This window comes from Pseudarthrobacter cellobiosi (genome assembly GCF_023913755.1).
Taxonomy (GTDB): domain Bacteria; phylum Actinomycetota; class Actinomycetes; order Actinomycetales; family Micrococcaceae; genus Arthrobacter; species Arthrobacter cellobiosi.
Map to the genome: position 1 here is coordinate 1 of NZ_JAMXBJ010000048.1, position 230,686 is coordinate 230,686.

The 230,686-nt window shown below is 64.8% G+C and carries 214 protein-coding genes, 7 tRNA genes, 2 pseudogenes and 1 riboswitch (1 of these 224 cut by a window edge); of the genes and pseudogenes, 106 read left to right on the forward strand and 117 right to left on the reverse strand.

From position 1 onward, the window contains the following. The first annotated feature begins 608 nt into the window (after positions 1-608). On the forward strand, positions 609-890 hold the full coding sequence (locus tag NG696_RS14535) for a type II toxin-antitoxin system Phd/YefM family antitoxin (RefSeq protein ID WP_252575971.1): 282 nt from the start codon (positions 609-611) through the stop codon (positions 888-890). A 385-nt stretch (positions 891-1,275) separates the two neighbouring features. Here the strand turns inward: NG696_RS14535 and NG696_RS14540 are convergent, their stop codons facing one another. The 7 genes from NG696_RS14540 to NG696_RS14570 all read right to left on the reverse strand — a co-directional run bounded on the left by NG696_RS14540 (position 1,276) and on the right by NG696_RS14570 (position 11,260). Next, positions 1,276-2,400, reverse strand: a complete 1,125-nt coding sequence (locus tag NG696_RS14540) for an aminotransferase-like domain-containing protein (protein ID WP_252575973.1) — start codon at positions 2,398-2,400, stop codon at positions 1,276-1,278. 694 nt (positions 2,401-3,094) lie between these two features. Next, positions 3,095-4,426, reverse strand: a complete 1,332-nt coding sequence (locus NG696_RS14545) for an MFS transporter (RefSeq protein WP_252575975.1) — start codon at positions 4,424-4,426, stop codon at positions 3,095-3,097. A 42-nt stretch (positions 4,427-4,468) separates the two neighbouring features. Then, positions 4,469-5,698 carry a M20 metallopeptidase family protein gene (locus tag NG696_RS14550; RefSeq protein ID WP_252575977.1) on the reverse strand — a complete coding sequence of 410 codons (1,230 nt, stop codon included), beginning with the start codon at positions 5,696-5,698 and terminating at the stop codon, positions 4,469-4,471. 393 nt (positions 5,699-6,091) lie between these two features. Further along, the gene (locus NG696_RS14555; protein WP_252575979.1) at positions 6,092-6,919 is read right to left on the reverse strand and encodes an ABC transporter ATP-binding protein; all 828 of its coding nucleotides are present in this window, start codon (positions 6,917-6,919) and stop codon (positions 6,092-6,094) included. Then, a complete protein-coding gene (locus NG696_RS14560) occupies positions 6,916-8,607 on the reverse strand; it encodes a dipeptide/oligopeptide/nickel ABC transporter permease/ATP-binding protein (RefSeq protein WP_252575981.1) in 1,692 nt (563 codons plus the stop codon). Before NG696_RS14560 ends, NG696_RS14555 begins: the two co-directional genes overlap by 4 nt. Next, positions 8,600-9,631, reverse strand: coding sequence for an ABC transporter permease (locus tag NG696_RS14565; RefSeq protein WP_252575983.1), 1,032 nt, complete (start codon positions 9,629-9,631; stop codon positions 8,600-8,602). Before NG696_RS14565 ends, NG696_RS14560 begins: the two co-directional genes overlap by 8 nt. 12 nt (positions 9,632-9,643) lie before the next feature. Continuing rightward, positions 9,644-11,260 carry an ABC transporter substrate-binding protein gene (locus NG696_RS14570; RefSeq protein ID WP_252575984.1) on the reverse strand — a complete coding sequence of 539 codons (1,617 nt, stop codon included), beginning with the start codon at positions 11,258-11,260 and terminating at the stop codon, positions 9,644-9,646. Between the two features lie 295 nt (positions 11,261-11,555). Between NG696_RS14570 and NG696_RS14575 the strand changes: the two genes are divergently transcribed. Further along, the gene (locus NG696_RS14575) at positions 11,556-13,139 is read left to right on the forward strand and encodes an amidohydrolase (protein WP_252575985.1); all 1,584 of its coding nucleotides are present in this window, start codon (positions 11,556-11,558) and stop codon (positions 13,137-13,139) included. A 114-nt stretch (positions 13,140-13,253) separates the two neighbouring features. Here NG696_RS14575 and NG696_RS14580 read toward each other — a convergent pair whose 3' ends face one another. Further along, entirely contained in the window at positions 13,254-14,258 is a 1,005-nt protein-coding gene (locus NG696_RS14580) for an MFS transporter (protein WP_252576118.1), read from the reverse strand. Further along, positions 14,258-14,443, reverse strand: coding sequence for a hypothetical protein (locus NG696_RS14585; RefSeq protein WP_252575987.1), 186 nt, complete (start codon positions 14,441-14,443; stop codon positions 14,258-14,260). The genes NG696_RS14580 and NG696_RS14585 overlap by 1 nt, the downstream gene beginning before the upstream one ends. A 247-nt stretch (positions 14,444-14,690) precedes the next feature. Between NG696_RS14585 and NG696_RS14590 the strand changes: the two genes are divergently transcribed. The 5 genes from NG696_RS14590 to NG696_RS14610 all read left to right on the forward strand — a co-directional run bounded on the left by NG696_RS14590 (position 14,691) and on the right by NG696_RS14610 (position 21,423). Then, positions 14,691-15,596, forward strand: coding sequence for a LysR family transcriptional regulator (locus NG696_RS14590; RefSeq protein WP_252575988.1), 906 nt, complete (start codon positions 14,691-14,693; stop codon positions 15,594-15,596). A 125-nt stretch (positions 15,597-15,721) separates the two neighbouring features. After that, entirely contained in the window at positions 15,722-17,386 is a 1,665-nt protein-coding gene (locus tag NG696_RS14595) for an amidohydrolase (protein ID WP_252575990.1), read from the forward strand. Between the two features lie 209 nt (positions 17,387-17,595). Next, on the forward strand, positions 17,596-19,233 hold the full coding sequence (locus tag NG696_RS14600) for a thiamine pyrophosphate-dependent enzyme (RefSeq protein ID WP_252576119.1): 1,638 nt from the start codon (positions 17,596-17,598) through the stop codon (positions 19,231-19,233). A gap of 25 nt (positions 19,234-19,258) precedes the next feature. Further along, positions 19,259-20,632, forward strand: a complete 1,374-nt coding sequence (locus NG696_RS14605) for an NAD-dependent succinate-semialdehyde dehydrogenase (RefSeq protein ID WP_252575991.1) — start codon at positions 19,259-19,261, stop codon at positions 20,630-20,632. A 536-nt stretch (positions 20,633-21,168) separates the two neighbouring features. Next, the gene (locus NG696_RS14610; RefSeq protein ID WP_252575993.1) at positions 21,169-21,423 is read left to right on the forward strand and encodes a hypothetical protein; all 255 of its coding nucleotides are present in this window, start codon (positions 21,169-21,171) and stop codon (positions 21,421-21,423) included. Between the two features lie 1,372 nt (positions 21,424-22,795). On the opposite strand, the gene NG696_RS14615 is transcribed toward NG696_RS14610, so the two are convergent. Both NG696_RS14615 and NG696_RS14620 read right to left on the reverse strand, forming a co-directional pair. After that, complete coding sequence (locus NG696_RS14615; protein WP_252568775.1) at positions 22,796-23,983, reverse strand: 4-hydroxybenzoate 3-monooxygenase; 1,188 nt, start codon at positions 23,981-23,983, stop codon at positions 22,796-22,798. Between the two features lie 114 nt (positions 23,984-24,097). Then, positions 24,098-24,838, reverse strand: a complete 741-nt coding sequence (locus NG696_RS14620) for an IclR family transcriptional regulator (RefSeq protein WP_252568776.1) — start codon at positions 24,836-24,838, stop codon at positions 24,098-24,100. 535 nt (positions 24,839-25,373) lie between these two features. Here NG696_RS14620 and NG696_RS14625 point away from each other — a divergent pair. Further along, positions 25,374-25,664, forward strand: coding sequence for a S24/S26 family peptidase (locus NG696_RS14625; protein ID WP_252568777.1), 291 nt, complete (start codon positions 25,374-25,376; stop codon positions 25,662-25,664). Between the two features lie 28 nt (positions 25,665-25,692). Here the strand turns inward: NG696_RS14625 and NG696_RS14630 are convergent, their stop codons facing one another. The 3 genes from NG696_RS14630 to NG696_RS14640 all read right to left on the reverse strand — a co-directional run bounded on the left by NG696_RS14630 (position 25,693) and on the right by NG696_RS14640 (position 28,295). Continuing rightward, the gene (locus tag NG696_RS14630) at positions 25,693-26,571 is read right to left on the reverse strand and encodes an amidohydrolase family protein (RefSeq protein WP_252568778.1); all 879 of its coding nucleotides are present in this window, start codon (positions 26,569-26,571) and stop codon (positions 25,693-25,695) included. A 121-nt stretch (positions 26,572-26,692) separates the two neighbouring features. Continuing rightward, positions 26,693-27,502: an IclR family transcriptional regulator gene (locus NG696_RS14635; RefSeq protein WP_252568779.1), complete on the reverse strand. Its 810-nt coding sequence runs from the start codon at positions 27,500-27,502 to the stop codon at positions 26,693-26,695. Then, the gene (locus NG696_RS14640) at positions 27,495-28,295 is read right to left on the reverse strand and encodes an IclR family transcriptional regulator (RefSeq protein ID WP_252575995.1); all 801 of its coding nucleotides are present in this window, start codon (positions 28,293-28,295) and stop codon (positions 27,495-27,497) included. The genes NG696_RS14635 and NG696_RS14640 overlap by 8 nt, the downstream gene beginning before the upstream one ends. Before the next feature lie 146 nt (positions 28,296-28,441). On the opposite strand from NG696_RS14640, the gene NG696_RS14645 reads away from it, so the two are divergent. From NG696_RS14645 to NG696_RS14655, 3 genes are all read left to right on the forward strand, one after another. After that, the gene (locus tag NG696_RS14645; RefSeq protein WP_252568781.1) at positions 28,442-29,062 is read left to right on the forward strand and encodes a branched-chain amino acid ABC transporter permease; all 621 of its coding nucleotides are present in this window, start codon (positions 28,442-28,444) and stop codon (positions 29,060-29,062) included. 2 nt (positions 29,063-29,064) lie between these two features. After that, positions 29,065-30,111, forward strand: coding sequence for a branched-chain amino acid ABC transporter permease (locus NG696_RS14650; protein WP_252575997.1), 1,047 nt, complete (start codon positions 29,065-29,067; stop codon positions 30,109-30,111). 182 nt (positions 30,112-30,293) lie between these two features. Beyond that, a complete protein-coding gene (locus tag NG696_RS14655) occupies positions 30,294-30,872 on the forward strand; it encodes an adenylate kinase (protein WP_252575998.1) in 579 nt (192 codons plus the stop codon). A gap of 637 nt (positions 30,873-31,509) precedes the next feature. Here the strand turns inward: NG696_RS14655 and NG696_RS14660 are convergent. The 4 genes from NG696_RS14660 to NG696_RS14675 form a co-directional block, all read right to left on the reverse strand. Then, entirely contained in the window at positions 31,510-31,815 is a 306-nt protein-coding gene (locus NG696_RS14660) for a helix-turn-helix domain-containing protein (RefSeq protein ID WP_252568784.1), read from the reverse strand. Further along, a complete protein-coding gene (locus NG696_RS14665) occupies positions 31,815-32,168 on the reverse strand; it encodes a type II toxin-antitoxin system RelE/ParE family toxin (protein ID WP_252568785.1) in 354 nt (117 codons plus the stop codon). The genes NG696_RS14660 and NG696_RS14665 overlap by 1 nt, the downstream gene beginning before the upstream one ends. 148 nt (positions 32,169-32,316) lie before the next feature. Then, positions 32,317-32,523, reverse strand: coding sequence for a hypothetical protein (locus NG696_RS14670; protein ID WP_252568786.1), 207 nt, complete (start codon positions 32,521-32,523; stop codon positions 32,317-32,319). Positions 32,524-32,664: 141 nt separating this feature from the next. Next, positions 32,665-35,085 carry a DEAD/DEAH box helicase gene (locus NG696_RS14675; RefSeq protein ID WP_252576000.1) on the reverse strand — a complete coding sequence of 807 codons (2,421 nt, stop codon included), beginning with the start codon at positions 35,083-35,085 and terminating at the stop codon, positions 32,665-32,667. A 334-nt stretch (positions 35,086-35,419) separates the two neighbouring features. Between NG696_RS14675 and NG696_RS14680 the strand changes: the two genes are divergently transcribed. Next, positions 35,420-35,917: a hypothetical protein gene (locus tag NG696_RS14680; protein WP_252568788.1), complete on the forward strand. Its 498-nt coding sequence runs from the start codon at positions 35,420-35,422 to the stop codon at positions 35,915-35,917. Then, the gene (locus tag NG696_RS14685) at positions 35,896-36,606 is read left to right on the forward strand and encodes a nucleotidyl transferase AbiEii/AbiGii toxin family protein (protein ID WP_252576001.1); all 711 of its coding nucleotides are present in this window, start codon (positions 35,896-35,898) and stop codon (positions 36,604-36,606) included. Before NG696_RS14680 ends, NG696_RS14685 begins: the two co-directional genes overlap by 22 nt. 618 nt (positions 36,607-37,224) lie before the next feature. On the opposite strand, the gene NG696_RS14690 is transcribed toward NG696_RS14685, so the two are convergent. Beyond that, positions 37,225-37,306, reverse strand: a tRNA-Leu gene (locus NG696_RS14690). A gap of 204 nt (positions 37,307-37,510) precedes the next feature. Here NG696_RS14690 and NG696_RS14695 point away from each other — a divergent pair. Then, complete coding sequence (locus NG696_RS14695; protein ID WP_056345656.1) at positions 37,511-38,116, forward strand: ANTAR domain-containing response regulator; 606 nt, start codon at positions 37,511-37,513, stop codon at positions 38,114-38,116. Between the two features lie 118 nt (positions 38,117-38,234). Here NG696_RS14695 and pyk read toward each other — a convergent pair whose 3' ends face one another. From pyk to hisI, 11 genes are all read right to left on the reverse strand, one after another. After that, positions 38,235-39,716, reverse strand: coding sequence for a pyruvate kinase (pyk, locus tag NG696_RS14700; RefSeq protein WP_252568959.1), 1,482 nt, complete (start codon positions 39,714-39,716; stop codon positions 38,235-38,237). 71 nt (positions 39,717-39,787) lie between these two features. Further along, on the reverse strand, positions 39,788-41,245 hold the full coding sequence (locus NG696_RS14705; protein ID WP_252568963.1) for a glutamate synthase subunit beta: 1,458 nt from the start codon (positions 41,243-41,245) through the stop codon (positions 39,788-39,790). After that, entirely contained in the window at positions 41,238-45,851 is a 4,614-nt protein-coding gene (gltB, locus tag NG696_RS14710) for a glutamate synthase large subunit (protein ID WP_252576003.1), read from the reverse strand. The genes NG696_RS14705 and gltB overlap by 8 nt, the downstream gene beginning before the upstream one ends. Positions 45,852-46,114: 263 nt before the next feature. Further along, positions 46,115-47,269, reverse strand: coding sequence for a prolipoprotein diacylglyceryl transferase (gene lgt / locus NG696_RS14715; RefSeq protein WP_252568969.1), 1,155 nt, complete (start codon positions 47,267-47,269; stop codon positions 46,115-46,117). Positions 47,270-47,274: 5 nt separating this feature from the next. Then, positions 47,275-48,081: a tryptophan synthase subunit alpha gene (gene trpA, locus NG696_RS14720; protein ID WP_252576005.1), complete on the reverse strand. Its 807-nt coding sequence runs from the start codon at positions 48,079-48,081 to the stop codon at positions 47,275-47,277. After that, positions 48,081-49,487 (reverse strand): tryptophan synthase subunit beta, encoded by a 1,407-nt coding sequence (gene trpB, locus NG696_RS14725; RefSeq protein ID WP_252576007.1) that lies wholly within the window; start codon positions 49,485-49,487, stop codon positions 48,081-48,083. Before trpB ends, trpA begins: the two co-directional genes overlap by 1 nt. A gap of 75 nt (positions 49,488-49,562) precedes the next feature. Further along, positions 49,563-50,384: an indole-3-glycerol phosphate synthase TrpC gene (trpC, locus tag NG696_RS14730; protein ID WP_252568977.1), complete on the reverse strand. Its 822-nt coding sequence runs from the start codon at positions 50,382-50,384 to the stop codon at positions 49,563-49,565. Continuing rightward, complete coding sequence (locus NG696_RS14735; protein ID WP_056345635.1) at positions 50,384-50,671, reverse strand: HGxxPAAW family protein; 288 nt, start codon at positions 50,669-50,671, stop codon at positions 50,384-50,386. Before NG696_RS14735 ends, trpC begins: the two co-directional genes overlap by 1 nt. A gap of 118 nt (positions 50,672-50,789) precedes the next feature. Beyond that, entirely contained in the window at positions 50,790-51,392 is a 603-nt protein-coding gene (locus NG696_RS14740) for a Trp biosynthesis-associated membrane protein (protein ID WP_252568979.1), read from the reverse strand. After that, positions 51,389-52,990 (reverse strand): anthranilate synthase component I, encoded by a 1,602-nt coding sequence (locus NG696_RS14745; protein ID WP_252576009.1) that lies wholly within the window; start codon positions 52,988-52,990, stop codon positions 51,389-51,391. Before NG696_RS14745 ends, NG696_RS14740 begins: the two co-directional genes overlap by 4 nt. A 124-nt stretch (positions 52,991-53,114) precedes the next feature. Then, on the reverse strand, positions 53,115-53,522 hold the full coding sequence (hisI, locus tag NG696_RS14750) for a phosphoribosyl-AMP cyclohydrolase (RefSeq protein WP_252576011.1): 408 nt from the start codon (positions 53,520-53,522) through the stop codon (positions 53,115-53,117). 136 nt (positions 53,523-53,658) lie between these two features. Between hisI and NG696_RS14755 the strand changes: the two genes are divergently transcribed. After that, a complete protein-coding gene (locus NG696_RS14755) occupies positions 53,659-54,303 on the forward strand; it encodes a TIGR03085 family metal-binding protein (RefSeq protein WP_056345972.1) in 645 nt (214 codons plus the stop codon). Here NG696_RS14755 and hisF read toward each other — a convergent pair. From hisF to NG696_RS14850, 19 genes are all read right to left on the reverse strand, one after another. Continuing rightward, the gene (gene hisF / locus NG696_RS14760) at positions 54,300-55,076 is read right to left on the reverse strand and encodes an imidazole glycerol phosphate synthase subunit HisF (protein WP_056345623.1); all 777 of its coding nucleotides are present in this window, start codon (positions 55,074-55,076) and stop codon (positions 54,300-54,302) included. The two genes, NG696_RS14755 and hisF, sit on opposite strands and share 4 nt — an antisense overlap. 58 nt (positions 55,077-55,134) lie before the next feature. Further along, on the reverse strand, positions 55,135-55,995 hold the full coding sequence (gene hisG / locus NG696_RS14765) for an ATP phosphoribosyltransferase (protein ID WP_058929289.1): 861 nt from the start codon (positions 55,993-55,995) through the stop codon (positions 55,135-55,137). 93 nt (positions 55,996-56,088) lie between these two features. Further along, positions 56,089-56,352 (reverse strand): phosphoribosyl-ATP diphosphatase, encoded by a 264-nt coding sequence (locus NG696_RS14770; protein WP_056345618.1) that lies wholly within the window; start codon positions 56,350-56,352, stop codon positions 56,089-56,091. Positions 56,353-56,451: 99 nt separating this feature from the next. Then, positions 56,452-56,937, reverse strand: a complete 486-nt coding sequence (gene ribH, locus NG696_RS14775; RefSeq protein ID WP_252568984.1) for a 6,7-dimethyl-8-ribityllumazine synthase — start codon at positions 56,935-56,937, stop codon at positions 56,452-56,454. Between the two features lie 17 nt (positions 56,938-56,954). Beyond that, entirely contained in the window at positions 56,955-57,686 is a 732-nt protein-coding gene (gene ribA / locus NG696_RS14780) for a GTP cyclohydrolase II (RefSeq protein ID WP_252568986.1), read from the reverse strand. A gap of 10 nt (positions 57,687-57,696) precedes the next feature. Beyond that, positions 57,697-58,413 carry a 3,4-dihydroxy-2-butanone-4-phosphate synthase gene (gene ribB, locus NG696_RS14785; RefSeq protein ID WP_252576012.1) on the reverse strand — a complete coding sequence of 239 codons (717 nt, stop codon included), beginning with the start codon at positions 58,411-58,413 and terminating at the stop codon, positions 57,697-57,699. Next, a complete protein-coding gene (locus tag NG696_RS14790) occupies positions 58,410-59,045 on the reverse strand; it encodes a riboflavin synthase (RefSeq protein ID WP_252568990.1) in 636 nt (211 codons plus the stop codon). Before NG696_RS14790 ends, ribB begins: the two co-directional genes overlap by 4 nt. Beyond that, on the reverse strand, positions 59,045-60,163 hold the full coding sequence (ribD, locus tag NG696_RS14795) for a bifunctional diaminohydroxyphosphoribosylaminopyrimidine deaminase/5-amino-6-(5-phosphoribosylamino)uracil reductase RibD (RefSeq protein ID WP_252576014.1): 1,119 nt from the start codon (positions 60,161-60,163) through the stop codon (positions 59,045-59,047). Before ribD ends, NG696_RS14790 begins: the two co-directional genes overlap by 1 nt. Before the next feature lie 174 nt (positions 60,164-60,337). After that, a riboswitch (FMN riboswitch) is annotated at positions 60,338-60,490 on the reverse strand. Positions 60,491-60,530: 40 nt separating this feature from the next. Further along, positions 60,531-61,211 (reverse strand): ribulose-phosphate 3-epimerase, encoded by a 681-nt coding sequence (rpe, locus tag NG696_RS14800; protein WP_252569466.1) that lies wholly within the window; start codon positions 61,209-61,211, stop codon positions 60,531-60,533. A gap of 18 nt (positions 61,212-61,229) precedes the next feature. Further along, entirely contained in the window at positions 61,230-62,819 is a 1,590-nt protein-coding gene (locus NG696_RS14805; RefSeq protein WP_252568996.1) for an RsmB/NOP family class I SAM-dependent RNA methyltransferase, read from the reverse strand. After that, the gene (gene fmt / locus NG696_RS14810) at positions 62,816-63,736 is read right to left on the reverse strand and encodes a methionyl-tRNA formyltransferase (RefSeq protein WP_252568999.1); all 921 of its coding nucleotides are present in this window, start codon (positions 63,734-63,736) and stop codon (positions 62,816-62,818) included. The genes NG696_RS14805 and fmt overlap by 4 nt, the downstream gene beginning before the upstream one ends. Continuing rightward, positions 63,733-64,341: a peptide deformylase gene (def, locus tag NG696_RS14815; protein ID WP_252569002.1), complete on the reverse strand. Its 609-nt coding sequence runs from the start codon at positions 64,339-64,341 to the stop codon at positions 63,733-63,735. Before def ends, fmt begins: the two co-directional genes overlap by 4 nt. Positions 64,342-64,447: 106 nt before the next feature. Then, positions 64,448-65,308 carry a cytochrome gene (locus NG696_RS14820; protein WP_252569005.1) on the reverse strand — a complete coding sequence of 287 codons (861 nt, stop codon included), beginning with the start codon at positions 65,306-65,308 and terminating at the stop codon, positions 64,448-64,450. 216 nt (positions 65,309-65,524) lie between these two features. Then, complete coding sequence (locus NG696_RS14825) at positions 65,525-66,757, reverse strand: tyrosine-type recombinase/integrase (RefSeq protein ID WP_252576016.1); 1,233 nt, start codon at positions 66,755-66,757, stop codon at positions 65,525-65,527. A 25-nt stretch (positions 66,758-66,782) separates the two neighbouring features. After that, on the reverse strand, positions 66,783-67,127 hold the full coding sequence (locus NG696_RS14830) for an ImmA/IrrE family metallo-endopeptidase (RefSeq protein ID WP_252576017.1): 345 nt from the start codon (positions 67,125-67,127) through the stop codon (positions 66,783-66,785). Positions 67,128-67,223: 96 nt separating this feature from the next. Beyond that, entirely contained in the window at positions 67,224-67,640 is a 417-nt protein-coding gene (locus NG696_RS14835; protein ID WP_252576018.1) for a hypothetical protein, read from the reverse strand. Continuing rightward, positions 67,641-68,033 carry a helix-turn-helix transcriptional regulator gene (locus NG696_RS14840; protein WP_252576019.1) on the reverse strand — a complete coding sequence of 131 codons (393 nt, stop codon included), beginning with the start codon at positions 68,031-68,033 and terminating at the stop codon, positions 67,641-67,643. A 650-nt stretch (positions 68,034-68,683) separates the two neighbouring features. Beyond that, on the reverse strand, positions 68,684-69,715 hold the full coding sequence (locus NG696_RS14845) for a hypothetical protein (protein WP_252576020.1): 1,032 nt from the start codon (positions 69,713-69,715) through the stop codon (positions 68,684-68,686). Continuing rightward, positions 69,716-70,351, reverse strand: a complete 636-nt coding sequence (locus NG696_RS14850; RefSeq protein WP_252576021.1) for a hypothetical protein — start codon at positions 70,349-70,351, stop codon at positions 69,716-69,718. A 258-nt stretch (positions 70,352-70,609) separates the two neighbouring features. Here NG696_RS14850 and NG696_RS14855 point away from each other — a divergent pair, with 258 nt between their 5' ends. The 3 genes from NG696_RS14855 to NG696_RS14865 are packed head-to-tail and all read left to right on the forward strand — an operon-like array spanning position 70,610 to position 71,330. Then, complete coding sequence (locus NG696_RS14855; RefSeq protein ID WP_252576022.1) at positions 70,610-70,942, forward strand: helix-turn-helix transcriptional regulator; 333 nt, start codon at positions 70,610-70,612, stop codon at positions 70,940-70,942. Next, the gene (locus NG696_RS14860; RefSeq protein WP_252576023.1) at positions 70,939-71,136 is read left to right on the forward strand and encodes a hypothetical protein; all 198 of its coding nucleotides are present in this window, start codon (positions 70,939-70,941) and stop codon (positions 71,134-71,136) included. Before NG696_RS14855 ends, NG696_RS14860 begins: the two co-directional genes overlap by 4 nt. Then, positions 71,133-71,330 carry a hypothetical protein gene (locus tag NG696_RS14865; protein ID WP_252576024.1) on the forward strand — a complete coding sequence of 66 codons (198 nt, stop codon included), beginning with the start codon at positions 71,133-71,135 and terminating at the stop codon, positions 71,328-71,330. The genes NG696_RS14860 and NG696_RS14865 overlap by 4 nt, the downstream gene beginning before the upstream one ends. A 38-nt stretch (positions 71,331-71,368) precedes the next feature. Here NG696_RS14865 and NG696_RS14870 read toward each other — a convergent pair whose 3' ends face one another. Then, a complete protein-coding gene (locus tag NG696_RS14870; protein ID WP_252576025.1) occupies positions 71,369-72,082 on the reverse strand; it encodes a hypothetical protein in 714 nt (237 codons plus the stop codon). A 146-nt stretch (positions 72,083-72,228) separates the two neighbouring features. Between NG696_RS14870 and NG696_RS14875 the strand changes: the two genes are divergently transcribed. From NG696_RS14875 to NG696_RS15070, 41 genes are all read left to right on the forward strand, one after another. Continuing rightward, the gene (locus tag NG696_RS14875) at positions 72,229-72,453 is read left to right on the forward strand and encodes a helix-turn-helix domain-containing protein (RefSeq protein WP_056345562.1); all 225 of its coding nucleotides are present in this window, start codon (positions 72,229-72,231) and stop codon (positions 72,451-72,453) included. A gap of 326 nt (positions 72,454-72,779) precedes the next feature. Continuing rightward, complete coding sequence (locus tag NG696_RS14880) at positions 72,780-73,337, forward strand: hypothetical protein (protein WP_252576026.1); 558 nt, start codon at positions 72,780-72,782, stop codon at positions 73,335-73,337. A gap of 23 nt (positions 73,338-73,360) precedes the next feature. Further along, positions 73,361-73,645: a hypothetical protein gene (locus NG696_RS14885; RefSeq protein WP_252576027.1), complete on the forward strand. Its 285-nt coding sequence runs from the start codon at positions 73,361-73,363 to the stop codon at positions 73,643-73,645. After that, the gene (locus tag NG696_RS14890) at positions 73,642-73,830 is read left to right on the forward strand and encodes a hypothetical protein (protein WP_252576028.1); all 189 of its coding nucleotides are present in this window, start codon (positions 73,642-73,644) and stop codon (positions 73,828-73,830) included. The genes NG696_RS14885 and NG696_RS14890 overlap by 4 nt, the downstream gene beginning before the upstream one ends. 108 nt (positions 73,831-73,938) lie before the next feature. Next, positions 73,939-74,298 carry a hypothetical protein gene (locus tag NG696_RS14895; RefSeq protein WP_252576029.1) on the forward strand — a complete coding sequence of 120 codons (360 nt, stop codon included), beginning with the start codon at positions 73,939-73,941 and terminating at the stop codon, positions 74,296-74,298. Further along, complete coding sequence (locus tag NG696_RS14900; RefSeq protein ID WP_252576030.1) at positions 74,295-74,891, forward strand: ParB/RepB/Spo0J family partition protein; 597 nt, start codon at positions 74,295-74,297, stop codon at positions 74,889-74,891. The genes NG696_RS14895 and NG696_RS14900 overlap by 4 nt, the downstream gene beginning before the upstream one ends. 13 nt (positions 74,892-74,904) lie before the next feature. Continuing rightward, a complete protein-coding gene (locus tag NG696_RS14905) occupies positions 74,905-75,699 on the forward strand; it encodes a hypothetical protein (RefSeq protein WP_252576031.1) in 795 nt (264 codons plus the stop codon). Then, positions 75,692-76,189: a hypothetical protein gene (locus tag NG696_RS14910; protein WP_252576032.1), complete on the forward strand. Its 498-nt coding sequence runs from the start codon at positions 75,692-75,694 to the stop codon at positions 76,187-76,189. The genes NG696_RS14905 and NG696_RS14910 overlap by 8 nt, the downstream gene beginning before the upstream one ends. Then, the gene (locus tag NG696_RS14915; RefSeq protein ID WP_156380284.1) at positions 76,186-76,659 is read left to right on the forward strand and encodes a helix-turn-helix domain-containing protein; all 474 of its coding nucleotides are present in this window, start codon (positions 76,186-76,188) and stop codon (positions 76,657-76,659) included. Before NG696_RS14910 ends, NG696_RS14915 begins: the two co-directional genes overlap by 4 nt. Further along, positions 76,571-77,848 (forward strand): DNA polymerase III subunit beta, encoded by a 1,278-nt coding sequence (locus tag NG696_RS14920; protein WP_252576033.1) that lies wholly within the window; start codon positions 76,571-76,573, stop codon positions 77,846-77,848. Before NG696_RS14915 ends, NG696_RS14920 begins: the two co-directional genes overlap by 89 nt. A 127-nt stretch (positions 77,849-77,975) precedes the next feature. Continuing rightward, on the forward strand, positions 77,976-78,749 hold the full coding sequence (locus NG696_RS14925) for a hypothetical protein (RefSeq protein WP_252576034.1): 774 nt from the start codon (positions 77,976-77,978) through the stop codon (positions 78,747-78,749). A 371-nt stretch (positions 78,750-79,120) separates the two neighbouring features. Then, on the forward strand, positions 79,121-80,314 hold the full coding sequence (locus NG696_RS14930; RefSeq protein WP_252576035.1) for a dermokine domain-containing protein: 1,194 nt from the start codon (positions 79,121-79,123) through the stop codon (positions 80,312-80,314). A 2-nt stretch (positions 80,315-80,316) separates the two neighbouring features. After that, on the forward strand, positions 80,317-80,649 hold the full coding sequence (locus NG696_RS14935; protein WP_252576036.1) for a VRR-NUC domain-containing protein: 333 nt from the start codon (positions 80,317-80,319) through the stop codon (positions 80,647-80,649). Continuing rightward, positions 80,646-81,422 carry a hypothetical protein gene (locus NG696_RS14940; protein ID WP_252576037.1) on the forward strand — a complete coding sequence of 259 codons (777 nt, stop codon included), beginning with the start codon at positions 80,646-80,648 and terminating at the stop codon, positions 81,420-81,422. Before NG696_RS14935 ends, NG696_RS14940 begins: the two co-directional genes overlap by 4 nt. A 113-nt stretch (positions 81,423-81,535) precedes the next feature. Beyond that, positions 81,536-81,832: an HNH endonuclease gene (locus NG696_RS21000; RefSeq protein WP_252576038.1), complete on the forward strand. Its 297-nt coding sequence runs from the start codon at positions 81,536-81,538 to the stop codon at positions 81,830-81,832. Between the two features lie 285 nt (positions 81,833-82,117). Further along, the gene (locus tag NG696_RS21125; RefSeq protein WP_374211238.1) at positions 82,118-82,447 is read left to right on the forward strand and encodes an HNH endonuclease; all 330 of its coding nucleotides are present in this window, start codon (positions 82,118-82,120) and stop codon (positions 82,445-82,447) included. After that, positions 82,440-82,838: a hypothetical protein gene (locus tag NG696_RS14950; RefSeq protein ID WP_252576039.1), complete on the forward strand. Its 399-nt coding sequence runs from the start codon at positions 82,440-82,442 to the stop codon at positions 82,836-82,838. The genes NG696_RS21125 and NG696_RS14950 overlap by 8 nt, the downstream gene beginning before the upstream one ends. After that, the gene (locus NG696_RS14955; RefSeq protein WP_252576040.1) at positions 82,835-83,503 is read left to right on the forward strand and encodes a terminase small subunit; all 669 of its coding nucleotides are present in this window, start codon (positions 82,835-82,837) and stop codon (positions 83,501-83,503) included. The genes NG696_RS14950 and NG696_RS14955 overlap by 4 nt, the downstream gene beginning before the upstream one ends. Beyond that, positions 83,445-85,247 (forward strand): terminase large subunit domain-containing protein, encoded by a 1,803-nt coding sequence (locus tag NG696_RS14960; RefSeq protein WP_252576041.1) that lies wholly within the window; start codon positions 83,445-83,447, stop codon positions 85,245-85,247. Before NG696_RS14955 ends, NG696_RS14960 begins: the two co-directional genes overlap by 59 nt. Positions 85,248-85,264: 17 nt before the next feature. Then, positions 85,265-86,575, forward strand: a complete 1,311-nt coding sequence (locus NG696_RS14965) for a phage portal protein family protein (RefSeq protein WP_252576042.1) — start codon at positions 85,265-85,267, stop codon at positions 86,573-86,575. Between the two features lies 1 nt (position 86,576). Then, a complete protein-coding gene (locus tag NG696_RS14970; RefSeq protein WP_252576043.1) occupies positions 86,577-87,839 on the forward strand; it encodes a head maturation protease, ClpP-related in 1,263 nt (420 codons plus the stop codon). Between the two features lie 2 nt (positions 87,840-87,841). Continuing rightward, on the forward strand, positions 87,842-88,231 hold the full coding sequence (locus tag NG696_RS14975) for a capsid cement protein (RefSeq protein WP_252576044.1): 390 nt from the start codon (positions 87,842-87,844) through the stop codon (positions 88,229-88,231). Between the two features lie 9 nt (positions 88,232-88,240). Continuing rightward, positions 88,241-89,170, forward strand: coding sequence for a phage major capsid protein (locus NG696_RS14980; protein WP_252576045.1), 930 nt, complete (start codon positions 88,241-88,243; stop codon positions 89,168-89,170). Positions 89,171-89,183: 13 nt separating this feature from the next. Beyond that, the gene (locus tag NG696_RS14985; protein WP_252576046.1) at positions 89,184-89,438 is read left to right on the forward strand and encodes a hypothetical protein; all 255 of its coding nucleotides are present in this window, start codon (positions 89,184-89,186) and stop codon (positions 89,436-89,438) included. 15 nt (positions 89,439-89,453) lie between these two features. Next, positions 89,454-89,876 carry a Gp19/Gp15/Gp42 family protein gene (locus NG696_RS14990; protein ID WP_252576047.1) on the forward strand — a complete coding sequence of 141 codons (423 nt, stop codon included), beginning with the start codon at positions 89,454-89,456 and terminating at the stop codon, positions 89,874-89,876. Between the two features lies 1 nt (position 89,877). Beyond that, positions 89,878-90,228, forward strand: a complete 351-nt coding sequence (locus NG696_RS14995) for a hypothetical protein (RefSeq protein WP_252576048.1) — start codon at positions 89,878-89,880, stop codon at positions 90,226-90,228. Further along, the gene (locus NG696_RS15000; protein ID WP_252576049.1) at positions 90,228-90,512 is read left to right on the forward strand and encodes a hypothetical protein; all 285 of its coding nucleotides are present in this window, start codon (positions 90,228-90,230) and stop codon (positions 90,510-90,512) included. Before NG696_RS14995 ends, NG696_RS15000 begins: the two co-directional genes overlap by 1 nt. Further along, positions 90,505-90,954 (forward strand): hypothetical protein, encoded by a 450-nt coding sequence (locus NG696_RS15005; protein WP_252576050.1) that lies wholly within the window; start codon positions 90,505-90,507, stop codon positions 90,952-90,954. The genes NG696_RS15000 and NG696_RS15005 overlap by 8 nt, the downstream gene beginning before the upstream one ends. Before the next feature lie 66 nt (positions 90,955-91,020). Then, entirely contained in the window at positions 91,021-91,854 is an 834-nt protein-coding gene (locus NG696_RS15010; RefSeq protein ID WP_252576051.1) for a phage tail tube protein, read from the forward strand. 92 nt (positions 91,855-91,946) lie between these two features. Then, on the forward strand, positions 91,947-92,372 hold the full coding sequence (locus NG696_RS15015; RefSeq protein ID WP_252576052.1) for a hypothetical protein: 426 nt from the start codon (positions 91,947-91,949) through the stop codon (positions 92,370-92,372). Between the two features lie 65 nt (positions 92,373-92,437). After that, positions 92,438-92,755 carry a hypothetical protein gene (locus NG696_RS15020; protein WP_252576053.1) on the forward strand — a complete coding sequence of 106 codons (318 nt, stop codon included), beginning with the start codon at positions 92,438-92,440 and terminating at the stop codon, positions 92,753-92,755. Then, positions 92,748-95,339, forward strand: coding sequence for a phage tail protein (locus tag NG696_RS15025; protein WP_252576054.1), 2,592 nt, complete (start codon positions 92,748-92,750; stop codon positions 95,337-95,339). The genes NG696_RS15020 and NG696_RS15025 overlap by 8 nt, the downstream gene beginning before the upstream one ends. Positions 95,340-95,341: 2 nt before the next feature. Next, the gene (locus NG696_RS15030; protein WP_252576055.1) at positions 95,342-96,310 is read left to right on the forward strand and encodes a hypothetical protein; all 969 of its coding nucleotides are present in this window, start codon (positions 95,342-95,344) and stop codon (positions 96,308-96,310) included. Further along, a complete protein-coding gene (locus tag NG696_RS15035; protein WP_252576056.1) occupies positions 96,307-97,434 on the forward strand; it encodes a Gp37-like protein in 1,128 nt (375 codons plus the stop codon). Before NG696_RS15030 ends, NG696_RS15035 begins: the two co-directional genes overlap by 4 nt. Before the next feature lie 3 nt (positions 97,435-97,437). After that, on the forward strand, positions 97,438-98,409 hold the full coding sequence (locus NG696_RS15040; RefSeq protein WP_252576057.1) for a hypothetical protein: 972 nt from the start codon (positions 97,438-97,440) through the stop codon (positions 98,407-98,409). A gap of 33 nt (positions 98,410-98,442) precedes the next feature. Continuing rightward, positions 98,443-98,751, forward strand: a complete 309-nt coding sequence (locus NG696_RS15045) for a hypothetical protein (protein WP_252569110.1) — start codon at positions 98,443-98,445, stop codon at positions 98,749-98,751. Next, on the forward strand, positions 98,748-99,611 hold the full coding sequence (locus tag NG696_RS15050; protein ID WP_252576058.1) for a hypothetical protein: 864 nt from the start codon (positions 98,748-98,750) through the stop codon (positions 99,609-99,611). Before NG696_RS15045 ends, NG696_RS15050 begins: the two co-directional genes overlap by 4 nt. A gap of 66 nt (positions 99,612-99,677) precedes the next feature. After that, a complete protein-coding gene (locus NG696_RS15055) occupies positions 99,678-101,516 on the forward strand; it encodes a GH25 family lysozyme (RefSeq protein WP_252576059.1) in 1,839 nt (612 codons plus the stop codon). A gap of 14 nt (positions 101,517-101,530) precedes the next feature. Beyond that, complete coding sequence (locus NG696_RS15060) at positions 101,531-101,824, forward strand: hypothetical protein (protein ID WP_252576060.1); 294 nt, start codon at positions 101,531-101,533, stop codon at positions 101,822-101,824. After that, entirely contained in the window at positions 101,821-102,411 is a 591-nt protein-coding gene (locus NG696_RS15065) for a hypothetical protein (RefSeq protein WP_252576061.1), read from the forward strand. Before NG696_RS15060 ends, NG696_RS15065 begins: the two co-directional genes overlap by 4 nt. A 13-nt stretch (positions 102,412-102,424) precedes the next feature. Next, on the forward strand, positions 102,425-103,813 hold the full coding sequence (locus NG696_RS15070; protein ID WP_252576062.1) for a polysaccharide deacetylase family protein: 1,389 nt from the start codon (positions 102,425-102,427) through the stop codon (positions 103,811-103,813). 1,579 nt (positions 103,814-105,392) lie between these two features. Here NG696_RS15070 and NG696_RS15080 read toward each other — a convergent pair. Both NG696_RS15080 and NG696_RS15085 read right to left on the reverse strand, forming a co-directional pair. After that, positions 105,393-106,193 carry a hypothetical protein gene (locus NG696_RS15080; protein WP_252576063.1) on the reverse strand — a complete coding sequence of 267 codons (801 nt, stop codon included), beginning with the start codon at positions 106,191-106,193 and terminating at the stop codon, positions 105,393-105,395. A 276-nt stretch (positions 106,194-106,469) separates the two neighbouring features. Further along, positions 106,470-106,541 (reverse strand) — tRNA-Val (locus tag NG696_RS15085). Between the two features lie 228 nt (positions 106,542-106,769). On the opposite strand from NG696_RS15085, the gene NG696_RS15090 reads away from it, so the two are divergent. From NG696_RS15090 to NG696_RS15115, 6 genes are all read left to right on the forward strand, one after another. Then, a tRNA-Gly gene (locus NG696_RS15090) sits at positions 106,770-106,842 on the forward strand. A 47-nt stretch (positions 106,843-106,889) separates the two neighbouring features. Further along, positions 106,890-106,960: transfer RNA gene (locus NG696_RS15095), tRNA-Cys, on the forward strand. Between the two features lie 39 nt (positions 106,961-106,999). Further along, positions 107,000-107,074, forward strand: a tRNA-Val gene (locus tag NG696_RS15100). Positions 107,075-107,132: 58 nt separating this feature from the next. Beyond that, a tRNA-Gly gene (locus NG696_RS15105) sits at positions 107,133-107,205 on the forward strand. 44 nt (positions 107,206-107,249) lie between these two features. Further along, positions 107,250-107,321: transfer RNA gene (locus NG696_RS15110), tRNA-Val, on the forward strand. 153 nt (positions 107,322-107,474) lie between these two features. Continuing rightward, on the forward strand, positions 107,475-107,732 hold the full coding sequence (locus NG696_RS15115) for an antitoxin (RefSeq protein WP_252569134.1): 258 nt from the start codon (positions 107,475-107,477) through the stop codon (positions 107,730-107,732). A 113-nt stretch (positions 107,733-107,845) separates the two neighbouring features. Here NG696_RS15115 and zapE read toward each other — a convergent pair whose 3' ends face one another. Further along, on the reverse strand, positions 107,846-108,883 hold the full coding sequence (gene zapE / locus NG696_RS15120) for a cell division protein ZapE (RefSeq protein ID WP_252569136.1): 1,038 nt from the start codon (positions 108,881-108,883) through the stop codon (positions 107,846-107,848). A gap of 213 nt (positions 108,884-109,096) precedes the next feature. Here zapE and NG696_RS15125 point away from each other — a divergent pair, with 213 nt between their 5' ends. From NG696_RS15125 to ybaK, 3 genes are read left to right on the forward strand one after another with little or no spacing between them, the layout of a single operon-like run. Next, complete coding sequence (locus NG696_RS15125) at positions 109,097-110,008, forward strand: sulfurtransferase (RefSeq protein WP_252576064.1); 912 nt, start codon at positions 109,097-109,099, stop codon at positions 110,006-110,008. Between the two features lie 10 nt (positions 110,009-110,018). Then, the gene (locus NG696_RS15130) at positions 110,019-110,480 is read left to right on the forward strand and encodes a SufE family protein (protein ID WP_252576065.1); all 462 of its coding nucleotides are present in this window, start codon (positions 110,019-110,021) and stop codon (positions 110,478-110,480) included. A gap of 31 nt (positions 110,481-110,511) precedes the next feature. Beyond that, positions 110,512-111,009 carry a Cys-tRNA(Pro) deacylase gene (ybaK, locus tag NG696_RS15135; RefSeq protein WP_252576066.1) on the forward strand — a complete coding sequence of 166 codons (498 nt, stop codon included), beginning with the start codon at positions 110,512-110,514 and terminating at the stop codon, positions 111,007-111,009. Here ybaK and NG696_RS15140 read toward each other — a convergent pair. After that, a complete protein-coding gene (locus tag NG696_RS15140) occupies positions 111,006-112,208 on the reverse strand; it encodes an alpha/beta hydrolase family protein (protein ID WP_252576120.1) in 1,203 nt (400 codons plus the stop codon). The two genes, ybaK and NG696_RS15140, sit on opposite strands and share 4 nt — an antisense overlap. Positions 112,209-112,425: 217 nt before the next feature. Here NG696_RS15140 and NG696_RS15145 point away from each other — a divergent pair, with 217 nt between their 5' ends. The 9 genes from NG696_RS15145 to NG696_RS15185 all read left to right on the forward strand — a co-directional run bounded on the left by NG696_RS15145 (position 112,426) and on the right by NG696_RS15185 (position 122,556). Continuing rightward, positions 112,426-112,917, forward strand: coding sequence for a hypothetical protein (locus NG696_RS15145; RefSeq protein WP_252569144.1), 492 nt, complete (start codon positions 112,426-112,428; stop codon positions 112,915-112,917). Positions 112,918-112,931: 14 nt separating this feature from the next. After that, positions 112,932-113,441, forward strand: coding sequence for a peptide-methionine (R)-S-oxide reductase MsrB (gene msrB / locus NG696_RS15150; RefSeq protein ID WP_252569145.1), 510 nt, complete (start codon positions 112,932-112,934; stop codon positions 113,439-113,441). Between the two features lie 154 nt (positions 113,442-113,595). After that, positions 113,596-114,963, forward strand: a complete 1,368-nt coding sequence (locus tag NG696_RS15155) for a DUF6421 family protein (protein WP_252569146.1) — start codon at positions 113,596-113,598, stop codon at positions 114,961-114,963. 47 nt (positions 114,964-115,010) lie between these two features. Next, positions 115,011-115,721 (forward strand): SDR family oxidoreductase, encoded by a 711-nt coding sequence (locus tag NG696_RS15160; protein ID WP_252569470.1) that lies wholly within the window; start codon positions 115,011-115,013, stop codon positions 115,719-115,721. Positions 115,722-115,797: 76 nt separating this feature from the next. Continuing rightward, positions 115,798-116,913 (forward strand): threonine aldolase family protein, encoded by a 1,116-nt coding sequence (locus tag NG696_RS15165; protein WP_252569472.1) that lies wholly within the window; start codon positions 115,798-115,800, stop codon positions 116,911-116,913. A 60-nt stretch (positions 116,914-116,973) separates the two neighbouring features. Then, positions 116,974-117,624, forward strand: a complete 651-nt coding sequence (locus NG696_RS15170; RefSeq protein ID WP_252576067.1) for a DUF3000 domain-containing protein — start codon at positions 116,974-116,976, stop codon at positions 117,622-117,624. Positions 117,625-117,655: 31 nt separating this feature from the next. Further along, positions 117,656-118,984: an HRDC domain-containing protein gene (locus NG696_RS15175; protein WP_252569149.1), complete on the forward strand. Its 1,329-nt coding sequence runs from the start codon at positions 117,656-117,658 to the stop codon at positions 118,982-118,984. 120 nt (positions 118,985-119,104) lie between these two features. Beyond that, the gene (locus NG696_RS15180) at positions 119,105-120,385 is read left to right on the forward strand and encodes a thiolase family protein (protein WP_252576068.1); all 1,281 of its coding nucleotides are present in this window, start codon (positions 119,105-119,107) and stop codon (positions 120,383-120,385) included. After that, positions 120,382-122,556, forward strand: coding sequence for a 3-hydroxyacyl-CoA dehydrogenase NAD-binding domain-containing protein (locus NG696_RS15185; RefSeq protein WP_252569151.1), 2,175 nt, complete (start codon positions 120,382-120,384; stop codon positions 122,554-122,556). The genes NG696_RS15180 and NG696_RS15185 overlap by 4 nt, the downstream gene beginning before the upstream one ends. A gap of 96 nt (positions 122,557-122,652) precedes the next feature. On the opposite strand, the gene NG696_RS21130 is transcribed toward NG696_RS15185, so the two are convergent. The 4 genes and pseudogenes from NG696_RS21130 to NG696_RS15200 form a co-directional block, all read right to left on the reverse strand. Beyond that, positions 122,653-123,333 (reverse strand): energy-coupling factor ABC transporter ATP-binding protein, encoded by a 681-nt coding sequence (locus tag NG696_RS21130; protein ID WP_374208710.1) that lies wholly within the window; start codon positions 123,331-123,333, stop codon positions 122,653-122,655. Positions 123,334-123,630: 297 nt separating this feature from the next. Then, positions 123,631-124,206 (reverse strand): annotated as a pseudogene (locus NG696_RS21135) (ABC transporter ATP-binding protein); the annotation flags it as partial. After that, positions 124,179-124,925 carry an energy-coupling factor transporter transmembrane component T gene (locus tag NG696_RS15195; RefSeq protein WP_252569153.1) on the reverse strand — a complete coding sequence of 249 codons (747 nt, stop codon included), beginning with the start codon at positions 124,923-124,925 and terminating at the stop codon, positions 124,179-124,181. The gene NG696_RS15195 and the pseudogene NG696_RS21135, both read right to left, overlap by 28 nt. 10 nt (positions 124,926-124,935) lie before the next feature. Next, positions 124,936-125,778 (reverse strand): ECF transporter S component, encoded by an 843-nt coding sequence (locus NG696_RS15200; protein ID WP_252569155.1) that lies wholly within the window; start codon positions 125,776-125,778, stop codon positions 124,936-124,938. A 275-nt stretch (positions 125,779-126,053) separates the two neighbouring features. Between NG696_RS15200 and NG696_RS15205 the strand changes: the two are divergent. Beyond that, a pseudogene (locus NG696_RS15205) lies at positions 126,054-127,480 on the forward strand (mycothione reductase). Positions 127,481-127,489: 9 nt separating this feature from the next. Here NG696_RS15205 and NG696_RS15210 read toward each other — a convergent pair. From NG696_RS15210 to NG696_RS15245, 8 genes are all read right to left on the reverse strand, one after another. Continuing rightward, positions 127,490-128,515: a nucleoside hydrolase gene (locus NG696_RS15210; RefSeq protein WP_252569157.1), complete on the reverse strand. Its 1,026-nt coding sequence runs from the start codon at positions 128,513-128,515 to the stop codon at positions 127,490-127,492. 12 nt (positions 128,516-128,527) lie between these two features. After that, positions 128,528-129,505 (reverse strand): aldo/keto reductase, encoded by a 978-nt coding sequence (locus tag NG696_RS15215; RefSeq protein ID WP_252576069.1) that lies wholly within the window; start codon positions 129,503-129,505, stop codon positions 128,528-128,530. 11 nt (positions 129,506-129,516) lie between these two features. Then, positions 129,517-130,077, reverse strand: a complete 561-nt coding sequence (locus NG696_RS15220; RefSeq protein WP_252569162.1) for a hypothetical protein — start codon at positions 130,075-130,077, stop codon at positions 129,517-129,519. Continuing rightward, positions 130,074-130,691, reverse strand: a complete 618-nt coding sequence (locus tag NG696_RS15225) for a DUF402 domain-containing protein (protein WP_252569165.1) — start codon at positions 130,689-130,691, stop codon at positions 130,074-130,076. Before NG696_RS15225 ends, NG696_RS15220 begins: the two co-directional genes overlap by 4 nt. Continuing rightward, a complete protein-coding gene (gene dxs / locus NG696_RS15230) occupies positions 130,688-132,661 on the reverse strand; it encodes a 1-deoxy-D-xylulose-5-phosphate synthase (protein ID WP_252576070.1) in 1,974 nt (657 codons plus the stop codon). Before dxs ends, NG696_RS15225 begins: the two co-directional genes overlap by 4 nt. Before the next feature lie 128 nt (positions 132,662-132,789). Beyond that, positions 132,790-135,600, reverse strand: coding sequence for an aconitate hydratase AcnA (acnA, locus tag NG696_RS15235; RefSeq protein WP_252569170.1), 2,811 nt, complete (start codon positions 135,598-135,600; stop codon positions 132,790-132,792). Between the two features lie 152 nt (positions 135,601-135,752). Beyond that, a complete protein-coding gene (locus NG696_RS15240) occupies positions 135,753-137,168 on the reverse strand; it encodes a class I SAM-dependent RNA methyltransferase (RefSeq protein ID WP_252569173.1) in 1,416 nt (471 codons plus the stop codon). Continuing rightward, positions 137,165-139,141, reverse strand: a complete 1,977-nt coding sequence (locus NG696_RS15245) for an APC family permease (protein WP_252576071.1) — start codon at positions 139,139-139,141, stop codon at positions 137,165-137,167. The genes NG696_RS15240 and NG696_RS15245 overlap by 4 nt, the downstream gene beginning before the upstream one ends. Positions 139,142-139,259: 118 nt before the next feature. Here NG696_RS15245 and NG696_RS15250 point away from each other — a divergent pair, with 118 nt between their 5' ends. Further along, positions 139,260-139,931: a potassium channel family protein gene (locus NG696_RS15250; RefSeq protein ID WP_252569179.1), complete on the forward strand. Its 672-nt coding sequence runs from the start codon at positions 139,260-139,262 to the stop codon at positions 139,929-139,931. Beyond that, positions 139,931-140,680 carry a potassium channel family protein gene (locus NG696_RS15255; RefSeq protein WP_252569183.1) on the forward strand — a complete coding sequence of 250 codons (750 nt, stop codon included), beginning with the start codon at positions 139,931-139,933 and terminating at the stop codon, positions 140,678-140,680. Before NG696_RS15250 ends, NG696_RS15255 begins: the two co-directional genes overlap by 1 nt. Here the strand turns inward: NG696_RS15255 and NG696_RS15260 are convergent. From NG696_RS15260 to dut, 4 genes are all read right to left on the reverse strand, one after another. Beyond that, a complete protein-coding gene (locus NG696_RS15260) occupies positions 140,647-141,399 on the reverse strand; it encodes a DUF3159 domain-containing protein (RefSeq protein ID WP_252569186.1) in 753 nt (250 codons plus the stop codon). The two genes, NG696_RS15255 and NG696_RS15260, sit on opposite strands and share 34 nt — an antisense overlap. After that, complete coding sequence (locus NG696_RS15265) at positions 141,396-141,758, reverse strand: single stranded DNA-binding domain-containing protein (protein ID WP_374208706.1); 363 nt, start codon at positions 141,756-141,758, stop codon at positions 141,396-141,398. The genes NG696_RS15260 and NG696_RS15265 overlap by 4 nt, the downstream gene beginning before the upstream one ends. Beyond that, positions 141,751-142,488, reverse strand: a complete 738-nt coding sequence (locus NG696_RS15270; protein WP_252569189.1) for a DUF3710 domain-containing protein — start codon at positions 142,486-142,488, stop codon at positions 141,751-141,753. The genes NG696_RS15265 and NG696_RS15270 overlap by 8 nt, the downstream gene beginning before the upstream one ends. 105 nt (positions 142,489-142,593) lie before the next feature. After that, positions 142,594-143,136, reverse strand: coding sequence for a dUTP diphosphatase (gene dut / locus NG696_RS15275; protein WP_252569192.1), 543 nt, complete (start codon positions 143,134-143,136; stop codon positions 142,594-142,596). Positions 143,137-143,251: 115 nt separating this feature from the next. On the opposite strand from dut, the gene NG696_RS15280 reads away from it, so the two are divergent. Beyond that, entirely contained in the window at positions 143,252-143,740 is a 489-nt protein-coding gene (locus NG696_RS15280; protein ID WP_252569194.1) for a DUF3093 domain-containing protein, read from the forward strand. A gap of 10 nt (positions 143,741-143,750) precedes the next feature. On the opposite strand, the gene NG696_RS15285 is transcribed toward NG696_RS15280, so the two are convergent. After that, positions 143,751-144,050: a DUF4193 domain-containing protein gene (locus NG696_RS15285; RefSeq protein WP_252569196.1), complete on the reverse strand. Its 300-nt coding sequence runs from the start codon at positions 144,048-144,050 to the stop codon at positions 143,751-143,753. Positions 144,051-144,271: 221 nt separating this feature from the next. Here NG696_RS15285 and sepH point away from each other — a divergent pair, with 221 nt between their 5' ends. Next, positions 144,272-145,654 (forward strand): septation protein SepH, encoded by a 1,383-nt coding sequence (sepH, locus tag NG696_RS15290; RefSeq protein ID WP_252576072.1) that lies wholly within the window; start codon positions 144,272-144,274, stop codon positions 145,652-145,654. A 4-nt stretch (positions 145,655-145,658) separates the two neighbouring features. Here the strand turns inward: sepH and NG696_RS15295 are convergent, their stop codons facing one another. The 3 genes from NG696_RS15295 to NG696_RS15305 all read right to left on the reverse strand — a co-directional run bounded on the left by NG696_RS15295 (position 145,659) and on the right by NG696_RS15305 (position 150,378). Continuing rightward, positions 145,659-146,825: an alkaline phosphatase family protein gene (locus NG696_RS15295; RefSeq protein WP_252576121.1), complete on the reverse strand. Its 1,167-nt coding sequence runs from the start codon at positions 146,823-146,825 to the stop codon at positions 145,659-145,661. Between the two features lie 79 nt (positions 146,826-146,904). Next, on the reverse strand, positions 146,905-147,651 hold the full coding sequence (locus NG696_RS15300; protein WP_252569200.1) for a DUF5998 family protein: 747 nt from the start codon (positions 147,649-147,651) through the stop codon (positions 146,905-146,907). 42 nt (positions 147,652-147,693) lie between these two features. After that, positions 147,694-150,378, reverse strand: a complete 2,685-nt coding sequence (locus NG696_RS15305; protein WP_252576073.1) for a bifunctional acetate--CoA ligase family protein/GNAT family N-acetyltransferase — start codon at positions 150,376-150,378, stop codon at positions 147,694-147,696. Positions 150,379-150,489: 111 nt separating this feature from the next. Between NG696_RS15305 and NG696_RS15310 the strand changes: the two genes are divergently transcribed. After that, entirely contained in the window at positions 150,490-153,000 is a 2,511-nt protein-coding gene (locus NG696_RS15310) for a DNA gyrase/topoisomerase IV subunit A (protein WP_252576074.1), read from the forward strand. 9 nt (positions 153,001-153,009) lie between these two features. After that, positions 153,010-153,528 carry a DinB family protein gene (locus NG696_RS15315; protein ID WP_252569206.1) on the forward strand — a complete coding sequence of 173 codons (519 nt, stop codon included), beginning with the start codon at positions 153,010-153,012 and terminating at the stop codon, positions 153,526-153,528. Positions 153,529-153,534: 6 nt separating this feature from the next. Here the strand turns inward: NG696_RS15315 and cydD are convergent, their stop codons facing one another. The 3 genes from cydD to NG696_RS15330 are packed head-to-tail and all read right to left on the reverse strand — an operon-like array spanning position 153,535 to position 159,748. After that, positions 153,535-157,077 (reverse strand): thiol reductant ABC exporter subunit CydD, encoded by a 3,543-nt coding sequence (gene cydD / locus NG696_RS15320; protein WP_252576075.1) that lies wholly within the window; start codon positions 157,075-157,077, stop codon positions 153,535-153,537. Between the two features lie 6 nt (positions 157,078-157,083). Then, the gene (gene cydB / locus NG696_RS15325) at positions 157,084-158,133 is read right to left on the reverse strand and encodes a cytochrome d ubiquinol oxidase subunit II (protein ID WP_252569211.1); all 1,050 of its coding nucleotides are present in this window, start codon (positions 158,131-158,133) and stop codon (positions 157,084-157,086) included. A 22-nt stretch (positions 158,134-158,155) separates the two neighbouring features. Beyond that, positions 158,156-159,748 carry a cytochrome ubiquinol oxidase subunit I gene (locus NG696_RS15330; RefSeq protein WP_252576076.1) on the reverse strand — a complete coding sequence of 531 codons (1,593 nt, stop codon included), beginning with the start codon at positions 159,746-159,748 and terminating at the stop codon, positions 158,156-158,158. Between the two features lie 262 nt (positions 159,749-160,010). Between NG696_RS15330 and NG696_RS15335 the strand changes: the two genes are divergently transcribed. Further along, positions 160,011-160,397: a BlaI/MecI/CopY family transcriptional regulator gene (locus NG696_RS15335; RefSeq protein WP_252569215.1), complete on the forward strand. Its 387-nt coding sequence runs from the start codon at positions 160,011-160,013 to the stop codon at positions 160,395-160,397. Positions 160,398-160,403: 6 nt separating this feature from the next. Continuing rightward, positions 160,404-161,429 (forward strand): M56 family metallopeptidase, encoded by a 1,026-nt coding sequence (locus NG696_RS15340; protein ID WP_252576077.1) that lies wholly within the window; start codon positions 160,404-160,406, stop codon positions 161,427-161,429. 78 nt (positions 161,430-161,507) lie between these two features. Here the strand turns inward: NG696_RS15340 and NG696_RS15345 are convergent, their stop codons facing one another. Further along, positions 161,508-163,616, reverse strand: coding sequence for a DNA gyrase/topoisomerase IV subunit B (locus NG696_RS15345; RefSeq protein ID WP_252576078.1), 2,109 nt, complete (start codon positions 163,614-163,616; stop codon positions 161,508-161,510). Positions 163,617-163,871: 255 nt separating this feature from the next. On the opposite strand from NG696_RS15345, the gene NG696_RS15350 reads away from it, so the two are divergent. After that, complete coding sequence (locus NG696_RS15350) at positions 163,872-164,093, forward strand: DUF7455 domain-containing protein (protein WP_160670061.1); 222 nt, start codon at positions 163,872-163,874, stop codon at positions 164,091-164,093. A 172-nt stretch (positions 164,094-164,265) separates the two neighbouring features. Here NG696_RS15350 and NG696_RS15355 read toward each other — a convergent pair whose 3' ends face one another. The 4 genes from NG696_RS15355 to NG696_RS15370 all read right to left on the reverse strand — a co-directional run bounded on the left by NG696_RS15355 (position 164,266) and on the right by NG696_RS15370 (position 169,537). Next, a complete protein-coding gene (locus NG696_RS15355) occupies positions 164,266-165,573 on the reverse strand; it encodes an RNA polymerase sigma factor (RefSeq protein WP_252569222.1) in 1,308 nt (435 codons plus the stop codon). A gap of 266 nt (positions 165,574-165,839) precedes the next feature. Continuing rightward, positions 165,840-167,087, reverse strand: coding sequence for a DUF4192 domain-containing protein (locus tag NG696_RS15360; protein ID WP_252576079.1), 1,248 nt, complete (start codon positions 167,085-167,087; stop codon positions 165,840-165,842). A gap of 93 nt (positions 167,088-167,180) precedes the next feature. Further along, positions 167,181-168,530, reverse strand: coding sequence for an MFS transporter (locus NG696_RS15365; RefSeq protein WP_252569227.1), 1,350 nt, complete (start codon positions 168,528-168,530; stop codon positions 167,181-167,183). A gap of 68 nt (positions 168,531-168,598) precedes the next feature. After that, positions 168,599-169,537, reverse strand: a complete 939-nt coding sequence (locus NG696_RS15370) for a proteasome assembly chaperone family protein (protein WP_252569229.1) — start codon at positions 169,535-169,537, stop codon at positions 168,599-168,601. A 25-nt stretch (positions 169,538-169,562) separates the two neighbouring features. Here NG696_RS15370 and NG696_RS15375 point away from each other — a divergent pair, with 25 nt between their 5' ends. The 6 genes from NG696_RS15375 (at position 169,563) to NG696_RS15400 (ending at position 176,031) form a co-directional block, all read left to right on the forward strand. Next, positions 169,563-169,787, forward strand: a complete 225-nt coding sequence (locus NG696_RS15375; protein WP_252569231.1) for a hypothetical protein — start codon at positions 169,563-169,565, stop codon at positions 169,785-169,787. A gap of 11 nt (positions 169,788-169,798) precedes the next feature. Then, on the forward strand, positions 169,799-171,325 hold the full coding sequence (locus tag NG696_RS15380; RefSeq protein ID WP_252569233.1) for a leucyl aminopeptidase: 1,527 nt from the start codon (positions 169,799-169,801) through the stop codon (positions 171,323-171,325). A gap of 281 nt (positions 171,326-171,606) precedes the next feature. After that, positions 171,607-172,989 carry a dihydrolipoyl dehydrogenase gene (gene lpdA / locus NG696_RS15385; RefSeq protein ID WP_252576080.1) on the forward strand — a complete coding sequence of 461 codons (1,383 nt, stop codon included), beginning with the start codon at positions 171,607-171,609 and terminating at the stop codon, positions 172,987-172,989. A gap of 124 nt (positions 172,990-173,113) precedes the next feature. Next, positions 173,114-174,853: a 2-oxoglutarate dehydrogenase, E2 component, dihydrolipoamide succinyltransferase gene (gene sucB / locus NG696_RS15390; RefSeq protein ID WP_252576081.1), complete on the forward strand. Its 1,740-nt coding sequence runs from the start codon at positions 173,114-173,116 to the stop codon at positions 174,851-174,853. A 166-nt stretch (positions 174,854-175,019) separates the two neighbouring features. After that, positions 175,020-175,370 (forward strand): hypothetical protein, encoded by a 351-nt coding sequence (locus NG696_RS15395; RefSeq protein WP_056345294.1) that lies wholly within the window; start codon positions 175,020-175,022, stop codon positions 175,368-175,370. Between the two features lie 232 nt (positions 175,371-175,602). Continuing rightward, a complete protein-coding gene (locus tag NG696_RS15400) occupies positions 175,603-176,031 on the forward strand; it encodes an OsmC family protein (RefSeq protein WP_111906955.1) in 429 nt (142 codons plus the stop codon). Positions 176,032-176,156: 125 nt separating this feature from the next. On the opposite strand, the gene NG696_RS15405 is transcribed toward NG696_RS15400, so the two are convergent. After that, positions 176,157-179,651 carry a S41 family peptidase gene (locus NG696_RS15405; protein ID WP_252576082.1) on the reverse strand — a complete coding sequence of 1,165 codons (3,495 nt, stop codon included), beginning with the start codon at positions 179,649-179,651 and terminating at the stop codon, positions 176,157-176,159. Positions 179,652-179,725: 74 nt separating this feature from the next. On the opposite strand from NG696_RS15405, the gene NG696_RS15410 reads away from it, so the two are divergent. Beyond that, complete coding sequence (locus NG696_RS15410; protein ID WP_252569242.1) at positions 179,726-180,619, forward strand: TIGR01777 family oxidoreductase; 894 nt, start codon at positions 179,726-179,728, stop codon at positions 180,617-180,619. A 54-nt stretch (positions 180,620-180,673) separates the two neighbouring features. Here the strand turns inward: NG696_RS15410 and NG696_RS15415 are convergent, their stop codons facing one another. After that, on the reverse strand, positions 180,674-182,683 hold the full coding sequence (locus tag NG696_RS15415; protein ID WP_252576083.1) for a serine/threonine-protein kinase: 2,010 nt from the start codon (positions 182,681-182,683) through the stop codon (positions 180,674-180,676). Between the two features lie 148 nt (positions 182,684-182,831). On the opposite strand from NG696_RS15415, the gene lipB reads away from it, so the two are divergent. The 4 genes from lipB (at position 182,832) to NG696_RS15435 (ending at position 185,801) form a co-directional block, all read left to right on the forward strand. Beyond that, positions 182,832-183,500: a lipoyl(octanoyl) transferase LipB gene (lipB, locus tag NG696_RS15420; protein WP_252569247.1), complete on the forward strand. Its 669-nt coding sequence runs from the start codon at positions 182,832-182,834 to the stop codon at positions 183,498-183,500. Further along, a complete protein-coding gene (lipA, locus tag NG696_RS15425; protein WP_252569249.1) occupies positions 183,497-184,504 on the forward strand; it encodes a lipoyl synthase in 1,008 nt (335 codons plus the stop codon). Before lipB ends, lipA begins: the two co-directional genes overlap by 4 nt. 86 nt (positions 184,505-184,590) lie before the next feature. Next, positions 184,591-185,343, forward strand: a complete 753-nt coding sequence (locus NG696_RS15430) for a DUF4191 domain-containing protein (protein WP_252569252.1) — start codon at positions 184,591-184,593, stop codon at positions 185,341-185,343. Between the two features lie 101 nt (positions 185,344-185,444). Further along, the gene (locus tag NG696_RS15435) at positions 185,445-185,801 is read left to right on the forward strand and encodes a DUF3817 domain-containing protein (protein ID WP_252576084.1); all 357 of its coding nucleotides are present in this window, start codon (positions 185,445-185,447) and stop codon (positions 185,799-185,801) included. 69 nt (positions 185,802-185,870) lie between these two features. Here the strand turns inward: NG696_RS15435 and NG696_RS15440 are convergent, their stop codons facing one another. Beyond that, positions 185,871-186,308 carry an RDD family protein gene (locus tag NG696_RS15440; RefSeq protein WP_252569256.1) on the reverse strand — a complete coding sequence of 146 codons (438 nt, stop codon included), beginning with the start codon at positions 186,306-186,308 and terminating at the stop codon, positions 185,871-185,873. A gap of 284 nt (positions 186,309-186,592) precedes the next feature. Here NG696_RS15440 and glnA (NG696_RS15445) point away from each other — a divergent pair, with 284 nt between their 5' ends. Beyond that, entirely contained in the window at positions 186,593-188,017 is a 1,425-nt protein-coding gene (glnA, locus tag NG696_RS15445; protein WP_252569258.1) for a type I glutamate--ammonia ligase, read from the forward strand. A 267-nt stretch (positions 188,018-188,284) separates the two neighbouring features. On the opposite strand, the gene NG696_RS15450 is transcribed toward glnA (NG696_RS15445), so the two are convergent. The 4 genes from NG696_RS15450 to glnA (NG696_RS15465) form a co-directional block, all read right to left on the reverse strand. Beyond that, positions 188,285-188,833: an N-acetyltransferase gene (locus NG696_RS15450; RefSeq protein ID WP_374208711.1), complete on the reverse strand. Its 549-nt coding sequence runs from the start codon at positions 188,831-188,833 to the stop codon at positions 188,285-188,287. Continuing rightward, on the reverse strand, positions 188,812-189,255 hold the full coding sequence (locus NG696_RS15455; RefSeq protein ID WP_252569260.1) for a VOC family protein: 444 nt from the start codon (positions 189,253-189,255) through the stop codon (positions 188,812-188,814). The genes NG696_RS15450 and NG696_RS15455 overlap by 22 nt, the downstream gene beginning before the upstream one ends. Positions 189,256-189,321: 66 nt before the next feature. Further along, a complete protein-coding gene (locus tag NG696_RS15460; RefSeq protein ID WP_252576085.1) occupies positions 189,322-192,333 on the reverse strand; it encodes a bifunctional [glutamine synthetase] adenylyltransferase/[glutamine synthetase]-adenylyl-L-tyrosine phosphorylase in 3,012 nt (1,003 codons plus the stop codon). Between the two features lie 6 nt (positions 192,334-192,339). Then, on the reverse strand, positions 192,340-193,680 hold the full coding sequence (gene glnA, locus NG696_RS15465) for a type I glutamate--ammonia ligase (RefSeq protein ID WP_252569265.1): 1,341 nt from the start codon (positions 193,678-193,680) through the stop codon (positions 192,340-192,342). Between the two features lie 264 nt (positions 193,681-193,944). Between glnA (NG696_RS15465) and panB the strand changes: the two genes are divergently transcribed. Continuing rightward, the gene (gene panB, locus NG696_RS15470) at positions 193,945-194,850 is read left to right on the forward strand and encodes a 3-methyl-2-oxobutanoate hydroxymethyltransferase (protein WP_252576086.1); all 906 of its coding nucleotides are present in this window, start codon (positions 193,945-193,947) and stop codon (positions 194,848-194,850) included. A 35-nt stretch (positions 194,851-194,885) separates the two neighbouring features. Here the strand turns inward: panB and NG696_RS15475 are convergent, their stop codons facing one another. Continuing rightward, positions 194,886-195,050 (reverse strand): SPOR domain-containing protein, encoded by a 165-nt coding sequence (locus NG696_RS15475; protein WP_252569270.1) that lies wholly within the window; start codon positions 195,048-195,050, stop codon positions 194,886-194,888. 120 nt (positions 195,051-195,170) lie between these two features. On the opposite strand from NG696_RS15475, the gene map reads away from it, so the two are divergent. Together map and ppgK are read left to right on the forward strand one after the other, a co-directional pair. Further along, positions 195,171-196,049, forward strand: a complete 879-nt coding sequence (gene map / locus NG696_RS15480; RefSeq protein ID WP_252576087.1) for a type I methionyl aminopeptidase — start codon at positions 195,171-195,173, stop codon at positions 196,047-196,049. A 55-nt stretch (positions 196,050-196,104) separates the two neighbouring features. After that, the gene (gene ppgK / locus NG696_RS15485) at positions 196,105-196,908 is read left to right on the forward strand and encodes a polyphosphate--glucose phosphotransferase (protein WP_252569277.1); all 804 of its coding nucleotides are present in this window, start codon (positions 196,105-196,107) and stop codon (positions 196,906-196,908) included. A gap of 77 nt (positions 196,909-196,985) precedes the next feature. Here the strand turns inward: ppgK and nrdR are convergent, their stop codons facing one another. The 3 genes from nrdR to NG696_RS15500 all read right to left on the reverse strand — a co-directional run bounded on the left by nrdR (position 196,986) and on the right by NG696_RS15500 (position 199,563). Continuing rightward, positions 196,986-197,492 carry a transcriptional regulator NrdR gene (gene nrdR / locus NG696_RS15490; protein WP_104063550.1) on the reverse strand — a complete coding sequence of 169 codons (507 nt, stop codon included), beginning with the start codon at positions 197,490-197,492 and terminating at the stop codon, positions 196,986-196,988. Positions 197,493-197,643: 151 nt separating this feature from the next. Beyond that, positions 197,644-199,020, reverse strand: coding sequence for a histidinol dehydrogenase (gene hisD / locus NG696_RS15495; RefSeq protein ID WP_252569279.1), 1,377 nt, complete (start codon positions 199,018-199,020; stop codon positions 197,644-197,646). A gap of 9 nt (positions 199,021-199,029) precedes the next feature. After that, complete coding sequence (locus NG696_RS15500; protein ID WP_252569282.1) at positions 199,030-199,563, reverse strand: hypothetical protein; 534 nt, start codon at positions 199,561-199,563, stop codon at positions 199,030-199,032. A 159-nt stretch (positions 199,564-199,722) separates the two neighbouring features. On the opposite strand from NG696_RS15500, the gene NG696_RS15505 reads away from it, so the two are divergent. Beyond that, positions 199,723-200,220: a flavin reductase family protein gene (locus tag NG696_RS15505; RefSeq protein ID WP_252569284.1), complete on the forward strand. Its 498-nt coding sequence runs from the start codon at positions 199,723-199,725 to the stop codon at positions 200,218-200,220. Between the two features lie 10 nt (positions 200,221-200,230). On the opposite strand, the gene dnaE is transcribed toward NG696_RS15505, so the two are convergent. The 23 genes from dnaE to dinB all read right to left on the reverse strand — a co-directional run bounded on the left by dnaE (position 200,231) and on the right by dinB (position 227,278). Continuing rightward, positions 200,231-203,788: a DNA polymerase III subunit alpha gene (gene dnaE / locus NG696_RS15510; RefSeq protein ID WP_252576088.1), complete on the reverse strand. Its 3,558-nt coding sequence runs from the start codon at positions 203,786-203,788 to the stop codon at positions 200,231-200,233. Between the two features lie 50 nt (positions 203,789-203,838). Continuing rightward, on the reverse strand, positions 203,839-204,765 hold the full coding sequence (locus NG696_RS15515) for an RluA family pseudouridine synthase (RefSeq protein WP_252569289.1): 927 nt from the start codon (positions 204,763-204,765) through the stop codon (positions 203,839-203,841). After that, on the reverse strand, positions 204,758-205,348 hold the full coding sequence (gene lspA / locus NG696_RS15520) for a signal peptidase II (protein WP_252569291.1): 591 nt from the start codon (positions 205,346-205,348) through the stop codon (positions 204,758-204,760). Before lspA ends, NG696_RS15515 begins: the two co-directional genes overlap by 8 nt. 93 nt (positions 205,349-205,441) lie before the next feature. Next, positions 205,442-206,137 carry a DivIVA domain-containing protein gene (locus NG696_RS15525; RefSeq protein WP_252569294.1) on the reverse strand — a complete coding sequence of 232 codons (696 nt, stop codon included), beginning with the start codon at positions 206,135-206,137 and terminating at the stop codon, positions 205,442-205,444. A gap of 177 nt (positions 206,138-206,314) precedes the next feature. After that, positions 206,315-206,602, reverse strand: coding sequence for a YggT family protein (locus tag NG696_RS15530; protein ID WP_056342216.1), 288 nt, complete (start codon positions 206,600-206,602; stop codon positions 206,315-206,317). Positions 206,603-206,722: 120 nt separating this feature from the next. Continuing rightward, positions 206,723-207,253, reverse strand: a complete 531-nt coding sequence (locus tag NG696_RS15535) for a cell division protein SepF (RefSeq protein WP_252569297.1) — start codon at positions 207,251-207,253, stop codon at positions 206,723-206,725. Positions 207,254-207,342: 89 nt separating this feature from the next. Continuing rightward, positions 207,343-208,083 carry a YggS family pyridoxal phosphate-dependent enzyme gene (locus tag NG696_RS15540; RefSeq protein WP_252576089.1) on the reverse strand — a complete coding sequence of 247 codons (741 nt, stop codon included), beginning with the start codon at positions 208,081-208,083 and terminating at the stop codon, positions 207,343-207,345. Beyond that, complete coding sequence (locus tag NG696_RS15545) at positions 208,076-208,765, reverse strand: purine nucleoside phosphorylase YfiH/LACC1 family protein (protein WP_252576090.1); 690 nt, start codon at positions 208,763-208,765, stop codon at positions 208,076-208,078. Before NG696_RS15545 ends, NG696_RS15540 begins: the two co-directional genes overlap by 8 nt. An 8-nt stretch (positions 208,766-208,773) precedes the next feature. Then, complete coding sequence (gene ftsZ / locus NG696_RS15550) at positions 208,774-210,006, reverse strand: cell division protein FtsZ (RefSeq protein WP_252569303.1); 1,233 nt, start codon at positions 210,004-210,006, stop codon at positions 208,774-208,776. A 187-nt stretch (positions 210,007-210,193) separates the two neighbouring features. Next, positions 210,194-211,162, reverse strand: a complete 969-nt coding sequence (locus NG696_RS15555) for a cell division protein FtsQ/DivIB (protein ID WP_252576091.1) — start codon at positions 211,160-211,162, stop codon at positions 210,194-210,196. Next, a complete protein-coding gene (murC, locus tag NG696_RS15560) occupies positions 211,155-212,531 on the reverse strand; it encodes a UDP-N-acetylmuramate--L-alanine ligase (RefSeq protein WP_252576092.1) in 1,377 nt (458 codons plus the stop codon). The genes NG696_RS15555 and murC overlap by 8 nt, the downstream gene beginning before the upstream one ends. Next, positions 212,528-213,628 carry an undecaprenyldiphospho-muramoylpentapeptide beta-N-acetylglucosaminyltransferase gene (gene murG / locus NG696_RS15565; RefSeq protein WP_252569308.1) on the reverse strand — a complete coding sequence of 367 codons (1,101 nt, stop codon included), beginning with the start codon at positions 213,626-213,628 and terminating at the stop codon, positions 212,528-212,530. Before murG ends, murC begins: the two co-directional genes overlap by 4 nt. A 6-nt stretch (positions 213,629-213,634) precedes the next feature. Next, positions 213,635-215,008: a putative lipid II flippase FtsW gene (gene ftsW / locus NG696_RS15570; RefSeq protein WP_252569310.1), complete on the reverse strand. Its 1,374-nt coding sequence runs from the start codon at positions 215,006-215,008 to the stop codon at positions 213,635-213,637. A 2-nt stretch (positions 215,009-215,010) separates the two neighbouring features. Further along, positions 215,011-216,588 carry a UDP-N-acetylmuramoyl-L-alanine--D-glutamate ligase gene (murD, locus tag NG696_RS15575; protein WP_252576093.1) on the reverse strand — a complete coding sequence of 526 codons (1,578 nt, stop codon included), beginning with the start codon at positions 216,586-216,588 and terminating at the stop codon, positions 215,011-215,013. Next, positions 216,570-217,679 (reverse strand): phospho-N-acetylmuramoyl-pentapeptide-transferase, encoded by a 1,110-nt coding sequence (mraY, locus tag NG696_RS15580; protein ID WP_056342244.1) that lies wholly within the window; start codon positions 217,677-217,679, stop codon positions 216,570-216,572. The genes murD and mraY overlap by 19 nt, the downstream gene beginning before the upstream one ends. Beyond that, on the reverse strand, positions 217,676-219,142 hold the full coding sequence (locus NG696_RS15585; protein ID WP_252576094.1) for a UDP-N-acetylmuramoyl-tripeptide--D-alanyl-D-alanine ligase: 1,467 nt from the start codon (positions 219,140-219,142) through the stop codon (positions 217,676-217,678). Before NG696_RS15585 ends, mraY begins: the two co-directional genes overlap by 4 nt. Positions 219,143-219,148: 6 nt before the next feature. After that, positions 219,149-220,789 (reverse strand): UDP-N-acetylmuramoyl-L-alanyl-D-glutamate--2,6-diaminopimelate ligase, encoded by a 1,641-nt coding sequence (locus tag NG696_RS15590; RefSeq protein ID WP_374208707.1) that lies wholly within the window; start codon positions 220,787-220,789, stop codon positions 219,149-219,151. An 89-nt stretch (positions 220,790-220,878) separates the two neighbouring features. Continuing rightward, positions 220,879-222,675 carry a peptidoglycan D,D-transpeptidase FtsI family protein gene (locus tag NG696_RS15595; protein WP_252576095.1) on the reverse strand — a complete coding sequence of 599 codons (1,797 nt, stop codon included), beginning with the start codon at positions 222,673-222,675 and terminating at the stop codon, positions 220,879-220,881. 61 nt (positions 222,676-222,736) lie between these two features. Then, complete coding sequence (ftsL, locus tag NG696_RS15600; protein ID WP_252576096.1) at positions 222,737-223,432, reverse strand: cell division protein FtsL; 696 nt, start codon at positions 223,430-223,432, stop codon at positions 222,737-222,739. After that, positions 223,429-224,421: a 16S rRNA (cytosine(1402)-N(4))-methyltransferase RsmH gene (gene rsmH, locus NG696_RS15605; protein ID WP_252569320.1), complete on the reverse strand. Its 993-nt coding sequence runs from the start codon at positions 224,419-224,421 to the stop codon at positions 223,429-223,431. The genes ftsL and rsmH overlap by 4 nt, the downstream gene beginning before the upstream one ends. Positions 224,422-224,588: 167 nt before the next feature. Then, positions 224,589-225,017 (reverse strand): division/cell wall cluster transcriptional repressor MraZ, encoded by a 429-nt coding sequence (gene mraZ, locus NG696_RS15610; protein ID WP_058929387.1) that lies wholly within the window; start codon positions 225,015-225,017, stop codon positions 224,589-224,591. Positions 225,018-225,481: 464 nt separating this feature from the next. After that, positions 225,482-225,856 carry an SCO2097 family morphological protein gene (locus NG696_RS15615; protein WP_056342262.1) on the reverse strand — a complete coding sequence of 125 codons (375 nt, stop codon included), beginning with the start codon at positions 225,854-225,856 and terminating at the stop codon, positions 225,482-225,484. A 264-nt stretch (positions 225,857-226,120) separates the two neighbouring features. Next, complete coding sequence (gene dinB / locus NG696_RS15620) at positions 226,121-227,278, reverse strand: DNA polymerase IV (protein WP_256472283.1); 1,158 nt, start codon at positions 227,276-227,278, stop codon at positions 226,121-226,123. 140 nt (positions 227,279-227,418) lie between these two features. Here dinB and NG696_RS15625 point away from each other — a divergent pair, with 140 nt between their 5' ends. Both NG696_RS15625 and NG696_RS15630 read left to right on the forward strand, forming a co-directional pair. Further along, entirely contained in the window at positions 227,419-227,946 is a 528-nt protein-coding gene (locus tag NG696_RS15625; protein WP_252569325.1) for a hypothetical protein, read from the forward strand. Beyond that, a complete protein-coding gene (locus tag NG696_RS15630) occupies positions 227,943-229,037 on the forward strand; it encodes a polyprenyl synthetase family protein (protein ID WP_252569328.1) in 1,095 nt (364 codons plus the stop codon). Before NG696_RS15625 ends, NG696_RS15630 begins: the two co-directional genes overlap by 4 nt. Before the next feature lie 62 nt (positions 229,038-229,099). Here NG696_RS15630 and NG696_RS15635 read toward each other — a convergent pair whose 3' ends face one another. After that, positions 229,100-229,453 (reverse strand): Rv2175c family DNA-binding protein, encoded by a 354-nt coding sequence (locus tag NG696_RS15635; RefSeq protein WP_252576097.1) that lies wholly within the window; start codon positions 229,451-229,453, stop codon positions 229,100-229,102. Positions 229,454-229,693: 240 nt separating this feature from the next. Between NG696_RS15635 and NG696_RS15640 the strand changes: the two genes are divergently transcribed. Then, a protein-coding gene (locus NG696_RS15640) for a lytic transglycosylase domain-containing protein (protein WP_252576098.1) crosses the window boundary here: on the forward strand, positions 229,694-230,686 show its 5' portion. Its footprint extends 411 nt past the window's final position; only the first 993 of its 1,404 coding nucleotides appear in the window; it begins with the start codon at positions 229,694-229,696; the stop codon falls past the right edge of the window.

Sequence of the window (230,686 nt, forward strand, 5' to 3'; positions counted from 1 at the left end):
ACCATGCCCACGATTCTCCCAGCCGCCCCTACCAGGACATGGTTATTCTGTCGGCGTTTTAAGAATTAGGGCCTGTCATTTCTGACCCACGCACCTAGTCATGTCCTTACGACAACGCCGGGACATGAATAGGTGAAGGCCAACCACGGCCACCAGACCAAGCCAGAAAGGACGCCCGAATGGCCCCAGATCCCAGCAGGCGGAGGGCGCACGAGCCAGCGACCTGAACCCCGCCACCCACATAACCTCATAGGCCACCGCAGCGCCAGGCACCGCCCGCGGCCAGAGTCAGAGGGACCCGAGGAGGGTCAATCTGCTCACATTAAAGCAAAACCCCTCTGACGAGGGGGAATGCGTGCCCGAGGTGGGACTCGAACTGCATTCCAGCCCTTCCAAACACTGGGCTCCCGCGGAAACATGCGGAATCCGGCCCGATCCGCCCCGAGTACGAAGCAGTCCGAGGCGCGAAGTGTGGACATTGTCCACACTTTCTTTTTGCCACATTCCCACTCTTAAAAACAGGTGTCACGTGGGCTTCTCCGTGGTGACGAAAGATCAATTATCGGCTAATAGTTAGGCTAGGTCGTGGCCAAGTCTCCGGCTAACGTTTGAGGCACGAAAACGTAACGCTCAGCGAACCCAAGGACAAGCTGTACGCCCTCGTGGAGGAAGCAGACATGCCCCACGAGATTACTCAGGTCACCCGGCACGGGCGCCCGTCAGCGGTGCCGATGTCCGCGGACGACCTCGAATCACTCCAGGAAACAATCCACTTGCTGTCCCGCCCGGCATCCGCGAAGAACCGGAGCAGGCGGCGCCGGGACATCGCCGAAGGCAACACGACCAGCGGCGCTGAGCTGCGCCGTGAATTCGCGCTGCAGCCACGTTGACCGGCACCGAATTACCCAACATCGATACGTGGAAGATTGAGGTCACGAGTCCGGCCTGAAAGGTTTCGGCCGGCTTCCCGAGAAGGCGGCAGCAGCGCTCGTTGAATTCGACACCGGCCCGCTGGCCGACAATCCCCATCGGCCGAGCAAACCCCTCACGAACAAGCTGCTCGGTCTGCTGACGGCAGGGCGGGTCGACTATCGCGTGCTGTTCATCCTCGACGTGGAGACCACATCCTGTACGTCCACCACATTGAACACCGATCCGACATATACAAGCCGCGCTAGCCGAACTCTCAAGGAAAGATGTGCCTTTGGCGCCTCTCCCCACCTCAGGCTGCGAAACGTCCGTGATCGGCCTTCAAAGCACGGGCGTATTCGGCATTTATCGGGTGACAGCCATCGCTGCTGCATCTCGGAACACTTCTCCTAGGATGGTGGCGCCCTTGTGGATATCGTCTATTGAGGGCAGGCAGAAGGACATCCGCAGTTCGCTGTGGCCGGTGCCGTCCGTGTAGAACGCGGTGCCGGGAACGTACACGACGCCGCGTTCGATGCATTCGTAGACAAGGGCTTCAGCGTCGATCCCCTTAGGGAGCTTCACCCACAGGTAGAAGCCGCCAGTGGGCCGGTTCCAGGTGGTGCCCTCCGGCATGACCTGTCCCAGCGTTTCCACCAGCGCATTGAACTTCTCGCGATAAATCCCCCGGTATTCTGCCAGTTTGTCCGGCCAGGTCGGATCATCCAGATAGGCGCTGATGAGCTGCTGGGAGAACACCGAGGGGTTGAGCTGGGAGGTCTCGCTGGCGTTGAGCATGTGGTTATACAGCGCAGCCGGTGGCAGAACCCAGCCCACACGCAAACCCGGAGCGATCATCTTGGAGAAGGAGCCGAAGTACAGGGTGATGTCTTCAAATTCAGGTTGGATTGCCCGCATGGTTTGCCCGTCGAAACCAAGCATCCCGTAGGGATTGTCCTCGAAGATCAAAAGCCCATTGTTGCGGCACAGTTCTCCCACCTGCTGGCGGCGTTCCGCCGCGAGATTCACCCCTCCCGGATTCTGAAAGTTAGGGATCGTGTACAGTCCTTTGGCCGTCTTGCCCGCGGCCCGGACTTCACCAATGAGCCGTTCCAGCTCTTGGGGAATCAGCCCGTCGGCGTCCATGGGCACGTGTACGATTTCGGCTTCGTAGCTGGTGAAGACGGCCATGCCGCCAGCGTACGAGGGTGCTTCGGCAAAGATTACGTCGCCGGGATTCAGTATCACGCGGGCGGAGATGTCTAACGCCTGCTGGCTTCCAGAGGTCACGATGATCTGGTCCGGCCGGGCCGTAATGCCTTCGAGTTTCATGAGCTCGACGATGTGTGCGCGCAGTTCGGGAATGCCGTCGCTGGAGCCGTACTGGAATGAACGCTCCCCGCTCTCAAGCAGAATCCGCTGGGCATCAGAGGCAATGCGTTCGAACGGCAGCGCGCCGAGGTAGGGCGCTCCGTTGGCGAAGGAGATCATTCCCGGGCGCTGGGCGGCCCTGAACACTTTGCGGACCTCTGACGGGCGCGTGGTGAGCGTGCGCTGCGCGAGGAGCTGTGGTGAGGCATGGACACCGGTTCCGGAGGTTGCCGCTGTGGGGGCAGCGCCTGCGGAAGATACCACTGATACGGACATGGGATTCCTTTCAGCCATGAGTATCCTCCCAGTGTCGCCGAGACGGCAGAATACTGTCCAAGACCAAATTTGGACAGCTTTCATGCCCGGACGGCATGGGGTGGAGGAGGCACGTTTTGTTGTGGGTCTCCCGGAGCATCATCGACTAGGGCGCCGTAGACGTTGGGTTTACGGCGCTCAGTGCCCGGAATCTTCCTGGCCGCGAGTTGGATTCCGATGTACCTGTCGGTCCCACAAGGGCGCTACTGACGCCGGCTGCATTGACCGATACGATCCTGCGGATACGGAGATACGTGAAGTCGGAGCTCGGAAGGTTATTTTTGACGGTGTTACTCCTTCTCGTCTTTCCCAAGCAGGACCTGTACCGGACGAGTTAGCCCCATCCCGATCGTCACGGCAGGACCGCCACGGCACCGGCTCAATGCGCTGCCGGGCCAGAGTCCAGAGTGGAACGCTGTTCCTGCCTCGCGGCCGGGGCCCGCAGGCCACGAGACAAACGTGACGTCCAGCGCTAGTTTGAGTACGTCTCGCAGCCACCCTATTCGTTGAGGTTTTTGGCCCGTGTTTCTGGAAGTTTCCATGCCACCAGCGTGGAGATTGCCAATAGAATCATGACGTAGATGGTGAATGCAACCGGACCGAACGATGCATTGGCCCAGTTTTGGAGGTACGGGGCTGTTCCGCCGAAGACGGCGACGGCGACCGCGTAAGGCACTGCCACGCCCACTGTGCGGATCCGCGTGGGGAACAGTTCGGCGAACACCGCCGGCGATATGGACAGTGTCGCACCCATGAAGACCAGGATGACGGTAGCTGGCAGAAAGAGGGACCAGAAGCTCTGGCCCACGGTGTTTACCAGGAGCGGGAAGAGGATGATGGGCATGCCGGTGCCGATCATTAGGTTGAGTCGGCGGCCGAAACGGTCGGAGAACTTGCCCCAGAACGGTAGGGAGATGATCAGCACGACGTTGCTCAGCACGCTGGCCATTAGTGCTGTTCCCTGGTCCATTTTGTGGATAATGACAGCCTGCTGCACGGCGCTGACCGACCAGACGTAGTAGCAGACGGTCCCGCCGACGCCGAGGCCGATCACGCGGAGGGCGGAGCGCCAGTTCCTGCGGATTTCCGGCCACATCGGCTGGCGGGCTGTCGCCTTCGCGGCGGTGAACGCCTCGGTTTCCTTCATCTTTGAACGGGCTATCAGGGTGTACAGGCCCAACAAGGCGCCGACGATGAATGGGATCCGCCAGCCCCACGCCTGCATATCGCCTTTGCTGAGCAGGGTGTTCAGCAGCAGGCCGAACAGCAGTCCGATTACGACACCTGAGGTGCCGGAGACGTAGATCAGTGAGGACCAGAGGCCGCGGCGGGACGCGGGCGCGGACTCTGCAACATAGGTCTGGGCGGACGGCATTTCACCGCCGTGGGCCAGTCCCTGTAGCAGTCGGGCTGTGAGCAGCACGACGGCGGCCCAGACACCGGCGGAGCTGTACGTTGGAACGAGCGCGATCATGAGGGAACCGAATGATGCCAGACCCACGGTGGAGATCATCGAGGCACGGCGGCCGAGTCGGTCTGCCATCCAGCCGAAGAGGAATCCGCCAACCGGGCGTGCGACGAATCCGACCGCAAACACAGCCATGGCTCCGAGCAAGGCAGCGAGCGGGTCCTTCGGATTGAAGACCTCGGTGGCGAAGTAGATGGCGAATGCCGAGTAGATCCCCCAGTCGTACCACTCCAAGGCGTTGCCCATGCCTGTGGCGAAAAGAGTTTGGCGTTGTGCCTTGCTTGCTTTGGGGGAGGTGGTTGCGGTGTCGGGGGTTCCTCCACTGCCCGCTCGGGGGGCTGTGGTGGGTGCTGTTTCGGTCATGTCGGACGTTCCTTGGTTTGGTAAAGCATGTGGAGGCATCGGTTAGACGCCGGCGAACTGGGCCAGCCGGGCCACTGCCAGTTGGGTGTAGAGGGCGGTTCCGTCGACCAGGACGCTGTCATCGAATGCGGCACGGGGCGAGTGGTTGAAGGCTGCCTCGGGGCCGCCGCCAATTGGGGTGGCGTCCAGACAGATGAAGCTGCCCGGCACCCGGGCGAGTACGTCGGCAAAGTCTTCGGACCCGCCCAGCGGTGCGGCAAGGCGGTGGTGTCGCCCGGCGCCGAAGAGTTCGGTGATTTGTTCAGTGGCGAAGGCTGTGTGTTCTTCGTCCGTCACGGTGACCCGCCCGCCGACGTGGTAGTTGATGTCGACCTCAAGACCATGTGCGGAGGCGATGCCTTTTAGCAGCCGCGGAATGGCTGACTGCATCTTGGTCCTGGCGCCGTCGGAGTACATTCGGAGGCTCGCCCCGAATTCGGCTGTATCGGGGATGACGTTGATGGCCTCGCCGGCTTTGACCATGCCGACTGATACGACCACCGGGTCGTGGGCGTTGAACTGGCGTGTGACCATGTGCTGGAGGCCGAGGATCATTTCTGCCATGACCGGGACCGGGTCCTGGGCTTGGTGTGGTGCTGAGCCGTGACCTCCGCGGCCGATGACCTTAACAAATAGGGCGTCCGCGGCGGACATCATGATGCCGGGTTTGGTTTCGAAGCGGCCGGTGTTGCCGCCGGCGCTGAAGACGTGCAGGCCGTAGGCGGCGTCGGCCTGTCGGCCGGACAGCTCCAGGATGCCTTCCTCAATCATCATCGGGGCGCCGGCGAGCTGTTCCTCGGCGGGTTGGAACATGAAAACGACGTCGCCGGCCAGCTGATGGCGCCGTTCCGAGAGCAGGCGCGCCGCGCCGGCGAGCATCGAGGTGTGCAGGTCATGGCCGCAGGCATGCATGCGGTTGGCAACTGTCGAGCTGTACTCGACGCCGGTTTCCTCCTGGAGCGGCAAGGCGTCCATATCCGCGCGCAGCAGGACAGTGGGCCGGGTACCGTTTATCGGATTTGTCGGTGCAGTGCCGCGGAGGACGGCGCCCACGGACGTGAGGCCTTTGCCGAGCGTGATCTCCAGCGGCAGGTCCGCCAGTGCCGTGAGGACTTTCTCCTGAGTGCGGGGCAGGTCCAGTCCGAGTTCGGGGTGGCGGTGGAGATCGTGGCGCAGTTGAACGATGTCGCCGTGCAGCTCATGGGCGTCTTCAAGAATTTTGGTGACGGACACGCGGTGTTCCCTTCGAATGAACCGGTGATCCACATTAAGTGGAAGGCTTCCTTCGAGTATGTGAGCTCCAAGACTTGCCGTCCATGACCTATATCGCAGCAGAACCATACCGTCCCGGCATGGAGAGCGGAATCTCCGGCGAATTCACGTACGGCCCCGGGCACGCGCGGGATGGTCGGTGCCCCCGAGCGCCACCGGGAACGGGTGGCGCCTAATGGCCCATTCAAACCAAGTGTGGACGATGACTGGTCTGCTCAGGGTAAGTAGAACCACCGTAGGCATTGACGGGCAAGACCGAGCGCTCACCGTTCTCGTCGGTGAGCGCTACCGTTGGGGGCCGTTCCAGCATGGCCCCCAACGGCGATATCGTCTCTGACCTTGGGTGGAGTCCTTCTAGTCGAGGGTGAAGGTGGGTGAGCCGGGGACGGAGGCTAGGAGTTTGCGGGTGTAGTCATGTTGGGGGTTGCGGTAGACAGAGTCGACGGGGCCTTCTTCGACGATGCGGCCCTGGTACATGACCACAACCTGGTCGCAGACCTGCTGGACGACGGCGAGGTTGTGCGAGATGAACAGCATGGCCGAGTCCACGGTCCCGCGCATGCTTTGGAGCAGTTTGATGATCTCCGCCTGGACAGAGACGTCCAGGGCTGAGGTGATTTCGTCTGCGATGACAAGTTTGGGTTCAAGCATCAAGGCCCGGGCGATAGCGATGCGCTGCCGTTGGCCGCCGGAGAACTCATGGGGGTATTTCTCGGCAGCGGACGGATCGAGTTTGACCCGTGCCAGCGCGGCTGCGATGACCTCCCGGTGTTCTGTGGGATTGGCGCCGACAGGGTCCAGGGCTTCGGCGAGGGTTTGTCCGGTGGTGCGGCGCGGGCTGAGTGAGGAGTAGGGGTCCTGCGGGATGTATTGGACTTCGCGGCGCATCTGCTGGCGGCGTTTGCCGTGCATTTTTGTGAAGTCTTCAGCCCCGATCCGCACTTCGCCGCTGGCGGGTGTATTAATTCCGACCAGGGTCTTGCCAAGGGTGGATTTGCCGGACCCGGACTCGCCGACGAGTCCGACCACGGTCCCGGCTGGGACACTCATGGTGACGTCCTTGAGTATGTGGGCGGCGCCGAAGCTGACGTTGAGGTTGATCACGGACGCGGCCGCGGGGACGTCCGTGCCGTTGCCGGGGGTGCCGGCGCTGTGGATGAGGGCCTGGGGGTGCGCGTTCATGGGGTGCCAACTCCTGCGGTGTAGGCTACGGGACCGAGATCCAGGGTGGGAATCGCGGCCAGCAGCGCCTTGGTATATGGGTGGTGGACGTCGCGGGCTGCCAGCTGCGCGGAAGTGAGCCGCTCGACGATTTCCCCGGATTTCATCACCAGAATGGTGTCGCAGACGGCCTGGACCACGGCGAGGTCATGGGAGATGAACAACATCGCGGTGCCCTGTTCGCGGTGGATCCGCCGGAACTGACGCAGAACCTCGGCCTGGACCGTGACGTCCAGTGCCGTGGTTGGCTCGTCGGCGACGATCAGTTTGGGCGAGGTCACGATGGAGGCGGCGATCATGGCCCGCTGGCGCATGCCGCCGGAAAGCTCGTGCGGATGCTGACGGAGGCGATTCGCCGGTTCGGTGATGTTCACGCTGGCCAAGGCCTCGGTAATCACCTTCCGGGCCTTGGCCCCGCCCATGCCCAGGTGGGTGCGCAGGACCTCGGTCAGTTGAGAGCCCATCCGCAGGGACGGGTTGAATGTGGTGCCCGGGTCCTGGTAGATGATGCTGATTTCCTTGGCCAGGCGTGAGGGGTTGGGCGCGGCGAGCATGTTCATGTTGTCCACCCGCAAGAGGTCCGCTTCCACGACGAGGTCCTCGGAGGGCAGGCCCGCGATGGCCATGGCCGTGAGGGATTTGCCCGATCCTGATTCGCCGACCAGGGCCACTACCTCGCCCGGGTTGATCGAGAACGATAGGCCTTTGACGAGCTGGTTCTGGCCGGGGATGCTGATGCGCAGGTTCTCAACCCGCACAAGGGCGGTGTCGGTGTCCGGGACGGTGACGGTGCGGTTGCGCGCCAGGACGCGGCGGAAGAAGGTGCGCTTGGCCCTCGGGTCGGCGTGGGCTGCCAGGGCGTCTCCGATCAGCATGACCGAGAGCCCGGTCAGGGCGATCATGACGGAGGGACCGACGGCCTCGACCGGTTGGGTATAGAGCGCGCCGAGGCTGTCGTTGAGGAGCCGGCCGAAGTCGTACTCCGGGGACTGGACGCCCAGGCCGATGAAGGACAGCGCGGAGATCTCCACCAGGGACAGGGCGAAGACGGTGGCTGAGAGGATCAGCAGCGGCTCTGCCATGTTAGGCAGCATGTGCCGGGCCGCGATCCGGACCGGGCTGACGCCGAGCAGGCGGGCGGTCACGACATAGTCGCTGTTGGACACCGAGGAGGCCAGGTTGGCGGTGATCCGGGCGAATCCGGGGATCCCGGCGATACCGATCGCGATGACAGCCGAGGACACTCCTGGTTCCAGCACGGCGGCGATCACGAGGGCGAAGATCAGGGACGGGTATGCGACGGCGGTTTCCAGGACGCGCAATGCGATTTCGCGGACGCGGCGGCCCGAGAGCCAGATGGCCAGGCCGATGACCACCCCGGAGATGACCGATATGGCGGCGGCGCCGGTGGTCATGAGCAGGGTCAGCCGAGTAGCGACCAGGGCGCGGGCCAGGAGGTCCCGGCCGAAGTCATCGGTACCCAGCCAATGCTCAGCGCTCGGCCCGAGGGCGGCGTTGGGGGTCAGCTGTTCGGCCGCCTGGCGCATGGTCAGCGGGGCGATGATGGCAATCAGGACCAGGGCCGTGAGCAGACCGGCGCCGGTGATCATGGCCGGAGTCCAGAACTCCTTACTCCTAAACCTAGACATCACTTGAGGTTCCTCCGAGGTTGCGCGGGTCGATGATGGCCAGGATCAAGTCCACCAGGATGATGATGAGGGTCGCGAGAAGACCGAGGACCAGGATGATGCCCCGGATCACCGGGTAGTCGCGCTGCAGGATGGCGTTCACGATCCCCTGCCCCAGTCCGGGCCAGGCGAACACGGTTTCAATGACCACGGCGCCGCCCAGTTGGGCGGCCAGGATCAGCCCCGAGAGTGTCAACGTGGTGGTGACCAGGTTCGGCAGGACATAGCGTGCGTTGGTCCGTAGCGCACCCAGCCGCCAGCCGCGGGCCGTGCGGATGTAGTCCTTGTCCAGGACCACCGCCGTTTCCCGCCGCACGATCCGCGAAATCACGCAGACCGGGCCCAGCATCAGCGCCGCCGTGGGCAGCACCAGCGAGTCCAGGGTCGCCGCGCCCGCGGCCGGAAGCCAGCGCAGCGTCACGGCAAAAACCACCACGAGCAACGTCGCGACGACATACTGCGGGACCGAGTAGATCAGGCTGGTCAAAAAGTTGAACGCGTTATCCAGCCACTTGTTCCGCCCGCCCCGGGTCAGGATCGCCACGCTCATCCCCAACGGCACCGACAAAAGCAGCACCAGGACGATGGCCAGCAGGGCGATCTCCGCGGTGAACGGGAACCGCGTGAAGATCAGGGTGGCAACGCTCTCACCGGACACGAACGAGGAACCCATATCCAGGCGCAGGACACCCGAAACATAGTTGAAGAACTGACTGAAGACCGGCAGGTCCAGGCCCAGCTCGGCCCTGACGTTGGCGACCTGTTCAGCGCTGGCGCCGTCACCGGCGGCAATCACGGCAGGATCCCCCGGGATCAGCGGCACGATCAGGAATGTCACGATCACAAGCACCACAAACGAGAGCACCAGCCCACCAAGCCGGCGCACCAGGAACCCGGCCCACGGGTGGAGGAGAAAGCGGCCCCCCGCACCCCCGGCACCAACGCCGGGAGTGCGGGAAGCTTCAACAGCGATTGAAGAAGTCATAACCTTTTTTCTTTACTTCGTGATCCGCATGGTGCTCTCGTCCGGCTGGCCATTCATCGTGTGCATGGCGAAGCCGGACCTGGTGGTGATCTGTGAGGGAAGGCTGGCCATCGGAATCACGTGGGCTTCGCCGATCATGATCTTCTGGGCTTCCTGGTAGGTGCCGCAGCGTTCGGTGGGGTCGGTCTGGGTCGTGGCCTTTGCTACCAGATCAAGGACGGGCTGATTCTCCAGGCCGCCCCAGTTGAGGCCGCCCTTTTCCACGGGCGTGCCGATGACCGGGGACAACGCGCCGAACATGGTGCCGCCGGCGTTGATACCGCCCATGACGGTGATGTCCCATGTGTCGAGCTTCTGGGTCAGGTCCGTGCTCCACGTGGCGAGGTCCACGTTGCGCAGTTCGATGTCGGCGCCGGCGGCCCGGAGGGCTTCGGCGACATAGGTGTTGGCGGCGCCGTTGGGGCCGAAGACTTGAGCGCCGACCATACGGATCTTGATGCCGGTGAGAGCCTTTTGGGCAGCTGCCGGGTCCGGTGTGATGAGTAGTGAGGTGTCCTTATTGGAGCAGGGTACGCCCGGGTGGGCGAAGGAGGAATAGATTTCGCCCAGACCGCCGGACGCGGCCTGGTTGAATGCGGTCACGTTCAAGGCCTGGGCCACCGCCTTGCGAAGGGCAGGGTCAGCGAAGGGGTGGCCGGGACGCTCGTTGAACATCATGTACAGGCTGCCCTGCGGGACGGTCTTGGTGCTGAAGTCTTTGTTGCCATCAAACCGGGTACTGTCCTTGCCCCGGATGTTGGCGATGTCCTTCGTACCGGTCAGGAGCTCATTTGAGACGGCGCTGGCGTTGGCGTTAACACTGGCCTCGATCGTCTTGGCGGGAGTGCCTTCGATCTTGGTTTCGTAGGCCGGCCATGTCTTGTAGTCATCCCGGAGCGTGAAGGTGTATCCGACGCCGTGCTGCTTCTTGGTCAGTGTGTACGGGCCGGAAAACGCGCCGGCAACGTCGCCGGCAGTCAAGGCCTTGGGGTCTTTGAGGCCAGCAGGGCAGACGATACCGGTGGCGTGCAGGCTCATACCCTGCAGCAGATCGGTCCACGGCTGGGCGAGCTTGACCGTGACGGTATTGGCGGCGTCGTCGGAGGTGACGGTAGCAGGGCCCTCACCCAAAACGAGGGGACGGAAGCTCGACTTGCTGCCCGGGGAGGCGAACAGCTTGAGCGATTCCGCCACCACGCCGGCCGTGATGGGGGTCCCGTCCGAGCATGCGGCGCCGCTGCGGATGGTGAACGTGCCCTCCGTGGGGGTCACATCCCACTTCGTGGCCAGATCGGAGACGATCTGGTTGTTCTCATCGCGGCGTACCAGCGTGGAGAACAGGAGGCGGTTTGCCATGTAGTCATCGGCGTTGCGGACCTCGACGGGCGCGAACGAGGTGGGGTCCGCGTTCAGGACGGTGCGGATGGTGTCCGTGGAGACCTTCCCGGCCGCGGTGGCTCCCCCGCTGGCTCCGCCAGTGGTGCAGCCTGTAGTGACGACGGCGATGACCGCAGCCGCGGCAGCCAAGGGGACGAGACCGCGGCCTCGGCGGGCGAAGTTGCCTGCCGTTGACTGGTGATTCTGTTTCACGAATGGTCCTTCGATTGGTCCGGTACGAATGCAGGGCGGCGAGGGAATAACGCGAACACCTGCTGATCGAGTATGTGATCCATATCCCAGAACGTCTAAGACTCATTTTGTTGATTCTCCATGCCTCTTTGGCATGCAAAAAGCGCGCTTTGGCTTTGAATACTCGGATTTACTGGCCACCACCCGGGCCTGGACACTCCGCAGTGGCGCAGTCCCGCGCCTACGGCGGACTCTGTGACCCGTTTGTTGCTGGACCGGGGCGGCATTTCCAACGCGCCGCCCGTACCCTGATTCGGTGACCCCCACCCTCTTCACCAACGCCGATATCCATACCCTCAATCCGCAGCAGCCCCGGGCCGGTGCACTTCTGGTGGACCAAGGCATCATTGTGGCCGCAGGGTCAGCCCCGGAGCTTCACGCCCATGCACCCTCCGGTACCGCCGTCGTCAACCTGGAAAACTCAGTGGTCATACCCGGGGTGACGGATGCCCACATCCACACGGCGAGCCTGGCCCGTTCCAGGCAGGAAGTGGACCTCCGACAGGCCGGAAGCCTGGAGGAAGCGCTGGCGGGCGTCCGCGCCGTACTGCCGCGCTACCAGGAAGGTGAGTGGATTTTCGGCGGGTGGTGGGACTTCAACAAATGGAAGCGTCCCGTGCAGCCGGACCGCACAGCCCTGGACGCTGCCTGCCCGCGCAATCCCGTGGCGCTGACCAGCGCCGACGGCCACACGGTATGGGCCAACAGCCAGGCGCTCCAGACGCTCGGAATCACCCGCACGACGCCGGCTCCCGCCGGCGGCGAGATCGTCCGGGACGCGCACGGAGAGGCCACGGGGATCCTGCGGGAAAGTGCGGTGTATCCGGTCCGGAAACTCGCGGCTTCGGGGGTCTCGGGAAATCTGACGGAACAACTGCGGGAAACCCAGCGATACCTGCTGTCTCTGGGCGTGACGGGAGTGCACGACATCGATGGAGCTGACGCTCTGTCGGCCTACACGCAGCTCCGCGACGAAGGCACGCTCGCCCTGCGCGTACACAAACTGCTGGCCCAGGACGACCTGGAGGACTGCATCGACGCTGGGCTCCGGACCGGGCAGGGCGACAGCTGGATCCGCCACGGTGCGGTGAAGATTTTCGCTGATGGGGCAGCCGGCTCCCACACCTGCCACATGAGCGAGCCGTTTCCGGGCGGTACCAGCCACGGCATGGAGGTAACGGCGTACCCTGAGCTGCTGGAGCTGGCAACCCGGGCTGCCACGGCAGGTATCGCCGTCGCCGTCCACGCCATCGGAGACCGCGCCAATCACTTGGTGCTCAATGCCCTGACCGAGATCCGGGGCATTACCGCACGGCACAGCCTGAGGCATCGGATTGAACACGCCCAGTTCATGCAGCCTGCGGATGTTCCGCGGATGGCGGCCCTTGGTGTCGTGGCGTCCATGCAGCCACAGCACTGCCCCAGCGACCTCCCCATTCTGGGAATGGTTGAGGGCCGCGGCCTGGCGTCCTACGCCTGGCGAAGCCTGCTGGATGCCGGGGCAACCGTCGCCTTCGGCTCGGACTCCCCCGTTGAACTCCCCAACCCGTTCCATGGGCTCCACGCCGCCTTGACCAGGACAAACGGCGAGGGAAAGCCCGACGGCGGCTGGGAACCCCGGGAACGAATCACCCTGGCCGAGGCCCTCCATAGCTATTGTGTCGCCCCTGCCTACGCCTCCGGGGAGGAGAACTCGAAGGGCGCGCTGGCTCCCGGGATGCTGGCCGACTTTGCCGTGCTGGACACCGACATCTTCGCCGCGACCCCCGCTGAAATCAGGGAAACGAAGGCCCGCATGACGGTCACCGGCGGGGTCATCCGCTATAGGCAAGAGCGGTAAAGAAGCACCGTCGCACCCCGCTGGTAAGCAGCCCATGGTCAGCCGCTGGACGAAAGCACCCCCGCAGCAGGGCTGCGGGGGTGCTTCGGAAAGGGTATAAATCTGCCGTGAGGGCTACGTGCGGCTGGCGGGCACTTTGGACGTCGCGATGGCACCGCCGAGCGAGATCAGGCCGATGACTACCAGGAGCGTGGCCGGTCCCCAGGAAGCGTTCCCGGAGAGTGACAGGAAGACTGTTGCCAGTGCAGGCATGAACCCGGCAATGACGGCGGACAGATTGGCCGAGAGCCCCATGCTCGTGTACTTGACCTCTGCCGGAAAGAGCCGATCGATGAGGGCGCCGATGATGGCGTAGGTGATGGCGCAGGGGCCGAAGGCCAGCACCATGGCAAGGATGATCAGTCCGGGCTCTTTGGTATCCACGAGCCAGAAGATGGGGAATGCTAGGGCCAGGAAAATGGAGTACCCGATGATTCCGACCCGCGCGGGCCCGAATCTATCGGCGAGGCGTCCGGCGGCGACGGTGACAACCATCTGGGCGACGGCTCCGATGGTCATGGCTGTGAGGATGACCGAGGATGGCAGGCCGAGCACGCGGGTCACGTAGCTGATCATGAACGTGGTCAGGATGAAGAAACCGGCATTGCCCACCAGGTAGGTGCAGACGCCTATGGCCAGCCGTCCTTTGAACTTGCGGAACAATTCGATAAATGGGGCCTTCTTGGTTCCCTCGCTTGCCTTGAGTTTTTGGAACTCCGGAGTTTCCTCCACGTTCCAGCGGAGCCAGAGTGCCACAGCTACCAGGAGGATTGATGCAATGAATGGCAGCCGCCATCCCCACGCCATGAAGTCTTCCTTAGGCAAGAGGGCAACCAGGGTGATTGCGCCCGTGGAGAGCAGCGTGCCGACCGGTGAGCCGAGCTGCACGAGTGCGGCGTACAAGCCGCGGCGTTTGGCGGGGGCGTACTCAATGGCCATCAGAGTAGCGCCGCCCCATTCGCCGCCCGTGGCAACGCCTTGGACCGCCCGGAGCAGTGTCAGCAAGATAGGAGCGACGACGCCGGCCGTTGCGTACGTGGGCAGCATTCCCATGAGCGTGGACGCCGCGCCCATCAGCATCACGGCGGCGACGAGTGCGCCTCGCCGGCGTACTTGTCACCGACGTGGCCGAAGATGATCGCGCCGATTGGCCGGGCAATAAAAGCTGCACTGAAGCTCAGGAATGCAGCAACCGTGGAGGCCACAGGATCGCTGCTGGGAAAGAACAACGGGGCGAAGACTATGGCGGCCGTGGTGCCGAACAAGAAGAAGTCATACCACTCCAGGGCCGTACCAATGAATGCGGCGGCAACGACCTTTCCGGGGGCTTGACGGGCTAGGTCCGGTGGCCGGGGCGCGGGCCGTGGAGGATGAAGAGGGAGCAGTCATGGGTGGATCTCTCAGTGGGATGGTTCGACTTCGATGATGTGACCATCACCATACGGCGCACAACTACATACCCGCCAATAGCGGTTCTTGTGTTCAAGTATGCCGAGAAGGCATGATTCAGGTATGAACCTTCGTCGCTTGCAATACTTCCTGGCTGTCGTTGATGCCGGCACCGTCACGGCTGCGGCCGAGCAAATCCACATTGCCCAGCCCGCCTTAAGCCGGCAGATTAAGACCCTGGAGCATGAATTGAAGCTGCGCTTATTCGAGGCGCAGGGCAACAAACTGGCACTGACGCCGGCAGGACGCGCCTTTGTCCCGGCCGCCCGTCGCCTCATGCTGGAAACCCAAAGCCTGGAGGATGCAGCGGACGCCCTACGGGCAGGGCGGGTTGCCACTCTCGTCGCTGCGGCCACCGCCGCTTCCGTGCGCGGGTTCCTGGCGCCCTTTATCGCCACCACGGGTCCGCAAGATCCGCTGATCATCACGCGGGAAACAAGCCACTTCGCCATCAGCGAGGCGCTCCTTCACGGCAGTGACTTCGCCGTATCTCCGGCAGCGCCGGAACCGGGACTCACCACGATGCCGCTGGGCAGCATCCCACTGACCGCATACGTCGCAGCCGACCACGAATGGGCACGCGCCGGGGTATCGGAGCTTCCATTGGCTGCCCTCTGTGACCACCATGCCATCCTGCCCTCGCACCAGAGCGTGAGCCGTTACATCCTCGATGACGCCCTTAACCAGAGCCATGTGGGGTTCCGTCGGGTTTCGGAGTGCGATGACGGGCGGACCATCATGGCCCTGGCGGCAGCGGGGCACGGAATAGGCGTCACGACTGACCTGCCCGCGTACGGCACACATCCCATCCGCATCCTGGCGGCCAGCAACGGACAGCCCGGGCGGGTCCTCCGGCTGCCTCTTCATACGGCCTGGATACCGGGGCACTTTGCCGAGGAGACCATCCGGGCCGTTGCCGTCCGGCTGCGGGACTTCCTCAACAACCAAGGTGCGCTGGTCGAAGAGTAGTCCCACTCTTGCTCTATGCTGAACAGGCATTGATAATAGACCTTTTTAACATTAGACAGCATGAAGCAGGGTTCTGATACTGGAGGCTACGCCACTGACGTCATCCATAGAATCTGGAGAAGTGCATGCTCTTCGACGCCCTCTACACAAACGGCTTGTTCCGCACCCAGGACGCCGGGCGTCCGCGGGCCCACAGTGTGGGAGTCAACGGCGGACGCATCGTCAGCCTCGATGATGAACTCCCGGCTGCCATGTTCCGGGAAGTTCACGATTTGGCAGGTGCCACCATCGTCCCAGGGTTCAACGACGCGCATTGCCATTTGAGTTACGTCGGCCAGGCCTTGATCCAGGCGGATCTCCGTCCGGCAGTCTGCGCCACCATGGGCGAACTTCTGGCCACGGTCGAGCGTGCGTGCGCAACAGCACCGGCGGGGACCTGGGTCCAAGGCGCCGGCTACGACCAGAACCACCTCGGCAACCGGCACCCCACGGCGGAGCAGCTGGACGCCGTCAGCCACGGACACCCCGTGTGGCTGATGCATAATTCACGGCACATGGGCGTGGCCAACACGGCCGCCTTTGAACGGGCCGGCTACCCCGGCCGTCTTAACGTCAAGGCCCCCGAGGGAGGGTCGGCGCCGGCGGATGCTCATGGCAGGGCCTCCGGGCTGCTGCAGGAGACGGCGAGGGCGCTGGTCATGGATGCTATTCCCGTGCCCTCTGTGCAGGACGTCGCCGCCATGGTTGGTGCGGGCAGCGCCGCATTGCTAAAGCTCGGTGTCACCAGCATTACCGAGCCCGGCCTGGGCGCCCCGCAGCACATCGGCCACACACTGTCCGACATTGCCGGCTACCAGGCCGCGCGCGAGGCTGGCCTGCTGGGCGTGCGCGCCACCGTCATGCCATACCTGACCACCCTCCATGGCCTCGGCGACAATTTCGGCGAGGGCGAAGGCGCGGTTCCCGGTTTGGGCCTTGACCTGGGGATGCGGACGGGGTTCGGTGACGAATGGCTGCGCCTTGGCCCGACGAAGATCCTGTCCGACGGCTCCCTGATCGGCCGGAGCGCCTTCATGTGCTGCAACTACCATGCCGACGCCATGGAGGGGAACGCAAACCGTGGGCTCCTCCAGTTCCCGGCCGAGGAACTGCGGCGGCAGATCGTTGGAGCGCACCGGGCTGGCTGGCAGGTGGCCGCACACGCGATAGGTGACGCCGCTCTGGACGTGGTGATGGACATCTTCGAGGAAGCCCAGCGGCTCCACCCGCGCTCCGACACCAGGCACCGGATCGAGCATGTCAACGTTGCGAGCGATGAGCAGATCCGGCGGCTGGCTTCATTGGGCCTCATTCCCGTCCCCCAAGGCCGTTTCATCAACGAACTCGGCGACGGCGCCGCCCGGGCGCTCGGGCCCGAACGGACACGGCTCTCCTACCGGGTCAAGGCCCTGCTCGACGCGGGGATTGAGATCCCGGCCAGCACCGATGCCCCCGTCGTCTCCGCAGACCCCCTACTGAACATCCACGACCTGGTGAACCGGCGGACGTCCTCCGGAGCGGAATTCGTTCCCGAAGAACGCATCAGTGTCGCCCAGGCCGTCCGGGCCTACACGGTAGGCAGCGCGTATGCCGCCCGCGAGGACCACTACAAAGGCACACTAACGCATGGCATGCTGGCAGACTTCGTGTCACTGTCCGCGGACCTTTACGACGTTCCCGCAGAAGCCATCGGAGATATCAGGGTGACCGCAACGGTGGTCGGTGGCGAGCTGGCGCACGGCAGCTTGTAAGGCGCCGGCACCTAGCCGACCCCCGGCAGCCTCTGAGCGATGACATGCCCAATTGATATGAACTTCTGACCTTATATGTATTAGACAGCATGAACGTGCCTGCCGATACTTGAGGAATCCGTCATTCGAACGATCCTTGCCGGCCGAGCCCGCCCTTAGTTTCCCTTGGCGGCGACCCAATATTTAGGAGCACCACCTTGGATAAGAAAATGCACGCCGGCCAGGCAATCGTGGAATCCTTGGCACTGCACGGCGTCAACCGCGTCTTCGCTGTCCCGGGCGAAAGCTACCTTGCCGTACTGGACGGGCTCCACGGAGCAGACATCGAGACCATCGTCTGCCGTCAGGAAGGCGGCGCCGCCTACATGGCCGAAGCCCACGGCAAGTTCACCGGTGAACCCGGCGTGGCCATGGTAACCCGCGGGCCCGGCGCAGCGAACGCTTACGTGGCCATCCACGCAGCCTGGCAGGACGCCACCCCCATGGTCCTGTTCGTCGGCCTGATCCCGGTCGCCGACCGCCAGCGCGAATCCTTCCAGGAGTTTGACCCCAACGCCTGGTTCGGCACGCAGGCCAAACGCGTCTTAGTGCTGGATGAAGCCTCCCGGGCCTCCGAAGTTGTGGCCGAAGCATTCTTCGCCGCCAAATCCGGCCGCCCCGGCCCGGTCATCATCGGCCTTCCGGAAGACGTCATCACGCACCCGTTCGCGGGCGAACTGCACCCGGTGATCACCGTTGCCGAAGGCGCAGTCTCCCCCAAGGAGCTGGAACTGGTCACCACGGCGCTTACCGCCGCCAAAAAACCTGCCATCTTCGTGGGCGGCCAGCGCTGGACCCCCGAAGCCGCGGCCGCCGTAACCACCTTTGCCGAAGCAAACGGTATCCCGGTGGTCCAGGACTGGCGCGCGTCAGACCGCATCCCCTTCAACTCCGAGGTCTTCGTCGGAGCCCTGGGCTACGGCCGCACGCAGGACACAGCACGGATCTTCGCCGAAGCCGACCTCCTGCTGGCCATCGGCGCCCTACCCACGGACGTTCCCACCGACGGATACACCCTGCGCCAGTCGCAGGATGCCACCAATATCCTCGTCAACATCGACACTTCCCTGCGCGGACGCTCCGGTGCTGTCACCGCGCACATCCTCGCCTCTCCGGTCGCCTTCGCAGATGCCGTCAAGGACATCCAGCTGGGCAGGGCCGCAGAGTGGGACGCCTGGCGTGCCGCCGGACGCGCGGCACAGGCCGCCTTCAGCGCACTGCCGGACTTGACTGCCCTTCCGGCCACCCGTGAAGGAACCGGCCACATGAGCACTGTCATCTCTGAACTGGTCCGGCGCCTGCCGCAGGACGCCGTCTACAGCTTCGGCGCCGGAAACCATTGCGCCTGGGCGCAGCGGTACCTGCCCACGAACGTCTTCCCGTCCCAGCTGAGCATGCGCAACGGATCCATGGGCTACAGTGTCCCGGCAGCGGTTGCGGCATCCCTGGAGAGCCCGGAACGCCTGGCAGTCGCCATCGCCGGAGACGGAGAATTCCTGATGAACGGCCAGGAGTTCGCCACCGCCGTCCAGCACGGGGCCGCCATGCTCATCATCGTCATGGACAACGGCCAGTACGGCACCATCCGCGACCACCAGGAACACCACTTCCCGGGCCGAGTCAGCGGCACCCAGCTGAAGAACCCCGACTTCGCAAGCTTCGCCCGCGCTTTCGGCGGCCACGGCGAAACCGTCACCAGCGACGACGACGCAGCGTTCGCCGTCGAACGCGCACTGAAGGCCGTGCAGGACCAGCGCATTCCAGCAATCATCCACGTCATCACCGACCCGCAGATCGCCCTCCCCTAAGCGATCCGGCCAGAAGGAGAACAACATGAGTTTGTATGCCGTCACGAACCCGGCCACCGGCGAATCCGTTAGGGACTACCCCACCGCCACCGACGCAGAAATCCAAACCTCAGTAGCCACCGCCGACGCCGCCTTCAAACGGTGGAACAAGTCGGCGCTGCCCGACCGCGTGAAGCTCCTGGGACGCGTCGCCGAGCTCTACACCGAGCGCCGCGATGAACTCGCCGCGATCGTCACCCGGGAAATGGGCAAGCCCGTCTTCCAGGCCCAGATAGAAGTGGACATCGTCGCGTCCATCTACCGTTACTACGCCGACAACGGCCCCGCCTTCCTTGAAGACGAGCAGATTGACGTTGTGGCCGGCGGCAAAGCAATTGTCCGCAAAGACGGTCTGGGTGTGCTCCTGGGCATCATGCCGTGGAACTTCCCGTATTACCAGGTGGCGCGCTTCGCCGCGCCCAACCTGATGAACGGCAACACCATCCTGCTCAAGCACGCACCCCAGTGCCCCGAGTCTGCCCTGGCCATGGAACAGATCTTCCTGGACGCGGGCGCTCCCGAAGGCGCCTACGTCAACATCTTCGCGACCAATGAACAGGTCGCCGACATCATCGCCGACCCCCGAGTGCAGGGTATTTCCCTGACTGGCTCGGAGCGGGCCGGATCCGCCGTCGCCGAAATCGCCGGCCGCAACCTCAAGAAGGTCGTACTGGAACTCGGCGGCTCAGACCCGTTCCTGGTGCTCGATTCGGCCAACGTTGACCAGGCAGCAACGCACGCCCTGTTCGGCCGCTTCGGCAACACCGGCCAGGCCTGCAACGCAGCCAAGCGCATCATCGTCGCTGACGCCGTCTATGACGAATTCGTCGAGAAGTTCGTCAGTGCCGTCTCCTCCGTGAAGGTGGGCGACCCCACAGAGGCCGACACGTTCATGGGGCCGCTCTCCTCCACCGCTGCCCGCGACAGCCTCGCAGCACAGGTGGACGACGCCGTCGCCAAGGGTGCCACCGTACTCGCCGGCGGCAGCCGGCTGGAACAGGCCGGCGCCTGGTTCCAGCCGACAATCCTTGCCGGCGTCACCGCGGACATGCGCGCCTTCTCCGAGGAGCTCTTCGGCCCCGTTGCTGTCCTGTACCGCGTTTCCTCCGAAGATGAGGCTGTGGAGCTCGCCAACAACTCCGTCTACGGTCTCGGGGCCGTCATCCAGTCCACTGACGCGGCCAAGGCCCAGGAAATCGCAGACCGCCTGGAGACGGGCATGGTCTACATCAACGAAGCCCCCGGCACCGCCGCTGAGCTGCCGTTCGGCGGCATCAAGCGCTCGGGCGTAGGGCGCGAACTGGGGAAGTACGGCATGGACGAATTCGTCAACCGGAAACTGATCCGCACTGGCACCTAACTACGGAATCCCGCCACAGAGGAGCCAGTAGGCCACGGACTACGTGGCCCACTGGGCACTCCCGCAATTGAACGACTACGTTTCCCCGCTGTTGAACAACTATCTGGATTAAGAAGATGAAAAAACGCTCCATTTACCTTGCCCAGAAGGACGGGCCGACCCGTTACTCACCTTTACAAGGGCCAGCACCAAGGCCCGATTTCCTGACGCAGGGAACAAGGGCAGCCGTGGACCGCGCAGAAGTGGAAGCAGCTAGGCCCACGACATGAGCCACGCATGGCCGGCCTCCATGGACCCGACACTGGCCCTACACTCACACAGGTTTCGGTCATACGACTTCAGTCACCTTTCCGTAGGCGATCTCGTCGAGGTACGACAAGGTCATAAAGTTCACCACCGGGGGCCGGTGGATGAAGCCATCCCTGCTTTGGGATTGTTCTGGATCAGAGACACAATCACGAGTAGTCGGCTGCCTGTAAATTTCGATTCATTTGAGATCTTCATCGGCCGTCGATCAGAAAAAGAGGGAACACACCATGACGCCTGCTACTAAAACCATCGACTCTGTCGTGGTTACAATCCGTGCCAGAACCGAAATGGAAAGCATGATTGAGTCAGCCGTATACAGGCTTCAGCCCAGGGCCCGGGAGCTTAAGAAGGGGATGCTGGTTAACCGCATCACCCGTGACGTCTTCATAGTCAGCCTGACGGATAATGCCGCCTACGGGACAATTTATGAGAGGACGAGCTGGTGTCCGGCGAGAAATTCCACAGGATCACTCGGTCTTTGAATCTTTCACGCTTACGGGAAGCCGACTCACCACTCTTAGCGTGGCGCGCTTCAAACGGCTCGTAGCCCTGCGGGCTCAAGCCTGGACACCCTCCTATCATGCTGTCTACGACCAAATGCTGGAGCATGCGACAGCAGAAGGCATATACCCGTCGATCCTGTCTGGGACCCTTTGGGCCGGACGCTTGAACAACCCTGGCCAGCTTCACTCGTCATTCCTCCCAGCGGGGGTCCCGCCTGTCGTTTAGAGCAGGCCATTGAAATCAGCTGCCAACAACACCGAGGAGAGAATTGTCTTCAAAGATGAATCGCGTAGGTTCCGGCTGGGACGATGTCCAGGTTGGAGACAAAGTGCAGCTGGGCAGCAGCGCGTGCACAGAGTATGTCGGCTTAGTGGACGCCCGGACAGCGGACGGTGACATCATTTGGGTCCACGACCCTGTTGGTGGCCGCCGACTGTTTCACATCCAGGATGGCTACGAACTACAGCTGGCCGCGTCATGACCGACCTGTGTTCTGAGGAATGCCACTACTGCTCAGGACCGGAAACCGACTAGCCAAGCCGGTCTACGTTTGCGTCATTCCGGAACAGAATTAATTGCGGCCCATCGCCTAAGCTTCAGGCCGGCCGTGTGCCGACGGAAAAGCCGGGCGGGTCGTGAACTGCGCGGAATGGAACTTACCCGTTTGGGGTCAGTGACTATCTAGCCGTTGGCTGCACAAACTTTGCCCTCACGAGCGCTCCCCATTGGAAAATGACTGCAGCCTTGAACCAACAGGGCTACATATGGTCCATTATCGGCGTTCAAAGTACGGGAGTAGCAGTGGATGCGAGAACTCCCGTTTCGCGAAGAACCTGACGTTTCCGCAGGTCAGAAGCGCTAACTAAATTATTTGCGATTTCGGCGCGTCACGTGGATCTGGCCCGCAGCGACTGAAATTAGAGCCTTCCTGCATTACTGCATGTTTCCACGCATTGGGGGTTGCATGAATGGTGGTGTTCCGGGATTCCTTCCACGATGCTCAGGGATCCGGGCGTCGGCCTGTTCTGGGCCGTCGAACGGACGTTCGCGGCCATCTGGATGGCTGGCGCGTGCAAATGCTTGCCCCGCCGGACTCACACTGCGGCGAGAGCGGCGTGTAGCCGCGGTTTGCTCTTGCGGGATTTATCTTGCGGCCATGGGCTCGGCCGATAAACACGCAGATTTTCAATGGCCTCTGTGATGCGTCGGGCCCGCGAGCTCGCCGAGCTCGCGGGCGTCACCTTCCCCTATGGCTTACCCAGCCGGATCCTCACCTGAGGACATCCAAGCCCATCTTGAAAGCACGCTCGGGAGTCATCGCTCTCCTGTTCCTCCACATCAGGCGCACGTCTATCCGACTGCAGGCCAGCCTGTGTATGACTCCGCCAGGTAGGCCTTGCCGTGCCGTGAGGAGACCACGGAGTGCAGCTCGCCGAGTTGGCGGGCGCGATCGAAGTCGTCGGCGCCGGGGACGGTGTGCAGCATGGACGTCATCCAGTAGGAAAAGTGCTGGGCCTTCCATACCCGGTCCAGAGCGCGGTCGCTGTAGGAGTCGAGCAGCGCGGTGGAACCGTTGGAGTAGAAGGAGTCGAGGCCTTCGAAGAGAATCTTGACGTCGTGAATGGCGAGGTTGAGGCCCTTGGCGCCGGTGGGCGGGACGGTGTGGGCGGCGTCGCCGGCCAGGAAGAGGTTGCCGTGGCGCATGGGCGTGTGGACGAAGCTGCGGAAGGGCAGGACCATCTTTTCCAGGACCGGGCCTTCCTTGAGCTCGAAGCCGTTGCCGTTGACGCGCTTGCGGAATTCGGACCAGATCCGCTCGTCATCCCAGTCAGCCACGTTTTCCTTGGGGTCGCACTGGAAGTACATCCGCTGGACGGTCTCGGTGCGCTGGCTGATCAGGGCGAAGCCGTGCTCGGAGTTGGCGTAAATCAACTCATCCGCGCTGCGCGGGGCCTCGGTGAGGATACCGAACCAGGCGAACGGGTACTCGTGGAAATACTGGGTCCGCGCGGCCTCCGGCACCTGGCGGCGGCAGTGGCTGCGGGAACCGTCGGCGCCCACGAGGAAGTCGGCCTGGATCTCGAACTCCATGCCGTCAGCGTCGGTGAACCAGACCTTCGGCTTGCCTTCGAGGTCGTGAACGGTGGTGTCCGTGACGCTGTAGCGGACGTCGCCACCGTCGGCCTCCCGCCGTGCGGCGAGGTCTGCGAACACGTCGGTCTGGGGGTAGAGCCAGACGGACTCGCCCACGAGGTCCTTGAAGTCGATGCGGTGGCTTTCGCCGTTGAAACGCAGCTCGATGCCGTCGTGGCGGTCGCCTTCGCGCAGCACACGGTCCGAAACGCCGGAGTCCACCAGCATGTTCACGGTCCCGTGCTCCAGGATGCCTGCCCGGACGGTTTCCTGGATTTCCTTGCGGGTGCGGATTTCCACCACGACCGATTCGATGCCCTGCTTGGCCAGCAGGTGGGAGAGCATGAGGCCGGCAGGGCCTGCGCCCATGATGGCCACCTGGGTGGTGATGGTTGTGCGTGCCATGGTATTCCTCGCTTCGTTACGGATCCCGGCGTTTCGGACCGGGATGAGTCTGGAATCAGTGTGGCGTGCGCTGCATGATTGGCGTTACCTATCTTCTGTTGAACGGAAGTAAGATTAATCGCCGAGTTGGCGGCCTATCCCCCGCGCCGCTGTCTGCAGCGCCGGAACCAGGGCCTGGAAACGCATTTCCGCCAGCGGAACTACGACGCCGAGCGCCGCCACCGTCCGCCGCTTGCCGTCCAAGACCGGAACGGCAATGCCCCAGGTATCCGGGTCGACGACGCCAGCGAGCTGCGCGTAGCCCTGCTGGGCGGCTTCGGCCAGCAAATGGCGGACGCCGTCGGTAGTCAACCTACCGGCCGGGTCCGCGAATTGCTCGAGGTACTCCGCCTGCACCTCACGGCTCTGGTGCGACATTAACGCCAGTCCGGCAGAGGAAATATGTACGGGCATTCGCCCTGCAATCCGTGCCCGGTTAGCGACGGATCCACGCCGCGAAAGCCGCTCCACAAAGAGCGCTTCCCAGCCATCCAGCACGGCCAGATTCACGTTCTGATTCAGGACCTGCTGGATATCCTCCATGAAGGGCATCGCCGCCTGGCGCAGTGCCAACGTGGGCGAATTCCTGTTGACAAGTTCCCATAGCCGCAGCCCGAGCCGCACATTCCCACCGACGCCAAGTTCCAACAGGCCGTGCTCGGAAAGTTGCCGGACCAGCCGGTGGGCCGAAGACAACGGAAGGCCTGACCTTGCAGCGAGGTCGGACAACGGTAGCGACGTCACGCCCTCAGGAAAGGCCGCAATCACCCGAACCACGCGGTCCACCACGGAATCACCTGATGCAGAATTTGCCACGGCTGAATCCTTCGCGTCGTCGGTTGAAGTTCCATTCAATGGTACGGCTTTGGATGGACCCGTGGCGCCGCTAAGGCGGCTACGCCGACCTGGAATTGACCCCGGAGGACACAACGCGGGTGACGGCGCCGCTGCGACGCCCACGGCGGCACCCATCACTGATTGCACGATTCTGGACCCCCGCGGATATGGAGGCACTTGGGACCCGGGAATCTGACTGATCCTGACGGCCTATCGGTGGCTCTAAGGCTTTTCCGAAGGTCTGACTCCTTTTCACGAGGCTTACTCCCGCCTCATGAATACCCGCCCCTGCCAGTTCAAAAACCCGGGAAACGCGGGAACGAAGCGCCTATGGGTTTATTGCGTCAAGCTGGCGAGGGCTCGTGCGCTGCGTAACCTCTTACCTTGCACCTTCGAGCGACTGGGCGCTTACTTGTGGGAGAGGCCATGCCACTGGACCTCCCGGGGACCAGCCAGCGCGGGCCCCTTTCGCAGGGTAGTGGCAAGAAGGGCTCTCTCACGCCACTATCGGAGGATGATTATGTTTGCTCGAGTCAGCACCTACCGGCCCGGTCCGGGCAGCTCCGGCGCACCTTCAGACGAGACGGTTAAGCGGGTGCTTGGACTTCCGGGATGCTTGGGAATCTATTACTTGCTTGGAAAGGACAACAAGTCACTTTCGATCACTCTGTGGGGTGATGAAGAAGCCCTGGCGGGGAGTAAGCAGCAGGCGGACAAAATCCGTGCGGAGACGAGCGCCGAGCAACATATGCAGATCCTTGGTGTGGAGGAATTCGAAGTGCTCACACAACAACTCGCTGATTAGGCTGGGTTGGGCCGATAGTCTTTTTTGGCTAGAGTCCGAGCAGGCGAACTGCGTTGGCTTTGAGTATTTTGTGCCTGACTTCGTCGTGCAGATCGAGCAGCGCAAAGTCTTTCATCCACCGGTCTGGTGTGATCAGAGGAAAATCTGAGCCGAACAGCACCTTGTCCTGCAGGAGTGAATTTGCCTGCCGTACCAGACTTGCCGGAAAGTACTTCGGCGACCAGCCCGAGAGATCTATCCAAACATTCTGTTTGTGAGTCGCTACAGCCAGAGCTTCTTCCTGCCAGGGGACGGAGGGGTGGGCCATGATGATTTGGAGGTCGGGGAAGTCGGCGGCCACGGAATCGAGCAGGATGGGGTTTGATAGCCCTAGTTTGATGCCGAACCCACCGGGGAGTCCGGATCCGATGCCTGTTTGGCCTGTGTGAAAAATGACCGGCAATTTGAGCGTTTGAAGGGCTTCGTATAGGGGGTAGAACTCGGTATTGCTAGGGTCAAAGTTCTGGACGCTTGGGTGGAACTTGAATCCACGCACGCCGTAGTCCTCCGCTAGCCGGACGGCGCGGTTGATGGCCTCGGGTCCGTGGTTCGGATCCACGGACCCGAATGGGATCAGGACGTCATTGTTTTCGGCTGCGCCGCGGGCTATTTCCTCGCTGCTGTTTGGTGGATGGCCGAGATGACTGGAAGCATCCACGGTGAAGACGACGGCCGCCATTTTGCGTTCCCGGTACATGTCGGCAATTTCGTTCAGAGCGGGCCGGGGACCACTGGTCTTGAAGTATTTGCTGGCTGCTTTCACCAGTGTTGACGGCAGTGCGTTATGGCCGTGGTCATCCACTTCGATGTGGACGTGCATGTCGATGGCCACGAGCGATTCGACGTCGAGCCGGTATTCATAAGGCATGGGTTTTCCTCCTTCAGTGCGGGGCAGTGACAGAGCGCCTGCTGCAGCTCTGTCCGGGAGCGGTTCGGAACGGTCAGGGGCTGTTCTTGCGCGTTCACAGGCCGGCGTCGGGCCGGTGCCGTCAGCGCTGCCCTCCCGGGACCGGGGCGCTTATGCTCGGATACGCGGTTCCGGCTGCGTCTTCAAGGCGTCGGGCCAATCCGTCCGCGGCGCGAAGCAGGGACGGTGCGTACTGGTCCAAGTCCGTCCTGAGGCCGTAGCTGACAATGCCGATGGCCGCTTGGACGGCGCCATCCACCATGACGGGGGCGGCAATGGAAGTGGATCCGAGCAGATATTCCTGGTGGCTCTGGGCATAGCCGCTCTGTCGGATTTGCGCCAGCTGTCGCGACAGAGACCTTCGGTCGGTGATGGTTTCCGGGGTGTACTGGGTTAAGGGCATGGCGAGGATTACGTCGGCGAAGGCCTCCGGGCTGAAGGCGAGCAAGACTTTGCCGACGCCTGTGGCGTGGAGCGGTATGCGGGCACCGATGCGGCTCTGAAGGGGAACGGATACCTCGGAGGTGAGTTTTTCGATGTAGATGGCATTCGTTCCGTCGCATACGGCCAGCTGCACGGTTTCGCGGCAGTCGTATTGGAGGTTGAGGAGGAAGGGCATGGCTGTCTCACGCAGCCGTCCGTGGATGGGTGTCAGCAGGCCCATCTCCCACAGCCGCACCCCGAGGCCGTAGCGGCCCGCATTGTCCCGGTCGAGGAAACGTCCGTCTTCGAGTTCGCCGGCAAGTCGGTACACGGTTGCCACAGGAAGCCCGGCTCTACGGGCGAGCTGGCTGAGCGTAAGCAGTGGATTTTCGACGTCGAAAGCGGCAAGTACGGCCAGCGCCCTCGCGGTGACGGACTTCGCCGAGCTTTTGTATGGCTCATTACTCATCGCCACTCTCCCTTCTGGTGGCTGCTAAAGGGTCCGCGTCAGTCCGATGCGCGGGTGCGAGGATGGCAGCAAGGCTGCGGGCGGCTCCCCTCATCTCGGGGATCATCGTCTCGATGGAAACCCCTGGCCGCCCAGCGACTGAGGCCGTCGGCGGTGTACTCAGGGACAAAGCCATAGGCGGCCGGCCTTCAGCCCAGATCGGGACGGCATATTCGACGTGCCCTGCGGCGTCAGATCGTCGCGCCCAACCACGTTCTGTGGCAGCGGTGATGCTCTCCTCCAACCGGGCGAACGTGGCGCGAGTCAGCGGCAAGGCGCTCCTGGCTGCGGGGGTCATCCCTCCCATGAGGACATATCCGGCGGCCGAGTCGACGAGTGGCAGGGTCATTCCAGGCCCGCTGCCCGGCGCGCTGGCACCATTGGCCAAAACCTCTTCCACGCAGAGCGCCTGCTCTCCGTTGCAAACGAACACGCGGACCATCATCCCCGATTTTGTCGCAAGACGAAGCAAAAGAGGGCGGGTTCCCATTCCGATGACGTCGTGTGTGGGTGCGAGGATTCCTAGTTCCCAGATTTTGGGGCCGATGGCGTAGCGCCCTGCAGGATCCCGTTGGACTGCCGCGATGGCTTCGAGATGATTAAGGAGCCGGAAGGTCGTTGCCACCGGCAGCCCGCTCCGTCGGGAAATCTGCGACAGGGTCATCTGACGATGCGCCATATCGAAGGACATGAGTACCGCGAAAGCCCGTTCCGTGACTGATTTTCCAGGCGAAGCGGCATCAGTACCTGCCATGGTCCTCCTCCATCCCTGTCGTTCGGCTATAGATCAAACTCTAACCCCTGTTTCATTTGGTGAAAAGCAAAGGTTGAATAACCCTTGGTCAGTAAGGATTTCGACTCTCATTTCAGATTTCTTTTCGCTCAGTGAAAAGAAGATTGGTGATTGGGGTCACACCTGATCACTCGCTGTCCACGCTCCTAGTCACCTTTGGCCTCTCGATCATCATCCAGAACGGCCTGCTGGAGGCGTTTTCCGCCGACACGCGCTCCATTGACATGGGTGCGTTGAACACCGGATCGTTCAGGCTGAACGACTCGATATCGGTGTCATACATCGGCCTGTTGGCCCTGCTGCTCGCAGTGGGCGTCATAGTCAGCATCCAACTGTTCCTGAAGAGGAGCAGAACCGGGCGCATGATGCGGGCTGTCTCAGATGATGCCGAAGCAGCGTCGCTCGTCGGCGCCAACTCCCGACACCTCTACGCCGTCGCAACGGCTCTGGCCTTCGGCACCGTAGCCCTGGCCGGCATCATGTCCGGTGCACGGTCCTCGTTCGAACCCTCCATTGGGCCCGCCCAACTGATCCTCGCCTTCGAAGCCGTAGTTATCGGAGGTCTCGGGTCGCTGTGGGGAACCCTTCTCGGCGGCACCGTGCTGGGACTGGCACAAGCGTTTGCCGCCCACATCGATCCCTCCAGCACGCTGCTGGCCGGCCACCTGGTGTTCCTGGCCGTCCTGGCTTTCAGGCCCCAGGGCCTGATTCCACAGAGAGCCGTATAACCATGAAACCCCTCTCCCCCTCATTCCCGGCCATCGTCGTCCGGTCCGGACGTGACCACAAAACTTGGGCGGTTCTCCTCGCAGCCGCCGTCGTTACCCTGGTTGCCATGCCATACGTGGCCCACACAGGCACGACCAGTTCGTTCGTGATGTTCTTCGTGTTGCTGATCATGGCCAGCATGTGGAATCTCCTCGCCGGCTTCGGAGGCATGGTCTCGATCGGCCAGCAGGCCTACGTTGGCATCGGCGCCTACTCGGTGCTGGCATTCGCGAATATGGGCGTCCAGCCCTTTCTGGCCCTGCCACTCGCTGCACTGACCTGCGCGGTGTTCGCAATTCCAACTTCTTGGCTCGCGTTCCGGCTACGCGGCGACTACTTCGCTGTCGGCACCTGGGTGATCGCCGAGGTTTACCGGCTGATCGTCATCCGTTTCGCTGACCTGGGAGGCGCCAGCGGCAAGTCCTTGCCGGGGCTCAGGGGACTCGATCCGGTATTTCGGGGCGCCCTGGTCTACTGGGTGGCACTGGCCCTTGCGGTGTTGACCATCCTGGGCTGCTACCTGCTGCTGCGCGGCCGTACCGGCCTGGCCCTGACAGCTGTCCGCGACGACGACGAAACAGCCGCCAAGGCCAACGGAGTGGATGTCACACGCTCCAAACGCCTCGTCTACTTGGTGTCCGCAGCAGGATGCGGCGCAGCCGGCGGACTGCTGATCATCGACGCTCTAAGCGTCCAACCCGAAGCGATCTTCAGCGTCCAATGGTCCGCTTACATGATCTTCATCGTCATTGTGGGCGGAATCGGCTATCTGGAAGGGCCGCTGATCGGGGCGATCGTTTTCTTCGTGCTGCAACAACTGCTCGCCGGCTACGGCTCCTGGTACCTGATCATTCTCGGCCTTATCGGCGCCGCGGCCGCCATCTGGTTGCCTCACGGCATCTGGGGGAAAATCACCGAGAAGACAGGCGTTCAGCTCTTCCCCGTCACCTACCGGCTCAAACTAAGTGAACCGACGGTTCGGCCACCAGCAGAGTCCGTGCGGAAATAAACGCAGCTGATACGGCCGAACGGCAGGAACCTAACCCAGCCGGGGGCATCCGGACGAAATCCGCCTTCGTGGCGACCATACTCTGCGGCATCTACTCCCGATGGCGCTCGTCCCCGACATCCCACAGCGGCCGTGAATCCGATACGCAGCCCCAGCAAACATCACTACGAAAGGCTATTGCGATGACCAGAATATTGATTATCGGACCACCGGGTTCCGGCAAGGGTACGCAGGCGGAACGCATTTCGGAGCGCCTGGGCGTCGTTGCGATCTCCACCGGCGACATCTTCCGCGCAAACGTCAAGGGTGAGACGCCACTCTGCGTCGAAACCAAGAAGTACATGGACGCGGGCGACTTCGTTCCGGACAGGGCGACCAACAAGATGGTCCGTGACCGCCTCAGCGAAAGCGATGTCGAGGACGGCTTCCTGCTCGACGGCTACCCGCGCACTACGGCCCAAGTCGACTACCTGGACGAAATCCTGGCCGACGGAAATCAGAGGCTCGATGTCGTCGTGCAGCTGACCGCCGACGACGAGGAACTCGTGGCGCGCCTCCTGGGCCGTGCCAAGGAAACCGGCCGCAGCGACGACAACGAAGCCGTCATCCGCCACCGCCTCGACCTCTACCACGAGCAGACGGAAGCCGTGGTGGCCACATACGCCGTGCGCGGCATCCTGACCCGAGTTGACGGCATCGGCATCGTTGATGAGGTCACCGAGCGTGTCATTCTGGCAGGCCAGAGTTTCTGTCTTCCTTGACTGGCAGGCGGCGATGGCTCTAGACCGAGCGGGGTCCGTGCCTCGACTACAGCAGGTCCGCCCCGGGCAGCGGCAGAAATCACCAGTGGCAACAGCCCTGAGCGAGTCATAAGGAGTCTTCCAGAACTCGCCACGCCACAATTTTCCGCGGGCTGAGTCATTCGGTCATGCAGTCACCTTGAAACTCCCCCATGAACAGTCGTGACATCAGAAATGGGTACATCCAAGGCAAAACCGCCCGCACGGAACCGACCGGTCATGCAGTTCCTGGCGCTTCCTGCCATGAACAAGTAACAAGCAACACCACTCGCAAGCAAGATAGCAGCACCCGGCCACAGCACCGGCCAAAAAAAAGGCCCCCCGACGGGGCCCACAAGTGAACAATTTGTGCACACTCAGAGGTCCACAAGCCTCTGAACAGGGAAAACACGTGCCCGAGGTGGGACTCGAACTGCCTTCGCGCCCCTGCAAACACTGGACTCCCGCGGAAACATGCGGAATCCGGCCCAGTCCGCAACCAGTACGGCCCGATCCGAAGCCCAGGGTGTGCACATTGTGCACACCCCTTTTTCCCATCTTTTAGACCGCGCTGTACGGGCAAGACGGCTGCCGTCGCGGATCGCTCCGAGTCGCTTCGTCAGGCGATCTGGATTCGTTCGTCGCCTAGCTCTACCTCGACACGAAGCCGGCCGCCGAGCGCCTCGACGTATTTCCGCAAAGTATCGACCTGGGCACGATCAATGTCACCGTGCTCGATGCGGGACACCCTGTTCTGGCTGACATGCAGGCGCCCAGCTAGCTCGACCTGCGTCAGGTCAGAGGCCTCGCGGAGCTCCCGAAGCCGGTAGGCCCGGACCTCATCGACCATGCGCTTCTTGTGGGCGTTCACAGCTGCCCGGTCAACCGGACGCTTGGCCAGTAGTTCCTCCATGGACTTCGCCACTATGCCCCTCCTTTCAGAATCCTCAGATGATCATCGAACAGGTCATCAGCAACCGGAATGTTCTTCTTGTACCACTTGCTCCAGTTGCCCGTCTTGTCCCCTGCGACAAGCAAGATCGCCCGCCGCTCCGGATCAAAGGCAAACAGGATTCGCAGTTCCGACCGCCCGCTCGATCCCGGCCGCAACTCCTTCATGTTCTTATGCCGTGAACGAACCACTGTGTCGACCAAGGGACGACCAAGTTGAGGTCCGCGCTCGGCGAGAAGCTCTAATGCACCAACAATCTGCTCATACGAGTCTTGGTCAAGACCCAACAGCCACGGCTCAACTAGGCCCACGTCAACATTCCACATCGAGTCCATCATACAACTCAGGTGTTCTACAACTCAAGTGCTATATTGCGGGCCGCCACTTGTTGGACGTGCAGGAGGGACGAGCCGTCACACCCATGAGGGTTGTGGCCAGGCAAGGCGATGATGTCGTCGTATTCGAGGAGAGTACTCAGGCATCCTCAAGGCGCTTCAGCAGATCGGCGTCGTGGCGCATAACGAAGTCCAGGCCCGCGCTGATTTCTTGCTTGTGCCGGTGACGCTGGACGTCCGAACCGGCAACTTGACCAAGACGCGCCGACTTGGAGGTGTGCGCCTTGGCAGTAGGCTCACCCGGACGGCGGTCACCGTCTTCTGAAACACGCAGGTTCATGTCCATGTTCGATGATACTAAGAAAGCGGTATCAGGTAGTTCATTGGCGTGAGACGTATCCGGCTGCCCGAAGGTGACCTCTCGAGAATACGGTTCCGAAGTGTTGTGGCAACGCAGACACCGCCGCCTACGGTCCTGGGGACGATGTCATCTGCTTTTGAGCTTGCGCGGATCAGGGAACCCGAGCGAGACATAGCCTGGAGCCCGCTTGTTCAGGGATGCGGCCAGTACGGGTGTTGATTCGTCGTAGTAGTCGTGAACTGTCGCCACAGTTTTCCCCGGGTACGGCCGGATTACCCGGCCGACGTACTGGACCAATCTGCCTTTGAAGGACACAGGCGCTGCAAGGAACAGGGTATCCAGTTTGGGGCAGTCAAAGCCTTCTCCAATGTATGAGCCGGTGCCCAAGACCAACAGAGGCTGCCCATCATCGGTGGTGGCAAGAAGGTCGACGGCGGCCTGTCGTTCCTTGGCTTTCATCGCTCCAGTGAAAGCCACTGGCTTCAGACCAGCCGCCTCGAACCGGGACCTCAGGGACTCAAGATGGGCTTTCCACGTAGTCAGTACTAGGATTCGGGAGTTCTGTTCGTAAGCTTCAATGACGTCGTCGTAAATTTGCTGTAGGCGTTCCTCATTGGCGATCAAGTCCTTGTAGATGGCAGAGATCCCGCCCGGTTCGCTGGGGTCTGCGGCGCCGTCGTACGCGTATGAGGTCCGGTGCAGTTCCAAAGTCAGCGTCGGTTCGGCAATCTCGTGTGCGTGCGTTGGCAGCTGCTGCGGAACAGCTGGGGAAATCGTGTGTGAGATTTGGCCGAGCTGGTGGTAGATCAGCGAGTCCAACTTGTCCCGCCGGTACGGTGTGGCCGTCAGTCCCAGCCAGTACCGGGCCTGGATCTGGTTCATGACGTGGGTGAACGCCGCCGCCGGGACGTGGTGACATTCGTCCACGATGACAAAACCATAGCCGGCGGTCAGCTCGGCAACATTTTCCCGCCGTGCCAGCGTGGGCAAAAGCGCGACATCGACCCGACCCGTCGTCTTGGCACGGCCACCTCCGATTTGGCCGCACTTCTCGTCCAAGAACTCACGGATACGGCTCCGCCATTGCTCCGCCAAGGCTTTGCGATCAACCAGAATGAGCGTTGAGACGCCACGAAGTGCCATCGCAGCACACGCCATAACGGTCTTTCCGGTACCGGGCGGGGCCACCAGGACTCCGTGCTCGGCGGCAGTGGCGGCGTCCACGGCATCTTGTTGTTCCGCGCGCAGGCGGGCCGAGCACTCGAAGCTGTGGGCAATGCCGTCCGACCGTTGATCATCGATGCGCAGCGAGCTGCCACTCGATTCGACCAGTTGCTTCAAGAAGGGCAACAACCCACGCGGCAGGATGAGGTCGCCGTCAAGCGTTTCGTCGTAGTTGCGCAGGTATCGGGGAATATTCCAGGTGGATCGCCTCTGGCGTTGGCGTTCATAGAACTCAGGGTTCGGCATGGAAGCGGCATGCTTGACGGCTGAGATCATGGCTGGTCCAAGGTCTGCTGCCTTGATAGTAAGGCGTGATGCGAATGCGACGCGGACGATCAGAGCGGGGCGTGGAACGATCTTGGACGATAGCGGCAGTTCGAGCCGGCGAACCTCTTGTCCCAACTTGACGGCAGGCAGCCTTCGGACATGGGCATGAACTTCCCGCTCCGAAAGCCGATCCAGGCTGGACAGGTACGCCCATTGGTCTTCATATGGTTCGAGGGTCGTAGTGTCGAGGAACAACGTAGTGCCGTGCTGGCGGCGCTTGCCGTTCAGCGGCGCAGCAATCAGGTTACCCATGCCTTTGCCCGAATGAACGTCCTGGGCAGGAAAAAGCCTGTCATAGCTGGCCAGACTCATGCTGCCACGCAATGCCATCGCCTCGTGGATGAGACCGGTGCCAAGCTGGCGTGCTGCGGACGCCGGTATGGCTGCGCTGAAGAAGATCCACACATGGGCGCCACGTCCTGATTGGGATACTTCCAACGCTGCAGGAATTCCCCGAAAGCGAGCAGCCTTAACGTACGCCAACGCATCCAGCATTGCGGCGCCTCCGTCAAAGTCCGCCGCCACCCACCAACAGGTGTCCTGTTCAGTCAAGGGATAGAGGCCAATGTGCTGCACTCCGCGCAAATGATCCGCAACAACGAACGGAGTGAGCGGCAGGAAATTGGCGCCCGCGATGTTCGCGCCCTTGCGCCAACCACCGGCGACCGCAGGAACCCAGCCGGAGCGACCGTCCCGCGAGTTTTCCCACCGGACTGCGTAGACGTCCCTACGCGCCCTGAACAAGTCCTGGAACAGACGGACTTTCGCTTCCGGAGACGATTCCATGGTCACCGGACCATGGTGCAACACCGCAGGAATTACAGCCTGGGCCAGGTGTGCTGCCTTTGATTCCACTTCCGTGAGTTCCAAGAGTTTCCGCAGCCTGGCATTATCGAGGCGCAATTCGTCGAGCTCACGTCTCAGAGCCCAATCTGCCGCGTCGGAAAGGCCCGGCAATGCAGTTTGACCACCAGCTTCAGGAGTGTCTTCAATCACGGTTCCATTGTGGTCGGCAGAGGCCACCACGCCGAAACCAGAAGAAAGTCATCCAACAGTTGGTAACGCCGAATGGATCGCCAACTGCGCACGTCCCCAACCCGCGGCAAGTCATGTAGCCGCGGCGCCAACCTGCCATCCGGCCGGATACGGCCGATGTACGACCCGATCCGAAGCCCAGGGGTGTCCACACTGTGCACAGCCGGCTTGGCGTCTCTTGGCAACTCCGAAAAAGCCGCCTCGTCCGGTGTTATGACACTGCCGTTTCGGGGTGTCATGACACCACGTAGACTTGGCTGTGAAGGTCAAACCCTCTGATAGTCAGGAGCGCGCCATGTCGGCAGGGACGCCACGGCACACCATCCGCGTCAGTGATGACCTGTGGAACGAAGCCCACCGCAAAGCAGCTTGGGAAGGTACGTCCGTGTCCGAACTCATCCGCACCCGGCTCCGCGACTATGTCTTGACCCCGGTGGAGCACCGCCACACCATCGCGGACTCCCTCGGGTACGTGGTCCCGGACGCTTTCGAAGACCTTCAAGGCCCCGCCACCGGGTCCGTGGAACTCCCGCTCCACCTGGACTGGGGACCAGAAAGAACCTACAACGTGGACGATGACGGCAGCTGCTCAGTTTTGTACCAACTCACCCTTCAAAATTCTGGCTCCATCGAGGAAATCTGCCGCATCATCCAAGCGGAACGGCTGACCGCCCTCTGGCCGACAATGATCCTGCCCGCACGGTGCAGGCAGCTCTGGGAAACATCCTTCCCCGAACTCCCCGCCTACCACGAAGCGAAAGAGCACCCCTCGTGGACCACTCTCAGCGCGTAGCAGCAAAGCTCGCCCTATCTGTCCTGGCAGCTGATGGCTTCATCCTCGCCGGCGGCCAGGCCCTGATTGAACACGGCATCACCCAGCGCCCCTCGGAGGACATCGACCTCTTCGCACTGCACCGCCGCCACACACCGGTAAGCTTCGCCGCATCGGTACAGAAGATGACAGACGCGCTCCAAGACTCCGGATACACGGTCGAGATCACCCGACAGTACGACGAGTTCGCCAGCGTCACCGTAGGACATGACGAGGAAGCCGTCGTCATCGATCTTGGCCTGGACTGGTGGGAGAACTCTCCCGCCATCATCGATATCGGACCGATACTCTCCCTGAAGGACTCGGTAGCATCCAAGCTGCTCGCCGTCTACGCCCGCGACTACCTCGACGCCTACTCCATCATCTCTAGCCGACGCTTCACGCGCCAGGAGCTCATCAGGCTCTGCCAACGTCGAGACCCGAACCTGGACCTGCCAATGTTCGCGGCATCCATCGCCAGGCACCGGGCCCTCCCAACAACAGAATTCACCAAATACGGCCTGCCGGCCCGTAAACTCCCCGCGCTCAGTTCCACGCTCCTAAGCTTCGCCGAGACGATTCACAAAGTCACCCAAAACCCCAGCGCAGCCCATAACGCCGCCGGCCTCTCCGGGCCGGGAAACGCAGGACCCGGCCCGGAACTGCTCTAGCCATGGCCGATTCCTGCTGCCAGCGCGCAGATGAACCCGGGTGATTCTTTAGACTGATCCATGCCTGACCTTTCAGGTTTGACGACGCACCCGGAGGGTGGCTGACCGGCGACTCCGTCTTCGGAGTCAAGGACTCCCTGATAAAACGCTTCGAACCCAGCCCGCCGGCACCCCCGCGCCGGACGGCCGCGATCTGGGCGACCAAGGGTGTGCACATTGTGCACATCCTGATAGGGCTCAGCAGCCACGCGTGGACACTGTCCACAACCACCTTGGACGGACATTCGGTCCCAAGCCCTCCCCTCGCGCCGACAGAAAGACGCGAACCGAAGAAGAAAAATCCTCAAGAAAATTGCCTCAAGTCATGTCCTCACCACAACGCCGGGACATGAGTAGGTGAAGGCCAACTGCGGCCACTAAGAAATTAGAAAGGAAACCCAATCACCCCAGATCCCCAGCAGGCAGAGGGCCCACTCGCCAAGGCCCTGAACCCGCCACCAACACAACTTCACAGGCCACCGCGGCGCCAGGCACAGCCCGCGGCCAGAGTCAGAGGGACCCGCGGAGGGCCATTGTGCACACGTTAAGGCAAAACCCCCTCTGACGAGGGAAAACACGTGCCCGAGGTGGGACTCGAACCCACACACCTTTCGATACCGCATTTTGAGTGCGGCGCGTCTGCCAATTCCGCCACTCGGGCGCGGAATACGTTGTGCAAACCGGTACGCCCACAGCTGATTGTGAGCAACGCGATCGCTTCACGTACGCGGAATTACTCTACATGCAGATAGGCTGAATTCCAGAATCGCGCCGCTGACGCCGCAATAGACCATGCAGATCAAAGTACGGCCGCGGGCGCACCTAAGATGGTGATGTTCCCGCCGTACCTTTCCAAGGAGATCCCGTGACTGAACAAACGGAGTCAAAACCCACGTCCCAGCCGGCGCGCCGCGTCATTGTGGCCGAGGATGAAACCCTCATCCGACTCGACATCATCGAGATCCTGCGCGGCGAAGGCTATGACGTGGTGGGCGAAGCAGACAACGGCGAGAAGGCCGTGCAGCTCGCCGAGGAACTCAAGCCGGACCTCGTCCTGATGGACGTCAAGATGCCGATTATGGATGGCATCACCGCAGCCGAGAAGATCGTCAAGGCCCGCATCGCCCCCGTAGTCCTTTTGACGGCTTTCAGCCAGAAGGAACTTGTGGAGCGCGCCCGCGACGCCGGCGCCATGGCCTACGTGGTCAAGCCCTTCACCCCGGCGGACCTCATCCCGGCACTGGAAATCGCGCTCTCCCGCCACGAGGAAATCAAGGCCCTCGAAAGCGAAGTGTCGGACCTCCAGGAGCAATTCGCCACCCGCAAGCTTGTCGAGCGCGCCAAGAGCCTGCTGACCACCAAGATGGGCCTGACGGAGCCAGAAGCTTTCCGCTGGATCCAGAAGACCTCCATGGACCGCCGCCTCAGCATGCGCGAGGTTGCCGAAACCATTATCAACCAGGTCAACTAAAAGATTCTGGATTAGAGCCTGTCGGGATTTCGACAAGCTCAATCACCGGACAACCTCAATCACCGGAGCAAAGAAAAGGACCCCTGCCAGCTGGCAGGGGTCCTTCCCTTTTAGGTCGCTAGACCGTCGGCCAGGGGCCGAGCTTTTCCCTGGGTGCGCCACCTTCGCCATCGAGGCGCGAGGTGTCGGCGTAGTCGCCCACCCTGTGTGCCTTCAGCGAGTTGGTGGAACCGGCCTTGCCGGGAGGGGAACCGGCGGCAATGATCACCATGTCGCCGTCTTCCACCAGTTTCATTTCAAGCAGGCTGCGGTCAACCTGCGCGGTCATCTCGTCGGTGTGGCCCACCATAGGGACCAGTACCGGCTGGATGCCCCACGTCAGCGCCAACTGGTTCCACACGTGCTCCAGCGGAGTGAAGGCGAACACCGGCTTGATCGGGCGCAGACGCGACAGGCGGCGCGCGGAGTCGCCGGACTGGGTGAATGTACAGATGTACTTTGCATCCAGCTGGTCGGCGATTTCGACGGCGGCGCGGGTGATGGCGCCACCACGGGTCTTGGGTTTGGTGCCCAGCGGCGGAACGCGTTCCAGGCCGTGGACCTCGGTGGATTCAATGATCCTTGCCATGACCTTGACGGTCTCGATCGGGTACTTGCCCACGCTGGTCTCGCCGGACAGCATAACTGCGTCTGCACCGTCGAGCACGGCGTTGGCGCAGTCGGATGCCTCTGCACGGGTGGGGCGGGGGTTGTCGATCATGGATTCGAGGACCTGTGTGGCCACGATGACCGGCTTCGCCCAGCGGCGTGCCAGTTCGATGGCGCGCTTCTGCACGATCGGCACTTCCTCCAGGGGAAGTTCCACACCGAGGTCGCCACGGGCCACCATGATGGCGTCGAAGGCGTCGATGATCTCGTGCAGCTGGTCCACTGCCTGCGGCTTTTCGATCTTGGCGATGACCGGCACGCGGCGGCCTTCTTCGTCCATGATCTCGTGCACGCGGACGATGTCCGACGCATCACGCACGAACGACAGGGCAACCAGGTCAACACCGCGGCGCATGGCCCAGCGGAGGTCGTCCTCGTCCTTTTCGCTCAGCGCCGGGACGTTGACCGCAACGCCGGGAAGGTTGATGCCCTTGTTGTTGGACACCATTCCGCCGACGGTTACCTCGGTAACGACCTTGACGTCGTCGACCTCGATCGCCCGCAGGGCCACCTTGCCGTCGTCGATCAGCAGGGCATCCCCCACGTTGACGTCCTCGGTGAGGCTCTTCAGCGTGGTGGAGCAGATGTCCTGGGTGCCCGGAACGTCCTCGGTGGTGATGGTGAAGATGTCACCCTCAGCCAGGGCGTGGGGGCCGTCCACAAAGCGCCCAAGACGGATCTTGGGGCCCTGCAGGTCGGCCATGATTGCCACAGGCTTGCTCAGCTGGGCTGCTGCCTTGCGGACATTCTCGTAGGTGTTGTCGTGCACGGAGTAGTCACCGTGACTCATATTCATCCGGGCAACATCCACGCCGGCTTCCAACACCGCGAGGGTGTTCTCAAAGCTGGCAATTGCCGGGCCAAAAGTGGCCACAATCTTAGCGCGTCTCATATACCTACCCTAGTAGTGTCCTGCATTGGTTAAGTTGTTGTGGAGGTTAATCCGCGGCGAACTGACGGCTGTCAGAGGACCGCGATGGCCCGGTCCGTCGGAGCCACCGGCGCCGGCAGGATAGTGCTGCCCATAAGGAACTTGTCCACGGCGGCGGCACAGGCGCGGCCCTCAGCGATGGCCCATACAATGAGCGACTGTCCGCGTCCGGCGTCGCCGGCCACGAAAATGCCCTCCGTGTTGGTCATGTAGTACCCGTCGCGGGTCACGTTGCCGCGCCCGTCGAATTCGGCGCTGACCTGCTCGGTAATGCCCGCGGGCTCGGCACCGGTGAAGCCCAGCGACAGGAAGACCAGGTCCGCCGGGATGATCCGTTCGGTGCCGGCCTTCGGGAGCCGCTTGCCGTCAACGAATTCCGTTTCGGCAACCTTGACGCCGGTGAGCTTGCCGTTCTCCCCGACAAACTCCACGGTGGAGGCGAGGTACGTGCGTTCGCCGCCTTCCTCGTGGGCGCTGGCCATTTCGAACAGGGTGGGGAACGTGGGCCAGGGCTGGTGCCCGGCGCGTTCCGCCGGCGGCTGCTTGCCGATGGCAAGGGTGGTCACTGATGCGGCTCCATGGCGGTGCGCAGTACCGAGGCAGTCAGCACCGGTATCACCGCCGCCCAGGATCACCACGTGCTTACCCTTGGCGTGGATCTGGTTCTCCACCGTCTCCCCCGCGACAACGCGGTTGGCCGGCACCAGGTAATCCATGGCAAAGTGCACGCCGTCAAAATCGCGGCCCGGGATGGGCAGGTCCCGCGGGACGGTGGCGCCGGTGGCAACCACGACGGCGTCGTAGCGGCGTCGCAGCTGCTCCCACGTCACGTCGGTGCCCACAGCGACGCCGGTGCGGAAGCGGGTGCCTTCCGCCTTCATCTGCTCAACGCGGCGGTCCACCTGCTCCTTTTCCATCTTGAAGTCGGGGATGCCGTAGCGGAGAAGGCCGCCGATCTTGTCGTCCCGCTCGTACACCGCGACGGTGTGGCCCACCCGGGTCAATTGCTGCGCCACGGCCAGACCCGCTGGTCCGGAGCCGACGACGGCAACGGTCTTTCCGGTCAGTCGCGTCGGAGGCAGCGGGTTGACCCAGCCGTTTTCGAACGCTTCGTCGATGATGGAGACTTCAACCTGCTTGATGGTCACCGCAGGCTGGTTGATCCCCAGCACGCAGGACGCCTCACACGGCGCCGGGCAAAGCCGGCCGGTCCACTCGGGGAAGTTGTTGGTGGCGTGCAGCCGCTCAATCGCTTCCTCGCCCTTGTCCCGCCAGGTGAGGTCGTTCCACTCGGGAATCAGGTTCCCCAGCGGGCAGCCCTGGTGGCAGAACGGCACGCCGCAGTCCATGCAGCGCCCGGCCTGGGCCTTCAGGACACCCTTTTCCTGGGCCTCGTAGACTTCCTTCCAGTCCATGATGCGGACCGGAACGGGACGGCGCGGCTGGGTTTCACGCTGGCGTACTTTAAGAAATCCGCGTGGGTCAGCCACCGGTTACCTCCAGGATTCGAGCCCATACTTCTTCGCCATCGGGGTCAAGGCCCTCTTCGATCGCGTCCAGACGGGTTTGCAGGACTGCCGCGTAATCGCGCGGCAGCACTTTGGTGATGCGGGCAGCAGTGTCGTCGAAGTTCTCCAGCAACCGTGCAGCGTGGAGCGATTCCGTTTCCTCGACATGCTTCACCAGCAGGCCGTGGACAATGTCCCGGTCTTCGGCGTCGAGTTCAACGAGCTGGAGTTCACCGGACTGCAGGGCGTCCTTGTTGACCTGGGTGGTCTGCAGGTCCAGCACATAAGCGGTTCCGCCGGACATGCCGGCGCCGAAGTTGCGCCCGGTGCGGCCGATGATCAGCGTCTGCCCGCCGGTCATGTACTCGCAGCCGTGATCGCCAATGCCTTCAACAACTGCGGTGGCTCCGGAGTTGCGGACCATGAAGCGTTCGCCCACCTGGCCGCGCAGGAACATCTCGCCGCTAGTGGCGCCGTAGCCGATCACGTTGCCGGCAATGACGTTGCTTTCGGCCTTGAACACATTGGTGCGGTCCGGCCGGACGATGATCCGTCCGCCGGAAAGGCCCTTACCCACGTAGTCGTTCGAGTCACCGAAGAGGCGCAGCGTGATGCCGGCGGGCAGGAAGGCGCCCAGCGACTGTCCCGCAGTACCGGTCAGGGTGATGTCAATGGTGTCCGGTGCCAGCACGTCCGTGCTGAACGTCTTGGTCACAGTGTGGCCCAGCATGGTACCCACCGAGCGGTCCGTGTTGATGACGTCCACCGAAATCTTCACCGGCGTCCGGTCAGTCAGGGCCTCAGTGGCCATGGTGATCAGCCGCTGGTCAAAGTGCTTGTCCAGCTCGTGGTTCTGCGAGGTCATGTTGCGCAGCGGAGCGTCGTCGTCGAACTCGAGTCCGTGCAGGATCGGGTCCAGGTCCAGGCCGTCGGCCTTCCAATGGTTGATCGCTTCGCGGGCATCCAGCACCTCGGCGTGGCCGATCGCCTCTTCGATGCTCCGGAAGCCGAGTTCCGCGAGGATCTCGCGGACTTCCTCGGCCAGGAATTCGAAGAAGTTGACCACAAATTCGGGCTTGCCGGTGAAGCGGGCCCGCAGTTCGGGGTTCTGCGTTGCGACGCCCACCGGGCAGGTGTCCAGGTGGCAGACGCGCATCATGATGCAGCCTTCCACCACCAGCGGAGCGGTGGCGAAACCGAACTCCTCGCCGCCGAGCAGTGCGGCGATAACAACGTCACGGCCGGTCTTGAGCTGGCCGTCCACCTGGACCACCACACGGTCACGCAGGCCGTTAAGCATCAGGGTTTGCTGGGTCTCAGCCAGCCCCAGCTCCCACGGCACACCCGCATGCTTGAGCGAGTTCAGCGGGGATGCACCGGTTCCGCCGTCGTGTCCGGAAACGAGTACGACGTCGGCCTTCGCCTTCGTCACACCCGACGCCACAGTGCCGATCCCCACTTCGGAGACGAGCTTGACGTGCACACGGGCCGAGGGGTTGGCGCGCTTTGCATCGTAGATGAGCTGCGCGAGGTCCTCGATGGAGTAGATGTCGTGGTGCGGCGGCGGCGAAATCAGGCCGACGCCGGGCGTCGAGTGGCGCGTCCGGGCGACCCAGGGGTACACCTTCTGCGCCATCAGCTGGCCGCCTTCGCCGGGCTTGGCACCCTGCGCCATCTTGATCTGGATGTCATCAGCATTGGTCAGGTAGAGGCTCGTGACACCGAACCGACCCGACGCGATCTGCTTGACCGCAGAGCGGCGTTTCGGGTCCAGGAGGCGGTCCACGTCCTCGCCGCCTTCACCGGTGTTGGACTTGCCGCCCAACTGGTTCATGGCAATCGCGAGGGTCTCGTGGGCTTCCTTGGAGATGGACCCATAGCTCATGGCGCCGGTGGAGAAGCGCTTCACAACGCTGGAGACAGGTTCCACTTCCTCCAACGGGACAGCCGGTCGGTCGTTCTTGAACTTGAGAAGACCGCGCAGGGTCATCAGGTTCTCGGACTGGTCATCCACGCCCTTGGTGTAGGACTTGAAAATGTCGTAGCGGCGCTCACGCGTGGCATGCTGCAGCCGGAAGACAGTCTCCGGGTTGAACAGGTGCGGCTCGCCGTCGCGGCGCCACTGGTATTCGCCGCCGCCCAGGAGCGGGCGGTGCGGCATTTCGATGCCGCCTTCGGGGTAGGCCATCTGGTGCCGCGCCGAAACTTCGGCGGCGATGACGTCCAGGCCCACGCCGCCCAGTTGGGAATGCGTGCCGGCGAAAAACTCGTCCACCAGTTCCTGTCCGAGGCCGAGGGCCTCGAACGTCTGTGCGCCGGTGTAGGACGCAACGGTGGAGATGCCCATCTTGGACATGATCTTCAGGACGCCCTTGCCGAGGCCCTTAATCAGGTTGTAGACGCCATCTTGTGGCGTGACCCCAACGACGTCACCGGCGGTGATGAGCTGCTCCACTGACTCCATGGCCAGGTACGGGTTCACGGCAGAAGCACCGTAGCCGATCAGGACTGCCACGTGGTGCGTCTCACGAACGTCGCCGGCCTCGACCACCAGGGCGGTCTTGGTGCGGTTGGCGCTGCGCAGCAAGTGGTGGTGCACGGCGCTGACCAGCAGCAGGGAAGGAATCGGCGCCCACTGCGCGTTCGAGTCGCGGTCGGACAGCACAACATACTGCACGCCGCGGTTGATGGCCCCGGACACCTGCTCGCAGATCTCGGTGAGCCGGGCACGCAGCGCGTTCTCGCCGCCTTCGGGGCGGTAGAGGCCGCGGACCTTCATGGCCACGCGGTCGCCGTCGGGCGTTTCGATGTTGGCGATCTTGGCGAGCTGGTCGTTGTTGATCACCGGGAACGGCAGCATGACCTGCGGCTGGCGTACCTGCTTGGTGTCCAGCAGGTTGCCGTTCGGGCCGATGGCGCAGGTCAGTGACGTGACCAGCTCTTCACGGATGGCGTCCAGCGGCGGGTTGGTGACCTGCGCGAAGGACTGCACAAAGTAGTCGAACAGCAGCCGGGGACGCTTGGAGAGCACCGCAATCGGGGTGTCCGAACCCATGGCACCCAGCGGCTCGGCGCCGGTGCGTGCCATCGGTCCGAGCAGGATCTTGAGCTCTTCGGTGGTGTACCCGAAGGTCCGCTGGCGGATGTTGACGGACGCGGCGGTGTGGACCACGTGCTCGCGCTCGGGGAGGTCCTTGAGGTCAATCAGGTTGTCCTTGACCCACTCGGACCACGGGTTCGCGGCAGCGACCTCGGCCTTAACCTCTTCGTCGTCGATGATGCGGCCAGCCTCGGTGTCCACCAGGAACATCTTGCCCGGGGCAACCCGACCCTTTTTGACCACCTTGGAAGGTTCGACGTCGATCACGCCCACCTCGGAGGCGAAGATGATCAGCCCGTCTTCGGTGATCCAGTAGCGTCCGGGCCGCAGGCCGTTGCGGTCCAGGGTGGCGCCGACAAGGTTGCCATCGGTGAAGGAGACAGCCGCGGGGCCGTCCCACGGCTCCATCAGCAGGGAGTGGTATTCGTAGAACGCACGCCGTGCCGGATCCATGGTGGCGTGGTTTTCCCAGGCCTCAGGGATCATCATCATGATCGAGTGAGTGATGGGGCGGCCGGAGAGCCAGAGCAGCTCGGCGACTTCGTCGAAGGACGCAGAGTCTGACGCACCAGGGGTGCAGATGGGGTACAGCTCTTCCGGCGAGTCACCCAACAGCGGGTTGGCGAGCTGGGACTGGCGGGCGCGCATCCAATTCCGATTGCCCTTTACGGTGTTGATTTCACCGTTATGGGCGATGGTGCGGAACGGCTGGGCCAGCGGCCAGGACGGGAACGTGTTGGTGGAGAAGCGCGAGTGGACGATCGCCAGCTTGGTCTTAAAACGCTTGTCCGAGAGATCAGGGTAGAACGGCTCCAGCTGAGCCGTGGTGAGCATGCCCTTGTAGACAATGGTGCGCGAGGACAACGACGGGAAGTACACGCCGAACTTGTTCTGGGCACGCTTGCGGATCCGCCAGGCGCGTGAGTCCAGCTCGTTGCGGTCCAGTTCCTCGCCGGTTGCCGAGGCAAGGAAGGGCTGTGAGAAGTAGGGCATGCAGGCGCGGGCCATGGCGCCGACGAGGTCCGCGACGATGGGCACTTCGCGCCAGCCGAGCACTGTCAGGCCTTCATCGGCGGCGAGGCCTTCAATACCTGCCTTGGCGGCGTCGGCTTCGCGTTGCTCGGCAGGGAGGAACGCGGTGCCGGCAACGAACTGGCCCGGTGCGGGGAGTTCGAATTCTGTGACGGCGCGGAAGAACTCGTCCGGGATCTGCATGAGCAGGCCGGCGCCGTCACCGGTTCCCTCGTCGGCGCCAACGGCACCGCGGTGCTCCAGATTGCGGAGCGCGGTCAGCGCGGCGTCGACAATGTCGTAGCCGGGCTCGCCGCGGAGCGTGGCGATGATCGCCAGGCCGCACGCGTCCTTTTCGTTCTCCGGGTTGTATAGACCCCGGGCCTCGGGCAGCGCGGCAAAGCGCTTGAACGGGGACATAGCAGCCTCAGGCTGGTCCGGTTCGGACCAGCTGGGAGTGTGAAGAGTTTGGCTCATGGGAGACGTCCTTCCTCCTGATCGTGCGTATGGAAGGGACACCGTTGGCCCCACTCGTCAGCGCCTCTGTGATGGGCACAACAAAGTGTTATTTACAGGAAATTGTAGGCCAGACCGGCCTGCTGACTGAACAGTTACGCAGGTCCCTGACCCGGGCTTGACCGGCCAGCTGCTGTCTGCCGACCGGATGGGCCCTGTTGCCACGACGCTGTGGTGTGTGGGCGCTCCGAGTATTGACTCTGCTACCCTGCCGTGCTGGCGTACTACTTGCTCGTGCCAGCCTCCGGCGCGGATTCCGTTGCCTTGTGGCCGGAAGTTCCGGCTACCGGCGACTCCGGAATTGGCTTGTCGCCGTCCCGGAATGCCGGTTCCTCTTCCGTTGGAGTGGAAGGGATCCGGGCACCATTTTGGTTATCTGGGACAATATCACGCGATTCACTATCTGAGACAGAAGAGTCCGCATCGCGGACTGGTGACTTGTCTGCTCCAGAGGCGTCCATGGCATCGTCTGCTGCCGGTTCATGGCCCGCCAGGAAAGGTGTGTCCGGTTCCGGGCGGCCTTTCAGTCCCAGGAGGACGAACACGATGAGCGCTGCCACAAAGACAAAGATGCTGGTCCAGACGTTGAGCCTGGTGGTGATGCCGAAGAGGTTGATCTGTTCGGCATCGTCGATCCGCATCGCTTCGATCCAGACCCGGCCCAGGGTGTAATACATGGCGTAGAGCCAGAAGAGCCGGGCCCGCCGGAAGTGGAACCGGCGGTCCAGAGCCAGCAGGATGAGCACACCAGCGATGTTCCAGAGCGACTCATACAGGAACGTGGGGTGGAAAAGCGTATCCACCGGCATGCCGGCCGGGAAATTGGGATTGTCCGCATCAATCTGCAGGCCCCACGGCAGGGTGGTGGGTCCGCCGAAGAGTTCCTGGTTGAAGTAGTTTCCCCAGCGGCCAATGGCCTGGGCCAGCAGCAGTCCCGGCGCCGCGGCGTCCAGGAAGGCGGTGAGTTTCACGCCGGACCGGCGGCAGCCGATCCAGGCGCCCAGGACGCCCAGAACCACGGCACCCCAAATTCCGAGGCCGCCTCGCTGGATCTGCGGGATGAGCCCCAGGTCCCCGGTCCCGTCGAAGCCGGGCCCGAAGTAGGCGTCCGGGGACGAAACCACGTGATAGAGGCGGCCGCCGATGATGCCGAAAGGAATAGCCCAGATGACGATGTCCCAGACGCTGCCTTCAGGCGCACCGCGGCGGGCCCACCTGACGGACGTGAGCCACAGGCCCGCGATGATCCCGGCGAGAATGCACAGGGCGTAGGCGTGGATCCGCAGAGTCCCCCACGGCAGCGGGATATCGAAGCCGGACCAGTCCGGGCTGGGGATGCTGGCCGGCACCAGGGCGGCGGCCTGAAGGAGGATCTGCATGGTGGTTAGGCTTCTTTCCTGACGAGTCCGGCGCTCAGGTTCCGGGTGAGGTCCGCGACGGCGTCGACTCCCCCGTCGCGGATGGCGGCAACAAGCGCGGTGCCAACGATGACACCGTCTGCGTACGCTGCGATCTCGCGGACGTGGCTGGCGTTGGAGACACCGAGTCCCACGCACACGCGTTCGGCACCGGCGGCATGTGTGTCGGCGACGAGCTTCTCCGCGCTGCTGCTGACGGCCTGGCGGGTACCCGTCACGCCCATGATGGAAACGGCGTACACAAAGCCCCTGCTTGCCTTGACCGTCACGGCCAGGCGCTCGGGGGTGGAGGACGGCGCCACGAGGAACACGCGGTCCAGTCCGTACTTGTCCGAGGCAGCGAACCATTCCGAGGCTTCGTCCGGGATGAGGTCAGGTGTGATGAGCCCTGCTCCCCCGGCCTCGGCCAGCCGGCGGGAGAACTCGTCCACGCCCATCCGGACCACGGGGTTCCAGTAGGTCATCACCAGCACGGCTACGTCTGTGGCTGCAGTGATGCCGGCGACAACGTCAAAGACGCTTTCGACCCGGAATCCGTTGGCGATTGCCTCGGTGGTGGCGGCCTGGATGACCGGGCCGTCCATGACCGGATCCGAGTAGGGAATGCCGATTTCGATCAGGTCGGCACCGTTCTTCGCCATGGCAATGCCGGCGTCGATGGTGGCCTGGACGTCCGGGTACCCCGCGGGCAGGTAGCAGACGAGCGCTGAGCGCCCGTCGTCCCGCGCACGGTCGATGGCGGCGGCGGACTTGCTGGCCGTCTGTTCAGTCATCAGTTCTGGTCCTCGTTGTTGTCCGCGACGCTGCTGTCAGGAGCGGCTGTGGCGGGAACGGCTTCAGTTTCTGCCCGGTCGGCAGGGCCCTTGGGCTTGCGGGTGGACAGGTTGGTGCCCTTGACCTTGCCCTCTTCATCGAGCATGTCGAACCATTCCGCGGCGGTCTCAACGTCCTTGTCGCCGCGGCCGGAAAGGTTCACGATGATCACCGTTTCGGACGGGTCGGCGGTGCCTTCGGTGAGGCGCTTGCCAACCTTGATGGCACCCGCGAGGGCGTGTGAGGACTCGATGGCGGGGATGATGCCTTCTGTCCGGCACAGCAGCTTGAACGCATCCATTGCTTCGCTGTCGGTGATGGGCTCGTAGCTGACGCGTCCGATGTCGGCCAGGTAAGCGTGCTCCGGGCCAACGCCCGGGTAGTCCAGGCCTGCGGAAATCGAGTGCGACTCGATGGTCTGGCCGTCGTCGTCCTGCATAAGGTAGGAGCGGGCGCCGTGCAGGACGCCGGGCTTGCCAAGGGTGATAGTGGCTGCGTGCCGGCCGGTGTCCACGCCGTCGCCGCCGGCTTCAAAGCCGTAGATCTTCACGGACGGATCATCCAGGAAGCCGTGGAAGATGCCGATCGCGTTGGAACCGCCGCCGATGCAGGCGCAGACGGCGTCGGGCAGTTTGCCGGTCTGCTCCAGGATCTGAGCGCGGGCTTCCTCACCGATGACCTCGTGGAAGAAGCGGACCATGGCCGGGAACGGGTGCGCCCCGGCAGCGGTGCCCAGCAGGTAGTGGGTGTTGTCGACGTTGCTGACCCAGTCCCGGAGAGCGTCGTTGATGGCGTCCTTGAGGGTCTGGGAACCGTTCACCACGGGCACCACGGTGGCGCCGAGCAGCTGCATCCGGGCGACATTCAGTGCCTGCCGGCGGCAGTCTTCGGCGCCCATGTAGACAACGCATTCCAGGCCGAGGAGCGCGGCGGCGGTGGCGCTGGCAACGCCGTGCTGCCCGGCGCCGGTCTCGGCGATGACGCGTGTCTTGCCCATGCGCTTGGCCAGCAGGGCCTGGCCCAGGACGTTGTTGATCTTGTGGGATCCGGTGTGGTTGAGGTCCTCGCGCTTGAGGAAAATCCGGGCGCCGCCGGCGTGCTCGGAGAACCGCTTGGCTTCGGTCAGCAGCGAGGGACGGCCGGAGTAGTTCTTGTTCAGGTCAGAGAGCTGGGCCAGGAATTCGGGATCTGCCTTGGCCTTTTCAAAGGTGTCTTCGAGCTCCTCCAAGGCGGCGATCAGCGATTCCGGCATCCAGCGCCCGCCGTAGCCGCCGAAGTATGGCCCCGGGGCGTGCTTCAGCGAGCCGCCCTGCAGGAAAGCGTCCGCAGCATTGTTGTCAGCGTTTTCTGAGGGTGCGTCAACCATCAGTCTCACCGTCCTGTTCAAGTTGGTCGTTCGGAAGTGTTGTGCCGCCGGCGCCAGGGCCGGCGGGTGCCGGGACTAGGCCCGGGCGGCGATGGCGGCAGCGCCTGCCGCCGTGAATTCGGCGATCCGGTCACGCGGCGTTGCGTCGCTGACCAGGGCCTCGCCCACCAGGATGGCGTTGGCGCCGTTGGCGGCGTAGTGCGTCACGTCGTTTACGCCGCGCACACCGGATTCGGCGATGACCAGCGCTTCGGCCGGAATCAGTCCGGCGAGTACGGCGAAAACTGAACGGTCGACGTCGAGCGTCTTCAGGTTGCGCACGTTGACGCCGATGATGCGCGCCTCAGCCGCCACTGCACGTTCGATCTCCTCTTCCGTGTGCGTCTCCACGAGCACGTTCATGCCGAGTTCGCGGCTGAGGGCGCTGAACTCCCGGAGTTGGCTGTCGGAGAGCGACGCCACGATGAGCAGGATCAGGTCCGCGCCGTGGGCGCGGGCCTCCCAGATCTGGTACTCGTCGAGCGTGAAATCCTTGCGGAGCAGCGGAACGTCCACGCGGGCACGGACGGCGTCCAGGTCTGCAAGGGACCCGTTGAAGCGCCGCTGTTCGGTAAGGACGCTGATCACTGCTGCGCCGCCGTCGGCGTACTGCTCTGCCAGCGCTGCCGGATCCACGATGGTGGCGAGATCGCCCTTGGACGGGCTGCGCCGCTTGATTTCCGCGATGACCTTCAGCTGGTCCCGCTGCACCGCGGTGCCGCCGAGGGCCGACCAGGCGTCCCGGGCGGGTGCCGCGGCCGCAGTCAGGTCCTTCAGTTCTGCCAGCGAAACGAGACGCTTCCTGGCCTCCATATCCTCCCTGACACCGGCATTGATGTCGTCGAGAACAGTCGCCATCAGTGGCCGGAGCTCTTCAGCTTGCTGCCTTCGACGCCGTAACCCGCCTTGCGCATGATGTAGCCAAGGATCAGGCCGAGGACCATCACGGCCGCGCCGGCGATGAAGATGGGGGTGTTGGCGATGACAAAGGCGATGGACGCGATGAGGGCGCCGACCAGCATAACGATCACGCAGGTCCAGGCCGCGGGGCTGTTGCCGTGGCCAAGTTCCTGGCTGTGGTCAACGACGCCGGGGGCAACGGTCCGGGTGCCTGATTTCGATACGGAAGCGGGTGCTTTGCTCATGTGAATCTCCTCGGGATGAATACTGCTTACATTCTGCCATTTTTTGGCCGTGACCTGCCCATCGGCAGGCCGGGCTCAGGTTTTAGCGGGCTGCCCGGCTTTGGCTGCGAGCGGGGGTTCAGGTGGGATCGTCGCCGCGCGAGAGCCTGTCCCAGCTGTCGATCTCGTCCACAGGACCGGTGGCGGCCGCCGTACTGCCGGCGGGCCCCCCGTATGTGGTTGCGTCATATTTGGTCCGCGACTTCCAGTGCCGGCCGGCAGGGATGATCAGCAACGCGGCCAGCGCCAGCAGGGAACCGGCGACGACGGCGAGGACCGGGAAGGCGGTAACAGCCACTTCCGCGTTGCCGCCGGTGACCCCGGTGGCGGCGGCTATGGAGCCCTGCGAGGCGCCCAGCGGGTCAGCCAGCACCGTGGCGGCGGCGGCAATGATGCCTACGGAGGCCAGCATGATGATGGCGGTGATGACCCACCGCGCGAACTTTCCGGCGATGGACGCTGCCAGTCCGCCCGCCAGGGCCACCAAGGCCAGGGCTGTCACCGTTGTGGCCGCTTTGCTGCCCTGGACCGGAAGGGTGTTCTGGTCCCCAGCCGTCTGGCCCACCTGGTTGGCGTCCAGGGTGACGGTGATCCAGGTCTGGGTGGTGGTCCCGAAGACCGCCAGCGCAAGGACGGCGATCAGCAGTACCAGCGTGGACTTCCTGGCCCAGGCCGGCGTCATTCGGCGCCCTGGCTTTCCCCGGCGGTGCCGGCGTCGCTGTGGGGAGAGGTGCCGGGGAGCGATTCTGCCGCAATGTTGTGCAGCGATCCGGCGGTGTGCACGGCCCGGAGGGGAGCGGCCGCCTTGTTCACGGTCTCCAGGGCTTCTGTGGGGTTCACGGAATCCGCCACGATGCCGCCACCGGCCTGGACGTAGGCGCGTCCTTCGCGGAGGAGGGCCGAGCGGATGGCGATGGCCATGTCCATGTCGCCGGCAAAGTCGAGGTACCCCACCACGCCGCCGTAGATGCCACGGCGGTGGGGTTCAAGCTCGTCCAGCAGGCGCAGAGCCCGGGGCTTCGGGGCACCGGACAGTGTGCCCGCGGGGAAGGTCGCCTTCAGGACGTCGTAGGCGTTGGCGTCCGGGGACAGCTTGCCCACCACGGTGGAGACCAGGTGCATGATGTGGCTGAACCGCTCCACCTCCATGAACTGCGTGACGTCCACGGTTCCCGCCACGCAGACCTTGGACAGATCGTTGCGGGAGAGGTCCACGAGCATCAGGTGTTCAGCGCGTTCCTTCTGATCTGCCAGCAGCTCCTCGGCGAGGGCTTTGTCTCCCTCCACCGTCTTGCCGCGGGGCCGTGAGCCGGCGATGGGGTGGGTGATGACTTCCTCACCGGTCACTGTCACCAGGGCCTCGGGCGAGGACCCAACGATCGAGTACTCCCGGCCGTCGGCGTCCTCGAGGCTAAAGATGTACATGTACGGGCTGGGGTTGGTGTTGCGCAGGACGCGGTACACATCAAGGGGCGAGGCTCCGCACTCCATTTCGAAGCGCCGTGAAATCACCACCTGGAACACTTCGCCGTCAACAATGGCTTCCTTGCCGCGGTCCAGCGCGGCCAGGTAGGAGGGTTCGTCCCACCGTTCCTCGACGCTGGAGGCGAAATCCAGGGCCGCGGGCTCCAGTACGGAAACCGGCTGGGCCACGGGCGTGCTGATCTGGGTGAGGAGGTCCTTGACCCGCGCCACGGCATCTTCCCAGGCCTCGTCCACGCGGTCGGAGCTGCCGTCGAAGTTGATGGCGTTGGCGATCAGCAGCACCGTGCCGTCATGGTTGTCGTGCACTGCCATGTCCGTCACCAGATTCAGCGCCATCTCGGGCAGGTGGAGGTCATCCTCCGGCGGACTGGTCAGCCGTTCCCAGTGGCGGACCGTCTCCCAGCCCAGGAAGCCGACGAGTCCGGACGTGAAAGGCGGCAGTCCGTCAAACCTGCGGGTCCGCAGCGCTTCGATGGTGTCGCGGATGGCGTCCACGGGATTGCCGTCCAGGGGCACTCCGGCAGGGGGCTGGCCCAGCCAGTGTGCCTGGCCGTCCTTGGTGGTCAGGGTTGCACGGGACTTCGCGCCGATGAAGGAATACCGCGACCACGTGCCGCCCACCGCCGCAGACTCCATCAGGAACGTGCCGGGCTGGCCTTGGGCAAGCTTCCGGTAGAGGCCGATAGGGGTCTCCGCGTCCGCAAGCACTTTGAGCGTGACGGGGATGACCCGGCTGTTGCCGGCGAGTTCGCGGAACTCCTCGAGGCCCGGGCTGATGATTCCAAGGTCCTGCATGGCTATGCTTCGCCGCCTGTTCTTGTGTGTCGCCTCGTGAAATGTCGCCGGGTGTGGAGCGGCGCCAGTCCTATGCTGCCAAAAGTGTTTGCCTGGGGGCAGGTCATCCGCCCCGGGCCGTGGGTCAGACCGCCCCGCCAGTCTGGACTTCCAGGTCCCTGCCCTCGAAGCAGGTCCGCGTACCGGTGTGGCACGCCGCGCCAACCTGGTCTACGCGAATCAGGAGGGCATCGCCGTCGCAGTCCAGGGCAACCGATTTGACCCACTGGACGTGGCCGGAGGTGTCCCCCTTGCGCCAGTATTCCTGGCGGGAGCGGGAATAGAAGGTGACCCGGCCGGTGGTCATGGTGCGGTACAGGGCTTCATCGTCCATCCAGCCCAGCATCAGCACCTCGTTCGTATCGAACTGCTGTACGACGGCGGCTACGAGCCCGGCGCCGTCACGCTTCAGTGCGTCCGCGATGGCGGGCGGAAGCGGGCTTGTGACGGGGGCCGGGACAATTACGGGGGCGGAGGCGGGCTGCTCAGACATCAGACCAAGTCTAGTGCCTGATCAGCGGCCCCCAAATATGCACAAGCGGGCATACAACCAGCGTGTGAACAAGGGCACCCATCGGCTGGCGGTTCTGCTGCCCAACTTCGCTGCTCTCGTGCTAGTTTCACAAGTGATGCATTTCGTCGAACCGTCCCGAGAAGTCCTGGCCGAAACCCTGCTGGCGGCCGGTCCTGATGCCCCTACCCTCTGCCGAGGCTGGCGCACCAGGGACCTTGCCGCGCACCTTTACCTTCGCGAACGCAAGGCTGCCGTAGGGCTTGGTCTCATCATCAAGCGCCTGTCCAAGGCTTCGGACAAGGCCACCGCCAAGCTCGCGGCGAAGCTGAAAACCGCTGACGACTACACCGGCCTCGTGAACACCTTCCGTAGTGGCCCGCCGGCTCTGTCCCCCATGAACATCAAGGCATTGGACGAGAGCTCCAACCTGATCGAATATTTCGTCCACACCGAGGACATCCGCAGGGCTGTGGACCGCTGGGCGCCGCGCGCCCTCGATGAGGCCTACTCGGACGCCCTTTGGGACGAACTGATCAAGCGGGCAGCCATCCTTTACCGCGGCGTCGACCTTGGCATTGTGCTCGTGCGCCCGTCCGGCCCGCGGCACGTCGCCAAGCGGGCACCGGTTTCGGTGGCGATCGTTGGTGAGCCGGGCGAACTGCTGATGCACGCCCACGGCCGGACCCGCCACGCCCTGGTCACTTTCGAGGGCCAGCCCGACGCCGTCGCCCTGCTCCAGTCAGCAGAAGTCGGACTTTAGCGGACTTCGAAGCCTGCCTCGCGGATGGCCTGCTTGACCTGGGACATCATGTTGTCCGGTCCCCAGTGGAAGATCGATGCGGCCAGCACGGCGTCCGCTCCTGCGGCTACGGCTGGCGGGAAGTGGGCCGGTTCGCCGGCGCCGCCTGAGGCGATGATCGGCACTTTCACCGCAGCCCGGACGAGCCGGATCAGTTCCAGGTCAAAGCCGTCTTTGGTGCCGTCGGCGTCGATGGAGTTGAGCAGGATTTCTCCGATGCCGCGGTCTGCGGCTTCCCTGGCCCACTCGATGGCGTCGATCCCGGTACCGGTGCGGCCGCCGTGGGTGGTCACTTCAAAGCCCGACGGCGTGGGCTGGGACCCGGGGCGGGTCCGGCGGGCGTCCACGGACAGGACCAGCACCTGCGAACCGAAATGCCGGCTGATTTCGTTGATGACGTCCGGCCGGGCAACGGCGGCCGTGTTGATGGAAGCCTTGTCCGCGCCGAAACGCAGGAGCTTGTCCACCTCGGCAACACCGCGGACACCGCCGCCCACGGTCAGCGGGATGAAGACTTCCTCGGCCGTGCGGCGGACCACGTCGAAGGTGGTTTCGCGGTTGCCCGAGGACGCCGTGACATCGAGGAACGTCAGCTCGTCGGCGCCCGCATTGTCGTAGCGGTGCGCCAGCTCCACCGGGTCACCCGCGTCGCGGAGCCCCTCGAAGTTGATGCCCTTCACAACGCGCCCGGCGTCGACGTCGAGGCAGGGGATGACTCGTACAGCTACAGCCATGGGGACTCCTGGAATTCTCGGGTGGGTTCTGCGGCGCGGCGTGAACCGGGCCGGACGCTCAGATACGGCAGGCGTGGATGCTGCTGACCAGGATGGCGCGGGCGCCGAGGTCGTAGAGCTCATCCATGATCCGGTTGGTTTCCTTCTTCGGAACCATGGACCGGACGGCCACCCAGTCGGAGTCGCGCAGCGGTGAGACGGTGGGTGATTCCAGGCCGGGAGTCAGTGCGGCGGCCTGTTCCACGAGTTCCTTGCGGATGTCGTAATCCATCAGCACGTATTGGCGTGCCACAAGGACGCCCTGCAGGCGGCGGATCAGGACTTCAATCTCCTTGGCGGTGCCGTTCGCCGCTCCGCCATCGCCGGTGCGGCGGATCAGGACAGCTTCTGACTTGAGGATCGGCTCGCCGAAGATTTCCATCCCGGCAGCCTTGAGGGTGTTACCCGTTTCCACGACGTCGGCGATGGCATCCGCTACGCCCAGGCGCACGGAAGACTCCACGGCGCCGTCGAGCCGGACCACCTTGGCGTTGATGCCCCGCTCGGCGAGGTAGCCGCGGAGCAGGCCGTCGTAGCTCGTGGCGAGGCGTTTGCCTTCCAGCTCTTCTGCGGCGGCGAAATCGCCCACCGGTCCGGCGAAGCGGAACGTGGATGCAGCGAATCCCAGGGGCAGCAGTTCCTCGGCCTCCACCTCGGCGTCCAGCAGCAGGTCGCGGCCGGTGATGCCGACGTCGAGGGTTCCGCGTCCGACATACACTGCGATGTCGCGCGGGCGGAGGAAGAAGAACTCGATGTCGTTGTCCGGGTCCATCATGACCAGCTCGCGGGTGTCGCGGCGCTGGCGGTAGCCAGCTTCGGACAGCATGGCGGAGGCGGCTTCGGACAGGGAGCCCTTGTTTGGTACGGCTACTCGCAGCATGGGGGTCTTTCTTGGTTGGGAGGTCTATGGATCAGGCATACGGGCCACGCAGGGCACGGGCAGGCAATTGTTGACCGCCGGGTGCCGCAGTGGCTACAGATGCTTGTAGACGTCTTCCAGGGTCAGGCCTTTAGCGAGCATCAGAACCTGCAGGTGGTAGAGCAGCTGGGAGATTTCCTCGGCCGTGGCCTCATCGGATTCGTACTCAGCGGCCATCCAGACTTCGGCTGCTTCCTCCACGACTTTCTTGCCAATGCCGTGGACTCCGGACTCCAATTCAGCGACGGTGCGGGAGCCTGCCGGGCGGGTGGCTGCCTTCTCACTCAGTTCAGCGAACAGCGTCTCGAAATTCTTCACGCCCTACAGCCTACTTGCTGCCGGCCCGGGGGCGCCTTTCGGGCCGCTGCATGACGGGCGCGATGTGAGCGAACACACACCGCGCCCGTCCACCGGCTGCTACTTGTACTGCTTGAGGAGCACTGCGGTGGCCAAGGCTGCCGTCACTGCTTCGTGGCCCTTGTCCTCGCTGGAGCCCGGCAGGCCCGCACGGTCCAGTCCCTGCTGCTCCGTATCGCAGGTCAGCACGCCGAAGCCCACCGGCACGCCGGTGGAGACACTGACGTCGGTCAGTCCCGACGTCGCTGCCTGGCAGACGTATTCAAAGTGCGGCGTACCGCCACGGATCACGACGCCGAGGGCTACCAATGCGTCAAAGTGCGGTGCCAGCCGCGCGGCAGCGACGGGAAGCTCGAAGGCACCGGGAACGCGCAGTACGGTGGGTTCGCTGATGCCTGCATCTTTGGCGGCGCGCAGGGCACCGTCCAGGAGTCCGTCCATGATCTGGGTGTGCCAGCTGGCTGCCACAATGGCCAACCGCAGCTGCGACGTTTCCGCCGGGTTGAGGGTGGTGAGGTCAATATCTGGTGCGCCGTGTCCGCTCATGCGTGAATCTGATCCGTTCAGTTTTGTTCGTGGTCGAAATCGTCGGCGGGGCCGCTCGGCACCGTGACAACGTGGGTGTCCAGCGTCAGCCGGTGCTCCATGCGGTCCTTTTTGGTCTGCAGGTAGCGGATGTTCTGGTCGCGGGACGGCACCTCGGTGGGCACCATTTCCACTACCTTCACGCCGGCTTTGGCGAGCCTGTTCTTTTTGTCCGGGTTATTGCTCAGGAGCCGAACCTCGTGGAGGCCCATCTCAGCCAGGATCTGGGCGGCCGCCTTGTAGCAGCGGGCGTCCACCGGCAGTCCCAGCTGTTCGTTGGCCTCCACAGTGTCAAAGCCCGCTTCCTGGAGGGCGTAGGCCTTGATCTTGTTGGCCAGGCCGATCCCCCGGCCTTCCTGCCCGCGCAGGTACAGCAGCGTGCCGCCGAACTCATTGATCAGCTCCAGGGCATAGGCCAGCTGTTCGCCGCAGTCACAACGGTAGGAGCCGAAGACGTCGCCGGTCAGGCACTCGGAATGCAGTCTGACCAGCGGAGCAACGCCCTCCTTGGGCGGGTTGGGTGAGCTCACCGCCAGGTGCTCGGCGCCCGTGACCAGGTCTGTCCACGCTTGGGTAATGAAATCGCCAAATGCCGTGGGCAGCTGAACAATCGGACCGCCGCTCACGGGATGGTGGGCCCGGCCATTGCCGGCTGCCCCCCGATGGTGGCCGTTCTGGTGGCTGTCGTCCGATACTCCGGAAGCCGTCATCATTACTCCTCTACTCCGCCCGGGCGTCCGGCCCGGTGTCACTGTCGGCGGGAGCCCCGGCTCCTGCTTCAAGGTAAGCCACCAGATCCTCAATCGAGATCAGGGGGCATCCGTGTTCAGCGGCGAACCCCCGCAGCCCGTCGAGCCGCATCATTTCGCCGTCGTCGTACACAACCTCGGCGATCACGCCCACTGGTTCCAGTCCGGCGAGCCGGCAGAGGTCCACGGCCGCTTCGGTGTGGCCGGGGCGTTCACGCACTCCCCCGTTAACTGCCCGGAGCGGGAAAATATGCCCGGGCCGGGTCACGGCGGCCGGTCCGGCGCCGGGGTCTGCAAGGACGCGGGCCGTAAGGGCCCGGTCCGTGGCGGAGATTCCGGTGCTGACACCCCCGGCCGCGTCGCAGGAAACGGTGTACGCCGTACCCTTTGCGTCCTGGTTCACGGCCACCATGGGCGGCAGGGCCAGGGCGTCGGCGCGTTCCCCGGTCAGGGGGACGCAGATGACGCCGGAGCTGTAGCGGATGGTCCATCCCATGAGGGCAGGGGTGGCATACTGTGCGGCGAAGATGATGTCGCCTTCGTTTTCGCGGTCCTCGTTGTCCACCACCAGCACGGGCCGGCCGGCGGCCATGGCGCGGATGGCATCTTCCACGGGGTCAAGTCCGAAGGCTGCATTAGGTCCCGGGGCTGCGGACGCGGCCGGCTCCAGCCGAACGGTGGCGTTCATCGTTCGCCCCCGGTGGTTGCGCCGGTGCTGAATGCCAGCAGCCGTTCGGTGTATTTGGCGAGCACGTCGACTTCAAGGTTGACCCTGCTGCCGGTTTCCTTGGCCCCCAGGCCGGTCTCGGCCAAGGTGGTGGGGATCAGCCCCACTTCGAACCACGGCTCCGGCTCCGCGGCGGGGCTGACCGCCGTGACCGTGAGCGAGACGCCGTCGATCGCGATGGAGCCCTTCTCCGCGATGTAGCGGGCGAGGTTGGCCGGCACACCGAACCGGAGGCGTTCCCAGTTGCCGAGCGCCTCGCGCTCCAGCAGCTGCCCGACGCCGTCGACGTGGCCCTGGACGACGTGGCCGTCCAGCCGGCCGCCGGCGGGGACGCAACGCTCAAGGTTCACCGAGTCACCGGCGGCAAGTTCGCCGATGGTACTGCGGACGAGGGTTTCGCCCATCACATCAACGCTGAACTCTTTGCCCTCGATTGCGGTGGCCGTCAGGCAGACTCCGTTGACGGCGATGGACCCGCCCAGTCCGAGCCCTTCGGTGGTGCCGGGCGCGCGGAGGCGGAGCGTTGCGCTGGCATCGCCGTCCCGCTCCACGGACAGGACCTGTCCCTGCTCGGCAATAATTCCGGTAAACATCAGTAGCCTCCCGTGGCTGGTTCCGCGGCGTTGCGGGATAGTTGTGGTTCAAGAGCTTCGGTTGGTTCTGGACGGAGGTGCAGCCTCAGGTCCCGGCCCAGGGTCAGGACGGCGCCGCCGTCGGAGGGGTCCCAGTCCCAGTGCCGGGCGTCCGCGAGGGTGGTGATTCCCAGTCCGTTGAGGGCGGGAGTGCCGGAGCCCAGCAGGGTGGGGGCAACGTAGACAATGAGTTCGTCCACAAGCCCGGCGGCCAGGAATGAACTGAGGATGCGTGAGCCGCCTTCCACCATGACGTGGCGGACTCCCTCCGCGTAAAGGAGCGAGAGCGCCTCCCGCGGATCCCGCGTGGGCAGGTGGAGCACGTTGCCGTCGTCACCGCGGACGGCGGCGTCGGCCGGGATGTCCCGCACGCCCATCACGGCGCGCAGCGGTTGCTTGCCGGATGTGGCTCCGGACGCGTCGCGGGCTGTCAGCCGGGGGTTGTCCACCAGCACGGTCTGGGTGCCCACGAGGATGGCGTCGATCCGCCGCCTCAGTCCGTGGTTGTCAGCGAGCGACTCCGGGGAGGAGATCCACTGGCTCGTTCCGTCCTCGGCGGCGATCCGGCTGTCCAGGGTCTGGGCGATGTGCAGCGTCACGAACGGGCGCTGTGCGGCCACTCCCAGGAACCACTGACGGTTCAACTCGAACGACTCGCCGGCGGCGAGCCCGCTGCGGACCTGCACCCCGGCGTTCCGGAGGGTGGCTGCGCCGCCCGCCGCAGGGTCATGCGGATCGTCGACGGCGTAGACCACGTCCGTGATTCCGGCACGAATGATCGCCTGGGTGCAGGGCCCCGTGCGGCCGCTGTGGTCACAGGGTTCCAGTGTGATCACCATCGTGCAGCCGGTCAGGTCCAGCCCGGCGGCCTCAGCTTGGGTGATCGCGTCCGCTTCGGCGTGGGGTGTGCCGGCGCCGCGGTGGTACCCGGTCACCAGCTGGCGGCCGTCCGCATCGATCACGACGGCGCCCACCAGCGGATTCGCTCCGCGCGGGCCCTGCAGGGCTGCTTTCAGCGCTGCGTCCATGGCGGCGGTTTCGGCGGCACTGAACGCCGTGACGTTTTCGATCCGGGTCATGCGGCGGCCACCGGTCCGGTGGCTTCGGTTCCCGGAGCATGGGAAATCCTGGCTTCAAAGAGCCATCGCAAGGGGTTCATGTGTGTTGTCGTTCCTTCCCTCTAGAACCGCGATGGCTCCGGGGGTATACGACAGCAGAAGGCCGCAGCGCCATAAGGCGCCACAGATACAGCTGTACGTGCTTCTCTCATCCAGACTTTAACTGTCGGTACCGGAATTTCACCAGTTCAACCGTCCGCCGGTTCCTTCCCTGAAGGGAAAGCGCCGGCTCGCGGGTCGCGGACTATCACCGCCGGTTCGGACTTACACCGACCCCGGAGCACGTATTGTGTGTTGCTATTGTGCCATAACCACAAGGTGGCCCAGACTATTCCGCGGACGCAGCACGTAACTTTATGCTGCCGGCTTCGCGGAGCCGTCCGATGGCTGCAGCCGGGTCTTCCGCGCCGTAAACAGCCGAACCCGCCACAAAGACGTTCGCACCTGCTTCGGCCGCCCGCAGAATGGTTTCCTCGGTAATGCCACCGTCCACCTGGATGGCGACATTGATTCCGGAGCCGTCAATGGCTGCCCGGGCCTTGCGGATCTTGGGCAGGGTGAAGTCCAGAAACGCCTGGCCGCCGAAGCCCGGCTCCACGGTCATGATCAGGAGCATGTCCAGTTCCTCGAGCATGTCCAAGTAGGGTTCCACAGCTGTGGCTGGGCGCAGCGCCATGCCGGCCCTGGAGCCCCGGGCCCTCAGCTCGCGGGCCAGTTTGACCGGTGCAATGGAGGCCTCGGCGTGGAAGGTCACGGATGCCAGCCCTGCGTCGGCGAACCCCGGTGCCCAGCGGTCGGCGTCGGAGATCATCAGGTGGGCGTCCAGCGGGACGGGGCTGACCGCCTGGATCCGCTGGACCACGGGCAGCCCGATGGTGAGGTTGGGGACAAAGTGGTTGTCCATCACGTCCACGTGCACGGCGTCAGCGTTACTGATGCGCTGCAGTTCGGCTTCGAGGTTGACGAAGTCGGCGGACAGGATGCTGGGGTTGATGCAGCACTGCGGCATGGGGGAACCTTTCACGGGTCAGGCTTTCTTCCGGATGAGGGCCAGGAACATGGCATCGGTGCTGTGGATGTGCGGCCAGAGTTGCGCCGTGGAATCGTGGCCTGCGCCCAGGTTCCCGGTCAGGCTCACACTGTCCAGCACCGCGCCGGCGTCCAGCAGCTCCAGGTCATCCCGCTTCCGGAGGGCATCACTGACCACTGCTGTAGTTTCGGCCGGGTGGGGTGAACAGGTGACGTAGGCAACCACTCCGCCGGGGCGGACGGCATCCAGCGCCGATTTCAGCAGGGCACGCTGCAGCGGCCCCAGGTCAGCGAGGTCCTTGGGCGTGCGGCGCCAGCGAGACTCCGGCCTGCGGCGCAGCGCACCAAGCCCGCTGCAGGGGACATCCACCAGGACACGGTCAAAGGATTCCGGCTGCTCAGTGCCCACGTCGCGGCCATCGCCTGTCCGGACGCGCCAGACGTCCCTGGGCACAGCTGACAGGGCCTGGCTGACGAGTTTGGCACGGTGCGGGGCAGGTTCATTGGCGAGCAGCGTGGCACCCTGGGCGTTGGCCAGCGCGCCCAGCAGGGCGGCCTTGCCGCCGGGGCCGGCGCACAGGTCCAGCCAGGTTTCGTGCGGCCGCTCTGCTCCGGGACTTCCGGTGGGATCCAGCGCCACTGCCGCCATTGCGCGGGCCACCAGCTGGGAGCCGACATCCTGGACGCGCGTGCTGCCTTCCCGGATGGAGGCGAGGCGGCCCAGGTCTCCGCCGCTGGAGAGCGCCGAGCCTTCAACTAGTTCACCGGGGGTTGCCCCGCCTTCCAGGGCTTCATCCAGGCTGCCCAGGCCGGGCAGAGCAACGAGGTTGACCACCGGAGCCTCGTTATCGGCTTCCAGCAGGTCATTGATTTCGGCGGCTGACCGCCCGTGGGCCACCAAGGACTGGCGCATCGCCCGGACTATCCATTCGGGGTGGGCGTACCGGAGGGACGCGATGGTGGTTTCGTCGCTTTCACCGGCGACCAGGACTTCAAGCCACTCCTCCAGCGTGTGTGCAGTGACCTTCCGCAGCACCGCATTGATCAGGGCGGAGGGTCCGGCACCGATGACGGCGCGGGCCAGGCCAACGGTCTGATCCAGGGCCGCGTGGGCCGGGACACGCATGGCCAGCAGCTGATGGGTGCCGATCCGCAGGGCGTCGAGAATGGCCGGGTCAAGCTGGTCCAGCGGCCGGTCAACGCAGCGGGCCAGGATGGCATCGTAGGTGCCCTGGCCACGCAAGGCACCGTAGCTGAGCTCGGTGGCGAACCCGGCGTCGCGCTTGTCCAGGCCGTGATGGCGGATGCGGGACGGGAGCACCAGGTTGGCATAGGCGTCCTCGGCGGCTACCGCGCGCAGGACTTCAAAAGCCACCAGCCTCGCCGGGTCCGCCCGGCGGGTCCGCTGCGCCGGAGCGTTTTCGGTGAAGCTTCGCTGGGAGGGGCGGTTGCGTTCGCGGCCCTGGGCGTTGCGTTGGCTGGAATCCCGCGGCCCGCCCTTGCCCCGTCCGCTGTTGCCCCGTCCGCCGCCTGCGGCGCCACTTCCGCTGCCGCCCCTGCCGCCTGCATTACCGCCGGATTCGCTCATTCGAAGACCACGCTTTCCAGTGTTGCCATGCCACGCGCCCAGTCGGCGGCGGCCATCATCTTTTTGCCCGAAGGCTGGATCCTCGTCAGCTCCACAGCGTGGGATCCGGTGCCCACCAGGAGGCTCTTGCCGTCGAGGAATACTGCGCCGGGCTGCAGGTCAGTGTTGTCCGGCCGGAGCCGGACGGGTTCGAGTTTGACGCGCTGTCCGTCCAGGGTGGTCCAGGCACCGGGCTCGGGAGTTACGCCGCGGGCCCGCCTGCCGATCGCCAGGGCAGGCTGCTTCCAGTCGAGCCGGCCATCATCGATGGTCAGCTTGGGGGCCAGTGAAACATCGCCGACCTGCGGCTGCGCAGCGGCCCTCCCAGCTTCGACGGCGGACAGTGTCTGGGCAAGGAGCACTGCCCCGCTGTGGGACAGCCGCTCCAGCAGCGCTCCGGCGGTGTCCTCCGGGGCAACGCCCTCGGTCAGCGTTCCGAAGACCGGGCCGGTGTCCAAACCTTCTTCCAGCAGGAAGGTGACTGCCCCGGTGACGTCGTCGCCGGCCATCACGGCGCGCTGCACCGGGGCAGCGCCACGCCATGCGGGAAGCAGGGAAAAGTGCAGGTTGATCCAACCATGCGGGGGAACATCCAGCGCGGCGCGGGGAATCAGTCCGCCGTAGGCCACGATGGCTGCCACGTCCGGCTTGGCCGCGGCGATTTTCGCCGTCACGGCTTCGTCCACGCGGGTGGCGTGGATGACGTCGATTTCCAGCTCGGCGGCGCGGGCGGCAACGGGCGACGGCGTCAGCACGCGTTTGCGCCCTATCGGCGCGTCGGGACGGGTCAGGACCGCAACGATCTCAAAGCCGGCCGCGATCAGGGCATCAAGGGACGGGACGGCCACGGCGGGGGTGCCGGCAAAAAGTACCCTCATGTGGTGGCGCCGCCGCCGAAGCTGGCGCCCCCGGTGCTTGTTCCCCCAAAGCTCGCGCCCCCGAAACTGGACCCGACCGTCTTGGCGCGCTTCGTCGTCGTGCGTTCCGTGATGGCGTCATAGTTGGCATTGCGGATGGAGCGCAGCGCCGTCTTCCGGTCTTCACCTTCCAGCCTGTCGGTGTAGAGGATGCCGTCCAGGTGGTCCGTCTCGTGCTGGAAACAACGGGCCAGCATGCCTTCCCCCTCCACCGCGACAGGATTCCCGTTCAGGTCAACGCCGGTGGCGCGTGTGGCGCGGAAGCGGCGGACCGGGAACGCCAGGCCAGGAATGGACAGGCAACCCTCAACCTGGTCCGCCTGGAAGTCCTCGCTGTTTTCCAGGACCGGATTGATGATGTGGCCCTCCACGCCGTCGATCCGGTAGGTGAAGACCCGCTGGCTGACGCCAATCTGGGGGGCTGCGAGGCCGGCGCCGTCCACGTCCTCCATGGTTTCCGTCATGTCCGCAACCAGCTTGGCGAGCTCAGGACCGAATTCCGACACGGGATCGGCCACTGTGCGGAGCACAGGATCACCAATGATGCGGATATTCAGAATGGCCATGTGCTGTCTTTCCTCACGGTGGGCGTTAATGGCGAACCTATCCAGTTTAGGTGCAGGGGCGCCGGTCCCGGGACTGGGCAGGCGTGCTCCGGACAGGCACGCTCCGCTAGGCGCTGCGGACCTGCGCGGACGCGGGCGGAGCCACCGGAAGAAGCGCAGACCCGGCGGCGAGCGTATCGGCGGACAGTTCCCAGACCCGGCGCAGGGCGCAGAACTTCCACCAGTGATGCTTCAGGACGTCCGGGTTGGCGCGGACCGGACGGACTTCGGTCTCGCCGATGGCCACAGCCAGCAGTAGCGGGTTCTCACCGTACTTCCAGGGCTCCCATTCCCCAGCCACGGCATCCACGAGGCTCTCCTCGGCCTTCATACCAGCCACCAGTTGCATAACCACCTTGTCGTCCAGCGGCTTGACGGTGCCGTCCCGCGTGGTGCCCTTGGTCTTGTAATCAATGACGCAGATCCGGCCGTTGATTTTGGCCACGAGGTCAAGCGTCCCGGCGTACCCCACTGACTTGTTCCAGACGGTAATTTCCGGTGCGATGGGCTCTACGCCGTAGAGGTCCCACCACTCATCGAACCGCAGGGCAAAGCCTTCCTCGCCGTTGGCCGCCAACGCCTCGCGGGTTTCCTTCATGGCGTGGGGCCGGCCCAGGGCGCGGAGCGCAACCTGCTCGCAGTAATTATGGACGCGGTCGCCGCGTTTGGCGGCCTCGTCGCGATACAGTTCTGCTGCTTTTGAGGCCCGGTTGACGGCCTGCCGGATTTTCGCCGGGCTGCCCAGGCAATCAGCCAGCAGCGGATCCTTCGCCAGGCTGCTGGCGCCCATGTAACCGAACCAGCCGTCCAGGCCGTGCGGCTGCTGGCCGATGACGGTGGTGATTGACGGAACGGAGAACTGTTCGGTGGTGGACCGCGCATACATGCGGCCGTATTCCGTGGCGTGGGCAAGGAGTGGATCAGTCATACAAAGACTCTTTCACAAGGGGCTGACAGAATGGCGGGCACAAAAAAGGTCCGTTTCCGCTCGGCTGAGCGGAAACGGACCAGATTCCTCGGTGGGCGATACTGGGTTCGAACCAGTGACCTCTTCGGTGTGAATATTTAGCCGCTCTTGGAGGCAATCGTAAGCGCTCGCCGTCTCTGGCCCTACTTCCCTACTCCCATATGGGATGCAGGGACCCTATGCCGGAACGGCTCGGATGCTCTGGGAGTCCCCCGGAGTATCGGCTTGCCCCACGTTTGCCCCACGGAACGGGTCTCCCAGGGCAGTGAGTACCGAGTCCTTGGGGGTGTCCGCGAGGTGCGCATATCGCTGGGTAACCACCGATGAGGCGTGACCAAGAAGACGGGCAACTTCCTCAATCGACACCCCGTTCTGCACCAGCCAGGATGCGTAGGTGTGGCGAAGATCGTGCGGCCGGGCATGCCCGATCTTGGCCCGGCCAAGCGCCGGCGCCCAGACGCGCTTCCGCCAGTTGTTCACGTCGGTCATTTCTCCCGTCCCGTGCAGCACGAGGTTGGACCGGCAGCGGCCTGCAGCGTGGACGTGCCCGCAGTCCCCCGCCAGCAGGATTGGCAGCCGGCCCAGCACCTCCCCGACCCAGCCCGGCACCGGAACGTCTCGCGCCTTTTTGCCCTTGGGGTACGCCTTGATCTGCGTTGCCTTCGGGTCCCAGGTCTCCACCACCCGCAGCCAGCCGCGCTGGAGGTCCAGCCGGTGCCGGTGCAACCCCATGGCCTCACCCCACCGCAGCCCACAGCCGGCCATCAGTGCTATCGCGGCGACATCGAACGCGTCCCCGAATTCCTCAGACAGTGACGCGAACTCAGCGTGCGTCAGGAAGCGCTCGCCGGCTGGTGGGCGCGACGGAAGCTTCAGCCGGAACACCGGGTTGGCCGGGAGGACTTCGGCGTCCACAGCCGCGTTCAGCGAGGCCGAGAACAGCCCGGCGATCCGCTGCACCGAGGAGGCAGCCAGATAGTGGCGCTGGATCTTCGCGGCGGGATCTGCCGCCAGGGCTTTCTTCCGCTTGGCTTCTTCGACGGCGGAGATCCGGCGTTCGGTCTTGGACAACTCGGTAATCCAGGCGCGCCCCCGGTGCCGGGTGATCTCCGCCAGCGGCACGGTCCCCCATTTCGGCATCAAATAGGACTCCAAAAGGTAGGTTTCGCTGGCCATGGTCGTGGGCTCGACCTTCCGGGTCTCCCACCACTCTGTGGCCCATTCGCCCCAGGGCCGGTCTATGGAGTCGGGATCCTGCCAGCCGCGGGACCTGGACTCTTGCTCCGCGGCCGAGGCGGCGTTCATCGCGCGCCGTTTGTGGTCAAAGGTGCCGGCGGACCGGCGCTTTCCAGTCGGGTCCCGGTAGAGCGCCCGGTACTTTCCGGAGGGTAGAACTTCGGTCCAGGCCATGGCCCGTCCTTTCAGGTGATGGGATTTAGTGGACTTGGGCTTCGGTGGCCACGAGCAGTGCCAGCTCGTCCGGGGTGAGTCCGCGGAGCCTGTCCTTCAGGACGTCAGCGGATACCCATAGTTCGTCGGCCAGCTCATAGGGGCGATTGCTCCACCGAAGCGCTGCGGCCAAGGCTTCGATGGGGATGAGTCGGCGCGCCGTTTCCAGGCGCACCTCAAGCTCCACCGACGTCGTTTGGCAGCCGATGTGTTGACGTTCGATATGGATCAGCTCATGCGTAAGCGTGCAGCGACGCTCCACCTGATCCAGGCGTTTGTCCATCCAGATGATGTCGACGCCGTTCGTGCGTCCGGGCACAAGGTCGGGCATCACCACCCAGGACAACCGGATGTGAGCAAGCTTTCTGAGAATCCCCCATGGATGAAACACGGCCCAAACGCTAACAGCGGGGGCAGACAGTGAGAGCTAGGAAGCGCCTACTGTCTTGTGCTTGGTGATCTTGGCTTCCGGCGTAATCGATGGAACCAAAGGACCCCGACCAAGGATGGAGGCTGAGCTGCGTGCCGCCGCTGCAGCGGTATCGTACAGGCCGTGCATCAGATAGGAGTCGGGCAGCGCTCTGCTGATTTCCTCGTAAGTAGGCGCGTCACCTTCGGCGGAAACGCTGTCGTTATCGAGGATGGACATGGCCACCACTGAACAATGGACCCCGTCGCCTGTTGCTGCGAGATTACCGAGGATTACGTAGATCGCCTCGCGTGGCTCCACAACTTCAACGTGCCAGCTGAGTTTTTCCTCGGCGTTGGCGGGCGCAAAGTAGGAGTTGGCGCTCATGACGGAGTAATTACGGCTGGCCGGGATGAGGGCGCGTTCCCCCGCCACTTATTTGACGCTTTCCGTGAGGAAAGACGCAACGGCGGAGTCGGCATGGCTGGGTTCGGCTCCACCGACGAACTCCGCGATGTACTCTCGTTCGCGCTCGACTTTTGCCCAGGTCTCGCCGTCCTCGACAGTTATGTTGAGGCGTGCGCCGACTGCCATGGCATAGCGGACAAGGGTGCTCAGCTTCGGGTCTGAATCATAGCGCTCGAAGGCTGTCACCGCAGTTCGCGTGATGCCGATAATGTCGGCGATGTCCTGCTGCGTCATGCCCTTGCGCTTCCGAAGCTGCAGGAGTTCGTCCATCATGTCCTGGGACTGATTTATTAGCTCGGACGCGATCATCTGCTTGAGGTCGTTCGGATCCGAGACGAAAATGGAATTGGTTTCACTCATTGGATTCCCCATCAATGTCAAGTGCAGCTAACATTCTAACTCTATTCCCCAAGTCCGATTACCAACAGACCCTTCTTCGTAACGACTTCGCGCATCGTTGATGTGTGCGTCTTGCCGCACCGACGGGCCTCCTGCGCGCGGCTTCCGTCCGAACTTAAGCGCCACCATGAGTCTCTTATGCTCGGGCGGCTCCGCAAAGTACAGCCTCAGCAGGTGCCTCTTCTCGAGGTCCTCGTGGTCTGGGTTGACTTGCACGCGAAGCTCCAGAAGGTCCGGCACGCGCTGAATGATTCCGACATCTTCTCTCTCGCCGAGCCTAAGCCGGCCCCGTTCTGCCCCTCGCCATAGTCGATCCCAAGCAGCTTGAACCAGATACTTCTCCTGCCCTGGTATGGACTCAAGGACACTAAAGATTTCGCGCTTGACGGGGCACCCCCCGGCGAGATCGCGGGCGTATCCCCAATACCCCCCATCCCTGGTGGATCGGTCGCCAAGATACGAAGACTGTTCAACACGCCGCCCCATGTGCGGCCCCGGAGTTGCATTCATGCGCCGCCACCAACGACCGCAATAGCCGCGACAAGACAGACACTGAAACTCCTACTGCTCACCGTCACGCCTTCCCCCAATAGTCTTCATCGCACCTATCGTCACTTACTCCCGCCGGCGGTGAGCTTGGCTGCCCACCCGACGGCGGTGTCCATCGCTGCGGCGGTAGGCGCCACAGACGGTTCGCCTTTCATCGCTGGATGGTCGCCAAAGACGCGGGCCCCGAAGGTCTTGCGGAGGTCGTCCCGCACGTCTTGATTGCCAATGGGGGCCAAGAAGGCATCGAAGGTCTTCAATTGCACAGCGAGTGAGCCCGCCCAGTTAGCTAGCGATCTGTGCTGATGCGCCTGTCTCGCAAAATAGCCGGCGAGGGCAAAAATGCCAGCCAGCAAGATTGCTCGCTGAAGTAGATGAACGTAGTCACCAGCGGCTATATCGAACCAACCCCAGCCCCAGGTTGGCCCCATGATAAATAGTGCCGTCACCGCGGCCGCTGCGAAGACCATGGTCACAGTCAGCCGACGAAAGTTGTCGGCGCTGTCCCGTTCCGTTTCCGCCAGAGATTCATAGTAGGACGACATGGTGGCGTCACCAGTGATCCCAGCCGCCTTAGCGGCGGCCGTCGCTGATGCAGTGGCCTTCTCTTGCTGGGACCGAATGTCATCAAGCAGCCGTGTGGCTTCATCCCGCTCCAGGTCCTCAAGTCGCTGGAGCGCTTCGCGCAGGGGCTCCGCAGGACCTGGCCCATTGCCGGCCGCCGAATGCCTGAGGGTCTGGGTAACGAGCATGGTCAAGGATTTCCGAAAGCTTGAAAGAATTCGGGCGTTCAACTTTTCCTGTTCGTAGGCGGATCCCAGAATGATCTCGAGATATTCAAGGGTTTGAGTGGCTCCTCTGCCATCGAACCAGCCCACCAGCTCGCCACTGGTGGCACCCTGATAGAGGCTGTTATCGGCGGATCGGATCCGTTCGTCGTGCAGGAGATCGCTGAGAACTGCGAATAAATCGCGGACCATCGGAGCAACCGCGGGAGGGTCGAACTTTGAAATGAGCGATTCGTGGCCAATAACTGGTGCGGCCTTGTCGACGGCATCCATCAATGCCAGGTACGCCGCAGTTCCTACCCGCGCCATCTAGTCCTCCTGCGATTCTTCGCCGCGCTCGCGGCCTGCGTCATGCTCACGCCGGCCGGATGAGTTTGTTGCGGGGTGTGCGGCTAGGTCGAGGTAGTCCTCGGGTAGCGGAATATTGTTGTCGAAGGAGTCGACCGCTCGCAGGCCCGCCTTGTGCGCTTGGATCGCGGCGCCTGCTTTTCGCTTGGCCGCTAATGTCGCTTCATCATCTGGCTCTTCGATCTTCTGTCCAGAGCTAACGTAACCGGCGTCTTCGAACCGCTTCCGGCGTTCTTCGCGTAGGGCCTGTAGCTCGGCTTGGCGTTCTTCATCTGCGTCCTTCTCCAGATCAACGAGGACCCGCAGCATGTCGAGTGCAGCCTTACGCGATTTCAGCGAAAGGTTATCGACGCCTGGTGGGAGTTCCTCGGCAAAAGGTGGACCGGGGACGGGTTGTCCTGCGGCCATGAACGCCACCTCGTCGCTGACGCCGGCCAGCCAAGCAATTGCCCTGATGGTCTCGGCTGTCGGAGCCGACTTGTACACACCCTGGCGTATTGCATTGACCGTCGTCGTAGCCAACGTAAAGCCTTGCCGTTGAGCCAAGAAGGCCAGCTGGCGCCCGGATGTTGCATGCCGGTCAGCGGCAAGCTCCACGAGGGATCGAAGGCTTTGAGGTTGATTCACGAGCAAGACACTCCCCTACTACTTTTCCCTTGTGTAAGACGCAGAGAAAAAGATAAATACAAGTAACTAGCTCATCCTGCCAGACGGCACTAGGAGTTCCTCGCTTTTCAGTTTGACAAGTAGGTGACCCGTGAACCATAGTTAACTTGTCAACGCGAAAAATGGGAGGTAGAAATGGTTCTACAAACAAAACGGCGGCAGCCGCCGCTCGTTCGAAAGGAAACCTGGATGAAGGTCAAGGATCCAGCGATGATTCGCAGGTGGCGCCAACAGGAGCGCTTCACCCAGCGCGATCTGGCCGCCCTGGTGCGTCGATCTCAGACCACGATCTACCTGCTCGAGACGGGCGGAATGAAGACCCTGACTGAGGATCTAGCAATCTCCATCGCCAGCAGACTGCATGTGCCTTGGGAGGTCCTCTTCGAACTCGAAGAGCACGAAGTTATGCCCATCGTTACCCATGAAGCACAGGTCACCGGCAATGCCGGTCGAGGTCTTGTGCCCAGTCAGCACTCGGCCCGGCTAGCCCGTCCGGCCCATCCGAGGAGGAGGTCGGCATGAGCGACGACGAGAAGCTCACGCACCAGGACTGGGAGCGGGCCCTGAGCCTCTCTGACATCGCCGCTTACGAATGCACGCTGCACGTCCTTGCCGCGGACTTTGAAAGTGCCCGAGCCAGTGCAGAGCGCACCAAGGCATTCAAAGACGAGATGGACCGCATCAGCAAAGCCCTCGAAGCCCAGGAGCCGTCATGAGCGCCGAGGACGTGTGCCCGCCGTTGTACGTACCGACCCGCTCGGAGTGCAACGCCATGAAGGAACAGAGCAAAGCGTTCCTGATCGGCGCCGGCCTGAGTCCGCTGAAGTGGCAGCTCGACGCCATGGGCTGCAGCTGCGGAAGCCACATCGAAGACGTGCCCGCCCTGGGCAGTTCAAGGATGCCGGCATGACATGCCTGCTAGGAAGAGCGCGTGCGATCGTTCCGCTACTAGGCCGGCGCCTTCAGCCCGAGCAAGTGGACAATGAACGCCCCTATAACCCCTCCGGCGATGCCGAACAGCCAGGACTGCACGCGGACTATCCATTCGCGTTTGGTCTTGATGTAGGTTTCCCGGGATTCATCGGTCACGAGCGGCTGGGTTATGTAGCGCCCCCACCGCGTAAGGGGTCGGGCGAAGCCAGTGAAGTCTTCCAAGACATGCTGCCAATGCATGCTCGATTGACCCTGTTCAATCAGCGTCCCCGCTATGCGAACAGCCGGTTCATGAGCGCCCGAACGACGCATGGTCAAGTAGATCCTCATTTCACCGCCTATCTCGCAGGAGAAATGCACCCGGCTGCGTTCAGCAGGTGTCTTACGCAACAGATCGGCCATTCCGCTCGAATCATCTCGCGAGTAGATGGGCGCCTGGACGTCCGCCGCCTGCACGTTCCGCTGCCCATAACGGTGGGAAAGAAGTCGAACAAAGTCTTCGAAATCCTCTTTGTTGGCGAAGCGCATGGCCCAGTCCAGATCGGCTGTGAAATCAACCAAGACCAGCCCATCGTGCGCCCTGTGGTTGCTCGTGGAGGTTTTCCAGGACTTCATCGGGTCGGGACCATAAAAAACTCGCCGGATGGCGCGTCCGAGTCTGGACGTCGAGCGGACAAGTCGCTCTTCCAGAGCGACCTTTCTTGGAGAGGTGCCTCCAAACAAAACCATGAATTTTCCCCATCTGTTGGTGCGCCGTCGGGCGCGGTGTGTGACAACCCGAATCCTACAGATGGGGAGCTACGCCCCGGCGCGGCGTCGTCCCCCGATCGGCGCCGTGCCGGCCCCCGCCCAAACCACAGTCCAGGAGTAAACCTATGGTCCCCGCACTGGTCCAACGACTCACGGTCGAGCAGACGGCCGAAGCCGCGATCCGTCACCCGAAGACGATCCTGAAGGCGCTCGCCGCTGGTGAGCTTCACGGTGTGCAGAGCAAGAAGGGTGGCCGGTGGTTTGTGCGGGTTGATTGCTTGGATTCCTGGCTGGATGGCGTGCCGTGCGCGCATCAGTCGAACGTGCGGCAGCTAAGCCGGACAGGGTAAGCCAGCCGCGTATAGATGTCCCTCCTGGGGGAGGGCAAGCAAAGAGGGCGGTCCAGTGCCATTCCGCCAAGAACTTCACCGGACCGCCCATAGAAAATCCAAGAGCCAGGCCCACCTCTGGGAGGGGTAGCCCGGCTCTCAAATCAGAATCGAGTCTAACCAAAATGGAACGACCAGGTCTCAGGTCGCGTGTTGAACCGCGTGAGGGTATTGCCGCCGTCGGAGAGTCATTCCCGAGCGATCGGTTGAATGATTTGCCGCGTAGATTCTATTTCGGCGTGGAGGACCGCCGCCTCAGTGGCCGTACTGGCCTTGAGGGTAAGCATTTGGAGTTTGAGCGGTCTCGCCGCCAGCGCCAAAAGGAGCATGCGATCTTCAAGCTCCAGCAGGTTATTGGCGCGTTGAAGTCGACCAGCGCTTTTGATGAGACGGGCAATATTCTGGCCGCGCTCCCCCACCTGGCTGATTCGCTCGAAGATGCGTTGAAGCTGACCCGCAACTTCATGTCAGACGTAGATGCAGCCGTCGACCGTTACGGTGACGCTCTGGACGAATTGAACAGCCGCGATGCAGAAGCGGCGAGGGCCTCGCTGAACGGGCCCAGCGAACGGCCTACTCCCCCACAGTCCCCGGCAGTCGCCGTCGAGCCGCCCCCCAAGGCTCCGGCGACTGCCGGCCCCAAACCCGGCCCCGGGTCAATTGCAGTACCTGACGGCCCATGGCTGACGGATGCTGCCACTGAGTACCGAGGGGCAAATGGCAGCTTCGATGGCTTCGCGGGCGTGACGATCTTCAATCCGACCGCGTCCCCGACGGCGGAACTGTCCGCCTTTGACCGGATAATCAGGGCTCGCGCCGAATCAACGCTGCGCGGCCGGCGGTGAAGGCCCGCATTAAGAGATTCGCCGTGGTGCAGCCTGTCGGGCACCGCCCACTGAAGGACTTCCCGGAGCTGGAGTTCCGCGACGCCAGGGAGCTGGCCGCGGGGATGACTACTTGGCTTAAGTGGTTTTGGCAGAACCGGTCCAAAGCAGACGTAGATGTTGACGCGTACCGCATTGATGTCTCTGTGATGAATAAGACCGAAGGGCAGATCTTGCTCAACGGCACCATCTGGGCGAACTACTCGCTGCACATCCACCGGGGAACCCCGGAGTGGAACGCTGCAGCCGCAGCTGGGGCAGTGCTGTGAGGCGCCCGTCGGCGCGGGTCGGCCTGAATCGCCGCCGCACTTTCGCGTACCTCCCGCTGCTCATCATCGGCGCCCTGCTGTTCACACTGGCATTGCCGGTCCTGAACGGTGTTGCCGTCTTCGGGGCTTTGACCCTGATGGCTGGCGCCGGCGGCTTCGTGCTGGAGGCGGACAGCCGGCGCTGACCGGCAGTCCGCCCCAGCACAGTAAGTCCAAACCCCCTCATTCCAACGCCCGGTGTTCCGGGCGTCTGTACCCAACCCATCACCCCCCGCCAGTAGATAGGCAGCGCCATGACCGAACAACCCATCGAATCACCCACCGAGCAGGACTGGCTCGGCAACCCCGTCAAGTCAGCAGTCGAGAACTACCTGCACGCAGGCCATCGTCTGCGGCCGTTAGTCGTAAGCAGCATCGCGGAGTTGGACATCCAGGAAGCGAGTCATGAAGCAGCTTCCCAATCGTCGGAAGCGCTCGCGCTGATGAGAACCAGACTGAACACTCAGACCCTGCTCAACATCGCCGAGAAGGAATCCGCTCGGGCCGAGGAAGCGCTCACGCTCGCGCTCGCCGTCGAGGACAGGGCTCGCGGCGAGGTCTTGAAAGCTGCGGACGCCATCGATGAGTTCGCACGGAAGACGGCCAGCGCATGAGCCCCGCCGATTACCGCATGGTCGCGGTCGCTGACATGGTCCCGCACCCGCATAACCCCCGCACCGATCTGGGTGACCCTCAGAAGCTGGCCGAGCTGGCTAACGACATCGCCGAAAACGGCAACACGATTCGTTGCCGGCTGTTCCCCATAACCGAGGGCCTGGATGCGGGCAAGTTCCTCGTCATCGAGGGCCACAGAAGAAGGGCGGCGGCGGAGCTCGGAAACGTCGAGACGCTGTACTCCTGGGTGGATCCGTCGCTGGACACTCTGCCCCTGCAGATTGAGGCGATGCTGCGGGAGAACACCCACCGCGAGGGCATCACGGCTTCCAACGAGGCGAAGGCTATCCAGACGATCCTGGAATGCGAAGGCATGTCAGTGAAGAAGGTCGCGAAGGCCATCCACCGCTCTGAGTCGTTCATCCGAAAGCGCTCGCGGCTCGCGGGGCTGCCGGCCGTCGCTCACCATCTAGTGGACGCCGGCGGCCTGACGTTGGAGCAGTCGGACGCGTTCGACGAGTTCAAGGACGACCACGAGGCCTACCAGGAGCTGATCCTGCAAGGCGACGAACCCTCACCGCGGCGTCGGTGAATGGGATCGCCTGGTGAAGTCACTGAGGACCAAGCGTGACGCCCCGGTAACGAAGGCCGCGTCAAAGGAACTGATCAAGGAACTGGCTGTGCCGACGCTGGACCGGAACCAGACCTACAGCGGGCACTACAACCGCGATTACCAGGCCGAGCGCCGGACGGATGATGAGCACGCGGCCGCGGGCGAGTTCGCTTTCATCAACGAGAACAGTGGCCAGATCGAGTGGTACCGAAAGACCACCAGCGGCCAGGCGCCCAAGACTCCCCCAACGGAGGAAGAGAAAGAAGCCCGGCGGAAGCTGAAGGATATGGAGGCGGGTCTGGAGCAGGACCTCGCGATGTGGGATGAGCACCTGCGCCGCTGCCTGACCGACGCCGGCGGCGGACTGCCGCTCACCCCGGCGGAGAAGATCCTGCAGGCGGGCATCGCCCCGAACGTCCTGGGCTCCTACTACGGCTATGAGCGGGCTTGCGAGCTGATCCTGGGCAAGAAGTACGTAGGCCTCGCCGGCGGCGCCATTGAGGTCCGGGAAGCCGTCGCGAAGCTCCGGCCCCTGCAGCTCGTGATGCTCATGGCCGAGCTGCAGCTCAAGCCATCCCAGCTGCACAAGCCCTCCACCTGGGATCCGACGTCGTACAGCTGGCGAGAGTCCGAGGGCACGGCCCGCTGGATCCTCGTCCGCAACGACGTCTTCAACTACCCGCCGGCCGTTTTCGAACGCGAAGCCATGGCCCACTTCACCGCACTCAAGAGCAAATCAACCGACACCGCCGCAGACGAAGACCAGGGAGAAGATGACGATGCCTAACCACGATCTGAGAAGAAACCCGGAGAACGAACCCGTCTGCGTCTGCGGATACCGCCCCGCCGTCCTCGACGGTGGCTTTCGTCCGTGGGTCGGCCGGGTCAAAGCCCAGACCGCCGTCCTGGACCACGCCAAAGCCCTCAACGAATACGAGGCAACCGTGGACGAACTCGCGAAGCCGGCGCCCATGGATGCGGCCGTCACCTTCGCGGAGGACGTGCTGCAGTTCAAGCTGACGCCCTGGCAAAAGGAAGTCCTCCGGCGCTCGCCGGATGCGCCGTTCACCCTGCGGCATGCCAGATATCCGAGGGCGGGTGTCCGGCAAACGCAGGACGGACGTTGGAAGCTCATGGGCTGGGACCGCGACGACGTCGCCCACGTAATCGTCGATGAGCCCTACTTCGATGACCGGGAGGAAGCGTTCGAGGTCGGCAGGATCATTATCGGCGCGCACCGCCAATCAGGGACGGACTTGAATGGCTTGGGGCAATGAGGCGCCAATACGGCCGCCTGGCTGACAGGGAGCGATTACGCACCCTAGTCAGCGAGGGCAGGAGTCTCGACGAGATAGCCGACGAAATGGGCGTCACCGAACGGACCATCAGCCGGCACAAACGCGCACTCGGCCTATCCGCCCCGAAAGCACCGTTCCGACCGCTCGAGGAGTGGCTGCCCGAAGCGGACCGGCTCCTTGAAGAGGGATACAGCCAGGTAGCCGTCGCCGAACTGCTCGGCGTCGGATCATCCACGGTCAGCAAGTACTTCCCCGGCCGCGGCTGGACCGACCAGCAAAAAGGCGCCTACGCCATCGAAGTCCGCCGCCTCAATCAGCTCACCAACCTCCTCCACCCGCAGCACCGCGAAAGGACCATCAATGACCATCACGGCACTGGCCACAACGGACACCACCATCACCAGACCAGCTCCGGCGCTCGCCGATCTGGAGGTGACTGCAACGAGTAAGGAGTGGCTGAGGAAGCTCCGCGCTGTCGGCGTCGCGGCGTCGAACCGACCGCCTATCCCAATCCTGGCGTGCGTCCTGGTTGAATGTCGCCAGGGGAAAGCGACGGTGTCGGCGTACGACTATGAGACGTCCGCCGTTGCCAAGCTCCAGCACGAGCCGACGGGCCGGTTGAAGGATGCGCAGGCGCTCCTTCCGATCTCGTGGCTGGTCCGAACGATCCAAACCATCACCCGCCGCAATCCCAAGGCCCCGGTCACGCTGGCGGCTCGGGAGATGCTGGGCCAGCGGCTGCTGACGGTCAGTGCAGAGGGGTACACGATCCCGATCCTGAACCACTACAACGTGGCCGAGTACCCGCCACTGCCGGAGCATGCAGCCTTCGAGAGATTCCGCATGGACCGCCAGGTACTCGTGGGGGCACTCAACCGCTCACTCGTGGCCGCATCCACTGACGACACGCTCCCGATTCTGACCTCCATCGAGATCCAGGGCGCCGGTAAGCACCTCACGATGCAGGCCACAGACCGCTACCGTCTTTCTTCCGAGCGGATCGCCACCAAGCAGCCTGTCCCCGAGTTCCGGTTCCTCATGAAAGCCGCCGTGTGGAAGGCCATCAGTAGGCACCTCGACGGCGACCAGGTCAAAGTGGGCGTCCTCGCCTCTGCCGACTCCCCCGGGCGCTCCGGCGGCGGCACCGCACTCAGCCTCATCTCCGGAGATCTGACCTACACGCTCATGGGGACCGGCGGCGAATACCCCAAGCTCGCAGCACTCTTCCTGGATGCCGCTGCAACCCACATAGAAGCCGACAGAAGAGACCTTATCGACCAGGTGAGCGTCACCGTCGACCTCAACGAACGAAACACCCCGGCCACGATCGTCATGACCTCAAGCACCATCACCATCCGCCCCGCGATCGGAGAGGCGCCGGACGCCGCCGTCGAAACCCCGGCGCTCGTGGCCGCGGGGAGTATCCCGGAAGACGCGACGCAGGCTGTGGCATTCAACCCCGCGTACTTGATCGCGGCGCTCCGCTCCATCGATGCGGAGAAGGTCCGGCTGTCGTTCCAGGAGAGCCTGGCTAAGCCTGTGTGCCTGACGGCCGGCGGCGTTGCCTGCGGGACCAAGGACACGTACCGGCACCTGATCATGCCAGTCCGCCTGCCGCAGCCGTTGGAGGGAGTCTGATGCCGAAGCCTACGGAGATGTTTGAGCGAAAGAACGATTCGCTGCTGTCCAAGCCGGAGAAGATGGACCCGTGCCCGTCCTGCGGCGGCATCTACCACCCGCTCAGCGGTGAGTGCAGGTGCTCACCATGACGGCCGAGCGGATCAAACGCGACTGCCAGTGCGCCCGGGCCAATCACCAGCACGGCACACCCACGGCTTACGTGGTGGACAAATGCCGCTGCACACCCTGCACCAAGGCCAACACGCTACGGGAACGGGAACGCGAAGCGGCGAAGGCCGCAGGCACGTACGACGTCGGCAGGGTCGACGCCGGCCCGGTCCGGGACCACATCCTCGCGCTGGGTAAGCGCGGGTACGGGCTCAAGATCATTGCCCGTATCGCCGGGGTCTCGAATGCCACCCTGGGCAAGATCATCTACGGCGACCCATCCCGGAACACGCCTCCACGAGCCCGCGTGGAAACGCGCGTCGCGGACCGGGTCCTGGCGGTCAAGCCGTCCCTAACCACAGTGGGCAAAACGATCCGCGTCAAAGCCGAACCCACCCAGGCGCGAGTCAAGACCCTCGCGTGCCTGGGCTACTCGGTCGGATGGCAAGGGCGCAGACTCGGACGCGAGCATTCGAACTTCAGCCTCCTGCTGGACCGCGAGTACTGCAACGCCGAGACGGCCCGGGCCGTCAGGGATCTCTACTTGCTGCTGTGGGACAAGCCCCGACTCCCCGCGAACCGTCACGAGGCGGCCGCGATCAGCCGGACTATCAACCGGGCCGCCGCCGCGGGCTGGGAGCAACTGCCCCCGCCCCACCTCTCATCTTCCGAAGCGCCAATCAACCCAGACAAGAGCATCGACCACTTCCTCCAGGAACGGATGAAACGGCAGATGAGGCGGCGGGCGTGAGTAGGTGGCACTGCCAATGCTGTGGTCACTACCACGGACGAGAATCCTGCACCGCCATAGTTCACGACGATGGCGCCAGCAAATGCGGATGCACGGAACACGAGAAACGAGAGACACATGACGAGTGATCCACAAAGGAGGAAAGCCCCGATGACTAAGACCATGGCGGAGATCGAATCAGAAGGCCGCAAATTAGCCGCCGCGATCCTTAACCGCAGGCTCCGCAAGTGCATCGCCGAAGGTGCGCACCAACCAGACGCAACGCGCAGGTGCCCGCGCTGCGGGATGCCCCAGGCCGCCACCGAACTGCAGCCTCACGGCCAGCCGCCCACTGAAGTCACACCAACAACAACCGAAGGACGGACAGATAGATGCCATGGGCCAGAGTGGGAGACACCGCAGCGAACCACCCCACCGCGCTCGCCGTCCTTGAGCACCAGCTTGCTGACGAACGGATTGTGAATGAGCTGTTCGGGTTCGTCATGCGCTGCTCGACCCAGTCAGCCGCGCACCTCACGGACTATGTCATCAACCGGGGAACAGCGATCCAGATGGCCGGCGGCATGTCCCGCGCCAACGAGCTGCTGCAGCTCGCAGTCTTCTCCGGCTACATGGTGGAGGAATCCCTCGAGGAGGACGGCCACTCACGCAAGGTCTACCGGATCCTCGATGACCCGGACTTCATCCACCTCCGCACGAAAGCGGAGATCGACTGGGAACGGCAGAGACGCAACGACACAGCACGTCCCGAGCTGGTCATCCCGGCCAGGCTGCGCGACGGCGACGGCTGCCGCTACTGCGGCAAGGTGGTCCGCTGGGGCGCCCAGAACGGACGCCTGGGCGGCACGTACGATCACCGGATCCCTGGCAAGCAGGCAGCTTCAGAGAATGATCTGTTCGTGGCATGCCGGGCATGCAACGCCGGCCGCAAAGACAACCCCAACGCTGACCAGGACTACCCCCGCCTGCCAGCTCCGGAGACGGCCTACTTCAGCGCCTCCACGATCCAGTGGCTGCGCGAGCACGACTATGTGAAGCGCATGGGGATCACCATCCCCGAACCATCCGGGGAGCAGCTGCAGCCCGGAGACGAGACTGGCAACGGTTCCACCGGCCAGCAAGAGGGCGACGGTACCACCGGCCCGACCACCGAGGGCAACGGTTCCACCGGCCCCATCACTGCTGGCAACGGTCCCACCGGCCAGCACGAGGGCAACGGCGTTCCCGGCCCTACCAATCAGGGCGACGGTACCACCGGCCCGACCGCAGATGGCAACGGTTCTACCGGCCAGCACGAGGGCGACGGTACCACCGGCCCCACTACCGCTGGCGACGGTCCTACCGGCCAGCACGAGACTCACCAGCACAGCCCCGGTTGCCAACATATTGCCAACCCTGCGAAACGCCTGACTGATGGAACCGGTATTGCCGGGACGGGACGGGGCGGGACGGGACGGGCAGGTATGGGGAGGGAGCCGAGCCCACCTCCCCAGCTTTCCCAACCACCTCGCAATGGCAACAAGAAATCTAGACGCGGCCGCCCGCATACCAGAGGACGGAACTAACCATGCCTTCTCCCAAAACTGCTTTCATTCCGAAACTCTCAGAAGCCCAGTTCCAGCAGCAGGTCATCGACCTTGCTCAGATCTACGGCTATGACCTGACCTACCACCCATTTGATTCCCGGCGCTCGAGGGCTGGCTGGCCGGATCTTGTCCTGGCTAACTCGGCCCGAAGTCGTGTGCTGATTCGTGAGCTGAAGACCGACGTCGGCAAAGTGTCTCCTGACCAGCTGGAGTGGCTGAAGGTCCTCCAGCTGTCTGGGATCAATGCCGGCGTCTGGCGTCCTATGGATCTGAGGAACGGCCACATCATCAAGGACTTGAGAGGTGACGCATGAGCGAAGCCGTGGGGTTCTGCACAACACCAGAGTGCAACAGACTAACCACCTTGCACCTGTGCACAGTCTGCATCGTCGAACTGGCCGACCTGCTACAAGACATCCCGCCAATCCTTGATCGGATCGACGCTGTGATCTATCGGATGACAGTAACCAGGGCGCCAGGTTCTAGTGGTGGCGGTGGAGGCGTTGCCAGCTCCACGCCAGCCATGAACGTGGACGCCTACATGCTCAAGGCCCACCTGCACTCGCTTCCCTATTCCGCTCATGCCGAGGCCATGGAGAACCCTGAGGCAGGATGGACTCTGTTCATGGCCCGGGACTGGATCAGCACCGGGCGGGACCTCGTGTGGGGCCCGGAGGACAAGCGCGTCTACGGTCGGTGCGGTGAGCCAATCCAGGTGGACACAGACGCAGAGGAAGAACCGCCAGAACAGATGCCATGTCCTGGTCAACTGATAGGCCACCCAGATGACGCGTCCGTGAAGTGCCCCGACTGCGCCGCCGTTCACCTCGTTCACGAGGTGCTCGACCGGCTGCGAACGAAGGCCCGGGGCGAGCCGATGACGCCGCGGGGCGTACGCGAGTACCTGCAGAAGAAGGCTCGGGTAGTGGTCTCGAAGTTTGACTTCGAGAACTGGGTCAAGCTGGGCAAGCTCGCCTACGTCTTGGATCGAGTCAACACTGAAGGCAAAGCGCAACGGATCTACTACCCAGGCGACGTGCTCCACGTATTCGAGAACATGCGCGCGAGGAGACGGACCCAGCTATGAAATGTAGTACAGTAAATCCGACGGGATAGTTGTCTCCACAACAGTTTCCATGAAGGCCTCGCCGGTATTCGGCGGGGCCTTTGTCGTGTCCGGCTTAAGGTGGTGGCAGCAATGTGAACGGTGTGTATATCCCCGCATGGTCAGGCCGCCGTCGTAGTGACGCTTTGCTCCGGGTCAAGTCCGAAGGGCGACGGGCCAAGGCGCCGTGCTGCATCTGCGAGATGGTCATTGACTACTCGCTGGCCTACCCGGATGAGCAGTCGTGCAGCGTCCAGCACGTGAAGCCACGCAGCTCCTACCCTCACCTCACCTGGGAGCCGAGCAACTGGAAGCCCGCGCATCTCTCGTGCAACAAAGCAGAGGGTGCCGGTGACACTCTCGGTCTCGGCGTGACGTCGGAGCAATGGTGACTCCCGCCAGTCGGACCCGAATAAAATCCAGCTCCAGCCAGCGCGGGACACTCCCCGCCTGAAGGGTCCTCCCTCCCCCGGGATTTCCCCCTTAAAATCCCCCAAGTTCGTTGAATTGGCGGGGAAAACGGACCCCCAAAGGAGCTGAGACAAATGACAGCAGTGCAGGCGAATCCCCGTATCAAATGCCCCGAATGTCGCAAGCCGTTTCGCCCCAACACGAAGCGCCAGACTTTCTGCACCGACACGTGTCGATACCGAAATCGGGACAGCCGCCCCCACCGCATGGAGTACGACAGGCAACGGCACCGCGACGGATATGCGGCGGGAGTGCCGGCCTACAATCGGCCACGCAAACCAAGAGCAAGGGCTGAGGCCTACGGCGTTGCCTATGTCCCCATCAACCGGGAACAGATATTCGAGCGCGACTCGTGGACGTGCGGGATTTGCTCGCTCCGCGTCGACCGCACGTTGGAATACCCGGATCCGGACTGCGCAACCATTGACCACGTCGTGCCCTGGGCGGCGTTCGGACCCCACACCCCGGACAACGTCCAGTGCGCTCACCTGGTGTGCAACCTCCGGAAGGGTCAGAAAGTCCCGGACAATGCATGACCGTCCAGCCCTCCGCCTGCTGCATGGTGATGGCGAGTCGATCCGGGGCATAGCCCGGGACCGTGGAGCGTCTAGAAACGCCGTCCGCCGCGCGCTGGTCCCCGGCGCTCGCGATCACTATTACCGGCCGTCTGTAACAGAGGAGGCCGAGCCGGCCGTTCGTGAGGTCCTGGCTGACTACCCGCAGATGGTTGTCGCTGACATTGCCGTCCTGATTGATTGGCGGCATTCGCGCCGGACGCTCTCTGACCTGGTCGCGAAGCTGCGGCCGCAGAGTGTGGCCAGCTGGTCAGCCGTCGAAACCATGCCGATAGGCGCCATCCGCGCCGGCGTCCTTTCCACGTCAACAATCCGCTGCGGCACTATGACACTCGGGGAGCTGAAACTATGAAGCCACGCACCCAGTCAGAACCAGACCCTACCGAGCCTCCTGACCACCTCCCGGAGGCCGTAGCCGACGTCTGGCGCGAGATCGTCGCCAGCAACGACCTCGCCGGCAAGGTTGACCGCTCTGCTCTGGAAACCTTCGCCACGCTCATGGCCCGCCTCCGCGAAGCCCGCAATCGGGTCGAGGACGAGGGCATGGTGGTCACGGATCCTCGCGGCCGCGTCATCCCTCACCCTGCGCTCGCCGTCGAGCGTTCCACCGCGGAGCAGATCCGCGCGTGGGGCGATCGGTTCGCGCCCCTGGTGAAGCCGGTCCGTAAGCGCGGCTACATGGCCGACGCCACGGCCCAGACTCTGTCCGAGGCCAAGCACCTGCAGGGGCTCAAGTTCGCCGGGCCCGTGGCCGCGCTCAAGACCCTCGCCTGGATGATCGACGAGGCACAGCGGGACAGCATGCAGGCCCTGCAGAAAGCCATGACGACGACGGTCCCCACCTACCTGAAGGCCTGCGCAGACCTCCAGATCACCCCGGCGTCGCTGCCAATGGGCGCCGCCGTCGCCGCTGCCCCTGCTGAGCCTTCCGGCGATGAGAAGAAGCCGGAGGGTTCGAATGTCTCCGACCTCCAGGCTCGCGCCGCCGCACGCCGCGCCGGTGAGCGGACCGGCTGATGTAGACCCAGGGGACTACTACCGGTCCATCTGCCACGTCCCAGAGCCGCCTCACACGGGGACGAAAAAGAAGAAGATCTACGGCTCAGCGGAGCCGCGGATCTGCACTCCCCCACTGCGGGCACTCACGCCAGAGACAACGCTCGGCTATGACGTCATCGAGTTTGCCGAGAACGTCCTGCACCTGAAGCTGTACCCCTGGCAGAAGGTCCTCCTGTGCCGGATGCTGGAGCTGCTCCCGGACGGGACGCTGCGCTTCCGCACGGTCGTGGTGCTGATCGCCCGCCAGAACGGCAAGAGCACGCTCTCACAGGTCCTTGCGCTGTGGTTCATGATCGTCTGGGGCTGGCCGCTGGTCATGGGCACCGCCCAGGACCTCGAAACGGCTGAGGAAGTCTGGCAGGGCGCCGTTGACCTCGTCGAAGAGGATGACGAGCTCTCCAAGATCCTCAAACGCGTGGTCAAGGTCAACGGCAAAAAGGCGCTGGAGATCACAGACGGCGCCACCGAGAAGACCAAGGCCCGATACAAGGTCAAGGCCGCTAACCGCCGCGCCGGCCGTGGCTTCACGGGCAATCTGATCATGCTCGATGAGCTTCGCGAGCATCAGAACTGGGAAGCCTGGGGCGCGATCACCAAGACCACCATGGCGCAGGCTGAAGCGCTGATTCTGGCGCTCTCGAATGCTGGTGACCTGACGTCAATCGTCCTGCGGTACCTCCGCAAGATGGCGCACGAGGCAATCGGAGATCCTGACGGGATCTGCGAGGAGATCGGCGCCTCCGGACCCACCGCGCTGGACCTCAACGAACTCTCTGACGACGATGAGGAGCTGGACGAGGACGAGCTGGCCGAGTTCGAACAGGACGAGGACACTCTCGGCCTGTTTGAGTGGTCAACCGCGCCTGGTCTCGACAAACGGGACCGGCAAGGGTGGGCCCAGGCCAATCCGTCGCTGAACTGGAACCCCGGCTTCTCTGAGCGGACCATCGCCGCGGCCTGCAGGACCGATCCTGAGTGGGTATTCCGTACTGAGGTGCTCTGCCAGTGGTCAGAGGGCACTCTGACGGGTCCGTTCCCGCCCGGTTCGTGGGATAAGGGCAAGAACCAGCCTGAGACGCTGCCGGATGGCAGTTTGCGGATGGGCGAAGAGCATCGGATCGTCACCGACGTCAGGGTGGGGCTGGATCAGTCCCATGACCGGTCGATGACTTATGTGGCGTTTGCCGGCTACAGGGCCGACGGCGCCGCTCAGGTGGAGATTGTGGCAGCCCGTCACGGTTCGGACTGGGTCAAGGACTACCTAATGGACGATAAACGCCGGGACCGTATCCGGTCAGTGGCTGGTCAGTCCAAGGGCGCCCCGATTTCCCCGCTGATGGTCACCCTGGCCGAAGACGTCAAGTTCACCATCCCGGTTGTGGAGTGGTCCGGCAGTGACCTCACCGCGGGCTGGGCTGACACTTACGACTCCGTCCGGGATTGCACCGTCCGGCACAACCCGCAGCCGGTCCTGGACGTCGCGGCGGCCACGGCCGTCCTGAAGGTCTTCAGTGCCGGCGCTTCCATCCCTGACCATAGGGCATCTCCTGCGGAGGTGGCGCCCCTCATGGCGTTCACGGCGGCCAAGTGGCTGCTGGGTCGCAAAGAGGTAGTACCCCCACCGCCACCGCCCGCGCCGGAAGCAGTCCGGACCGCCGACGTCGAATCATCCAATGACAACTGGGCCCAGCAGGGCTTCTGACGAGAGGAGCGCGCAGCATGACGGTTCCCGTGTCAGAGAGGGGCTACGCCAGCACGGCCACCGAGTGGTGGACGCAGCTGGACGAGGAAGAAACCCCGGAGCTCCAGTGGCCGCACAACATTGAGGTGTACGACCGCATGCGGCGACAGGATGGCCAGGTCATCTCCGTGCTGCGGGCCATGACGCTGCCGATCCGCCGGACAAAATGGCGGATCGATCCCAACGGCGCACGCCCGGAGGTTGCCCGCCAGGTGGCCGACGACATGGGCTTGCCGCTGGTCGGCGAAGAGAACATGCCGGTCCTGCGGACCCGTGACCGGTTCTCCTGGGCCGAGCACTTGCGTCTGTCGCTGCTGATGCTCCCGTTTGGGCACTCGGTGTTCGAGCAGGTGTACCGGATCGACGAGAGCGGCCTCGCACGGCTCCGGAAGCTCGCCTGGCGCCCGCCCAAGACGATCTCCCGAGTGGATGTAGCGCCCGACGGCGGCCTGGTCGCCATCTACCAGCACGGTCACCCCTCCGGCGGTAACAAGGAAGCCAAGATGGGCGTGGAGCGGCTCGCCGTGTACGTCAATGAGCGTGAGGGCGGCAACTGGCTAGGCCAGTCGCTCCTGCGGCCGGCGTACAAGTACTGGCTGCTCAAGGACCGCCTGTTGCGCGTCCAGGCGCAGACGGTGGACCGCAACGGCATGGGCGTCCCGGTCTATGAGGGTTCGAAGCTTCCGGACATAGTGACCGGCGAGGATCGGACCAAGCGCGAGAAGGACGAGCTGGACAGTGGGCTAATCCTGGCCAAAGGATTTCGGTCCGGCGACAACTCGGGCGCGTCGATCCCGAACAGCGCGAAACTCGCGCTGAAGGGCGTTGAGGGCACGCTCCCGGACGCGGACAAACCCATTCGCTACTACGACGAGCAGATTGCCCGCGGCGTCCTGGCGCACTTCCTGAACCTAGGCACCGAGACAGGGTCTTGGGCTCTGGGATCCACGTTCGCGGACTTCTTCACCCTCTCGCTGCAGACGGTGGCCATGCAGATCGCGGACACCACCACCCAGCACGTCATCGAAGACCTGGTCGACGTCAACTGGGGCCCGAACGAACCAGCCCCGCGGCTGGTGTTTGAGGAAATCGGATCCCGCCACCCGGCGACCGCAGAAGCCATCAAGGCCCTAATCGATTCCGGCGCGATCACCGCAGACCAGAAGCTCGATGACTTCCTGCGGACCACCTACGGGCTCCCCGCAGCGGATCCCACCACCGCGAGGGAACCCCGCACGCCAGTCGCCCAGCCAGCGCCCCAGCCGCAACCGCCAAACCCACGGAGATGAAATGAAGATCAATATGCTCAAGCCCTCCGTGGATCGGGGGCCTTGGTTCCGGATGGAAACCGACGAAGCCGGCACCTCGGCCGAGGTCTACATCTATGACGTGATCGACAGCTTTTGGGGAGTCAACGCCGCGGACTTCGTTCGGGAGCTGCAGGCCCTCGACGTCGACACGATCAACCTGCGGGTCAACTCCCCCGGCGGTTCGGTCTATGACGGCGTGGCAATCATGAACGCCCTCCGCCGCCACCCGGCCAACATCATTGCGACGGTGGACGGATTGGCAGCCTCGGCAGCGTCGTTCATCATCCAAGCGGCAGACGAGGTGGTCATGGGCAAGAACACCGAGCTCATGATCCATGATGCCAGCGCTATCTGCTGGGGCAACGCCAAGGATATGGCCGACACTGCGCAGATCCTGGATCGCATATCCGGCACCATCGCCGGCATCTACGCCGAACGCGCCGGAGGCACAGCCGACGAATGGCGCGACGCAATGCTGGCCGAGACCTGGTACACGGCCGAGGAAGCCGTCACTGCCGGCCTAGCGGACCGCGTGGATACCGACGATGAGGCTGACCCCGACGCCACCAACCGCTTTGACCTCTCGATCTTCGCCCACGCCGGGCGCCGCAACGCCCCGGCACCCGCGGTCAACACCAGCCACGAACGACGCCCGGGCCTCAGCCTGAGCAACGGTTCCCCGCTGGCAGCTGCCGCCCACATGGTCGCAAAGACCATCCCAACACCTCCGGCCGAGCCGAAGGACAACACCACCCCCCTAGAGAAAGGACCCGACGCCATGTCGGAAGCAGTAACCAAGGGGCTCCGTGAGCGGCTCGGCATCCCCGCCGCAGCAAACCTCGACGACACCGGACTCCTGTCCGCGCTCGACGAGGCGCTCGCAGAGCAGGAAGTAACCCCCACCGTCACGGCAGCTGCCGCGCCGGGCACCGTCGTACTGGACGCAGCACAGTACGAGGATCTCGTCGCCTCGGCAGCTGATGGCCGCACCGCGCGCCAGCAGCAGCTCGCGGACAACCGCGCAGCCCTCGTCAATGCCGCCGTCGAGGATGGCCGGATCGCTCCGGCCCGCCGCGAGCACTGGGTCAACGCCCTCGCCGCTGACCCGGGCATGTCCGAGACCCTCGCGGGCCTCGAAAAGGGCCTCGTGCCCCTCGCGGCTGCCGGCTACGTCGGTGGCGTAAACGAGTCCACCGACGAGGACAAGCTCTACTCCAAGTTCTACCCCGGAAAGGAAGGCTGACCATGGGCCAGCACGTTCATCTCTTCAGCCCCGGCGAACCGGTGACCTTCACCGCTTCCGCCGATGTCACAGCAGGCCGTCTGGTCGCTGTGACGGGTAACCGCACCGTCGCCCATGCCGCCGCCAACTCCGCAGCCGTGGCCGGCGCCGCCGCATTCGATGCAGCATCCGGCGAAAAGGTCACCGTCCTCAAGGGCGGTGTCCAGAAGATCCTCGCTTCCGGTGCCATCGCCGCCGGCGCCCTCGTCGTCGCCGCAACCGACGGCAAGGTGTCGGCGCTCGCCGCAGTCACCACCCCGACGGCCGCCGACGTCACGAACACCCGGGCCATCGTCGGCACCGCACTGACCGGCGGCACGGACGTGCTCGTCGAAATCGACTTCACTCGCTAAGGAGCACTCATGTACACATACCCTGCCCCGCCCGCCGTCGTTACCGGCGGCGATACCGTGGAGATTCACCACCTCCTCAAGACGCCGTCGCTGATCGCTCGCCGACTCCGCACGCTCCTCGAGCAGCGCTACATCGCTGACTTCCTCCTCGCCGGCCGGTTCGTCGCCGTCGGCGGGTCCATCCTGTACGAAACGGGCGAAGAGATCTTCACCGCCGACGACCCCGAGGCGATCGCCCCGGGCGCCGGCTACCCGAAGACCCAGGCCACCGCCGGCGAGCTCGCCGCGGCAAAGACCACCAAGTGGGGCCAGGACGTTCCCGTGACGGATGAGTCGATCGCTCGCCTGGGCATCAACCCCGTGGAGCGGGCTTTCACGAAGCTCGTCAACCGCTCCGTGCGCTACGTCGACTCGGCAGCGCTGGGCGTGATCGCTTCCAAGATCACGCAGACCTACAGCGTCACCGGCGGCGGCGCGCCCGGCGCGTGGACCACGGGCGATGCCATCGTCGAAGGCGTCCTGCTGGCCAAGGCCCAGGTCACCGCGCTGGACGAAGGCTACGACCCGGACGTGATCGTGCTCAGCGATCTCCAGTGGGCCAAGGCCATCGGGCGCCTGATCACCGCCGGGCTGCTGCCACGTGAGGCAAGCAACCCGGTGGTGACCGGAGCGTGGCCGCAAGCACTGGGTCTGACCTGGACCAGCACCAACCACAGCCCCACCGCGGACCCGATCCTGGTGGACCGGGGACAGCTCGGTGGCATGGCCGACGAGAACCTGGGCGGCCCCGGCTACGTCAGCTCCGGCGGCGTCGGCGTCGAGACGAAAGCCATCCGCGAGGAAAAGACGGACGGCTACCTGCTCCGCGCTCGCCGTGTGACGGTCCCGGTTGTACTGGAGCCGAACGCCGGCATCAAGATCACGAATACGGGGCTCTGATATGGGGCACATCGTGACGGCCACACTCATCGTGGCCAAGTTCGGGGACACCGAGCGGTACTTCGAAAAGGGGGCTACGCTCCCGGCCGGTGTCACGTCCGAGGAGCGCAAGCGGCTCGTGGCGGCCGGCGTCGTGAAGTACGAAAAGGACGAGCCGGCCCCAGACCCGGAGGCAGCAGCCAAAGCCGCCGCCGAAGCAGCCGCGAAAGCAGCTGCCGACGCGAAGGCCGAAGCTGACGCGAAGGCCAAGGCTGCGGCCGCCAAGTAGGAGAGGAGAGGCGCCATGGCCGATCTGGCACAAATTGAAACAGTGGCGGCGGCGTGGCGTCCTCTCACTTCCGTGGAGGTGCCCCGGGCCACGTATTACCTGGCAGCAGCTTCACGGAAAATCCGCAGGCGCTGGCCCGACGTCGATTCCCGGATCGCAGCGGGAACGCTGACGGAGGAAGACGTGAGTGACGTCGTGGTCCAGATGGTCCTCGGCGCCGTCGACGTCGTTCCTGTCCGCGGGGCCAAGTCCTTCTCCGAAGGCGTAGGCCCCATGTCCAGGTCGGCAACACTTGCCGGCGCGAGCTCCGATCCGCTCGTGCTCGAAGACTGGATGGTGGCGGTGTTCGAGGGCAGCTCGACCGCCCTGCCGCAATCCTCTATGCCGCCGTCCGGCAACTATGAGGGCATCTTCATCTGGCTTGAAGGGAAGTGCTGAAATGTTCCCCCTGGCACATGGTGAGACCGCCACCCGCGAACGGGCCCAGATGATCGCGGACCCGTATTCGAACGAGCTGACCAAGAGGGACTGGACCACCCTCAACATCCTCGAGCTGGAGGGCGTGGCCATCGCCCCATCGTCGAGCACGGAAACCCGCACAGAGGACCGCGCCAGCATCACTACCGGCATGAGCCTCTACGCCGCTCCCGGCGTCGACGTCCTGCCCCACGACCGCATCAGGGCCCGCTCAGGGCTCTGGGACGTCGAGGGCGAAGTCGCCGACTGGAAGAACGCCCTGACCGGCTGGAACCCAGGCGTCGAGTTCCGGGTCAGGAAGGTGGCTGGCTGATGGCAGGCAAGATGAAGTGGAACAACGCCCTATTCACCAAGCTTGGGCACTCACCCAAGGTCACCGCCGTCCTGCAGCGGCATCTGGACAGCATCGCCGCCCGGGCCAAGGCCGACGCGCCGGTGGACACGGGCGACTACCGGGACCGGATCACCACCAGGATCAAGAGCACCGCGACCCGGAACGTCGGCCTCGTCGTGGCCGAAGACCCGGCAAGCATGTTCGTCGAATCCGAAACCGGGAACCTCGCCCGGGCACTGAACGCGGAGAAGACCGGTGGGTAAGGACGTCATCCACACCGACGTCGGACTCTTCCTTACCGGGCACATCCGGGCACGACTCGAAGCCATCGCGGCCGACGGCGCGAACCCTCACTCTGCGCTCGCGGACGGCGTCTATGTCGGGGACCGCTTTCCCGAGACGCGCAGGAATAAGACCGTGGTGGTGCGCGATGACGGCGGCCCAACCACTGGGCTGAACACCAGGGGCACGACAGTGGGCATAACCGTCCTGGCGGGCGATGATCCGACCGACGGCAAGGAAGTAACGAATCTCGCGTTGCTTGTCCAGGCCATTGTGGCCGGCTGCGCCGCGGTTGAGGCCGGCAACCCGGTTGCGGTTGTTCGGAGCACCAGCGGCCCGTACAAGGTACGGGATGATTCCGGCCAGCCCCGCCGCTATTTCACCGCCGACCTTGGCGTTACCGGCGAGGCATTCACCGCATAGCACCACCCCACCCAACCATCCAGCCATTCACGTCTGTGGGTGGTCTTTTCTATTTGGAGGCAAATAATGGCTGCAGACAGCTTTGGAAATGATGTAAGCGCCGTAGGCGTACCGGTCACCGGGCACATCGGCATCGCACCCTTCGGTACCGCGGTGCCGACGCCGGTTGCCGGCGGTTCCCGGTCCCTCGCCCTGGCGGTGACTTACAAGCTTCCCGGCCTCCTGACGGAGGACGGCGGCTTTGAGTGGTCGATGGAGGCGGACGGCGATCCGATCGAGTTCTGGCAGGAAGGGTTTTCTCTCCCGTCGGGCCTGGCCAACGTGGAGCTGAAGGTCAAGTTCGCGCAGACTGACGAGATTGTGCGCTCCATCATCCGCGGCAAGACCGCCGACGTGAACGGATACATCACGATCGACGGCGGCGGCACCAGCGCCAAGTACGTCATCTTCACGGAAGAAATCTTCAAGAACGGGATGATCCGGCGCCGCGTCGCAGCGAACGCCACGGTCGCATCGGTCGCTGAGGACAAGTCCGAGCGCGGCAACGTACTGGGCTACGAGGTCACCTTCAAGATTGACCGCGCCCCCGGGCTGGAGAACAACCACATCGGTGAGTGGCTGATCCCGGCGGTGACGACGGTGACGACCATCCCGTCGATCACTGCTGTTGAAGGTTCCCCGGATCCGGCCGGCGCCGGCGAGCTGGTGTCCATCACTGGTACGGCGTTCGCCACAGCAACCGCGGTCACGTTCGGCGGGACCGCAGCTACGGACTTCGACATCGTGTCTGCCACGCAGATCGACGCTGTCCTGCCTGCCGGTGCGGCTGGCGTCTCCAGCGTCGTCGTCACCAACCCTGTGGGTCCGTCCGCACCGTTCTCCTACACACGCGACGTCTAGTCGCCCTAACACCTGTTGCCCCGCGCCTCTTGATGGGTGAGCGCGGGGCAGCAGCTCCACCCATCACCACCCGTCAGAAGAGAGACAAAGCCATGACCACGGAAGCCCCTGAAGCAGCCGAACCCAGCACGAAAAAGCCGGCCGCCCCTCGCACGCGCAAGCCAGCTCCAGCAAAAAGCGCAGCGCCGAAGCCGGCGCCGGAGCCCGGCCCGAAGCCCCGCAGCATCATCGTGGAGAACACGCTGAAGTGCCAGACCAACGTCGACGGCGAAATCTCGCTGAGCCTGCTGGTTCCGTACAAGAAGATGAAGGTCCTCCTCAAAGTTGAGGACGCCGGCATTCCTGAAGAAGAGATCGTTGATTACATCCTGGAGCAGATCATGGCTCCGGAGGATGCTGAGACGCTCACCGGCCTCCAGGACGGGGCAGACACGCTCCTATTCGCAATGGAGTGGATGCAGGCCGTCGGCGAGAAGCTGGGCGACTCCGTGGGAAAATCCGGTCCTTCCTCGAGCTAGTAGAGGAACACTGGCCGGCAGTCCGTTACGACTTCCGGACGAGGTTCCAGCTCAGCGCCGACGAAATGGGCTTGAGCTACAGCTACGAGGAAGCGGCGGACCTAATTGAGGGTCTGACCCAGGAACTTGATTCGCACCTCACGGCGTCAATCCTTGGTTGGAAGTACGCGGCCAGCAGGCAGGAAATCTATGCGGCCGGCACGTTCGCCCGCGTGGTGAACGCGACCCGCGGCAAGGGTGACAAGCCCATTCAGATTGATCTGCCGTGGGACACCGCGCCCAAGGCCGCGGATGTCACGCCTGAAGAACGACAGGCCCTGACCAAGCAGCTGAGGGCAATGAGCGCCTTCGGGCAATTACGAACGGAGACGCCCGATGGCTGATGAAGTCGGTTCCGGCCAGGTAGCGATCGAGCCAGTATTCACAGGCTTCCGCAGCAAGGTCTCCAACGAGGTTGAAACGTCCGGCCGCGAAGGCGGTCGGACGTTTGGCCAGGCTTTCCGGGGCGCCCTCGTAGGCCTCGGCACCCTGATCGGACTCGATAAGCTCAAGGACAGCTTCCTGGAGGGCGTCCAGGGGGCAGGAAATCTTGAGCAGTCCATTGGTGGCGTCCAAGCCGTATTCAAGGACGCCTCAGCCACGGTGTTCGGCTACGCAGCGAACGCAAAAACGGCCCTCGGCCTGACCAAAAACGAGTATCAGGAACTCGGCACCGTCATTGGGTCCCAGCTGAAAAACGGCGGCATCGCCATGGACCAGCTGGCACCGAAAACGAACGAGCTGATCACCCTGGGTGGCGATCTTTCCGCCCAGTTCGGCGGCTCGACGAAGGATGCCGTTGACTCCCTCTCGAGCGCGCTCAAGGGCGAACGTGACCCCATCGAGAAGTACGGCGTCAGCCTGAACCAGGCGAAGATCGATGCTGAAGCGGCTGCGCTGGGCTTCTCCAAAGTGGGCGGCAGCTTCGATACTCAGGCGCAGCAGGCCGCAACCCTGTCGCTGATCATGAAGCAGACCGCTGACGCCCAGGGCGCAGCAGCCCGCGAGACCACCAGCTTCAACTCCCGCCAGGCAACCTTCAACGCCATCGTCAAAGAAGGCAAGGCAGCAGTAGCTGGCGCTTTCCTGCCGGCGCTCTCATCGCTCTACGGCTTCATGAACGACCGGCTGCCCGCCGCGTTCGCTAAGTCCGAGGAGCGAGCGAAGGTCTTTGCTACCACTCTCACGGCCTTCCTGGCACGGCTCTCCGCATTCCAGGCCGGGATAGCGTCCGGAGCGCTGACGCCGGATCTCGTCAAGGCTCTCGGTCTCGACCCGTCCAACGGACTTGGCAAGTTCCTCGGCGAAGCAATTGGCGGCATCCGTGCCTTCCAGGCAGCCTTCTCCGCGGCCGACGGCGATATCACCTCGTCCGGGTTCGCTGGCTTCATGGAGCGCTTCGGATACGGCACCCGCGTTGCACTGGACGAAGCCAGAGGAGGCTTCCTCGCCTTCAAAGCGGCCTTCGTAGCCGCCGATGGCGATATCACTTCCTCCGGCTTCCCCGGCTTCATGGAAGAAGTCGGCTACCGCGTGCGGCTGGCCTATGACGCCATCAAACAAGCCATCAGCACCGGCGACTTCTCGCAGCTCGGCAATGTGTGGGAGGCCTTCCTAGCCGTAGCCCGGCCAGCTGGCCCGATCCTCGTTGAGGTCGGCAAAGCCGTCGGCGACATGTCCACGGAAATCGGCAAAATGATCGCCGGAGCACTCCCGCTCCTGAAACCGCTCCTCGAGGGCGCAGCGAACGTGATGCAGTTCCTCGCCGACAACACCGGCATCCTGACAGCAGCGATCATTGCGCTCGCGGCCGGCATGGTGATTTGGCGCCTTGCTCAGATCGCCGGGAACATCGCCGCACTGGCGGCCGTCCCCGTGGCAGCAGCTCAGGCGGCGTCGAACTTCGCGCTCGCCGCTGCGATCCGTGGTCAGACTGCCGCGACGGTGGCGGACACTGTGGCTACTGGTGCGGGCACAGGTTCGCGTCTCGCGGCCATCGGGTCCATGGTGGCTACCGGCGCCGCCATGGTGGCCGCTAAGGCTGCCCAGCTCGCAGGGGCCGCCGCCACTGGTATTGCTACGGCGGGACAGTGGGCCTGGAACGCAGCAATGAGCGCCAACCCCATTGCTCTCGTAATCCTGGCGATAGTGGCACTGGTCGCTGGCCTGATCTGGTTCTTCACCCAGACGGAGCTGGGTCGGCAGATATTCCAATCGGTGTTTTCGTTCATCCAGGACACCGTGAACAACGTGATCCGCTGGTTTACCGGAACCTTGGTTCCAACCTTCCAACGGGTCTGGGCCAGCATCCAGGAGGGGCTTGGCCGGGTCGGAAGCTTCTTCTCCGACACCTGGTCAAACGTGGTCAGCGGAATCGGTGGATTTATCGGCAATATCCTCGGATTCTTCCGTGATTTGCCCGGAAATATCATGTCAACCCTTGGAAATCTGGGCTCATTACTGCTGAATGCGGGACAGGCCCTAATCCAGGGATTCATCGACGGAATTTCCGGCATGGTTGGCGCCATAGGTGACGCGGTGGGTGGCGTGCTGGACTTCGCGAAGTCGTTCTTCCCGCACTCGCCAGCCAAGCGCGGTCCATTCAGCGGCAAGGGCTACACCTCGTTTTCGGGGCAGGCGCTCGCCAAGGACTTCGCGGGCGGCATCGATTCGGAGCAGCGCGCGGTGGCAGCAGCAGCACAGCGGCTGATGTCCAGTGCGTCGCTCAGCGTCAATGGCGGTCAGGGGTCCAGTGCGACGGGGGCCGGCAGGGATGCTGGAGCGGCCGCGGCCGCCGGAGCGGGCACCCTGGTGCAGTTCAACGGACCGGTGTACGGCAATCCGGACCACATCGTTGACGCGATGGATGCCAAGAAGCGGCGGGCCTCTACCCGCAGCAACCTCAAATTGATCACAGCTGGAGGGTAACCGTGGCAGGTATCGCCTATGCAGTTCCGGCGCCGTCGGCTCCGGTCCCGGCCGCTTTATGGGTCAAGACCGGTATGACGTGGACCGGGCATGACGGCACCGTTTGGGACCTCACGGACCCGAATGGTGGCGTCTGCCTGCTGCGCGACGGCGTCGAGGGCTTGCATCACCCGAAGTTCACTCAGTGGGTCCGGAAGGGCCCGGCTGTTCCTGGGCAGGTGTTCACGGGCGCGATCGCGGAGGAGCGGAACGTCGTTCTGCCGTTGGCCGTGTTCGAGGACGCCAGTTCCAAGGCGTGGATTGAGCATGACCGGAGGTTCTGGAAGTCGATGCATCCGCGCCGCCAGGGGACCCTCACAGTCAGCCCTGGCGGCACGGGCGCCAAGCGGTCCATCAAGCTCCGTTACATCCCGGAGGATCACGCGTACGACACGGACCCGGCGACGCGTCGCTGGGCCGCCTACGTGGCTCTCCTGGTCGCTGACCAGCCGTTCTGGACGGGCACCACAGTACGGGCCGCGTGGGGAGCTGGTGGGGCTCAGGAGTTCTACGAGACCGTGGGCCCGCAGCTGGTGAACATCATGACCGGCCACACTATGGCCAACGCTGCGGTATCGAACGACGGCGACGAGGACGCCTGGCCGGTGTGGACAGTCATTGGCCCGTCCACCGCAGCCCATGCGGGCGTGGGTGCCGACGTCGTCGAAGTCCCGTTCGTGGTGGCGGCTGGCAAGGCGGTCGTCATCGACACGGACCCCCGGGTGCGTACCGCGCTTGAATGTGACTACACCCCGGCGACGGGGAACACTCCGGCCTTGTTTACGAACCCTGTTGATCGCACCGCGGATCTTACGGGCGCTGTGAACTGGGCAAGGATCCCGGCAGGCCAGACGTCCCCGGTCAACATCAGCATCACCGGAGGCGGGGCAATGCTGGTCGAACTGACGCCCCTGTATTGGAGGGCCTGGTGACAGACGAAGAATCACCGTTCGTCATCACCCTCTACGACAAGGACTTCGTCCGGCAGGGCTGGCTCGGGGATCCCGAATCAGTGGTGGCTGTTCCGGTCCATAACGGTATCGGCGACGCTTCCATCACCGTAGGTTCCGGTAACGCGAAGCTGCCGCTGCTTATGGAGCGCGGCGCCCGGGTCACCATCGAGTACCAGGGCGAGTACCTGATCGGCGGCAAGGTCCGCGCCAAGAAGGGCCAGGGCCCGTCCCTGAACGGGTCGATGACGTTCACCGTTGTAGACGATTTCCGGCTCTTCCATCGCATCAGCGGCTGGCCGGTCCCCACCGCAGCACTCAACGCCCAGACCAGCGAATACCACACCCTCAGCGGCCCAGCGGAGACCGTGGTCAAGGCGGCCGTTACGGCCAACGCGATCAATCGCCTGGGCGAACCTGTCACCGTCGGCCCGGACCTGGGCCGCGGCGACAACATCACCACAGCCTTCCGCTTCCACCCCCTCGCTGACCGGTTGTTTCCCGCCGTCGACACCGCCGGGATCGGCGTCACCGTCCGCCAGCAAGGCTCCGGCCTCATAGTGGACTGCTACACACCGCAACTGCACCCCCGCACCCTCACAGAAGCCGGCGGCGTAGTCACCGAATGGGAGTGGGACCAGGCCGAAGCCGAAGCCACCGACGTCATCGTCGGCGGCCAAGGCGAAGGAACCCTCCGAACCTTCGTCGGCTACACAGACCCGGCGCTCGCCGAAGCGATTGGCGAGCGGATCGAAGTGTTCCGCGACGCCAGGGATTCCGGCGTCGGCGACGTTTACGGGGAGCGCGCGGCCGAGACGTTCGCGGAGACCGCCCAGAAGTCGGGCCTGTCCGTGAAGCTCTCCGAGACATCCGTCTTCCGATACGGCGGCCCGGGCGGTGTGCGCGTGGGTGATCGGGTGAGCCTCGAAGTTGGGGCGGGCCTGACCATCACGGACACGCTGCGTTCGGTGGCGATCTCCTGGACGCGGAGTAACGGCCTCGAGGTGGTGCCGGCTATCGGCGAGATCAGCGACAACACAGACCAGGAACTAGCCCAGGCGATAGCCACCGTCGCGGCGGGCGTCCGAGACCTCCGAAGGAAGTAACCAGTGTCCATTCTCAGCACGTTCTACGACACGAGCGCGGGCACGCCCGCTTCCCTCGTCACTGAGGTCAAGTGGGCGAAGGCCCACCCGCACATCGGCTCGTCCGAGTACGGCGTCGACGGCCCGGGAGATTTCAAGGTCACCGCCCATCCGTCCACGCCGTACGCGGTGAATGTCGCCGGCGGCAAAGCTTGGGGCCACGGTGTGCTGGACGAGTCCCCCGGCGTTGTGACGGTTGTGTGCGACGCTCCTGCCGCGGGGGTGACCCGGTGGGACCTGATCACCGTCCGGCGTGACTGGACTCCCTTGGCGGGCGGCCCGACGTCGGTCACGAAGGTTGCCGGTGGATCGGCGAAGGAGATCCCGGCCGCACGCGAGAACACTCCCGGCACCTTGGATGATCAGCCGCTGTACCTGGTCAAGTGGGTGGGCGGCCAGACCCAGCCTCAAGACTTGGTGGATCTCCGCGTGTGGGCCGGAAACGGCGGCATGTTGGCCAAGGATGACCTGGTCCGAACATACCTGACGCGGATCGGCACTGAGGTGAACATCAACGGAGCGATCTGGCGCCTGGTCATCGGAGCGAGTGACACCGTGGCGTGGGTAAAGGCCTCCGATATCGGCAAAATACCCCTTTTCGGGGTCGGTAATTCGCTGGTAGGCGGGGCGCCTGCGGCAGGGGTCCAGTTCTTGGTGCAGGCCGGAACGCTGGTCGCCAATGCGGACAACAGTGGGTACGCCAGGGTCACCTTCCCCAATCCATTCCCTAACGGGGTGCTCTACGCCAATGCGGAAAACGGGGACAGCTCCATCGATCAGGCGATAGGGAAGACCATTTCAATGGCAATGGCTGGCGCTCCGCACTGGCCCCAGCCGATCTCCACCAGCAGCTTCGTCTACACGGTGCAGGGCGACAACGGGACAAGGCTACCCGGCCAGCTACACCGCGCCAATTGGATAGCGATCGGGTGGTAACCGCCAGACAGCCCACGAGGGAGGACTAGACGTGTGGATGCTGGAGTTATCACCGCCACAACAGGATTTATTGGGGCGGTCGTGGCGCTGCTCGGCGCGCTCGGTGGGGGCATGGCGTTCCTCATCCGGCGGGCTGACAAGAAGCGCGAGACGGGGGAAGCCATGATGGTGGACCACTTCAAGGAGCAGCTGCGGAAATCCGAGCAGAAGAACCGCTGGCTGAATTTGGCGTTGGAGATCAAAACGGCCGACGGTAACGCCTGGCGCGAGCAGCTGCTCCGGCACGACATCGAACCCGAGCCGGATAAGTGGACGGCCATCCCTAAGTTGGAGGACGTATGAGCGAGGAACTGGAGCAGCAAACGGCTGATCTTGAGCAGAAAGTGACAGAGGCCAGGGTGCGGGATCAGCGGCAGAAATGGTGGCTGTTCGGCCTGGCGATGCTGCTGGCCATCTCGGTGGCGATCATTGTGCCGCTGCTAAACATTGCTCTGCATCAGGTGGACGTATCTGGGGCGCAGGTCGTCACGGAGCAGGCCGAGAAGAAGGATCTGGCGAAGGAGGCGCAGAAGGCGCTATGCGGGACCAAGGACACGGAGATATTCGACAAGGATCTCTGCGAGAAGCTGGCCACCGCGGCGCAGGAGCCGATACAACAGCCGGCGGAACCCCCGGTTGTGCTGGGCCCGTCTCGGGCTGAACTGGTGCAGGCCTTCCGCGCCTACTGCGCGGAGGGACCCAACTGCCGTGGCGCTGACGGCGCCGAGCCGACGGCCGATGACATTGCCGCGGCGTTCGTGAAGTTCTGCTCTGACGGCCGCTGCACGGGCCCTGCGGGGAAGGACGGACAAGACGCCAAACCCTTGGCCCCCCAGTACGAGACGGTCCTGGCAGCAGTGACAGATTACTGCTCCGCGGGGGCCTGCGTAGGCGCGACCGGCCCCGCTCCCAGCTCTGAGATGGTCCTGGCCGCAGTGCAGACCGCATGCGCCAACGATGCCTGCCGTGGTCCGGCCGGCCCGGAAGGTCCCGGCGGCCCCAAGGGCGACCCAGGGCGCGGCATCGCTGACACGTTCTGCCAGGACAACGGTCTCTGGCGGATCACGTACACCGACGGCGAAATGGACGACGACGGCGGACACTGCCGCGCCAGCGCTACCCTTGGCGTCCCGCCGTCGAACATTCCCAGCCTGATCCTCTAACAAAGCTCAACCCATCAAGGCCCCGCACACCGGGGCCATTTTTATGCCCAGAAACAGGAGCGCAGCATGGCCACCTATACCCATCCGCTTGACCCCGGCTTCACCATCACCCAGTTTTTTGCCACCTTCCCGGGCGGCTTCAACCCTGCCGGCGGACACACCGGAGAGGACGACGGTGTGGGAGTGGGAACACCGGTGCGATCCCCCGGCGACGGCTGGATCGAGTTCGAGGGCTGGGCGCTGCCCGGCAACCCCTGGCTGCTGCTCCCCGATCAGGCAGGCATCGTCTGCGTAGTCAACTGCGGAGACGAAGAGCCCACTTTCATCAAGGGCCATATGAGCTCTACGATCGTCAGTCAGGGCCAGTGGGTGAAGCGCGGCGACATCCTGGGCTACAGCGGCGATACCCGCTCGCCCTCGGGGCTCAAGTTCGCCGCGCACCTGCACTGGGAGTGCATGCCGCCCCGATGGAATGTCAACAACGGCACCTACGGCCGCGTCGACCCCTACCGCTACGTCAAGGGCCACTACTCCGCCACGCCCGACGCCACCCAGCTCGAACCCACCCAGCCCAACCACCGCAAGAACGGCCCACAGGTCAGCTTCCAGCGCTCGCGGCCGGAGCTCGGCGGCCCGGAGACGATTGTGCGGGAGATCCTGCCGAACAACCTCGAGGTGTTCACCGGCTGGACCGAAGGCCAAGAGGTCACCCAGGCGGGAATCACTGACAACAGGTGGTACGTCGATGACATCGGCTACTCCTGGTTCGGCAACTTCCTCGTCCGTTCCACTGACGGGCTCACTGATCTAACCCCGCGCCAGCAGCTACCGGCGAACGCCCGGCTCGCCGGTCCACTCGGCGCAAACATCCGCAGGGAAGCAGCTGCCGGCGCAGACATTGTCGACGCGGTCAGCGGAGGCCTGGCGCGCGTCGTCCTCGCCTATGTGCACGGCGAGCCTGTCACCGGCACGGATGGCGTGGCCAATGACATCTGGTTCGTCCTCGACAAGGGCTTCGCGTGGTCCGGCGGTTTCGAGTCGCAGAGCGTCGTCGGCCTCGCTGACCTGACGATCGTCCCGCCCATGCCGGCACCGCCTGTCGAGGTCCCGGAGGTTCCGGCATTCGCGTTCCTCAACGGCATCGACGTCGCCCAGTACCAGGAGGCCGCGGCGCTGAACACTCTGGCGGTGGACTTCTACATCATCAAAGCCACCGAGGGCGGCGGACGATGGGAGGACAAGGCCTTGGCGTCCAACGTGGCCGAGGCTCGTCTGACGGGTCGCCCTGTGGGTTTCTACCACTACGCCCGGCCGCTGGCTGATATCGGCAACACGGCTCGCGCTGAGGCTGAGTCCTTCCTCGCCGCGATCCGGCCTCACCTGGTGGCGGGCGACCGTGTGTTCCTGGACTGGGAGGCCGAGAACCAGCACCGCACGGACTGGGCGCTGGAGTGGCTGGACATCGTCGCAGAAGCGACGCAGTCCACGCTGGCCATCTACCTCAACGCCGGCGCAATCAACGCGGGCGACTGGACCGCGGTGGAAGCCAAGTACCCGCTCTGGTATGCGGGCGGGAAGCACTACGACGAGCAGACCGGCTTCACCCCGCACACCGTCGAGCTCGCCCAGGTTGGATGGGCTGCCGGCGTCATCATGTGGCAGTACACCGCCAAGGGCCGCCTGAACGGCTACGACGGCGACCTGGACCTGAACGTCTGGTACGGCACGGTCCAGGACTGGCTCGACGGCGGCGCGAAAGCCCCGCTGCAGGAGCCGGCGCCGAACCCGCCAGTCGTCACTCCGCCGCCACCGGCCACGGACGACGAAGCGGACCTGCTAGGCCGCTTCACCGAGTTCCTCGGCAAGAAGTGGGTAACCGAGTTCCTCAACCGAGAAAACAACTAGAGAGGACCACCGCCATGGGTAAATATGAAGCCCTGCCAGCCACCAGGGACACACCGTGGTGGGCGCTGCACGTCGATGCGCTCAACCGCGCCTGGCGCACCCTGTACACCGGATTCGTCCTTGACGCCCTCGTGCTGATCGGCGGCGGGATCATGAACCTGCTGAGCGCCCACGAAGTGACCACGGAGGCGTTCTGGATCGCATTCCTGATCCTGGTCACCAAGTCGTTCCTGACCGCGCTGGGCTCCTATCTGCTGCGGCTCAAGGTGACGCCGAGGAACGTTCCGAAAGAGGGCCAGCCCGGATGACCGACTACCCGCTGGACATGCAGCTCGTCGTGGACCCGCTCAACCCTGAGAACGTGGTCCGCGACGGCGCTGTCTACCTCTACGACCCTTCCGACGAGGCTGGCGTCTCACCCATCGCGCTCAAGGACCCGTCAGGACTGCCCCTGCCCAACCCTTTGGTCTCCAATCCCTTCGGGTTCATTCCACCGTCCATCGTCACCATCCCGAAAGTGAAGTGGAAGTCCGGAGCCTTCGAAGGGTTCTTCTTCTCCTACGACGGGCTCCGCAACGAAGCAATCGCCGCCCGAGCCGCTGCCGAGATCGCCCAGGCGGCGGCGGTTACCGCCGGCGCGGACGCAGCGGCAGCGGCTCAGGCGGCGCTCGCCGGAGCAGTCGCTGACGCAGCGGAGTCCGCCGTCGACGCCGCCGCCGCACAAGCCTCCGCGCTCGCCGCTCAGGCCAGCGCTGCAGCTGCGGCCGCAACTGCTGCTGGCGGCGGTATGGCTGTCCATCCGACAGACCCGGACATCCTCATCATCAGTACCAAATTGGACGGCACCGTGGCCGTGAAGCCCACGGATTCCGACGTCCTCACCATCACTACCTAAGGAGCAGCCCAGCATGGCAACTCGCGATGTACCCACGCTCGACGGCTCCGGCCGCATGTTCGAAAAGCACGTCCCCGCCTACCTCACCCAAGCGGCACAATCTGCCACGATTGATACCAAAGTAAAACCCCTGAAGCGCAACGCGGCACAAATCGCCCGCACTACTGCCGAGAAGCTGAGCGGCGTGAAAGTTGTTGTCATCATCCGGCACGATGACGGACAACTGCCGCAGATGGATTACCTCCCGATCTACGCGGCACACGGCGACGCCAAGGCATCATTCGTGATCGTGCCTACGTACATTGATACGGCGGGCAAGTTCAGCCTGGCACAGCTGAAACAGGTTTTTGATGCAGGGCACGACATCGGTTCGCACACGATGACACACCCGCAGGCCAACGCCTACGCGCTAACCGAAACCGAACGCCGCTACGAACTGTCCGCGTCGAAGGCCTGGCTTGAAACCACGCTAGGCAACGGGTACGTGTGCGAACACATCACATACCCCGGCAACCAGCCCGTCTACACCAACGAACTGTTCGAATACTACTTGGGTGGTTTCGCTGACGGTGCAGCTGCGAAACTGACCGGTCCCATTGACTTGGCCGCACACAGTAGCAGCCTCGGTTTTGACTGGTTCGACAATGCATCTTCCACGGCGAACAAGGCCAAGATCAACGCCCGCATCGCAACACTCAAAGCTCAGGGCAGCGCTGTGGACGTTGTGCAGGTCCACAACTACTCCGAAGGCACCCCCACGCAGCTTGACGAACTGCTGACCATCATCGACGCGGACCCGGAAGTCATTACCCTGACCCTGACCGAGTGGATGCATTACGTCCGGGAAACATTCGAGACAGTCAACGGCCGGCACTACGCGAAGGGCATCAACCATAACGGTGGTGCCCGGACGTGGAAGAGTGTTGCAGTAGGGTCAGGCGCATACATAGCTGACCGTCTGGGCGTCGGTAAGGCATTCCGTGCCTTGGTCAACGGCGTGGAAGTTGCCACGCTTGACACTGAACTTGCGTTGCTTGGGCCGGGAACATCCACGCTTGAAAAGGGCCATCAGTTGGCGCAGTACAGCAGCGACAACAGCCGGAGCTTCACGCAGTCAGTCAACACCCTCGGTCTTCTACACCTTGTCGGCACCGGCATGACCTACCTGCTCGCCGACGGGTTCGGGATCCGCGCCCGACGCGACGGGCAAGCCATTGAAGCGCAAAACGCGGCCGGTGCTGACCGGTTTGCTGTGGACACCACACGCGGGGTTATCTGGCTACCGAACCTGCTGGCGTTGCCGACCGGCTACGCGAGGCCCGGGGAACTGTGCATCGTGAACGGCGTCCTGAAAATCTGCACGGCTGACAACGTCTGGACTACTGTGGGGACGCAGACGTAGCGCTGCACCATCACCTTCCGGGCTTGTTTCCACGTGGGGGTCAGACGGGGGTTGTGGTGTTGTCGGCGCAACGGAGCTTAGCGCCAGCATCAACAACGCCACTCCCTCCGTACCAACGAACGGGCCGTTTGCTTCTAGGAGTATTTGGACGGTCATCACCGCCAGCAGTAGGTGACCAAGCCGGGCCATGCCACCCGGTTCTTGGGGGCCGCGAAAGAGCATCTTGCGAAGCATCGCCATGAAGATGACGAAGATAATCAGCGCGGGAAGGATGCCGCCGGCTATCTGGAACGTCAGTAGTGCAGTATGCGGCAGCCAGAGGTACATGCTGTAAAACTGTTCCATCCCGAGCCCGGCAATAGGCTCGCGGAGCGCGGCCTGGATTGATATGTCGAGCAGGTACTGCCGGCTCTCTTCCGGGTTGAAGGAGTGCACGTCAGATGGGGCGAATAGTCGCGTAAGGGTGTTGAAGGTGAACCCGGATCCACTCATGATGCTTAGAGGCACGTAAGCGGCCCCCGTCAACAGTAGACCTGGGATGATCTTCACCCATCCCCAGCGAAGCGCTACTGCCAACGCCAGCGCCAGCGCCAGAACGCCTCCGCGCCCTCCACTGAGAAGCAGCGCGACTAGACATGCGATAGTGGCGAAGGCGAACCATACCCGCCGCCCCCGTCCAAACATGCAAATACCGACGAGGACACCTACCGCGAGCTCGTACGTCACCAAAGTGGCCGAAGGCGAAAGTCCAGTGAGCCGAGAAAATCCCGGGTCATCAAGCGGAGTCAGTACGGACCACCCGGCGGCAGACATGATAAGGACCACGGCGCTGAGCGTCACCCCGGCTAAGTAGCCCCGATAGAAGACGCGCCGGTCAGTAACGCGGGAGAGCACCATCCAAGCTGCAACCGACGCGATCGTCATGGTGTATCCGAGAGTCACAGCTGAGGCATCCCCACGTGACAGGCCAACCAGGATCAGAAACGCACCGGTGACTCCTATGGCTAAGGCTATTCGTGTAACTACTTTGTTGCCACTACTGCGAGTCTTGACGACGACCGACAAGGCAAGAGCCATGCGAGCCACATCGAACACGAGAGGGTCCAGGCTGCTGACTGACCAAATCGGAAGAAGAAAAGCCCATAGCGCAACCAGCGCGCCCACAGGGCACAGGATGGTGATCGTTACCCACGCAGCCAACCCGAACAGGACTGCGACTGTGATAGCGACGGCCCCATTGTGGGCTGCGGCTGCACCGACGCCGACAGCGAGCACCACAGCGAGCATAAAAAGGCCCACAGGCTTCAGGCCAGCACCAAGCCGCCGAAGAACAGCGAAGCCCATCACAGGCGTGCGCTGACGCGCCATTACATTCCCCCTCAGCGGATCAGATTTGACTTCCCTAAGTCTAGACGCGCTTCAGAGGCCAAAAGACCGGGATTGTTCCCTAACTGGGTTGTGACGCAGCCTAAGGCCCGCATCCTCTCGGAGGTGCGGGCCTTTTCGTCGTTAGAGTGCCAGGTCCATCAGGTCCCGCCAGAAAAATGGGACCGAGAGCCGCCCGGCCAAAGCGGGGAAATCAAGCGAATGGAAGCAGTTTTCGTAGCACTGTGTTTCTGACGTAGTCATAAAGCTCGTTCAAGGAATCCATGACGCTATAGCCCGCCAGTAGCGGTCCAGCGCCAAACTTGATCTGCACGTCGATTGTGGCGCTTGCATTGACATTGTTGGCCAAAGACATCCGCATGTAAGCCTGGGGCTCATCTGTTATCACGTCCACTGAGCCGATTACTTCCAACCGGTGGATTGTGCCGTTGCCAATCGAGAAGTTGGTCAGTCCCATGCCCGACTGAACGACTGCAATGGTTCGATGCTTCCCTCGGTTGGTGAGGTCGCGAAGTAGCCAGAGCGGAGCACGTTCCGGCCCAAGCGGATACCGATACGGTTGCAGAGTCTGCAACGCCAGCAATGCAGCTTCAGGCCAGCACTCGACCTGTTCGCCAAACGCGCGCCGAGCACTCCTGTTGGTCAGCTCCTTGTCGCGAATGGGAAAAGCTGAGCGTGTCTGTTGTTGGTCGTTCCACAGCGGACAGTGACGCCCCGCGATAGCGAACGCGACCTGATCCAAGGTTGCCAGAAGACCCTCCGCGATCTCATAAATGAGGTGCTCGAATTCCTCGTCGAGCGGGGCAAATTGTCTTATAGCGAGCACTCTCTCGCTGCCCTCGACGGTGTCGACAAGTTCCCAACCGGAATTTAGCCAATCAACCGCCATCAACTCAGCCTCCCGCATCTTCGACTCGACGCGTTTGAGTCGCCTTCCGTACGAAGTGGGACGCTCCAGGCGGTTCTGAAATCGCGATTCAAGGAGCCCGCTCATTCTTTCCTGACGTCTACTGTGCTCCCGAGGTGAACGCGCTGGCCGAACCGACTTAGGTCCCCGTTTTGTCATTACAGTTCCATTCCCCATCTGGTCAGGTCTCATTGATCACTGTAACGAGGTCAGTGCCGGTAACAATGTGCCCGGACAGAGCGTGGTCAGCGTCGGCGCAGGCGAATCGGTTTGCCCCACGGCTGCCCCACTCGGAGCTACCCAGGGCAAAACAAAAGCCCGTCAGGACCGGATATTCCGTGTCCTGACGGGCTTTTTGTTCGGTGGGCGATACTGGGTTCGAACCAGTGACCTCTTCGGTGTGAACGAAGCGCGCTACCACTGCGCCAATCGCCCCGATGCCTTTGAATGCTAGCCGACCCGGCGGGGTTTATGGAAATCGAGACGGGCCGCCGCTCGAATTACACGCCTGTAATTAGTAAAATCCCCTAGATTGCAGGGATCCAGGGGCATAGCCGCGGCTGGGGAACGCGCGATTTGGAGAATCCATGAACCTCCTATAGAGTTCTTACTCGTTGGAACGCGAGGAATTGCCCGAAACGGCAAGGATTCAGCGGCCCAAATGCGGACGTAGCTCAGCTGGTAGAGCACCACCTTGCCAAGGTGGATGTCGCGAGTTCGAATCTCGTCGTCCGCTCGCAGGACACTGTCACGGCAAAGGTTTTTCGGAATCGGAGCTTACACGGTGGGTTGGCCGAGAGGCGAGGCAGCGGCCTGCAAAGCCGTTCACACGGGTTCGAATCCCGTACCCACCTCGGTGAAAACCATGGATTCCGGCTCACACCGGACGAAATGGGCGATTGGCGCAGCGGTAGCGCGCTTCCCTGACACGGAAGAGGTCACTGGTTCGATCCCAGTATCGCCCACCAAGCAAGGAAACTTGCTTCATGCAGTACGCTAGGCCACCGGCCAGGCTGTACTTCATACGCGGACGTAGCTCAGCTGGTAGAGCACCACCTTGCCAAGGTGGATGTCGCGAGTTCGAATCTCGTCGTCCGCTCTCTACCCCAGTAATAGATCCGAAATGGCCGGCCTTCCGGTTCCGGGCGATTGGCGCAGCGGTAGCGCGCTTCCCTGACACGGAAGAGGTCACTGGTTCGATCCCAGTATCGCCCACACACAGCAGCTCTCCGTGAGCTGCTTTTTTGTTGCCTGAATGACCCGCCCCGACTTGACAACATTTGTCACAGCACCTTGGCACGTCCGCCAGACAGGGCTAGGATCGGTTGCGGAGGAGCGACCTGGCTCCGCGATTGAAGGGAGGTGCTCGTGGGACTGATTGACGATCTCAAGGGCAAGGCTCAGGGTCTCATCCACGGCAACGAGCGGGCCATCAAGGACGGCATCACCAAGGCCGGCGATTTTGTCGACTCAAAGACCGGCGGCAAGTACGCGGGTCACGTCGATAAGGTCCAGGATGGTGCTTCCAAGCTCGTTGACAAGAACGACGGAACCCCCGGCGCGACCCCTGCCACCGAGCAGGCTCCGCCAGTGAACCCGGTTCCCCCGGTTGACAGGGCTCCGTAAGAAGGATTTGGCCAGGGCTTTGCCCTAGCACGTCAAGGGGGTGCGGGTCCCGCCGGGAGGCGGCACCCGCACCTTTGGCGTTTAACTGACTGTCCGGCTTCCCCGGCCGCTGCCTAGGAAGGCTCGTGGTTCTGGCCCTCGCGGGCCAGTGCGGTCAGACGGGACACAGCACGGAAATACTTCTTGGTGTACCCGCCGTGCATCATCTCGTCCGTGAAGAGCTTGTCGAAGGGGACGCCGCTGGCCAGGATGGGCACATCCTTGTCGTACAGGCGGTCGGCCAACACCACGAACCGCAGCGCCACGGCCTGTTCGGTGATGGTCTCCACGTTGCGCCACACGACGCCGTCGATGCCGTCGATGAGCTGCCGGTATCGGCTCGGGTGGACACCGGCAAGGTGGCCGATCAGTGAACTGAATTCGTCCTCTGCCACGGTCTTGCCGTCGAACTCGGCCTTCATCTGTGCGGCGAGCTGGCTGTTCCTCAGCGGTGCCGGGGCGGCGGGCAGGCCACGGTGGCGGAAGTCCTCGCCGTCGATCCTGATGACGTCGAACTGGTCCGCCAGGACCTGGATTTCACGGGCAAAGTCGACGGCGGCAAAGCGGCCGTCGCCCAGCGAACCCGGCAGGGTGTTGGACGTGGCAGCCAGCTTGACGCCGGCGTCGGCCAGTTCACGCATAAGGCGTGACATCAGCACGGTGTCACCCGGGTCATCAAGCTCGAATTCGTCGATGCACACAAGCTTGTAGTGGCTCAGGGCTTCAACAGTTTTGCGGAAGGAAAGCGCCCCGACCAGGTTGGTGTATTCCACAAAGGTTCCGAACGCCTTGGGGCCCGGAGCGGCATGCCACAGGGAGGCCAGCAGGTGGGTTTTGCCGACGCCGAATCCGCCGTCGAGGTAGATCCCCGCCCTGGTAGCGACTTTCTTGCTGAAAAGCTTTTTGAACAGGCCGTCGCCGTCGCCGGCTCCAACTCCCGCGGCGAACGCTTCCAGCGCCTTGACCGCCGCCGCCTGGGACGGCTGGTTCGGGTCCGGCCGGTAGCTGGCAAAGGAGACCTGGCCAAACCGTGGGGACGGATAAAAACCCTTAAGGAGCTCATCCACCGAAACCGCCGGAGTGCGGGCGGCAAGCTGTTCGATCTGTACCAAGGTGGTCCGTTCTGCTGGTGGGTTGTCCCCAGAAAGAATACCGGCAACAGCCCGGGCCTACCCCGCCGTGCGGCCGGCAGGGGCCCGGGCGTGACGAAGGACATATTTCCCACTGTTAACAAGGAGGCGGACAGGGGCGGCCGGCCATGGCTACTGTGGGAGGCAGGTTTTCCTTCTACAGCATCCGCCGTGTCTCAGTGAAAGGCCATCACCATGTCCTACGCAGTTGAACAGAACGAGAAGTTCGCCGCCTACGCCAACCCGGAGCGTCTGGTATCCACCGACTGGCTTGCCGCCGCACTTGAGGGCGGCGCCCTTGCGGACGGAAAGCTGGTGGTGGTCGAATCCGACGAGGACGTTCTCCTTTACGAGACCGGCCACATCCCCGGATCCGTCAAAATCGACTGGCACACCGACCTTAACGATCAAGTGACCCGCGACTACGTGAACGGCGAGGCATTCGCCGCCTTGGCCGCTGCCAAGGGCATCTCCCGCGACGCCACGGTGGTCATCTATGGGGACAAGTCCAACTGGTGGGCCGCCTATGCACTCTGGGTCTTTACCCTGTTCGGCCACGAGGATGTCCGGCTGCTCGACGGCGGCCGGGACAAGTGGATCGCAGAAGGCCGCGAACTGACCACGGACCAGACCGCCCCGGCACCCAGTGACTACCCGGTGGTGGAGCGCAACGACGCCCCCATCCGCGCGTTCAAGGAAGATGTGCTGGCACACTTCGGCAAGCCGCTCATTGACGTCCGCTCCCCTGAGGAATACACCGGCCAGCGGACCCACATGCCGGCCTACCCGGAAGAAGGTGCGCTCCGCGGCGGCCACATTCCCACGGCAGCATCCATTCCCTGGGCGCGCGCCGCTGCGCCGGACGGAACGTACCGCAGCCGGGAAGAACTCGAGGCCCTCTACCTGGGCGAGGCCGGGTTGGCCGCAGGCGATGACGTTGTGGCTTACTGCCGCATCGGCGAGCGTTCCAGCCACACCTGGTTCGCGCTCAAGTACCTGCTGGGCTTTGACACTGTCCGGAACTACGACGGCTCCTGGACCGAGTGGGGCAACGCCGTACGTGTTCCCATCGCCAAGGGCACGGAACGCGGCACGGTCCCGGCGTAAACTGGAACAGATGACTACACATGACCTGCCCGCCGCATTGGCGGAAATCGTGGATGACTTCCAGGCCCTGACCGAACCCGATCGGCTTCAGTTGCTGCTTGAGTTCTCGCGCGAGCTGCCGGAACTGCCGGACCGGCTGAAGGACCACCCTGAGCTCTTGGAGCAGGTGGTGGAATGCCAGTCGCCGCTGTTCCTGACCATCGAGACGGAAAAGAACGACGCCGGCCCGGCCGACGCCGTTCGGCTCTACTTCAAGGCGCCACCGGAAGCCCCCACCACGCGGGGTTTCGCCGGTGTGCTCCACGAGGGGCTCGACGGACTCAGCGCCGCCGAAATCCTGGCGGTGCCGGACGATATGCCGGAGCTGCTGGGCCTGACGCGGGCCATCACGCCACTGCGGATGCGCGGCATGACCGCCATGCTGGGACGGATCAAGCACAAGGTCGCCGCTTCGTCCCGGTCCGCGTCCTGATCTTCTGACTCCGGGTCGGAAACTGAACGCTTTGGGACGCAAGAGTTCTTCAAACGGAACGCCGGCCACAGCCGCACTGGCTGCAGCCGGCGTTCCCTTTGTGTTGCATGCGTATGCCCACGACCCTTCCGCGGCCAGCTACGGCACGGAAGCCGCCGAAGCCTTGGGCATCGCCCCCGAAAGGGTCTTCAAGACCCTCATGGTGGAAGTGGAAGGCCGACTGGCCGTGGGGGTTGTGCCGGTCAGCGGAAACCTTGACCTGAAGGCATTCGCGGCCGCCCTGGGCGCCAAGAAGGCTTCGATGGCAGATCCTGCGGCTGCTGAACGCCGCACCGGCTACGTCCTGGGCGGCATCTCGCCGTTGGGCCAGCGCCAGTCATCACCCACCGTGGTGGACAGCAGCGCCCTTGGTCTGGGAACGATGCTGGTTTCCGGTGGTAAGCGCGGCCTTGATGTTGAGCTTGCACCGGCCGACCTCATCCGGCTGACGTCCGCCGTGACAGCCGCCATCGGCGCGCGCACACCTTAGCGGTTCTGGCCGGGATTAAGCCGTGGAGCCAACTGGGGCCGGAGCCACGCCTTGATCAGGTTCTCCCAGCGCTCGGGATCGACGTTCCATTCCTTGGTGTGCCTGGCGTGATTGAACGTTTCGAACGTGACCATGTCCGGATTCCGTTCGGCCAGGAGGGCGGATGGTTCATAGGGAACGTACTCGTCATCAACGCTGTGGATGATCAGGGTGGGCGTCCGGACTTCGACGGCGCGCGCCACCCAGTCCATGGCCTTGAGGTCCACGGGTGCGGCCAGGCCGGTGAGCCTGCGGCCCACAGGGTGGCCCAGCATCAGCTGCCCGTAGCGGCCAACGAGGGACGGAATGCGGTTGATCTGCGCATGGTGGGCCAGCACATTGACCCAGTTGATGACGGGCGCATCCAGGACCATGGCCCGGATCAGGTGACGGTGAGGCGAGAGATCGGCCGTCTGCAGGCAGATGGCGCCGCCCATGGACCAGCCGAAGAGAACAATTTCCTCGGCGCCGTTGGCCAGGGCGAATTCGATGGCAGCCTCCACGTCATGCCATTCCGTGGATCCCAGGCCGTACCTGCCATCCTCGGCCGAAGGCGCCAGCCCGTCGTTCCGGTACGAGACAAGCAGGCTGGTAAGCCCCAGTTCGAGGGCGGGACCTACCGCCCGGAGGGCCTCCTGGCGGGTGGCCCCGCGGCCGTGAACCATGACTGCCCAGGTCCGGGCAGGTCCGCCGGCCCGGACCAGCCACGCCGGTGCTGTGCCGCCGTCGACGTCGATCAGCACGTCCTCGGCCACAAAGCCGGCGGCAGCGGGATCCGGGTAGAGCGCACCGCTCCACCATCCGCGGCGGGCCGTTTCAAGATCGCCGGCATAGACGGCTTCCACTTCGCGCAGGACCGTGCCGTCCGCCGGCGAATAGGACACTATCCGCCCGATCCGGGCGTGCCCCTTCCCGCCGTCGAAAAATAACCCATAGACGCCCTCCACAGTGGTCTCCGGAGTGGCTGTCAGGATGACGTGGCGGCCGCCTCCTTCCCGGAGCACGGCGAGGACTTCCTGGTCCGCCGTCCGCTGCCGGACTGGAGTGATCACACGCCTGGCGAAATAAAGTGCCAGTGCGGAGGAGCCTGTGGCCAGCAGGCCGGCAAGGGCCCCGCCGCCAATGACGCCGCCGAGCGCCCATTTGGCGCGCAGGGACATACGGCCGTCGGCCTGGATCGGAACTGCCGCCGTCAACGTGGAGGTGCGCGTGGAAGGTGCCATGGAACCATTCTTACTGCCGCAGACGGGTTGACCATATTCCGTCCGGCACGTGGCGCCGGAATTCTGCCGGCCCCGGGGACGCCGCGCATGACACCGCACGCACCGAGCGGCCCAAATGGATGCAGGCGCCGGTGCGCACGACTAGGCTGATGCCATGAGCGATCCAATCGTCATTCTGACCGAAGAACCCCTGGGCGCGGACGACCGCGTCAACATAGAACGCCTGGTGGACGGGCAGGACACGCCCCTTGTCCTGCTGGTTCCGGGGAACACTGAACGGCACCTGCTGGTGGATTTTCTTGAGAATCTCTCCCTGCTGGACGTTGTTAAGGCGTTCCGCGAACTGACCGCCCATGCTCCGGACCCCTCCGCTGAACGGGCCGAGGCTGCGGAGACGCTGGCCGTCTCGCTGGCCGCCCTGGAGGGACTGGGCGCAGGAGTCACGGGCGAGGTGGTGGACGGTGGCGCCGTCAAGGGCCTCGTGGCCAAGGTCAAGGAGCTCGGTGCAGCCCAGGCGGTTGTGATCACCCGTCCGCACGCAGTGGCGGATACGTTCCACACGGACTGGGCCAACAAAGCCCAGGACCAGCTGGGGCTCCCAGTGCTCCACCTGTACGCCGGTTCGGGATTTATCGGCGACTCCTGAGCGTTGAGCTGACTATGAGTATCTTTCGAAAGAGCATCTTCGAGAACAAGGCCACGGATTCCGTCCCGGGTCCGGCTGCCGACGCCGCCGCTGCGGAACCCGCCTACCGGAAATCCGACGCCGAGTGGCGGCAGGAACTCACGCCGGAGGAGTACCACGTGCTGCGGCAGGCGGGTACGGAGCGCCCCTTCACCGGCGAGTATGTGGACACCCATACGGAGGGTGTCTACCAATGCCGTGCCTGTGGCACCGAGCTTTTCCGGAGCAACGAAAAATTCGACTCGCATTGTGGCTGGCCGTCCTTCTGGGCACCCCTCGCCGAAGGCACCGTCCGTTACATCCACGACCGGACGCTCGGCATGAAGCGGGTGGAGGTACGGTGCGCGCACTGTGACTCGCACCTGGGCCACGTATTTGAGGGCGAGGGCTACGGCACGCCCACGGACCAGCGCTTCTGCATCAATTCGGTGTCCCTGAAGTTGGTGCCGCGCGGCGCTGCCGCGGAAGAATCCACGGAGTCCTGAGTCCGCCAGCCGTGGCTCCGCCCACATCTGGCGTAGCCCCGAGACGCCTCGAGCCCGAGAGTATCTTATGCTCAGGCTCAATTTGAGTTAGGGACTCTGGTTGCTTGCTACGCTCGCCGTAGATGCCCCAAGCAATGAGAAAGGCAGTCGCACCATGACCGTCACCGTGACCGTGGCCCCTACGAGGATCACCGCCGAAAATCCCGCCTGGCTCCGCCTCAGGAGCGCCGCCGAATCCCTGCAGGCACTGCAGGTCCAGGACGGCTCCGTGCCCGACGCAGGCCATCACGCAGCAGCCGCTCTGCAGGTTGCCGCCATCACGGAGTCGCTCGCCGAACTGGCACCGCTGTTCCCGCACGACGCGGCCTATCTTGACGCCGTCGTGGCTGATTTCCAGGCGTGGGCCACAGCTGGATTCGCCGTCCCGGACTTCCTCGCATCCCTTCTGGCGTTCCAGCCCCAGCTGCAGCGCCAGGATGGCCTGCAGCACGTGGTTATTTTCCCCATGTACACGCAGAACGGAAGCAGCAGCCGGCTGGTGGAAGCCGTGCTGATCGAGGTCATCTGGCCCGATTTTGTGGCCGGCCTTGAGGCCGGGGACTATTCCAACAAGCTCTTTGTGCCCATCCGGTTCCTGGACTTCACCCGCGGCTACAACACCAACTCGGCGGTGCTGTTCCCCGAAACCGTGGCCGTCCGGGCAACACCCACCTTCACCTGGGGCGCCATTTTTGCGGACCGTGAAGCTGCCCGGTTCCGCCGGGTCCTGCGCGCGGCCGCAGACATCACCTCCCTGGACCTGCCCGCGGGCGCCGCGGAACTCCTGGCCGACCAGGAACTGACCGAGGCCACGTTTGTGATGTGGGACCTGATCCATGACCGGACCCACATGCGCGGCGACCTGCCCTTTGACCCGTTCATGATCAAGCAGCGGATGCCCTACTTCCTGTATTCGCTGGAAGAACTGCGCTGCGACCTCACAGCATTCCGGGAATCCGTCCGGATCGAACTGGACGAAGACGCCGGGCCGGAAGCACGCCGGCACGCGAAACTGGTGCAGTACGCCATCATCTTCGACCGGATCTTCCGCTTCGCGATCACCGGCAACCGGGTGCGCAACTACGACGGCCTCGGCGGACAGCTGCTCTTTGCCTGGCTGCACCAGCACCACGTCCTGCACTGGACCGACAGCCGGCTCAGCATCGACTGGGAGCAGGTGGCGGACGCAGTGATCGCCCTCGGCGCCTCGATCGACGAGCTCTACTGGCGCTCCATTGACCGGCCGAAAATGGCCCACTGGCTTGCTGCGTACCAGCTGATCTCCGCCACGGTCACACCCAACCCCGCATCAGTCTGGGCCAAGGGCCCCGACGCGCTCCCGGTTGCCGGTCCGCCCCGCGGCCTGACAGACCAGGTGCTGGACGACGAATTTCCGCTGTCCATGTTCTACGAAGCCTTGGAGAAGAAAATGCGCCCAGTCATCGAATCCACTGCCGGCATCACCGGAGCGTCCGCGCTGTGAGCGAACCCGGCGCCCCGCGCGTTGTTCCTGTTCCGGACCAAGCCCCCATGCTGAACGTCCTGGTCACCGGCGGCAGCGGTCCGTCCGGGATCGCGGTGGCCCGGGCGTTGCACCGGGCGGGGTTCCGGGTCTTCACGGTCGGCTCGGACAGCACGCGCATCGAGGGTGCTGCGAGGCAGGCGGGCGACGGCGTCACTCCCCTGGTGTGCGATCTTGCGGATCTCGCTGACGTCCAGGCCCTCCGGAAGACCCTGACGGGCACGGCAGGTCTGATGGACGGGGTCATCCACCTCGTGGGCGGCTGGCGCGGCGCCAAAGGCATCACGGACCAGAGCGACGCAGACTGGGACTTCCTGGAGCGCGGCGCCATCACCACGCTCAGGAATGTCTCCCGGGTCTTTTACGCCGACCTGGCCGCCGCCGGAACCGGACGGTTTGCCATGGTGTCCTCCACCGCGGTGGACAAGCCCACGGCGGCGACGGCCAGCTATGTGGCGGCGAAGGCCGCCGCCGAGACCTGGACACTGGCGATGGCGGAGGGCCTGGCCCGCGAGGCTGCGGAGGAGGGCACCGCCTTGCGCGGCGCCGCCGTCGTCCTGGTGGTGAAAGCGCTCGTGGACGCGGAACTCCGGAAGGCGCACCCGGAACGGACCTTTGCCGGCGCCACCGACGTCGAGGACCTGGCCGCCGCCGTCGTCGGACTGTTCAGCCGCCCGGCAGCCGAACTGAACGGCCGGCGCCTGCCCCTGACCCCCTGACCCCAAAATCCCCTGACTTCGTGGACCCCTGACCGGCCGGACCCGACCTCCCTAGACTGAGAACGTGAGCAAAACAATGACAACTACGGCAGATGCCGCCCCCCGGCTTGAGAATCCCGCCGCCCGGCTGCATGATGCGTCCGTCCGCGGTTTCGCCTCGGACAACTACTCCGGTGTGCACCCCGAGGTGCTGGCCGCCCTCGCGGCAGCCAACGAGGGCCACCAGGTGTCCTACGGCGAGGACGACTACACGGCACGGCTGCGGGGGCTGATGGAGGATCACTTCGGCGCCGGCATCGAATGTTTCCCGGTGTTCAACGGCACGGGGGCCAACGTGCTGTCCCTGCAGTCGCTGCTCCCGCGCTGGGGTGCTGTGGTGTGCGCATCGACGGCGCACATCAACATGGACGAAAACGGCGCTCCGGAACGGATCGGCGGGATCAAACTCCTGCATGTCCCCACCCCGGACGGCAAGCTGACGCCGGAGCTGATTGACCGCGAGGCGTGGGGCTGGGGCGATGAACACCGGGCACAGCCGCTGGCAGTGTCCATCACGCAGACCACCGAGCTTGGCACGTGCTACACCCCGGATGAGGTCCGGGCCATCGCCGATCATGCCCACGCCAAGGGCATGAAACTCCACATGGACGGCGCTCGGCTGGCCAACGCGGCCGCGCACCTGGACGTGCCGCTGCGGGCTTTCACGCGCGACGCCGGCGTGGACATCCTCTCCTTCGGCGGCACCAAGAACGGGCTGCTGTACGGCGAAGTGGTGGTGGCCCTGAACCCCGAAGCGGCCCACGGCCTGAAGTTCCTGCGCAAGATGAACATGCAGCTGGCCTCGAAAATGCGCTTCCTGTCGGCCCAGTTCATCGCCCTGCTGGAAGGCGACCTGTGGCTCCGTTCGGCGTCGCACGCCAACGCCATGGCTGCCCGCCTCCGCGCCGCGGTGGACACAATCGAGGGCGTGGAGCCCACGCAGAAGACGGAGTCCAACGGCGTGTTTGCCGTCTTGCCGGCCGGCATAGCTGACCGGCTGCGGGAGTCCTTCCGCTTCTACGACTGGGATGAAGCCGCCCGCGAGGTCCGCTGGATGTGTTCCTTCGACACCAGCGAGGACGACGTCGACGCCTTTGTGGCCGCGATCCGGCGGGAACTTGCGGCCCACCGCGCGGGCAGGGAAGCCGGATAGCATGGACCGGCGACGGCGAGCCTGCTCTGCCCGCCCCCTGCTGTTGCGTAATCTGCGAAGGTGAACGCACTAGCCCAGGTTCCCCCGGAATTTCTCCACGCCTTGGGAACCCTCAGGAAGGCCCAATGCCGCAGTGAGTTGCGCCTGGCGGAAATTCCCGCTCCGGCGCGCCTGGCACCGTTCGCCGTGGCACTCGGGGCCGAGGTCATGGCGCCCGGACCGGGCAGCGGCACCACACCGGTCCACGGGCCTGCCGCCATGGCCCTGGCCGCGGCGTCCGGCATCGAGGACGACCACGACACCGAGCTGGCCACGGGCCGCTTCATCCTGCTGCACGACCCCGAAGGCTCAGCAGTCTGGGACGGCGAATTCCGGATTGTCACCTACATCCGTGCCCAGCTTGAGCCAGAAATGGGCAACGACGAAATGCTGGGCACCGTCGCCTGGACCTGGCTGGTCGAGGCGCTGGAGAACCACAAGGCCCCCTACCGGGCGGCCGGCGGGACCGCCACGCGCGTCCTGTCGGAGAGCTTTGGAACACTTTCCGCCCGGCCCGGATCGATCGATATCGAGCTGCGCGCCTCCTGGACTCCGGCGTCCTCGGACGTTACTGCCCATCTGGAGGCGTGGTCCGACATGGTCTGCACGTTCGCCGGACTCCCCCCTCTGCCCGACGGCGTCGCGGCCCTTCCGCGCCGGCGCCGGAACTAGGACTGCCCCTTGTCGGTAAACTGAAGGCATCATGACCCCTCATATTCCGGAAAACACCACGGCTGGCGCTCCGGCTGCTGATACCACTCCCCACATCACGGTGGAAGGCTTCGACAGCCAGGTCCCCGTAGTCATTGACCTCGACGCACCGCGCGACGGCGTGCCGCTGGTTATCGAAACGCAGTCCGGGCTGGAGCGATGCGCGGCAGCCATCGCCGCTGGAACAGGGCCCGCAGGGGTTGATGCAGAACGGGCCTCAGGATTCCGGTACGGCCAGCGCGCATTCCTGGTACAGATCCGGCGCGAAGGCTCCGGTACCTGGCTGATCGACCCTGAACCGTTCGAGAACCTGTCCATCATCAACGATGCGCTCCATGGGGTGGAATGGATCCTGCATGCAGCCAGCCAGGATCTGCCCTGCCTGCTGGAGCTGGGCATGTGGCCGGACAGGCTCTTTGATACGGAGCTCGCCGCGCGGCTGGCCGGGCTGCCACGCGTTGGCCTGGCTGCCGTCATCGAACAGCTGCTCGGGTTTGGCCTGGCAAAGGAACATTCGGCCGCCGACTGGTCCACCCGGCCGCTGCCCGAGCCGTGGCTGCGCTACGCCGCCCTGGACGTGGAAGTCCTGACGGAACTGCGCGAAGAACTCATCGAATTGCTGCAGGCCGACGGCAAGCTGGAATACGCCGAGCAGGAATTTGCCGCGATCCTTGCCGCCGGCGTGGCTCCTCCCCGGGTTGACCCCTGGCGCAAGACGTCGGGCCTGCACCAGATCCGTGACCGGCGCCAGCTGGCTGCGGTCCGCGAAATGTGGCTGGAGCGCGATTCCCTGGCACAGAAGCGCGATGTGGCGCCGGGACGGCTGATCCCGGATTCGGCCCTGGTGTCCGCCGCCAAGGCCATGCCGTCCACCGTTCCCCAACTGCTCGGCACCAAGGGCTTCCATGGCCGTGCGGCTCAGCGTGAGGCACCCCGCTGGCTCCGGTGCATCGCCGCTGCCCGCGATCTTGAGGACCTTCCGCCGCTGCACCTCCCCACCAACGCACCGCCCCCGCCGCGGGTGTGGTCGGATCGCGACCCCGAGGCCGCCGCACGCCTCTCCACCGCCCGCCCGCTCCTGCAGGAGAAGGCGGAGGAACTGAACCTTCCCGTAGAGAACCTGCTGACGCCGGACTACCTCCGCCGGGTGGCGTGGCGTCCGCCGTCGGACATCACCGAAGAAACGGTAGCCGCTGAGCTGCGCGGCCTCGGTGCCCGTGACTGGCAAGTCGGCGTGGTCGCGCCGCTTCTCACGGAGGCTTTCCTCAACCCGCAACCACTGCCGGCCAAGGAAACCAAGGCAACCGCAGCCACTCAGTAAACGCCCCTCGCCGAGCCTTGCGCACTATGTTACTGACGAGTAACATAGTGTGCACTGCCGTCCCGCCGAGTGCTGCCCTTGGGCCTCCGGACGGCGCCAACGTCTCGATGAGGAGTAAACGTGAGCCACCACGGAAGCAGCGGATCCCCGCGAACTGTCCGCGACGTCGTCTTTGTTGACGGCGTCCGCACGCCCTTCGGCCGGGCCGGCGAGAAAGGCATCTACGCCGGAACCCGCGCCGATGACCTGATGGTGAAGTGCATCCGCGAACTTCTGCGCCGCAACCCCACCCTGCCCGCGGCCCGAATCGACGAAGTCGCCGTCGCCGCCACCACCCAGACCGGCGACCAGGGCCTGACCCTCGGCCGCACAGCCGCCCTCCTGGCAGGGCTCCCCCGCACCGTCCCCGGATTCGCCATCGACCGCATGTGCGCCGGCGCCATGACCGCCGTCACCACAACGGCCAGCGGCATCGGCTTCGGCGCCTACGACGTCGTCATCGCCGGAGGCGTGGAGCACATGGGCAACCACCCAATGGGCTCCGGCGCCGACCCGAACCCGCGCTTTATGTCCGAGCGCTTGGTTGACCCTGCTGCCCTGAACATGGGCAATACAGCCGAAAACCTGCATGATCGTTTTCCCGCCATCACCAAGGAACGCACAGACGCGTACGCGGTTGCCTCGCAGGACAAACTCGAGGCCGCCTACGCCAAGGGCCAGATCCAGCCTGACCTCGTTCCGGTCGCTACCCTCAAGCCGGGACAGGGCTGGACGATGAACAGCGTTGATGAGCCGCCCCGCCCGGGAACCACCCTCGAAGACCTGGCGGCCCTGCGGACTCCCTTCCGCGCCCACGGCCGGGTTACGGCAGGCAACGCCGCCGGCCTGAACGACGGCGCCACTGCCGCCGTCCTGGCCTCCTCGGAAGCTGCGGCGGAACTGGGCCTGCCGGTCAAAATGCGGCTGGTCAGCTACGCCTACGCGGGCGTCGAACCGGAGGTCATGGGCATCGGCCCCGTGCCCGCCACCGAAAAGGCCCTGAAGAACGCCGGACTCAGCATGGAGGACATCGGACTTTTCGAGATCAATGAAGCATTTGCCGTGCAGGTCCTCAGCTTCCTGGACCACTTTGGCATTTCCGACGACGACCCCCGCGTGAACCGGTACGGCGGCGCCATCGCGGTGGGCCACCCCCTCGCGTCCTCCGGGGTCAGGCTGATGAACCAGCTCGCGCGGCAGTTCGAAGAAGATCCCTCGGTCCGGTACGGGATCACCACCATGTGCATAGGCTTGGGCATGGGCGCCACCGTCATCTGGGAAAACCCGCACCACGCCGATTACAGCGGTGCCGTCGCAGCACCAGCAGTCAACGAAGCAACCACCGAAGGAGCCGCCGCATGAGCGCCGCCGATTTCACCAAGCTTGCCGAGCTCTTCCCCGACGAAACCGTGACCCACTCGTACGTCCAGGACATCAAGCTGCCTGCCGCCCCCGGCCAGCAGAGCCCCGGAGTTTTTGCGCTGATCACCCTGGATAACGGCCTGGACCACTCCAAGCCCACTACCCTGGGACCCAATACGCTGGTGGAACTAGGCACGGTCCTGGAGGGCCTGAAGGAACGTGCGGCCCGCGGCGAGATCGTGGGTGTGGGCGTGACAGGCAAACCGTACTTCCTCGTGGCCGGCGCTGACCTGTCCGCGGTGAAGTCGCTCGAGAACCGCGATCATGGCCTGTGGATGGCACAGCTCGGGCACAACGTTTATGCCACGCTGGCCAACCTCGGCGTCCCCAGCTTCGCCTTCATCAACGGCGTTGCCCTGGGCGGCGGCCTGGAGATCGCCCTGCAGTCCACCTACCGCACGGTGTCTACCGGCGCCGGCGCGTTGGCGCTTCCCGAGGCCTTTATCGGCCTGGTCCCCGGCTGGGGCGGTGTCTACATCCTGCCGCGCCTGATCGGACCCGAGAACGCGGTCAAGGTGATGATCGAGAACCCGCTCAGCAACAACCGTACGCTCAACGGGCCGCAGGCCTTCCAGCTGGGCATCGCCGACGCCCTGTTCGAACCGGCAGACTTCCTGGAACAGTCCCTCGCCTGGGCGGCCACGGTCATCACCGGCGAGTTGGTCCCGGCACGGGCCAGCGCCGTGGACCCTGCTGATCCAGCCGTTGCCGGGCGCTGGTCCGCAGCGGTCGCCGCCGGCCGGGCGTTTGTGGAGGCCAAGACCTCCAACGCCTCCCCTGCGCCGGCCAAGGTCCTGGACATCCTCGAAGCCAACCGGACCATGTCCCAGGCCGAATCCGCCGCCCTCGAGTGCGAAACCCTCGCCGGTCTGATGCAGACGGACGAGTTCCGCGCCACCGTCTACGCGTTCCTGGACCTGGTCCAGAAGCGTTCCAAGCGGCCTGCCGGCGCACCGGACCGTAAGCTCGCCCGTCCGGTCACCAAGATCGGCGTCGTGGGGGCGGGCCTGATGGCCAGCCAGCTGGCCCTTGTGTTCGCCCGCCAGCTCAAGGTCCCCGTGGTGATGACGGACATCGACCAGGCCCGTGTGGACAAGGGCGTCGGCTACGTCCACGCCGAGGTGGACAAGCTCCTCGGCAAGAAACGCATCAGCCAGGACGCAGCCAACCGCACCAAGGCGCTGGTCACGGGATCGGTCTCCAAGGAGGCCTTCGCGGACGCCGACTTTGTCATCGAGGCCGTCTTCGAAGAGCTGAACGTCAAGAAGCAGGTCTTCGCCGAGGTGGAAGAAATCGTCTCGCCGGACTGCATCCTCGCCACCAACACGTCCTCGTTGTCCGTCACGGCCATGGCCGAAGACCTCGCGCACCCGGAACGGCTGGTGGGCTTCCACTTCTTCAACCCGGTGGCCGTGATGCCGCTGCTCGAAATCGTGCGCGCACCCAAGACCGACGACGCGGTGCTGGCCACCGCTTTTGAGCTCGCCAAGGGCCTCAAGAAGACCGCGGTCCTGGTCAAGGATGCGCCGGCCTTTGTAGTCAACAGGATCCTGTTGCGGCTGATGGGTGAAGTGACGGCCGCCTTCGACGAAGGCACCCCTGCCGAGGTGGCCGACACTTCGCTGCGTCCCATGGGCCTGCCGATGACACCGTTCACGCTGGGTGCCATGGTGGGCCTGCCGGTTGCCCAGCATGTCCAGGAGTCCCTGCACGCCGCTTTCGGAGACCGCTTCGCCGTGTCCACGAACCTGCAGAAACTGATCGAGAACGGCGTGAAATCACTGTGGGCCCCGGCGGCCGACGGCTCCCAGGAGATCCCGGAGTCCACCCTGTCGCTGATGTCCTTCGGCACGTCACCGTCCGCCCGGGACGACGTGCTGCGCCGCGTGCAGGACGCCCTCGCCGAGGAGATCGGGCTGATGCTGGATGAGGGCGTAGTGGCCGGTCCTGAAGACATCGACCTCTGCATGATCCTCGGCGCTGGCTGGCCGATGTTCCTGGGCGGCATCACGCCGTACCTGGACCGTGTTGGCGCCTCCGAACGGGTCAACGGCAAGCGCTTCCTAGCGCCCGGCGTCGCGTCCGCGTCGGCGTCGCCCGTCCACGCCTGAAGCCCCCGCCTGAAGAGTTTTGGTCAGATATCGTCCCTGAAGGTCCTTAAAACCGCGTTATCTGACCAAAAACTCGAAGGTGAGGCCACTGGCCGCTCAAATCCGCCGCAAGCGGCCGGCGTCGATTCCCACCAGCCGGTGCGCGATGGACCGGGCGTAGTCCAGGTCGTGGGTGACCAGCACGACGGCGGCGCCCTCCGCCGTCGTGCTGCGCACTACCCGGTCCAGCGCGGCCAGCCCATGGCCGTCCAGGGAAACGGTCGGTTCGTCCAGTGCAAGGACTGAGGGACGCCGGGCCAGCACTGTGGCCAGTGCCAGAAGCCGCTGCTGGGACGCGGGCAGTTCGGCTGGGTGCCGTCCGGCAAGGTGCTCCAGGCCAACGGCGGCGAGGGCTTGCTGCACTGCCTGGTCAGCCGCTGGCTGCCTGCGCTCGAGTCCGAAGCGGATTTCCCGTTCCACGGTCCGCTCAAACAGCTGGTCCCTGGGCTGCTGGAAAAGTAGCCCCACGTCACCGGACACCCGTCCCGCGGGCTGTCCGCCGATGTTCCGACCCTTCACCAGCACGCTGCCTGCTGTTGGTTGGAGCAAACCATTGAGGTGCCTCAGCAGCGTCGACTTTCCGGCGCCGTTGGGACCTGTCACCGCCAGGATCTCGCCCGCGCGGACGGTCAGGCTGAGTCCGTGCAGGACCGGGTCAGCCGGTGGGCCCGGTTGCGCCCTGAACCAGCCTCTGCGCTGTGTCCCCCGGTACGTGAACGAGAGGTCGCGCAGTTCCAAAGCCGGCGGACCGTCGACGGCGGATTGATAGCCTGCTTCTGCGAGCGGCCGGAGACCTGTATGCGTACGGGGGCAAACCACGCCCGCCAGTTCCAGCGCCCCGGCAGCCACGATTTCTGCCGGCGTGCCGGCAGCGGCCACGGTGCCGCCGGCAAGAACCTGCCAGGTATCGGCGTTGTGCAGGACGGCATCGGCCCGCTGGCTCAGGATCACGACGGCGGTGCCGTCCTGTACGAGGTTCCGCACCAGGGCAGCGAGGTCTTTGGCTCCGTCTGTGTCGAGGGAGGCGAAGGGTTCGTCCATGATGAGAACCGCGGGGCGGGAAATGACCGCGCAGCCGATGGCCAGGCGGCGCAGCTGACCGCCGGAAAGCGTGGCAGGGTCCCGGTCCAGCAGCCGGGTCAGGCCGGTCAGGGCTGCCGTGTGCCGGACGGCGCCGGCCATACTCGCACGGTCCACCCCCGCGTTTTCCAGCCCGAAAGCCAGCTCCTCGGCCACCGTGGCACGGACCGTGGACAAGGCGGCGGCGGGATCCTGCGGCACAAAGCCCACCTGGCGGCCCCAGCCCCCGGGATCGATCCGCGGATCGGCAGCTGTCCCGGTGAACCGAAGGCGCGTGCCGGCAAGCTCGAGAAAACCCGTAAATGTCCCGCCGTCGCCGGGCAGCAACCAGCCGGCGAGCAGCCGCCCCAGTGTTGACTTGCCGCTGCCGGACCCGCCGAGCACCGCTGTCAGCGATCCCGCGGCGAAGGACACCTCAAGGCCAGCCAGAACCGGTTCCTGCTCACCGGGGAAGACAAATTTTTCGATACCCGCAGCCAGAGCCGGAGGTGAGCTTTGCGCCATTAGTAAGCACCCGCCGTCGGCTGCCATAGGCGCGCGGCGATGGCCGCCACCGCCGCGAGCAGCAGAACCACGCGCACGCACCGCTGGACGCGAGAATTCTGTACCTCGCGGTAACTCGTGTTCGGCCCGGAGCTGCCGAAGCCGCGGGCCTGCAAGGCTGCCGCGCGGGTGCCTGCTTCCTCCACGAGAGCCAGCACCAGGGGAACCGCCTGCCACCGGAACGCGCCTGCGCGCCCGACAATTCCAGGCCGGATCACCAGGCCGCGCGCCTCCTGAGCCTGCCGGATCCGTCCCAGCCGTGAGCTGATGGCCGGCAACAGCGTCAGGGTAGACGCGAGCACAAACGCGAACCGCGCGTGGACGCCGCGGGTGGACAGGGCAGCAACCAGGTCCGGGACGCTGACGGTGAAGGACCACAGCAGCAGCACCAGCACTGCGGCAGAAAGCTGCGCAGCCCGCTCGAACGCAAAATGGAGGCCTTCCGCGGTGACGCGCGCCGGGCCCCATTGCACCAGAACCGTGATGCCCTCAGGAAAGAACAGTCCATGCAGGGCCAGCAGCGACAGGACCAGCGGAACCAGGATGACCGCCACCACCGGCAGCATCCGGCGCGCCACTCCTCCGGCCACCGACAGGCCCGCGGCCGCGGCGATCACGGCGACGGACAGCGGCCAGCTGCCAGCCGCCGTCGTGATGACTGCCGTGCTGCCGGCAGCCGCCAGCGACGTCAGGGGGTGAAGGCGCATCAGGGCTGCGTCAGGCGTCCCGGCCGGTGGATTCGCCGGTGGGCTGGCTGATGGATGTTCCCGCAAGCACGCGGTACCGCCGGACAAACGGGAACTGCAGGCGGGTGCGGCGCGGCAGGGCGTACACCAGGACGGCCACCAAGGTGAAGACGATGGCCTTGTCCATGGGGTCCGAGATCAGGGCCTGCTTGGTGATGGCCGCCAGGAGGGTGTCACCCATGGAGCGGAAGGCGCTGACGATGGCACCGGTGGCCAGGCCGGAGGTGCCGCCGAAGACGAACGCGGCAACGGGAGCGGAGACCACACCGCCGATGATGCCGGCCAGGAAGCCCGCTACCGGCGCCAGGTAGAAGCGCCGGAACAGGCCGTGGCGTGCGGCGACGCCGGCCAGGAAGCCGATCAGGGCGGCACCGGCGGCGAACGGCAGGACGGTGGGGTTGAAGAAGGACCAGACGATGCTGCTGAGGGCGCCCGTGGCTGCTCCGGCGGCGGGTCCGGCCAGGACGGCGATCAGGACGGTGCCGATGGCGTCGAGGTAGAACGGCACCAGGGTGCTGCCCACGAACTGGCCCAGGACAATGTTCAGTACCAGTGCCACCGGAATCAGCACCAGCGTGGACACGGGCAGCGTGGGCAGCACGCCGATGATCAGCAGCACCGCGCCCACGAGGAAACCGGACAGGGTGATCAGGGCCGAGGCGCTGCCGGGACCGCCGGTGATGTCCGCGGGCTGGTTCAGGACCAGGTAGACGTAGGTGCCGGCGATGGCCAGCGCTCCGAGGGTTTCCAGCAGGCGGCGGTTCCGGACAGTGGCCGGCGTCGGTGACGGCAGCGCAAGGGAGGGCGATGACATGGCGTTCCTTCTGAGGATGCAGGCTGTGGCGCCCGGATGGCCCGGGCGGTAAGGAATGCCGCCTATGTCACCTCGGCGGCAGCCGGGGGCGTCTGCGCCGGCCCGGTCCGCGGACCAGTCTACCGTCCGGAAATCCGCAAGCCGTGCTGGTCCTTGGAGGCAAGCCCACCACTAGGTTCCGCACTACCTTCCGTCCGCTGGCAGCAGCCAGCCGTACGATGTGAAGTGGGCTCGTAAACCGCTGCCCGCCCGCCTGGACCTTCCGAAAGGCACAAATGCCGCATTACGACCTGGCCATCATCGGATCCGGATCCGGCAATTCGCTGATCACCCCGTTCTGGGACGACAGGAAGGTAGCCATGATCGACGCCGGCGTGTTCGGCGGCACATGCCTGAACGTCGGCTGCATCCCCACGAAGATGTTTGTCTACCCTGCTTCTCTGGCCGCCGCACCCCGGGAGGCCGCCCGGCTGGGTGTAGACCTAAGCCTGGACAAGGTGCGCTGGATTGAACTGCGAGACAGGATCTTTGGCCGGATCGACGCGATCTCCGAGTCCGGCCGGCGGTACCGGGCCGATGAACTGGCCCATGTGCACCTGTACCAGGAACACGTCCGGTTCACCGGTCCACGGACGCTCACCACTGATTCCGGGGTGGCGCTCACCGCGGACCGGGTGGTGGTGGCCGCGGGTTCCCGGGCCGTGCTCCCCGATGTCCCGGGGATCGGCCTGCCGCAGGTGCACACCTCGGACACGGTGATGCGCATCGACGGTCCGCCCGAGCGGGTAGTGGTGGTTGGCGGCGGGTACATCGCCGCCGAGTTCGCTGCCGTGTTCCACGGTTTCGGGGCCTACGTGACGCAGGTGAACCGTTCGCAGCGGCTGCTTCGCGGGAACGACGCCGAAATCGCCGGGCGTTTCGCCGCGGCGGCGGCCGGCCGTTGGCAGCTCAAGCTTGGCTACTCGCTCCAGGCAGTGGAAGACAACGGCGACGGAAGCGTCACCGTGGTGTTCGCGGACGACGACGGCAAACCTCTCCGGGTCGCGGCGGACATCGTACTGATGGCCACCGGGCGGGTGCCGAACACCGACCGGCTGGGCGTGGACGCCGCCGGCTTTGACCTGGATGAGGACCACACCCTGTCCGTGGACGCGAACCTCCGGGTCCTCGCCGGCGGCAAACCCGTTGACGGCGTCTACGCCCTGGGCGACATCGCCAACAGCTACCAGCTCAAGCACGTCGCCCGATCCGGGAGGCCCGGGTGGTGGCGCACAACCTGAAACACCCGGACCGGCTCCGGACCATCGACTACACCGCGGTGCCGTTTGCGGTATTCAGCAATCCGCAGGTGGCCTCCGTGGGCCTGACCGAGGATGAAGCCCGGCAGCAGTCGACAGCGGGGGCGGACATTGTGACCGCAGTCCAGGACTACGGCTCCACCGCGTACGGCTGGGCCATGGAGGACGAAGAAGGTGTGGTCAAGCTCGTGGCCGAGCGGTCCACCGGCCGCCTGCTCGGCGCGCACATCATGGGCCACGAGGCCTCGCTCCTGATCCAGCCGCTTGTGCAGGCGATGGCCACTGACGTATCTGTCCACCAGCTCGCGCGGGGCCCGTACTGGATCCATCCGGCGCTGACCGAGGTGGTGGAAAACGCCCTGCTGGCGCTGGACGTAGACGTGCACGCCGACGCCCCGCTGTAGGGCGAAGGTTCAGCGCAGCCGCGCCGCGAGGCCGCCGACGGACCGTATCAATTCCCCGAAGGCCTGCTCAGGGTTGTTGTCCGAGACGATCCGGGCATTTGGCGGGTGATTCCACAGGTTCCTGTAATCGGCCACGGTGGTCCCCATCAGCAGAGGCGATTCAACTTCGACGTCCACGGTGGCCAGGCGGGTTGCGTAATCGAGCGTCCCGGCGGCCACACCGGCGGCGAAGTAGTCGTGGACGTGCGCCAAATAGCCCTGGCCGTAGAGACGGTGGAACTCAAAGTAGAAGCGCAGGGCATCTGACAGGTGCCGCACCAGCGGACTGTCGGCCGTGCTCCTGAGCCCTTCAGGCTGCTTCGGCAGGACCAGCTCCCGCTCACCGCAGCCAGCCGCCTCCGCGAGCCGAAACACATGCTCGGGCCGCAGCTCGATCCGCTCAGTGGTGTCCAGTGAACAGACAATGGGCAGCCGGTCCACCGGCAAGCCGCGGTAGGCCGCATAAACTTCCTTGGCCGCCTGCGGATCAACGTGCGTATTCCATTCGGCGGTGGGAGTGGTGTTCCCCTGGTGGTAGAAACTTCCTCCCATGATCACCACCCGCCCCAGCAGTTCGGGCAGCCGAGGTTCTCGCCGGATGGCCAAGGCGAAATTGGTCAGCGGCGCCGTGATCAGGGCTGTGAGCTCGCCCGGATGTGCACGGGCGGCCTCCACCCAGACGTCGGCGGCGTGCCGTGCCGAAACCGTCCCGGACGGCGGCGGCAGGACGGCGTGGCCAATGCCCTGGGGTCCGTGGGTTTCCGGCGTGGTCACCAGCGGGATAGCCAGCGGAACTTCCGCACCGACGGCGACCTCCACCCCTGTGCGTCCGCACAGCTCCAGCATGGCGAGCGTGTTTCGCGCCACCTGGTGTGCGTCCACGTTCCCGGGCGACGCCGTCACCGCCACGAACTCCACCTCCGGCAAGGAGGCCAGGTAAGCCAGCGCCAGGGCATCGTCGATCCCGGTATCCACGTCCAGCAGCAGCCTGGTCATCGTCAGGGTTTCCTAAAAGAGTGCCGCTTGGGGGACCTTCGGGAAGATCGCATCCAGTTCCGCGAGCTCCGCCGGCGACGGCGCCCAGGCAACAGCGGCCGCATTTTCGCGGATCTGCTCCGGCCTGGTGGCCCCGGCGATCACGCTGCTGACGGCAGGCTGGGCAGCGAGCCAGGAGAAGGCCACCTGAATCTCGGTCAGGTCGCGCTCTGCCGCGAAGGAACTGAAACGATGGAGCTGGTCCCAGTCGGCGTCGTGCACCATGTTGGTCCGCGTATGGCTCAGCCGCGAGCCGGACGGGGCCGAGCCCGGCGAATACTTGCCCGTCAGCAGGCCGTTGGCCAGCGGGAAGTACGGCAGGACGCCCAGGCCGTAGGCTTCTGCGGCAGGGGTGACCTCCAGTTCGGCCCGGCGGTCCAGAAGGTTGTAGTGGTTCTGCGTGGAGATGAAACGCGTGCCGCCGGCTGCCCTGGCCACAAATTCCGCCTCGGCAATCTGCCAGCCGGCGCGGTTTGAGTGTCCGATGTAGCGGACCTTGCCGCTGCTCACCAGGTCATCCAGGGCGCCCAGCGTCTCTTCGATGGGGGTCAGGGGGTCCGGGGTGTGGAACTGGTAAAGGTCGATCCAGTCCGTGCCCAGCCGCCGCAGCGAGGCCTCCACCGCACGGACGATGTAGCGCCGGGACCCCCGGGCCCCAAAGTCGTTGCCATTGGCACCCCGGACGTCCATGCCGAACTTGGTGGCTACCACCGCATCATCCCGCTTGCCGGCCAGCGCCTTGCCCAGCATCGTCTCGCTGAGTCCGGGCTCGCGCCCGTAGTTGTCAGCGACGTCGAAAAGCGTCATGCCGGCGTCGAGGGCGGCATGGACGACGGCGTCAGTCCCCGCCTGCGATTCGGTCACCGTGCTGGCGCGGCCCAGGTTGTTGCAGCCGAGCCCCACCACGGAGACGGTCAGCCCGGAGTTGCCCAGGCGTCGGTAGTCAGGCATGGATTTCCCGTCTAGAGGCTGAAGGTGTTGGCAGGCTTCGGGGAGTGCTTGAGTTTGAAGTTGTCCGGTTCGTTGAAGGGCGCGGCGCCGATGCTGAGCTTGGTGAAGTCGAGGTCTTCCCCACGGCTGCAGACCTTGATGGCGCTGACGGCCTTGTTCACTTCGGGGCAGAGGCAGACGATGTTCAGTTTGTAGTCGCTGAACTCCGAGCGTTCCACGGTTCCCAGGCCCCGCCAGGCCAGGTGGCTAATGAGGGCGTCTTTCGCCTTTTCCTCAAGGTAGCGGTCACGGTCGGTGCCCTCCTTGGTTTTGAGGGCAAACTGCGCCACTACCCAGAACTGGTCCTCGTCGGAGATTTCGGCGAAGCCGTCCTCTGCGCACTGCACGGCAAAGGCATCCATCAGGCCCTCCACCGCAGCGGCGTCAGCCACATCGGTCTCTTCGGTTTTGCTCTGGTGGCCAACCACGCCGTAGTTCATCACAAACTGGCTGTAGTCCTCGTCGAACCAGCCTTCACGGAAGTGCAGTACTCCCTCGTCGTCCCGTTTGTAGACCCTGATGATTCCGCTCATGACCGTCCCTTCGTGAACCATTCGTCGTCTGTACCGTCGAATGGTGCGTGCTGTGCCTTGACGGCCTGATAAAGCTCATCCGCGGCAGCCTGGATGTCATCCACCAGCCGGTCCGGGTAATTCATGGCGATGCGGTGTTCGGCGAACTCGTCCTGGTCATCGATGAAGACGCCCCGGCCGGCCATGCGGATCACGTCCAGGTCCATGTCGATCACATGGAACTCGGTGACCGCGGGCCGGATGTCCGTCCATTCGTGGGAGACGGCGAGGTCAACGTAGACCCTGACCCCGCTGGGGTGGGCGTCGTCGTAGAACGTGGCCACCCAGTCTCCGGACCGCGGCACCAGCAGCACGGCGTCGGATGCTGTGTAAAAGGCAGCGCCCGGGCGCGAACAGAATTCGTTGGTTCCCTGGAAGATCCACCAGCCGTGCCGGTCCTCGCCGAGGTACCGCCCCGGAACAACCCAGTGGGCCTTTCCGTTCCATTTCCGGTTCCGGGCCACCACCAACTGGCCTGGCTGCAGTCCCGCGGGAACGCGGGTGGTGCTGGTGTGCCTCGCCGGGCTTGAATCCCCGACGGCGGCCGGATACTTCAGTGCGTCTTCTTCCCTCACAGGATGGGCAGGCTTCCGGTGGTGGGGTGCTCCTGGCCTGGCAGGGGGCGCGCGAAGGGGACCTTTGTGCCCAAAACCTGGGCGACGACGTCATGCGTGATCTGCTGGGCCGTCAGCCCGACGCGCTCCAGCACCTGGCTGCGCGTACCGTGGTCCAGGAACTCCGCGGGGAGCCCGACCTCGTTCAGCGCGGTGTCAACGCCGGCTGCGCGCATTTCCTGGCGGATCCGCGATCCGACGCCGCCTGCCCTGATGCCGTCCTCGATGCAGACGACCAGCCGGTGGTGGGAGGCCAGCGCAATGATGGAGCGCCGTACGGGCAGCACCCAGCGCGGGTCCACCACGGTGGTGCTGATGCCTTGCGCGCCAAGGCGGTTGGAGACGTCGAGGGCCAGTTCGGACATAGCTCCGACGCTGACGATCAGGACATCGTTTTCGGTGGACCCGGCCGGCCGGCGGGCCAGGACGTCAACACCGTCGCCCAGCCGCTCGATGGCCTCCACTTCGGCGCCCACGGTGCCCTTGGAGAAGCGCACCACGGTGGGGGCGTCGTTGATGGCCACGGCCTCGCGCAGTTCTTCCCGCAGCCGGGAGGCGTCGCGCGGCGCGGCGAGGTGGAGTCCGGGCACGATCTGGACCATTGCCATGTCCCACATGCCGTGATGGCTGGCCCCGTCCGGCCCGGTGACGCCGGCGCGGTCCAGGACGATGGTGACGCCGGCTTTGTGCAGTGCCACGTCCATCAGGAGCTGGTCAAAGGCGCGGTTCAGGAAGGTGGCATATACGGCCACCACGGGGTGGAGCCCGCCGAAAGCCATGCCGGCGGCGGACGTCAGTGCATGCTGCTCGGCGATGCCGACGTCGATCACCCGGTCCGGATGCTTGGCCGCAAACTTGTGCAGGCCCACGGGAATGAGCATGGCCCCGGTGATGCCCACAATGTCGGGGCGTTCATCGGCGATCTTCGCGATCTCGTCGGCGAAAACAGATGTCCAGGACTGTGCCCCGGAGACTCCCGTCGGTTCGCCCGTTTCCGGATCGATAATGCCGACGGCGTGGAACTGGTCCGCTTCATGGGCCCGGGCCGGGGCGTAACCGTGGCCTTTTTCGGTCATGGCGTGGACAATCACCGGGCCGGCGTAGTTCCTGGCCGTGGACAGTGCGTGCTCCATGGCCTGCAGGTTGTGGCCGTCAACCGGGCCGATGTACTTCATGCCGAGGTCTTCGAACATACCCTGCGGCGCCCACCAGTCCTTGATGCCTTTTTTCATGGCATGCAGGCTCTTGTAGGTGAACTGGCCTATGGGGCCGCCGTTCTGGAGCTTCTTTTTCCACCAGTCCAGCGTGCCCTCATAGGCAGGGGCGGCGCGGAACGAGTCGATGGTGGGGCGCAGTGAGGCAAGGTAGTCCGCGAAGCCGCCCACCGTGGGGGCATAGGAGCGGCCGTTGTCGTTGACCACGATCACCACGCGGCGGCGCTTGTCCGCCGCAATGTTGTTGATGGCTTCCCAGGCCATGCCGCCGGTCAGGGCGCCGTCACCGACAACCGCGACGGTGTAGCGGTCGCCTTCCCCGGTCAACTGCCGTGCCCGGGATATGCCGTCCGCCCAGGAGAGGGAGGAGGAAGCGTGGGAGCTTTCCACAATGTCATGCTCGGACTCGGCGCGGGACGGGTAGCCGGACATGCCGCCCTGCTGGCGCAGGGTACTGAAGTCCTGGCGGCCGGTGAGGAGCTTGTGCACGTAGGACTGGTGGCCCGTGTCGAACACGATGCTGTCGCGGGGCGAATCGAAGATGCGGTGCACGGCAAGGGTCAGTTCCACAACGCCGAGGTTGGGTCCGAGGTGTCCACCTGTCTGGGAGACGTTGGTGATCAGGAAACTCCTGACCTCAGCGGCCAGCTCTTCGAGCTGCCCTTGAGAAAGCTGGTTCAGGTCCTGCGGATTCCGGATGGTGTCCAAGATTCCCAATGACCCCTCCTTCGGGTGGTAGACGTGCCTGTTAACTCTAACGCCTCGCGGAAATGCAAAGCCGAAGCCCCGGCTGGTCGGTGACCGGCCGGGGCTTCGAAGGAGTGCTGCGTGGGTTCAGATTCCGGCTAGTTGGCGGAGATCTGGCGCAGGACGTACTGCAGGATGCCGCCGTTGCGGTAGTAGTCGGCTTCGCCCGGGGTATCGATGCGGAGTACTGCATCGAAGGACTTGGCGGAGCCGTCTTCTGCTGTGGCGGTGACCTTGAGGGTCTTGGGCGTGGTGCCTTCGTTCAGGGCGGTGACACCCTCAACCGCAAAGGTTTCCGTGCCGGTCAGGCCCAGGGTGGCTGCGGATTCTCCAGCCGGGAACTGCAGGGGCAGGACGCCCATGCCGATCAGGTTGGAGCGGTGGATGCGCTCGTAGCTCTCGGCGACGACGGCCTTGACGCCCAGGAGGGCGGTGCCCTTCGCTGCCCAGTCACGCGAGGATCCGGAACCGTATTCCTTGCCCGCCAGGACCACCAGCGGGGTGCCGGCTGCCTGGTAGTTCTGCGCGGCGTCGTAGACGTATGCCTGCGGGCCGTCAGCCTGAGTGAAGTCGCGAGTGAAGCCACCTTCGACGCCGTCCAGGATCTGGTTCTTGATGCGGATGTTCGCGAACGTGCCGCGGATCATGACTTCGTGGTTGCCACGGCGTGAGCCGTAGGAGTTGAAGTCCTTGCGCTCCACACCGTTGGCCAGCAGGTACTGGCCCGCGGGGGTGTCCGACTTGAAGGAACCGGCCGGGGAGATGTGGTCGGTAGTGACCGAATCGCCCAGCTTCAGCAGCACGCGGGCGCCGGAGATGTTTTGGACGGGTTCCGGCTGCGCCTTGATGCCATCGAAGTACGGGGGCTTCCGGACGTAGGTGGAGTTCGGGTCCCAGGCGAAGGTGTCGCCGGCCGGCGTGTCGAGCGCCTTCCAGCGTGCGTCGCCGTCAAAGACGCCTTCGTAGCCGCGGGCGAACATGTCCTTGTCGATCGAGGAATCGATGACCTGCTGGACCTCAACCGGGTTGGGCCAGATGTCCTTCAGGAAGACGTCGTTGCCGGCTTCGTCCTTGCCCAGGGAATCGGTGTCGAAGTCGAAGTCCATGGAACCGGCCAGGGCGTACGCGATGACCAGCGGCGGGGAGGCCAGGTAGTTCATCTTTACGTCCGGGTTGATCCGGCCTTCGAAGTTGCGGTTACCGGACAGGACCGCGGTGACGGAAAGGTCGTTGGCCTGGATGGCCTCGGAGATTTCGGCGTCCAGCGGGCCGGAGTTGCCGATGCAAGTGGCGCAGCCGTAGCCCACGATGTAGAAGCCGAGCTTCTCCAGGTACGGGGTCAGGCCCGACTTGTTGTAGTAGTCGGTGACAACCTTGGACCCGGGGGCCACGGACGTCTTGACCCACGGCTTCGAGGTCAGGCCCTTGTCGACGGCGTTGCGGGCCAGCAGGGCTGCGGCCAGCATCACCGAGGGGTTGGACGTGTTGGTGCAGGACGTGATGGAGGCGATTGATACCGCTCCGTGGTCCAGCTCGAACTCGCGGCCGTCTTCTGTCTTGATGTGCACCGGGTTGGACGGACGCCCGTGGGCGCCGTTCGCTGCGGACACAACACGGCTGGTCTCGGTGGTGTGCGAGTCGGCGTGCGTGAAGGACGGGGCGTCCGATGCGGGGAAGGACTCGTCCAGGGACTCGTCCACGCTGCCGTCTTCGATGGCGACGTAGCTGTGGATGTCCTTGCGGAACTGTTCCTTGGCATCCGTCAGCTCAATGCGGTCCTGGGGACGCTTGGGGCCGGAGATGGAGGGAACAACCGTGGACAGGTCCAGCTCGAGGTACTCGGAGAACTTGATCTCGCGGGAAGCGTCGTGCCAGAGGCCCTGCTCCTTCGCGTAGGACTCCACGAGGGCCACGTTTTCGTCCGAGCGGCCGGTCAGGCGCAGGTAGTCCAATGTGACGTCATCGATGGGGAACATTGCGGCGGTGGAGCCGAATTCCGGGCTCATGTTGCCGATGGTGGCGCGGTTGGCCAGCGGCACTGCCGCAACACCTTCGCCGTAGAATTCCACGAACTTGCCCACAACACCGTGCTTGCGCAGCTGCTCGGTGATGGTCAGCACCACGTCCGTGGCGGTGGCGCCGGCCGGAATGGACCCGGTGAGCTTGAAGCCCACAACACGCGGGATGAGCATCGAGACAGGCTGTCCCAGCATGGCCGCTTCGGCTTCGATGCCGCCAACGCCCCAGCCCAGGACACCCAGGCCGTTGACCATGGTGGTGTGCGAGTCGGTGCCGACGCAGGTGTCCGGGTAGGCGCGGAGGACGCCGTCGATTTCGCGGGTCATGACCGTGCGTGCCAAGTATTCGATGTTGACCTGGTGCACAATGCCGGTTCCCGGGGGAACAACCTTGAAGTCGTCGAAAGCGGTCTGGCCCCAGCGCAGGAACTGGTAACGCTCGCCGTTGCGCTGGTATTCGATCTCCATGTTGCGCTCCAGTGCGCCGGAGTTGCCGAAATCGTCGATCTGCACGGAGTGGTCAATGACCATTTCCGCAGGAGCGAGGGGGTTGACCCGCTTGGGGTCGCCGCCGAGTTCCTTGACCGCTTCACGCATTGTCGCCAGGTCCACCACGCAGGGGACGCCGGTGAAGTCCTGCATGATCACGCGGGCAGGCGTGAACTGGATTTCTGTATCGGGCTGGGCATTAGGATCCCAGCCAGCCAAGGCACGCACGTGATCGGCAGTGATGTTCGCGCCGTCCTCGGTCCTCAACAGGTTTTCAAGCAATACCTTGAGGCTGAACGGAAGGTTTTCTGCACCTTCAACGGAGTTCAACCGGAAAATTTCGTATTCGGTTCCGGCTACATTAAGTTTGCCTTTTGAACCGAAGCTGTCCACAGTGCTCATCGCAGGACTCCTCTCGCAACAGTTTCATCTTTGTCGCGCGGTAGACCGCTTTCTAGTTAGGCAGGCCTAATTAGTGCTGGCCACAAAAATTGCTGGAGGTCAGCCGTGAATACGGGGCGCGACGTGGGATTACTACCGCAATCCTAGTAGCATCACTGACCCGGCGTCAGCAACGCCACCGTCTCCAGGTGGTGGGTGTGCGGATAGAGATCGAAGGCCCGCAGGCCCGCCAGGGACCAGCCTGCCTGCTGGAAGTACCCCACATCCCGGGCAAACGACGCCGGATCACAGGACACGTAGGCGATGGCGCGGGGCCCGGCGGCGATCAGCTGGCTGACCACGGGCTTCCCGGCGCCCGCCCGGGGCGGATCCAGCACGATGGCGTCGAAATTCCGCGGCTTTTGGCGGAGGACACGTTCCACCCGGCCGTGCTCGATCTCCACTTGCGGCGCACCGTGAAGGTTCTTGCGGGCGTCCCGGCTGGTTCCCGGTGCGCCTTCCACCGAGAGAACCGACCCGGTCTCCCCCACCGCGTCAGCCAACGGAGCCGTGAACAGCCCAGCGCCGGCGTAGAGGTCTGCCACCACGGAACCCGGCGCCAGGAATCCGCCGTTGTGGAGGAATTCTGTGATGGCCCCCACAAGCGTCCCGGGCGCGTCGCGGTGGATCTGCCAGAAACCGGCGCCGGTAACCCTGTAGTCGTGGCCGGCTGCCGACTCCTGGACCCAGGTCCGGCCGCGTAGCTGCGCAACTTCCCCGGTCAGGGGGTCGAATGTGGCCACGGAGACGTCGTCCGGAAGCTGGGCCGCGATGGCGCTGAGCCGCTTGGGCTTGGTGCCGGGAGCAGGAGCCAGCAGCACCAGTGGGCGTGAACCGTTCGAGGGCGCCGCCACCTCCACGCGTTCGATGCCTGTCAGGTCAAGGTCCCACAACCGCAGCCGGTTGATGCGCTCCGATGCGAGCGGCATCTCCCGGACAGCAATGATGTGGTCAGAACGGTGCGCATGCATGCCAAGTTTCCCGCCCGGGGTCACCGAGAAACTGGCGCGCGTCCGCCACCCGAGGCCAGTGCCGGCGTCGTACGTTGAATCCGTCCGCTGGCCGGAATCCGGCCCGCCCGCGTCCACTGCCTCAACGAGGTTTCCAAGGTCCAGCCCTTCGGGCAGGCGTTCGACGGCGGCGAGCCGCTGAAGCTGTTCGGCCAGTACCGCCGACTTGAGCGCGCGCTGGCGGGCCAGGGAGATGTGGCCGAATTCGGCTCCGCCCACCGGCGGATGCCCGTGGGCCCAGGCGCGGAGGGAGTCCGCCAGGCGCCAGAAGTGCTCCACACGGTCCGCGGAGGCCTCCAGCACCTCAACAACGTCGGCTCGCCAGAACTTGGCCGTCTCCCCTGCGTCGGTGACGCGGGCGCGCACTTTTTCGCCGGGGATGCCGTGCCGGACAAAGATCACCCTTCCCTCGTGCCGGGCAACGCAGTGGCCGCCGTGGGCCACCGGGCCGACGTCGAGCACCAGTTCGGTGGGGGCTGCCGTGGCTGCTGACGAGTGGGTCTGCGTGTGGGGGTTCATCGGATATCCTGCATGTTTTTGGCTTCTTCGGACGATTTCAACTGCCATGGAACACTGGCCACCATCACGCCAGGTTCAAAGTGCAGCCGGGTTTTAATACGCAGCGCCGTCTGGTTGTGAACCAGCTGTTCCCACCATTTACCGACCACGTATTCGGGGATGTAGACCACGATCAGGTCGCGGGGCGAATCACGGCGCATGTTCTTGACGTATTCCATGATGGGCGTGATGGTTTCCCGGTACGGGCTGGCGAGCACAGTCAGCGGCACGGGGATCTCCAGCTTTTCCCAGTCGGCGACCGTGTGCGCGGTTTCTTCTGCGTTAATGTCCACCGTGATGGCATCCAGCCGCGACGGCCGCGATGCCCTCGCATAGGCCAGGGCGCGCAACACCGGCTTGCGCACGTGGGACACCAACAGTACTGCGTGGACCCGGGACGGCAAGGCACGCGGCGAGGAGTCCTCGTCCACGGCCAGTTCCTTGGCCACGTTGTCATAGTGTGCCCGGATGCTCCACATGATCAGGAACAGGATGAACATGGCCAGCAGCGCGATCCACGCGCCTTGCTGGAACTTGGTTATCAGCACGATCACCAGCACCAGGGCCGTCATGCCGAACCCGATGCTGTTGATGGTCCGGGACTTCACCATCCGGCGTCGGGCGGTTTTGTCCTTAGCGAGCTTGAGCTGCCTCCCCCAGTGCCGGATCATGCCCAACTGGCTGAGGGTAAAGGAGATAAAGACGCCCACGATGTAGAGCTGGATCAGTTTGGTGACGTCGCCGTTGAACGCGAGGATCAGCACCAGCGCTCCGGCGGCCAGGGCAAGGACACCGTTGCTGAATGCCAGGCGGTCTCCCCTGGTCCGCAGCTGGCGCGGCAGGTAGCCGTCCTGGGCCAGGATGGAGCCAAGCACCGGGAACCCGTTGAACGCGGTGTTCGAGGCGAACACCAGGATCACTCCGGTGGCGGCGACCACGATGAAGAACAGGATTGATCCCGGGCCGAAGATGGTCTGGGCGATCTGGCTGATGGCCGGGCTCTGGATGTAATCCTCCGGCAACGGCAGGCCGTTCATCAGGAACTCCGTCGCAGGGTCCAGCACAATGTGCACCTTCGTGGCGTTTGCCAAAAAGATGATGCCGGCCAGCATGGACGAGGCGATTACGCCGAGCAGCAACAGCGTGGTGGCCGCGTTCTTGCTCTTTGGTTTCTGGAAGTTCGGCACACCGTTGCTGATGGCTTCAATGCCGGTCAACGCGGCGGCGCCGGAGGAGAACGCCCGGAGCAGGAGGAAGGCGCCGGCCAGGCCCACTAGCCCTTCGTCGAAACCGGGAGCCGGCACAATCTCGAAGGCCGCCGACGGTGCTTCGCCCAGCTGGCCTGTCGCGGCCTGGAAGACGCCCACCGCTGTCATGCCGAGGATCGCCGCCATAAAAATGTACGTGGGAACAGCGAAAACGCTGCCGGCTTCCCTGATGCCGCGGAGGTTAACAAGGGCAAGGATTACGACGCCGATGGTGGCGAACAGGGCCTGTTGCCCATGCAGGGAAGGCACCGCCGTGGTGAGGTAGGTGGCCGCCGAGGACATCGAGACGGCCACCGTCAGGACGTAGTCCACCAGGAGGGCTGAGGCCACGGTCAGCCCGGAAAACTTGCCCAGGTTTTCGTTGGCGATCTCGTAGTCTCCGCCGCCGGAAGGGTAAGCGTGTACGTTCTGCCGGTAGGATGCCACCACCGTGAGGAGGACAACCATGACGGCCAGGCCCACCCACGGCGAAAAGGCCACAGCACTCACGCCGGCCAGGGCCAGGGTGAGCAGGATTTCATCGGGCGCGTACGCCACGGATGACAGTGCGTCGGAAGCGAAAACCGGGAGTGCTATCCGTTTGGGGAGCAAGGTATGGGCGAGCCTGTCATTCCTGAAGGGCCTGCCCACCAGCACCCGTTTCACGGCATTCAATATTGTCAGCACTCCACAAAGCTAGTCTGATTCCCCGCCCATGTCATGACGGCGTCCGGGCGGATGCAGTACGCGCGCTGCCGGTAGAGTTCTAGCAGCAGCAACAGGCTACGGAAGTTGAGGAGATACGGTGGCGCATTTCGTGATCATGGGATGTGGCCGGGTAGGGGCCACTCTGGCGCATACGCTGGAGGACGCCGGTCATTCCGTCGCCATCATCGACCAGGACGACCGCGCGTTCCGCCGGCTTCGGCAGGGCTTCACCGGCCGGAAAGTCACCGGCGTGGGCTTCGACCGGGACACGCTCCAGCAGGCCGGCGTGGCCGAGGCGTACGCCTTCGCGGCTGTTTCAAGCGGTGACAACTCCAACATCCTCGCCACCCGCGTGGCTCGCGAAACGTTCCACGTCCCCCACGTGGTGGCCAGGATCTACGACCCCGGCAGGGCCGAGATCTACCAACGGCTCGGCATCCCCACCGTTGCCGCCGTCCGATGGAGCGCAGACCAGGTCTTGCGCCGCATCCTGCCTGAACAGCATCTCGCCGGCGATTTCCGCGAGCCTTCCGGCCGGCTGGTCCTCGCCGAAGTGGACCTCGACGCCGGCTGGATCGGCCACCGGATCAGCGCGGTCGAAAAAGCTGCCGACATCCGGGTGGCATACCTCACCAGGTTCGGCGAGGGCATGCTCCCCGAAACCGGGACTTCGTACCAGGACGGCGACACAGTCCACGCCATGCTGCCGGTGGACCGCAGTTCCCAGGTCGCCCAGATTCTGGCCAAAGCACCCGCCAAGGAGTTGTAGTGAAAGTTGTCATCGTCGGCGCCGGCAGCGTCGGGTCATCGATCGCCAGGGAACTGCTGGCCCACAAGCACGAAATCCTGCTGATCGACCTCAAACCTGAGGTCATCGGGCGCAGCGGGCTGCGCGGCGCGCACTGGCTGGTGGGCGACGCCTGCGAGCTCAGCACCCTGCAGGGAGCGAAAGTGGAGGACGCCGACGTCGTTGTTTCAGCCACGGGCGATGACAAGGTGAACCTGGTGGTCTCGCTCCTGGCCAAGACCGAATTCGGCGTGGGCCGCACGGTGGGCCGGGTCAACAACCCCAAGAACGACTGGATGTTCAACGACTCCTGGGGCGTGGACGTTGCCGTCAACACCCCCCAGCTGATGACCGCGCTTGTGGAGGAGGCGGTGGAGATCGGTGACCTGGTACGGCTCCTGACGCTGCAGACCGGCGTCGCTTCGCTGGTGGAGTTCACGGTGCCGCACGATTCCCACGTCATTGGCCTGACGGTCGGCGACATCCATTGGCCCGAGGACGCCACGCTCGTGGCAATCCTCCGGGACCACGCGCCCATCACTCCCAGCCGAGATGACGTGATCGATGGCGGGGACGAGTTGTTCTTCGTCACCACCATTGCGGCCGAGGACGAGTTGCGGGCGCTGCTGTCGCCCGAATCAGCGGAGGAGCCGGAGGAGGCCTCCCATGAGCCCGAAGGCGTGCAGCCTGCCGAAACTCAGGCGCCGGAGGACGACGGCTTCGGCGGCTGATCCGACGTCGGAGTATCGGCGTCCGCCGGTACCGGCCGGGTGAGCAGCCACGCGATCCAGACGCCCAGGATATAGAGCGGCGCCCCCATGATCAGGCGGGTCGTGGCCAGGGCGGCCAGTCCGTCCTCGCCCATCAGGTACAGGGGAACCTGGACCACCAGCCGAAGTACCAGGACCGCCACAATGATCCACGTGCCCAGGCGGTAAGCCTTGAGCCGCGCGGGATCCTTGCGCCAGTCCAGCCCTTCGTTGCGGATGATCCCGAACAGCAGGCCGGCCACCGGCCACTTGATCGCGATGGAGACCACCATGGCGAGGATGTAGGCGGTGTTCGTGAAGAAGCCCGGCAGGTAGAAGTCCTCGGCCTTGCCGGTAGTGTTGGCGAGCCAGGCCGAGATTCCCACCCCCACCACTCCGGCGAGGGCCTGGGTCAGCGGGCGCCGCTGGACGAGGCGGACCACCGTAAACACCGCGGCGGAGGCCAGCGCGGCCACCAACGACGGCGTCAGGTCCCGCGTGATGGTAAAGGCGATCAGGAAGACCAGGCCGGGCACAATGCTCTCGGCGATGCCCTGGATTCCTCCGGCGCTCTTGAGGACATCGATCCGGCCGTCATGGGTGCGGTGCAGGCCGGCTTTGGCCGCATAGCCCTCAGCAAGTCCCTTCACCGCGGACGGCTCGGGCTGTTTGGACGGCTCGGGCTGCTGGGGCGAGGTCATTCGTTCTCCTGGCGGGAAAGTATTTCATAGCGTGGATTGAACATGGTGGGCAGGCCTTGGCTTTGGGACAGCATGCCCTCAAGGCGGACTACGGTCCCGGCCTCGATGCCCGGCACCCTGCGCCGCCCCAGCCAGACCACACGCAGGCGGCCACCCGTTCCCTGTGCCGGTTTGGCGCCCGTCTCGCGAATGTCGGGGTCCGAGACAATGGCGGTGAATGCCGCGTTCCGGTCCGCGGGCATGTACGTGACCGATTCGATGTGCCCCTGGCACACCACCCTCCCCCGTTCCGGCAGCCGGCTGACCGGCATCCCCGCGTCCGGGGAGGAGCCCGGGGGACCTTGGCGGGAATCAGCCAATCTGGGTGGTTTCCGGACCACGTTCGGGGCCCTTGAACTCGGGGGCATTGAATTCGGGGGCACCAGGCGGCGGCGTGACGCTGGCATCCTTGGGCAGCCGCAGCTGAAGCAGGTCCCGGGGCGGCATGGGGCTGTCGCCCCGGATGACCACAATCTTGCGGAAAAGGGACTCAAGCGGTGCCGCAGCCTCGCGCTCCATCGCTGCCGCGCCGCCCAGGACGCCGCGCAGGAACCAACGCGGCCCGTCGATGCCTATGAAGCGCGCCACCCGGTAGCCCTGGCTGCCGTCCTGTGCACCGGCGGGCAGTTTGGCGATCAGTTCGGTTCCGAAGCCACCCTGGACTTCTTCAACCTGCCCGCCCTGGCTTCCCACGGACTGACCGATCTGTTCGCGGATCTCGTCCCACAGCCCCTCGGTCTTGGGAGCAGCAAACGCCTGCAGCTGAAGGCTGGAGCCGTTCAGGTCCATGGTCACAGCGACCACGCGCTGGGTGGCTTCCTCAACTTCGAGCCGGAGCTGGAGCCCCTCGCTCGGGGAAATCAGCAGCGCACCAAGGTCAACATAACCCTCGCGGCTGGGGACCTCGGAAACATCAAAGGGGCCCGAAACCCGACGCCCGGCGTCCGCCGAGGCCGTGTCAGCGGAATCCGTTGATTCCACTGAGGCCTGGGATTCGTCCGGGTCGGCCGGCTGTTCCTTCTTTGATTTCCTACCGAGCCCAAAAAACATGGGGATTGTCTCCTTAGTTGTGAAAGTGACTCGCCGGGCCCGGTGGGTACCGTCGGAAGTCTTGCTGCCGCGGGCAACCAACTCTCGTTGCCGCCGTCGGCTGTGTCAGGCGTTTGGCGAGGTGAAGCCGCCGGTGGATCCGAATCCGCCGGCTCCCCGCACCGATTCGCTCAATTCGTTGACGGGGACAAACTGCGCATATTCCACCCGCTGGATCACCATCTGTGCAATTCTATCGCCGCGCCGCAGCTCGATGGCGTTCCTGGAATCGGTGTTGAGGAGGGTCACGGAAATTTCCCCGCGATAACCGGCATCCACAGTGCCGGGCGCATTGACGATAGTCAGCCCATGCTTCGTGGCCAGGCCGGAGCGAGGGTGGATCAGGGCTACAAACCCGTCCGGCAGCGCGATGGAAACACCGGTAGCCACCAGCTTCCGCTCCCCCGGTGCCAGGACCACATCGTCCCGAGCCCGCAGGTCAGCTCCCGCGTCGCCGGGGTGGGCATAGGACGGTGCCTCCAGCCCGGCGTCGAGCATTTTCAGCTGCACCTGAAGCGTCGGGGCCCCGTAGGCTGCGGCTGTATCCGGTGCAGAGCCGGCCAGCTCTTTGTCAGGAACGGTTTCAACAGTGGCAAGTTCGTCAGTCACAGTCACTCACTCTAACGCCCAGCCGCAGTTCCGTCCTAGATTCAAGGGGACGCCGCAGGCCAAGACAGGATGAACCCAAGATGAAATAGCCAGCCAAAGGTGGAAAGCTGGGGGCATGCCCGAATCCAGCTCCACCGCGCCCGTCCCTGACGCCCCCTCTGCCGGCACCCCGGCAGTTTTCCGGGAGAGGCTGTGGCCGAACGTCTGGATCTGGATCATCGCGGCGGGGATCTCCGGTGCCGGGATCCTCGTTTTCGCCCCGATCAGCATGGTTGCGGGCTATACGGCGGCCGGCGTCCTGTTCACCATCATGGCTGTCCTGCTAGTGCTGTCCACTCCGACGATCCTGGTCACCAGTGACGCCTTGACGGTAGGACGCGCCACCATTGAGCGCCGCTTCGTCGGCGACGCGGCAGCGTTCCACGGTAAGGACGCCACGGCCCAGCGGGGGACCCGGCTCAATGGCCTCGCCTACCTGTGTATCCGTGGCTGGATCGACCCGGTGGTGCGGATCGAAATCACGGACCCGTCTGACCGGACCCCCTATTGGCTGACGTCGTCCAGGCGGCCCGAGGAACTCGCTGCCGCGCTTTCGCGGAAATAGGCACCCCGGATCAGCCCTCGCACTCCCTGCAATAGAAGTGGCCGTCTTTTTCCCGCGCAATCTGCGAACGGTGCCGGACCAGGAAGCACGAGGAACACGTAAACTCGTCCGCCTGCGGAGGCACCACCAGTACCAGCAGCTCCTCGCCGGACAGGTCCGCCCCGGGAAGCTCGTAACCTGCGGCGAGGTCGCTTTCGTCCACATCAACCGCGGCCGTCGGTTTATCTGATTGCCGGGTTTTCAGATCTTCCAGCGAATCCTCGGTGAGGTCTTCTTCGGATTTTCGCGGCGCATCGTAGTCGGTGGCCATCTCGGCTCCGTCCCTTTCCGGTCAGCGGGTGACACCCTTGATAACGCCGGACACCTCCTGTTTGTGCCCCCGGTCCGCTGGCACTGCGCAAACCCCCACTGCTGACCACAATGGCGTCCGAAAGTGCCGGAATATCGCGGCGCGCCCTTGCTCCTAACCCAAAAGGGTGCCGCTGAGTGGCAGAGTTTCGATTGATAGTAATGCCAGGGTGGAGGATTTGTATGCAGGATCTACGGCTTGTAGGCGTACACGACGACGGGGAGCATCTCCTGTTGAGCGGTGCCGGCGGCGAGATGTTCCAGCTGCCGATCGATGAAGCACTGCGGGCGGCCAGCCGGTCTTCGGCGAAGACCGCGTCTGCGGCTGCGCCCATCGCCATGTCCCCGCGGGACATCCAGTCACGGATCCGCAGCGGTGCCACCGCAGCGGAGGTGGCTGAGCTTTCCGGGCTTCCCCTCGCAAAAGTCGAGCGGTATGAGGGCCCTGTCCTTGCCGAGCGGGAGTATGTAGCGCAACAGGCGCGGAAGGTGGAAGTGGCTTCGCCCTCCCCCGGCCATGACACCTACCGCTCCATTTTCGGCGACCACCCGGCTTCCCTCAACGGCATGGTCAACCACCGGCTCTCAGCCCACGGGATTGAACCTTCCACCGTGGAGTGGGATTCGTGGCGGCGCCAGGACGGCAACTGGACCGTGGTGGCCCGTTTTGAAGCCAAAAAGGACGGCACCTCCGGCATCGGGGAAGAGCCGCCTGCGCAGTGGACGTTCAGTCCGGCCCGCAAGTCGCTCCAGAACGCCAACCGCTGGGCCCAGCAGCTCAGTGAGCTGGAACCGCTGGACGGTCCCGTTCCGGCCCGCCGTCTCACTGCCGTCTCGGACCGGCCGTTTGACTTTGAAACCGATGCGGAAGCAGCGGCCGCCCGAAATTCCACCGGTCCGCATTCCGTCCCGCAGGCCAGGGAATCTGACGGACTCCTGGATATGCTCCGTTCACGCCGCGGCCAGCGCCTGGGCGTCGACGAGGACGCGGACGACGCCCTGGCACTGTTGCTGACCCACGGCGTGCCCGCCGCCCATCCACGTCCCTCCGAGGTGGTCCCTGAAAGGGACTCCAAGGAACAGCAGTACCGCGAGCCGGAAACCCCGGAGGCAGTTCCCGCCGAGTCCACCGCGGCGAACGACGCCGCGCCTGCCGCAACAGCTGATCCCCTCACCCGCAAGCGTGACGCGCGGCCGTCAATGCTATCCCGGCTGAGCCTCATCCCGCCGCACAGGGCCTCAGAGGATGATGACGTCCTGAAACTGCACGACGGCGTCAGCACTGACACGAGGGAAATCACCATAGTGGCGTCCCCGCTCCGCCCCGCCGGACAGGGTACCCCCGGAGAGTCAGGGCCGGGACGTGCCGGGCCGAACGTGGGCCTGGACGAACTACTGGGCGGCGGAAGCCCCCGCCGGGCAGCCTATACGGCCGGCACCGCTGACGCAGGATCCGGCCAGCACCACGACCATGAAGCGGACCAGCCTGAACGGCAGCCCGCAAAACCGAAGCGGTCCACGGTTCCCAGCTGGGACGAGATCGTCTTCGGGACCAAGCGGGACTGACGCCTCAGCGTCGCCGTGGCGTGCCTTCGGCCTTAAAGCACAGCAGCGGTACTTCGCGTTCGGCTTTGGTCAGCGAGCCGTGCTGGCCCACCACCTCCATGGCGGCGGGGCGCCCGCGGCGTGTGTCGTAGAGGGCCAGCGCGTCCCGCGCCGCAATCATGATGTCGCCAATCCGGGGCCCGACGGCGGGGCGCAGCATCCCGAACAGACCGGCGGCGATGGCATCCTCCCGGGTAAAGGCCCAGATCCTGTCGCCGAAACGGGCACGCCACGCACCCAGCAAGCGCTCCCGGCCCACGGCGTCTGACGGATCCTCAAGGTAGAGATGGACCATCCGGGGCTCCCCCGCCGTATGCCGCACGCCGTCAACAAGCGACGCGTCCGCCGAGAAGTCGATCCGCTGCTGTTCCGGGACGTCGAGCATCCCGTGGTCCGCCGTGAGGAGGACGGTGGTCCCGGCCGGGAGCGACGCGTTGAGCCGTTTGACGGTTGCGTCAAGCTCTTCGAGCTGGTGTTCCCACTGTTCAGACTGGCAACCGTGCCGGTGGCCGGCCTTATCCAGTTCGTTGACGTAGAAGTACATCAGGGACTTGCCGGCGGTGTCCATGGCTTCGGCGGCGGCTTCTGTTCGCGCGTGGGCCGTCACGGCTGAGACGAAATTCCCGCCGCGGAGGGCCGCCTGCGTCATGGGCGAGTTGCCGAACTGCGGCAGGCTGACCGTGGTCACATTAACGGATTCGGCGGCTCGTTCGAAGACGGTAGGAAACGGCTGCCACTCAGCGGGGTCCACCTTGGCATCCCAGTTGCCGAGCATGTTGACGACTTTGTCCTGGTCCGGGTCCAGGACGTCATAGCCCACCATTCCGTGCTGGCCTGGCGGGAGTCCTGTGCCGAAGCTGGCAAGGGCAGCGGCCGTGGTTGAGGGGAACGTGGAGTCCAGCCAGACAGGAACTTCCCCCTGCCCGGAATGCATCACGGAGCGCAGGAAGGGTGTGTGGGCAGACTTCTGTTTGAGCAGGTTCCGGCCCAGGCCGTCGGCCAGGACCACGCAGACGCGCGTCGCCGGCGGAAGGCCCAGGGTGTTCGCGAAACCTTCTACCCCTAGGCTGGCGGCCGCGCTGGCGAGGACATCCCCGATGGACCGCCGGCCAAAGGCGGGCGCGGGCGGCATGCTCAGCTGCGGGGCGGCCACTTGGGAAACCGCTGCGGAAGAGGCTGAGGAGACTGTTGCTTTTCCTTGGTCCGGCATCTCAGCGCTGCTGGTGCCCGCGGCTAAGCCTGTTTCCGAATACACCCGTCCGGGGCCGGGGCTGGAGCGTCTGGCCGGCGTGCGGCGCGGGAGCCGTGGAGCCGGTGTTCACGGCCCGCAGGGCGCGGGCGAAGAGTTTGGCGTCCTGGACGGCTTGGGGACCGTCGGCTTCGGCGCTGATCCGCAGGACGATGTCCTCCTGGGCAATGGTGCCGCTGTAGCCGTGGTCTGCCTCGCATTGCGGGTCTCCGCAGCTCGCGGGCCCCATGTCCAGCCGCTGGCCGCCGGACCAGGCAATGGCGAGGGTGACTTCCCGGACCGGATCCGAGGGCTTGTAGTCCTGCGGCTGGGAGTACATGTAGCTCAGGACCACGGAGCGGATCTGTGCGACGGGCACGGATTCGGTGGAGATCTGGGCCACGATCTGTTCGCCGGCTTCATCGAGCTGCTGGTCGTCCACGTGGGTGATCACCAGCATGTCGGCGGTCAGGACCAGCACGGTGATGTGGCGGCGCACTTCGGCCCGGTCAAAGTGGGTTTCCAGGTGCACCAGGTGGGCCACGCATTCGCGGCCGTCCAGGGCGTCGTCAACGACGTCGGACACCAGCCGCGGGTAGAAACCGGCCTTCTGGAGCGCACCGTCCAGGCTCGGGCCCTGGGGCGTGTGGCTGTGTGAGCTGTGGGGGCGGGTTGCCTGGTTGTCACTGCCGGAAGTGGAAGGCGTCGACGGGGAAGGCTGTGAGCTCATTCCCCCATTTTCACAGATCGGCCGGGGACATGCTAACTGCGGTCAGCCCAGCATGGCCCGGCGGGCACTGTCGGTGCGCTGGGCTGGGTTGCCGATCCGGATATCCGCGGCCAGGATGGACACGCCCTGGGTTCCGCAGAGGACCGGGTTGAATTCCACCAGGGCTATTTCCGGATGGTTGTCCTTCATCCAGGCCAGCCGCCCGGCGACTTCCTCCAAAGCATCAAGATCCACTGCGGGAAGGCCCTGGTAGCCGAAGAGTTTGCGGGCTGCCCGGGGCCCACGGATGAAGTCCTTCACGTCGGCTGCGGACAGCGGAGGCACGCGGTGCGCCCAGTCATCCAGCAGGTTGACCGCGTCCCCGGCCAGCCCGAAGGAGACCACCGGCCCCAGCAGCGGATCCTCAATGGCCCGGAACGTGCATGCCTGCCCCACGGGGGCCATGGACTGCACCTCCAGTGCCGACGAACCGTAGGGTGCCAGCGAGCGCCGCATCTGCGCGATGTTGCGGCGGAGGGAATCCGGATCTTCGATGTCGAGGCGGACTCCGCCCAGGTCCAGGCGGTGGCGAAGTGCCGGGTCTGTGGTTTTCAGCGCGACGGGCCAGCCCAGCCTGCCGGCGGCAGCAACCGCCTCGTCTTCTGAGTCGAACCCGGCGGACGGCAGCACCGCAATACCGTAGTGCGCCAGCAACGCTGCCGCGGACGCCGGTTCCAGGCTCTTGAGCTGCTCCCCGTGGACACCTGGCAGAAGCTGATCCAACAGGATCCGTGCGCTTTCCGGATCGCAGCCATCGGGTTGGACAAAGTGGCCGGGGTCCCGCGCCACCCATTCCGCGTAGCGCACCACGGCGGCGAGCGCCGCCACAGCCGCTCCGGCGTTGGAGAAGCACGGCACTGTCTGTCCCTCACCTCCCACCATGCCCTCCACATAGATGGAGGGGTCAAGGATGCCGGTGAAGGCGGCGACTACCGGTTTCCCGGCGGCGGCCGAGCATTCGGCCAGGACCTCGGCAATATGGTCAACGGTCAGGCCGCGCGCCGGGAGCAGTGCGGCCACTACGGCGTGGACGGCATCGGACGCGAGGGTGTCCTCTAGGCTGCGGCGGAGGGCCGGCAGTGCCAGGGACATGCCGGCGTCGAGATCCAGGTCGGTGATGATGCCGTCCACGGTCAGGCCGTGGGCCTCGGCGCTGTCCGCCACCACTTTGCCCAGCGCCAAGGAGTTGCTGAAAATGGCCAGTCCAGGCCCCGCCGGGAGCGGCTGGCCGGACACTATCTGCGTGATGTCCATCAGCTGTTCGATGGTCTCGACCCGGATGACGCCGGCCTGGCGCATCATGGCGTCCAGCGCGCCGGCGGGCGCCTGGGTGGTCCGGACGGCGTGGCCAGGCGGCAGCCGCAGGCCCATGGTTTCCGATTTTGCCACCACCACGGGCTTGGTGCGGGCGAGCCGCCGGGCGATCCGGGAGAATTTGCGGGGGTTCCCGATCGACTCCAGGTAGAGGCCTACCGCGGCGGTGTCGGCGTCGTCCTCCCAGAACTGCATCATGTCGTTGCCGGAGACGTCCGCGCGGTAGCCCGCCGACAGGAACGTGGAAAGGCCCAGCCGGCGGCGGTGAGACGCCGCGTAGAGGGAAACACCGATCGCCGCCGACTGGCTGAACAGGCCCAGGCCCCCGCGCCGCGGTAGTGAGGGCGCCATGGAGGCGTTCAGTTTCACGTCGGGATGGGTGTTCACGATCCCCAGGGACGCGGGCCCGATCACCCTCATGCCGTTGGCCCGGGCCTTGCGGACCAGGTTGCGCTGGCGGGTGAGGCCGCGTTCGCCGTCGTCCGCGAAGCCCGCGGAGGCAATCACCAGCCCCTTGACCCCGGCCGCGGCGCACTGGTCAACCACGGTGGCCACTTCCTCGTAGGGGACGGCGATCACGGCCAGCCCCACCGGCTCCGGGATCTCGGAAATCCGGCTGAAGGACAGCATTCCGGCGAGCTCCAGTGCCTCCGGGTTGATGGCGTAGACCTGCCCGGAAAAACCGCCTTCAATGATGTGTTCGAGCAGCTGGTACCCCACGGTCCCCCACTTGCGGCTAGCGCCGATGACTGCAATGGACGAAGGCGCCAGCAGGTCCCGGACGCTCCTCGCCTCGGCGCGGTGCTCGCGTGACTCCATCACCGCCCGGGACTTTTCGGTGGGGTCGATGTTGAACTCCAGGCTCACCACTCCGTCGTCGAAATGGCGTTTGACGTCGTAGCCGGCGTCGGCGAACACCATCAGCATTTTGCGGTTTTCGGGCAGCACTTCGGCGCTGAAGCGGCGGATCCCGTTTTCGTGGGCGGCTGCGGCAAGGTGTTCGAGCAGGATTGAGCCGATTCCCCGGCCCTGGTGGGCGTCGGCGATGTTGAATGCGACTTCGGCTTCGAGGGGGTCATCCAGCCTGTCGTAGCGGCCGATCCCCAGGATTTCGCCGCCGAAGGTGATCACCAGGGCAACCCGGTCCTTGTAGTCCACTTCGGTGAAGCGCTTGAGCTCCTTGCTGGACAGCCGGGCCTTGAATGCGAAGAAGCGCATGTAGATTGAGTTCTGCGATTGCCCGGTGTGGAAAGCCTGGACCGCGTCCGCATCGCTGGGGTGGATAGGCCTCAGATGGGCTGTGCCGCCGTCACGGAGCACGACATCGGCTTCCCAATGTTCCGGATATTCGCCGTCCCCGGGCTGATCCACCATAGGCTTAGCCTAACCACAAACTGACGGTGCAGGCCGTGTGCCCGGAGTTATCCTCCACACCTGCGCCCAGACCACAGCACCACCCGTAACCCAGAAGGATCCACCAGCCCTATGGCCCGCCGCCAAAGCCCAGCCCCTGCCGGGGACGCACCCAAGGATTTCGTCGAGAACATCGTGGACATCGATGTTACGTCCGAGATGGAAGGCTCCTTCCTGGAGTATGCGTATTCGGTGATCTACTCCAGGGCCCTGCCTGATGCCCGGGACGGGCTCAAGCCGGTCCAGCGCCGGATCCTGTACATGATGAGTGAGATGGGCCTGCGTCCGGACCGCGGCCACGTCAAGAGCGCCCGGGTGGTGGGAGAGGTCATGGGCAAGCTCCACCCCCACGGCGATACCGCCATCTATGACGCCATGGTGCGGATGGCCCAGGACTTCTCGCTGCGCCTGCCGCTGATTGACGGCCACGGCAACTTCGGCTCCCTCGACGACGGTCCCGCGGCCCCCCGGTACACGGAGGCCCGGCTCGCGGCAGCAGCCCTGACGCTGACCGACCACCTCGACGAAGATGTGGTGGACTTTGTCCCCAACTACGACAACCAGCTGACCCAGCCGGACGTCCTCCCGGCCGCGTTCCCCAACCTGCTGGTCAACGGCGCCACCGGCATCGCCGTCGGAATGGCCACCAACATGGCCCCGCACAACCTGGTGGAGGTCATCTCCGCCGCGCGGCACCTGATCGCCCACCCGGACGCGACGCTCGATGACCTCATGCGCTTTGTGCCCGGACCGGACCTGCCAACGGGCGGCCGGATCGTTGGCCTGGACGGCATCCGGGACGCCTACGCCACCGGACGCGGTTCCTTCAAGACCCGGGCGAAGGTGGAGATCGAGCAGCTCTCGGCCCGGCGCACCGGCCTGGTGGTCACCGAACTGCCGTACATGGTGGGCCCGGAAAAGGTGATCGAGAAGATCAAGGATGCGGTCAACAGCAAGAAGCTGACCGGCATCAGTGACATCGTTGACCTGACGGACCGGCAGCATGGCCTGCGCCTGGTCATCGAACTGAAGAACGGGTTCAACCCGAACGCGGTGCTCCAGCAGCTCTACCGTTACTCGCCGATGGAGGATTCCTTCGGCATCAACAACGTGACCCTGGTGGACGGCCAGCCGCAGACCCTCGGCCTGGTGAAGCTGCTCTCCGTGTACGTGGAGCACCGGATCGATGTGGTGCGCCGGCGGACGTCGTTCCGGCTGGGTAAGAAGAAGGACCGCCTGCACCTGGTGGAGGGCCTGCTGATCGCCATCGTGGACATCGATGAGGTCATCCAGATCATCCGTTCCTCGGATGAGGTGGCGGCGGCCAGGGTCCGCTTGATGTCCATCTACGATCTTTCCGAAATCCAGGCCAACTACATCCTGGAACTGCGGCTGCGGCAGCTGACCAAGTACTCCCGGATCGAGCTTGAAAAGGAGCAGGAGGAGCTGCGCCGCGAGATCGCGGAGCTCGAAGCCATCCTCGGCTCCGAGGAGCGGCTGCGCGGGCTTGTGTCCTCCGAGCTCGGCGAAATCGCCGAAAAATACGGGACGCCGCGGCGGACCGTCCTGCTCGAATCCGAGGCCGTCTCCCCCACAGTGGCCGCGGCCCTGGCGGCCGCCCCCAACGGCAAGGGCAAGGCAGCGCCGCTCGCCCTGGAGATCTCGGACGATCCCTGCTGGGCCATCCTGACGGCGTCGGGCCAGATCGCGCGCACGTCCAACCAGGAGCCCCTCGCCGAGTCCGGGCCGCGGGCCAAGCACGACGTTTTCCGCTCAGTGGTCAAGACCTCGGCCCGCGGGGAAATAGCGGCGGTCACCTCACAGGGCCGGATGCTGCGGCTTCAGGTCATGGACATGCCGGTGCTCCCGCCGATGTCCGGCCTGCCCAACCTCGCCGGCGGTGTTCCGGCCAAGGACTTCATCACGCTACTGAAGAATGAAACGCTGGTGGCGTTCGCCCCGCTGGATGAAGTCCTGGCCATCGGCACCGCCCAGGGTGTGGTCAAGCGGGTCCAGCCCGATTACCCCCTGAACCGCGAGGACTGGGAAGTCATCGCGCTCAAGGACAAGGACGAGGTGGTGGGTGTGGCGCCGGCCGGGTCTGAGGAGACCGACCTGGTGTTCCTGACCCGTGAGGCTCAACTGCTCCGTTTCAGCGCTGCCAACGTCCGGGCCCAGGGCAGGACAGCCGGCGGCATGGTGGGTATCAAGCTCGGCGCCGGGGACCAGGTGCTGTTCTTCGGGGCGGTCACCGCCGCCGACGACGACGCCGTGGTGGTCACCATTGCCGGCACGAACGGCGCCCTGCCGGGCACCGCTCCGGGTGCGGCGAAAGTGACGGCCTTCGCCGAATACCCTGCCAAGGGCCGTGCGACAGCCGGCGTTCGCGCCCACAGGTTCCTCAAGGGCGAAGACACGCTGCTGCTGGCGTGGGCCGGGCACGGACCCGCGAAGGCCTCATCGCTCGCCGGTATTGCCAGGTCGCTGCCGCAGGAGCACGGCCGGCGGGACGGTTCGGGGATTCCGCTGTCCCAGGCAGTGGACGCGGTGGGTCCGGCCATGGCCTGGAGCGATCCGTCCTAGACTGCTGCCATGCCTATCATTCCTGATGAAAAGGACTGGACCTGGGTCCTCTCCCGGCCGTGCCCCGAGTGCTCCTTCGACGCTTCCACCGCCACACCGGCCACGGTGCCGGGCAGCGTGGAAAACATGCTCCCGCGCTGGCGGGCCGTCCTCCGCCGGCCTGACGTTGCAGAACGCCCGGATGACAGGACGTGGTCGGCGCTGGAATATGCCTGCCACGTCCGCGACGTCTTCACGCTGTTCGACCAGCGGCTGAACCTTATGCTCGACGCCGACGGCGCCCGATTTGAGAACTGGGACCAGGACCGCACGGCAGTCGAAAAGGATTACGCCAATGCCGATCCCGCCGTGGTCAGCGCCGAACTGACGGCAGAGGGCAAGCAGATTGCCGAGTCCTTTGCCGGCGTCCGGGAGTCAGAGTGGGGACGGCGGGGCCTGCGCAGCAACGGTTCCGGATTCACGGTCCTGACGCTGGCCCAGTACTTCCTGCACGACGTCGTCCATCACCTCCACGATGTGGACGGCTGAGGGGACTCAACCCACCAGCGAAGCAGCCGTGCCCGTCCGGGACACTGCCGAGAGCTCCAGCCGGGCGTCATCCGGCTGGATGTCGGCCGGATTGTGGGTGACCATGACCACTGTGCGGTCTTTCAGGCCGGCGCGGAGGTCTGCCAGCATTTCCCGTCCCGACTGTGCGTCCAGATGAGCCGTGGGCTCGTCGAGCAGGATAACCTCGGCCCCCGTCAGCAGGGTCCGCGCCACGGCCAGCCGTTGCCGCTCGCCGCCGCTGAGGAAGGAACCACCCGGCCCGATCCGGGTGTCCAGCCCGGCCGGCAGCCGCGACACCAGGGCGCTGAGGCCGACGGCGGCCAATGCCGCTTCCAGCTCGGCGTCAACGGCGGCAGGCGCACCCGCGGCAGGCCCACCCGCTGCACCCAGCGCTCTTGCTGCAGCCGCACCAACGTCGTCGCGGACGCTGCGTACCGGGGACCCGCCCGGCACCGCTTCCCGGGAGGGGACGCCAAGCATCAGGTTGCCCCGCAGCGTGGAATCGAACAGGTGTGCCTCCTGCGGGCACCAGGCCGTCGTCCCGGTCACCGCCGCGCGGCCTGTGGCGGCCGGCAGGAATCCCAGCAGTACGGCGAGCAGCGTGGACTTCCCCGCACCGGACGGTCCCGTGACCGCCAGCCAGGTGCCCGGTCCGGCCGTTGCGGAGACCCCGGAGAACACAGGTTCCCCGCCGGGCCACGCCGCCCCGACGCTTTCCAGTTCAACGCCCGCGGCGGCGCCCGAACGGGCGGGGACAGCATGCAGGCCGTCGCCGGCCCCGGTTTCCGTGGCGCCGCCATCCAGCACCCCTGACTCAGCGACCCGGCGCATAACGCTGCGAAGGGCCGGGTACTGGCGCGCCGCCGTCGTCATCGCTGCGTACGGTTCCACGAGTGCAAGCTGCAGCAGGACAACAACCGCCGCGGTGGCGGGCTCCAGGGTTCCTGCCAGCACCTGGGGTGCGGTCAGCACGGCAGCAGCCAAAGCGGCGGTGCCGCAGGCGGCGACGGTGATGGCCTGGCCGAGGCCTTCGGCCCAGGCGGAACGCTGCGATGCCCGGGTGGCCAAACGGTCCTCGGAGCGCAGCGCGTCCAGGACGGTGCCCGCGATGCCGTTCGCGTGCAGCTCTGCCCGGGCATCCAGCGCAGCGGACGTGCGCCGCAGGACGCCTGCGCGCAGGCTCTGTTCCGCTGTGGCCGAGCGGCGGTCCCCCCACAGGGCGGCGGCCGGCGCCACGAACAGGCTGAGCGCTGCTGCCAAGGCAATGGCCGGCAACGCGGCAGGCGCCACGAGGGCGGTTGCCACCAGCGCTGAACCGGCCACGGCCAGCGCCGTGACGGGCGGCAGCACAACCCGCGGCAGCAGGTCCCGGACGGTGTCGACGTCGTCAATCACCGTACCCAGGACGTTGCCGCCCTGCAGGAGCCGCCGGAGTGAGAGTGCCTTGCGGCTCAGTGATTCCCAGAGCCGGCCGCGCAGGCGGGTGAGGGCGCCGAACACGGCATCGTGCAGCAGGAGCCGTTCCCAGTAGCGCAGGACGGCGCGCCCGATCCCAAAGAACCGCACTCCGACAATGGCAGTGAGCAGGTACAGGATGGGCGGCTGTTCGCTGGCCCTGATGATGAGCCAGCCTGAGAGGCCGGACAGGGCAACGGCGAAAAGGGCGGCAAAAGTCCCCACCACCGCGGCGCCGGTGAACCGGCCAGCGACCGGTGACAGCAGGCCGGCCAGGAGGCGGACAGTCCCGCTTGGGCGGGAATCCCCGGCCGCATGGTTCTGCGTTCTCGCCGGGCGACGCCCGGCAGTCTCCGGAGCCGTCTTATGCTCCACGGTGGACACGATTCCGGACGGCCCTGTCCCTGCTGACAGCACAGCTCGGTCGGAGGGCGCTGTGATGCCGTGGGCCGATACGGGCACCAGATGGTCAGCCAGCTCGCGGGTCTGCTGGTCGTGAGCCACCAGGATGACGGTGACCTGGCCCCGGAGCGCACGGATCGAGTCCTGCACCAGCGCCGCCGACACCCCGTCAAGGTGTGCGGTGGGCTCGTCGAGCAGCAGAACCGTGGCACCGGACCTGATGCGGGCCAGGCCGCGCGCCAACGCAACGCGCCGCAGCTCGCCGGGGCTCAGTTCGGCCGGGTGGTGGCCGGCGAGGTGCCCGGCAGCCGCCGCCAACAGGCAATCCTCAGCCACTTCGGTTGCTGCCGGAGTATCAGAGCTCCTTCCGCCACCGAGGTACAGCATGACCTCCTCGAGCACGGAGTCCGCCACCATGACCGGGTGCTGCGGGACCCAGGCGATCGCGTTGCGTGCCAGGCCGGAGAGGCGGCCGGACACTGTGGTTCCGCCGCCGTCCCCGATGGTCCCGGCCAGCACACCAAGGACGGTGCTTTTGCCGGCGCCGCTGGGGCCGTCCAGGGCGGTGATCAGCCCGTGCGGGGCAGTGAACGTTAAGGGCCCGACGGCGGGCGCGGGCCGTCCGGAGTACGTGACGGTGAGGTCGGTGACCGTCACTCCCCCGGACCCGGGCACGGAACGCCGGCTGCCGTCGTCGTACGCGGCAGCTTCGCGTCCCTGTACGGGCAGCGGACGCGGCTCGGGTACTTCAGTGACTTTCCTGGTCTCGGCCAGGGCCGCCCGGCCGTCATCGCTGGCGTGGTGGGCCGTGCCCAGCTCGCGGAGCGGCAGGTAGCAGTCCGGCGCGAGGATCAACGCCAGCAGGCCGGCTTCAAGCGGCATGTCGCCGTGCACCAGGCGGACGCCGATGAATACGGCAACCACTGCGACGGAAATCGTAGCGATGAGTTCCAGCGCCAGTGCAGACAGGAATGCGGTCCGCAGTGTCCCCATGGTCCTGGCGCGGTATTCCTCCGAGATCTCTTCGAGGGCCTTGCGTTGCGCAGTGGCACGGCCCAGTCCCACCAGGACGGGCAGGCCTTTGGCCAGCTCCAGCATGTGTGCGGACAGCCGGGTCAGGGTTTCCTGGGCCTCGCGGACATGGTCCTCCGTGTACCGGCCAATCAGCACCATAAACAGCGGAACGAGCGGAACTGTCAGGACAATCACCGCCCCACTGACCCAGTCGGTGAACAGGATGCGTGCCCCGAGCAGCAGCGGGATCGCGGCGCAGTTCACCAGCGCGGGGAGGAACTGCGTGTAGTAGCTGTCCAACGCATCCAGTCCGCGCGTGGCCAGGACAGCCAGCCCGCCGTCGGCCGGGCCGGTGCTGCGTGCACCGTTCCGCAGGGCCCGGGCCAGCAGTTCTGAGCGGAGTTCCTCCTTGATGCCCAGCGCGGCGCGGCGCGCGGCGATGCCCTGGGCCCACACGGTGGCGGACCTGAGGACAATGCCCGCCAGGCCCCAGGGCAGCTGCTCGGCCCAGGACCCGTTTCCGGTGGCCAGCCCGGCCAGCATGGCAGCCACGGCCTGCCCCATCAGGACCAGTGACACTGCCTTCAGCGCTGCCAGCAGGCCAAGCCAGTAGATGGCGGAGCGGGTGGCCGGTCCGGCCGGAAAATCTGGGCGCACGGCCGGTCAGCCCTTCGTGGTGAATGCCCGGACGGCAATGGCTGGCAGGAAGCTGTGGGCCGCGGGGATCTGGGACGCGCTGACCCGGCGCCGGAACACCCAGTAGGTCCACGCCTGGTAGGTGATCACGAGGGGCAGGCCAACGGCTGCCACCACGCTCATGAGCCCGAGCGTGTAATCGGATGACGACGCGTTGTCGATGGTGAGGTCAAACGCAGGGTCCAGGGTGGAGGGCAGCACCACCGGGAACGCGGCACCGAAGATTGACGCGCTGCCGAGGAGGAGGAAGACCCCCATCGCCATAAACGCCCTGCCTTCGGATCCCCGCCGCGCCAGGAACCACGCGGCTGCTGCGGCATTGACGGCCACGATCACGGCGGCCCAAGTCCACGGCTTGCCGTCCAGGAACTGGATGATGAGTGCCCAGCCCGCCAGAGGGAGCAACAGGACCGGAAGCAGCCGGACGAACCAGCGGCGCGCGCGGTGGCGCACATCGCCGTCGGTCTTCAATGCGAGGAACGCAAGCGCGTGCAGCAAGGAGAACCCCACCACGGCCAGCCCGCCCAGCACGGCGTAACCGCTGAACCAGGCGAACGGACCGCCTACGCGGTCACCGTTCGCGTTCAGCGGGAGGCCGGTAGTGGTCAGGGCCAGGGCGGCGCCGACGCCGAAGGCGGCAAAGAAGGAGCCGAGGGCTATGGCCCAGTCCCAGCGCGCCCGCCACTTGTCGGTGTCACCCTTGCCACGGTATTCGAACGCCACGGCACGGAAGATGAGGGCAACCAGCACCACCAGGAGCGGGAGGTAGAGGGCGGAAAACAGCGAGGCGTACCACAGCGGGAATGCCGCAAACGTTGCGGCCCCGGCCGTGATCAGCCAGACCTCGTTGCCGTCCCAGACCGGGCCGACGGTGTTCAGCAGCACCCGGCGCTCGGTGTTGTTCCGCGCGAACAGCTTCATCAGCATTCCCACGCCGAGGTCAAAGCCTTCAAGGAAGAGGTAGCCGGTCCAAAGCACCGCGATGACGATGAACCAGATGGTGGGCAGCAGTTCCATGCTCGAGTATCCTCTGCTCTTCTTAGTAGGCGAATGCCAGGACGTCGTCGGCGGGCTTGCCAGTGCCGTGGCCCTTGTTGGCGTCCCCGTTTTCGTCGGCCGGGGTGTGGGCAAGTTCCGGCATCGCGGATACAACACCGCCCCGGATGAACTTGACCAGGAGCTTGACCTCAACCACCAGCAGTGCGGCGTAGACGGCGGTCAGGACGATCAATGACGTCAGCAGCTCACCGGCCGAGACTCCGGGCGAGACTGCGGCCGCGGTGAACATAAACACCTGGTCGATGCCGTTCAGGTCCGGGTTGGGGGCCACCACAAACGGCTGCCGGCCCATCTCGGTGAAGATCCAGCCGGCCGCGTTGGCGCCGAACGGGGCAAGGATGCCGAACACCGCCAGGCACATCAGCCAACGGGACGCGGGCACGGTGCCCTTCCGCGTCACCCACAGCGCGATGAGCGCCGCCAGCGCCGCAAGGCCACCGAAGCCGATCATCATCCGGAAGCCCCAGTAGGTGACTTCCATAACCGGGACGTACTCGATTTCCTGGCCAGCCCGCTCGCCGTAGATCGGGTTGTCCGGCAGGTGGGTTCCGTAGTCGGCCTTGTACTGGTCCAGGAGTCCGTTGACGCCCCTGACCTCCGTGGTGAAGTCGCCATTGGCCAGGAAGGAGAGGATGCCCGGAACCTCGATCAGGGCTACAATCTCATCGCAGTTCTTGGAGCCAAGGTTCCCGACGCTGAGCACGGAAAAGCCGGTGCCGTCATGGCAGGCACCCTCCGCCGCGGCCATCTTCATGGGTTGCTGCTCAAACATGAGTTTGCCCTGCAGGTCGCCAGTCAGGGCGGTGCCGGCGAACGAGATCATGGCGACGACGGCGCCGATCCGCAACGAGCGGATCCACACTTTGTAATCGGTCCGGTCCCGGCCGGGGATGGCGGCTTCGCCGGGAATCACCTTCCCGTCGGCACCGATGGTATCGATGCCGTCCGTGCGCCTGCGCCAGAGATGGTACCACGCGATGCCCAGGAGGAAACCGCCGGCAACGGCCAGCGCTCCCATCAGGGTGTGCGGAAAGGCCACCAGGGCGGTGTTGTTGGTGAACACGGCCCAGGCGTCCGTCATGACCGGCCGGCCGTCAATAATCTCCGCGCCCACCGGATGCTGCATCCAGCTGTTGGCCACGATTATGAAGTACGCGGAGAACACCGATCCCACTACGGCCACCCAGAGGCAGGCCAGGTGGATGGCCGGCTTCAGCTGCTTCCAGCCGAAGATCCACAAGCCCAGGAATGTGGACTCAACAAAGAAGGCCAGCAGCGACTCCAAGGCCAGCGGCGCTCCGAACACGTCTCCAACGAAGCGGCTGTACTCGCTCCAGGCCATGCCGAACTGGAACTCCTGCACAATGCCGGTGGCCACGCCCATGATGAAGTTGATCAGGAAGAGCTTGCCCCAGAACTTGGTCATCCGGAGGTATTCCACCTTGCCGGTGCGGTGCCAGAGCGTCTGCATCACGGCCACCACCAGGCCCAGTCCGATGGTGAGGGGCACCATCATGAAGTGGTAGACGGTGGTGATGCCGAATTGCCAGCGTGCGATTTCCAGAGCTTCCACAGCAGTCCCTCGGGTTGGCGGTGCAACTTTTCTACGATACGTAGAACTTTGACTTCTACAGAGTGTAGAACAATGCGGCGGGCACTGTAAACCAACAGTTCCACCTGGAAGTGGCTCCCACAAGGCCGCGGCGCGCCCAGTGTTCTACCGTACGTAGAAACTCAGGCGAAAAACAGGTAAATTTGTTTTGTATCTGTAGCGCAAAGTGCAGTCACCGCAGCCGTCCACGGCCCGGTGCGGGGAAATCGAAGGAAGTATTGCAATGGCAAGTCTTGGCGAACTGGAACGGGCAGTGATGGATCTGCTTTGGGCGGGCCACGAAGCAGCCACCGCGAATACCCTGCGCGACAGACTGGCAACAACCACCGAGGCAAAAGGGGATGCTGCCGGGCATGAGGGCAAGGAGCTCGCCGTCACCACGGTCCTGACCGTCCTCTCACGGCTTGAGAAGAAGGGCCTTGTGGAGCGGGAACGCGGTACGCGGCCGCACCGCTACCAGGCCGTTTCCAGCAGGGAAGACCACACGGCGGAGCTGATGCACGAAGTGCTGGGCTCAGCGCCTGACCGGGAAGCCGTGCTGGCACGGTTCATCGGCTCCGTGACGAACAGTGAAGCGGAAACACTGCGCAAACTGCTTGGCCACATCTAGCGGACCATGTTCTGGACCTCGTACCTGCTGGCGGTCCTCGCGGTAGTCCTGGCGTGGCCAGTGCCTATCCTGCTTTCCCGTGCCTCGTGGCCTGCCCGGTCACCGTTCACGGCCATGCTGCTGTGGCAGGCAATAGCACTTGCGGGCGGGCTGTCCATGATCGGCGCCATGCTGGTCTACGGGCTTGAACCGATCGGTGACAACCTCATCTCCGGGCTTCGCGGGCTGGCGGATATGGTCCTCTTCAACGCGCCCACCACGGCCTTGGGCTTCTGGCATCTGTTCGCCCTGTCCGCCGCGGCGCTGCTCACCGCCCACCTGGTCTTCACCCTCTTGCTGACCTACTACAAGATCGAACGGCAGCGGCGTAGGCACCGGGAACTCCTGGCCCTGTTGGCCGCCCCGTCCGTCGACGCGGCCCGCACGGTGGTCATCAGCCACGATTCACCCGTCGCCTATTGCCTGCCCGGCGGGGCCCGCTCCGTCACGGTGCTCTCGGACGGCCTGATGGCCGCGCTGGAGCCGGCTGAGTTGCGGGCCGTCCTGAGCCACGAGAATGCCCACCTCAACCAGCGCCACCATCTCCTGCTCTGGGCGTTTGCCGCGTGGCGCCAGGCGCTCCCCTGGCTGCCCACCACCCGCCTCGCTCAGGAGGCGGTGAACTCGCTCATCGAAATGCTGGCGGACGACGTCGCGCTGAAGACGGAAAGCAAGGCCACGCTCATCAAGGCGATCGCCATTGTTGCCAGCGGACCTACCGGAGGTATGACGGCAGGGATTGGGGCGGGGATGGCGGGAAGCATCGCGGCCGCCGCCATACCGTCCGCGCACCCCGGCCTTGCCCTAGACGGGCTTGAGTCGCCCACAGGCGCCGTCTCAGGTTCTGCCCGGACCACTATCTCCCGGGTCAGCCGGCTGCTGTCCCCTGAGCCGCAGCTGCCTGCCGCCGCCCGCGGGATGGTGCTTGCCGGCTCCGCCCTGCTCCTGGCCGTGCCCACCGCCCTGCTGATCGTGCCGGGCCTTCTGGACTGAACCGACGCCGTGGACTAAACCCGGCATGGGCTGTGCCGACGCCGGCCTAGCCATCACAGGGCTGTGCCGCTCCGGACATCAGGCGTCGATCCGCTCCCGGTCCAGGCTGGAGGCGCCGGCGATGATGAAGTCTTTGCGGGGGGCAACATCGGACCCCATCAGCAGGTCGAACGTGTCTTCCGCATGCTTGGCGTTCTCGATCCCCACCTTGCGCAGCGTCCGGTGCCGCGGGTCCATGGTGGTCTCGGCAAGCTGTCCGGCGTCCATCTCGCCCAGGCCCTTGTACCGCTGGATCGGTTCCTTGTAGCGCTTGCCTTCCTTGGCCAGCCGGGCCAGGAGCACGTGGAGTTCCGCCTCCGAGTAGGTGTAGATCATGTCGTTGGCTTTCTGCCCGGCGTTGATGACCTCCACCCGGTGCAGCGGCGGCACGGCAGCATAAACCCTTCCGGCGTCGATCATGGGGCGCATGTACCGGAAGAAGAGTGTCAGCAGCAGCGTCCGGATGTGGGCGCCGTCGACGTCGGCGTCGGTCATCAGAATGACTTTGCCATAGCGGGCCGCGTTGATATCGAAGCTGCGTCCGGATCCCGCACCCACCACCTGGATCAGCGCAGCGCACTCCGTGTTGGACAGCATGTCCCCCACGGACGCCTTCTGCACGTTCAGGATCTTGCCCCGGATGGGCAGCAGCGCCTGGAAGTCCGAGGACCGCGCCAGCTTGGCGGTTCCCAGTGCGGAGTCGCCTTCCACGATGAAGAGTTCGGAACGGTCGACGTCGTCCGTCCGGCAGTCGGCAAGCTTGGTGGGCATGGACGAGGTTTCCAGGGCATTCTTGCGCCGCTGGGTTTCCTTGTGCACCCGCGCGGAAATCCTGGACTTCATCTCGCTGACGATTTTTTCCAGGAGCAGCGCGGAGTGGGCTTTGTCGTTCCGGTTGGCTGAATTCAGCTTTGCGGTGATCTCCTGCTCCACCACCTTCGAGACGATGGCGCGGACGGCGGAGGTGCCCAGGATTTCCTTCGTCTGGCCCTCGAACTGCGGTTCGGCCAACCGGACCGTCAGGACAGCCGTCAGGCCGGCGAAGATGTCATCCTTCTCGATCTTGTCGTTGCCGGCTTTCAGCTTGCGGGCGTTGGCCTCCACTGCTTTCCGGAACGTCTTGACCAGCGCCTGTTCGAAGCCCGACTGGTGGGTTCCGCCTTTGGGCGTGGCAATGATGTTGACGAAGCTGCGGACGGTGCTGTCATAGCCGATGCCCCACCGGAGAGCCACGTCCACTTCACAGTCACGTTCAACCTCGGCGAGCTGGCTGTGGCCCCGTTCGTCGAGTACCGGCACGGTTTCCTTGAATTTGCCTGAACCGTGCAGCCGCCAGACGTCGGTCACGGCGGGATCGGCGGCGAGGAACTCGACGAACTCGGACAGGCCGCCGTCGTGGTGGAACACCTCTTCGTGGCCTGCTGCCTCACCGGGAGTTCCGGGCAGCCTGCGCTCATCGCGGACGGTGAGCTTGAGTCCCGGTACCAGGAAGGACGTCTGTCGCGCCCGTGCGGCCAGTTCGTCGTAGGAGAACTTGGCGTCCGGCGTGAAAATCTGGCGGTCCGCCCAATAGCGGATCCGGGTCCCGGTCACACCACGCTTCGCCTTGCCCACCACATCCAGCACCGAGCCGTCCACAAACGGCGCAAACACTGCCGACGGGTCCAGCTTGGATCCCTGGTCCTTGAAGCGCCCAGGCTCGCCGCGGCGGAACGACATTTTGTAGGTCTTGCTGCCGCGGTCCACTTCAACGTCCAGGCGCGCGGACAGGGCGTTCACCACGGAGGCGCCCACGCCGTGCAGGCCGCCGGAGGCCGTATAGGACCCGCCGCCGAACTTGCCGCCCGCATGGAGCTTGGTGAAGACCACCTCGACGCCGGTGAGCCCCGTCTTGGGTTCCACGTCCACGGGGATGCCGCGGCCGTCGTCGTGAATTTCCACCGAGTTGTCCGCGTGCAGGATGATCTTGATGTCGTGCCCAAATCCGGCAAGCGCTTCGTCCACCGAGTTGTCGATAATCTCCCACAGGCAGTGCATCAGCCCGCGCGAATCGGTGGAACCGATGTACATGCCGGGGCGCTTGCGGACGGCCTCGAGGCCCTCCAGGACAGAAAGGTGCCGGGCGGTGTAATCAGAACTTGGTGCCACGGGTTGTGAACTCCTTCAGTGACGGAACAGCTGGCGCTGCGGGCGCTCCATCAAGTTTAGTCGGCGCGGCAGCTGACGGAGGGCTGCCACACTTCCCACGGCTGTGGGCAACGCCACTCGTTATCCTTCCGTGACCGAAACCGGAGGCTTGATCGATTCTTGTGGCTACGCGGACAGCGAACTTGACCCGTCCTTGCGATGCGACTGGTACGAATACTGGTTATATAGACATACAGATCTACTTAGGAGGCCGACATGACAACAGCAGTGGCAGACCGCACACTCAACGCACTGGACCGGTGCGATCGCTGCGGAGCTCAGGCATATGTCCGCGTTGTACTCGAGTCCTCCGGCGGTGAGCTGCTGTTCTGCGGCCACCATGCCCGTGCCATCGAGGCTACGCTGAGGCCGTTGAGCTCCGACTGGCACGACGAGACGGGCAGGCTTCACGAGAAGGCTCCCGTGGCCGTCGACTGACCAGGCGCACCACGGCCTGATACACCTCGAAGAGGACCCCTCCAGCCGGAGGGGTCCTCTTCTTTGTCATGAATTTGTTCATGCAGCCCAGACAGGAAAACGCGGGCCCCCTTCACATCCATCGATCCGAAGATGTTGGGCGGAAGGGGACCCGCGCTGCCTCAGTCCTGATCTAGTCCAGGTAGTCCCGCAGCACCTGCGACCGTGACGGGTGGCGGAGCTTGGACATGGTCTTGGATTCGATCTGGCGGATGCGCTCACGCGTAACACCGTAGACCTTGCCAATTTCGTCTAAAGTCTTCGGCTGGCCGTCGGTCAGGCCGAAACGCATGGCCACCACGCCGGCTTCGCGCTCGGACAGGGTGTCGAGGACGGAGTGCAGCTGTTCCTGCAGGAGCGTGAAGCTCACGGCATCGGCGGGAACCACGGCCTCGGAATCCTCGATGAGGTCACCGAACTCGGAGTCACCGTCTTCACCCAGCGGGGTATGCAGGGAGATCGGTTCGCGGCCGTACTTCTGGACCTCCACGACCTTCTCCGGAGTCATGTCCAGTTCGAGGGCCAGCTCTTCGGGTGTGGGTTCGCGGCCCAGGTCCTGTAGCATCTGGCGCTGCACGCGGGCCAGCTTGTTGATGACTTCAACCATGTGCACCGGGATGCGGATGGTGCGGGCCTGGTCCGCCATGGCGCGGGTAATGGCCTGGCGGATCCACCACGTGGCGTACGTGGAGAACTTGAAGCCCTTGGTGTAGTCGAACTTCTCGACAGCGCGGATCAGGCCCAGGTTGCCTTCCTGGATAAGGTCCAGGAACAGCATGCCGCGGCCGGTGTAGCGCTTGGCCAGCGAGACCACCAGGCGGAGGTTGGCTTCGAGCAGGTGGTTCTTGGCGCGCTTGCCGTCGTGGATGACGAACTCAAGTTCACGTTTGAACTTGGGGTCCATCGAGCCGTCGTCGGCATTGATTTTCTCTTCGGCGAAGAGTCCGGCTTCGATCCGGAGCGCGAGGTCAACTTCCTGCTCGGCATTGAGCAGCGCAACCTTACCGATCTGCTTGAGGTAGTCCTTGACAGGGTCAGCCGTGGCGCCGGCCGACATCACCTGCTGGACAGGGGCATCGTCATCATCGGCATCCGAGTAGACAAAACCCTTGCCCGTGGCTGCTGATGCGGCCTTAGCGGCGTTGATCTCGCTGTCATCCGCGATGTTGATGTCGTCGAGGTCTTCCTCTACGTCCTCATCATCGTCCGATGCGCCGCGGGCTGATTTTCCGGCTGCTTCGGCAGCGGCTTTGGCGCCGGGCTTGGGCCCGCGCTTCTTGGGCTCAGGCTTGCCGTCCAAACCGGTGTCACCGGCGGCATCCTTGATGGCTTTGTTGGCTGCCCGCGTCGCTGCTCGCTTGGCGTTCGTTGCAGCCTGCTTCGCCTCAGGGGACAAATCGTCCTGGGCGGCGGGTTCCTTCTTCGCGGAAGACGGGGTCACAGAAAACCTTTCTAGCGGCGGTCTGTGGAATCACCATACGGGCAACACCACTATGACCCTGTCAAGTCCGTGATGAATATCAGGTGCAACCACGGCCGGCAGATTCTATAAGTAGAACTGCCGGGGCGGCTGTAATGTTCCCGACTGGGCTTCACCACATGCACTTGATTCACGGACCCAACCGGGTCTCGGCAACCATTGTCTCACGGTTTTCCCAAACCCGACCTCAAGGCTGCCCCCATCCAAACCGGTCATGCGGAATCCGGTCAGGCGGAATCCGGTTCGAATTTCCGCCAGGCGGCCTCCTTCCGTGCAGCCCAGCCGCAAAGGGTGCCGCGCCGCACCAGCTCAAGCATGAGTTCGGCGAGCCGGTAGCCTGGCTCCTCGTCAAGGGCGCAGCCGAGGTACGCAGCAGCGTAGGAGCCCCTCCCCCTGCACCACGCGATCCACCCACGCCCGGTCAGCGCGGCTGCACCGGCCTGCCCGCCGCACGCCGACAGCTGTTCCAGCACTTCGTCCAGGCTGTTAAGGGTGTGCCATGCAGGAACCACCGGGTCCAGTCCCAACAGGACTTCGCCATATCCTGGAATGCCCGGCATGCCTTTGGTATCCGGTCCGGCAGGCTCCCGTCCTGGCAGTCCGGCTCCCGACGCTGGAAGTCCGGATGGTAAGGGCCCCGGGAGTGCGGGCCCCGCCGGATCCAGGATGCAGCCCGCGTCGAAGATGCCGAACATCTCGGCCCCCGCCAAGGCAGCCGCCTGACCGGCGGCGGCCATCACCAGGACGGCGTCACGCCAGGCGGGGACCCGGAGCGACGCGCGAAGGAAGGCAACGTCATTGACGGGCAGAGGCTGACCAGGCACGTTGGCCAGCAAGGCCTCCCACTGGACCATCAGCTGGCCGAACTGTTCCCTGCTCCCCCGTCGCCGGTCCAACTGCGCCGCCCACGTGGCCTCAGAGGCAAGGACGGCGGCCCTGTCCTCGCCGGAAAGCGAGGGCGGAGTGTGCGCGCCGTCCTCCGGCGCGGGCCCGACGCTGCTGCCGCGGAAGACCATCTCGGCATTAATCATGCTGTCCCGGATCGCCTGAACAGACCGGCCCGGTGAGGGGCAGCAGGACGGATCGGTGCAAAAAGCATCACGCCAGAAGGAGTTACCGACATACCAGGCGTCCCGCACCGGCATCCCCGCGGCCCCTAGGACCGTCTGGAGTGCATCCAATAGCCCGCGGTAGGTTCCAGGTGGTTCCATCCAGCCGTCGTTGGTGAAGCATGCCAGCAAGGCGGCGTCGGCATTCTCGTCAGCCAGAAGATAATCGCGCACCGTGCGCGCGTACTCCCGCGGGTCCGCGAGGGTTTCCGGGCCTGGAAGATCCAGCCTCAGGGTTGCTCCCAGCCGGTTCCCCTGCAGGGTCATCGCAACCAGGCTGTCGGCAGGCCAGTAGCCCAGGGAATGCGGAATGAACCCGAGGATGTCTTCAGGGCCTCGGACGGTCAGGTGTTCTGAAGGTTTCATGATTCCAGCTTTGGCGAACCACCGGCGGGGCTGAAGTGGCAACTTCCGCTATGTCAACAACCGCCCCAGGAGGGCCGATGTGGAGGACAAGTGTCAGTCTTTGCCCGCGCGGTCGCGCTGACGCCGCTGTGCCAGGCTCACCCGCCGCTGCTGCGCCATGGCCCGAAGCAGCGGCGCCACCACAACACCCTGCGCGGCCATCTGTCGCCGTACTTTGCGCCGGCAAACAAGCGTCATGGCGGCGCCAAAGCCCAGCAGCAGGAACTGTACGCTGAGTGCGATCCGGAACGGTTCGAGCCCGTACAGGACGCCCTCGGAATAGCCGCTGGCAAGCAGGACGTCCAGCACCAGGCCAATCAGGAAGATGGCCACAAGGGCCGCGATGAAGCCGCCCACATTCACGATGCCCGTTGCGGTACCGATCCTGTGCGCCGGATTGAACGTCCGCGCGAAATCAAACCCGATCATCGATCCCGGCCCCCCGATGGCCAGGACTACCACCAGGCACGCCAGCAGCCACAGCGGGGAGCGGCCAGGCGTCAGCAGCACCGCGGCCCAGGCAGCGGCCGTGGCGCCGGCGATGAGCAGCACCATCGTTGACCGCCGAAGCGGGTGACGGGAAACAAACTGTCCAATGAAAGGGCCCACGGCCATCGCCGCCGCAACGTACAAGGTCATCAGGCCGGCCACGGTTGCGGCATCCATGCCCTGCCCCGAGATCAGGAACGGATATCCCCAGGTCATGGCGAAGACGGTGCCGCTGAACTGGATGGTGAAGTGGCTCCACATCCCCAGCCGGGTACCCGGCTGGCGCCAGGCCCGCGCGAGCGAGGCGCCCGTGGCTTTCAACCCCTGCTGCGCCTGCGGCGCGGGTGCACCGGGCGGGTGGTCCTTCAACAGCACCAGCACCAGGACAACCGCCACGCCCGCCATGCCCGCGAGCATCAGGAAACCGGGGGTCCAGCCGAAGGAATGCAGGACGAACGCGAAGGGAAGCACACTGAAAAGCTGCCCGAGCTGGCCCGACATGCCCGTCAGCTGGGTGACCAGGGGAACCCGGGCCGGCGCGAACCACAAGGGAATCAGGCGGATCACGGAAATAAAGGTCATGGCGTCCCCGGCGCCCACCAGAATCCGCCCCGCCACACCGCCGGGGATGGTGTCGGCGAAGGCCAACTGGAGCTGGCCAAGACCCATCAGGACGGCTCCGCCGGCGATCATGGCGCGCGAGCCGAACCTGTCCACCAGGAGGCCTACGGGGATCTGCAGGCCTGCGTAGACCAGCAGCTGCAGCACCGTGAAAAATGAGATGGCGGACGCGCCGGCATGGAACCGCTCGGTGGCCTCAAGTCCCACCACACCGAATGACGTACGCTGCGAGACGGCCACAAGGTAGGCGAAGATGCCGATGGTCCAGATCAGCCAGGCTCGGGGTGCAGTCACCCCCTCATTATGCCGGGCTGCTGCCCGGACCAGGGCAGGCGTCTGCCAGGCGGACGCCGTGGGGCGGGCTACGGGTGCGGGTTCTCGCGGGCCAGGTAGGCCTCCACGGCCGCGCCCAGCTCGTCCCCGTTGGGCAGTTCGTCATTTTCATCGGCCAGGAGCGAGCGCCGGACGGTGCCTTCGGCCTTCTCGTCGTAACGTTCCTCCAGCCGGGTGACCACCTGCTGCACATCTTCCGAGGCGGCCACCTGCTCGGCGATCTGGCGGCCCACTTCCCGGCCCGCTTCGCGCAGCCGGTCCGCAGGCAACATCAGGGACGTCGCGGCACCCAGGAATTCAAGTCCGGCTACAGCGGCTGGCGGGTATTCCGCCTCAGCAAGGTAGTGCGGAACGTGGATCACGTAGCCGGCAACATTGCGCTCAGCTTCCATCAGCCGCAGCTCCAGGATATGGCCCACGGCCGCCGGAACGTCAACCGTGGGCTTCCAGACCGAAATGCCCTCGATCAGTTCCGGACGGTTGCCGTGGACGGTCACACCCACTGGGCGAGTGTGCGGCACCGGCATGGGAATGGAGTGGATCCAGGTCACGAGGTTCACGTCCAGCTTTTCCACAATGCCGACGACGGCGCGCGCGAACCGCTCCCATTGAAGGTCAGGTTCAAAGCCGGCCAGCAGCAGGAAGGGGCTGCCGAGCCCGTCCGTCAGCTTGTACAGCGCCAGCTTCGGCTGCTGATAGTCCTGAAGATGATCCTCCACGAAGGAGATGTGGGGCCTCCGCGACCGGTAGTCGATGAGCTGGTCGGCGTCGAACACAGCCACCGTCTCGGCGTCGAGGGTATCCAGGAACTCCGCATTGATCTGCTTCACCACGTGGCCGGCATCGGCAAAGCCGGTGAAACCCATCACCAGGTTCAGCCCGCGGAGCGCCGGGCTGTGGAACAGCTCGATGTTGCTCGCATAGAGCGCATCGGGGTCCAGCAGGGAACCGGAAATCCGTTCAAGCACGGCGTTCGTCCTTTCAAGGAGTCGGGTGAATATCTTGTACAACGCGGCCAGGCACCCCGGAATTCCGCCAGCCGGTGTGGCGCAGGTCTCAGGAGATTCCGCTGCCTCGGCCCGCAGCGGCTACGATCGTGAATGGCCCGCCGGACGGGTTAACCGGCACCCCGGCGACGTCCCGATCGGACGGCCGCCGGATTTCCATGGCCGGGCGCCTGACATCCATACCAGCGCGAACAGCCTTTTCGAGAATTGAGGACTTACCCCGTGGTCAAGAATACTGAAATCAACCTTAGTACCCTCGCTAAGGACCTGAAGAGGACCCCCAGTGACGCCGTTGTCATCGGCGTGGGACAGGGATCGGACGGACCTGTCCTGCTTGAGAACCCGCTGACCGCAAAATCTGCTGAAGCGCTGACCGATTCCCTGAAGGTCCTGGGCGTCACCGGCGCCGCTGACCAGATCGTTCGGCTGCCCGGCCTGCCGGAAACGGGTGCCGGGGTCCTGGTTCTCGCCGGCGTTGGCAAGGTGGCCGCTGGCCGTCCGCTGACCGAAGAGGCCCTGCGGCGGGCCGCAGGTTCCGCCGTCCGCCAGCTCGGCGGCCTGCCCACTGTCGTCCTCGCGCTCCCGACGGCGGGAGTCGCCGACGTCGCGGCGGTCGCGGAGGGTGCCGCCCTGGGAGCCTATTCCTTTACCGAATACCGGTCGTCCAACGACGGGCTGAAGGAACCGGTCCGCAACGCAGTGATCTACACCGATGTTGCTGCCAATGATGCGCTTCGCTCTGCACTGACGCGTGCGGGCCTGATCGGCAAAGCCGTCAACGCGACTCGGTCCCTGGTCAACCAGCCGCCCAGCCACCTGTATCCCGAGTCCTTCGCCGAGGCCGCTAAGGAGCTGTCCAAGGGCCTGCCTGTTAAGGTGACGGTCTGGGACGAAAAGCGCCTCGAAAAGGAAGGCTTCGGCGGCATCATGGGCGTGGGCAAGGGGTCCACGCGCCAGCCCCGCCTTGTGAAGGTCGAGTACGCCCCCGCAAAGGCCACCGCAAAAATCGCACTGGTGGGCAAGGGCATCACGTTTGATACCGGCGGAATCTCGATCAAGCCGGCCCTTGGCATGGGTGACATGAAGAGCGATATGGCGGGCGCCGCCGTCGTCCTTAATACTGTGCTGGCGATCGCGGGACTTGGCCTTCCGGTGAAGGCGACCGCCTGGCTCTGCATCGCAGAAAACATGCCCTCCGGTGCGGCCTCACGGCCGGCGGATGTCCTCACCATGTTCGGCGGCAAGACCGTTGAGGTGCTGAACACCGATGCCGAGGGCCGCCTGGTTATGGCAGACGGCATTGTCGCGGCGAGCCTCGAATACCCTGACGCCATCATCGACGTCGCCACCCTCACCGGTGCGCAGCTCATCGCCCTCGGCAACAGGACCGCCGGCGTGATGGGCTCTGACAGTGTCACCGGGCCACTCAAGGCCGCCGCCGACCGTGCGGGCGAACTGGTGTGGCCCATGCCGCTGCCGGAGGAACTGCGCCCGAGCATCGACTCCCAGGTGGCCGACCTCGCCAATATTGGTGAGCGCCATGGCGGCATGATGACCGCGGCTGTTTTCCTGCGCGAGTTTGTGGGCAAGGGCAAGGACGGAGAGCAGATCCCGTGGGCCCACATCGACATCGCCGGCCCGTCCTTCAACAACGGAAGCCCTTACGGATACACCCACAAGCAGGGCACAGGCTGCACGGTCCGCACACTGGTGGCCTACGTGGAGGACATCCTGGCGGCTGCCGCCTGACCCCGGGGGAACCCGCCCTTTGCTGTTGAGTTGTCACGCGGCTGTTTGTCCTGCGACCGCAGAACCGGCCGTGATCCCTTGGCCACATGGCCGCGTGACACTCGACACAAGCGCCCCACAAAGGCGGCGCCAAGGTGGAGCATGGATGAGGGGTTCGCTAAGGTGAACCCCGGTAGTCACAAATGCACGAGAACCTGCCTGCTGGCATAATCACGGCAGTACAAGTTCAAGACCAGATGATGCGCACGATCGCGTCATCGTTCACGCGAGGGAGCGTCTAAGTGGCCGATCAGGCAACTGCGCAAGAATTCGACATCCTGGTACTAGGTGGCGGCAGCGGCGGATACGCCACAGCCCTGCGGGCCGTACAGCTTGGCTTGACCGTTGGTCTGGTTGAGAAAGCCAAACTGGGCGGCACCTGCCTGCACAACGGCTGTATCCCGACCAAGGCCCTGCTGCACTCCGCAGAAGTTGCCGACCACGCCCGCGACGGCGCCAAGTACGGCGTCAACGTGGAGCTCCAGTCCATCGACATGACCGCCGTGAACGCCTACAAGGACGGCATCATTGCCGGTAAGTTCAAGGGCCTGCAGGGTCTGATCAAGGGCAAGGGCATCACCGTCATTGAGGGCGAAGGCAAGCTCACCGCCCCGGACACCATCACCGTCAACGGCACGGCCTACAAGGGCAAAAACATCGTCCTCGCCACCGGCTCCTACTCCCGCTCCCTTCCGGGCCTGGAAATCGGCGGCCGCGTAATCACCTCTGACGAAGCCCTCAAGATGGACTACGTGCCCAAGAGCGTCATCGTCCTGGGCGGCGGCGTCATCGGCGTCGAATTCGCTTCAGTATGGAAGTCCTTCGGCGCGGACGTCACCATCGTTGAGGGTCTGCCGTCCCTGGTGCCCAACGAGGACGCATCGATCATCAAGGTCCTGGAGCGCACCTTCAAGAAGCGCGGCATCAAGTTCAACACCGGCACCTTCTTCCAGGGCGTCGAGCAGGACAACGACGGCGTCAAGGTCACCCTGGTGGACGGCAAGACCTTCGAAGCAGACCTCCTGCTCGTGGCTGTCGGACGCGGACCGTCCACGGCGAGCCTGGGGTTCGAAGAAGCGGGCGTCACTGTTGACCGTGGCTTTGTGATCACCAACGAACGCCTCCACACCGGCGTCGGCAACGTCTACGCCGTCGGCGACATCGTTCCCGGCGTGCAGCTGGCACACCGCGGATTCCAGCAGGGCATCTTCGTCGCCGAAGAAATCGCCGGCCTGAAGCCCGTGGTTGTCGACGACATCAACGTCCCCAAGGTCACCTACTGCGATCCCGAGATTGCCTCGGTGGGTTACTCCGAGAAGGCCGCCAAGGAGAAGTTCGGCGAGGACAAGGTGGAAAGCACGGAATACAACCTGGCCGGAAACGGCAAGAGCGCCATTCTGGGCACGGGCGGCATCATCAAGTTCGTCCGCGAAAAAGACGGCCCTGTTGTTGGCGTCCACATGATCGGCACCCGCGTCGGCGAGCAGATCGGCGAGGCCCAGCTGATCGTCAACTGGGAAGCCTACCCGGAAGATGTTGCCGGACTCATCCACGCGCACCCGACGCAGAACGAGGCACTCGGCGAGGCCGCAATGGCCCTGGCCGGTCGCCCGCTTCACGGCTAATTACAGCCAGCAGCACAGCAAGACAACAGGGCTTAGTGCACCCGGCGCGACCCGCCGGGTGCACTAAGCTCGAACAAGCCAGCCATCATCCGCACAAAAGATCAATAAGGAGAACGGGGACGACATGTCTGAATCCGTTAACTTGCCCGCCCTCGGTGAGAGCGTCACCGAAGGAACCGTCACCCGCTGGCTCAAGCAGGTAGGTGACCGGGTAGAGGTGGACGAACCGCTGCTCGAGGTTTCCACCGACAAAGTAGACACTGAAATCCCCTCTCCGATTGCCGGCATCATCGAGGAAATCCTCGTTGCCGAAGACGAGACCGCCGAAGTAGGCGCTCCCCTGGTCCGTATCGGCGACGGCTCCGGCGGCGGCGCAGCCCCCGAAGCAGCAGCGCCGGCCGAGGAAGCCCCCGCCGCACCGGCCGCAGAAGCACCGGCCGCAGAAGCACCGGCTGCAGAAGCTCCCGCAGCGGCAGCACCCGCCGCTTCGGACGGCGAAAGCCACGACGTCACCCTCCCGGCACTGGGCGAAAGCGTCACCGAAGGAACCGTTACCCGCTGGCTGAAGGCCGTGGGCGACACCGTTGCAGTGGACGAACCGCTGCTCGAGGTATCCACGGACAAGGTTGACACCGAAATCCCGTCCCCCGTCGCGGGAACGCTGCAGGAAATCCGGGTCAACGAAGACGAAACCGCCGAAGTTGGCGCCGTCCTCGCCGTCATCGGCTCCGGCGCGGCAGCCCCCGCAGCCTCCGCACCGGCCCCAGCTGCAGCGCCGGCACCCGCCGCCGCGCCTGCCGCACCGGCGCCCGCAGCGGCAGCGGCACCGGCACCGGCACCCGAAGCACCCAAGGCAGAGCCTGCACCGGCGGCACCTGCCGCGGCAGCAGCACCTGCTCCCGCTACGGCCCCGGCACCCGCAGCCGAGCCTGCTGCCGGCGGCGAATCCGGCTACGTGACTCCCCTGGTCCGGAAGCTGGCCAACCAGCACGGCGTGGACGTCGCATCACTGTCCGGCACCGGCGTCGGTGGGCGCATCCGCAAGCAGGACGTCCTCGCCGCGGCAGAAGCCAAGGCCGCTCCCGCTGCAGCAGCACCGGCCAAGCCGGCCGCCGCTCCGGCCGGCCCGGCTGCCTCCTCCCTGCGTGGCACCACGCAGAAGGCACCCCGCATCCGCCAGGTCATCGCCCGCCGTATGCGCGAATCCCTCGAAATCTCCACGCAGCTCACGCAGGTGCACGAGGTGGACATGACCAAGGTGGCCAAGCTCCGCCTGAAGGCCAAGAACTCCTTCCTGGCCCAGAACGGCGTCAAGCTCACCTTCCTGCCGTTCATCGCCAAGGCCGTGGCCGAGGCCCTCAAGCAGCACCCCAAGCTCAACGCTGCGTACGACGAGGACAAGCAGGAGATCACGTACCACAACGCCGAGCACCTGGCGATCGCAGTGGACACCGACAAGGGCCTCCTGGTTCCGGTCATCTCCGATGCCGGCAACCTGAACCTGGCCGGACTGGCCGCCAAGATCGCCGACGTTGCCGGGCGCACCCGCGGCGGCAAGATCGGCCCGGACGAACTGTCCGGCGGAACGTTCAGCATCACCAACATCGGCTCTGTCGGCGCCCTGTTCGACACGCCCATCATCAACCAGCCTCAGGTGGGCATCCTGGGCACCGGCGCGATCGTCAAGCGCCCCGTGGTGGTGGCCGATGAGAACGGTGACGACTCAATCGCCATCCGCTCCATGATGTACCTATCCCTCACGTACGACCACCGCCTGGTGGACGGCGCGGATGCAGGCCGCTTCCTCCAGACCCTGAAGGCCCGCCTTGAAGAAGGCGCCTTCGAGGCCGACCTGGGACTCTAGCTCCAGGCCAAAACCGTACGACGGCGGTGCACGCACCGGTGGGAAACCACCGGAAGGCGTGCACCGCCGTCGCGGTTTAAGGGCCGGGCCCCGGTCTCCCCCGACACACACAAACCCTGCGGCCGGCCTTACTACATGGTGTAGAACCTCTGCGTAGACTGGTCGCATGATTATCGTGTACAACATCGTGGTCTTCCTGCACATCGTCGGCGCCGCCATGATCGTCGGCATCTGGATCGGGAATATGAAAACGCCCACGGTCCACCCCCGGCAGTTCGACGGCGCAGCTCTTCAGCTCATCACCGGCATTGTGCTGATGGGCCTGATCCCGTCCCTGGACATGGACGCGAATTACTTCAAGCTGGGCATCAAGTTCGCGATCGCCCTGGCCGTCGGCGTGCTGGCTTTCATCGGCCGCCGCAAATACAAAAAGGGCGAAGACATCAGCAAGGGCCTGGCCCACGGAGTTGGCGGACTTGCACTGCTCAACGTGGCCATCGCCACGCTGTGGAACTGAACGCCGGCTGAACCACTCACGACGGCGCCGCTCCCCTTCTTTGGGGTGCGGCGCCGTCGCTGTTTAACGGCCAAGCGGTGACCGCCACGCAGCCGCCAGGCGGCTGGGTTGCACAGTCACAATCCACTGAGAGCGGACACCCTGTGCACGGCCGCCGCTCAATCCCTAGGATTGGAACCGGCGGGGCCAGGCAACGGCCGGTCCCGGTTCGAACCGACTTTGAGGAGTGGACATGGCAGCAACACGCACCGCGCACACAGTATGGAACGGCGACCTGATGACAGGGTCGGGTCAGACCACGCTGGACAGCTCCGGCCTGGGCACATTTGAGGTTACCTGGAAGGCACGCACCGAAGCGGCCGAGGGCAAGACCAGCCCGGAAGAACTGATCGCCGCAGCGCACGCGAGCTGCTTCTCGATGGCGTTCAGCAATATGCTCGCCCAGGCCGGACATGCTCCGGAAGAAGTCAACACCAAAGCCGACGTGACCTTCGTTCCCGGCACGGGCATCACGGGGAGCCACCTGACGATGTCGGCAAAGATTCCCGGCATCTCCGAAGAGGAGTTCCAGCGGATCGCCGGCGAGGCCAAGACCGGCTGCCCGGTTTCCGGCGCGCTGGCCAGCATCGAGATCACCCTGGACGCGTCCCTGGAATCCTGATCCGCTCCGGCGGCTGCCGCGTTCGCTATGGACGCTGACGGTTCCTGAGACAGAGCAGGCCCTGCCCCGCCCGGACTGACCGGGAGGGGCAGGGCCTTCTTTGTTCTGTTGCTGCCTGGCTGGCCCTATTCGCCGTGCCGGCGGGCCGGAAGCGGTGCGGGCTTGAGGCGACGGTAGCCTTCGCGGACCGGGGGCTTGTCCGTGGGCAGCTCCTGGATCATTTCCTTGAGCGCACCGATCCCGTATTCCAACTGGGGGTCCCTGCCGGCGGCATAAGCGTGCGGCGGGTAGAGCACTTCGATGTCGGGATCCACGCCGTAGTTTTCCACGGACCAGCCCACGCCGCCACCGAACCAGGTGGCATACCGCGGCTGGGTCACTCCGGTGCCGTCAGCCAGGGAGAACCTGTTATCGATCCCCACCACACCGCCCCACGTGCGCGTGCCGATCACCGGGCCGATCCCCCGCAGTTTGGAGACCTGGGTGATGATATCGCCGTCGGAGCCGGCAAATTCATCGGCGAGGATGATCACCGGACCCCGCGGCGCGTGGTGCGGGTACGTCCGCGGACGTTCGCCGCGGGGCATGCTCCAGCCGGTGACCTTCCGGCCAATCAGTTCCGCCACCAGCTGGGACGTGTGGCCGCCACGGTTCCGGCGGACGTCCACGATGAGGCCGTCCAGGGCAGTTTCGGTGTCCAGGTCGCGGTGCAGCTGCGCCCAGCCGTTGGCCATCATGTCCGGGATGTGCAGGTACCCGTAGCGGCCGCCGGAGGCCTCCCGGACGGTCAGGCGGTTCGCGGCCACCCACTCCTGGTAGCGCAGGCGTTCCTCGTCCTTGACCGGGATCACGGCGATCCGCCGCTGCTCCCCTGCCTCGGCTCCATGCGCGGCTCCGTTGCGCAGTGTCAGCTCCACAGCCCGTCCGGCGGCGCCCACCAGCTGCATCGCGGGGCTCAGCTTGGCGGACAGCGGCACTCCGTCAATGGCCAGAACTACATCCCCGGCCATGGCGGCAGCGCCGGGCCTGGTCAGCGGCGAAGTGGCCAGCGGGTCCGAGGACTCCCCGGCCAGGATCCGGGTGATCTCCCAGCCCGCCGCTGTGAAGGCAAAGTCTGCGCCAAGCCGTCCCTGGCCGTTGCTGCCGTTTTCCGTGACCGATGCGGGCCGGACGTAGGCGTGCGAGGTGCCCAGCTCCCCGTGCAGCTCCCAGAGCAGGTCCACCAGATCATCGTGGGACCCCAACCGGTCAACGATCGGACGGTACCGCTTGTGGATCGACTCCCAGTCCTGTCCTGCCATGTCTTCGGCCCAGAAGAAATCGCGCTGCAGGCGCCAGGCTTCGTCGAACGCCTGGCCCCAGACGCTGAGCGGATCCATCATCACGCGGATGCGGCCCAGGTCCACCTTGACCAGCTGGCCCGATTCCTCATCGGCTTTCGCAGCAGAGGGAACCACGCTGATCTGCTTGTCGTTGACCAGCACCACCTTCTTGCCGTCGCCGGAGAGCCGGTAGCTGTCCAGGGCTTCCACCAGTGTGGCGGACTTCCGGCGGGCCAGGTCGAACCGGACCAGGCTGGGGCGGGCGTCCTTGTCTTCCTGGCTGGCTTTGCCGTCGCCGGTGACGCCTGCCAGGGCCCAGTCCAGCCACAGCAGTGCACCCTCCGTTGACGTGAGTGACGTGTAGTTGCCCTGGGGCACCGGAACGCCGATGACCCGGTGGGCCAGCCCGGCCGGATCCACGCGGACCGCGGGACCTGCCGCGGTGTCTGTGTCCGTGGTGTCCGCGCTGTCCGTGTTTGCGGCAGGGGACAGGTCAACAGCGGGGCCAAACGGCGACGGCGTCGTGGCAGCCAGTGCCACCAGGTACGGCTTGATGGGGCTGGGGAAGGACAGGTCGAACGAGTGGCCGTCGTACACCGGGTCAAAGCTGCGGTTGGACAGGAAGGCCAGGAACTTACCGTCCGGCGTGAAGCTTGGGGACCCGTCGCAGAAACGGCCGTCAGTGACCTCGACGATGCCGCCCGCCAGGTCTGCGGCATTGGCCAGCCGGAGGCGGCTCCGGGAGCCGAACGAGGTGACAGGTTCGGACCAGGCCAGCCACTGGGAGTCAGGAGACCACGCGAGTTCCGCGATGCTGCCCTCGCCGATGCTGGTGACCAGGGACAGGTCCCCGGTGGCTGTGTCCGCTACATAAATGTCGCCGAAAGAGGTTCCCACGGCAATCCACCGGCCATCGGGGCTCGCTTCCAGGGCGCTGGCGCGTGACGGCTTGGGGAAGGCGATGCGGGTCGGCAGACCGGACCGTCCTGCGTTGACGTCGGCTTCCGCCGGGGAGTGGGCGGCGTCGGCCGGCGATTTATCGGCCGGGGAGTCATCAGGCACTGGAACAACGACGTCGGCAATCACCGGTGCGGATGATGCCGCCGCGGGAACCGGGCGCGGCAGTGGCGCTTCCGATTGGTCCCGAGCGGCTGCAGCGGGTACGGCAGCCGGGGCTGCCGTGACGGCAGGGACCACGGTGTCGGGGACCTGCGCGGCAATCTCCTTGATGTAGATTGCCTCCACGCCGTCGTGATCGGCGACGTAAGCGAGACGGCCGCCGTCGAGCGGCCTGGGGAGCCGTGCCCGGACACCCGGGGTGGCCTCGACGATACGGGAGGGGCCGTCCTGGTGACGGAGCCAGTGAAGAGTGCCATGGGCCTCCACTGCGCTGGCGGAGCCGCTGTCATCCGGCACCACCGTGCCCAGATGCTTGGAGGTTTTCAGCAGGCCCGGGCGACGCGATTGCGACGCGGAACCCAGCGAGATGTCCAGCCGTACCGCGGCAGAGGACAGATCGTGCAGGATCCAGAGCTCACCGGCAGATTCGAAGATGACCCGCCCACCGTCGGTGGACGCGTGCCGGACGTAGAAGTCCTCGTGGTCGGTGTGCCGTCGAAGATCGCCGCCGCCGGGCAGCACCGAGTACAGGTTTCCGTAACCCTCGTGGTCTGACAGGAACGCGATGCGCCCGTCCACCCACAGCGGATCTGCGAGGTTTCCGTCGAGGTGGGGAACCAGACGCTCGAACTCGCCGTTTCCGTCCGCATCAATCCAGAGCTTGCCCGCTGTGCCGCCGCGGTACCGCTTCCACCAGGCCGGTTCGCGGGAGAGCACGCTGGCCAGGACAACCGGCCGCTCGTCCCCTACTTCGGTACCGAAGGCCACGGATTCGACCGGCCCGAAGGGGAGCTCCTCAGCCGACCCGCCGTCGATCGGGACGCTGTAAGCATAGGTGTGCCGGCTTTCAGCCTGGCGGAACGCGCTGGTCACTACTACGTCGCCGGCTGCCGTGAAGCCTTTGACCTTGGTTGTGGCGTGGCCGAAATACGTCAGTTGCCGGTAGCCACCGCCGTCCACATCCGCCGAGACCACTTCCGGGGAGGTTCCCTGGATGACAGTCCAGACCAGCCGTTTGCCGTCAGGCGTAAACCGCGGATTGCGGGCGGGCAGCTGCAGTGACGAAACCCGCCAGGCGCGGCCGCCGCTGAGCGGCGCGATCCACACGTCGTCCTCTGCCACAAACGTGACCAGATCGCCGTGGACATGCGGAAACCGGAAGTAGCTCGAAGAAGTCATCGTTCGATCATAGTCAACTCCCGGTACGGTCCCGGGGAGGTACCGGCGGCGTGCGGGCCGTGGTGAGATGGATCATGCACATCGTCATTGCCGGGGCCTCAGGGCTGATCGGGACCCATTTGTCCGCAACGCTGCGAGAGGCCGGCCATGACGTGACCGCCCTCGTCCGACGCGAGCCCACGTCCTCAGCCGAAATCCGCTGGGACCCCGCAGCGCGCCGCCTGGATCCGGCGGCGCTGGCCGGCGCGGACACCGTGATCAACCTGTCCGGTGCCGGGATCGGGGACAGACCTTGGACAAGACGCCGAATCGACGAGCTGTTGACTTCGCGCTTGGCCGCCACCGGCACCCTGACCGCGGCCATGGCCACGCTTGACGACCCGCCGCGCACGTTTATCAGCCAGTCGGGATCCAACTACTACGGCGATTCCGGGTCCGCCCAGCTCCGGGAGAACGCGTCGCCGGGCTCGGGTGTTCTGTCACGTATCTGCGTCGAGTGGGAGGCCGCCGCCCATCAGGCGCCGTCCGGCGTCCGCGTGGTCACACCACGCACCGGTGTTGTCCTCAGCCCCACAGGTGGCGCACTAGGCCGGCTGCTGCCGCTGCTTCGCCTCGGACTGGGCGGTCCACTCGGCCACGGCCGGCAGTACTGGCCGTGGATCACACTTCCGGACGTCGCCGCAGCATTTATGTTCCTTGCTGACTCCGGGCTCCACGGACCGGTCAACGTCTGCGCCCCCGAAAGCGCTGACGTCAACGCGTTGGTCGGCGCCTTGGCATCCGCGCTCCACCGGCCGGCATTTTTCCGGGTACCTTCGCCGGCCCTGCGCCTGGTCCTGGGTCAGTTGGCCGATGAACTCATCCTTCCCAGCCAGCGGATGGAACCGGCGGCACTGGAAGCAGCCGGCTTCCAGTGGCAGCACCCGTCACTGGCCCAGGCCGCTGCCTGGGTGGCCGGCAAGCACTGAGCCTGAGCCAATGGGCTGAGCCAACGGGCTGAGGCAACGGGCTGAGGCAACCAGTCAGGTCCCGGGAAGGACGTCCGTGATCCGCCAGCGGCCGTCAACGGAGACCAGCACCAGCCGGAGGTTCTGGGCGGCCACCGGTGCGCCGGCCGCCACGATCGCTCCGGAATCGTCCCTTTCCTCATAGGGCGACGTGGCTGACGTGACACTGACAACAACCTGGCCGGATGGACTGCCGGGCTGGACCTGCAGATCCGCTACGGAACTCGTGAATCCGGCCAGGACGTGGCCTGACTCCTGGAGCTCGGCCTTAAGGCCTGCATCCGTGGCAGAGGCCGCCGATCCCGGGGCATTAACCAGATCCAACAGCTCCAGCCGGCCGGAGCTGAAGGCCAGGGACCTCACGGCGGCCAGTCCCTGGACTGCTTCGAGCGGGTCCGCAGAGTCCAGCTGGGCCGCGGCGTCTCCCGGGACGCCTGCGGCGGCGAGCATGGTGTCCAGCTCGCCGGTGACCACCTCGCCGGTCTCCGCACTCTCCGCTTCTGCCCGTGCGCCGGTCCTGTCGCCGGCACTGGCAGCCACCGCCCCTGGTCCGCCGGACACCGCCCACGGCCCCTCCGGCCCAAAGGCGCCAGCGGCCCAGATGGCTCCTGCCACTATGGCGCCGGCTCCCACCGCCAGCAGCACCGTGCACCGATTGCGTCCGGCCATCCCCGCACGCCCGCCGCGCCGATCCGGTTCGGGGCGAACCATGTTCTGCGTCGCCACTTTCCTACGCTTCGCACCGATGTGGTCTTGATGTTTCGGGCCGGGTTCCACCACCTTCTGTGACGCCACCGTCCGTCGTTTCGCCCCCGGTTTTGGTTGGGGATCCTTCGGGCCAGGTTCCACGGCATGCGTGCCGCGCGGCGCCGGCTTTTCACCGTCGACCGCCTGGACCGGTGCGGCGAGGCCTCCGGCCGCTGGTGCGCTGGCCTCAGGTGCGCTGACCTCTGGTGCGCGGGGCTTCGGTGCGCGCACCACGGGCATCTCCGCTTTCTCCCCAGCCGGGAACGGAAGGACCTGCCGCACCCCCATCAGCCCGGACCAACGCGACGTCGAGATCCGGCGCCGCCAGGCCCGGAGACCATTCCGGAGCGCGCCGCCGGGATGTTCCGGGACGGGGCGCCGCGTCAGCAGCTGCGGGATAACCGTGGCGTGGACGGAGGACGCGAGGTCCACCGGCAGCGGCGGGGCACTGCGGTAGACCGCCGTCGCCAGCTCAAGAGCCGTGGGCCGGAGCCGCCGGTCCTCATTAAGGCCAGCTTCCAGAGCCGCGGCCAGCTCGACTGGAACGTCAGGGAGCAGGAGGGAAAGAGGCGGGCGGTCGGCGGTACGGCGTGGCGGCTGGCCCGTAAGGCAGTACCACCCCAGCGCCGCCACCGAGTAAACGTCGCGTTCCGGCTGCAGCCCCGCCCTCACGGCGTCCACCGGTGCCGGATCCATGAACCCCGGGGTGCCATGGTCCGGCACTGCCGAAACATCACCCACCATCCTGGCGATGCCGACGTCGGACAGCATTGGCTTGCCATGGCCTGTAAAGAGGACGTTCCCGGGCGATACGTCACCGTGGGTGAACCCCTGGCCGTGCAGGTAGCCAAGTACCTGGGCAATAGGAGTGAGCACGGTGACCGTCTCCCCGATGGTGAGCTTGGCCCTGCTGCCGACCAGCTCTCCGAGGGAACCGCCAGGCGCGTAATCCAGCAGCAGCCCGATTGTCCCTCCGGCCGACACTGCTGATCCGGCCGGCCCGCGAAGACGGAAGGCGTCGTGGGCTTTGATGAGGTGGTGGTGGTCAAGGACAGAAAGAATGCGGATTTCACGGCGGATGGCCTCCTCGGAGTCGGCCCCGGCTTCCCTGTGTTCGCCGGGACCGGTCGCGCCGCTGTGCCCTGCACCGAGCCATTTCAGCGCAAACTCGCGGCCGGACCTTTCGTCAGTAACCAGCCACACCGTTGAACTTCCGCCTCGGCCCAACACGCGGCCCACCAGGAACCCGGGAACTACGGGAGCAGTGAAATCATCCATGACTCATGTCTAGCGGAATCCGGGAATGCCTGCAGAAGTTATCCACAGGCCATGGGCCTCCACCGGATCCGCCAGTGCATGAGTCAGTGCATGAGAGGTCTGACACTATAACCGGACCCCTCGCGGATCGGGGTCTAAGCTTGACGGCATGACTCTTGAGTTTTCACAGGTGGGTCTCGCCCCGGACTTCGTTGACTACACGCGCGGCTGGGATCTGCAGCGCGGGATCCACAGCAAGGTCGTCACAGCCGAAGCACCCAGCACTGTCCTCATCCTTGAACATGCCGCCGTCTATACAGCGGGCAAGCTCACAGAAGAGCACGAGCGCCCGTTGGACGGCACGCCCGTCGTTGCGGTGGACCGCGGCGGAAAGCTGACCTGGCATGGCCCCGGCCAGCTGATCGCGTATCCGATCCTCAAGCTGAAGAACCGGTCAGGCATCCGAGACTACGTTGAGCGGCTCGAAGCCGTCATGATCGCGGTTATGGCTGACTATGGCATCAACGCAGAGCGCATCAAGGGACGCGCCGGCGTGTGGATCACGGCGGACAGCAAGGGTCCGGACCGGAAGATTGCAGCAATCGGCATCCGGGTCCTGGACGGGGTCACAATGCACGGCGTCGCCATTAACTGCAACAATGATCTGGCGCCTTATGCCCAGATCATCGCCTGTGGCATCACCGACGCCAGCGTCACCACAATGTCCATCGAAACCGGCAGGGACATCGCCCCGGGCGATATCGCGGACCGGTTCGTGGAAGAATTTCGCAAGCACGAAGAAGCACTCGTTTCAAGCCCTGAGGGAGCACTCCTGTGACACTGGCACCAGAAGGCCGGAAGCTGCTGCGCGTTGAGCAGCGCAACTCTGCAGTACCCGTGGAGCGGAAGCCGGAGTGGATCAAGGCGAAGGTCCAGATGGGTCCTGAGTATGTCCAGCTCAAGAACCTGGTCAAGAAGGAAGGCCTGCACACGGTGTGTGAGGAGGCCGGCTGCCCGAACATTTTTGAGTGCTGGGAAGACAAGGAAGCCACGTTCCTGATCGGCGGGTCCGAATGCACGCGGCGCTGTGATTTCTGCCAGATCGACACGGGCAAGCCGTCCCCGGTGGACATGTTCGAGCCCACGAAGGTGGCCCGCTCGGTCCTGGCCATGCAGCTGCGCTACGCCACGGTGACCGGTGTGGCCCGGGATGACCTGGCCGATGAGGGTGTGTGGCTGTACGCCGAGACGGTCCGGAAGATCCACGAGCTGAACCCGGGCACCGGCGTCGAACTGCTGATCCCGGACTTCTCCGGCAAGCCCGAGCACATCGCGGCGATCTGTGATTCGAAGCCGGAGGTCTTCGCGCACAACGTCGAGACCGTGCCCCGGATCTTCAAGCGCATCCGGCCCGCGTTCCGGTACGACCGGTCCCTGGATGTCATCACCCAGGGCCGCAAGCTCGGGATGGTGACCAAGTCCAACCTGATCCTGGGCATGGGCGAGACGCGCGAGGAAATCTCCGAAGCCCTGCGCGACCTGCACGAGGCCGGCTGCGACCTGATCACCATCACCCAGTACCTGCGCCCCTCCGAACGGCACCTGCCGGTGGACCGCTGGGTCAAGCCGCAGGAGTTCGTGGACCTCCAGGACGAGGCCAACGAAATCGGTTTCCTCGGCGTCATGAGTGGCCCGCTGGTCCGTTCCTCCTACCGGGCCGGCCGGCTCTGGGCCACCGCGATGCGCAAGAAGGGCTGGGAAATCCCCGCCCAGCTCGCCCACATCGAGTCCTCCGGCAGCACCCGCCAGGAAGCCAGCTCACTGCTCGCCGCACATTCCTAAGCCATAGTTTGGTATCCCTGAGGGCCCGCACCGGACATTCTCCGGCGTCCGGCCCTCAGGCATAAATCACGTAGAATTGAGGAACTATGGCGAACTCCCCTGATTCCAGTAACAGCACTCCGGCGGCCTCTGACGTCCCGAAGCGTGGCCTCTTCTCGCGCAAGCCAAAAGAAGCAAAGGTCAAGAAGCCCAGCCGGCTCAAGCAGATCGGCGAAGTCTTTAACATGACCCGCCGCCATGACCCCATGGTCCCGTGGCTGATGCTGCTGGCGTTCCTGGGTGTTGTGGCTGTCAGCTTCCTGGTGGGTTTTTGGCTGGACAACTGGATCACCGGCCTGCTCATCGGTATTCCGCTGGGCCTCCTCGGCGCCACCCTGATCCTCTCCCGGCGTGCCGAGCGCGCTGCCTTCGCCCAGATCGAGAACCAGCCCGGAGCCTCAGGCGCGGCCCTGGGCACGCTTAAGCGCGGCTGGATCACCGAGGACCAGCCGGTCGCCGTAAACCCGCGCACGCAGGACGCCGTGTTCCGCGCCGTCGGCCGTCCCGGCGTCGTTCTCGTCAGCGAAGGCCCCACCATCCGCGTCAAGCCAATGCTCGACGCCGAGCGTAAGCGCCTTGCGCGCATCCTCCCGAACGTCACGGTCCACATGATCGAAAGCGGCCGCGGCGAGGGCCAGGTTCCCATCAGCCAGGTAGCCAAGAAGATGGGCAAGCTGAAGAACGAACTGACCAAGCTTGAGGTGAATGCGGTATCCAAACGCATTTCCTCGCTGGGCAACCGCCTCCCGATTCCCAAGGGAATCGACCCTTACAAAGCGCGCCCCAACCGCGGACGCTAAAACTCTTGAACCGCCCCGGTTCCCGGCTTGGCCGGAACCAGGGCGGTTTTTGTCTGCCGGACGCCGCCCAACCAGGCGGGACATTGATTGGAAGTAGCTACATGACGAGTCCTGCTAGAACCCTTGTTATCCGGGCCTTCCGCGTCCTGGCGGTTGCCGAAGCCTTCAGCTGGGCCGCGCTGCTGGCAGGCATGTACTCCAAGTGGATCGCCAAAACCACCGAACTGGGTGTGGAGATTGCCGGACCTATCCATGGTGCGCTGTTTGTGGGCTACGGCATCGCAGCCCTCACCCTGTGGCGGCTCCAGCGGTGGCCCTTCGTTGTGGCCCTGTTCGCGGGACTGTCGGCGGTGTTCCCGTTCGCCACTGTCGCGTTCGAACGCTGGGCCGGAAAGCGCGGCTACCTGACGCCAGGCACGGCCGTTCCTGCCGGGACAAAGGAAACAGCGGGGGTCTGACGGCGCATTGCCCTGTATTCCGGCGCCGTCTGAGCCGGCATGCCGGGGCTGCCAACTGCCTGGATACTGCTAGCGCCGTACGAGAACGGTATTCATCGCCTTGTCGTGCAGTCCCCGCTGGTCCGGATCGAAAATTACGGCGGGAATCACCAGGCACAGCAGCACTGACCTCACCACGGCAGCCATCGGACCCGCGGGCCCACCGCCCAGGCGCAGCACATGGATCCCGGCCACGCGGTGGCCGATGCTGTAACCGAGGGTACCCACAAGCAGCATCTGTTCCGCGGCGAAAATCGCCAACGTGGCCCAGGAATCACCGCCAAAGGCAAAATTGCTGATCAGCAGGGCAATCCCCCAGTCAAGGACGATGGCGAGGATGCGCCTGCCCGCCCTGGCGATGGAGCCGGAACCGGATTCGGGCATTCCCAGGCGCTCCCCCGGGTACTTTGAGATGCCGGACGTGTCCGGTCCGCTGAGCCAGGAGCCAATGTCATTGCGATCTACCACCGTCCAAGCTTACCGACTCACCGCCGACCACAGAGTGGAAACCGTTGGACCGCACTACGGACACCGGATAGCGTTACCTGATCAGGACAATTCTGTAACCTGAACAGGGCATTCTGTAACCTGCCCGAAACAATGTGGACACTGTCGGGAAATGACGTGTCCATAGGCTGATAGCAGTTTCAAGCAATACCTGCCAAGCAGGGAAACTTGGTTTCCCTGCCCTTCGGATTGCGCTGGATCAGTTGGCTTGCCAGCCAGTTATTACATATGCGTAAGGAGCATAGATGTTCAAGACTGCGGACGAAGTCCTCAAGTTCATCAAGGACGAAGATATTAAATTCGTCGATATCCGCTTCACCGATCTCCCGGGTGTGCAGCAGCACTTCAACGTGCCGGCAAAGAGCGTCGACGCGGACTTCTTCATTAACGGCCAACTCTTCGATGGTTCCTCCATCCGCGGTTTCCAGGGCATCGCCGAATCCGACATGCAGCTGATCCCGGACGTCACCACCGCATTCCTGGACACCTTCCGCATGGAGAAGACCCTGGCGCTGAACTTCTCCATCGTGAACCCCCGCTCCGGAGACCCTTACCACCGCGACCCCCGCGGCGTGGCCGAAAAGGCTGAGGCCTACCTCGCCTCCACAGGCATCGCCGACACCGCGTTCTTCGCTCCGGAAGCCGAGTTCTTCGTCTTCGACAACGTCCAGTACCAGTCCTCCCCCGAGGGCAGCTTCTACAAGATCGACTCCGAAGAAGCACACTGGAACACCGGCCGCGAAGAAGACGGCGGAAACCTCGGCTACAAGACCCCCATCAAGGGCGGCTACTTCCCGGTTTCCCCCACCGACAAGCAGGCTGACCTCCGCGACGCGATGTGCATCGCCCTGGATGAGGCAGGCCTCGAGGTCGAGCGCAGCCACCATGAGGTAGGCTCCGCCGGCCAGGCTGAAATCAACTACAAGTTCACCACCCTGACCCACGCCGCAGACGACCTGCAGAAGTTCAAGTACGTCGTCAAGAACACGGCCGACGCTTGGGGCAAGTCCGTGACCTTCATGCCGAAGCCGGTCTTTGGCGACAACGGTTCGGGCATGCACTGCCACCAGTCGCTGTGGACCAACGGCGAGCCGCTGTTCTACGACGAAAAGGGCTACGCCGGCCTGTCCGATATGGCCCGCTGGTACATCGGCGGCCTGCTGAAGCACTCCTCGGCCGTCCTCGCCTTCACCAACCCGACGGTGAACTCCTACCGCCGCCTGGTCAAGGGCTTCGAAGCTCCGGTCAACATGGTGTACTCGCAGGGCAACCGCTCCGCCGGTATCCGTATCCCCATCACGGGCTCCAACCCCAAGGCCAAGCGCATCGAGTTCCGCGCTCCGGACCCCTCGTCCAACCCGTACCTGGCCTTCGCTGCCCAGCTGATGGCCGGCATTGACGGCATCCGCAACCGCATCGAACCGCCGGCTCCGATCGACAAGGACCTCTACGAGCTGCCCGCCGAGGAAGCCAAGGACATCCCGAAGGCTCCGGGCTCGCTGGAAGAGGCACTGGAGGCCCTGCGTGAGGACAACGAGTTCCTGCAGGCCGGTGGCGTGTTCACCCAGGACCTGATCGACACCTGGATCGAGTACAAGTACGAGTACGAGATCCGCCCGCTGTCCCTGCGCCCGAACCCGTACGAGTTCGAGCTCTACTACGGCGTCTAGCCCGATCCGCGGCTGAACCCGTTCAGTCCGCCAAAAAGTCCGCCCGTGCTGCCAGCATCAACGCTGCAGGCCGGGCGGACTTTTTTCCCTAAGGTGGGGGCTGGCTCCAGACGTGCTGAGACCGGGAGCCAGCCCCCTGGCATGTGCTCCCCGAGACGAAGACTTTTCAAGCCTTCCCCCCAACAAGGTTTGAAGAACACCGCCAATCCACATGATCGGTCAATGTGGAGCCGGAGGCAATGCCCGGGACCGCCGTGTCTGGACGAATTATCCCGTGAAGCTCCGGTACATGGTCCGTTGCGGTCCGGAACTGCCGCCCAGGTATTGCCCCTGGTCCACAAAGCCGGCGGTCCTGTACGCGGTCAGTCCGGCCGGGTTGGATTCATTGACGGAAAGCACGACGCCGGCCTCGTGGGTTCCGCGTCTGGCGGTCAGTTTCGCGGCGGCCTCCACTGCGGACGTTGCCGCCAGAGGCCCGAGGCCCTGCCCCTGTTGGCGTCTGTCGATCAGGAAACCGCGTAGCAGCCACGCAGAATCATCGTCCGGCCAGCCGGCCAGGCGCGCGGCACCGGCCTGGAGGGTCAGCACACCGACGGCGTAGCCCGTAGCCTCCACGACATAAGGGAACCGGGAATCCTCCTCCAGTCCCGCCAGGACCATGCGGAGCGGGTCACCGACGAAGCTGCTTTGGCCCGGGCCCAGTTCCATGTTGGCTACCTCACCCAGCTGGATGGCAAGCGCATCAGCATTGAGGTCATCCAAGGCGATGAGCCAGACAGAATCAACCCGGTTTTTCAGGTCGGCTGTCCGTCGGATCCGGCCGGAGCTCCGCCGTCGGCCGATGGGCCGGCAGGGTCCATCCACATGACTTCCCAGAGGTGGCCGTCCGGGTCCTGGAAACTGTGGTTGTACATAAAGCCGTAGTCCTGGACCTCCTGCGACGGTGTGCCTCCGGCGGCCAGCGCCTTGCGTACCGTTTCGTCCACGGCTTCCTTGCTGTCCACCGAAAACGCCATGATGGCCTCGGTGGAACTGGTGGCATCGGCCACGTCCCTAGAGGTGAAGGTTTTGAAGAAACCCTCCACCAGGAGCATCACAAACGCGTTGTCGTTCATGATCATGCAGGTCGCGTTTTCATCCGTGTAGTCCGGATTGAAAGAGAAGCCAAGGGCGGTAAAGAAATCGACGGACCGCTTCAGATCCTTCACGGGCAGGTTCAGGTAGATTTGCGTAGCCATGGCCCCCAACCTAGCATCGCACCGCGGCGGCTGTCTGCTGCCCTCCGGGAGAACCTCAGCCAGCCGCTAATGGCCGTAGAAGGCTTTCTCGAACACCGCACGGGCCCGCCGGCTCAGGCGGAGGTAGTCCTCTTCCAGGGCGGCCGCGTTGCCAGGTTCGTAGCCGCACCAGCGGGCCACCGCCTCAAGGTCCCCGCGTGCGGACGGCAGCGTGTCCGACGCCCTGCCGCTCCAGATGACGTTGGCGGACCGGATCCGGCTGGCGAGCCGCCACGCGTCGGCCAGCAGCTTCGCGTCAGGCCCGGCGAGCAGGTCCAGCGCAGCCGCCGCTTCCAAGGCCTCCACCGTGGACGTGGTCTGCAGTTCCGGGTGCTTGGCCGCATGCTGGAGCTGAAGGAGCTGCACCAGCCACTCGACGTCGCTCAGTCCTCCGCGACCAAGCTTCACGTGGCGTGCCGGATCCGCCCCGCGCGGCAACCGCTCCGCTTCCACCCGAGCTTTGACCCTGCGAACCTCCCGGACATCCTGCTCCGAAATCGACTCCGGGTACCTGATGGGGTCGATGAGGGCCAGGAAGTCCTCGGCCAGGGCATCGTCGCCCGCCATGGGCCGGGCCCGCAGCAGCGCCTGCGCTTCCCAGATCAACGACCAGCGGCGGTAATATTCGGCGAACGAATCGAGGGAGCGGACCATGGCCCCGTTTTTGCCCTCGGGCCGAAGATCCGCGTCCATCTGCAGCACCCGCTCGGCCATGATGGCCGGCTTGAGCGGCTGCGTGAGCAGGCTGGAGACCTTGGCGACAATCCGGGCCGCCTGATCCTGTGCTTCCTCGTCCGTATAGCCCGGCAACGCGCGGTGCACGTACATCACGTCGGCGTCGGAGCCGTAGCCGATCTCGCGGCCGCCCTGGCGGCCCATGGCCACCACCAGCACCGCGGTCTTGAGCGGTGCCTCAACAGAGACGATGCCTTCGGCCACGCGCAGGGCGCCCAACACCGCCGCCCGGTCGGTGTCCGCCAGCGCCGCGCCCACCTGGTCCTGGTTGAGAAGCCCGGCAGAATCGGCGATCGCGATCCGGAGGATCTCCCGGCGCCTAATGAGCCTGATCAGCCTGATGGCGTTTTCCGGGTCCGAGTGCCGCGACATTTTGGACGTGATCTCCTGCCATTGGGCTTCGAAGCCCAGCGGCACAAGGTCTTTGTTGGTGCCCAGCCACGCCACCGACTCCGGCGACACCTCCAAAAGATCCGCAATCAGGCGTGAGTTGGAGAGGACGTTGCATAGCCGTTCAGCCGCCGCTGTGGAATCCCGGAGCATGCCCAGATACCAGTGGGTGGTGCCAAGGGCCTCACTGACGCGCCGGAACGCGAGCAGCCCGGCGTCGGGATCAACACCTTCGGCGAGCCAGTCCAGCAGGATGGGCAGCAGCTGGCGTTGCAGGGCTGCCCGCCGGCTGACACCGGCGGTGAGTGCCTCGATATGCCGCATGGCGCCCCGCGGGTCACGATAGCCCAACGCGGCGAGACGGCCCTGGGCGGCCTCCGGCGTCAGCCTGGCGTCCTCGCTGCTGAGTTTGGCCGCGGTGTTAAGCAGCGGACGGTAGAAAATACGTTCGTGCAGTTCGCGGACAGAGCGTTTAGTCTTCTGCCAGGTGGCCAGCAACGAAGCCGGCGGCGGCCTGTCATTGGAGAACGGGCTAAGCACCGCCTTTGCCAAGGCGCGCTGTGCCGCTTCGCTGACGGGCATCAGGTGTGTCCGCCGGAGCTGGAACAGCTGGATGCGGTGTTCCAGGAGGCGAAGGTAACGGTACGCGTGATCGAAAGCGGCGGCGTCGGACCTGCCGATGTAGCCCCCTGCCGAGAGGGCCGCTATTGCTGCAGTGGTATCCCTGCGCCGAATGGTTTCATCGGATTTTCCGTGTACCAGCTGGAGTAACTGCACGGTGAACTCCACGTCCCGGAGGCCGCCGCGGCCGAGTTTGATCTGCCGCTGTTCCTCCGCCGCCGGGATATGCTCGGTAACCCTGCGGCGCATCGCCTGCACGGATTCCACGAACCCTTCACGGCCCGCGGAGCTCCAGATCAGCGGGGCCACCGCGTTTTCGTAGCGCTCCCCCAGGTCCCTGTCGCCGGCAATGGTCCGCGCCTTCAGGAGCGCCTGGAATTCCCAGCTCTCGGCCCACCGGGCATAGTAGCTTTCGTGCGAGGCCAAAGTTCGGACCAGGGGCCCGGACTTGCCCTCCGGCCGCAGGTTGGCGTCCACTTCCCAGAGGCCTGGTTCACGTGCCACGGAGGAGATCGCCCGGGAAATGCCGGTGGCCAAGGCTGTGCCGATAGTACTGGCACGGGCGTCGTCCAGGTCGCCGGAGTCGATCACGTAGATGACGTCGACGTCGGAAATATAATTCAGTTCCCGCGCTCCGCATTTGCCCATCCCGATGACGGCCAGGCCAACGGCGGCCACCTCCCCGGCGCTGAACTGCTCAGCAGCCTCGGCACGGGAAACTGCCAGCGCAGCTTCGATCGCGGCCCCTGCCAGGTCAGCGAGTTCAGCTCCGACGGCGGGCATAAAGTCCAGCGGGTCAGCAGCGCACATGTCCTTGACCGCCAGGTCCACCACCCCACGGCGGTAGGCCGCCCGCAGGGCGGCATAGGCGTCGGCTCCGGTCATTCCCGCCACGGGCCGGGCTGACCCGGGCTCCGCGCGGACGGATTTCAGGAGGACAGAGCGGAGGTGTTCCGGATCTGCCTGAAGTGGCTCGGGGCTGGCCGTGACGTCGAAGGCGTCGAGGTGTTCAGGGTGCCGGATGAGGAATTCGCCCAACGCTTCGGAGGCCCCGAGCACCCGGTAGAGCGGCTCGCTGGTCTCCGGAGCGGCCGAGGCCAGCTCCCGGAGACCGGGGTGCTTTTCGATCAGCCGCACCAGTGACTGCAGTGCGGTGTCGGGGTTGGCGGCCATTTGCAGCCCGGCGAAAATCCTGTCCGGGTCCAGGCCGTCCAATTCCGGGGCAGCCAGGAAGCGCTCACCCTTCTCCAGGTCACTGAAGCCGGCTGAGATGAGGCGCCGTGCGAGGCTCACCGCCGCCTAGAGAATGCCGAGGTTGCGCTGCAGTTCGTAGGGCGTCACTTGGAGCCGGTAGTCCTGCCATTCGGCACGCTTGTTGCGCAGGAAGTGCTCGAAGACCTGCTCGCCGAGGATCTGCGGCATCAGTTCGGAGTCCTCCATGGACCGGATGGCATCGTGAAGGCTGGCGGGCAGGGGGTCGTGGCCCATCGCACGGCGCTCGGCGGAGCTCAGTGACCAGACGTCGTCCTCGGCTGCGGCGGGCAGGTCGTAGCCTTCTTCGATCCCCTTCAGTCCGGCACCCAGCAGGACGCCATAGGCCAGGTAGGGGTTCGCTGCAGAATCAATGCCGCGGTATTCGATGCGGGCCGACTGGCCCTTGCCGGGCTTGTACAGCGGGACCCGGACCAGGGCCGAACGGTTGTTGTGGCCCCAGCTGAGGTAGCTTGGCGCTTCGCCGCCGCCCCAGAGCCGCTTGTAGGAGTTCACGAACTGGTTGGTCACAGCCGTGAACTCGGGAGCGTGCTTCAAGATGCCTGCGATGAACTGGCGGGCCGTCTTGGAAAGCTGGAATTCGGCGCCCGCCTCGTAAAAAGCGTTGGTGTCGCCCTCGAACAGCGAGAAGTGCGTGTGCATCCCGGAGCCGGGGTGGTCGGTGAACGGCTTAGGCATAAACGTGGCGTAGGTTCCCTGCTGGAGGGCCACTTCCTTGATCACCGTGCGGAACGTCATGATGTTGTCCGCCGTCTGCAGGGCGTCCGCATAGCGCAGGTCGATCTCGTTCTGGCCGGGACCGGCTTCATGGTGGCTGAACTCCACCGAAATACCCACGGATTCCAGCATGGTCACGGCCGTGCGGCGGAAATCCTGCGCCACTCCGCCGGGAACGTGATCGAAGTAGCCGCCCTCGTCAACGGGTACCGGCGCGCCGTCGGGCCCGGGCTGCTGGGACTTGAGGAGGTAGAACTCGATCTCCGGGTGCGTGTAGCACGTAAAGCCCATGTCCGCAGCCTTGGCCAGGGTGCGCTTGAGGACATTGCGCGGATCGGCGGCTGACGGTTCGCCATCCGGAGTCAGGATGTCGCAGAACATACGCGAGGTCTGTTCGGTCTCGCCACGCCAGGGCAGGATCTGGAACGTGGACGGATCCGGCTGCGCCAGCATGTCCGATTCGAACACGCGTGCCAGGCCTTCGATAGCCGAACCGTCGAAACCGAGCCCTTCCTCAAAAGCACCTTCAACCTCGGCCGGGGCGAGTGCTACCGATTTGAGTGAACCTACGACGTCGGTGAACCACAAACGTACGAACCGTACGTCGCGCTCCTCGATTGTGCGCAGGACAAACTCTTGCTGGCGGTCCATGATGGCCTCTTCTCCGGTCAATCGTTCATGCCCCGGGTCCGCGGAAGCGGCGGCCGGCAGCAGTTCACCATCACTTTACTAAGCAATCGGCTCCAATGCGGGCGACGGCGCCGCACGTAACACAGCGTTAACACAGCAACCATTGACGGCCGCGCCCACAGGTGGCAAAAATGCCCTTGGCGGGCACGTGAATATGACGCGGATCACGGTCCGCCGGCCCGTCTGCGGTGGCTAGGACTGCTGCTGCCGCATTACGCTCTTGCCATGGCCTCCACCAATAGCTCTGAGTCAAGCGCGTCCGCTGAAGTACACGCACCTTACGGAAACGGACCTGCAGCGGTGCAGCCGCCGTCGCCGGAAGAGAACGCGAAGCCCGCACCCAGGGTGCGCATCCACCACCTGCAGCAGGCCAAGCGGGACGGCAAACGCTTTGCCATGCTGACCGCCTACGAGCAGTACAGTGCGGAGATCTTCGACCAGGCCGGTATCGAGGTCCTCCTGGTGGGCGATTCGGCGTCCAACAATGTGTTCGGCAACGAGACCAGCCTGCCGGTCACGGTGGATGAACTCCTGCCTCTCTGCCGCGCCGTGGCGCGGTCCGCGAAGCGCGCCCTGGTGGTGGCAGACCTGCCCTTCGGCAGTTATGAAGTCTCGGCGCAGCAGGGTGTGGAAACAGGCGTCCGGTTCCTCAAGGAAGGGCTCGCCCATGCCGTCAAGATCGAAGGCGGAAAATACTACGCGGAAACCGTCCGGGCAATGGTCCAGGCCGGCGTCCCCGTGATGGCCCATATCGGCTTCACCCCCCAGAGTGAACACGCGCTGGGCGGATACCGGGTCCAGGGCCGCGGGGATGACGCACAGCGGCTGATTGACGACGCCGTGGCGCTGGTTGAGGCGGGGGCGTTCGCCGTCCTGATGGAAATGGTTCCGGCGGACACGGCAGCCGCCGTTGACGCGGCGGTCAGCGTGCCGACGGTCGGGATCGGCGCCGGCAATGCCACCACGGGGCAAGTGCTGGTGTGGCAGGACATGGCTGGGTTCCGCGGCGGCCGGATGGCGAAATTCGTAAAACAGTACGCTGACCTGCGTACTACCCTCAGTGACGCGGCGAAGGCGTACGGCGACGAGGTCCGTTCAGGCCAGTTCCCCGGACCGGAACACTCCTTCTAGGCAGGCCAAGGTACAGGGCCGGGCCAGGCTACGGCTCAGTCCTCCTCGCCCTTTTCCCAGGCCTCGTTGCGGGCCCGGACTTTTTCGAGGGCGTGTTCGGCCTCTTCCCGCGTTTTGTAGGGGCCGATCAGCTGGCTCCAGTCTGAGAGTGCGTCCTCTTCCACCTCGTGGGTGTTCACGTTGTACCAGTACTCAGTCATCGGTGCTCCTCGTTCCGGCTGGCGGGGGCCCGGCCGTGACCCACGTAACTTACACGCGGATGCGGACAGCTTGGGGCTTCCAGTTACTTGGCCTAATGCGGTGCCTTATATGATCAATCTATGCCTTCCCTAGCCTCGACTGCACCCGTCGGCACCCTTACCCGGGGAACCGTCAGCCGGCAACTCCCCGTTCCCGCGTCCATCCCGCGCCCGGAATACGTGGGCAAGCCCGGCCCGGCCAAGTTCACCGGCTCCGAGATCAAATCCGCCGAGACCGTTGAGAAAATCCGGATCGCCAGCCGGATCGCCGCACAGGCCATCGTTGAGGTGGGCAACCACATCAGGCCCGGCGTGACCACCGACCAGTTGGACAAAGTGGGTCACGAATTCCTGCTGGACCACAAGGCCTACCCGTCCACGCTTGGTTACCGCGGATTCCCGAAGTCCCTGTGCTCTTCGCTGAATGAAGTGATCTGCCACGGCATCCCGGACAGCACCGTGGTCCAGGACGGCGACATCCTCAACATCGACATCACCGCTTTCATCAACGGAGTCCACGGCGACACGAACCACACCTTCCTGGTAGGCGACGTCGACGACGAGTCGCGCCTGCTGGTGGAGCGCACCCGGGAATCCCTCAACCGGGCCATCAAAGCCGTGGCTCCCGGCCGGGAGATCAACGTGATCGGCCGGGCCATCCAGTCCTACGCCAAGCGTTTCGGCTACGGCGTGGTGCGGGACTTCACCGGCCACGGCGTCGGCGAAGCGTTCCATACGGGCCTGATCATCCCCCACTACGATGCAGCGCCGGCCTACAACACAGTCATCGAGGCCGGCATGGTGTTCACCATCGAACCCATGCTGACCCTCGGCACCATCGAATGGGACATGTGGGAGGACGACTGGACAGTTGTCACCCGCGACCACAAGCGGACCGCCCAGTTTGAGCACACACTGCTGGTGACAGAGTCCGGCGCCGAAATCCTCACGCTCCCCTGAAATTTTCCGGTCAGCCGCCCGGCCGACCTGCCGCCCTGCCACGAACGGAATAACATTGGCCAAGAAGGACGAGAAGTCGCACAAGAACGCCCCGCTGATCGGCATCGACATCGGCGGCACGGGAATCAAGGGCGGCATCGTCGACCTGAAAAAAGGCAAGCTGCTGGGTGAGCGGTTCCGCGTGCCTACGCCCCAGCCCGCCACCCCTGACGCCGTAGCCGACGTCGTGGCGCAGGTCGTTGCCGAGCTTTCAAGCCGCCCGGAGGCTCCGGCCGCGGATTCGCCCGTGGGCGTCACCTTCCCCGGCATCATCCAGCATGGCGTGGTCCATTCGGCGGCCAATGTGGACAAGACCTGGCTCCACACCGACATTGATGCTTTGCTGACGGCACGGCTTGGCCGCCCGGTGGAGGTCATTAACGACGCCGACGCCGCCGGGCTGGCGGAGGCCCGTTTTGGTGCGGGTCAGGGGGTGGACGGCACTGTCCTGGTGATCACCCTGGGCACGGGAATTGGCTCTGCATTCATCTTCGACGGCCGCCTCGTCCCCAACGCAGAACTGGGGCACTTGGAGATCGACGGCTTTGACGCCGAAAGCAAAGCCTCAGCCGTGGCCCGCGAACGGGACGGACTGAGCTGGGAGGAATACAGCGTCCTGCTGCAGCGCTACTTCTCCCACGTCGAATTCCTGTTCTCGCCCGAGCTGTTCATCGTGGGCGGTGGCATCTCCAAGCGCGCAGACGAATACCTGCCGCACCTCAAACTGCGCACCCGGATCGTGCCGGCCGAACTCAAGAATGAGGCCGGGATCGTCGGTGCCGCCGTCGAAATTGCCGTAAAGCACAAACTCACAAAGTAGCCGGTGGCTGCCCGGCGCCGAGGGGCAGCCGGTGCCGGTGGTGGCGGCGGCTTCCCCTCCGCGGCCACCACCGGAGCTTACAGGGGGCTCTTTTCGGAGCTCTTCGCCGGCGCCGCCGCGGGTTGCGTGCCTTCTTCCACGGACTCGTGGCGGAGCAGGGCAATGGCGGTCTCGAAGTCCTCAAGGGATTCGAAGGCCTGGTACACGCTGGCAAAACGTAGGTAGGCCACCTGGTCAAGCTTCTGCAGCGGACCAAGGATGATCAGGCCAACTTCATGGGCGTCGATCTCGGCCGCGCCCGAGGCACGGATCTGCTCCTCCACCTCCTGGGCAAGGAGCGCCAGGTCATCTTCGCTGACAGGCCGGCCTTGGCATGCCTTGCGCACGCCGTTGATGACTTTGCTGCGGCTGAAGGGTTCGCCCACCCCGGAGCGTTTGATCACCGAAAGGCTGGTGGTTTCCACGGTGGTGAACCTGCGGCCGCATTCGGGGCACTGCCGGCGGCGGCGGATGGCCGAGCCGTCATCGGCCATGCGGCTGTCCACGACACGGGAGTCCGGATTGCGGCAAAATGGACAGTACATGGTGTCCCCTCCCTCGATGTCTTCCGGCGCCGATGTTTCCGGCCCCGACGGACCTCTCCACCTCTCAGTTTACGACTACATGTAGCGGAATAACAATCCTGTAATTACCACATGTAGTGGTGCCTGCGGCCTGCCCCGCAGGCCTGCTGCGTCAGTTGGCCTCGCGGAAGCGCGCCGTGACCGCTTCACCGTGCGCCGGCAGGTCCTCGGCACCGGCCAGGCTCACGATGTGGCCGCTGACTTCCTGCAGCGCGGCCCGGCTGTAGTTGATGACCTGGATGGCGCGCAGGAAAGTGGTGACGTTCAGTCCGGAGGAAAACGCCGCGGTCCCGCTGGTGGGCAGGACGTGGTTGGAGCCAGCGCAGTAGTCGCCCAGGCTGACAGGACTGTAGTCCCCCACAAAGATCGCCCCGGCGTTCCGGATCCGGGCAGCGACCGCCGGCGCGTCAGCGGTCATGATTTCAAGGTGTTCAGCGGCGTAGGCGTCGCAGGCGGCAATGCCTTGTTCCATGTCCTCTACCAGGACAACTCCCGACTGCGGGCCGGAGAGCGCCTCGCATACGCGTGCGGAGTGCTTGGTGTCGGCCGCCTGCCGGTCCAGTTCGGTACGGACTGCCGCGGCCAGGTCCTCCGAGTCCGTGATGAGCACGGAAGCTGCCTGGGGGTCGTGCTCCGCCTGGCTGATCAGGTCTGCTGCCACCAGGTCAGGTTGCGCCGTTGAATCAGCCAGAATGGCGATTTCGGTGGTCCCCGCCTCGGAATCAATTCCCACCACACCCTTGACCAGGCGCTTCGCCGTAGCCACAAAAATATTTCCCGGACCCGTGACTACATCAACAGGCTCCAGCGCCGGCCCGACGTCGTGTGCCGGCACGCCGTAGGCGAACGCAGCGATGGCCTGGGCCCCGCCGATGGCGTAGACCTCGTCGATGCCGAGCAGGGCCGCTGCCGCGAGGATCGTGGGGTGCGGGAGGCCGCCGAAGTCCTTCTGCGGCGGCGATGCCAGGGCGATGGACTGCACTCCCGCGGCAAGCGCCGGTACAACATTCATGATGACCGACGACGGATAGACGGCGAGGCCGCCGGGGACGTACAAGCCGACCCGCGATACTGGCACCCAGTTCTGGCTCACCAGCGCACCGTCGCCGAGTTCGACGTCGAGATCCCGGGGCCGCTGCCCGTCCGCGAAGCGCCGGGCTCGGCTGATGGATTCTTCCAGCGCGTCGCGCACAGCCGGATCCAGCTCCGCCAGCGCCCGGGCCAACGAGGCCGCCGGGACGCGCGGATGGACCTGCTGCACTCCGTCGAAACGAAGTGCCAGGTCGCTGAGGGCTGCGAAGCCGTCCTCGCGGACGTCCTTGATGATGTCCAGCACTTTCTGTTCCGCATCCGCCACGGTGTGCTGCCGGGCGCGGGGAACAGCGGCGCGCAACCCGGCAAGCGTCAGGCCCCTGCCCCGAAGGTCGACCGTCCGGAAGCTGACAGCGGCGGCAGGCGGGGTGGCAGGAAGTTCAGGAGAAATGGTCACCGGTCCATTTTACGCGCCGGGCGCGTTGCCTTCGGCTACCGGCGTGCCCGCACTCCCGGGCCCGCTCTTGAGCAGGTTTATCAGGCTCAGGACAAACACGGACGTGGCAGTCGCGGCCGGCCACAGGATAAGCACGGGCAGGGACCGGAGCGAGAACGCGACGCTGGCATTGACAGACGTATCTGCGGGGCCGCCCCACAGCTGGCCGGCAAGCACGCCGGTCAGCCACGCGATCAGGGCGCCGCCCAGTCCGCCGGCCAGGCCCAGGAGGAAGGCCGCCTGCGCATCGCGGCCGCCTTTATCGGTCAGGAAGACGGCCACCAGGCACCCTGCGAAAACACAAAGCCCAGCAAGGGTGAGGTCCCTGAGCAGCCATACCTCCGGATTGGTCCCGTCGGCCAGGGCGGGGTTGCGCGTGATCAGGTTCATCCCCCCCGGGGCGAGCAGCCACCACAGCAGGCCGACGGGAACGCCACCGGCAGCAGCAGCGGCAAACCATTTCCACGGCGGCCGGGAAGACCGGCGGCTGATGTGTTGTCTCATGACATAAACCTTAACAATTGTCGGGCATGGCCGATCAAATGACGTGGGCAGTCTTGACAGATGACGTGCCGGGTCCAGCGATTGCTCCCTCTCCGGCGGGGACTAATACCCTTAAGGAAGAGTCCACTTCAGCCTGCTTTTCAGGGAGCAAATCTCAAGATGACAGACAAAACGCCGTTCGAGGGCACCTTCAAGGAAATGTTCCGGCGGCATGCTGCCGGAGTCGCCATCATCACCGTGAACTACCAGGGCGAGCCCTACGGCTTTACCGCCACGTCCGTGGCGTCACTGTCAGCACAGCCGCCGCGGTTCACTTTTAACATGGCCCGCAGTTCAAGTTCCTGGCCGGCCGTGGCCAATGCCAGCCACCTCGGCGTCCACATGCTGGGCCTGGAAAACCAGGCGCTGGCGGACCGTTTCGCGCGCACCAAGGACAGGTTCGGCGGGGACCACTGGGAACTTGGCCCGCACGAGGTCCCGATCCTCAAAGACGTCGCGGGCTGGCTGATCGGCAAGATCCAGATGCGGCTGTCCTTCGAGAACAATGCCGTGGTGGTGGTTGAAGTTGTGGACGGCGAAGTGGGCGACGACGGTTCGCCGCTCCTGTACCACTCCGGCGGCTATGGCCAGCCGGTCCCGCTGGACTACGAGATCTGACTATCGGGACCTAGTTATCAAGGCAGGTTGGGCCCAGGAGCACCTTCAGGTCGCCGAACAATGACGGACTGGGGTTGACCCTGAGATGGACGGGGAGGCCCATGACTTCCGTCCGGGTGTCCCCCTGCAGGTGCAGCCGGACTTCCGAGTTCCCCCGGTGGTTCCGAAGGACATCGCCCAGTTCGGTGACAACAGCCTCGGTTGCCTTGTGGGTAGGCATCGAAATGAGCACGGGGCCGTTGGTTCCTTCACTGAGGTCGGGAACGGACAGTTCCATGCAGTTCAGCGTCACGGCGCCGTCGTCCCGCCGCTGCAGGCGGCCCTTGACCACCACGATCAGGTCCTCGGCAAGGACCGAGGCGATGGGGCCGTAGACCTGGCCGAAGAACATCACCTCCATGGAGCCGCCGAGGTCTTCGATTTCGGCACGGGCATAGGCGTTGCCACTCGCCTTGGCGATCCTGCGGCTGAGCGAGGTGATCATGCCGGAGATGGTGACGATGGCGCCGTCGTGCGGCCCGTCTTCGCCGATGATCGAGGTGATGGACTGGTCCGCGTGCTGGCTGAGGAGTCCTTCCAGGCCCTGCAGCGGGTGGTCTGACACATACAGGCCGAGCATGTCGCGCTCAAACGAGAGCTTGTCCTTCTTCTCCCATTCCGGCAGGTCGGGAATCTCGATGCTCAGCGACGCTTCGGATTCGGCCTCCTCGAAACCGGCGAAGAGATCGAACTGGCCGATCGCTTCGTTTCGTTTGAGGGTGATGACGGAGTCGATGGCCTCTTCATGGATCATCGCCAGCGCGCGCCGGTGGTGGTTGAGGGAATCGAAGGCTCCGGCCTTGATCAGGGATTCAATGGTCCGCTTGTTGCAGACCACCGCGGGGACCTTCATGAGGTAGTCCTTGAAGGAAGTGTAGGCGCCTTCCTTGTCGCGCGCGGCCACCATCGCTTCGACGGCGTTGACGCCCACGTTGCGGATGGCGCCCATGCCGAAGCGGATGTCGGTGCCCACCGGGGTGAAGTTCAGCGCGGATTCGTTCACATCCGGCGGCAGCACGGTGATTCCCATGCGCCGGCATTCGTTGAGGTAGATTGCCGATTTGTCCTTGTCGTCACCGACGGACGTCAGCAGCGCAGCCATGTACTCCGGAGCAAAGTGCGCCTTCAGGTAGGCGGTCCAGTAGGAGATCACGCCATACGCGGCGGAGTGGGCCTTGTTGAAGGCGTAGTCGGAGAACGGCAGCAGGATGTCCCACAGGGTCTTGACGGCCGCCATGGAGTAGCCGTTGTCCTGCATGCCCTGGGAGAAACCTGCGAACTGCTTGTCCAGCTCGGATTTCTTCTTCTTACCCATGGCGCGCCGCAGGATGTCTGCCTGCCCCAGGGAATAGCCGGCGAGTTTCTGGGCTACGGCCATCACCTGCTCCTGATAGACGATCAGGCCGTAGGTGCCGCCGAGGATTTCAGCCAGCGGTTCCTTGAGTTCGGGGTGGATCGGGATGACTTCCTGGATCCCGTTTTTGCGCAGCGCGTAGTCGGTGTGCGCGTTGGCGCCCATCGGACCGGGGCGGTAGAGCGCGAGTACGGCGGAGATGTCTTCGAAGTTGTCAGGCTTCATCAGCTTCAGCAGGGAGCGCATGGGGCCGCCATCCAGCTGGAACACGCCCAGGGTGTCGCCCCGGGCCAGCAGTTCATACGAGGCCACGTCGTCAAGGGCCAGGCTGTCCAGGTCCAGGTCCAGTCCGCGGTTGAGTTTGATGTTCTCCAGGGCGTCGGAAATGATCGTTAGGTTCCGCAGGCCGAGGAAGTCCATCTTGATCAGGCCCAGGCCCTCGCAGGTGGGGTAGTCGAACTGCGTGATCACCTGGCCGTCCTGGATGCGCCGCATGACCGGGATGACATCGATGATGGGGTCCGAGGACATAATGACGCCGGCGGCGTGCACGCCCCACTGGCGCTTCAGCCCCTCAATGCCGAGAGCCGTCTCGAAGACCTTGGCGGCCTCGGGATCAGTTGCGATCAGCTGGCGGAAGTCACCGGCCTCGCTGTAGCGCTTTGAGTCCTTGTTCTGGATGTCGGCGAGCGGGATGTCCTTGGCCATCACGGCCGGCGGGAGCGCCTTGGTCAGCTGCTCGCCCATGCTGAAGGGGTAACCCAGCACACGGGAGGAGTCCTTCAGCGCCTGCTTGGTCTTGATGGTGCCGTACGTGACAATCATGGCCACGCGCTCGTCGCCGTATTTCCGGGTCACATAGTCGATGACCTCGGACCGGCGTCGGTCATCGAAGTCAACGTCGAAGTCAGGCATGGACACACGGTCCGGGTTGAGGAACCGTTCAAAGATCAGGCCGTGCAGGAGCGGATCCAGGTCCGTGATGCGCATGGCGTACGCCACCATGGACCCGGCTCCGGAGCCTCGGCCCGGACCGACGCGGATGCCGTTTTTCTTCGCCCAGTTGATGAAGTCGGCCACCACCAGGAAGTATCCCGGGAACCCCATGGAGGTGATGACTTCGAGCTCGTAGTCAGCCTGGGTGCGGACTTTGTCCGGAACGCCGCCCGGGTACCGGTATTCCAGTCCGGTGGCAACTTCCTTGACCAGCCAGGATGTCTCGTCCTCGCCCGGCGGGCACGGGAACCGCGGCATGTAGTTTGCGCCGGTGTTGAACGAGACATCGCAGCGCTCGGCGATCAGCAGGGTGTTGTCGCAAGCATCCGGGTGGTCCCTGAACAGCTCCCGCATCTCCTGCGGGGACTTGAGGTAGTAGCCGCTGCCGGAGAACGCGAACCGGGAGCCGCCGTTGTCATACGATGGCTCCAGCAGCGTGGAACCCGACTGGATGGCTAGGAGGGCCTCGTGCGCCTTGGCGTCGTGTTCGTGGGTGTAGTGCAGGTCGTTGGTGGCCACCAGTGGCAGGTTCAGATCCTTGGCCAGCCGCAGCAGGTCCCCCGTGACCCGGCGTTCGATGTCCAGGCCATGGTCCATCAGTTCGCAGAAATAGTTCTCCGCACCGAAAATGTCACGAAATTCCGAGGCGGCTTCCATGGCCTCGCGGTACTGGCCCAGCCGCAGCCGGGTCTGGACCTCCCCCGAAGGGCAGCCAGTAGTGGCGATCAGGCCTTCGGAGTACGTGTTCAAGAGCTCACGGTCCAAACGCGGCCACTTGCCGAAAACTGCGTCGAGCGAGCCAATGGACGAGGCCCGGAAGAGGTTTCGCATGCCGACGTTGTTATAGCTCAGCAGCGTCATGTGAGTGTAGGAACCACCGCCGGAGATGTCGTCCTTGCGCTGGTGTTCCTCGCCCCAGCGGACACGGCTTTTGTCCGTCCGCGCGGTGCCCGGGGTGACGTAGGCTTCGACGCCGATAATCGGCTTGATCCCCTGGTCCGTGGCCCGCTTCCAGAAATCGAAAGCCCCGAACAGGTACCCGTGGTCGGTGGTGGCCAGGGCCGGCATCCCGAGGCGTTCAGTCTCGTTGAAGAGCTCACCCAGGCGGGCTGCGCCGTCCAACATGGAGTATTCGGTGTGGTTGTGGAGATGGACGAACGAGGCATTGCTGGAAGTCACCGCACCATTCTAAGCGCTGGCGGACCACCAAGGGCCCAGCGACCCAGCCGCTAGGCCTCCCCGGACTCCAGGACCTGGAGGGCAAAGGCCAGATCCTGCGGGTATTCGCTGGTAACGGTCACGCGCTCCCCCGTTGCCGGGTGGTCGAAGCCGAGCTGCCGGGCATGGAGCCATTGCCGGGTCAGGCCCAAGGTGGCGGCGAGCCGAGGATCCGCCCCGTAGGTAAGATCTCCGGCGCATGGGTGCCGCAACGCTGAAAAGTGGACACGGATCTGGTGTGTGCGCCCTGTCTCAAGGTGCACCTCCACCAGCGTGGCCTTGCCAAAAGCCTCGAGCACCTCATAGTGCGTGATCGACGGCCGGCCGTCTTCGATCACGGCAAAACGCCAGTCGTGTCCGGGGTGGCGCCCGATTGGTGCGTCGATGGTGCCCTCGAGTGGGTCCGGGAGCCCCTGGACCACCGCGTGGTAGACCTTCTCCACGGTGCGCTCCTTGAAGGCCCGCTTCAGGGCCGTATAGGCGCGCTCCGTTTTGGCCACCACCATCACCCCGGACGTGCCGACGTCGAGCCGGTGCACGATACCCACCCGCTCAGGGGAACCCGACGTCGAGATCCGGAAGCCGGCTCCGGCGAGTCCGCCAACCACGGTGGGCCCTACCCAGCCGGGCGAAGGATGCGCGGCAACGCCCACCGGCTTGTCCACAACGACAAATTCGTCGTCGTCCAGCAGGATTTTCAGGCCTTCCACAACTTCCTCCACCACTTCGAGCGGGTCCCGTCGTTCAGGCACCGTCACTTCCAGGACATCGCCGGCAACCAACCGCGCGGACTTGCCGAGCTTCTTGCCGCGGCTCACCACGTTGCCTTCAGCAATAAGGGTCGCGGCCATTGACCGGGAAATCCCCATCAGCTTGGCGAGCCCTGCGTCCGCCCGCGTTCCACCGAATTCGTCGGCGACCACCACACGCTCAGACACCGTCCGTGTCCTTCGGCTGGGCCGCCTCTTTCCGTGGCGCCGCGACGTGCCGTGAACCGTCAAGGGCGATCCCCCGCAACGTAAGGATACAAATGATGACCACTGCTGAGACCACCGCGGAATCCGCAATGTTGAAGATCGCAAAATTCGGCAGCTGGATGAAATCCACCACATGCCCCATCCCGAACGAGGGCTCCCGGAAGAGCCTGTCCGTCAGGTTGCCCAGGGCCCCGCCCAGGAGCAGACCCAGTGCCAGCGACCACCATCCCGAGCCCAGCTTGCGCACTTGGAACAGGATGGCGATGGAGACGCCGGCCATGATGATGGAGAACACCCACGTGACATTTTCCCCGATCGAAAATGCGGCGCCGGAATTGCGGATGAAGTACCAGTGCAGGAGAGGCGGCAGCACCGGGATGCGTTCACCTTCCACCATCGAGGACGTCACCCACAGTTTTGTCAGCTGGTCCAGGACGTACGCAAAGACCGCAAAACCGGCGAAGAGCGAGAGCAGGAGTGCCCGCCGGGGGCGGGCCGATGAAGGAGAAGGGTTTGCGGCGTCAGCGGCGAGGTGGTCAGTCATGGTGCTTTCATTTTGTAAAAACGATGTTAAATCCCAAAAACCGGCGGCCGAGGAATCCTCAGCCACCGGTTCTCAGAATACGTGCTTGACGAACTAGTTCGCTTCAACCTCAGGCGCCGCCACGGAACCGCGGGCGTCAAGGTCGCGCAGCTGGCCTTCAATGTAGGCCTTCAGGCGTGAGCGGTAGTCGCGTTCGAAGCCGCGGAGCTGCTCTACCTTGCGTTCCAGGACGGAGCGCTGCTGCTCGAGGGCACCGAGGATCTTCCGGGACTTCTCCTGGGCATCGTTGACCAGGCTGCTGGCCTCGATCTGGGCCTCTGCGATGATCTTGTCCTTCTGGGACTGACCGTCGGCGACGTGACGGTCGTGCATCTGCTGCGCCATGGCGAGCAGACCGGCAGCGGACTCGGCCGAAACCGTGCTTCCGTTGGACGCGGCGGGCGCAGCAGCCTGGACGGCTGCAACAGGTGCTGACGGCTCGGCTTCCTTCTTCTTGGCGGCGTCGGGAGCTTTCGCCTCGACCTCGGCCTTCGCCGGGGACTCAACCTTGTCAGCCTTGACGGGTGCGGGAACCTTCTCGACCACCGGGGCGGACGCAGCGGAGCTGGCCGGCACGCCGGAACCTGATTCTGCAAGCTTCTTGCGGAGCTCGTCGTTCTCCTGGTTCAGGCGCCTGAGTTCCACAACGATCTCGTCCAGGAAGTCATCAACTTCATCCTGGTCGTAGCCTTCGCGGAACTTGGTCGGCTGAAAGCGCTTGTTGACAACGTCTTCTGGCGTCAAAGCCATCTGGTCACCTCATTGGTCTAGTTAGTCAGTAGGCCTTCCGGCCGTCAAAACTACGGTACCTAAATATTGTCTGGTTCCTCTAATTCAACACTGGGTGTCAAACCGGAGATTTCTTCGCGGCTCAGAGGGAGTTCAAATTCCAGGAACTTCGCCTGCGCCGCTAGGTCTTGTCGAAGATTACGCGAAACCCCTGGTGACCGCCATCGCGATGCTGACGGCGATGAACAGGACCAGAAACCCGAGGTCCAAAGTCACGCCGCCGAGCCTCAACGGCGGGATCAGCCTCCGGAGCCCCTTGAGTGGCGGATCGGTGATCGAGTACACCGTGTGGGCCACCACGAGGGCAACACCACGCGGACGCCATTCCCTGGCAAACATCTGGACCCAGTCAAAGACCAGCCGGATGATCAGCGCCACGAAGAACAGCAAAAGGGCGATATAGACAAGTCCGAAAACAATTCCCATGACTTAACTCATATCTCCATGTCCATTCCGGATACCGCGGTGCCCTGCCAATGTTTCTTGTCTATTTCAGCACAGATGCCAGACAGGTGTACCTGTCTGGCATCCGGAATAAGCTCAGGGCTAACTTTGATTGAAGAAGCTGGCCTGGGTCTCGCTGACCTTCTTGTCATCGCCAATGACCTCAATGTACGACGGTGACAGCAGGAAAACCTTGTTGGTGACCCGTTCGATGCTGCCCCGGAGACCAAAAACCAGGCCGGCCGAGAAGTCAACGAGACGCTTGGCGTCCGCTTCGCCCATGTCGGTGACGTTCATGATGACGGGGATGCCGTCCCGGAAACTCTCACCGATGAGCTTGGCGTCATTGTAGGACCGCGGGTGGATCGTGGTGATCTGCCGAAGCCCGGACGGTTCTTCGCGGCTTGAGGCCGCACGCTTGATGGGGGTCACTGGTGCGCGGTATTCCTCTTCGGGGGCGTGTGATGACTCGCGGCTGACGTCGCGGACGGGTGCCGGTGAACGGCGTTCCTCGCGGTCAACTTCCATCGAATCGTCCTCGTCCTTACGTGTTGTGGTGTGCTCGGACTCGTAGTGTTCATCGCCATCGGCGAGCCCAAGATAGATCATTGTCTTGCGCAGAGCGCCGGCCATGGTCGACTCCTAATCGTGTCCGTAGGCGGGCCGCCCAATGACTTGACAGCCTTTGAATCCCCCGCCACTCACTTCCTATGGGTTCGACGCTACCCCACGTCAGGACGCGATCCGAGAATATCGGAACCGATTCGCAGGTGTGTCGCACCGAAACGGATGGCCGCTTCCAGGTCCTGGCTCATGCCCGCCGAGATGGCCGTCGCGCCGGGATGCTCCGCTACCAAGGCTGCCGAGATGGCTGCCAGCTTTTCGAACGCCGCCTGCGGACTGGCGCCCAACGGGGCGACAGCCATAACGCCCGCCAGTTCCAGTCCTGCCGCAGCCGCCAGCCGCTCGGCCAGGAGTGCTACCTCCGCCGCGGCCACGCCGCCGCGGTGCGCGCCGGCGTCGTCGTCGAGGCTGACCTGGATGAAGCACTGCAGGGCTCCCCGGCCCGTCCGCTCCTGTTCCGCGGCGATGGCGCGCTCGAGGCTGTCCACCAGGGCCAGCCGGTCCACGGAATGGAGCGCATGGGCATACTTCACCACGGATTTCGCTTTTTTGCTCTGCAGCTGCCCGACGAAGTGCCAGTTGAGTCCGAGGCCTGCCAGTTCGGCCGCCTTCGAGGAGGCTTCCTGGTCCCTGTTTTCGCCGACGTCGCGGACGCCCAGCGCAGCCAGGCGCCTGATGTCGGCGGCCGGATGGAACTTGGTGACCACAATCAGCGTCGGCAGTTCCCCCGCCCGGCCTGAGTCTTCGACGGCGGCTTCAATGCGCCGCTGCACGGCGGCGAGGCGCTCCGCCAGATCAGCCATCCGTTCGGCGTTGTCCTCCACAGTGCCCTCATTCATGCGACCACACCAGTCCCGCGAAGCGCCCGGTGGTGTTGGACCTGCGGTAAGAGAAAAGCTCTTCGTTTTCAAGCGTGCACGGACCCGCATATTCAATGACGACGCCGGCAGCTTCAAGTTGGCTCTTCGCCCCCGCCGGGAGATCCAGTGCCGGCGTGCCCCAGGACGTGGCAGCCCAGGTCGCCGGCACCTGGGCAGCTACTTGGGCGCGCAGTTCGGCGGGCACCTCATAGCAACGCCCGCAGATTGACGGGCCCAGCCAGGCACGGATGGCGGTGGCCCCAGCTGAGCGCATCCGCTCCACTGCCGCCGGGAGAATGCCGTTTTCTATCCCCGGGCGGCCTGCGTGCACGGCGGCGAGGACCGGACCGTCTGGTCCTTCCCCTACGAGTACTGCCGGGATGCAGTCGGCCACCATGACCGCCAGCGGCATTCCCCGCGACACCATGGCATCAGCGGTCGGCGCAGGCGTGGCCGGCTCCATCATTTCCACGGCCGTGCCGTGGACCTGCTCCATGAACCGGAGGGAACCACGGGCCATGCCGGCCGCGTTCTCCAGCGCCTCCCGGCGCTGGAGAACGTCAACGGCGTTGTCCCCGACGTGCAGGGCGAGATTGCCGGCCCGGGTGTCTGTAAACGCCACACTCACGCCAGCAGACACTTCGGCCCGCCAATAGAACAACCCGGGCCCTACTTCAGGAAGTCGGGGACATCCAGGTCATCGACGCGGTTCCCTGAGAGGTCCGGCTCCACTACCGAGGGCAGGTCGACGTCGAAACCTGAATCGGCGGGGACCGACGACGGGCGCTGCTGGCCCCAGTTGCTTAGGCCTGACGCGCCGACTCCGGCGTGGACTGGCTGGACGTTGTGCTGGTGGCTGCCGCCCGAGGTGGGAGCCTGAGCCGGCGCGGGCGCCGCTGCGGGCCGCTGGGGTGCGACGTGCGGCTGGGACTGGTCCATGGAGGGAGAGGTGGCCTTGACGTCGTCGAAACCGGCGGCAATGACCGTGACACGGGCCTCGTCACCGAGGGCATCGTCAATCACGGCACCGAAGATGATGTTGGCTTCGGGGTGGGCCACTTCCTGGACCAGGCGGGCAGCTTCATTGATTTCGAACAGGCCAAGATCTGAACCGCCCTGGATGGAGAGCAGGACACCATGGGCGCCGTCGATGGAGGCTTCCAGCAGCGGCGATGCAATGGCGAGCTCGGCAGCCTTCACCGCACGGTCTTCACCGCGGGCGGAGCCGATGCCCATCAGCGCGGAGCCTGCACCCTGCATCACGGACTTGACGTCCGCGAAGTCGAGGTTGATCAGGCCGGGGGTGGTGATGAGGTCCGTGATGCCCTGGACACCGGAAAGCAGGACCTGGTCAGCGGAACGGAAAGCGTCCAGGACGGAGACGTTGCGGTCGCTGATGGACAGAAGCCTGTCGTTCGGGATGACGATCAGCGTGTCCACTTCGTCGCGGAGGGCGTCGATGCCCGCCTCTGCAGAACCCGCACGACGGCGGCCCTCGAACGTGAACGGGCGGGTCACCACACCGATGGTCAGCGCTCCGAGAGACCGGGCGATGCGTGCCACCACAGGGGCGCCGCCGGTGCCCGTGCCGCCACCTTCGCCGGCGGTCACAAACACCATGTCCGCGCCGCGGATGACCTCTTCGATTTCGTCGGCGTGGTCCTCCGCAGCCTGCTTGCCCACCTCGGGGTTGGCGCCTGCACCGAGCCCGCGGGTCAGCTCACGTCCGATGTCGAGCTTGACGTCTGCATCGCTCATCAACAATGCCTGTGCATCGGTGTTGACCGCGATGAATTCGACGCCGCGAAGACCGACCTCGATCATGCGGTTGACTGCGTTCACGCCACCGCCGCCGATGCCGACGACCTTGATGACGGCCAAGTAATTCTGCGGAGCTGCCACGTTACGTGTCCCTTGTTCGTGTCCTATTGCGAAAACTGTGGAGTCGGGCTTGAAGCTTCGAACCTTAACCTTCGAGTTGAAGGTTATAGTTATGTCAAGTAACTCATGTCTGGAACGCTATTTCCTATGGTTCGGACATTCAATAACCGGAGCCGCGTGTCGCGGGAATACCGAGTAAATAAAGCGTTCAGCGCGTCACCGGATGCCGGGGCGCGCTCACATCGTACACACGGACGGGGTTCTTCGGGTCCGCGGGAACTTTGAGCAAGGCTTCAAGCACCTTGGCCTTGAGCTCCTTCTCCCCCGCATTCCCCCAAATGATGGTCTGACCGTCCACCAGTTTGAGCTCAACGGCGTCCACAGACTGGGCGGACGCGTTGGACAGCTTCGACAGCACGTCCAGCGGGAGTGCACCGAGGACCGCTGCGGTGGCCTGGAAGAGGTCCTTGCCGATGGTTCCGGCGCCGCCGTCGATCACGGGCAGGGCAACTGCGGCCGGGTCCGCAGGGCTGGCCAGGACCACGCCGTCCACATCCACCAACTGGTACTGCTCCTCCTGCTTGACCAGGGCCACCGGGACCCGCTCCAAAACCTGGACCATCAACCCGGACGGCGGGCGCGCCTGGGTTGAGACGGACTTGATCTGGACGAGCGGCGCCAGGAGGCGGCTGACCTCCTCATCGCTGATCTGGGGCAGGGGTCTGCCCTTCAGGGGCTCCAGTGCGGCCTGCACCTGTTCCGTGGTGACGAGCCGGGTCCCGGACACCGTAACGGTGCCTACGGCGAGTGCCGGCGAAAAGATTGCGGCGGCCAGCAGCGCGCAGACCAACGCCAGGACAGTGCCCAGGGTCACCAGGATGTTCCGCTTAAGGCGTTTTCCGGGCGGCTCCGGGAAGGCCAGCACATTGTCGGTGCCCGCCGGCGCCTTGCCCGCCGGCGCCTTGCCTGCCGGCACCTTGCCTGCTGGTGCCTTGTCTGCCGGTGCCTTGTCTGCCGGCGGGTTCCGGTCCGCGTCCTTCACTTTCTTGCGGCCGGGCGAAGACGGGGTGTCCGCTTCCGGGGCGCTTTTGGAGGCCGAGATCACCTCCGGTTCCGCTGGCGCGGGTGGCTGCCGCCTGCCTGGTGAAGCGTAGGTGGGCCGGCGCGGACTACCCACCGAGAGCCTGCACGATCTGCGGTCCGAAGGCCGTGACATCCCCTGCCCCGACGGTCAGGATGATGTCGCCGGGCCCGGCGGCGTCCGTAAGGGCAGCAACCGCCCCGCCCGACTCCACCAGGCGTCCGCCGGGCGACAGGTGCTCGGCGATGAGCTGGCTGCTGACTCCTGGGATGGGATCTTCGCGCGCGGGGTATATGTCCAGGACCAGGGCGGTGTCTGCCAGGTTCAGCGCTTCTGCGAACTCCCTGGCGAACTCCCTGGTGCGGGAGAACAGGTGCGGCTGGAACAAAACATGGACGCGGTGCCCGCCGGCCACGGACCGTGCCGCCGTCAGGGCGGCCCGGACCTCGGTGGGGTGGTGGGCGTAGTCGTCATAGACGCGCACGCCGCGCGCCTCCCCTTTCAGTTCAAAGCGCCTGGAAGCGCCCGAGAAGTGCGCCAAGGCACGCGCGGCAGCTTCGGCGTCGACCCCCAGCTCCAGCGCGACGGCGACGGCGGCGGCGGCGTTCAGCGCGTTGTGCCGGCCCGGGACCTGCAGGTCCAGGGCGAACCGCCCGGCGGGTGAGGAGACCGCCACATCCCCCGGGCCGCCGTCGTGCAGCACCAGGTCCGACCCGTCAGTGGTGCCGTACAGCACCACCCGGGTGTTGCCGCGCGCGAGCGTGCGCTCTGCGAGGGCTGCGGCGCCGGCGTCATCAGCGCAGGCAATCAGGACGCCGTCGGCCGGAAGCAGCTCCGTAAAGCGGTCGAAGGACTCGTAGACGGCCTCGGCGGTGCCGTAGTGGTCCAGGTGATCGGGTTCGACGTTAGTGACCACGGCTATCTTTGGCCTGTAGTTCAGGAAGGACCCGTCGGACTCGTCCGCTTCGGCCACAAAGACCCCTGACGTGCCGTGGGCGGCGTTGACGCCGAGCGCAGGCACGTTGGCGCCGATGGCAAACGACGGATCCATCCCGGCGCCCTGGAGCAGGACGGTGATCATGGAGGTGGTGGTGGACTTGCCGTGGGTTCCTGCCACGGTCACCACGAGGTCCTCCCCCATGGTGGCCGCCAGCGCCTCCGAGCGGTGCAGCACGGGCAGGCCGGCCGCACGCGCGGCCACCAGTTCGGGGTTGTCCGCACGGATCGCCGAGCCGGCCACCACGGTCTGGGCATCGCCCAGATTGGCGGCGGCGTATCCGACGGCGATCCTCGCCCCGGCGGCAGCCAGCTCCGCCATCACCGGAAGGTCCTTGGCATCCGACCCGCTGACGGCGACGCCGCGGGCCACCATGATGCGGGCCACGGCGGACATTCCCACCCCGCCGATGCCGATGAAATGGACGCGGCCCAGGGACTCCTGGCTGCGGATGCTTGCGGGGATCATGCGGATACCGCTTCCAGGACAAGATCAGCCATGCGCTGATCGGCGTTTCTGATGCCAAGGCGGCGCGAGCTGGCGGCCATGGTGGCCAGACGGCCGGGGTCGGTGACCAGGGGGATGAGCTGGCCCGCCACCCACTGCGCGGTGAAGTCCTTATCCTGGACCAGGAGTGCGCCACCGGCGTTCACGAGGCCCGCCGCGTTGAGCGCCTGCTCGCCGTTGCCGATGGGCAGCGGGACAAACACTGCCGGTACACCCACGGCGGCCACTTCGCAGACCGTGGCTGCGCCGGACCGCGCCAGCAGCACGTCCGCGGCGGCGTACACCCGTTCCATGCCGTCCACGTACTCCACCTGCCGGTACCCCGGCGCGGCGAGCGGGCCGCCGTCGGGCCCTAAGACCGTCTTGCCGCGGCCGGTGATGTGAAGTGTCTGGATTCCCGCCGCGCCAAGGTCCTGGACGGAGGCGGCGACCGCGCGGTTGATGCTCTGGGCCCCGGAGGAACCGCCGGTCACAATCAGCGTGGGCGAGGTGTGATCCAGGCCCAGTGCTTCGCGCGCGGCGGCGCGGGCAGCGTCCCGGTCCAGGCTGGAGATTTCGGTCCGCATGGGCATGCCCACATGGCGGGCGTGACGCAGGCGCGTGGTGTCGAAGGCAGTGGCCACGTGACGGGTCAGGAACGATCCCACCCGGTTGGCCAGGCCGGGCCTGGTATTGGCCTCATGGATCACGATGGGGATTCCCCGGCGCCGGGCGGCGAGGTACAGCGGTGTGCAGACGTAGCCGCCGACGCCCACCAGGACGTCGGCCGAGGCGTCGTCGAGGATGCGTCCGGACTGCCTGACCGCCCCGGCCAGGCGTGCGGGCAGCTTGAGGAGGTCAACGGAAGGTTTCCGCGGAAACGGCACCCGGTCGATGGTGGCCAGTTCCAGGCCGGCGGCGGGCACCAGCCGGGTTTCCATGCCGGCGGGCGTGCCCACAGCGAGCAGCCTGGCACCGGGCGCGGCGGCACGCAGGGCGGCCGCGATGGCCAGCAGGGGGCTGATGTGGCCGGCGGTTCCGCCGCCCGCCAGGACAATGGACAGGTTCTGGGAAGTCATTTGGTGCTACGTACGCTTTCTTGCGGTTGTTTTGGGGCTGGCGGTTTTGCGGGCAGCGGTTTTCTGGCCAGCAGGTTTGCGGCCAGTGGCTCCCCCGGCCTTCTTTGCGCCGAATTTGAGCAGTTTCTTCGGCCGGAGGGCAGGCGCCATCTGTTCGCGGGCGAGCGACAGCACCACCCCCACGGCGCATAGCGACATCAGCAATGCCGAACCGCCGTATGAAATGAACGGCAGCGGCACGCCGATCACAGGCATCAGCCCTGTCACCACGGCCATGTTGACCGTGGCCTGCCCCAGCAGCCACACCATGATGGTGCCGGCCAGCACCCTGTGGAACATGTCCTCCTGCGCCACCACTACGCGGTAGATGGCGGCGCCAAGGATGGCAAAAAGGACAAGCACGACGACGGTGCCCACCAGGCCGAGTTCCTCGCCGATGATGGCGAAGATGAAGTCGTTGTGGGCTTCCGGGATCCAGCTGTACTTTTGCCGGCTTTGGCCGAGGCCAACGCCGAACCAGCCGCCGGAGGCAAGCCCGTAGAGGCCATTGGTGGCCTGGTAGTTGGCGTCAATGCCGTCGGCACAGGACTGGCCCGTCCACCACGAGGTGATGCGGCACATGCGGTTTGAGCTGGTGATGGCCATGACGGCTGTACCGGCGGCGGCGGCCAGGGCGGCGAAACCGAACAGGTAGAGCGGTACTCCGGCGAAGAAGAGGGCGGCCGCAGTGATCATCATGATGATCATGGCCGTGCCCAGGTCATTGCCCAGCAGGACCAGGCCGATTACCCCGCCCGCCAGCGGCACGGCCGGGATCAGCACGTGGGGCCAGCGCCGCAGCAGCTTCCCTTTCCTGGCCAGGACAGTAGCCATCCACAGTGCAAGCGTCAGCTTGGACGCCTCGGACGGCTGGAAGGTGATGCCGCCCAGGTCGATCCAGTTCTTGTTGCCGTTGACTTCGTCACCGATCAGCTGCACCAGGACCAGGAGGACAAGGGCGGCGCCCAGCCCCGGCCAGGCTAGGCGCTTCAGCCAGACCACGTTGATGCGCGAGAGGACAAACATGGTGAAGATGCCAATGGCGGCGAACATTCCCTGCTTCAGGGCGTCGCCGTAGGGCGATTTTCCGGCAGCGATGGATTCGACGCTTGAGGCCGACAGCACCATCATGATGCCGATGGCGGTCAGGGCCAGCGTGGATCCAAGGATCAGGTAATACGTTGAGCCGTTCTTGGAGGTGCCGGTTCCTTCCAGCGCGGACCAGAAGGCCTGGTACCAGTCCCGGATCCGGTCCGGCAGGGTGACGGTGGACTTAGCGGGAGAAGTGGGTTGCCCGGCGCGCGGCCGTGAGGCCGGCGTCCGGGTGGGCGTGCTGACCATTGTTACTCCTCGCTGGTCTGGGCCTGCCCTTCCACCAGCTCGCGGACAGCTTCAATAAAGGCGTCGCCGCGGTGAGCATAGGAAGAGAACTGATCCATGGAAGCAGCTGCCGGGGCCATCAGCACAGTGTCGCCTGATGCCGCCAGCTTCGCTGCTGACGCAACGGCCCGGGACATCACGGCCGCACCGGAATCCGGCGAGCTGTCCGTGGTGGCTCCGCCCGTTACGGCAGTCTGCATATTTTCAGTGTCGCCCGGCTCCGGCATGATCACGGGGACATCCGGCGCGTGTCGCTGCAGGGCGTCCGCAAGCGGGGCGGTGTCCGTACCGATGAGTACCACAGCCTTGAGCCGGGCGGCGTGGTCCCGGACCAGGTGGTCGTAGCTGACGCCCTTGGACAGGCCGCCGGCAATCCAGATGACGTTCTCAAATGTGGCCAGTGACGCGGCTGCTGCGTGCGGGTTGGTGGCCTTGGAATCGTTGACCCAGAGCACGCCGTTCTCCTTGGCGACCGGCTGGATGCGATGGTTGCCTGGCACGTAATCCTGGATGCCCTGGCGCACGGCCTTCGCATCCACACCGTAGGCCCGGACGAGGGCTGCAGCCGCAAGGGCGTTGGCCACCATGTGCCGGGGCGCAAACTGCCCCAGGTCGGTCATCGAGGCCAACTCGGCGGCGCTGTCCCTGCGTTCCTCGATAAACGCGCGGTCGACGAGCAGGCCCTCCACGACGCCGAGCATGCTGATGGCCGGCGTTAGTGTGGTGAAGCCGACGGCCCGGCAGCCCTCCACAACGTCGGCGTCCTCAACCATCCGTTCGGTCTCGATTTGCTCCGCGTTGAAGATGCAGGCCTTCTGGGTCCGTGCGTAGACCTTGGCTTTGTCCGCGAGGTAAGAGTTGTAGGAACCGTGCCAGTCAACGTGGTCTTCAGCCACGTTCAGGCAGACGCTGGCCACCGGCGAAAGCGATTCAGCCCAGTGCAGCTGGAAGCTGGAAAGTTCAACGGCGAAGACGTCGTACTCCACGGGGTCGCGGAGGGCGTCCAGGATGGGGGTTCCCACGTTGCCGACCGCGATTGCCTTCAGTCCGGCGGCCTGCAGCATCGACGCTGTCAGGCCCACCGTGGTGGTTTTGCCGTTGGTCCCGGTGATGGTCAGCCAGTCAGCGGTTTTGTGCCCGTCCCGGACCCGCAGGCGCCAGGCAAGCTCGACGTCGCCCCAGACCGGAATGTGGGCGCGTGCAGCGGCCGCTAGGAGCGCCTGGTCAGGCCGCCAACCCGGGGAGGTCACGATAAGTTCGGGGAAGCTGCCATCGATCTTGGGGATCCTGTTGACGGCTTCCTCGCCCAGGAGCACGTCCACGGCGCCGACGATCTTCAGGGTGTCGGCCTGTGCCTTGGCTGTCCCGGACGTGGCGGCGTCAACCACCACCACCCGGGCACCGAGTTCGATGAGGGTATCTGCCGCGGCGAACCCGGACACTCCGATGCCGGTAACTGCAACGCGCAGTCCCGCCCAATCAGAGTCCCAACTGACCAGGTTTTGCAGGCGGGGAGAAACAGTCACAGGAGCACAACCCATTCAGCGTAGAAAACACCCAGGCCCACGGCCACAAAGAGCCCTCCCAGGATCCAGAACCGGACCACCACCGTGACTTCTGCCCAGCCCTTGAGTTCGAAGTGATGTTGCAGCGGCGCCATCTTGAAGACGCGTTTACCGCCGGTGGCCTTGAAGTAGCCCACCTGGATGATCACGGACAGGGTAATGAGGACGAACAGGCCGCCGATGATTCCCAGCAGCAGTTCCGTCCGCGACAGGATGGCGAAGCCGGCGATTGCGCCGCCGATGGCCAATGACCCGGTGTCACCCATAAAGATCTTGGCCGGGGAGGTGTTCCACCAGAGGAACCCCACGAGGGCGGCGCTCAGAATGGCTGCCAGGAGCGCTAGGTCCAGGGGGTCGCGGACGGAGTAGCAGCCGCTGCCAGCTTCCCGCGGTGACCCGCAGGCCTGGTTGTTCTGCCAGATGCCCATCAGCGTGTAGGCACCGAAGACCATGACCGAGGCGCCGGCAGCGAGACCGTCCAGGCCGTCCGTCAGGTTCACGCCGTTGGTTGCCGCCGTGACGATCAGGTTGGACCACAGGACAAAGAGGATTGCGCCGACCACCGTGCCGGCGAAGGCCAGGTCCAGCCAGGGAATGTCGCGGACCAGGGAGATTTTGGTCGAGGCCGGCGTGAGGCCGTCCGGGTCGGGAAAGTTCAGTGCCAGGATGGCGAAGGCTATGCCTACCGCGGCCTGGAGGATGAGCTTGGCCTTCGCGTCCAGTCCCAGGCTCCGCTGGCGGGAGATCTTGATGAAATCGTCCAGGAAGCCCACCAGCCCCATGCCGACCATCAGGAAGAGCAGGATCAGGGCCGAGGCGGAGGGGCCCGCCGAGTCCGGGTTCATCATCCACATAATCAGGTGGGTCAGTCCGTAGCTGAGCAGGACCGCGCCCACCACCACGGTGCCGCCCATGGTGGGCGTACCGCGTTTGGTGTGGTGGGACGTGGGTCCGTCATCACGGATGAATTGGCCGTAGCTCTTGCGGACAAGCAAGCGGATAAACAGCGGCGTTCCCACCAAGGCAAACAGCAGGGCAAGTCCTGCGCCGATAAGTAGTGCAATCACAGCAGCTCGCTCCCTTCGTCGGTGGGTTCCGTGGATTGTGGGGGTAATGCTATCCGATCGCCCAGATGCCGCAGTCCAACGCTGTTGGACGACTTGAAAAGCACCAGGTCGCCGGGCTCAAGCTCGGCGTTCAGAAGCGCATAGGCGTCCTCGGCGGTTTCGGCAAAGACGCATTCGTCGCCCCAGGAACCCTCCTGGACGGCGGAAACGTAAAGTGCGCGGGCTTCGCGGCCGACGACGACCAGCCGGGAAATGTTCAGGCGGACCACCTGGGTGCCCACAACGGTGTGTTCACGGATTGAATCGGGTCCCAGTTCCAGCATGGCGCCCAGGACGGCCCAGGTGCGCCGTCCGCGGCCCAGGTCGGCCAGGGTGCGCAGGGCCGCCCGCATGGACTCCGGGTTGGCATTGTAGGCGTCGTTGATGATGGTCACGCCGTCAGCACGTTCGGTGCGTTCCATGCGCCAACGGCTTGCTGCTGACTGTGTGCTCAGCGATGCGGCGATGTCCTTGCCGGATACCCCGGCCGCGTACGCGGCCGCTGCTGCGGCGAGGAGGTTGCCGGTGTGGTGGGCACCGATGAGGCGGCTGCTGACGTGCAGGCCTGATTCGGCGCCGGGCAGGACGAGCCCGAATTCCGGGTTGCCCTCAGCGTTTGTGTCTGGATTCTCGGCCCGAACGGTCGCGTCAGGGCGTCCTTCGGCCGAGAAGCCCAGCACGGTGGCGCCGGTGCGGCTGCGCATGGCAGCGACGCGGTCGTCGTCGAGGTTGATGACGGCGGTGCCGCTGGCGGCGAGGGCCTCCACCAGTTCGCCCTTGGCCTGGGCAATGTTTTCCACGCCGCCGAACTCCCCGGCGTGAGCAGTGCCGATGCCGAGGACGACGCCGATGTCAGGCTTCACCATGTCGGCCAGGTATCGGATGTGCCCGATGCCAGTGGCACCCATCTCGATCACCAGGTAGCGCGTTTGGGTGTCGGCTCGGAAGACGGTGAGCGGCACGCCCACCTCGCCGTTGTAGGACCCCTGCGGGGCAACGGTGGCGGCCTGATGGGTGAGGATGCCGGCGAGGAGGTCCTTGGTGGTGGTCTTCCCGGCGGAACCGGTGATCCCGATGACGGTCAGGGCGTCGCCTGCAGCAGACCGGGCCAGGCGGATCCGACGGACCGCTTCGGCCGCCAGCGCGCCCATGGCCAGCACGGCATCCTCAACCAGGACAGCCGGATAGTTAACGCCGTCCGGCCCCGTCACGGGGCGCTCAGCGAGAACCAGCACCGCACCGCGGCTGAAGGCGGCGGCAACGAAGTCGTGGCCATCGGAATGCTCGCCAGGTTTCGCCACGTACAGCGACCCAGCGGCAGCCTCCCGCGAATCAGTGACCACCGAAAGGGGCGTGATCCCCGGATCGGCGTCCAGGCGGCCGTGTGTGATATCGGCGATTTCCGCCGCAGTAAGTGCAATCATCTCGGTCTAGGACTCTATCCGGTCGTCTCGGAGAACGGTGAATCCCCTGGCTGTCAAGGCGTTCCGCAGTTCCACCCGGTCGTCCAGTGCAAGATTGACGCCCTTGACTTCCTGCCAGACCTCATGTCCCCGGCCCGCCACCAGGATGGTGTCGCTTGGACCGGCCAGTTCTACGGCGCGCCGGATGGCGGCGCCGCGGGGATAAACCTCTTCGATGACACACCCTGGCGATTCCTGTTCGCGCGCTGACCGCGCGCCCGCCAGCACATCTGCCCTGATGGCCGCAGGGTCCTCGTCGTGGGGGTCGTCATCCGTGACGATGACGATGTCGGCCATCTTTGCGGCAACGGCTCCCATGGCGGGCCGCTTGCCCTGGTCGCGCTGTCCGGTGGCTCCGAAAACCACGATCACCCGGGAGCCGGGCAGCGGTGCCCTGACCGCTTCCAGTGCGCGTGCCAGGGCATCAGTGTTGTGGGCGAAGTCCACTACGGCCGCCGGTTCTTCAGAGACGAGCTGCATCCGTCCCGGTACAGCCACGGTGAAGGGGTCCTGGTGGTCCAGGGCGGCCTGCACGGTGGCGGCGTCCATTCCGCTGGCCATGACCATTACCGTGGCCAGCGCGGCGTTGGCCACGTTGAAAGTGCCCGGCAGGCCGGTGTGGACGTTGAGGTTAACGCCGTCGGGTCCCCGCAGGCTGAAGTCGGTTCCCAATCCGCGCGCATGGGTGGCCGTAACGGTCCAGTCGCTGGGAGCTCCACCGGGTGTCATCGAGAGGGTGGTGACCGGGATCCGTGCCGTGGCGGCAAGCCGGCGGCCCCATTCGTCGTCGACCGTCACCACAGCCCTGCGGGCACGGCCCGGCGAGAACAGCTCCGCCTTTGCGGCGAAGTAGTCCTCCATGGTGCCGTGCAGGTCCAGATGGTCCTGCGTCAGGTTCGTGAAACCGGCGATATCGAAGAGCACACCGTCCACCCGCTGGAAGGACACGGCGTGGGAGGAGACTTCCATGGACGCGGCGTCCAGTCCCCGTTCCCGCATGAGGGCGAGCAAGCCGTGGAGATCCGGTGACTCAGGTGTGGTCAAGAGGCTGGGAACCGGTTCTCCGCCGGCCACGATTTCGATGGTTCCGATCAGGCCCGTCTGCTGCCCGAGCGCACGGAGCAAGGCGTTGATGAAGTACGTGGTGGTGGTCTTGCCGTTGGTTCCCGTCACACCATACAAGCGCGGCGTCCGCCCAGCTGTTGGCTGGCTCTGGTAGATCATGGCGGACAGCGGCCCCACCACGTTGCGCGGTCCGTCCACCACCAGGACGGGGACGGCGGTGTCCGCGGACAGCGCGAGAAGGCGTGCGCCGGCGTCGTCGGTCAGTACTGCCACCGCTCCCCTGCCGACCGCCTGCGACACGAAGTCAGCTCCATGGCGGGAAGCACCCGGCAGCGCCACATACAGGTCGCCCTGTTCCACTGTTCGCGAATTCAGTGAAATTCCCGTGACGCTGATGGCAGCGGAGGCACCCGGGACCTGCACCCCGATTGCGTCGCCGATCGTGTCCAGACGGACCGCAGCAACTGCCGTAGGCCTGAACCGCGCGGCGGCCGGTTCCCCTGCCGGCCCCGCCTTGCTAGCTGATGCCTTCTGCTCTGACAAGGAAATCTCCGATGGTGGTGCTAGTGGATCATGCCCGCGGGAGACTGCTTCCGCTGCGGGCGTTAAGGGAACTGCTGCCTGGTTTGATGCTACTTGGCGTACTGCGGCAGCCTGGCCGGTTCGCCCGTGGACGGCTGCACGTTGTAAGTGCGCAGCGCCTGGCTCATGACCGAACGGAACACGGGCCCCTGCGTAATGCCGTAGATATTGCCCTTGGGACGCTGCAGCACCACCTCAACAATAAACCGGGGATCATCCATCGGCGCCATCCCCACAATTGAAGCGGTGAAGCCGCAGAACCCTGACTTCCCGTCGTCGCACGGCGATTCAGAGGTTCCGGTTTTTGCCCCCACCCGGTATCCGTCGATCGCGGCGTCCTTGATCTGGCCTTCGGTCACCGCGCTTTCCAGGATGTCCTGGACCTGCTGCGCGGTGCCGTCCGACACCACCTGGCGGGAAGGCTGCGGGGCGACTTTCTCCTCTGTTCCGTCCGGTGAAACGTACGCGTCAATCAGGCGCGGCTGGAGCATCACACCGTTGTTGGCGATCGTCTGGAAGGCTCGGACTGTCTGCAGGGTGGACTGCGATACGCCCTGGCCGAACAGCACCGTGTATTCCTGGCGGCCGTCCCACTGGTCCGCCGGTGTGAGAATGCCGGAGGCCGTAGCCGGCAATCCAATGTCCGGGGCTTCGCCGATGCCGAATTCCTTAAGCCACTCGTACCGTTGTTCCTTGGTCAGCCGCGACCCGGCCGCCACGGTGCCGGTGTTCATTGACCAACCCAGGATGCCGGCGAGCGTGCGCTCTTCGGTGCCATGGGTAAAGGCGTCTGTGAAGGTCTGGCCGTCCACGGTGTACGACGGTCCGAGTGTGAAGGTATCCAGGGGGCTGGATTTTCCTTCTTCAATCAGGGCCGCGGCCGTGATCATCTTCTGTACCGAGCCTGGCTCATACGCTGCGGTCACGGAGCGCACGCCGCGGTCCTTGGCGGCTACCCGTCCGGGATCGTTCGGATCCGGGGCATTAGTGTCCGCCATCGCGACAATGTCACCGGTCTTGGCATCCATCACGGTGATGACACCCCACTCGGCGCCCTGTTTGTCTGACTGGCTCTGAATGGCCTGCTGGGCGAAATACTGGAGATCGGAATTGAGCGTGAGCTTGACGTCCTTGCCGTCCTCCGGCGGTGTCAGCTCATCCACGCCGACCGGAATCCGGAGACCGTCGGCACCGATCTCGAAGAGCCGCTTGCCGTCCTTCCCGCGCAGCAGCCCATCCTGCGTCTGCTCGATCCCCGCCTGGCCCGTGTTGCCATCCTGGAGGAAGCCGATAATACCGCCGGCCACGGAACCGTTGGGGTACACGCGTTTGCTGACGCCCTCAGTGACGATGCCGGGAATACTGAGATCCGAGACCCTGAGCTCAACGTCCGGCTTCAGGTCCTTAGCGACGATGTGGTACTTCGATTCGCCCGTCACGGCGTTCCTGAGTTCGTCAGCGTCCATGCCCAGGACAGCCGCGAGTTCGCTGATGCCCTGGTCCCGGCTGACTTCAACAAGTTTGTCCACGCCCTCCTCCAGGCGCCAGAACTTCTCTGTCTTGGTGTTGGTGGTTTGGTCCACCACAACGTTGTAGCGGATCACACTGTTGGCCAGGACCGTCCCGTTGGCGCCAAGGATGCTGCCGCGTTCGGCGGGGAGGGAAGTCTCGCGCATCCGGTAATCGAGCGCAGCTGCGGCCATCCCGCCGACGTCGAGCCCTTGGACGAAAAAGAGCTTGCCGCCCACCACTAATAGCAGCGTCAGCATAATGCCCAGGCCGAGGCGCAGCCGCTTGGTGGCGTTAGGGGCCTTGCCGCTTTTTGCCTTGCCGGTCCTCTGCGCCACCGTGATTCCCTTGCTGCTCGCCTGTTGCCTGTTTATTACCTGACTGGCTATCCTTCAGCGGCTACCGGTTAGACCCGGGCACCTTCTGTTCGGGTGCTGGAACCGAACCGCCGTGGAGCTCCACGGCACGTGCCGGTAGTGCGGGCGCTTCAGCCGGCGGTGCTGCAGCGGCAGGTGCCGCTGCCGGGGCCGGTGCAGGGGCCGCAGCAGGGGCCGGTTTCTCGGCAGCCGGTTTACGGTTCGTCAGCGGCTCCCACTTCGTTGCCGGGGGAACCACGGTGAGCACTCCCTCTACGGCTGGAGCAGGGATAACCGATCCAGCCGCGCCACCCTTCACCGCCGGAGTTGCCTTGCCCGTGACGGCAAGGGTGGAGAGGTCGATCTGGCCTTTGACGGTCGAAGCCACCATGCCCAGGTCTGAGGCCTTTGCCGCCAGGTTCTGGGGCGCCTCGAAGTTCTGGACCTGCTGTGTCAGGTCCTGGTTCTGCTTGGTCAGCGTGCTTTGCTTACCCCTCAGTTCCACGAGCTGGTACTGGGAGGCAGAAACTGAGATGTTCAGGACCAGCACGGCTACGAGCGCAACAGCGAGCAGGGCGAAACACATCACCACAAACGGCGCACGGCGCTTCTTGGGGGCGGAACGCACCACAGACAGGGGTGTGCGTTCCCTGCGGCCGGGGCCAGAGGGAAGCGACCTGATCGCCGGGGCGCTGCTGCCGGAGACGACCGGAAAGTTCTTGACGGCGGCAGTGCTCATGCGTCTCTCCTGGCTCTGATACGTTCCACGGCCCGCAGCCTGGCGGAGGCCGCGCGCGGATTTTCTGCAATCTCGACGGCGGTGGGTACCTCGGTGCCCTTGGTCAGGGTTTTGAGGAAGGCCTTGTGTTCCTCAAGCTCCACCGGAAATCCGAGCGGCGCGGAGGATTTGGAGCCAGCCTGGAAAACTGATTTGACGATTTTGTCCTCGAGGGAATGGTAAGACATCACCACAATGCGTCCGCCCAGGGCCGTTGCTGCCACGGCGGCAGGAACAGCGCGCTCGAGCACGTCGAGTTCCTCGTTCACTTCAATGCGCAGTGCCTGGAACGTCCGTTTGGCCGGGTGGCCGCCCGATTTGGCGGCTGCCGCCGGCACCACGGAGCGGATCTGTTCCACGAGTTCCCCGGTGGTGGCGAAAGGCTTAACTGTCCTCGCCGCGACAATCCTGTTGGCGATCCGGCCGGCGAACTTCTCCTCGCCCCACTTCCGGATGATCCTGACGAGATCCTCTTCGCTGTAGTTGTTGACCACATCTGCTGCGGTCTGCCCGCGGCTGGTGTCCATCCGCATGTCCAGCGGAGCGTCAAAGGAATAGGCGAAGCCTCGCTCACGCTCGTCCAGCTGCAGGGATGAAACGCCCAGGTCCATCAGGATGCCATGAACCTGTGCCACGCCCAGGTCTTCGAGGACGTCGGCGATTTCGTCGTAGACGGCGTGGACCAGGTCAGTCCGGGAAGCGAAAGGCGCCAGCCGCTCCCCGGCCAGTGCCAGGGCTTCCTCATCACGGTCGATGCCGATCAGGTGCAGATCCGGGAAACGCTCCAGCATAGCTTCGGAGTGGCCGCCCATGCCGAGGGTCGCATCAATCGCGATGGGGGTTTCACCTCGGAGGCGGGCAGCTTCGAAGCCGGGGGCCAACAAATTGATGCACCGGTCCTTGAGGACCGGCACATGGCGTTCGGACGTTGGCTTCGGGTCATCGTTCATGCCTTCGTCCTTTCCTGCCGTGGGTGCTGGTGTGCTGCTTCTTGAGCCAGATCCCCATCCGCGCCTATCGACCTGCCGGCCTGGCTCCGGGGAAGTGAGCCAGGTTGACTGTCCGATGGGCGGCTGGAGATCTCGTTCAAGAAGCGTCCGCCGGGCCGTTCAGGTGATCACAGGATCCCCGGAATGGCATCGTCGGTTTCGGAGAAGGCGGTTTCCTTCTCCGCGAGGTACTCGTTCCAGGCCTGGGCATCCCAGATCTCGGCCCGGGTTCCTGCACCGATAACGGCCAGTTCCCTGCCGAGGCCTGCGTACTCCCGGAGCGCAGCCGGAATGGTTATGCGCCCCTGCTTGTCAGGTACCTCGTCCGAGGCTCCAGAGAGAAAGACGCGGATGTAGTCCCGGGCCTGCTTGGAGGAAATGGGCGCCTCCCGCATTTGCTCGTGGACACGTGCAAATTCCTGCTCACTGAAGACGTAGATGCACCGTTCCTGTCCCCTGGTGAGAACAAGCCCGCTGGCAAGCTCCTCACGGAACTTCGCAGGGAGGATAATTCGGCCCTTTTCGTCCAGACGTGGCGAGTGTGTGCCCAGAAACACTGGCCCACCGCCTGTCTGCCGTCAGGAACTGCACATCCCCTGTGTTGCAACTACCCTCTTATGTCCTCCACATTACTCCACTTTCCACCACAGTCAACGCAAATCAGGCCAATATTCCCCCATTTCAGGCCTTCGTCCCCCAAATGGCGCGGGAGCAGGCGGTGGATGGAAGTGGAGGGCCCGGCGCCGTTTCGGCGCAAACCATAACTGCCCGACGGCGGTGCCAGGCCGCCGTCGGGCTCTCATCTGATGCCGGCGGCGGATCCGCGGTCCCCGGGCTCCCCAACCACGTAGGAGTAGGTGCCGGTTTGAGCGCTCAAACAGACCCCTAGCGCTACCTGCCTCCGGGTTAAAAGCAGAAGACCCGCCGGGGCGGGTCTTCTGCTGCGGTCATCCTGACCGAGGGGAGGGAAATGGAGGACGGCACGGCCTATCGCCGTGGAACCGTTCCTGCTGGCGCTGCCTTAGGATTCGTCGCGGCGACGCTCGTCCCAGCGTTCTTCCAGGCTGGACATAAAGGAACTCCGGGGCTTCCCGGACTTACCAGTGCCAGGTGCGGAGCGCTGCTTGCCGCCGGACGCGTTACGCATTGTGGCGAAGTACACACCCGCGCCCATAACCACGAAGCCCAGGACACCGACGAAGATGTTCTGGACTGTAACGCCGACCAGGAGCAGGGCGATCCCCGCGAGGGCGCAGAGCACCCCAATCACGATGTGACGGGTGGACCACGTTCGTCCAGGGTCCGAACCCATGGAATTCGCGAACTTCGGATCGTCCTCGTGCAGCTGCTTCTCCAGCTGCTCCAGCAGCTTCTGTTCGTGCTCCGAGAGCGGCATCACGACCTCCTTAAGTAGGCCAACGTCCGGGCTGGTCCCATCCCGTACTACTGCTCCGATAACGACCGACATGCCCGGGAGGTTCCCGCCCCGCCGACGATGGCGGAAGGCGAACACCGGCATGCGGGCCATTGGAACTGCAGCATGTCCAAGAAGTCCGGCAATAACTGAAAACTATGTACATATAAGGATAGTTTGTCAGGGGCCGTTCTGAAAGACGGCCATCACCTCCCTGAAACTCGCAGGAAAGGTGCCGGCGCCCTGCTAAGACCCGTTTCCGGAATCCAGCAGACTGGCGGGGAGGACGGATTTGCTTCCGAATTTTCGGCTGACCTCGTCCAGGGCCTGTTCTGCTGCCCGCCAGTTGTCATCCCGGCGGTCAAGGCTCAGCTGAAGGGACGTGTGGGCGGTGGCTTCGAGCTGCTCGGCCCGGATGCCAACAAGCCGCACTGTCATGGGACGGCTCCCCAATGATTCCAGGAGCTGGATGGCCACGGCATAAATCAGCTGGGCGCTGTCCACGGGTGTGTGCACAGTGCGGCTCCTGGTGATGGTGGAAAAGTCGGCGTAGCGGAGCTTCAACGCCACCGTCCGTGCCACCATCCCCGAACTCCGCAGCCGTCCTGCCGTCCGGTGGGAAAGCCGCAGCAATTCCCGGGCGATCAGCCCGTCATCGCCTGTGTCCACGGCGAACGTCTCCTCAGCCCCGATGCTCTTCTCGAGCCTCACGGGGGTCACGGGCCGCGGATCGATCCCCCACGACAACCGGTACACGTGCTCACCCGTGGCACCCAGCATTTTCTTCAGGGAGGACACCGGCGTGGCCGCCACGTCCGCCACCGTCCGGATGCCCATCCGGGCAAGGACCTCCGTAGTCTTCGCGCCGATTCCCCACAAGGCCCCGACGGGCAGGCTGTGGAGGTAGGGCACTGTCTCGTCGGGTCCAATCAGCAACAGTCCGTCCGGCTTGCAACGCGTGGAAGCAATCTTGGCTACGAACTTACTGGCTGCAATGCCCACGGAGGCCGTAATGCCCAGTTCGGCAGCCACCCGGCGTCGGATCAATTCACCGATGACGCGTGGGGGTCCCAACCGGCGGATGGCGCCGCCGACGTCCAGGAAGGCTTCGTCCACGCTCAGCGGTTCCACCAGATCGGTGATGGACTCGAAGATTTCCATCAGCTGGGCGGAAACCTCGTAGTACAGCTTGTGGCGCGGTTCAATGATGACCGATTTGGGGCACATCCTGGCGGCGACCACCATGGGCATGGCGGACTTCACCCCGAACGCGCGTGCTTCATACGACGCCGAGAGGACCACGGAGCGGTCCGCGGGAAATCCAACGATTACCGGTTTGCCGCGGAGTTCCGGCCGCGTGCGAAGCTCCACGGAGACGAAGAAGGCGTCCATGTCCACGTGCATGATGCAGTTACGCCGGAGCTCACGAAGACCCGCTTCGGTGTACTGGTTGTTCCGCTCAGGCCCCACACCGGCAATTGTATCGGTTGGTACTGACTAAACTGGAGGCTGAATCCGGCATCAACACCAGGAGGACAGTCCCTGTGACCGTCATGAGAAGTCTTAAGCCAACAGGATTAGCGGCACTGGCCGCGGGCGCAATACTGGCCCTCGCCGCCTGCAGCCCCGCGGAGCCCGGAGTGACGTCATCCTCCTCATTTACATCCGCACCAGCGTCGGACAGCGCCAGCATTACCGCCTCCGCCAGTCCGACGGCGTCGCCCGGAACGTCCGCCACTGTGGGGACAATCGTTGCAGGGTTCCCGGAAACGCTGCTTCCCCTGATGCCCGGCGCCACGGTGGTTTCGAGCAGCTTTGACAAGACATCAACGCCCGCCACCGCGGCACTCGTGGCCAGCATCAACGCCCCGACTGCCGCCGTCGTGGATTTCTACACCAAGCACCTGGAGGGGCAGGGATTCAAAGCCGTCCCCGGCGACGCTGTGGGCGCCGTTGCTTCCAAGGATTTCGTCCGGAACGAGTCCGAGACGGTCAACATCGCCGCCGTGGAAGCGGCCGGTGTCTCGACGTTCACCATCGGCGCCAACGTGGCTGCTGAGTCAGCCAAGTGAGCGTTTCGGAGCAGTTAAGGATTGAGCAGACTGAATTCGTCGCCGCCGTTGCCGGTGAGCTGACAGACTTCCTCACCACGCGGCAATCCCTGATGGCCGCCATTTCACCCGATATCGATCCCATTATGGGTTCCATTTCCAACCTGGTGACCGGCGGCAAAAGGCTCCGCGCGCTTATGTGTTATTGGGGGTGGCGCGGCGCGGGCGGCGAGCCGTCGGCCCAGGAAATCGTGACGGCGGGATCGGCCCTGGAGCTTTTCCAGGCAGCTGCCCTGATCCATGACGACATCATTGACCGCTCGGACACGCGGCGGGGCGGCCCCAGCGTGCATCGCCGCTTCAGCCAGCTGCACCACGCGCAGGGCTGGGCGCTGGACAGCGAGCGGTTTGGGCATGCAGCCGCGATCCTCACCGGGGATCTTTGCCTCTCGTTCAGCGAGGAGGCCTTCACGGACATCGGCGCACAGGCGGCTGCAGGCAGCAGGGCTCGGCTGATCTTCAACCTCATGCGTGCCGAGGTGATGGCGGGGCAGTATCTTGACATCCTGGAGGAAGTGGCCGGTCCTGTCCGGGACCGGGCCGGAGCAGTGACGCGGGCACAGTCCATCATCAGGTTCAAGTCCGCCAAATATTCAACTGAGCACCCGCTGGCGCTTGGCGGCGCCTTGGCGGACGCGCCGGACGAGTTGCTCCGGGGCTACTCGGCCTTCGCGTTGCCGCTGGGCGAGGCGTTCCAACTGCGCGACGACGTCCTGGGCGTCTTTGGGGACCCTGTCACTACGGGCAAGCCGGCAGGTGACGATCTCCGCGAAGGCAAGCGGACCGTACTCATTGCCCTCGCGCTGGGCCAGGCATCTACCGCAGAATCGGCGTTTATCGATGCGAAGCTGGGCAGCCCTGACCTGGGCGACGCCGATGTGGCCGAGATCCGCCGGATCATCGAACAGTCGGGGGCGCTTCAGGCCACTGAAGTGCTGATCAACGAATTTGGCGCCGCGGCGTATGATGCGCTGGAACAGCTACCGCTGGAAGAACTGCCCAAGACCGCCCTGCGGAAGCTGGCGGAAGCGACGGTCAGCCGCGCATCCTGACGTTGGCGCCCGTCGTCTTGGCCACGTCCGCGGGCCCGGCGCCTTCCGGGCCCTTGTGCTGCTTACCAGGCCAGGGTCTGGGCCCGGCGCCTGATTTCCGTCTTGCGGCCTTCCCGCAATGCATCAATCGGCCGGCCGCGGAGCGACTCGTCGGAGGTAAACAGCCAGACGATGAGGTCCTCATCGGAATAGCCGGCGTCCGCCAGGACCACAATGGTCCCTTTGAGGCTGTCGACAACCTGGCCGTCCAGGATAAACGCGGCCGGAACTGAACGTATCCGGCGCTCCCCGACCCGCAGGGCCGCCAAAGCGCGTTCATCAATAAGGCCATGGACTCTCGTAATCGAAACGTCCAACAACTGCGCGACATCCGGCAGGGGCAGCCACTCGCCCACAAGGCTTTCTACGTTACTCACGGATCAAGGTTGCCACGGCCGGAGCCCTGCCGCCTAGTCGGGATTGGCCGCCACTGCCGCGAATCACGCGACACTCCATAAAACTCTTCATTCTGCGTGGGGCGGAATTCTTGTGCTAAGCGAACTTTCGTGAGAGATTCACATAGATCACATTTGAAACATCAATAACTTAAGTAACACTAGTATCAATAGTCACATCGCATCTCCCGCCCCCGGCAGTTGAAGAAGAGGATTCTTTCCATGACGACGTCCCGCTCGCCAAAGCAGCCCTCCAGGCAGAGCCTGCCCATGATTGCTGTCACCACAGCAGCGCTTCCTGCGGTTGTCCTGTCGTCGTTGGCCCTCGCCCAGCCTGCTGCCGCAGAGGCCCCTGCCCGCGCTATCCCGGCAACCCTTGCCGCCGCGATGAAGGCCCAGGCAGCCGAACCTAAAGCTGCCCTGATCCCGGCGGCCTCGGTTTCCACTACTATTCCGGCTGCCTTCCAGCCCATGCAGCCGGCGGCTCCCGCGGAATACACCATTGCCCGGGGCGACACCATCAGCGGAATCGCCGGCAAATTCGGGCTGAACACGTACGAGGTCCTTAGGCTCAACAACCTCCAGCCGAACACCATCATCTACCCCGGCCAGAAGATCAAGCTGTCGGGCACGGGTTCCGCCCCCGCCCCGGCTCCTGCGGCCCCTGCCGCGGCCGCTCCGGCCAATGCCGGAGGCAGCTACACCGTAAAGTCCGGCGATACGCTCGGCGCCATCGCGGCCCGGCACAATGTCAGCCTGTCGGACGTTTTCAGCTGGAACGGCCTGAACATGCGCTCCATCATCTACCCCGGCCAGAAGATCAAAGTCGGCGCTGGTGCTCCCGCAGCCCCGGCTGCACCGGCTTCGGCCGTCCGGCCTTCTTCCGCTCCCGCAGCGCCGGCTCCCGCGCCTGCTCCTGCTCCTGCTGCGCCTGCTCCCGGCGGTTCATACACGATCAAGGCCGGCGACACCCTGTCAGCGATCGCCTCCCGGCACGGCGTGAAGCTCTCGGACATCCTGGCGGCCAACCAGCTGAGCATGACTACTGTCATCTACCCCGGCAACAAGCTGGTCATTCCCGGCGCCTCCATTCAGCCCGCTTCCTCCACCCCGGTCGCCCCGGCGGCCCCCGCCGCGCCGCTGGTGCCGAGCTCCTTCCTGGGGTTCACCTACCCCGCGGCCGTTGTGAGCTCTGCCAACGAGAACAAGGCCTTG

Excerpts from the sequence above, each read along its gene's own strand:
- NG696_RS14540 (WP_252575973.1), bottom strand. The coding sequence starts at position 2,400 with ATGATCTCCTTCGCCAACGGAGCGCCCTACCTCGGCGCGCTGCCGTTC.
- NG696_RS14545 (WP_252575975.1), bottom strand. The coding sequence starts at position 4,426 with ATGACCGAAACAGCACCCACCACAGCCCCCCGAGCGGGCAGTGGAGGA.
- NG696_RS14555 (WP_252575979.1), bottom strand. The coding sequence starts at position 6,919 with ATGAACGCGCACCCCCAGGCCCTCATCCACAGCGCCGGCACCCCCGGC.
- NG696_RS14560 (WP_252575981.1), bottom strand. The coding sequence starts at position 8,607 with ATGTCTAGGTTTAGGAGTAAGGAGTTCTGGACTCCGGCCATGATCACC.
- NG696_RS14565 (WP_252575983.1), bottom strand. The coding sequence starts at position 9,631 with ATGACTTCTTCAATCGCTGTTGAAGCTTCCCGCACTCCCGGCGTTGGT.
- NG696_RS14580 (WP_252576118.1), bottom strand. The coding sequence starts at position 14,258 with ATGCTGATGGGCGCGGCGTCCACGCTCATGGGAATGCTGCCCACGTAC.
- NG696_RS14590 (WP_252575988.1), top strand. The coding sequence starts at position 14,691 with ATGAACCTTCGTCGCTTGCAATACTTCCTGGCTGTCGTTGATGCCGGC.
- NG696_RS14595 (WP_252575990.1), top strand. The coding sequence starts at position 15,722 with ATGCTCTTCGACGCCCTCTACACAAACGGCTTGTTCCGCACCCAGGAC.
- NG696_RS14600 (WP_252576119.1), top strand. The coding sequence starts at position 17,596 with ATGCACGCCGGCCAGGCAATCGTGGAATCCTTGGCACTGCACGGCGTC.
- NG696_RS14605 (WP_252575991.1), top strand. The coding sequence starts at position 19,259 with ATGAGTTTGTATGCCGTCACGAACCCGGCCACCGGCGAATCCGTTAGG.
- NG696_RS14610 (WP_252575993.1), top strand. The coding sequence starts at position 21,169 with ATGACGCCTGCTACTAAAACCATCGACTCTGTCGTGGTTACAATCCGT.
- NG696_RS14615 (WP_252568775.1), bottom strand. The coding sequence starts at position 23,983 with ATGGCACGCACAACCATCACCACCCAGGTGGCCATCATGGGCGCAGGC.
- NG696_RS14625 (WP_252568777.1), top strand. The coding sequence starts at position 25,374 with ATGATTATGTTTGCTCGAGTCAGCACCTACCGGCCCGGTCCGGGCAGC.
- NG696_RS14630 (WP_252568778.1), bottom strand. The coding sequence starts at position 26,571 with ATGCCTTATGAATACCGGCTCGACGTCGAATCGCTCGTGGCCATCGAC.
- NG696_RS14635 (WP_252568779.1), bottom strand. The coding sequence starts at position 27,502 with ATGAGTAATGAGCCATACAAAAGCTCGGCGAAGTCCGTCACCGCGAGG.
- NG696_RS14640 (WP_252575995.1), bottom strand. The coding sequence starts at position 28,295 with ATGGCAGGTACTGATGCCGCTTCGCCTGGAAAATCAGTCACGGAACGG.
- NG696_RS14650 (WP_252575997.1), top strand. The coding sequence starts at position 29,065 with ATGAAACCCCTCTCCCCCTCATTCCCGGCCATCGTCGTCCGGTCCGGA.
- NG696_RS14655 (WP_252575998.1), top strand. The coding sequence starts at position 30,294 with ATGACCAGAATATTGATTATCGGACCACCGGGTTCCGGCAAGGGTACG.
- NG696_RS14665 (WP_252568785.1), bottom strand. The coding sequence starts at position 32,168 with ATGTGGAATGTTGACGTGGGCCTAGTTGAGCCGTGGCTGTTGGGTCTT.
- NG696_RS14670 (WP_252568786.1), bottom strand. The coding sequence starts at position 32,523 with ATGGACATGAACCTGCGTGTTTCAGAAGACGGTGACCGCCGTCCGGGT.
- NG696_RS14680 (WP_252568788.1), top strand. The coding sequence starts at position 35,420 with ATGTCGGCAGGGACGCCACGGCACACCATCCGCGTCAGTGATGACCTG.
- pyk (WP_252568959.1), bottom strand. The coding sequence starts at position 39,716 with ATGAGACGCGCTAAGATTGTGGCCACTTTTGGCCCGGCAATTGCCAGC.
- gltB (WP_252576003.1), bottom strand. The coding sequence starts at position 45,851 with ATGAGCCAAACTCTTCACACTCCCAGCTGGTCCGAACCGGACCAGCCT.
- lgt (WP_252568969.1), bottom strand. The coding sequence starts at position 47,269 with ATGCAGATCCTCCTTCAGGCCGCCGCCCTGGTGCCGGCCAGCATCCCC.
- trpA (WP_252576005.1), bottom strand. The coding sequence starts at position 48,081 with ATGACTGAACAGACGGCCAGCAAGTCCGCCGCCGCCATCGACCGTGCG.
- trpB (WP_252576007.1), bottom strand. The coding sequence starts at position 49,487 with ATGGTTGACGCACCCTCAGAAAACGCTGACAACAATGCTGCGGACGCT.
- trpC (WP_252568977.1), bottom strand. The coding sequence starts at position 50,384 with ATGGCGACTGTTCTCGACGACATCAATGCCGGTGTCAGGGAGGATATG.
- NG696_RS14735 (WP_056345635.1), bottom strand. The coding sequence starts at position 50,671 with ATGAGCAAAGCACCCGCTTCCGTATCGAAATCAGGCACCCGGACCGTT.
- NG696_RS14740 (WP_252568979.1), bottom strand. The coding sequence starts at position 51,392 with ATGACGCCGGCCTGGGCCAGGAAGTCCACGCTGGTACTGCTGATCGCC.
- NG696_RS14745 (WP_252576009.1), bottom strand. The coding sequence starts at position 52,990 with ATGCAGGACCTTGGAATCATCAGCCCGGGCCTCGAGGAGTTCCGCGAA.
- hisI (WP_252576011.1), bottom strand. The coding sequence starts at position 53,522 with ATGTCTGAGCAGCCCGCCTCCGCCCCCGTAATTGTCCCGGCCCCCGTC.
- NG696_RS14755 (WP_056345972.1), top strand. The coding sequence starts at position 53,659 with ATGCATTTCGTCGAACCGTCCCGAGAAGTCCTGGCCGAAACCCTGCTG.
- hisF (WP_056345623.1), bottom strand. The coding sequence starts at position 55,076 with ATGGCTGTAGCTGTACGAGTCATCCCCTGCCTCGACGTCGACGCCGGG.
- hisG (WP_058929289.1), bottom strand. The coding sequence starts at position 55,995 with ATGCTGCGAGTAGCCGTACCAAACAAGGGCTCCCTGTCCGAAGCCGCC.
- ribH (WP_252568984.1), bottom strand. The coding sequence starts at position 56,937 with ATGAGCGGACACGGCGCACCAGATATTGACCTCACCACCCTCAACCCG.
- ribA (WP_252568986.1), bottom strand. The coding sequence starts at position 57,686 with ATGACGGCTTCCGGAGTATCGGACGACAGCCACCAGAACGGCCACCAT.
- ribB (WP_252576012.1), bottom strand. The coding sequence starts at position 58,413 with ATGAACGCCACCGTTCGGCTGGAGCCGGCCGCGTCCGCAGCCCCGGGA.
- NG696_RS14790 (WP_252568990.1), bottom strand. The coding sequence starts at position 59,045 with ATGTTTACCGGAATTATTGCCGAGCAGGGACAGGTCCTGTCCGTGGAG.
- ribD (WP_252576014.1), bottom strand. The coding sequence starts at position 60,163 with ATGACCCGGATCGAAAACGTCACGGCGTTCAGTGCCGCCGAAACCGCC.
- rpe (WP_252569466.1), bottom strand. The coding sequence starts at position 61,211 with ATGCCGCAGTGCTGCATCAACCCCAGCATCCTGTCCGCCGACTTCGTC.
- NG696_RS14805 (WP_252568996.1), bottom strand. The coding sequence starts at position 62,819 with ATGAGCGAATCCGGCGGTAATGCAGGCGGCAGGGGCGGCAGCGGAAGT.
- fmt (WP_252568999.1), bottom strand. The coding sequence starts at position 63,736 with ATGAGGGTACTTTTTGCCGGCACCCCCGCCGTGGCCGTCCCGTCCCTT.
- def (WP_252569002.1), bottom strand. The coding sequence starts at position 64,341 with ATGGCCATTCTGAATATCCGCATCATTGGTGATCCTGTGCTCCGCACA.
- NG696_RS14820 (WP_252569005.1), bottom strand. The coding sequence starts at position 65,308 with ATGACTGATCCACTCCTTGCCCACGCCACGGAATACGGCCGCATGTAT.
- NG696_RS14825 (WP_252576016.1), bottom strand. The coding sequence starts at position 66,757 with ATGGCCTGGACCGAAGTTCTACCCTCCGGAAAGTACCGGGCGCTCTAC.
- NG696_RS14830 (WP_252576017.1), bottom strand. The coding sequence starts at position 67,127 with ATGCCCGACCTTGTGCCCGGACGCACGAACGGCGTCGACATCATCTGG.
- NG696_RS14840 (WP_252576019.1), bottom strand. The coding sequence starts at position 68,033 with ATGAGTGAAACCAATTCCATTTTCGTCTCGGATCCGAACGACCTCAAG.
- NG696_RS14845 (WP_252576020.1), bottom strand. The coding sequence starts at position 69,715 with ATGGCGCGGGTAGGAACTGCGGCGTACCTGGCATTGATGGATGCCGTC.
- NG696_RS14855 (WP_252576022.1), top strand. The coding sequence starts at position 70,610 with ATGAAGGTCAAGGATCCAGCGATGATTCGCAGGTGGCGCCAACAGGAG.
- NG696_RS14860 (WP_252576023.1), top strand. The coding sequence starts at position 70,939 with ATGAGCGACGACGAGAAGCTCACGCACCAGGACTGGGAGCGGGCCCTG.
- NG696_RS14865 (WP_252576024.1), top strand. The coding sequence starts at position 71,133 with ATGAGCGCCGAGGACGTGTGCCCGCCGTTGTACGTACCGACCCGCTCG.
- NG696_RS14870 (WP_252576025.1), bottom strand. The coding sequence starts at position 72,082 with ATGGTTTTGTTTGGAGGCACCTCTCCAAGAAAGGTCGCTCTGGAAGAG.
- NG696_RS14875 (WP_056345562.1), top strand. The coding sequence starts at position 72,229 with ATGGTCCCCGCACTGGTCCAACGACTCACGGTCGAGCAGACGGCCGAA.
- NG696_RS14895 (WP_252576029.1), top strand. The coding sequence starts at position 73,939 with ATGACCGAACAACCCATCGAATCACCCACCGAGCAGGACTGGCTCGGC.
- NG696_RS14900 (WP_252576030.1), top strand. The coding sequence starts at position 74,295 with ATGAGCCCCGCCGATTACCGCATGGTCGCGGTCGCTGACATGGTCCCG.
- NG696_RS14910 (WP_252576032.1), top strand. The coding sequence starts at position 75,692 with ATGCCTAACCACGATCTGAGAAGAAACCCGGAGAACGAACCCGTCTGC.
- NG696_RS14915 (WP_156380284.1), top strand. The coding sequence starts at position 76,186 with ATGAGGCGCCAATACGGCCGCCTGGCTGACAGGGAGCGATTACGCACC.
- NG696_RS14920 (WP_252576033.1), top strand. The coding sequence starts at position 76,571 with ATGACCATCACGGCACTGGCCACAACGGACACCACCATCACCAGACCA.
- NG696_RS14925 (WP_252576034.1), top strand. The coding sequence starts at position 77,976 with ATGACGGCCGAGCGGATCAAACGCGACTGCCAGTGCGCCCGGGCCAAT.
- NG696_RS14930 (WP_252576035.1), top strand. The coding sequence starts at position 79,121 with ATGCCATGGGCCAGAGTGGGAGACACCGCAGCGAACCACCCCACCGCG.
- NG696_RS14935 (WP_252576036.1), top strand. The coding sequence starts at position 80,317 with ATGCCTTCTCCCAAAACTGCTTTCATTCCGAAACTCTCAGAAGCCCAG.
- NG696_RS14940 (WP_252576037.1), top strand. The coding sequence starts at position 80,646 with ATGAGCGAAGCCGTGGGGTTCTGCACAACACCAGAGTGCAACAGACTA.
- NG696_RS21125 (WP_374211238.1), top strand. The coding sequence starts at position 82,118 with ATGGAGTACGACAGGCAACGGCACCGCGACGGATATGCGGCGGGAGTG.
- NG696_RS14950 (WP_252576039.1), top strand. The coding sequence starts at position 82,440 with ATGCATGACCGTCCAGCCCTCCGCCTGCTGCATGGTGATGGCGAGTCG.
- NG696_RS14955 (WP_252576040.1), top strand. The coding sequence starts at position 82,835 with ATGAAGCCACGCACCCAGTCAGAACCAGACCCTACCGAGCCTCCTGAC.
- NG696_RS14960 (WP_252576041.1), top strand. The coding sequence starts at position 83,445 with ATGTCTCCGACCTCCAGGCTCGCGCCGCCGCACGCCGCGCCGGTGAGC.
- NG696_RS14965 (WP_252576042.1), top strand. The coding sequence starts at position 85,265 with ATGACGGTTCCCGTGTCAGAGAGGGGCTACGCCAGCACGGCCACCGAG.
- NG696_RS14970 (WP_252576043.1), top strand. The coding sequence starts at position 86,577 with ATGAAGATCAATATGCTCAAGCCCTCCGTGGATCGGGGGCCTTGGTTC.
- NG696_RS14975 (WP_252576044.1), top strand. The coding sequence starts at position 87,842 with ATGGGCCAGCACGTTCATCTCTTCAGCCCCGGCGAACCGGTGACCTTC.
- NG696_RS14980 (WP_252576045.1), top strand. The coding sequence starts at position 88,241 with ATGTACACATACCCTGCCCCGCCCGCCGTCGTTACCGGCGGCGATACC.
- NG696_RS14990 (WP_252576047.1), top strand. The coding sequence starts at position 89,454 with ATGGCCGATCTGGCACAAATTGAAACAGTGGCGGCGGCGTGGCGTCCT.
- NG696_RS14995 (WP_252576048.1), top strand. The coding sequence starts at position 89,878 with ATGTTCCCCCTGGCACATGGTGAGACCGCCACCCGCGAACGGGCCCAG.
- NG696_RS15000 (WP_252576049.1), top strand. The coding sequence starts at position 90,228 with ATGGCAGGCAAGATGAAGTGGAACAACGCCCTATTCACCAAGCTTGGG.
- NG696_RS15010 (WP_252576051.1), top strand. The coding sequence starts at position 91,021 with ATGGCTGCAGACAGCTTTGGAAATGATGTAAGCGCCGTAGGCGTACCG.
- NG696_RS15015 (WP_252576052.1), top strand. The coding sequence starts at position 91,947 with ATGACCACGGAAGCCCCTGAAGCAGCCGAACCCAGCACGAAAAAGCCG.
- NG696_RS15020 (WP_252576053.1), top strand. The coding sequence starts at position 92,438 with ATGGGCTTGAGCTACAGCTACGAGGAAGCGGCGGACCTAATTGAGGGT.
- NG696_RS15025 (WP_252576054.1), top strand. The coding sequence starts at position 92,748 with ATGGCTGATGAAGTCGGTTCCGGCCAGGTAGCGATCGAGCCAGTATTC.
- NG696_RS15050 (WP_252576058.1), top strand. The coding sequence starts at position 98,748 with ATGAGCGAGGAACTGGAGCAGCAAACGGCTGATCTTGAGCAGAAAGTG.
- NG696_RS15055 (WP_252576059.1), top strand. The coding sequence starts at position 99,678 with ATGGCCACCTATACCCATCCGCTTGACCCCGGCTTCACCATCACCCAG.
- NG696_RS15060 (WP_252576060.1), top strand. The coding sequence starts at position 101,531 with ATGGGTAAATATGAAGCCCTGCCAGCCACCAGGGACACACCGTGGTGG.
- NG696_RS15065 (WP_252576061.1), top strand. The coding sequence starts at position 101,821 with ATGACCGACTACCCGCTGGACATGCAGCTCGTCGTGGACCCGCTCAAC.
- NG696_RS15070 (WP_252576062.1), top strand. The coding sequence starts at position 102,425 with ATGGCAACTCGCGATGTACCCACGCTCGACGGCTCCGGCCGCATGTTC.
- NG696_RS15080 (WP_252576063.1), bottom strand. The coding sequence starts at position 106,193 with ATGAGCGGGCTCCTTGAATCGCGATTTCAGAACCGCCTGGAGCGTCCC.
- NG696_RS15125 (WP_252576064.1), top strand. The coding sequence starts at position 109,097 with ATGTCCTACGCAGTTGAACAGAACGAGAAGTTCGCCGCCTACGCCAAC.
- NG696_RS15130 (WP_252576065.1), top strand. The coding sequence starts at position 110,019 with ATGACTACACATGACCTGCCCGCCGCATTGGCGGAAATCGTGGATGAC.
- NG696_RS15140 (WP_252576120.1), bottom strand. The coding sequence starts at position 112,208 with ATGTCCCTGCGCGCCAAATGGGCGCTCGGCGGCGTCATTGGCGGCGGG.
- NG696_RS15145 (WP_252569144.1), top strand. The coding sequence starts at position 112,426 with ATGAGCGATCCAATCGTCATTCTGACCGAAGAACCCCTGGGCGCGGAC.
- msrB (WP_252569145.1), top strand. The coding sequence starts at position 112,932 with ATGAGTATCTTTCGAAAGAGCATCTTCGAGAACAAGGCCACGGATTCC.
- NG696_RS15155 (WP_252569146.1), top strand. The coding sequence starts at position 113,596 with ATGACCGTCACCGTGACCGTGGCCCCTACGAGGATCACCGCCGAAAAT.
- NG696_RS15160 (WP_252569470.1), top strand. The coding sequence starts at position 115,011 with ATGCTGAACGTCCTGGTCACCGGCGGCAGCGGTCCGTCCGGGATCGCG.
- NG696_RS15165 (WP_252569472.1), top strand. The coding sequence starts at position 115,798 with ATGACAACTACGGCAGATGCCGCCCCCCGGCTTGAGAATCCCGCCGCC.
- NG696_RS15175 (WP_252569149.1), top strand. The coding sequence starts at position 117,656 with ATGACCCCTCATATTCCGGAAAACACCACGGCTGGCGCTCCGGCTGCT.
- NG696_RS15185 (WP_252569151.1), top strand. The coding sequence starts at position 120,382 with ATGAGCGCCGCCGATTTCACCAAGCTTGCCGAGCTCTTCCCCGACGAA.
- NG696_RS15195 (WP_252569153.1), bottom strand. The coding sequence starts at position 124,925 with ATGCGCCTTCACCCCCTGACGTCGCTGGCGGCTGCCGGCAGCACGGCA.
- NG696_RS15200 (WP_252569155.1), bottom strand. The coding sequence starts at position 125,778 with ATGTCATCGCCCTCCCTTGCGCTGCCGTCACCGACGCCGGCCACTGTC.
- NG696_RS15210 (WP_252569157.1), bottom strand. The coding sequence starts at position 128,515 with ATGACCAGGCTGCTGCTGGACGTGGATACCGGGATCGACGATGCCCTG.
- NG696_RS15215 (WP_252576069.1), bottom strand. The coding sequence starts at position 129,505 with ATGCCTGACTACCGACGCCTGGGCAACTCCGGGCTGACCGTCTCCGTG.
- NG696_RS15220 (WP_252569162.1), bottom strand. The coding sequence starts at position 130,077 with ATGAGCGGAATCATCAGGGTCTACAAACGGGACGACGAGGGAGTACTG.
- acnA (WP_252569170.1), bottom strand. The coding sequence starts at position 135,600 with ATGAGCACTGTGGACAGCTTCGGTTCAAAAGGCAAACTTAATGTAGCC.
- NG696_RS15240 (WP_252569173.1), bottom strand. The coding sequence starts at position 137,168 with ATGAACCCCCACACGCAGACCCACTCGTCAGCAGCCACGGCAGCCCCC.
- NG696_RS15260 (WP_252569186.1), bottom strand. The coding sequence starts at position 141,399 with ATGACCTCGCCCCAGCAGCCCGAGCCGTCCAAACAGCCCGAGCCGTCC.
- NG696_RS15270 (WP_252569189.1), bottom strand. The coding sequence starts at position 142,488 with ATGTTTTTTGGGCTCGGTAGGAAATCAAAGAAGGAACAGCCGGCCGAC.
- NG696_RS15280 (WP_252569194.1), top strand. The coding sequence starts at position 143,252 with ATGCCCGAATCCAGCTCCACCGCGCCCGTCCCTGACGCCCCCTCTGCC.
- NG696_RS15285 (WP_252569196.1), bottom strand. The coding sequence starts at position 144,050 with ATGGCCACCGACTACGATGCGCCGCGAAAATCCGAAGAAGACCTCACC.
- sepH (WP_252576072.1), top strand. The coding sequence starts at position 144,272 with ATGCAGGATCTACGGCTTGTAGGCGTACACGACGACGGGGAGCATCTC.
- NG696_RS15295 (WP_252576121.1), bottom strand. The coding sequence starts at position 146,825 with ATGCCGCCCGCGCCCGCCTTTGGCCGGCGGTCCATCGGGGATGTCCTC.
- NG696_RS15300 (WP_252569200.1), bottom strand. The coding sequence starts at position 147,651 with ATGAGCTCACAGCCTTCCCCGTCGACGCCTTCCACTTCCGGCAGTGAC.
- NG696_RS15305 (WP_252576073.1), bottom strand. The coding sequence starts at position 150,378 with ATGGTGGATCAGCCCGGGGACGGCGAATATCCGGAACATTGGGAAGCC.
- NG696_RS15310 (WP_252576074.1), top strand. The coding sequence starts at position 150,490 with ATGGCCCGCCGCCAAAGCCCAGCCCCTGCCGGGGACGCACCCAAGGAT.
- NG696_RS15315 (WP_252569206.1), top strand. The coding sequence starts at position 153,010 with ATGCCTATCATTCCTGATGAAAAGGACTGGACCTGGGTCCTCTCCCGG.
- cydB (WP_252569211.1), bottom strand. The coding sequence starts at position 158,133 with ATGGAACTGCTGCCCACCATCTGGTTCATCGTCATCGCGGTGCTTTGG.
- NG696_RS15335 (WP_252569215.1), top strand. The coding sequence starts at position 160,011 with ATGGCAAGTCTTGGCGAACTGGAACGGGCAGTGATGGATCTGCTTTGG.
- NG696_RS15340 (WP_252576077.1), top strand. The coding sequence starts at position 160,404 with ATGTTCTGGACCTCGTACCTGCTGGCGGTCCTCGCGGTAGTCCTGGCG.
- NG696_RS15350 (WP_160670061.1), top strand. The coding sequence starts at position 163,872 with ATGACAACAGCAGTGGCAGACCGCACACTCAACGCACTGGACCGGTGC.
- NG696_RS15360 (WP_252576079.1), bottom strand. The coding sequence starts at position 167,087 with ATGAAACCTTCAGAACACCTGACCGTCCGAGGCCCTGAAGACATCCTC.
- sucB (WP_252576081.1), top strand. The coding sequence starts at position 173,114 with ATGTCTGAATCCGTTAACTTGCCCGCCCTCGGTGAGAGCGTCACCGAA.
- NG696_RS15395 (WP_056345294.1), top strand. The coding sequence starts at position 175,020 with ATGATTATCGTGTACAACATCGTGGTCTTCCTGCACATCGTCGGCGCC.
- NG696_RS15400 (WP_111906955.1), top strand. The coding sequence starts at position 175,603 with ATGGCAGCAACACGCACCGCGCACACAGTATGGAACGGCGACCTGATG.
- NG696_RS15405 (WP_252576082.1), bottom strand. The coding sequence starts at position 179,651 with ATGACTTCTTCGAGCTACTTCCGGTTTCCGCATGTCCACGGCGATCTG.
- NG696_RS15410 (WP_252569242.1), top strand. The coding sequence starts at position 179,726 with ATGCACATCGTCATTGCCGGGGCCTCAGGGCTGATCGGGACCCATTTG.
- NG696_RS15415 (WP_252576083.1), bottom strand. The coding sequence starts at position 182,683 with ATGGATGATTTCACTGCTCCCGTAGTTCCCGGGTTCCTGGTGGGCCGC.
- lipB (WP_252569247.1), top strand. The coding sequence starts at position 182,832 with ATGACTCTTGAGTTTTCACAGGTGGGTCTCGCCCCGGACTTCGTTGAC.
- NG696_RS15430 (WP_252569252.1), top strand. The coding sequence starts at position 184,591 with ATGGCGAACTCCCCTGATTCCAGTAACAGCACTCCGGCGGCCTCTGAC.
- NG696_RS15435 (WP_252576084.1), top strand. The coding sequence starts at position 185,445 with ATGACGAGTCCTGCTAGAACCCTTGTTATCCGGGCCTTCCGCGTCCTG.
- glnA (WP_252569258.1), top strand. The coding sequence starts at position 186,593 with ATGTTCAAGACTGCGGACGAAGTCCTCAAGTTCATCAAGGACGAAGAT.
- NG696_RS15455 (WP_252569260.1), bottom strand. The coding sequence starts at position 189,255 with ATGGCTACGCAAATCTACCTGAACCTGCCCGTGAAGGATCTGAAGCGG.
- glnA (WP_252569265.1), bottom strand. The coding sequence starts at position 193,680 with ATGGACCGCCAGCAAGAGTTTGTCCTGCGCACAATCGAGGAGCGCGAC.
- panB (WP_252576086.1), top strand. The coding sequence starts at position 193,945 with ATGGCCTCCACCAATAGCTCTGAGTCAAGCGCGTCCGCTGAAGTACAC.
- NG696_RS15475 (WP_252569270.1), bottom strand. The coding sequence starts at position 195,050 with ATGACTGAGTACTGGTACAACGTGAACACCCACGAGGTGGAAGAGGAC.
- map (WP_252576087.1), top strand. The coding sequence starts at position 195,171 with ATGCCTTCCCTAGCCTCGACTGCACCCGTCGGCACCCTTACCCGGGGA.
- nrdR (WP_104063550.1), bottom strand. The coding sequence starts at position 197,492 with ATGTACTGTCCATTTTGCCGCAATCCGGACTCCCGTGTCGTGGACAGC.
- NG696_RS15500 (WP_252569282.1), bottom strand. The coding sequence starts at position 199,563 with ATGAGACAACACATCAGCCGCCGGTCTTCCCGGCCGCCGTGGAAATGG.
- NG696_RS15505 (WP_252569284.1), top strand. The coding sequence starts at position 199,723 with ATGACAGACAAAACGCCGTTCGAGGGCACCTTCAAGGAAATGTTCCGG.
- lspA (WP_252569291.1), bottom strand. The coding sequence starts at position 205,348 with ATGACTGACCACCTCGCCGCTGACGCCGCAAACCCTTCTCCTTCATCG.
- NG696_RS15525 (WP_252569294.1), bottom strand. The coding sequence starts at position 206,137 with ATGGCTTTGACGCCAGAAGACGTTGTCAACAAGCGCTTTCAGCCGACC.
- NG696_RS15530 (WP_056342216.1), bottom strand. The coding sequence starts at position 206,602 with ATGGGAATTGTTTTCGGACTTGTCTATATCGCCCTTTTGCTGTTCTTC.
- NG696_RS15535 (WP_252569297.1), bottom strand. The coding sequence starts at position 207,253 with ATGGCCGGCGCTCTGCGCAAGACAATGATCTATCTTGGGCTCGCCGAT.
- NG696_RS15540 (WP_252576089.1), bottom strand. The coding sequence starts at position 208,083 with ATGAATGAGGGCACTGTGGAGGACAACGCCGAACGGATGGCTGATCTG.
- murC (WP_252576092.1), bottom strand. The coding sequence starts at position 212,531 with ATGATCCCCGCAAGCATCCGCAGCCAGGAGTCCCTGGGCCGCGTCCAT.
- murG (WP_252569308.1), bottom strand. The coding sequence starts at position 213,628 with ATGACTTCCCAGAACCTGTCCATTGTCCTGGCGGGCGGCGGAACCGCC.
- ftsW (WP_252569310.1), bottom strand. The coding sequence starts at position 215,008 with ATGGTCAGCACGCCCACCCGGACGCCGGCCTCACGGCCGCGCGCCGGG.
- murD (WP_252576093.1), bottom strand. The coding sequence starts at position 216,588 with ATGGGTTGTGCTCCTGTGACTGTTTCTCCCCGCCTGCAAAACCTGGTC.
- NG696_RS15585 (WP_252576094.1), bottom strand. The coding sequence starts at position 219,142 with ATGATTGCACTTACTGCGGCGGAAATCGCCGATATCACACACGGCCGC.
- ftsL (WP_252576096.1), bottom strand. The coding sequence starts at position 223,432 with ATGAGCACTGCCGCCGTCAAGAACTTTCCGGTCGTCTCCGGCAGCAGC.
- rsmH (WP_252569320.1), bottom strand. The coding sequence starts at position 224,421 with ATGAACGATGACCCGAAGCCAACGTCCGAACGCCATGTGCCGGTCCTC.
- NG696_RS15615 (WP_056342262.1), bottom strand. The coding sequence starts at position 225,856 with ATGCCGCTCTCGGAGCACGAACAGAAGCTGCTGGAGCAGCTGGAGAAG.
- dinB (WP_256472283.1), bottom strand. The coding sequence starts at position 227,278 with ATGCACGTGGACATGGACGCCTTCTTCGTCTCCGTGGAGCTTCGCACG.